The 230,686-nt window shown below is 46.0% G+C and carries 211 protein-coding genes, 1 tRNA gene, 1 pseudogene and 1 riboswitch (2 of these 214 only partly in view); of the genes and pseudogenes, 161 read left to right on the top strand and 52 right to left on the bottom strand.

What is annotated here, in order from left to right; all coding sequences use genetic code 11:
• The 4 genes from MKX68_RS02525 to MKX68_RS02510 all read left to right on the top strand — a co-directional run.
• Positions 1–536 carry the 3' portion of a DUF1349 domain-containing protein gene (locus MKX68_RS02525; RefSeq protein ID WP_340908826.1) on the top strand. It extends 73 nt beyond the left edge of the window, so 536 of the gene's 609 nt are visible here — the last part of the coding sequence; the start codon falls outside the window, past its left edge; it ends in the stop codon at positions 534–536.
• 78 nt (positions 537–614) lie between these two features.
• Positions 615–1,460, top strand: a complete 846-nt coding sequence (locus MKX68_RS02520; RefSeq protein ID WP_340908824.1) for an AraC family transcriptional regulator — start codon at positions 615–617, stop codon at positions 1,458–1,460.
• Between the two features lie 214 nt (positions 1,461–1,674).
• Complete coding sequence (locus MKX68_RS02515) at positions 1,675–2,226, top strand: nucleotidyltransferase family protein (RefSeq protein ID WP_340908822.1); 552 nt, start codon at positions 1,675–1,677, stop codon at positions 2,224–2,226.
• A gap of 50 nt (positions 2,227–2,276) precedes the next feature.
• Entirely contained in the window at positions 2,277–3,011 is a 735-nt protein-coding gene (locus MKX68_RS02510) for a YdcF family protein (protein WP_340908821.1), read from the top strand.
• Between the two features lie 100 nt (positions 3,012–3,111).
• Here the strand turns inward: MKX68_RS02510 and MKX68_RS02505 are convergent, their stop codons facing one another.
• Both MKX68_RS02505 and MKX68_RS02500 read right to left on the bottom strand, forming a co-directional pair.
• Positions 3,112–4,428 carry a M56 family metallopeptidase gene (locus MKX68_RS02505; protein WP_340908819.1) on the bottom strand — a complete coding sequence of 439 codons (1,317 nt, stop codon included), beginning with the start codon at positions 4,426–4,428 and terminating at the stop codon, positions 3,112–3,114.
• Positions 4,429–4,437: 9 nt separating this feature from the next.
• Positions 4,438–4,812 (bottom strand): BlaI/MecI/CopY family transcriptional regulator, encoded by a 375-nt coding sequence (locus tag MKX68_RS02500; RefSeq protein WP_340908818.1) that lies wholly within the window; start codon positions 4,810–4,812, stop codon positions 4,438–4,440.
• 167 nt (positions 4,813–4,979) lie between these two features.
• Here MKX68_RS02500 and MKX68_RS02495 point away from each other — a divergent pair, with 167 nt between their 5' ends.
• From MKX68_RS02495 to MKX68_RS02415, 17 genes are all read left to right on the top strand, one after another.
• Complete coding sequence (locus tag MKX68_RS02495; RefSeq protein WP_340908816.1) at positions 4,980–5,501, top strand: hypothetical protein; 522 nt, start codon at positions 4,980–4,982, stop codon at positions 5,499–5,501.
• A 116-nt stretch (positions 5,502–5,617) separates the two neighbouring features.
• Complete coding sequence (locus MKX68_RS02490) at positions 5,618–6,508, top strand: TIGR01777 family oxidoreductase (RefSeq protein ID WP_338592784.1); 891 nt, start codon at positions 5,618–5,620, stop codon at positions 6,506–6,508.
• 156 nt (positions 6,509–6,664) lie between these two features.
• Entirely contained in the window at positions 6,665–7,666 is a 1,002-nt protein-coding gene (locus MKX68_RS02485) for a beta-ketoacyl-ACP synthase III (RefSeq protein ID WP_249911302.1), read from the top strand.
• Positions 7,656–8,948 (top strand): ATP-grasp domain-containing protein, encoded by a 1,293-nt coding sequence (locus MKX68_RS02480; protein WP_340908811.1) that lies wholly within the window; start codon positions 7,656–7,658, stop codon positions 8,946–8,948. Before MKX68_RS02485 ends, MKX68_RS02480 begins: the two co-directional genes overlap by 11 nt.
• Entirely contained in the window at positions 8,945–9,940 is a 996-nt protein-coding gene (locus MKX68_RS02475; RefSeq protein ID WP_340908809.1) for an NAD-dependent epimerase/dehydratase family protein, read from the top strand. The genes MKX68_RS02480 and MKX68_RS02475 overlap by 4 nt, the downstream gene beginning before the upstream one ends.
• The gene (locus tag MKX68_RS02470; protein WP_340908806.1) at positions 9,934–10,794 is read left to right on the top strand and encodes an MBL fold metallo-hydrolase; all 861 of its coding nucleotides are present in this window, start codon (positions 9,934–9,936) and stop codon (positions 10,792–10,794) included. Before MKX68_RS02475 ends, MKX68_RS02470 begins: the two co-directional genes overlap by 7 nt.
• Positions 10,791–12,119: a F390 synthetase-related protein gene (locus tag MKX68_RS02465; protein WP_249911298.1), complete on the top strand. Its 1,329-nt coding sequence runs from the start codon at positions 10,791–10,793 to the stop codon at positions 12,117–12,119. The genes MKX68_RS02470 and MKX68_RS02465 overlap by 4 nt, the downstream gene beginning before the upstream one ends.
• A gap of 68 nt (positions 12,120–12,187) precedes the next feature.
• Positions 12,188–13,108 (top strand): SDR family oxidoreductase, encoded by a 921-nt coding sequence (locus tag MKX68_RS02460; protein WP_340908803.1) that lies wholly within the window; start codon positions 12,188–12,190, stop codon positions 13,106–13,108.
• A gap of 214 nt (positions 13,109–13,322) precedes the next feature.
• Complete coding sequence (locus tag MKX68_RS02455) at positions 13,323–13,904, top strand: DJ-1/PfpI family protein (protein ID WP_340908800.1); 582 nt, start codon at positions 13,323–13,325, stop codon at positions 13,902–13,904.
• Positions 13,901–14,407 (top strand): GNAT family N-acetyltransferase, encoded by a 507-nt coding sequence (locus MKX68_RS02450; protein WP_340908797.1) that lies wholly within the window; start codon positions 13,901–13,903, stop codon positions 14,405–14,407. Before MKX68_RS02455 ends, MKX68_RS02450 begins: the two co-directional genes overlap by 4 nt.
• A complete protein-coding gene (locus MKX68_RS02445; protein WP_340908795.1) occupies positions 14,404–15,288 on the top strand; it encodes a serine/threonine protein kinase in 885 nt (294 codons plus the stop codon). Before MKX68_RS02450 ends, MKX68_RS02445 begins: the two co-directional genes overlap by 4 nt.
• Positions 15,289–15,395: 107 nt before the next feature.
• The gene (locus tag MKX68_RS02440) at positions 15,396–15,749 is read left to right on the top strand and encodes a hypothetical protein (protein WP_340908793.1); all 354 of its coding nucleotides are present in this window, start codon (positions 15,396–15,398) and stop codon (positions 15,747–15,749) included.
• A 2-nt stretch (positions 15,750–15,751) separates the two neighbouring features.
• Complete coding sequence (locus MKX68_RS02435; RefSeq protein ID WP_340908791.1) at positions 15,752–16,468, top strand: GNAT family N-acetyltransferase; 717 nt, start codon at positions 15,752–15,754, stop codon at positions 16,466–16,468.
• Positions 16,468–16,938 (top strand): GNAT family N-acetyltransferase, encoded by a 471-nt coding sequence (locus MKX68_RS02430; RefSeq protein ID WP_340908788.1) that lies wholly within the window; start codon positions 16,468–16,470, stop codon positions 16,936–16,938. The genes MKX68_RS02435 and MKX68_RS02430 overlap by 1 nt, the downstream gene beginning before the upstream one ends.
• A gap of 67 nt (positions 16,939–17,005) precedes the next feature.
• Positions 17,006–17,392, top strand: coding sequence for a hypothetical protein (locus MKX68_RS02425; RefSeq protein WP_340908787.1), 387 nt, complete (start codon positions 17,006–17,008; stop codon positions 17,390–17,392).
• Between the two features lie 295 nt (positions 17,393–17,687).
• Positions 17,688–18,470: a glutamate racemase gene (gene murI / locus MKX68_RS02420; RefSeq protein ID WP_340908785.1), complete on the top strand. Its 783-nt coding sequence runs from the start codon at positions 17,688–17,690 to the stop codon at positions 18,468–18,470.
• Positions 18,471–18,494: 24 nt separating this feature from the next.
• Positions 18,495–19,046, top strand: a complete 552-nt coding sequence (locus MKX68_RS02415) for a histidine phosphatase family protein (RefSeq protein WP_340908783.1) — start codon at positions 18,495–18,497, stop codon at positions 19,044–19,046.
• Between the two features lie 69 nt (positions 19,047–19,115).
• Here the strand turns inward: MKX68_RS02415 and MKX68_RS02410 are convergent, their stop codons facing one another.
• Positions 19,116–19,478, bottom strand: a complete 363-nt coding sequence (locus MKX68_RS02410) for a DUF423 domain-containing protein (protein ID WP_340908781.1) — start codon at positions 19,476–19,478, stop codon at positions 19,116–19,118.
• A 64-nt stretch (positions 19,479–19,542) separates the two neighbouring features.
• Complete coding sequence (gene coaA / locus MKX68_RS02405) at positions 19,543–20,472, bottom strand: type I pantothenate kinase (protein ID WP_036610217.1); 930 nt, start codon at positions 20,470–20,472, stop codon at positions 19,543–19,545.
• 195 nt (positions 20,473–20,667) lie between these two features.
• Here coaA and MKX68_RS02400 point away from each other — a divergent pair, with 195 nt between their 5' ends.
• The 6 genes from MKX68_RS02400 (at position 20,668) to odhB (ending at position 28,098) form a co-directional block, all read left to right on the top strand.
• Positions 20,668–21,456, top strand: coding sequence for a DUF3891 family protein (locus MKX68_RS02400; protein WP_340908779.1), 789 nt, complete (start codon positions 20,668–20,670; stop codon positions 21,454–21,456).
• Between the two features lie 238 nt (positions 21,457–21,694).
• Entirely contained in the window at positions 21,695–22,204 is a 510-nt protein-coding gene (locus tag MKX68_RS02395) for an 8-oxo-dGTP diphosphatase (RefSeq protein WP_340908777.1), read from the top strand.
• 27 nt (positions 22,205–22,231) lie between these two features.
• Entirely contained in the window at positions 22,232–22,597 is a 366-nt protein-coding gene (locus tag MKX68_RS02390; protein WP_340908775.1) for a YybH family protein, read from the top strand.
• Positions 22,598–22,838: 241 nt separating this feature from the next.
• Positions 22,839–23,324, top strand: a complete 486-nt coding sequence (locus MKX68_RS02385) for a GNAT family N-acetyltransferase (RefSeq protein ID WP_340908774.1) — start codon at positions 22,839–22,841, stop codon at positions 23,322–23,324.
• A gap of 623 nt (positions 23,325–23,947) precedes the next feature.
• Positions 23,948–26,821, top strand: a complete 2,874-nt coding sequence (locus tag MKX68_RS02380) for a 2-oxoglutarate dehydrogenase E1 component (RefSeq protein ID WP_340908772.1) — start codon at positions 23,948–23,950, stop codon at positions 26,819–26,821.
• Between the two features lie 5 nt (positions 26,822–26,826).
• Entirely contained in the window at positions 26,827–28,098 is a 1,272-nt protein-coding gene (gene odhB / locus MKX68_RS02375; RefSeq protein WP_340908770.1) for a 2-oxoglutarate dehydrogenase complex dihydrolipoyllysine-residue succinyltransferase, read from the top strand.
• A 129-nt stretch (positions 28,099–28,227) separates the two neighbouring features.
• Here the strand turns inward: odhB and MKX68_RS02370 are convergent, their stop codons facing one another.
• The 4 genes and pseudogenes from MKX68_RS02370 to MKX68_RS02355 form a co-directional block, all read right to left on the bottom strand.
• Positions 28,228–29,208, bottom strand: coding sequence for an alpha/beta fold hydrolase (locus MKX68_RS02370; RefSeq protein ID WP_340908768.1), 981 nt, complete (start codon positions 29,206–29,208; stop codon positions 28,228–28,230).
• A 41-nt stretch (positions 29,209–29,249) separates the two neighbouring features.
• A pseudogene (locus MKX68_RS02365) lies at positions 29,250–30,227 on the bottom strand (type I phosphomannose isomerase catalytic subunit).
• A gap of 189 nt (positions 30,228–30,416) precedes the next feature.
• Entirely contained in the window at positions 30,417–31,001 is a 585-nt protein-coding gene (locus MKX68_RS02360; protein ID WP_340908767.1) for a class I SAM-dependent methyltransferase, read from the bottom strand.
• A complete protein-coding gene (locus MKX68_RS02355; RefSeq protein WP_076330245.1) occupies positions 31,002–31,955 on the bottom strand; it encodes a TIGR01212 family radical SAM protein in 954 nt (317 codons plus the stop codon).
• Positions 31,956–32,273: 318 nt separating this feature from the next.
• On the opposite strand from MKX68_RS02355, the gene MKX68_RS02350 reads away from it, so the two are divergent.
• Both MKX68_RS02350 and trmB read left to right on the top strand, forming a co-directional pair.
• Positions 32,274–32,474 carry a hypothetical protein gene (locus MKX68_RS02350; RefSeq protein WP_036610190.1) on the top strand — a complete coding sequence of 67 codons (201 nt, stop codon included), beginning with the start codon at positions 32,274–32,276 and terminating at the stop codon, positions 32,472–32,474.
• 152 nt (positions 32,475–32,626) lie between these two features.
• Positions 32,627–33,382: a tRNA (guanosine(46)-N7)-methyltransferase TrmB gene (trmB, locus tag MKX68_RS02345; RefSeq protein ID WP_340908764.1), complete on the top strand. Its 756-nt coding sequence runs from the start codon at positions 32,627–32,629 to the stop codon at positions 33,380–33,382.
• A 129-nt stretch (positions 33,383–33,511) separates the two neighbouring features.
• Here the strand turns inward: trmB and MKX68_RS02340 are convergent, their stop codons facing one another.
• Entirely contained in the window at positions 33,512–35,764 is a 2,253-nt protein-coding gene (locus tag MKX68_RS02340) for an AraC family transcriptional regulator (RefSeq protein WP_340908762.1), read from the bottom strand.
• A gap of 408 nt (positions 35,765–36,172) precedes the next feature.
• Between MKX68_RS02340 and MKX68_RS02335 the strand changes: the two genes are divergently transcribed.
• The 3 genes from MKX68_RS02335 (at position 36,173) to MKX68_RS02325 (ending at position 39,692) form a co-directional block, all read left to right on the top strand.
• Complete coding sequence (locus MKX68_RS02335) at positions 36,173–37,078, top strand: ABC transporter permease (protein WP_017689672.1); 906 nt, start codon at positions 36,173–36,175, stop codon at positions 37,076–37,078.
• 96 nt (positions 37,079–37,174) lie between these two features.
• Positions 37,175–38,038, top strand: coding sequence for a carbohydrate ABC transporter permease (locus MKX68_RS02330; RefSeq protein ID WP_370511436.1), 864 nt, complete (start codon positions 37,175–37,177; stop codon positions 38,036–38,038).
• 100 nt (positions 38,039–38,138) lie between these two features.
• The gene (locus tag MKX68_RS02325; protein WP_445671058.1) at positions 38,139–39,692 is read left to right on the top strand and encodes an ABC transporter substrate-binding protein; all 1,554 of its coding nucleotides are present in this window, start codon (positions 38,139–38,141) and stop codon (positions 39,690–39,692) included.
• Positions 39,693–39,832: 140 nt separating this feature from the next.
• Here MKX68_RS02325 and MKX68_RS02320 read toward each other — a convergent pair whose 3' ends face one another.
• Both MKX68_RS02320 and MKX68_RS02315 read right to left on the bottom strand, forming a co-directional pair.
• Positions 39,833–40,984 carry an MGDG synthase family glycosyltransferase gene (locus MKX68_RS02320; RefSeq protein WP_340908756.1) on the bottom strand — a complete coding sequence of 384 codons (1,152 nt, stop codon included), beginning with the start codon at positions 40,982–40,984 and terminating at the stop codon, positions 39,833–39,835.
• A gap of 50 nt (positions 40,985–41,034) precedes the next feature.
• Complete coding sequence (locus tag MKX68_RS02315) at positions 41,035–41,562, bottom strand: phosphatase PAP2 family protein (RefSeq protein WP_017689668.1); 528 nt, start codon at positions 41,560–41,562, stop codon at positions 41,035–41,037.
• Between the two features lie 711 nt (positions 41,563–42,273).
• Here MKX68_RS02315 and MKX68_RS02310 point away from each other — a divergent pair.
• From MKX68_RS02310 to MKX68_RS02270, 9 genes are all read left to right on the top strand, one after another.
• Positions 42,274–43,512 (top strand): glycosyltransferase family 2 protein, encoded by a 1,239-nt coding sequence (locus MKX68_RS02310; RefSeq protein ID WP_036610177.1) that lies wholly within the window; start codon positions 42,274–42,276, stop codon positions 43,510–43,512.
• Between the two features lie 335 nt (positions 43,513–43,847).
• Positions 43,848–44,342, top strand: a complete 495-nt coding sequence (gene infC, locus MKX68_RS02305; protein ID WP_017689666.1) for a translation initiation factor IF-3 — start codon at positions 43,848–43,850, stop codon at positions 44,340–44,342.
• A gap of 24 nt (positions 44,343–44,366) precedes the next feature.
• On the top strand, positions 44,367–44,570 hold the full coding sequence (gene rpmI, locus MKX68_RS02300) for a 50S ribosomal protein L35 (RefSeq protein WP_017689665.1): 204 nt from the start codon (positions 44,367–44,369) through the stop codon (positions 44,568–44,570).
• Positions 44,571–44,658: 88 nt separating this feature from the next.
• A complete protein-coding gene (rplT, locus tag MKX68_RS02295) occupies positions 44,659–45,018 on the top strand; it encodes a 50S ribosomal protein L20 (protein ID WP_017689664.1) in 360 nt (119 codons plus the stop codon).
• Positions 45,019–45,597: 579 nt separating this feature from the next.
• Positions 45,598–46,638: a BMP family lipoprotein gene (locus MKX68_RS02290; RefSeq protein ID WP_340908754.1), complete on the top strand. Its 1,041-nt coding sequence runs from the start codon at positions 45,598–45,600 to the stop codon at positions 46,636–46,638.
• A 299-nt stretch (positions 46,639–46,937) separates the two neighbouring features.
• Positions 46,938–48,476: an ABC transporter ATP-binding protein gene (locus MKX68_RS02285; protein WP_036610171.1), complete on the top strand. Its 1,539-nt coding sequence runs from the start codon at positions 46,938–46,940 to the stop codon at positions 48,474–48,476.
• Positions 48,469–49,548 (top strand): ABC transporter permease, encoded by a 1,080-nt coding sequence (locus MKX68_RS02280; protein ID WP_074094292.1) that lies wholly within the window; start codon positions 48,469–48,471, stop codon positions 49,546–49,548. The genes MKX68_RS02285 and MKX68_RS02280 overlap by 8 nt, the downstream gene beginning before the upstream one ends.
• Positions 49,549–50,511, top strand: coding sequence for an ABC transporter permease (locus MKX68_RS02275; protein WP_062833426.1), 963 nt, complete (start codon positions 49,549–49,551; stop codon positions 50,509–50,511).
• Positions 50,512–50,725: 214 nt separating this feature from the next.
• The gene (locus MKX68_RS02270) at positions 50,726–51,115 is read left to right on the top strand and encodes a hypothetical protein (RefSeq protein WP_047842246.1); all 390 of its coding nucleotides are present in this window, start codon (positions 50,726–50,728) and stop codon (positions 51,113–51,115) included.
• Between the two features lie 6 nt (positions 51,116–51,121).
• Here MKX68_RS02270 and MKX68_RS02265 read toward each other — a convergent pair whose 3' ends face one another.
• Positions 51,122–51,565 (bottom strand): GNAT family N-acetyltransferase, encoded by a 444-nt coding sequence (locus MKX68_RS02265; protein ID WP_237176231.1) that lies wholly within the window; start codon positions 51,563–51,565, stop codon positions 51,122–51,124.
• Positions 51,566–52,168: 603 nt separating this feature from the next.
• Here MKX68_RS02265 and ilvB point away from each other — a divergent pair.
• From ilvB to MKX68_RS02245, 4 genes are all read left to right on the top strand, one after another.
• Positions 52,169–53,920: a biosynthetic-type acetolactate synthase large subunit gene (gene ilvB / locus MKX68_RS02260; RefSeq protein ID WP_091032851.1), complete on the top strand. Its 1,752-nt coding sequence runs from the start codon at positions 52,169–52,171 to the stop codon at positions 53,918–53,920.
• A complete protein-coding gene (gene ilvN / locus MKX68_RS02255; protein ID WP_024628317.1) occupies positions 53,917–54,399 on the top strand; it encodes an acetolactate synthase small subunit in 483 nt (160 codons plus the stop codon). Before ilvB ends, ilvN begins: the two co-directional genes overlap by 4 nt.
• A gap of 261 nt (positions 54,400–54,660) precedes the next feature.
• A complete protein-coding gene (ilvC, locus tag MKX68_RS02250) occupies positions 54,661–55,653 on the top strand; it encodes a ketol-acid reductoisomerase (RefSeq protein ID WP_036669754.1) in 993 nt (330 codons plus the stop codon).
• 139 nt (positions 55,654–55,792) lie between these two features.
• Positions 55,793–57,334: a 2-isopropylmalate synthase gene (locus tag MKX68_RS02245; RefSeq protein WP_036610154.1), complete on the top strand. Its 1,542-nt coding sequence runs from the start codon at positions 55,793–55,795 to the stop codon at positions 57,332–57,334.
• A gap of 382 nt (positions 57,335–57,716) precedes the next feature.
• Here the strand turns inward: MKX68_RS02245 and MKX68_RS02240 are convergent, their stop codons facing one another.
• The gene (locus MKX68_RS02240) at positions 57,717–58,697 is read right to left on the bottom strand and encodes an aldo/keto reductase (protein ID WP_221822893.1); all 981 of its coding nucleotides are present in this window, start codon (positions 58,695–58,697) and stop codon (positions 57,717–57,719) included.
• Between the two features lie 233 nt (positions 58,698–58,930).
• Between MKX68_RS02240 and leuB the strand changes: the two genes are divergently transcribed.
• The 14 genes from leuB to MKX68_RS02170 all read left to right on the top strand — a co-directional run bounded on the left by leuB (position 58,931) and on the right by MKX68_RS02170 (position 79,607).
• Positions 58,931–60,016 (top strand): 3-isopropylmalate dehydrogenase, encoded by a 1,086-nt coding sequence (gene leuB / locus MKX68_RS02235; protein WP_017689651.1) that lies wholly within the window; start codon positions 58,931–58,933, stop codon positions 60,014–60,016.
• A 277-nt stretch (positions 60,017–60,293) separates the two neighbouring features.
• On the top strand, positions 60,294–60,833 hold the full coding sequence (locus MKX68_RS02230) for a peroxiredoxin (RefSeq protein WP_036610146.1): 540 nt from the start codon (positions 60,294–60,296) through the stop codon (positions 60,831–60,833).
• A 356-nt stretch (positions 60,834–61,189) separates the two neighbouring features.
• The gene (locus MKX68_RS02225; RefSeq protein WP_017689649.1) at positions 61,190–61,606 is read left to right on the top strand and encodes a hypothetical protein; all 417 of its coding nucleotides are present in this window, start codon (positions 61,190–61,192) and stop codon (positions 61,604–61,606) included.
• Between the two features lie 447 nt (positions 61,607–62,053).
• Positions 62,054–63,160 (top strand): ATP-binding protein, encoded by a 1,107-nt coding sequence (locus MKX68_RS02220; protein WP_338592902.1) that lies wholly within the window; start codon positions 62,054–62,056, stop codon positions 63,158–63,160.
• Between the two features lie 121 nt (positions 63,161–63,281).
• Positions 63,282–64,247: an AAA family ATPase gene (locus MKX68_RS02215; protein ID WP_340908737.1), complete on the top strand. Its 966-nt coding sequence runs from the start codon at positions 63,282–63,284 to the stop codon at positions 64,245–64,247.
• 4 nt (positions 64,248–64,251) lie between these two features.
• Positions 64,252–65,367 (top strand): DUF58 domain-containing protein, encoded by a 1,116-nt coding sequence (locus MKX68_RS02210; protein ID WP_340908734.1) that lies wholly within the window; start codon positions 64,252–64,254, stop codon positions 65,365–65,367.
• Positions 65,364–66,677 (top strand): DUF4129 domain-containing protein, encoded by a 1,314-nt coding sequence (locus MKX68_RS02205; protein ID WP_340908731.1) that lies wholly within the window; start codon positions 65,364–65,366, stop codon positions 66,675–66,677. The genes MKX68_RS02210 and MKX68_RS02205 overlap by 4 nt, the downstream gene beginning before the upstream one ends.
• A gap of 83 nt (positions 66,678–66,760) precedes the next feature.
• Positions 66,761–67,717, top strand: coding sequence for an aldolase catalytic domain-containing protein (locus MKX68_RS02200; RefSeq protein WP_047842252.1), 957 nt, complete (start codon positions 66,761–66,763; stop codon positions 67,715–67,717).
• A 290-nt stretch (positions 67,718–68,007) separates the two neighbouring features.
• Complete coding sequence (locus tag MKX68_RS02195) at positions 68,008–70,134, top strand: bifunctional diguanylate cyclase/phosphodiesterase (protein WP_338592911.1); 2,127 nt, start codon at positions 68,008–68,010, stop codon at positions 70,132–70,134.
• 161 nt (positions 70,135–70,295) lie between these two features.
• A tRNA-Gly gene (locus MKX68_RS02190) sits at positions 70,296–70,366 on the top strand.
• Between the two features lie 516 nt (positions 70,367–70,882).
• Positions 70,883–72,775: a ribosomal protection-like ABC-F family protein gene (abc-f, locus tag MKX68_RS02185; protein WP_340908727.1), complete on the top strand. Its 1,893-nt coding sequence runs from the start codon at positions 70,883–70,885 to the stop codon at positions 72,773–72,775.
• 414 nt (positions 72,776–73,189) lie between these two features.
• Positions 73,190–74,224 (top strand): phenylalanine--tRNA ligase subunit alpha, encoded by a 1,035-nt coding sequence (gene pheS, locus MKX68_RS02180; protein WP_124113690.1) that lies wholly within the window; start codon positions 73,190–73,192, stop codon positions 74,222–74,224.
• An 82-nt stretch (positions 74,225–74,306) separates the two neighbouring features.
• Complete coding sequence (gene pheT, locus MKX68_RS02175; RefSeq protein WP_340908722.1) at positions 74,307–76,760, top strand: phenylalanine--tRNA ligase subunit beta; 2,454 nt, start codon at positions 74,307–74,309, stop codon at positions 76,758–76,760.
• 138 nt (positions 76,761–76,898) lie between these two features.
• On the top strand, positions 76,899–79,607 hold the full coding sequence (locus MKX68_RS02170; protein ID WP_340908719.1) for a hypothetical protein: 2,709 nt from the start codon (positions 76,899–76,901) through the stop codon (positions 79,605–79,607).
• A gap of 104 nt (positions 79,608–79,711) precedes the next feature.
• Here MKX68_RS02170 and MKX68_RS02165 read toward each other — a convergent pair whose 3' ends face one another.
• Together MKX68_RS02165 and MKX68_RS02160 are read right to left on the bottom strand one after the other, a co-directional pair.
• Positions 79,712–80,098 carry a cytochrome C oxidase subunit II gene (locus MKX68_RS02165; protein ID WP_339790727.1) on the bottom strand — a complete coding sequence of 129 codons (387 nt, stop codon included), beginning with the start codon at positions 80,096–80,098 and terminating at the stop codon, positions 79,712–79,714.
• A 220-nt stretch (positions 80,099–80,318) separates the two neighbouring features.
• Positions 80,319–80,678, bottom strand: a complete 360-nt coding sequence (locus tag MKX68_RS02160; protein WP_017689637.1) for a phage holin family protein — start codon at positions 80,676–80,678, stop codon at positions 80,319–80,321.
• A 187-nt stretch (positions 80,679–80,865) separates the two neighbouring features.
• On the opposite strand from MKX68_RS02160, the gene MKX68_RS02155 reads away from it, so the two are divergent.
• From MKX68_RS02155 to MKX68_RS02140, 4 genes are all read left to right on the top strand, one after another.
• Positions 80,866–83,232 carry an endonuclease MutS2 gene (locus MKX68_RS02155; RefSeq protein WP_338592923.1) on the top strand — a complete coding sequence of 789 codons (2,367 nt, stop codon included), beginning with the start codon at positions 80,866–80,868 and terminating at the stop codon, positions 83,230–83,232.
• 71 nt (positions 83,233–83,303) lie between these two features.
• Positions 83,304–83,723, top strand: a complete 420-nt coding sequence (locus MKX68_RS02150; protein WP_036610109.1) for a DUF350 domain-containing protein — start codon at positions 83,304–83,306, stop codon at positions 83,721–83,723.
• A 119-nt stretch (positions 83,724–83,842) separates the two neighbouring features.
• Positions 83,843–84,409 (top strand): hypothetical protein, encoded by a 567-nt coding sequence (locus MKX68_RS02145; protein WP_338592927.1) that lies wholly within the window; start codon positions 83,843–83,845, stop codon positions 84,407–84,409.
• Positions 84,410–84,538: 129 nt separating this feature from the next.
• Positions 84,539–85,753 carry an MFS transporter gene (locus MKX68_RS02140; RefSeq protein ID WP_340908716.1) on the top strand — a complete coding sequence of 405 codons (1,215 nt, stop codon included), beginning with the start codon at positions 84,539–84,541 and terminating at the stop codon, positions 85,751–85,753.
• A gap of 89 nt (positions 85,754–85,842) precedes the next feature.
• Here MKX68_RS02140 and MKX68_RS02135 read toward each other — a convergent pair whose 3' ends face one another.
• Complete coding sequence (locus tag MKX68_RS02135; RefSeq protein ID WP_339784957.1) at positions 85,843–87,063, bottom strand: NAD(P)/FAD-dependent oxidoreductase; 1,221 nt, start codon at positions 87,061–87,063, stop codon at positions 85,843–85,845.
• Positions 87,064–87,160: 97 nt separating this feature from the next.
• Between MKX68_RS02135 and MKX68_RS02130 the strand changes: the two genes are divergently transcribed.
• The 7 genes from MKX68_RS02130 (at position 87,161) to MKX68_RS02100 (ending at position 91,415) form a co-directional block, all read left to right on the top strand.
• Positions 87,161–87,397 carry a hypothetical protein gene (locus MKX68_RS02130; protein ID WP_036610100.1) on the top strand — a complete coding sequence of 79 codons (237 nt, stop codon included), beginning with the start codon at positions 87,161–87,163 and terminating at the stop codon, positions 87,395–87,397.
• A 30-nt stretch (positions 87,398–87,427) separates the two neighbouring features.
• Complete coding sequence (locus MKX68_RS02125) at positions 87,428–87,823, top strand: spore coat protein (protein ID WP_062833450.1); 396 nt, start codon at positions 87,428–87,430, stop codon at positions 87,821–87,823.
• Positions 87,824–87,983: 160 nt separating this feature from the next.
• Positions 87,984–88,484 (top strand): Lrp/AsnC family transcriptional regulator, encoded by a 501-nt coding sequence (locus tag MKX68_RS02120; protein ID WP_024628343.1) that lies wholly within the window; start codon positions 87,984–87,986, stop codon positions 88,482–88,484.
• 13 nt (positions 88,485–88,497) lie between these two features.
• Positions 88,498–89,706: an aminotransferase class I/II-fold pyridoxal phosphate-dependent enzyme gene (locus MKX68_RS02115; RefSeq protein ID WP_036610094.1), complete on the top strand. Its 1,209-nt coding sequence runs from the start codon at positions 88,498–88,500 to the stop codon at positions 89,704–89,706.
• Positions 89,707–89,893: 187 nt separating this feature from the next.
• A complete protein-coding gene (locus tag MKX68_RS02110; RefSeq protein WP_179198508.1) occupies positions 89,894–90,115 on the top strand; it encodes an aspartyl-phosphate phosphatase Spo0E family protein in 222 nt (73 codons plus the stop codon).
• Between the two features lie 168 nt (positions 90,116–90,283).
• Complete coding sequence (locus MKX68_RS02105; protein WP_338592944.1) at positions 90,284–90,835, top strand: hypothetical protein; 552 nt, start codon at positions 90,284–90,286, stop codon at positions 90,833–90,835.
• A 37-nt stretch (positions 90,836–90,872) separates the two neighbouring features.
• On the top strand, positions 90,873–91,415 hold the full coding sequence (locus MKX68_RS02100; protein ID WP_017689625.1) for a bifunctional adenosylcobinamide kinase/adenosylcobinamide-phosphate guanylyltransferase: 543 nt from the start codon (positions 90,873–90,875) through the stop codon (positions 91,413–91,415).
• Between the two features lie 85 nt (positions 91,416–91,500).
• Here the strand turns inward: MKX68_RS02100 and MKX68_RS02095 are convergent, their stop codons facing one another.
• On the bottom strand, positions 91,501–92,112 hold the full coding sequence (locus tag MKX68_RS02095) for a DedA family protein (protein WP_091014720.1): 612 nt from the start codon (positions 92,110–92,112) through the stop codon (positions 91,501–91,503).
• Positions 92,113–92,260: 148 nt separating this feature from the next.
• On the opposite strand from MKX68_RS02095, the gene MKX68_RS02090 reads away from it, so the two are divergent.
• The 8 genes from MKX68_RS02090 (at position 92,261) to MKX68_RS02055 (ending at position 99,803) form a co-directional block, all read left to right on the top strand.
• Positions 92,261–92,836, top strand: a complete 576-nt coding sequence (locus MKX68_RS02090; protein WP_036610088.1) for a cob(I)yrinic acid a,c-diamide adenosyltransferase — start codon at positions 92,261–92,263, stop codon at positions 92,834–92,836.
• Positions 92,833–93,816 carry an RluA family pseudouridine synthase gene (locus MKX68_RS02085; RefSeq protein WP_340908707.1) on the top strand — a complete coding sequence of 328 codons (984 nt, stop codon included), beginning with the start codon at positions 92,833–92,835 and terminating at the stop codon, positions 93,814–93,816. Before MKX68_RS02090 ends, MKX68_RS02085 begins: the two co-directional genes overlap by 4 nt.
• Before the next feature lie 400 nt (positions 93,817–94,216).
• Positions 94,217–94,582 (top strand): arsenate reductase family protein, encoded by a 366-nt coding sequence (locus MKX68_RS02080; RefSeq protein WP_340908704.1) that lies wholly within the window; start codon positions 94,217–94,219, stop codon positions 94,580–94,582.
• A gap of 368 nt (positions 94,583–94,950) precedes the next feature.
• Positions 94,951–95,844 (top strand): 5'-3' exonuclease, encoded by an 894-nt coding sequence (locus tag MKX68_RS02075; RefSeq protein ID WP_017689620.1) that lies wholly within the window; start codon positions 94,951–94,953, stop codon positions 95,842–95,844.
• Positions 95,841–96,956, top strand: a complete 1,116-nt coding sequence (locus MKX68_RS02070; protein WP_133384130.1) for a phosphodiester glycosidase family protein — start codon at positions 95,841–95,843, stop codon at positions 96,954–96,956. Before MKX68_RS02075 ends, MKX68_RS02070 begins: the two co-directional genes overlap by 4 nt.
• 30 nt (positions 96,957–96,986) lie before the next feature.
• The gene (locus MKX68_RS02065) at positions 96,987–97,673 is read left to right on the top strand and encodes an MOSC domain-containing protein (protein ID WP_340908701.1); all 687 of its coding nucleotides are present in this window, start codon (positions 96,987–96,989) and stop codon (positions 97,671–97,673) included.
• 73 nt (positions 97,674–97,746) lie between these two features.
• Positions 97,747–98,625, top strand: coding sequence for an ROK family protein (locus tag MKX68_RS02060; RefSeq protein ID WP_047842269.1), 879 nt, complete (start codon positions 97,747–97,749; stop codon positions 98,623–98,625).
• A 176-nt stretch (positions 98,626–98,801) separates the two neighbouring features.
• Entirely contained in the window at positions 98,802–99,803 is a 1,002-nt protein-coding gene (locus MKX68_RS02055) for an HRDC domain-containing protein (protein WP_340908699.1), read from the top strand.
• 71 nt (positions 99,804–99,874) lie between these two features.
• On the opposite strand, the gene corA is transcribed toward MKX68_RS02055, so the two are convergent.
• Positions 99,875–100,810: a magnesium/cobalt transporter CorA gene (corA, locus tag MKX68_RS02050; protein ID WP_062833460.1), complete on the bottom strand. Its 936-nt coding sequence runs from the start codon at positions 100,808–100,810 to the stop codon at positions 99,875–99,877.
• Between the two features lie 451 nt (positions 100,811–101,261).
• Positions 101,262–101,385, top strand: a riboswitch (SAM riboswitch).
• Positions 101,386–101,621: 236 nt separating this feature from the next.
• Here corA and metA point away from each other — a divergent pair.
• The 6 genes from metA (at position 101,622) to MKX68_RS02020 (ending at position 108,517) form a co-directional block, all read left to right on the top strand.
• Positions 101,622–102,539: a homoserine O-acetyltransferase MetA gene (metA, locus tag MKX68_RS02045; protein WP_340908695.1), complete on the top strand. Its 918-nt coding sequence runs from the start codon at positions 101,622–101,624 to the stop codon at positions 102,537–102,539.
• Positions 102,540–102,563: 24 nt separating this feature from the next.
• The gene (locus MKX68_RS02040) at positions 102,564–103,751 is read left to right on the top strand and encodes a PLP-dependent transferase (protein ID WP_076327044.1); all 1,188 of its coding nucleotides are present in this window, start codon (positions 102,564–102,566) and stop codon (positions 103,749–103,751) included.
• Complete coding sequence (locus MKX68_RS02035) at positions 103,748–104,920, top strand: trans-sulfuration enzyme family protein (RefSeq protein WP_036669808.1); 1,173 nt, start codon at positions 103,748–103,750, stop codon at positions 104,918–104,920. The genes MKX68_RS02040 and MKX68_RS02035 overlap by 4 nt, the downstream gene beginning before the upstream one ends.
• 241 nt (positions 104,921–105,161) lie before the next feature.
• Positions 105,162–106,298 (top strand): cyclic dehypoxanthinyl futalosine synthase, encoded by a 1,137-nt coding sequence (mqnC, locus tag MKX68_RS02030; RefSeq protein WP_340908692.1) that lies wholly within the window; start codon positions 105,162–105,164, stop codon positions 106,296–106,298.
• A gap of 231 nt (positions 106,299–106,529) precedes the next feature.
• Positions 106,530–107,507: an aldo/keto reductase gene (locus MKX68_RS02025; protein WP_340908690.1), complete on the top strand. Its 978-nt coding sequence runs from the start codon at positions 106,530–106,532 to the stop codon at positions 107,505–107,507.
• On the top strand, positions 107,504–108,517 hold the full coding sequence (locus tag MKX68_RS02020; protein ID WP_340908689.1) for a zinc-binding alcohol dehydrogenase family protein: 1,014 nt from the start codon (positions 107,504–107,506) through the stop codon (positions 108,515–108,517). The genes MKX68_RS02025 and MKX68_RS02020 overlap by 4 nt, the downstream gene beginning before the upstream one ends.
• Positions 108,518–108,601: 84 nt before the next feature.
• Here the strand turns inward: MKX68_RS02020 and MKX68_RS02015 are convergent, their stop codons facing one another.
• The 4 genes from MKX68_RS02015 to MKX68_RS02000 form a co-directional block, all read right to left on the bottom strand.
• On the bottom strand, positions 108,602–109,507 hold the full coding sequence (locus tag MKX68_RS02015) for a YitT family protein (protein WP_051447155.1): 906 nt from the start codon (positions 109,505–109,507) through the stop codon (positions 108,602–108,604).
• A 113-nt stretch (positions 109,508–109,620) separates the two neighbouring features.
• Positions 109,621–110,859 (bottom strand): cation:proton antiporter, encoded by a 1,239-nt coding sequence (locus MKX68_RS02010; protein ID WP_036610060.1) that lies wholly within the window; start codon positions 110,857–110,859, stop codon positions 109,621–109,623.
• Positions 110,860–110,863: 4 nt separating this feature from the next.
• On the bottom strand, positions 110,864–111,358 hold the full coding sequence (locus MKX68_RS02005; RefSeq protein ID WP_036610059.1) for a cation:proton antiporter regulatory subunit: 495 nt from the start codon (positions 111,356–111,358) through the stop codon (positions 110,864–110,866).
• A 293-nt stretch (positions 111,359–111,651) separates the two neighbouring features.
• Positions 111,652–112,056 (bottom strand): hypothetical protein, encoded by a 405-nt coding sequence (locus MKX68_RS02000; RefSeq protein WP_340908687.1) that lies wholly within the window; start codon positions 112,054–112,056, stop codon positions 111,652–111,654.
• Between the two features lie 180 nt (positions 112,057–112,236).
• On the opposite strand from MKX68_RS02000, the gene MKX68_RS01995 reads away from it, so the two are divergent.
• The 12 genes from MKX68_RS01995 (at position 112,237) to MKX68_RS01940 (ending at position 124,924) form a co-directional block, all read left to right on the top strand.
• A complete protein-coding gene (locus MKX68_RS01995) occupies positions 112,237–113,181 on the top strand; it encodes a putative sporulation protein YtxC (protein ID WP_124113713.1) in 945 nt (314 codons plus the stop codon).
• A gap of 115 nt (positions 113,182–113,296) precedes the next feature.
• Positions 113,297–113,431 (top strand): hypothetical protein, encoded by a 135-nt coding sequence (locus MKX68_RS01990; protein WP_340908682.1) that lies wholly within the window; start codon positions 113,297–113,299, stop codon positions 113,429–113,431.
• A 164-nt stretch (positions 113,432–113,595) separates the two neighbouring features.
• On the top strand, positions 113,596–115,533 hold the full coding sequence (gene thrS, locus MKX68_RS01985) for a threonine--tRNA ligase (RefSeq protein WP_340908680.1): 1,938 nt from the start codon (positions 113,596–113,598) through the stop codon (positions 115,531–115,533).
• Between the two features lie 464 nt (positions 115,534–115,997).
• Entirely contained in the window at positions 115,998–116,501 is a 504-nt protein-coding gene (locus MKX68_RS28670; RefSeq protein WP_445671100.1) for a 3D domain-containing protein, read from the top strand.
• 111 nt (positions 116,502–116,612) lie between these two features.
• The gene (locus MKX68_RS01975; RefSeq protein ID WP_036610057.1) at positions 116,613–116,828 is read left to right on the top strand and encodes a hypothetical protein; all 216 of its coding nucleotides are present in this window, start codon (positions 116,613–116,615) and stop codon (positions 116,826–116,828) included.
• Positions 116,829–117,026: 198 nt separating this feature from the next.
• A complete protein-coding gene (liaF, locus tag MKX68_RS01970) occupies positions 117,027–118,055 on the top strand; it encodes a cell wall-active antibiotics response protein LiaF (RefSeq protein ID WP_340908676.1) in 1,029 nt (342 codons plus the stop codon).
• 3 nt (positions 118,056–118,058) lie between these two features.
• Positions 118,059–119,084, top strand: a complete 1,026-nt coding sequence (locus MKX68_RS01965; RefSeq protein WP_036669825.1) for a HAMP domain-containing sensor histidine kinase — start codon at positions 118,059–118,061, stop codon at positions 119,082–119,084.
• 18 nt (positions 119,085–119,102) lie between these two features.
• Positions 119,103–119,765 (top strand): response regulator transcription factor, encoded by a 663-nt coding sequence (locus MKX68_RS01960; protein WP_340908671.1) that lies wholly within the window; start codon positions 119,103–119,105, stop codon positions 119,763–119,765.
• 148 nt (positions 119,766–119,913) lie between these two features.
• Positions 119,914–121,578 carry a S1C family serine protease gene (locus MKX68_RS01955; RefSeq protein ID WP_340908669.1) on the top strand — a complete coding sequence of 555 codons (1,665 nt, stop codon included), beginning with the start codon at positions 119,914–119,916 and terminating at the stop codon, positions 121,576–121,578.
• Between the two features lie 176 nt (positions 121,579–121,754).
• Entirely contained in the window at positions 121,755–122,444 is a 690-nt protein-coding gene (locus MKX68_RS01950) for a response regulator transcription factor (protein ID WP_091014684.1), read from the top strand.
• 1 nt (position 122,445) lies between these two features.
• A complete protein-coding gene (locus MKX68_RS01945) occupies positions 122,446–123,906 on the top strand; it encodes a sensor histidine kinase (RefSeq protein ID WP_338593004.1) in 1,461 nt (486 codons plus the stop codon).
• A gap of 67 nt (positions 123,907–123,973) precedes the next feature.
• Positions 123,974–124,924, top strand: a complete 951-nt coding sequence (locus MKX68_RS01940) for a 4-hydroxy-3-methylbut-2-enyl diphosphate reductase (RefSeq protein ID WP_340915250.1) — start codon at positions 123,974–123,976, stop codon at positions 124,922–124,924.
• A 95-nt stretch (positions 124,925–125,019) separates the two neighbouring features.
• On the opposite strand, the gene MKX68_RS01935 is transcribed toward MKX68_RS01940, so the two are convergent.
• Both MKX68_RS01935 and MKX68_RS01930 read right to left on the bottom strand, forming a co-directional pair.
• Positions 125,020–125,424 (bottom strand): hypothetical protein, encoded by a 405-nt coding sequence (locus MKX68_RS01935; RefSeq protein WP_340908666.1) that lies wholly within the window; start codon positions 125,422–125,424, stop codon positions 125,020–125,022.
• Between the two features lie 78 nt (positions 125,425–125,502).
• Complete coding sequence (locus tag MKX68_RS01930; protein ID WP_340908664.1) at positions 125,503–126,795, bottom strand: DUF3238 domain-containing protein; 1,293 nt, start codon at positions 126,793–126,795, stop codon at positions 125,503–125,505.
• A 485-nt stretch (positions 126,796–127,280) separates the two neighbouring features.
• On the opposite strand from MKX68_RS01930, the gene aroF reads away from it, so the two are divergent.
• The 5 genes from aroF (at position 127,281) to MKX68_RS01905 (ending at position 132,539) form a co-directional block, all read left to right on the top strand.
• Positions 127,281–128,345 carry a 3-deoxy-7-phosphoheptulonate synthase gene (aroF, locus tag MKX68_RS01925; protein WP_036610039.1) on the top strand — a complete coding sequence of 355 codons (1,065 nt, stop codon included), beginning with the start codon at positions 127,281–127,283 and terminating at the stop codon, positions 128,343–128,345.
• Between the two features lie 413 nt (positions 128,346–128,758).
• Positions 128,759–130,183 (top strand): type I glutamate--ammonia ligase, encoded by a 1,425-nt coding sequence (gene glnA, locus MKX68_RS01920; RefSeq protein ID WP_074094318.1) that lies wholly within the window; start codon positions 128,759–128,761, stop codon positions 130,181–130,183.
• A 239-nt stretch (positions 130,184–130,422) separates the two neighbouring features.
• A complete protein-coding gene (serC, locus tag MKX68_RS01915) occupies positions 130,423–131,511 on the top strand; it encodes a 3-phosphoserine/phosphohydroxythreonine transaminase (RefSeq protein ID WP_340908662.1) in 1,089 nt (362 codons plus the stop codon).
• 138 nt (positions 131,512–131,649) lie between these two features.
• Positions 131,650–132,117 (top strand): tRNA (uridine(34)/cytosine(34)/5-carboxymethylaminomethyluridine(34)-2'-O)-methyltransferase TrmL, encoded by a 468-nt coding sequence (gene trmL / locus MKX68_RS01910; RefSeq protein ID WP_017689589.1) that lies wholly within the window; start codon positions 131,650–131,652, stop codon positions 132,115–132,117.
• A gap of 167 nt (positions 132,118–132,284) precedes the next feature.
• Complete coding sequence (locus MKX68_RS01905; protein ID WP_036610032.1) at positions 132,285–132,539, top strand: AbrB/MazE/SpoVT family DNA-binding domain-containing protein; 255 nt, start codon at positions 132,285–132,287, stop codon at positions 132,537–132,539.
• A 100-nt stretch (positions 132,540–132,639) separates the two neighbouring features.
• Here MKX68_RS01905 and MKX68_RS01900 read toward each other — a convergent pair whose 3' ends face one another.
• Positions 132,640–133,557 carry a serine hydrolase domain-containing protein gene (locus MKX68_RS01900; protein WP_340908660.1) on the bottom strand — a complete coding sequence of 306 codons (918 nt, stop codon included), beginning with the start codon at positions 133,555–133,557 and terminating at the stop codon, positions 132,640–132,642.
• A gap of 432 nt (positions 133,558–133,989) precedes the next feature.
• Here MKX68_RS01900 and MKX68_RS01895 point away from each other — a divergent pair, with 432 nt between their 5' ends.
• The 6 genes from MKX68_RS01895 (at position 133,990) to MKX68_RS01870 (ending at position 141,692) form a co-directional block, all read left to right on the top strand.
• The gene (locus tag MKX68_RS01895) at positions 133,990–134,793 is read left to right on the top strand and encodes an alpha/beta hydrolase (protein ID WP_340908659.1); all 804 of its coding nucleotides are present in this window, start codon (positions 133,990–133,992) and stop codon (positions 134,791–134,793) included.
• Between the two features lie 11 nt (positions 134,794–134,804).
• Entirely contained in the window at positions 134,805–135,764 is a 960-nt protein-coding gene (locus tag MKX68_RS01890) for an ABC transporter permease (protein WP_017689585.1), read from the top strand.
• Positions 135,765–135,782: 18 nt separating this feature from the next.
• On the top strand, positions 135,783–136,685 hold the full coding sequence (locus MKX68_RS01885; protein ID WP_289391845.1) for a carbohydrate ABC transporter permease: 903 nt from the start codon (positions 135,783–135,785) through the stop codon (positions 136,683–136,685).
• Positions 136,686–136,738: 53 nt separating this feature from the next.
• On the top strand, positions 136,739–138,334 hold the full coding sequence (locus MKX68_RS01880; protein WP_307538221.1) for an ABC transporter substrate-binding protein: 1,596 nt from the start codon (positions 136,739–136,741) through the stop codon (positions 138,332–138,334).
• A gap of 98 nt (positions 138,335–138,432) precedes the next feature.
• A complete protein-coding gene (gene bglX / locus MKX68_RS01875; RefSeq protein ID WP_340908654.1) occupies positions 138,433–140,598 on the top strand; it encodes a beta-glucosidase BglX in 2,166 nt (721 codons plus the stop codon).
• 77 nt (positions 140,599–140,675) lie between these two features.
• Positions 140,676–141,692 (top strand): LacI family DNA-binding transcriptional regulator, encoded by a 1,017-nt coding sequence (locus MKX68_RS01870; protein ID WP_340908652.1) that lies wholly within the window; start codon positions 140,676–140,678, stop codon positions 141,690–141,692.
• 298 nt (positions 141,693–141,990) lie between these two features.
• Here the strand turns inward: MKX68_RS01870 and MKX68_RS01865 are convergent, their stop codons facing one another.
• On the bottom strand, positions 141,991–143,055 hold the full coding sequence (locus MKX68_RS01865) for a phosphodiester glycosidase family protein (RefSeq protein WP_340908648.1): 1,065 nt from the start codon (positions 143,053–143,055) through the stop codon (positions 141,991–141,993).
• Positions 143,052–143,462: a uroporphyrinogen-III C-methyltransferase gene (locus tag MKX68_RS01860; protein WP_017689578.1), complete on the bottom strand. Its 411-nt coding sequence runs from the start codon at positions 143,460–143,462 to the stop codon at positions 143,052–143,054. The genes MKX68_RS01865 and MKX68_RS01860 overlap by 4 nt, the downstream gene beginning before the upstream one ends.
• Positions 143,463–143,901: 439 nt before the next feature.
• On the opposite strand from MKX68_RS01860, the gene MKX68_RS01855 reads away from it, so the two are divergent.
• The 3 genes from MKX68_RS01855 to MKX68_RS01845 all read left to right on the top strand — a co-directional run bounded on the left by MKX68_RS01855 (position 143,902) and on the right by MKX68_RS01845 (position 146,736).
• Complete coding sequence (locus MKX68_RS01855; protein ID WP_338593040.1) at positions 143,902–144,558, top strand: response regulator transcription factor; 657 nt, start codon at positions 143,902–143,904, stop codon at positions 144,556–144,558.
• Between the two features lie 136 nt (positions 144,559–144,694).
• A complete protein-coding gene (locus MKX68_RS01850) occupies positions 144,695–145,918 on the top strand; it encodes an aminotransferase-like domain-containing protein (protein WP_338593042.1) in 1,224 nt (407 codons plus the stop codon).
• A gap of 191 nt (positions 145,919–146,109) precedes the next feature.
• Positions 146,110–146,736, top strand: a complete 627-nt coding sequence (locus MKX68_RS01845) for an FMN-dependent NADH-azoreductase (protein ID WP_074094326.1) — start codon at positions 146,110–146,112, stop codon at positions 146,734–146,736.
• 111 nt (positions 146,737–146,847) lie between these two features.
• Here MKX68_RS01845 and MKX68_RS01840 read toward each other — a convergent pair whose 3' ends face one another.
• On the bottom strand, positions 146,848–147,693 hold the full coding sequence (locus tag MKX68_RS01840; RefSeq protein ID WP_340908645.1) for a DUF2161 domain-containing phosphodiesterase: 846 nt from the start codon (positions 147,691–147,693) through the stop codon (positions 146,848–146,850).
• A 361-nt stretch (positions 147,694–148,054) separates the two neighbouring features.
• Between MKX68_RS01840 and MKX68_RS01835 the strand changes: the two genes are divergently transcribed.
• The 5 genes from MKX68_RS01835 to MKX68_RS01815 all read left to right on the top strand — a co-directional run bounded on the left by MKX68_RS01835 (position 148,055) and on the right by MKX68_RS01815 (position 158,178).
• On the top strand, positions 148,055–149,950 hold the full coding sequence (locus MKX68_RS01835) for a PrkA family serine protein kinase (RefSeq protein WP_036610009.1): 1,896 nt from the start codon (positions 148,055–148,057) through the stop codon (positions 149,948–149,950).
• Positions 149,951–150,194: 244 nt separating this feature from the next.
• Complete coding sequence (locus MKX68_RS01830) at positions 150,195–151,202, top strand: globin-coupled sensor protein (RefSeq protein WP_338593051.1); 1,008 nt, start codon at positions 150,195–150,197, stop codon at positions 151,200–151,202.
• Positions 151,203–151,331: 129 nt separating this feature from the next.
• Positions 151,332–152,336 carry a LacI family DNA-binding transcriptional regulator gene (locus MKX68_RS01825; protein ID WP_338593054.1) on the top strand — a complete coding sequence of 335 codons (1,005 nt, stop codon included), beginning with the start codon at positions 151,332–151,334 and terminating at the stop codon, positions 152,334–152,336.
• Positions 152,337–152,609: 273 nt separating this feature from the next.
• Positions 152,610–155,432 (top strand): endo-1,4-beta-xylanase, encoded by a 2,823-nt coding sequence (locus MKX68_RS01820; protein WP_340908640.1) that lies wholly within the window; start codon positions 152,610–152,612, stop codon positions 155,430–155,432.
• Positions 155,433–155,697: 265 nt separating this feature from the next.
• Entirely contained in the window at positions 155,698–158,178 is a 2,481-nt protein-coding gene (locus MKX68_RS01815) for an EAL domain-containing protein (protein WP_340908638.1), read from the top strand.
• A 136-nt stretch (positions 158,179–158,314) separates the two neighbouring features.
• Here MKX68_RS01815 and MKX68_RS01810 read toward each other — a convergent pair whose 3' ends face one another.
• Positions 158,315–159,751, bottom strand: a complete 1,437-nt coding sequence (locus MKX68_RS01810; RefSeq protein ID WP_340908637.1) for a SpoVR family protein — start codon at positions 159,749–159,751, stop codon at positions 158,315–158,317.
• Positions 159,748–160,917, bottom strand: coding sequence for a sporulation protein YhbH (gene yhbH, locus MKX68_RS01805; RefSeq protein ID WP_036609998.1), 1,170 nt, complete (start codon positions 160,915–160,917; stop codon positions 159,748–159,750). Before yhbH ends, MKX68_RS01810 begins: the two co-directional genes overlap by 4 nt.
• A 306-nt stretch (positions 160,918–161,223) precedes the next feature.
• Here yhbH and MKX68_RS01800 point away from each other — a divergent pair, with 306 nt between their 5' ends.
• The 9 genes from MKX68_RS01800 to MKX68_RS01760 all read left to right on the top strand — a co-directional run bounded on the left by MKX68_RS01800 (position 161,224) and on the right by MKX68_RS01760 (position 171,218).
• Positions 161,224–162,558 carry an MFS transporter gene (locus tag MKX68_RS01800; protein WP_340908635.1) on the top strand — a complete coding sequence of 445 codons (1,335 nt, stop codon included), beginning with the start codon at positions 161,224–161,226 and terminating at the stop codon, positions 162,556–162,558.
• A gap of 423 nt (positions 162,559–162,981) precedes the next feature.
• Entirely contained in the window at positions 162,982–164,250 is a 1,269-nt protein-coding gene (locus MKX68_RS01795; protein WP_340908633.1) for a sulfotransferase family protein, read from the top strand.
• Positions 164,247–166,178: an asparagine synthase-related protein gene (locus tag MKX68_RS01790; protein WP_340908631.1), complete on the top strand. Its 1,932-nt coding sequence runs from the start codon at positions 164,247–164,249 to the stop codon at positions 166,176–166,178. Before MKX68_RS01795 ends, MKX68_RS01790 begins: the two co-directional genes overlap by 4 nt.
• Before the next feature lie 29 nt (positions 166,179–166,207).
• Entirely contained in the window at positions 166,208–166,345 is a 138-nt protein-coding gene (locus MKX68_RS01785; protein ID WP_017689562.1) for a paeninodin family lasso peptide, read from the top strand.
• Between the two features lie 139 nt (positions 166,346–166,484).
• Positions 166,485–167,432 (top strand): aldolase, encoded by a 948-nt coding sequence (locus tag MKX68_RS01780; protein WP_340908629.1) that lies wholly within the window; start codon positions 166,485–166,487, stop codon positions 167,430–167,432.
• Positions 167,429–167,728 (top strand): lasso peptide biosynthesis PqqD family chaperone, encoded by a 300-nt coding sequence (locus MKX68_RS01775; RefSeq protein ID WP_017689560.1) that lies wholly within the window; start codon positions 167,429–167,431, stop codon positions 167,726–167,728. Before MKX68_RS01780 ends, MKX68_RS01775 begins: the two co-directional genes overlap by 4 nt.
• A 4-nt stretch (positions 167,729–167,732) precedes the next feature.
• The gene (locus tag MKX68_RS01770; RefSeq protein ID WP_074094340.1) at positions 167,733–168,215 is read left to right on the top strand and encodes a lasso peptide biosynthesis B2 protein; all 483 of its coding nucleotides are present in this window, start codon (positions 167,733–167,735) and stop codon (positions 168,213–168,215) included.
• A 52-nt stretch (positions 168,216–168,267) separates the two neighbouring features.
• Positions 168,268–169,401: a nucleotidyltransferase domain-containing protein gene (locus tag MKX68_RS01765; protein ID WP_340915246.1), complete on the top strand. Its 1,134-nt coding sequence runs from the start codon at positions 168,268–168,270 to the stop codon at positions 169,399–169,401.
• On the top strand, positions 169,401–171,218 hold the full coding sequence (locus tag MKX68_RS01760; RefSeq protein ID WP_340915244.1) for an ABC transporter ATP-binding protein: 1,818 nt from the start codon (positions 169,401–169,403) through the stop codon (positions 171,216–171,218). Before MKX68_RS01765 ends, MKX68_RS01760 begins: the two co-directional genes overlap by 1 nt.
• 81 nt (positions 171,219–171,299) lie before the next feature.
• Here MKX68_RS01760 and cysC read toward each other — a convergent pair whose 3' ends face one another.
• Positions 171,300–171,938 (bottom strand): adenylyl-sulfate kinase, encoded by a 639-nt coding sequence (gene cysC / locus MKX68_RS01755; protein ID WP_338593081.1) that lies wholly within the window; start codon positions 171,936–171,938, stop codon positions 171,300–171,302.
• 205 nt (positions 171,939–172,143) lie between these two features.
• Between cysC and MKX68_RS01750 the strand changes: the two genes are divergently transcribed.
• Both MKX68_RS01750 and pdaA read left to right on the top strand, forming a co-directional pair.
• Positions 172,144–172,554, top strand: coding sequence for a hypothetical protein (locus MKX68_RS01750; RefSeq protein ID WP_338593084.1), 411 nt, complete (start codon positions 172,144–172,146; stop codon positions 172,552–172,554).
• A 97-nt stretch (positions 172,555–172,651) separates the two neighbouring features.
• Positions 172,652–173,431: a delta-lactam-biosynthetic de-N-acetylase gene (gene pdaA, locus MKX68_RS01745; protein WP_340908624.1), complete on the top strand. Its 780-nt coding sequence runs from the start codon at positions 172,652–172,654 to the stop codon at positions 173,429–173,431.
• A 194-nt stretch (positions 173,432–173,625) separates the two neighbouring features.
• Here pdaA and MKX68_RS01740 read toward each other — a convergent pair whose 3' ends face one another.
• Positions 173,626–174,474, bottom strand: a complete 849-nt coding sequence (locus tag MKX68_RS01740) for a DegV family protein (RefSeq protein ID WP_339784901.1) — start codon at positions 174,472–174,474, stop codon at positions 173,626–173,628.
• 105 nt (positions 174,475–174,579) lie between these two features.
• A complete protein-coding gene (locus MKX68_RS01735) occupies positions 174,580–175,050 on the bottom strand; it encodes a hypothetical protein (RefSeq protein WP_340908622.1) in 471 nt (156 codons plus the stop codon).
• 479 nt (positions 175,051–175,529) lie between these two features.
• On the opposite strand from MKX68_RS01735, the gene MKX68_RS01730 reads away from it, so the two are divergent.
• The gene (locus tag MKX68_RS01730; RefSeq protein ID WP_017689551.1) at positions 175,530–175,916 is read left to right on the top strand and encodes a DUF423 domain-containing protein; all 387 of its coding nucleotides are present in this window, start codon (positions 175,530–175,532) and stop codon (positions 175,914–175,916) included.
• Positions 175,917–176,040: 124 nt separating this feature from the next.
• Here MKX68_RS01730 and MKX68_RS01725 read toward each other — a convergent pair whose 3' ends face one another.
• Positions 176,041–176,619, bottom strand: a complete 579-nt coding sequence (locus MKX68_RS01725; RefSeq protein WP_339784898.1) for a hypothetical protein — start codon at positions 176,617–176,619, stop codon at positions 176,041–176,043.
• 463 nt (positions 176,620–177,082) lie between these two features.
• Here MKX68_RS01725 and MKX68_RS01720 point away from each other — a divergent pair, with 463 nt between their 5' ends.
• The 3 genes from MKX68_RS01720 to MKX68_RS01710 all read left to right on the top strand — a co-directional run bounded on the left by MKX68_RS01720 (position 177,083) and on the right by MKX68_RS01710 (position 178,612).
• The gene (locus MKX68_RS01720) at positions 177,083–177,343 is read left to right on the top strand and encodes a hypothetical protein (protein ID WP_340908620.1); all 261 of its coding nucleotides are present in this window, start codon (positions 177,083–177,085) and stop codon (positions 177,341–177,343) included.
• Between the two features lie 146 nt (positions 177,344–177,489).
• A complete protein-coding gene (locus tag MKX68_RS01715; RefSeq protein WP_074094349.1) occupies positions 177,490–178,095 on the top strand; it encodes a hypothetical protein in 606 nt (201 codons plus the stop codon).
• 214 nt (positions 178,096–178,309) lie between these two features.
• Positions 178,310–178,612 carry a YunC family protein gene (locus tag MKX68_RS01710; protein WP_017689545.1) on the top strand — a complete coding sequence of 101 codons (303 nt, stop codon included), beginning with the start codon at positions 178,310–178,312 and terminating at the stop codon, positions 178,610–178,612.
• 125 nt (positions 178,613–178,737) lie between these two features.
• Here MKX68_RS01710 and mtnA read toward each other — a convergent pair whose 3' ends face one another.
• A complete protein-coding gene (mtnA, locus tag MKX68_RS01705; protein ID WP_340908616.1) occupies positions 178,738–179,814 on the bottom strand; it encodes an S-methyl-5-thioribose-1-phosphate isomerase in 1,077 nt (358 codons plus the stop codon).
• Positions 179,815–179,837: 23 nt separating this feature from the next.
• The gene (mtnK, locus tag MKX68_RS01700; protein ID WP_340915242.1) at positions 179,838–181,055 is read right to left on the bottom strand and encodes an S-methyl-5-thioribose kinase; all 1,218 of its coding nucleotides are present in this window, start codon (positions 181,053–181,055) and stop codon (positions 179,838–179,840) included.
• A 296-nt stretch (positions 181,056–181,351) separates the two neighbouring features.
• Between mtnK and MKX68_RS01695 the strand changes: the two genes are divergently transcribed.
• The 10 genes from MKX68_RS01695 (at position 181,352) to MKX68_RS01650 (ending at position 190,933) form a co-directional block, all read left to right on the top strand.
• Positions 181,352–181,813 (top strand): Dps family protein, encoded by a 462-nt coding sequence (locus MKX68_RS01695; RefSeq protein ID WP_017689542.1) that lies wholly within the window; start codon positions 181,352–181,354, stop codon positions 181,811–181,813.
• 123 nt (positions 181,814–181,936) lie between these two features.
• Complete coding sequence (locus MKX68_RS01690) at positions 181,937–182,512, top strand: DUF1802 family protein (RefSeq protein ID WP_340908613.1); 576 nt, start codon at positions 181,937–181,939, stop codon at positions 182,510–182,512.
• 383 nt (positions 182,513–182,895) lie between these two features.
• Entirely contained in the window at positions 182,896–183,678 is a 783-nt protein-coding gene (gene sufC / locus MKX68_RS01685) for a Fe-S cluster assembly ATPase SufC (RefSeq protein WP_062833524.1), read from the top strand.
• Between the two features lie 25 nt (positions 183,679–183,703).
• Positions 183,704–185,008 carry a Fe-S cluster assembly protein SufD gene (sufD, locus tag MKX68_RS01680; protein ID WP_340908608.1) on the top strand — a complete coding sequence of 435 codons (1,305 nt, stop codon included), beginning with the start codon at positions 183,704–183,706 and terminating at the stop codon, positions 185,006–185,008.
• Positions 185,005–186,225, top strand: coding sequence for a cysteine desulfurase (locus MKX68_RS01675; protein ID WP_340908606.1), 1,221 nt, complete (start codon positions 185,005–185,007; stop codon positions 186,223–186,225). Before sufD ends, MKX68_RS01675 begins: the two co-directional genes overlap by 4 nt.
• Positions 186,215–186,646 (top strand): Fe-S cluster assembly sulfur transfer protein SufU, encoded by a 432-nt coding sequence (gene sufU / locus MKX68_RS01670; RefSeq protein ID WP_017689537.1) that lies wholly within the window; start codon positions 186,215–186,217, stop codon positions 186,644–186,646. Before MKX68_RS01675 ends, sufU begins: the two co-directional genes overlap by 11 nt.
• A 20-nt stretch (positions 186,647–186,666) precedes the next feature.
• A complete protein-coding gene (gene sufB / locus MKX68_RS01665) occupies positions 186,667–188,064 on the top strand; it encodes a Fe-S cluster assembly protein SufB (protein WP_076209130.1) in 1,398 nt (465 codons plus the stop codon).
• A gap of 301 nt (positions 188,065–188,365) precedes the next feature.
• Complete coding sequence (locus MKX68_RS01660) at positions 188,366–189,715, top strand: jacalin-like lectin (RefSeq protein WP_340908604.1); 1,350 nt, start codon at positions 188,366–188,368, stop codon at positions 189,713–189,715.
• 208 nt (positions 189,716–189,923) lie between these two features.
• Positions 189,924–190,643, top strand: a complete 720-nt coding sequence (locus MKX68_RS01655) for a M23 family metallopeptidase (protein ID WP_340908602.1) — start codon at positions 189,924–189,926, stop codon at positions 190,641–190,643.
• Between the two features lie 149 nt (positions 190,644–190,792).
• Positions 190,793–190,933 (top strand): hypothetical protein, encoded by a 141-nt coding sequence (locus MKX68_RS01650; protein WP_017689533.1) that lies wholly within the window; start codon positions 190,793–190,795, stop codon positions 190,931–190,933.
• Positions 190,934–191,092: 159 nt separating this feature from the next.
• On the opposite strand, the gene MKX68_RS01645 is transcribed toward MKX68_RS01650, so the two are convergent.
• Positions 191,093–192,142, bottom strand: coding sequence for an HD-GYP domain-containing protein (locus MKX68_RS01645; protein WP_338593265.1), 1,050 nt, complete (start codon positions 192,140–192,142; stop codon positions 191,093–191,095).
• A 123-nt stretch (positions 192,143–192,265) separates the two neighbouring features.
• The gene (locus MKX68_RS01640) at positions 192,266–193,012 is read right to left on the bottom strand and encodes a molybdenum cofactor biosynthesis protein (protein WP_340908600.1); all 747 of its coding nucleotides are present in this window, start codon (positions 193,010–193,012) and stop codon (positions 192,266–192,268) included.
• 120 nt (positions 193,013–193,132) lie between these two features.
• Here MKX68_RS01640 and MKX68_RS01635 point away from each other — a divergent pair, with 120 nt between their 5' ends.
• From MKX68_RS01635 to MKX68_RS01600, 8 genes are all read left to right on the top strand, one after another.
• Positions 193,133–194,563, top strand: a complete 1,431-nt coding sequence (locus tag MKX68_RS01635) for a bifunctional metallophosphatase/5'-nucleotidase (RefSeq protein ID WP_340908597.1) — start codon at positions 193,133–193,135, stop codon at positions 194,561–194,563.
• 72 nt (positions 194,564–194,635) lie between these two features.
• On the top strand, positions 194,636–195,757 hold the full coding sequence (locus MKX68_RS01630; RefSeq protein ID WP_124113809.1) for an HD-GYP domain-containing protein: 1,122 nt from the start codon (positions 194,636–194,638) through the stop codon (positions 195,755–195,757).
• A 221-nt stretch (positions 195,758–195,978) separates the two neighbouring features.
• Complete coding sequence (gene yfkAB / locus MKX68_RS01625; protein WP_091032604.1) at positions 195,979–197,115, top strand: radical SAM/CxCxxxxC motif protein YfkAB; 1,137 nt, start codon at positions 195,979–195,981, stop codon at positions 197,113–197,115.
• 46 nt (positions 197,116–197,161) lie between these two features.
• Positions 197,162–198,514, top strand: a complete 1,353-nt coding sequence (locus MKX68_RS01620; protein WP_340908593.1) for a hemolysin family protein — start codon at positions 197,162–197,164, stop codon at positions 198,512–198,514.
• Positions 198,515–198,792: 278 nt separating this feature from the next.
• Positions 198,793–199,032 carry a spore coat associated protein CotJA gene (locus MKX68_RS01615; RefSeq protein ID WP_017689526.1) on the top strand — a complete coding sequence of 80 codons (240 nt, stop codon included), beginning with the start codon at positions 198,793–198,795 and terminating at the stop codon, positions 199,030–199,032.
• Complete coding sequence (locus tag MKX68_RS01610) at positions 199,022–199,297, top strand: spore coat protein CotJB (protein ID WP_036669913.1); 276 nt, start codon at positions 199,022–199,024, stop codon at positions 199,295–199,297. The genes MKX68_RS01615 and MKX68_RS01610 overlap by 11 nt, the downstream gene beginning before the upstream one ends.
• A 98-nt stretch (positions 199,298–199,395) precedes the next feature.
• Positions 199,396–199,965 (top strand): manganese catalase family protein, encoded by a 570-nt coding sequence (locus MKX68_RS01605; RefSeq protein WP_036669914.1) that lies wholly within the window; start codon positions 199,396–199,398, stop codon positions 199,963–199,965.
• Positions 199,966–200,157: 192 nt separating this feature from the next.
• Entirely contained in the window at positions 200,158–200,466 is a 309-nt protein-coding gene (locus tag MKX68_RS01600) for a hypothetical protein (protein ID WP_340908590.1), read from the top strand.
• Between the two features lie 139 nt (positions 200,467–200,605).
• Here the strand turns inward: MKX68_RS01600 and MKX68_RS01595 are convergent, their stop codons facing one another.
• The 5 genes from MKX68_RS01595 to MKX68_RS01575 form a co-directional block, all read right to left on the bottom strand.
• Complete coding sequence (locus MKX68_RS01595) at positions 200,606–201,670, bottom strand: hypothetical protein (RefSeq protein WP_340908589.1); 1,065 nt, start codon at positions 201,668–201,670, stop codon at positions 200,606–200,608.
• A gap of 300 nt (positions 201,671–201,970) precedes the next feature.
• The gene (locus tag MKX68_RS01590; protein WP_338593289.1) at positions 201,971–202,963 is read right to left on the bottom strand and encodes a 3-oxoacyl-[acyl-carrier-protein] synthase III C-terminal domain-containing protein; all 993 of its coding nucleotides are present in this window, start codon (positions 202,961–202,963) and stop codon (positions 201,971–201,973) included.
• 54 nt (positions 202,964–203,017) lie between these two features.
• Positions 203,018–203,368, bottom strand: a complete 351-nt coding sequence (locus MKX68_RS01585; protein WP_091032592.1) for a hypothetical protein — start codon at positions 203,366–203,368, stop codon at positions 203,018–203,020.
• Positions 203,369–203,555: 187 nt separating this feature from the next.
• Complete coding sequence (locus tag MKX68_RS01580; RefSeq protein WP_017689521.1) at positions 203,556–203,924, bottom strand: carboxymuconolactone decarboxylase family protein; 369 nt, start codon at positions 203,922–203,924, stop codon at positions 203,556–203,558.
• 12 nt (positions 203,925–203,936) lie between these two features.
• Positions 203,937–205,568, bottom strand: a complete 1,632-nt coding sequence (locus MKX68_RS01575) for a thiamine pyrophosphate-binding protein (RefSeq protein ID WP_340908585.1) — start codon at positions 205,566–205,568, stop codon at positions 203,937–203,939.
• 414 nt (positions 205,569–205,982) lie between these two features.
• Here MKX68_RS01575 and MKX68_RS01570 point away from each other — a divergent pair, with 414 nt between their 5' ends.
• Positions 205,983–206,954 (top strand): Gfo/Idh/MocA family protein, encoded by a 972-nt coding sequence (locus MKX68_RS01570; RefSeq protein WP_340908583.1) that lies wholly within the window; start codon positions 205,983–205,985, stop codon positions 206,952–206,954.
• 179 nt (positions 206,955–207,133) lie between these two features.
• Here MKX68_RS01570 and MKX68_RS01565 read toward each other — a convergent pair whose 3' ends face one another.
• Positions 207,134–208,852 (bottom strand): methyl-accepting chemotaxis protein, encoded by a 1,719-nt coding sequence (locus MKX68_RS01565; protein ID WP_340908581.1) that lies wholly within the window; start codon positions 208,850–208,852, stop codon positions 207,134–207,136.
• Between the two features lie 295 nt (positions 208,853–209,147).
• Between MKX68_RS01565 and MKX68_RS01560 the strand changes: the two genes are divergently transcribed.
• The 8 genes from MKX68_RS01560 to MKX68_RS01525 all read left to right on the top strand — a co-directional run bounded on the left by MKX68_RS01560 (position 209,148) and on the right by MKX68_RS01525 (position 219,177).
• Positions 209,148–209,834: an HAD family hydrolase gene (locus MKX68_RS01560; RefSeq protein ID WP_047844222.1), complete on the top strand. Its 687-nt coding sequence runs from the start codon at positions 209,148–209,150 to the stop codon at positions 209,832–209,834.
• A gap of 205 nt (positions 209,835–210,039) precedes the next feature.
• A complete protein-coding gene (locus MKX68_RS01555; protein WP_338593306.1) occupies positions 210,040–210,930 on the top strand; it encodes a carbohydrate ABC transporter permease in 891 nt (296 codons plus the stop codon).
• Between the two features lie 51 nt (positions 210,931–210,981).
• Positions 210,982–211,851: a carbohydrate ABC transporter permease gene (locus MKX68_RS01550; RefSeq protein ID WP_340908578.1), complete on the top strand. Its 870-nt coding sequence runs from the start codon at positions 210,982–210,984 to the stop codon at positions 211,849–211,851.
• Positions 211,852–211,853: 2 nt separating this feature from the next.
• A complete protein-coding gene (locus tag MKX68_RS01545) occupies positions 211,854–213,707 on the top strand; it encodes a sensor histidine kinase (protein WP_340908574.1) in 1,854 nt (617 codons plus the stop codon).
• A gap of 11 nt (positions 213,708–213,718) precedes the next feature.
• Positions 213,719–215,323, top strand: a complete 1,605-nt coding sequence (locus MKX68_RS01540; RefSeq protein WP_340908571.1) for a helix-turn-helix domain-containing protein — start codon at positions 213,719–213,721, stop codon at positions 215,321–215,323.
• 133 nt (positions 215,324–215,456) lie between these two features.
• Positions 215,457–216,854, top strand: a complete 1,398-nt coding sequence (locus MKX68_RS01535; RefSeq protein ID WP_340908568.1) for an ABC transporter substrate-binding protein — start codon at positions 215,457–215,459, stop codon at positions 216,852–216,854.
• Positions 216,855–216,922: 68 nt separating this feature from the next.
• The gene (locus tag MKX68_RS01530; RefSeq protein WP_310334030.1) at positions 216,923–217,258 is read left to right on the top strand and encodes a cupin domain-containing protein; all 336 of its coding nucleotides are present in this window, start codon (positions 216,923–216,925) and stop codon (positions 217,256–217,258) included.
• A complete protein-coding gene (locus tag MKX68_RS01525) occupies positions 217,255–219,177 on the top strand; it encodes an alginate lyase family protein (protein ID WP_340908565.1) in 1,923 nt (640 codons plus the stop codon). Before MKX68_RS01530 ends, MKX68_RS01525 begins: the two co-directional genes overlap by 4 nt.
• Positions 219,178–219,244: 67 nt before the next feature.
• Here the strand turns inward: MKX68_RS01525 and MKX68_RS01520 are convergent, their stop codons facing one another.
• Genes MKX68_RS01520 through MKX68_RS01500 form a run of 5 tightly spaced genes read right to left on the bottom strand, consistent with a single transcriptional unit; the run spans position 219,245 to position 225,607 of the window.
• Positions 219,245–220,423: a YheC/YheD family endospore coat-associated protein gene (locus MKX68_RS01520; protein WP_338593321.1), complete on the bottom strand. Its 1,179-nt coding sequence runs from the start codon at positions 220,421–220,423 to the stop codon at positions 219,245–219,247.
• 35 nt (positions 220,424–220,458) lie between these two features.
• Positions 220,459–221,565: a YheC/YheD family endospore coat-associated protein gene (locus MKX68_RS01515; RefSeq protein WP_338593324.1), complete on the bottom strand. Its 1,107-nt coding sequence runs from the start codon at positions 221,563–221,565 to the stop codon at positions 220,459–220,461.
• A complete protein-coding gene (locus MKX68_RS01510; protein WP_338593327.1) occupies positions 221,565–222,938 on the bottom strand; it encodes a YheC/YheD family endospore coat-associated protein in 1,374 nt (457 codons plus the stop codon). The genes MKX68_RS01515 and MKX68_RS01510 overlap by 1 nt, the downstream gene beginning before the upstream one ends.
• Before the next feature lie 60 nt (positions 222,939–222,998).
• Positions 222,999–224,189 (bottom strand): YheC/YheD family endospore coat-associated protein, encoded by a 1,191-nt coding sequence (locus MKX68_RS01505; RefSeq protein ID WP_340908562.1) that lies wholly within the window; start codon positions 224,187–224,189, stop codon positions 222,999–223,001.
• A gap of 50 nt (positions 224,190–224,239) precedes the next feature.
• Complete coding sequence (locus MKX68_RS01500; RefSeq protein ID WP_074094376.1) at positions 224,240–225,607, bottom strand: YheC/YheD family endospore coat-associated protein; 1,368 nt, start codon at positions 225,605–225,607, stop codon at positions 224,240–224,242.
• 237 nt (positions 225,608–225,844) lie between these two features.
• Between MKX68_RS01500 and MKX68_RS01495 the strand changes: the two genes are divergently transcribed.
• From MKX68_RS01495 to MKX68_RS01485, 3 genes are all read left to right on the top strand, one after another.
• Positions 225,845–226,192 (top strand): YlbF family regulator, encoded by a 348-nt coding sequence (locus MKX68_RS01495; protein ID WP_036609862.1) that lies wholly within the window; start codon positions 225,845–225,847, stop codon positions 226,190–226,192.
• 99 nt (positions 226,193–226,291) lie between these two features.
• Entirely contained in the window at positions 226,292–226,576 is a 285-nt protein-coding gene (locus MKX68_RS01490) for a hypothetical protein (protein WP_085981456.1), read from the top strand.
• A gap of 211 nt (positions 226,577–226,787) precedes the next feature.
• Positions 226,788–228,122 carry a DRTGG domain-containing protein gene (locus MKX68_RS01485; protein WP_036609860.1) on the top strand — a complete coding sequence of 445 codons (1,335 nt, stop codon included), beginning with the start codon at positions 226,788–226,790 and terminating at the stop codon, positions 228,120–228,122.
• A gap of 145 nt (positions 228,123–228,267) precedes the next feature.
• Here MKX68_RS01485 and MKX68_RS01480 read toward each other — a convergent pair whose 3' ends face one another.
• The 3 genes from MKX68_RS01480 to MKX68_RS01470 form a co-directional block, all read right to left on the bottom strand.
• Positions 228,268–228,609 carry a YtpI family protein gene (locus MKX68_RS01480; RefSeq protein ID WP_017689501.1) on the bottom strand — a complete coding sequence of 114 codons (342 nt, stop codon included), beginning with the start codon at positions 228,607–228,609 and terminating at the stop codon, positions 228,268–228,270.
• A gap of 93 nt (positions 228,610–228,702) precedes the next feature.
• The gene (locus tag MKX68_RS01475) at positions 228,703–229,191 is read right to left on the bottom strand and encodes a hypothetical protein (protein ID WP_036609856.1); all 489 of its coding nucleotides are present in this window, start codon (positions 229,189–229,191) and stop codon (positions 228,703–228,705) included.
• Positions 229,192–229,212: 21 nt separating this feature from the next.
• Positions 229,213–229,542, bottom strand: a complete 330-nt coding sequence (locus MKX68_RS01470; protein ID WP_026081169.1) for a YtrH family sporulation protein — start codon at positions 229,540–229,542, stop codon at positions 229,213–229,215.
• 266 nt (positions 229,543–229,808) lie between these two features.
• Here MKX68_RS01470 and MKX68_RS01465 point away from each other — a divergent pair, with 266 nt between their 5' ends.
• Positions 229,809–230,686, top strand: partial view of a DNA polymerase III subunit alpha gene (locus MKX68_RS01465; RefSeq protein ID WP_340908557.1) — the 5' portion only. 3,268 nt of this gene lie beyond the right edge of the window; 878 of the gene's 4,146 nt are visible here — the first part of the coding sequence; its start codon is at positions 229,809–229,811; its stop codon lies off the right edge, out of view.

Below are 230,686 nucleotides of genomic sequence, written 5' to 3'. Positions count from 1 at the left end.
ATTGGTCCATTGAAGACGGCAAAGTAACGATAACCGTTTCGCCAATCAGTGACTTTTTCATTGATCCGGGTGGTGAGCCAGTGAAAGCTTCAGCTCCATTTTTACATACGATAGTCAAGGGAGATTTCAGCATCGTCACTCGAGTACAGGTGGACATGAAAGAACAGTATGATTCGGGCTGCCTGATGGTGAGGGTGGACGATACGAATTGGGCTAAAGTTTGCTTTGAGTATTTTGAAGAACAGCCGTCTATTCTTAGTGTTGTTACTCGAGGTAACTCGGATGATTGTGTATCAGCACCTGTAGACGTTAACAAGCCTTATTTACGTGTAGCCCGGGCAGGCAACAGCTTTGCTTTCCATTATTCTCAGGATGGAGAGAAGTGGAAGCTGGTTCGTTATTTCGGACTCGACTGCCCGGACGAGATCAAAGTTGGCATTGTGGCCCAATCCCCCATTGGGCAAGGGACGACGGTTACTTTTACAAATGTACAGCTTCAACATGGAGTGACCGGAAGTGTTCGGCGGGTAAAATAATCGGACAAATGTGAGCACAGCATGACAGGTTATGGCGTTGTTTTTCAGTTATATTAGACATCAAGGAGTGATTAACACATGAACTGGATCAACGCATTACAGGTCGCTATTCAATATATGGAAGACCACTTGCTCGAAAATATGACGATGGAGCAGATTGCAGCGCAGGCTCATATCTCTCCTTTTCATTTTCAACGTACCTTTGCCTTATTAACTGATGTTACTGTAGCTGAGTACATAAGACGCAGACGATTGACTTTGGCGGCACATGAGCTGCTTCAGAGTGATGTTAAAATTATCGATTTGGCACTTAAATACGGTTACGACACACCCGAATCTTTCTCCAAAGCCTTTCGGAGACAACACGGTATTGCACCCAGTGAAGCACGCAAAAATAGTAGCTCTGTCCAATCGTATAATCGTCTGGTTATTCAAGTGAGTCTACAAGGAGCAGAACCGATGAAATATAAAATCGTTGAACATCCCGAATTTACGTTGGTCGGAGTAGAGCAAACTTTCTCATATGCAGATGGAGAACATCTGCAAGGCATCGGGAAGATGTGGCAGGAAGCGTGGACGAGCGGTACAGAGGATCGTTTGTTTGAACTGAACAATGGGGATATTCAAGGATTACTCGGTGTCGTTGTGGATCAGAGCGAAATTCAGGAGAAACAGATGCAATACTGGATTGCTACAACTCACGATGGTGAAGTACCGGAAGGATTATCAAGCTTTACCATCCCTGCTTCCAAATGGAGTGTATTTGAAGTAGAAGGCCCGATGCCGGAGAGTATGCAGCTTCTGTGGAAACGGATTATTTCGGAATGGTTTCCATCCAACCCTTATGAGCACGCGTATATGCCGGAGCTGGAAGTATACCCAGGGCCCAATCAACCGCCACAAATTTGGATACCGATTAAATAAATTTTAACCGTTTCAAACTCGATCACTGTAGCCCATAAACATTCGGATAACCGAAGCTGTTTATGGGTTATTTGGTTGTGATTAATCAGAGATTCGAAGTTGTACAGAGGATGTTCAAGCGTTGTTCATTTTATTGCAGCCAGGTAAACATGATATATTGGAATGAAGGTTAACAGCTATAAGAGGACAATGAGGTAAACCGCAGGAGGCAGATATGTTATATGAGGACCTTTTCATTCAGACGATCATCAAACACGAGCAATTAATGCATGACCTGCGGAGAGTTCGTAGTCTCCATTTGCCTCAAAGTTACATAGGCGCAGGATATATTCGTAATTACATCTGGGATGTTCTGCATGGATATGATCTTCGTGAACTTCATAGCGATATTGATGTTGTCTATTATGATGCGCAAGACTTGCGTGAGGAGCGAGATATACAGCTCGAACAACTGCTTCGTGAGGAGACGGGCAGTTCGAAGTGGTCGGTCAAAAATCAGGCGAGAATGCATCTGCGCAATGGCACAGTTCCTTATCATTCTACTGAAGATGCTCTTCGCTATTGGCCAGAAGTTGTGACTGCGATAGGAGTACAGTTGGATGAAGAGGATCGGGTGAACATCTGTGCTCCGCATGGTTTGCATGATCTGTATCATCTTATAGTCCGCAAAAGTCCGTTTTTCACGGATGCTGACTATTATAATCAGAGAGTACAGAAGAAGCGCTGGCAGGAACAATGGCCGAAACTAACGATAATAACAGCTTGAATAATAAGTGATTTGCGGAATAGTGGGTACAAGAAGGAGTGTCTACGGATTTGATAAAAAAGTTCTTACACAAAAATGGACTGATCATTGATCTTGTCCTGTTGGCATGTTTTGTGGCATTTCTGGTCTTCTGGGGCCGAAGTTTTGCAGTCATGTTTTTTGGAATGATCACGGTGGCTTTTATCGTGCTAAGACGGATTGACTATCAGAAGCATGTTATTTTGAAACGGATTATCCTTACCGGATTTGGCGTGGTTGCCGTCTCATTTGTCATCATAGAAGCGCTTGTATTCACACAGCTTGGTGCGAATGATCCGGAAGAAGCGGACTATGTCATTATTCTGGGTTCAGGCATCCGTGGAACGGAATTGTCATTGACCCTGAAGCAAAGGTTGGATGCCAGTCTGGACTACATTCGCAGTCATCCTCAGACACCGGTCATTGTATCGGGTGGACAGGGACCTGGAGAATCCATTCCCGAAGCGCTCGCCATGAAAAACTATCTAATTGAACAGGGGATTAGCCCCGCTCAAGTCATTATGGAAGATCGCTCCACAAGTACACAGGAGAATTTGGCCTTTTCCAAAAAAATCATTCTTGAATCCGGGTTAGAGCACCCTGAGATCATGATTGTCACCAGTGACTATCATATGTTCCGCTCCAAATATATTGCTGCCAAGAACGGTTATGCGGCAGAATATGGCATATCGGCCCCGTCACCGGGTTATCTGAAACCGGTCAACATGATCCGTGAATATTTTGCTACGATCAAAACATTTATCTAATGCACATGACAGAAAAACGGAAACAGGACGAAGCTGGAGATCTATGATCTATGCTTCGTCTTGTTTGCATATAAGGATGTTATTGATCCTTAACGATAGGTTATTTTTCTGAAGGAGCAGGTACAGCTTTGGTGACCTGGGCCTCGGAAGGGACGGATACGATTTCAGGAGATCCACCCATAGAAGGAACAGTTGCTGCTTCTACAACTTTAGCCTCAGAAGGTTTAGTAGTAAAAGGTACAGTAGCAGACGGAACTGGCACAGCTTCGGAAACTTCATCCTCAGGGAGAGCCACGATTTCAGGAGTTTCGGAAGTGGAAGGAGCAGTTACAGCTTCGGAAATTCCGACCTTGTTGGGAGAAGCTACGATTTCAGAAGATCCATCAGTAGAAGGAACAGGCACAGCTTCAGTAGCAGGGGCCTCTACTTTAACTGTGTGGTTTGATGCCCATACGGCAGTGGACGTACTTACACCTGTAATAAGCAGGAGGGCTCCCATACCTATCATCCAATGTTTCTTTTTCAGTTTCTTTACATTAAACATAATCATCAATCTCCTTTTTAATTGTTTGCCTTCACCCGATAGGGACGAACAAAATTGAGCAGGCATTTTCTTGGTTCCCGCCATCACATTTAAAATTGTCTCACCATATCGTCTTCGTTCTTCGTGGGACATCTCTTTCACCACATCTTCATCACAGGCCAACTCGCTCCAAGTATGAATGTCCCGACGAATCATATGAATCAGGGGATTGAACCAGTGCAGTGCACTAACCCCCAAGGTCAGAGCCTTGACCCACAGATCTTTATGTTTTAGATGTACCAACTCATGATGCATTACCATGCTGATGTCCATTTTCACCGTATTTTCGGGTGGCAGATATATCGTTGGTTTAAACAAGCCAACCAGTATAGGGCTTCGTACTAGAGTGCTGTGAGCAAGCGTGATATTGCGTTTGAGACCCAAAGCCTCTTTGATTAATGGTAACTGTATAGCTGCCTCACTATGACAGAGGATTGGGGTACGTGTACGAGATAATTCTTTCAAAAATCTTCGATAACAGTACACCTGCCATGCAGAAAAACCTATGACTCCAATGCCCCATACGAATAACAAGAACCAGGCTGTAGTTACCGAAATGGTTTGTTCCGGGATAAACGTTCCTGCGAGTAAGCGCGAAGCTGTTGCATTCTCCGTACCCGGTGTAGTTGATGTCGTTTGGAATGCCATATCCAAAAGCCATGAAAGGCCAAGAGATACCGGGAACAGATAAAACAAGATAGCTAGTTTACCGAGTCTGTAGAGCCACTTGGTCGGAAAAACAGATACGGGTATAAGTCGTAGTGCCAAAATACAAACAGAAACGATACTTCCCGCCACGGTCAGGCTGCACAGAATTTCAAAAAAGATGTTCATCATCTGCACCTACTTTTCCGAAAGCCATTTTTTCAGTTCTGAAATGTCATCGTCTGAAAGTTTGTCACCGTCATACATGGCCGAAACCAAATTCTTGACTGAACCTTGATAGAGTCCATCAAGAACATGCTGCGTTTCCTGTAGTTTGTAATCTTCGGGCTGTAGAAGAGGTACATAATCATTGGTTCGTCCACGTCTCGTGAAGGTAAGTGCGCCTTTATCCACCAACCGTGACAAAAAAGTAGACATAGTCTGCGCTTTCCACGCTTTTCCCTTATCAGCGAATATGTCTAATAGTTCTGTTGAAGTGACGGGTGGATCGCATGACCATATAACGACCATTAATTCCATTTCTGTTTCGGATAATTTTTGAATCTGGTCCACCGTGAACACTCCTTAACATCGTTATGCGTCCATAACGATTGTATTACTACACTACGTAGTACGTATAAACTACTACAACTTGTAGTGGATAGTCAAGTTATCCTGATAGATGAATGCCAAACCATGTTATAATATAGGTCATTAATAGAAGAACGATGTAGGAGTGAATGATCATTACAGCATATCAATTACCTGCTCTCTATGAGCAGCAGCGAGTTTCAATGTACGAGATGGAAGAGATTGTACGCCTGTTGGCCCAGGCACCGCTATTATACGATGATGGACAGAGCATTCAGGTTCAGGATTACATGGGAGGCTTGGAGGTCGAACTTGAGCATGAGGTACGCCGTGCAGTGACCGAGTTGTATGAACTGGCTGTTCAGGCTTGCCGCGCCTTCGCTGATCCATTGGCGTACGAGCAACTTCAGGATGCGCTTGGGTTACAGGCCGAGTTGTGGCAGGAGGAAGTGCTTACTCTTGCGAAGTGGATGGACTGGCTGAAGCAGATCAGTGAAGGAAAGAGAACACTGCCGGAGTACAACTTTACAGCGATGCTTGGGACTTTGCCGGACGGATTCATGATCCATGATTTTTATGATGAACTCCGATATCAGTTGGAACAAAACCCTGCAAACGCATGGGCTATCGAAGAGCGGGATCGCTTGTACGCCTCCCTGGGTGCGAAATAAATCAAACTAACGGCTCACCGGCGGTGTTAATCTAATATCTGCATTTTGCATGCATAGAAACATTCCAATCTATATCTTGCGAATTCTTTACCCAGTATGGGAAATGAGGGGATACCGTGAAGAAGGTTGTATTAGCTGGTGGAACAGGATTTGTCGGACAGGATTTTGCCCAAAGATTCAAGAAACTGGGTTATGAGGTATTGATCATCTCGCGTCAGCCCGGTCAAATTGCTTGGGAGGATCGTGCAGGAATCATAGAGGCACTGGAAGAAGCAGAAATGTTGATTAACCTGGCAGGTAAATCGGTGAACTGCCGTTATACGGAGGAGAATCGCAAAGTCATTCTGGAATCCAGAACCCGGACAACGCGCATTCTCGGCGAAGCCGTCCTGGCTTGTAATCAACCTCCTGAATTATGGATTAATTCGAGTACGGCGACCATATACAGACATGCTGAAGATCGTCCCATGACAGAAAAAGAGGGCGAGATTGGCTCCGGATTCTCGGTCGACGTTGCCAAGGCGTGGGAACAGGCTTTCTTTGAATTCAGTCTGCCGTCTACGCGTCAGATTGCACTGCGGATTGCAATTGTGCTGGGCGAGGGTGGTGTGATGGTGCCCATGACAAACCTCGTCCGTTTTGGACTGGGAGGATCGCAAGGCGCAGGAACACAGCAGTTCAGCTGGATTCATATCGAGGATCTCTTTCGCATGGTAATTTATATGCAAGAGCATCCACACTTGAATGGTGTGTTCAATGCGTCCTCTCCGCATCCGGTGACGAATCGGGAGCTAATGGCGCGTCTGAGAGAAAAGATGGGTGTTCGGATCGGACTACCTTCTCCTCGCTGGATGCTTGAACTGGGCGCACGTTTCATTCAGACCGAGACGGAACTTGTTCTCAAGAGTCGTTGGGTGATTCCCGAACGAATGGAGAGGGAAGGATTCACTTTCACATACGGTACACTAGATACCGCTCTTGCCGAGATTCTGAATAAGAAGAAATGACAACACAGTATAAATAATAAAACACAACAGGGAGGGCAGAGGCATCTGCCCTTTTATTGTATATTTCAAAGCTTCTATTTTGATGGCGTTTCGCCATTCAAGGTGAGGTGTAAATTTCATTTAAATCAGTCAGATGAACAGAAAGAGGTTGGGGAAATGCAACTTAGAAGAGTAAGGATCGCAGGAACAGGGAAGTACCTGCCTGAACAGGAAGTCACCGATGAGGAACTGGATCGCCGCTTGGACGTGCCTGCGGGCTGGGTCAGCAAAGCCACAGGCGTAGGTGTACGCCATTATGCTTCGGGTGAAGAAACCTCCTCTTTCATGGGTGCGCGGGCTGCGGAAGCTGCACTGGCGGATGCAGGGTTGCAATTCAGTGATATCGACTGCCTGGTGTGTACCAGTGGCACGAAGGAACAACCGTTGCCAAGTACGGCGGTGTTTATCCAGCAGGCCATGGGGCAGCAAGATTCGGGCGTACCTGCCTTTGATATGGATGCAACCTGTCTGAGTTTCCTGAACGGACTAGATGTGATCTCCTATATGGTAGATGCCGGACGTTACCAGCGAGTACTGCTCGTAGCCACCGAGATTGCCTCCGCCGGATTGAATTGGTCGGATAAAGAAAGTGCGGCCCTGTTCGGAGATGGAGCGGCCGCTGTTATTATTGAGCGTTCGCCTGAAGGGTCATCCTCTCAGATTGTACATGCTTCCCTTCAAACCTACAGCCGAGGTGCTCGCTTCTCGGAAATTGCAGGTGGAGGTACACGGATGCATGCTTCGAATTATAAAGCAGATCAGCCTGAACCCTACCTATTTCATATGGATGGACAGGCGATCTTCCGCATGGCTTCCAGACTTTTGCCTGGATTCATCCGCGATATGTTGCAAGCGACCGGGAATCGAATGGAGGATTTCCAATTGGTCATTCCTCATCAGGGAAGTGCCATGGCGATGAGACTGATTCGCAAGAAGCTTGGCATTCCTGAAGATCGGTTTATGGACATCACACGAAATCACGGCAATACAATTGCGGCATCGATCCCAATGGGTCTGCATGAAGCGATTAGACAACAGCGTATTCAGCGTGGAGATCGGGTGTTGATGATTGGCACGGCTGCCGGATTATCATTGGGAGGACTCATTTTTGACTACTAGATCTGGGGAAACCAGACATCGTACAGCTGCTTCTCTCCGTGTGCTGCTTACAGGCGGAAGGGCTCCCGTAACGCTTGATCTGGCACGCATGCTTCATCGGGCAGGCCATCGGGTTTATGTTGCGGAGAGTGCCGTACAGCATCTGACCAGATTATCTCGTGCAGTGGAACAGTGCGCTGTGGTCCCATCGCCGCGTCATGACACACGTGCTTATCTGGCAGAGCTGGAACGGTTGGCACAGGATTGGCAGATCGACCTGTTAATTCCGATGTGTGAAGAAGTCTTCTATGTTGCCCAAGGGGAAGACAGATTGCGTGCATATTGCCGTGTTCTGGTTACAACTCTGGAGCAGCTGCATGAGCTGCATCATAAATATGATTTTATCCAGCTTGCAGGGTCACTCGGTCTTTCTGTTCCGGATACACGTCTGATCCACAGTCGGCAGGAATGGATGGAAGCCCAGTCTGTTCTAGAAAAAGTAGGAGATTGGGTGTGGAAACCGGTGTATTCCCGCTTCGCAGCCAAAGTTCGCATGCCAACACTCATGAACGATGAGGCTAGGGCAGGGACGGATCAGGAAGGAAACGTAAGCGAAAAGAAACATCGACATTTCCGTAACGACCCTCCAGACGAAGTAGCATTATCATCTAGTTCACCTTGGGTTGCACAGGCCTACATTCCTGGTCAGATGTTATGTACATACAGCATAGCGCATGAAGGGCAACTGGTTGCACATGCGACTTACGACAGTCGCTATCGTACAGGAAGCGTGGGAGCCAGTGTTTTTTTTGAACAGGTGGAACATGAGGGTGCCCTTGCGTGGGTGAGACAATTTGCCCAGGCAACGGGTTTTAGTGGACAGATTGGGTTTGATTTTATAGAAGGTCAGGATGGGCAAGTATACGCAATTGAGTGTAATCCGAGGGCAACAAGTGGGATTCATCTGTTTCACCCCGGAGATGACTTGGTGCGTGCACTGACTGAACCGGAGACGTTGGTCAAAGTAAGAAAAATGATCACGCCCGCACGGGGCAGCAAAGCCATGCTCATGCTTCCCATGCTGGGAAGCGGGGTTCAGCAGATCTTCGGCAAAGGAAAGTTCCGGGCATGGATAGCAGCTTGGCGTGGCACCAGGGATGTGGTTTATGTAGGGCAGGATATCCAGCCTGTATTTGAACAATTCGCAGTGGTGCTAGCCGCATGGCGTCTGTCAAGATCGCAGAAGTGCTCGCTGACTGAAGCTTTGACTCACGACATAGAATGGAACGGTGAACAACAATGAACAGAGCATTGGTTACAGGAGCTACGGGTTGTCTGGGCAGGCACCTTGCGATACGGCTTGCACAAGAGGGATGGGAAGTAACTGGCATGGGCCGACAGCCCAAAGTTGGGGCAGAACTTGAGTTGGCAGGAATCCGATTCCTGAATGGAGATATACGGGATGAGGCTTCAGTAAACGAAGCATGTGCGGGGCAGGATGTGGTGTTTCACTGTGCGGCACTATCATCGCCATGGGGCAGATATCGTGACTTTTACAGCAGCAATGTAGAAGGTACAAAAAACCTCATTGATGGCTGCCTACATCATGAGGTGCAGCGATTCATACATGTCTCGACTCCAAGTATATATTTTAACTACAACCCGCGATATAACGTACATGAGAATGACCCGTTGCCATCCAAACCAGCCAATCATTATGCAGCCACGAAGCTTCTCGCTGAGCAGGTTGTGATGGAGGGGCATGCGAAGGGACTTCCGTCGATCATGATTCGACCGCGAGCGATCTTTGGTCCGTATGATCAGACGTTATTTCCCAGAATTGTCGCAGCAAACGCAAAATCGGGCGTGCCCATGATCGGTGGTGGACAGGCTTTAATCGATCTGACCTGTGTGGATAATGTGGTGGATGCCCTATTATTGTGTCGCGATGCCTCTGACGAAGCGCTCGGAAGAGCTTACAATATCTCCAATGGTGATCCAAGGGCGTTCAGTGAGTTGGTGAGCAGCCTGTTTGGTATGCTGGATATGCCCTTGCGTCGTCGAAACATTCCTTATCGGATGGCATATGGTGTGGCAGCGTTGCTGGAGCAAGTTCATGGCTATATTCCTGCGTTGGGTGAACCTGCGTTGACACGGTATACAGTCGGATCCTTATCCATCCCACAGACGTTGGATATTACGGATGCACGGGAGCAATTGGGATACATTCCTCGGGTGTCCATTGAAGAGGGATTGCAACAATTTGCAGACTGGTGGAGGGCTGAATCATGCTGACAACAACTCCGGTGAAACTATATTTGGGTGCGGCGGGTTACTGTACACATCCAGAGTTTCTGACGTTGCGCGGTGGTCGGTTGAGCCCGGTGCCTTTCCCGGCAGGATTTGCCTGCATCATTCATCCCGTACATGGACCGATCCTGCTGGATACGGGATATAGTTCCCGCTTTTTCGAGGAAACGGCTCATTTGCCTAACGCACTGTATCGTCATATTACACCTGTGGTCTATCGTGAAGAGGATAGTGCCGTTCATTTTTTGGCTCATATTGGACTGAAAGCTTCGGATATTCGGTATATCATCCTCTCGCATTTTCACGGCGATCACATCGCGGGTGTACGTGATTTCCCGGAGGCACAATTCATCTATCTGCCAAGATCCTATGATGCTGTGCGCTCACTCGGTCCAATTGCGGCTGTAAAGGCAGGTTTTCTTGCCGGGTTGTTGCCCGAGGATTTTATGGCCAGATCATGGCCTGTTATGTGTCAGCCTGAGCGATGGACGAGAGCGGGGAAAGAGTTCCCTTTTGATGAGGTCTACGACATCTTTGGTGATGGCAGTCTGCTGGGGGTGGATGTATCCGGTCATGCAGAAGGCATGATGGGACTACTTTTGCGTACGGAAGAACATGACTATTTCCTGTGCGCGGACGCGGTGTGGTCGAGTCGGGCTTTTCGTGAACAGCGCAGACCGAACATTCTTGCTGGGATCATTATGTCGAATCGACAGGAATACTATCGTAACTTTGACAAGCTGGTTCAGCTGCATCAGCAGTTTCAACACATTCGTATTGTGCCGAGTCATTGCCGAGAGGTACTGGACGCTTGGGGTGCAGGAGGGACGAAACGATGAGTAGTACCTTTCGTATTGTGGTTCATTATGCACTCGCACGTGGGCTGCGAACATGGAAAACGCGAGAACAACTGGAGCGCTGGCAAGAGCGCCGGATTATTCGGCATGTCCATCAGATCCGTGCCCGATCCCCCTTTTACCGGAAGTGGTGGGACGGCGTGAACGCATCCGACTGGAGAAGATTTCCGTTGATTGACAAATCGATCATGATGGAACATTTCGATACACTGAACACGGTGGGCATTACCAAGGACGAAGCGCTGGCTCTTGCAGGCGAAAGTGAAGAAACGCGTGACTTCAAACCTTCCATTCAAGGCGTGACGGTTGGATTGTCTTCTGGCACGTCAGGAAACCGGGGTATATTTCTGGTGAGTGATCGGGAGCAGGATGCGTGGACGGGCACGGTGCTGGCTAAGTTGCTGCCTGGTGGACTGTGGAAACCTGCCAAGATTGCGTTTTTCCTGCGGGCCAACAGTAATCTGTATGAATCGGTGCAACGTGGCAAATTGCAGTTTCAGTATTTTGATCTGCTGGAGCGTGTGGAGACCTTGGTGAATCGGCTGGAAACCTACCAACCTACCGTATGGGTAGCTCCTCCATCTATGCTGCGTCTGTTGGCGGACGCCTATATGGCGGGCCATCTGACCGCTGTACCGGATAAAATCATCTCGGTTGCCGAGGTGCTGGACCCCCTGGATCGCAAGGTGCTGGAGCAGGTCTTCGGACAGACCGTTCATCAAGTCTATCAGTGTACGGAAGGATTTCTGGGTGCGACCTGTCGCTACGGCACACTGCATTTGAATGAAGACATCGTGTATATTGAAAAAGAGTTCATTGATCCCGCTACCCGACGGTTCGTGCCCATTATTACGGACTTCTCCAGAACATCACAGCCGATTATCCGATATCGGTTGAATGATATTCTGACAGAGGCGGCGATGCCATGTGCCTGTGGTTCCCCGTTTACCGCCATTGAGCGGATTGAAGGCCGCTGTGATGACACGCTTTATTTTACACAACTACATACGGGTGAGGCGGTACCGATCTTTCCGGATTTCGTTACCCGTTCGGTCATTGCGGCTTCGCCGGATATTGAACATTATCGTGTGGTGCAGCAAGGAGACGGAACAATGGAAGTATCCCTTCGGCTTGGCGGGAGCGCAGTGATGGCTCAGGTTGAGACAGATGTACGGGGGGAACTGATGAAGCTGGGAGAGCGGCTTGAATGCACCTTACCTGAAATTAGATTTGTTCCATATACGTTCGAACCGGGAATCACGAAGCTGCGCAGGGTGGAGAGACGAGATAACGGAGTGGCGGATTAAGCAGCAGGGGCCATGCGGTATAGGTAGGAACGGAAGTAAGTAATTTACCGAGGAAAGAAGGACACACCGTGACAGCAGAGGAACACTTAACAAAGGACGGGCAGGGACAAATTAACACGGGTCTTGATGCAGTAAAGAAGACAAAGGAGGGAGCAAACGCTCCTGTGGCCTTAATTACAGGTACCTCCAGTGGTTTTGGTATGCTCACCGCAATCACCCTTGCCAAGCAGGGGTATCGCATTGTTGCTACAATGCGTGATCTGAGTCGAAGAGAAGAATTGGTGAAGCTCGCTGAACAGGCGGGGGTAGCTAAACGTTTGCAATATGTGCAACTGGACGTGACCGATGCTGAATCGGTGCAAAAAGCTGTGGGGTCCGTACTTCTTAATAGTGGCCGAATCGACATGTTGGTGAACAATGCGGGATTTGCGGTTGGCGGGTTCATTGAGGAAGTGTCAATGGAGGATTGGCGGCGCCAGATGGAAACGAATCTGTTTGGATTAATCGCCGTGACACGTGCGGTCCTGCCTGTGATGCGTGAACAGAAGCAGGGGCTGATTATTAACTTGTCCAGTGTAAGTGGGTTATCCGGTTTTCCAGGGTATGCGCCTTATGCTGCCTCCAAATTCGCTGTGGAGGGATTCACGGAAAGCCTGCGGCATGAGATGTCTTCGTTCGGCGTTCGTGTGGTATTAGTTGAACCCGGCGCTTATCGTACGCCGATCTGGAATAAAGGTTTGGGTGAGATTCACCGCAGCGAGGACTCCCCGTATAAGCATAAGCTGGATTCGGTTCTTCGTTATTCCCAACTTGCAAGCGAGACGGCACCTGATCCACAGGAGGTTGCTGATCTGATCGGCCGAATTGCCCGGATGCGTGCACCAAGGCTTCGGTATGCGCTCGGAAAAGGTTCGCGTGTGCTCATCATAGGCAAAGCCGTGTTACCCTGGAAGTGGCTGGAGTGGATCATTGCCCGTGGATTAAAATAGAGATAAGGTACGATTCACGATTGCAGAATTTCCGAAAGGGAGGGATTAACCATCTTCGAATTCATCGTTATTATTTTACTTCTTGCGATTGTGGTTCTGCTCTTTCGAATCAACAGCAAGCTGCCGGAACGTGATTGGGTGAAGGAAGCGATGGAACGGGATCGGAATCAGAAACTTAATCAGGATGCTCCAAATTAAAACGCGGAGGTTACCAATGAAAATTGCATTCGTTTTGTTTGATGGACTGACTTTCCTTGATTTTGCAGGGTTTTATGATGTGATCAATCGGTTGAATTTCTTTGAACCTACCAAAGGAACGACGTGGGAAACCTGTGCAATGACAGATCAGGTCACGGATGAGTCTGGTCTAACGTTGAAAGTGGATCGAGTGAAGCCAGACCTGTCGGAATATGATCTCGTGTTCATCCCCGGGGGCATGGGAACGCGCAAGCTTCGATATGACGAGGCATTTGTAGGTTGGCTGAGACAGGCTGCGTCTGTACCTTTGAAGGTTTCGGTATGCACAGGCTCTCTGCTGCTGGGTGCAGCTGGTTTTTTATCCGGTAAAAAAGCAACAACACATCCCTATGCATATGATTTGCTTGAGCCGTATGTCGATGAGGTGATTCAAAAGCGGATTGTAAAAGATGGAAATGTCATTACGGCCGGTGGAGTAGCCACGTCCATTGATCTGGGGATTTATGTTGTTGGGTTGCTTGCAGGACAGGAAGCGGCAGCGAATGTAAAAATTCAGATCGATTATCCTTATGAAATGCAGGGAGTGGTCGAAGAATGAACGAAGATCGAAAGCAAGAGACCTATATCATTCGTAATATTCAGCGGGATGAAGCAGACATCTACTGGCCTTTTCGACTGGAGGCACTGAAAACACACCCTGAAGCCTTCGGGGCTTCGTTCGAATTATCCGTTCAGATCCCCATGAATGAAGTACAGGAACGCATACATAATGAACACGGCCTGAAACTCAGGCACAAAGGCATGATCTGGGGCGTCTATGTTGCTCCGCCATATCGGGGAAGTGGGCTGGCTTCGCGTTTGCTCCGCGAGGTGCTGGATCGGGGAAGACATCTGGAGGGCATCAAGCAGATTAATCTGAGTGTAGTGACAACCAATGAATCAGCCCGACGTTTATACGAGCGATATGAATTTGAAGTTTATGGCATCGAGCGCAACGCATTGGAAGTCAACGGTCAGGGATATGATGAGGCGCATATGAATTACTTTTATACGGAGCATTCAACATTGAATGAAGATATCACCACAGGAGGAGTCCGATGACAGACTATGTTGAACTTGAGATCGATGGTGTTTCCTTTGTCTTAAAAGAGTCTCATTCTTTCGATTGGTTACAGCCCTTGGGTACGGTCTTTCGCGTATTCGATCAGCAAGATTCAGGGAATCTCTCCTTCGGTATTATGCAAAAGGATGGAAAGAGATTGTTTGTAAAGTATGCGGGAGCACATACAATTCATGCGAATCATACGGGAAGTCCCCCGGAAGCCATTCTTAATCTGAAATCATGTGTTTCCGTTTACGAAGATTTGGCACATGACACGTTGATTCGACTAACGGATCATTTTGCAACGGATGAGGGTTATGCCTGTGTCTTCGATTGGGTAGATGGGGAGTGTCTGCACTCCCATTGGTATTTTCCGCCTCCAGCCAAGTATGAAGATCCACGTTCGCCCTACTACCGGTTCAGACAGCTTCCAGTGAAGACACGTATTCAGGCAATGGAGCAGATATTGAATTTTCATATTAAGGTGGAACGAAGAGGTTATGTGGCTGTGGATCTGTATGATGGCAGTCTGATCTATGATTTTGACAAACACTTGATGAAAATTTGTGATATCGACTTGTATCGGAAGGGCTCTTTTACCAATACGATGGGGCGTATGTGGGGATCTTCCCGCTTTATGTCTCCCGAAGAATTTGAGCTAGGCGCGCCCATAGATGCGGTTACCAATGTATTCAACATGGGGGCAATGGCGTTTGGGTTGCTGGGCGGGGAGAAAGATCGTTCCTATGCCAGATGGGATGCCGGAGAAGCGTTGTATCAGGTTGTGATGCGTGCAGTGAGCGCCGATCGATCCGAGCGGTATGCAACGATTGCGGAACTTGGTGAGGCTTGGAAACAAGCTGCGATTAAAGGTCAATGAGTGAGTGGAACTGATTTTCGCAAATATGCAAAATCCATTCGTATGTGTGTGTGAAATCCCGTATAATGGAAATTATTAAGGGGGTGCAGATGATGTGCAGATATGCCATGTCAGGACCATATAAAGACATCTATGCATGTTTCATTTGTCGCAAATCATTTAAACAAGTCTCCAGACATGACCTGAGCCCTGAAGTAGTGGCACAACTTGAATATAAATGTCCGCAGTGTGCTGCGTCTATGGTTAGCATGGGACACGATTTCCAAGCGCCCAAGAAAAATGATACCAAACAATGGACCAAAGTGATGATTCTGTATCGCCATGGGTATACCTTTCATAATTGCGGTTGCGGGGCTGGATATCGCCCGGCTGATTTACGTGAATTATCCGATTTTCTGGAGCAGCAGGAAGCTGGTAAAGGCAGTGAAGGCAAACGATTATTGCAAAGGTTAACTTCATAGTCATGGTCCCGAAATCAAACCTGTCGTCTATGGAAATGTTGAAAATACAGGTGAGTACTTTATATACAATCAATGAGCAGCAGCGTCTCATAAGCATTAACGAGCCAGGTGGTGGGCAAGCTCCAGCCATTTTTATCGGCATGACTTCTGCTGGTTCACTGATCTATTACCATGAGCAGTTACCGCCTAATCTAATGAATGAGTTGGGTAAGGATTGCGAGCTTCCGTTGGATATTCCGAAACTGATTCGCAAGGTGGAAACCTATGAGCTCGTTAACCGTGTGTGGATGGGACCAGCCTATGCTTTTCCTGAGTTATCTCACGAGTGGAATCAGAAGGTTCAGTTGATTGGTGAGGAGCAGCGTTATTTGCTGGCAGAGTATTTCCTTGAATTAACAGATCACTTGCATGAAAAAAGCCCTGTTGCCGCTTATGTTATTGGGGATTCTGCTGTGTCAGTGTGCTGCTCCGCAAGGCTCTCCGATCATGGGGCGGAAGCGAGTCTGTATACGGCACCGGGTTATAGAGGACATGGATATGCAGCGGAGACGGTAAAGTGCTGGCAGTATTATGTCAAGGAGCGTGGACGCGTGCCAATCTATAGTACATCTTGGGATAATTTCGCTTCACAGCAAGTTGCCCGTAAACTCGGATTAATTCAGTTCGGTGTGGATTTCAGTATCACAACTGTGGATTTGAGGAAGGACTGTGATGTCTGATGATTCGCACTTTCGTACAAAAGGATCTGCAGTATGTCATTGAAGCGCATATCCGAATCTATCGAAACGAGTATAATTATGATCATAGCTTTGCTGAATTTATCACGAATGCGGTGAATTCGTTTGGACTGACGGGTAATCACTTGAGGGAGATGTTGTGGATCGTTGAGTTGAATCAGTCAGTTTCCGGCTCCATAGGTCTTACTCAGGTGAATGAAAATACGGCTCAACTTCGCTGGTTTCTGATCGAACCGGAAGCACGTGGTGCAGGATGGGGCGGGAAGCTTCTCGAACAGGCAGTTCTTTTTGCAAAAGAAAAAGGCTACACATCCGTGATCCTGTGGACCAATGAGTCTTTGATTGGCGCGCGTAGATTATATCAATCTGTGGGCTTTGAAGTGAAGGAAGTCCGCAAGCAGATGTTGTCAGGTCAGGAGCTTACCGAAGAAAAATGGGAACTTGCTCTGTAGTTGGTCAGTGGCTTGAACATGAAAGCTGCATCTGTTGCGTTAACTCGTTGTTGAAAGGAGTGGTACAGTGAATCGCAGAAGACTGATTCTGGGTTTGTTATCCGTATGCACAGCATTGACGGTAGTAGCATGTTCGACTCGGACAGAAGACCAAGCATTATCAGCAACAATTGAAAGCAACCTGCAGCAGATGGTTAGCGACCCTGTCCTCCTGACCAGCAGCAATCCCAATGATTATATTGCTGGCAACCGGGAGGCTTACGACGACATCTTGAATACGGGCGAGGCGGGACTGCTTCTCCTATTACAGCAACTCGAATCCAGTCCGGATAACGGTCTCAAGGAATGGATCATGGCTCAAGCAAGTACTGAACTGCTCGGAGAGCTTAACCCTGTAGAGGCGTGGCATAGTGGCAAGGACTGGCTCAGACAGTATAAAATGAGCGTAGAATAATGGCTCATCTTCTCTATAGTACCTGACTTAGCGGAAGTAATGGAGGGGGCGGAATCGATTCTGAAGAAGCGATAGCGTTCGCCTTTGTCTCCGAATTTATACATCTATAAGGTTATTTAAGAAAATTTGGAGACAACAGCGATCAGAAGAACGATCCGTAACCGGAATGGTTCCCGCAAGCCGTCAAGCACTGTAGTGTGTGATGAGCCGGAAGTACAAACCTCACCTCCAGTCAGCATGAGCAGCATTGAGAGGTTCTTGGAACCCGAAAGAATACATTATAGAGGTGAAATCCTTGACTAAAAAAATTGCTTTTTTTGATTCAGGTATCGGTGGTTTAACCGTTTTGCATAAGGCATTACAACAGTTTCCGGAAGAAAAATTTCTGTATTACGCAGATACTTTGCATGTCCCGTATGGAACCAAATCTGCGGATGAGGTTAGAGGACATATTTTTGATTGTGTGGAAGCCATCGTTCAGGAGGATGTCCAAGCAATCGTGATTGCTTGTAATACAGCAACAAGTCTGGCTGTGAAGGAACTCCGCGCCAAGTACGATATCCCGATCATTGGCATGGAGCCTGCGGTGAAACCAGCCGTGGAGATGAATCGTGATAGTGGGAAGAGAGTGCTTGTATTTGCCACTGCCCTCACCTTGAGCCAAACCAAGTATAACGAACTGGTATCGCGTGTTGATGATCACCACAGTGTGGATTCCATTGCGCTGCCGGAACTTGTGGAGTGGTGTGAACAGCTGGATTTTGATCCGGGCAAAATCGCTGATTATTTCCGGTTCAAGCTGACAGATCTCGATCTTCATATGTATGGCACAGTGGTGCTTGGTTGCACGCATTATCCATACTATACGTCCATTCTGCGCACGGTTCTGCCAGATCATATACAGATTATTGATGGCAGTACAGGTACGGTGAACCATCTGAAGCAGCGGCTTGGACTGGTGGCTCAGCATGGAGATAGAACAGGGGAACAGGTCACTTTCCTCAGTTCATCAGGCGGACCGGAAGAGCAGGAGAAGATGCACAGTGCACTCCAATATCTTAAGAAGAACTCCATGTAGGTTACACCATAGGAGGTGATAGCTATGAAGTCCATTTACCTTATCCGTCATGCCAAGGCCACAGGGCAGGAACCCCATGCAGAGCTCACAGATGAAGGGATTAGGCAGGCCGAAAAACTTGCAGATATCCTGGCTCATCATTCCATAACGTATATTGTCTCCAGTCCATGGAAAAGGGCTGTTCAGACCGCTATGCCACTAGGCATAGCAACGCTGCAACATATACATACCGATGAACGTCTCCAGGAGAGGATACTTAGCTCTCTTGATCTGCCTAACTGGATGGATGTACTGAAACGTACGTACGATGATGTGGATTGGGTGGAAGAAGGCGGGGAATCTTCGAGAAACGCGGCTGCAAGGGGGCTGGCACTCCTGGAAGAGTTGTGGAGCAGACCGGAACAGCACGGGGCCGTGGTTACACATGGGAACTTGTTATCACTGCTTATTCGTGAGTATGAACCATCCTTTGGTTATGAAGAGTGGACCAAACTGTCTAACCCGGATGTGTATGTGCTGGAGAGACAACGACCAAATGAAGGGCAGTCCACTATTCGAAGAATTTGGACAGATTAAACAGTAAAAGAGTGCTCCAGCGATATTATATCAGCCAGAACACTCTTTTCGTTTATCCTCGGGGCATGTTTACAATGCGGCAATCATGATCATAACCCATCCAGCCAAAAATGCGACTCCGCCAAGTGGGGTAATGGCTCCCAATTTGCGAACACCCGTTACACTTAAAGTGTACAGGCTGCCGGAGAACAGGATGATCCCGGCGAACATCAGCCATCCGGCAAGCATGACGAGTGAAGAGGATTCAAGACGATCTGCCAGCAGTCCGATCAGGATGATGCCAAGTCCATGGATGAGGTGATATTGAACACCGGTTTCATAGATTTTAATCATGTCAGCGGATAGTTTGCGCTTGAGCGCGTGTGCACCAAAAGCACCCAATGCAACAGCCAGGAACATCATAACACTGCCGAGTATAATCAGGGTTTGCAATGTGTTTTTCTCTCCTTTTAAGGGTAATTAGATATAACATCAAAGTGTACTGCACGAATGTTGTCTACAGTTTGCGCAATTGAATCTGCCCAATGGAGTGATCGGCTTCCTTTTTCAGAATCAGTCTGGCACGCCCTTTGGTTGGCAAAATGTTTTCATGCAGGTTTTTGGCATTGATATCCTGCCAGATCTGGTTGGCCGTACGCACGGTTTCTTCTTCATCGATATTGGCAAATCGTTGATGGAAAAAGGAATCCGTGTTCTGGAACGCTGTATTGCGAAGCAGCTTGAAACGCTCAACGTACCAGTGTCGTATATGCTCTTCTTCCGCATCAATGTAGATGGAAAAATCGAAGAAATCACTAACCAGCAAAGGTGTTTCCTTTTTGATCTGGAGCACATTGATACCTTCAATAATGAGAATATCCGGTTGACAGATCTGCTTCTCTTCCCCTTGAATGACATCGTAGGCGAGGTGAGAATAGACCGGTGCTTTCACTTCGGGCTTGCCAGATTTCACATCACCCATGAACTGAATCAGGGATTTGATATCATAGCTTTCCGGGAATCCCTTGCGGTTCATGATGCCCTTCTCTTGCAGCACGGCATTGGGATATAAGAAACCGTCGGTTGTGACAAGGTCAACCTTTGGGCTATTCTTACCTCTGGCGAGCAGTGCCTGTAGCAAGCGGGCCGCTGTACTTTTGCCCACGGCAACACTTCCCCCGATTCCAATGATGTAGGGGGTGGGGAGGGCTTCTTTTTTCATAAAGGAGGCCGTCAGTTGATTCAGCTCTCGTGAAACTCTTGCATATAGGTCAATAAAGTGGGTCAGAGGCAAATATATATCTTCGACTTCTTGAATCGATACCTCTTCATTCAATCCCTTTAACTGTTCTAATTCGGCTTCCGTCAGTGGAAGAGTGGTCTGATGTTCTTTAAGTTCAGCCCATTCCTTGCGGTTAAACTCGATGTAAGGAGAGTATAAATTCATGAGATCCCGCTTTCTGTATGTAATATAATTGTGGACACAACCTTTAGTGTATCAAATTTCAGGAAACTGACAACACCTTTACATTGTGCCTTTCATAATGCCTTTCGTCAAAATGGAGCGAAAAACAACTTACTAGGAAAGTTTAACCCAATTTATGTTAAAGTCAACGTATACCATGCGGAAGGGTGACAGCAAATGATCGTATATGAGAGAGAGCATGATTTTGTTTTGACCGCACAGCATGAGCATGGATTAGTAGCCGGAGAAATGGCTTCCCACTGGAAAAATGAATTATTAGCCGATGCTGTGCATCGGGATGAATTGATTCTAGCGGCCAAGGAACATGACCGTGGTTGGATTGAACTGGATTCATCTCCGTTCTGGAATGATTACAGTCAATCGCCGTATTCGTTTCGTGACTTTCCATTGCGTCCGCGTTTTGTATTCTACCATAAAGGGATTGAAGAAGTTCGTCAGAAAAACCTTTACGCCGGATTATTGTGTAGCTTGATGTATACGGAACTGTTTCAGAAAAATCTGGGGGCCAATGCTCAGGATGATGATGAAATCCGAGATTATCTGCAGCAAGAACACGAACGTCAGTTGAGTTGGGAGAAACAGCTTGGTGGTGATGCTGAAGCAGTGAAACAGAGGCTGCAAAGTGATGTGGAGATCATGCTTTTCTGTGATCAGCTCAGTCTGTTTCTCTGTATGGAGGAACCTGGAACACCTGCTGCGCGTTATGATTTTTTTGCAGAAGGGCTCAGTTGTACGTTTGATGCCTGTTCCAGACAACCGATTCAGGCAGAGTGGTTATCCAATGAAAAAGTAGGCCTGTCGTTTTTCCCGTTTGATAAGGACTTTACGGTCGTTTTGCCTTATAAATCGGTGCCAAAGGCAAGTATCCGCAAATTTGGTATGCAACAGGCTTATCGCCGGGCTGAATGGAAGGAACGCCGGGTGTTGATTACGGAATTGAACTGAGAACTGGAAACTCCAGGCTTGAGGAAAGAGCAGCATAGAATATCACAGAACAGGCGGGCTTCTGATGTACAGGTGTACAGGGCGTCCGTCTTTCGTATGCATATATATCATCTTAGACTATACTGTGAGACCGGTGAAAATACGAATGAATCAGAGTGGGAATAAAGAAGGAAAACACAGGTTATTCCCAGAAATGTTAGTGTACAGCAGAGAAGCGCACGTTAGCAGGAGGACGAATATGGATACTAGAATAGAGATATTAACGATGTGTATGGTATGGGACAAAACGAATGATCAGGTGCTGTTAATGAATCGGCCGGACCGCAAAGGATTTCCGGGATACATCGCTCCTGGGGGGAAAGTAGATTTTCCGGAGAGTATCGTGGATGGCGCCGTGCGGGAGGTCCTGGAGGAGACAGGGCTAGCGGTCAATGAGATTACGTATAAAGGGCTTGATGAGTTCTGTGATCCCGAACAAGGATTGCGGTACATGGTATTTAACTATTTGGCGACTTCATTTGAGGGTCAGTTATTGCAAGATCCGCCCGAAGGCGAACTGTTATGGGTGCCAATGAAGCGGGTTTTTGAGCTGCCTATGCAGGATTGGTTCGCTGAACGTTTCCCACGTTTTTTCCAAAAAGGCACTTTTGAGCGGAGTGTGATCTGGGAGAAGTCATCCGGCCGTACGTTGCAAGAGACATTTATGGTGTATAGCGATTCCGTACTTGAACAGAGTGGGATCCGATAAGTTAAACCGTCAGAAGGAGGAAAAATCATGGGATACCAGCATGCCCTGCAAGGCTACATTGCGGCGACAAATACACATCAGTTTGATGAAGTCAGTAAATGGTTATCGCCACAAGCCGTATATTGGTTTACGGGAACGTCCTGTACTACCCCTAACGAAATTCGGGCTTATTTTGAGAACGCTTGGGAGACAGTTAAGGAAGAAGTGTATCGTGCTGAAGATGTTAAGTGGATTACAACTAGCAAAGAGCAGGCCGTTTGTATTTATACCTACCACTGGAAGGGAATTTATCAGGGAGAGCCGGCTTATGGCAAGGGGCGGGCCACAAATGTATTTGTTGCTGGGCTTGATGGGGAATGGAAATTAATCCATGAGCATTTAAGCTTGGGTTAGGATAAAAATAATGCCTCATAATGTATCATCCATATCTATATATTTATATCCAAATATTATGATATAATGAAGTTTACTATTTTTATAGGAGATGACTAGTCTGTGGGTAATAGTGTGTGACTAATAGATTGAGAAAACTAGTTTGTTGAATGAAGAATGATATATTTGTGGATTTGCCATACATAGGCTTCTGCAAACAGGACGTAAATGAATATTGTACGATGAAAAGGTGGAGATTGGCATGAAATTGTCGTTCCGGATTTTGGACTGGGAAGAAGAGAGACCATACGAACTTTTATTGATGGCTGATCCTTCAAAAGTAATTGTGGATGAGTACCTGAGTCGGGGTGTTTGTTTTATTGCCGAGTATGAAGGAGAGATGGTTGGGGAGTTCGTATTGTTGAAGACTCGTCCAGAGACTGCGGAGATTGTTAATATTGCCGTACAGGAAGAACTGCAGGGACAAGGTGTAGGCAAACACATGATTAAGGAAGCGATGGAAGCTGCACGTAGATTGGGCTGCCGGATTCTCGAAATTGGGACGGGCAACTCCAGCTTTCATCAATTGAAGTTATACCAACGTTGCGGTTTCCGCATTATCGGGGTTGATCGTGACTTCTTTGTGAGGCATTATGAGGAAGAGATTATAGAGGATGGTATCCGCTGTGTGGATATGATCCGTATGGCCATAGATCTGGATGCTATTACAGAGGATGAAGATAAATAGGAAGTATTTGCTGAGATTAAATTTGCTATATCCAAAGAAGCTGCTCGGATAATTCATGTCTGGGCCAGCTTTTTACTGTTGGTCTTTTGAAGAAAACCCCAATTATTTGTTGAATGTGACGTCAAATGGTTAATGTTTAACTTGACGTTTGTTTTTGAACATAATGGACCACAATTCAATTAAGGAGGTAAAATGGGAGATCGTATGCCTATTTTGTTGTAATTAAGTGTTCGTTGTTCTATCCAAATTGACCGATTTATTCGATTCATCTAATTTATGCATCAATTGAACTAAAAATAGGAAATGCTCCTGAGCGTAAAAGTTTATAGAATAGATATTAGAACATGGACTTCACTTGAAGAAGAGGAGAAAGTGTAACCTTCGAACGGATCAGGACAGTATTCGACATCTGTGCGACGGTATATACAATCATTGTTTTACTTTGATTTTGAAAACGCAGACAAACCTTGACGGGAGCGTCGGACTAACGTTACTACCACCAACAGCACGATTATTGGACTTCATGAAAAATTTAGCTTAAAATGTTGAACGAACGCAAATTACGGCTTAGTCAATGATTTCCGTCAAAAACTTATGACTAAATCAAGACGGAGGGAACGTCGATGACGATCGTGGAAGGCAACAAGAAGCCCTGGGAAAGTTACTATGGCCCCAATATGGGATACGTACAGGAACAATATGAATTATTCACTCAAGACCCTGGTTCGGTTACACCGGCCTATCGTGAACTTTTTGAACAATGGGGTGCACCGCCAATGTCTGGCACGGATGCACGCACAACCTTGAATTCCGGCAACGCCCAATCGGCTTCCGGAAGCGTAGACATTCAACTATTACAGAAAGCGGTTACAGCGGGTAAACTGGTATGGAATATCCGTACCTATGGTCATCTTGCTGCAGATATAGATCCGCTTGGAATCAGTGAAGATACAGACACATCTTTGCTGGAACCTCAGCATTTTGAATTAAACGAAGAAGATCTGAAAGCTTTACCTGCTTCCCTGATCTGGGAAGGTGCAGATGGGCAGACAGCAACCGGATGGGATGCAATCCAACGCTTGCGTCAAATTTACACTGGACCTATGGCCTACGAATTCAGTCATGTGCACGAAGTTCAAGAGCGTGAGTGGCTGAATCGTCGTGCGGAATCTCGCACATCACCGGCTCCACTTACGCCGAAAGAACGTAAGGCTTTGCTGGAACGTTTGGTTGAAGTTGAGCAATTTGAAGATTATCTTCACAAAACATTTGTTGGGCAGAAACGTTTCTCCATCGAAGGTAACGATGTGCTTGTGCCGATGCTGGATGAAGCTGTTCGCATCATGGCAGAAGCCGGATCAAGCCACATTCTGATGGGTATGGCCCACCGTGGACGGTTAAATGTACTGGCTCATGTTTTGGGCAAACCGTACAGCAAAATTTTCTCTGAATTTCATCATGCTCCGAACAAAGATTTGGTTCCATCGGAAGGTTCGACTGGAATCAACTACGGTTGGACGGGGGATGTCAAATATCATATGGGTGCCAACCGTTTTGTAAAAGACGGGGAAACTGTACAGGCACGCCTTACTCTGGCGAATAACCCTAGCCATCTGGAATACGTTAATCCGGTTGTACAAGGGTTTGCACGTGCGGCTCAGGATGACCGTCGTGACCCTGGATATCCGAAGCAGGACGTAACGAAGGCAGCTACCATTTTGATGCATGGTGATGCAGCATTCCCTGGCGAAGGGATCGTTGCAGAGACGCTTAACTTCAAAGCTCTGCCAGGATATCAGAATGGTGGAACCATCCATATTATCGTCAACAATCGTCTGGGTTTCACTACAGATAGCAGTGATTCCCGTTCAACGTACTACGCAAGTGACCTTGCTAAAGGGTACGAAATTCCGATTGTACACGTGAATGCGGACAATCCGGATGCTTGTATTGCAGCCATTCGTATGGCAGCCGAGTATCGCAATCGTTTCAAAAAGGATTTCCTGATCGACTTAATCGGTTATCGTCGCTACGGCCATAATGAAACCGATGATCCCGAAACAACTCAACCTATCGTTTATGACAAGGTGAAAAACCATCCAACGGTAAGCCACTTGTATCAGGATCAGTTGAAAGAGGAATCGATTATCGATGATGCATCCATTACGAGCATTCGCGATGGAGTAACGAACAAATTAAAAGAAGCTTATGACCAGATGAAGAAAAATGAAGTACATGAATATTACCAACGGAAAATCAGTGAGCCGGAGGCTGTTACGATTACTCCGACTGCGGTACCACTGGAGAATCTGCGTAGCATTAATGCCGATCTGCTGAAATGGCCTGAGAACTTCAACGTGTATCCGAAGTTACAGCGGATTTTGCAACGCCGGAGCACTTCCCTGAACGAAGGGGAAAAAGTGGATTGGAGCCTTGCGGAGACACTCGCATTTGCAACCATTCTGGCAGATGGTAAGCCAATTCGGATTAGTGGACAGGATGCCGAGCGCGCTACATTCGCTCATCGGAATCTGGTGTTGCACGATTCGGAGAATGGAGCAAAGTTCTGCCCATTACATCACTTGCCACAGGCAAGAGCATCCTTTGCAATCTATAACAGTCCGTTGTCGGAAGAATCCGTTGTTGGATTCGAATACGGATATAACGTATATTCACCAGATACACTGGTCATCTGGGAGGCTCAATTCGGTGACTTTGCCAACTGTGCACAGGTTATATTTGACCAGTTTGTATCAGCGGGTCGCGCCAAATGGTCTCAGAAATCCAGTCTGGTTATGTTGCTTCCACATGCGAATGAGGGTCAGGGACCTGAGCATACAAGTGCTCGTCTTGAACGCTTCCTGCAGCTTTGTGCAGAAGACAACATGACGGTTGCCAACTTGTCGAGTGCATCTCAGTACTTCCACTTGTTGCGTCGTCAAGCTTCGTTGACTGAAACGGAAGATGCTCGTCCACTTGTGATGATGTCACCGAAAAGTCTCATTCGGAATCCGCGTGTTGCCTCACCGGCAGTCGAATTCAGTGAAGGCAAGTTTGAGCTTGTGCTGGAGCAAGCCGGACTGGGTACACAGCCGGATCACGTAGAGCGCATTATTTTGTGCAGTGGCAAGATTGCCATTGACCTGGAAGATGCTTTTGAAAAAGATAAAGCAGATTGGTCATGGCTTCACATCATTCGCGTAGAACAGCTATATCCGTTCCCGGCAGAAGAGATCAAACGTATACTCGCACGTTTCAGCAATGTAAAAGAACTGGTATGGGTACAGGAAGAAAACAAAAACATGGGTGCCTGGACATACATGGAGCCTCGTCTTCGTGAAGTTGCTCCGGAAGGCACAACCGTTAGATACGAAGGTCGCCCGGAACACGCAAGTCCTTCCAGCGGTTATCAGCTTGTGCATAGTATGGAACAGCAACAGATTATTACATCTGCGTTGAAACAAACGACGAAGAATAATATTCCACTGGGGAGGTAACAGCTGTGAGTGAAATTAAAGTACCTGCAATGGGTGAGTCAATAACTGAGGGAACTGTATCCAGATGGATGGTTAAAGAAGGGGATACCGTTAATCAGGGTGATGTTCTTCTTGAACTGGAAACGGATAAAGTAAATATTGAAATCAGCGCAGAAGAAAGTGGCGTGCTGGAGAAGATCATTCGTCAGGAAGGAGAGACGGTCGAGATCGGTGAAACGATCGGTACACTCTCAGCTGGTTCTGGAGGAGGAAGCGGTGCACCCGCTTCCGAACCAGTAGCTGAAGAGAAAAAGGCCGTTATTCCTGCACCTGAAGCTCCAACACCACCACCAGCACCTGTTGCGGCAGCACCGGAGTCATCCGATAGTGCCAAGACGGCTTCACCGTCTGCCCGTAAGCTTGCACGTGAACGTGGTATCGAGTTGGATCAGGTTCAGAGCAAAGATCCGATTGGACGGGTATACCAGGATGATGTGAAGAGCCATAACAATCAGGCGCCTGCTCCTGCTGCTCCACCTGCGAGTAAAGCTCCAGCAGCACCAAGTGCTCCGGCAGCTGGAAGTTCTACCTATACCAAACCAGTGGAGCGTCAGCGGATGTCTCGCCGTCGTGCAACCATTGCCAAACGTTTGGTAGAGGCTCAGCAGACAGCAGCGATGTTGACTACGTTTAATGAAGTAGATATGACTGCGATCATGGATGTACGTAAACGCCGTAAGGACAAGTTCAAAGAGAAACATGAGATTAACCTGGGATTCATGTCCTTCTTCACTAAAGCGGTTGTGGGAGCTCTGAAAAAATTCCCTACAATTAACGCAGAGATTGATGGCGAAGATGTTGTTCTCAAAAAGTATTATGATATCGGCATTGCCGTATCAGCGAAGGAAGGACTGGTTGTACCTGTTGTACGTGATGCCGATCGTCTGGGCTTTGCCGAGATCGAGAAGAGTATTGCGGACCTGGCATCCAAAGCTCGTTCCAACACGCTGGCGTTATCTGATCTGCAAGGTGGAACGTTCACCATCACCAATGGTGGAACATTTGGTTCCTTGTTGTCTACGCCAATTCTGAATACGCCTCAAGTGGGTATTCTGGGGATGCATAAGATCCAGCTTCGTCCAGTGGCGATTGATGCAGAGCGGATGGAGAACCGTCCAATGATGTACATCGCGTTATCCTACGATCACCGGATTATCGACGGTAGTGAGGCTGTTCGTTTCCTCGTGACCGTAAAAGAACTGCTTGAAGACCCGGAATCCCTGTTAATTGAAGGTTAGCCCATAAAGTTTGTTTATAGCTATTATTCATATCGCTTAACAAGAAAACCCCTGAACTGGAGCGCAGCGTGAGCTGTCCATCCGATTCAGGGGTCTCTTTTGGATTTTGGTATGTTATCTCCGACTCTATTATATAGAGTCAGCCATCTCAGCAGGGCTCGCTGCATCGTCGTGTTCACTAGAGTTAGGTGTATTCCGCTCTAGCCAGTCTACAACGTGCTGAGCGACTTCTGTTCGGTTGATCTCATGCAGCATTTCATGGCGTCCATCCGGATACAGGCGATACTCAATATTCTCCAGCTGAAGCTTCTTATACTGGGAGACCAGATTAAGAACGCCTTTGCCATGAAGTCCGACAGGGTCCTTCTCACCTGAGAACAGGTAAACGGGTTTGTGTTTGGGTATGCGCTCCATATTGTGTGGAAGATGTACTTCAAGCAGCAATTTGAAGAAGTCGCGGAAAAAGCCTGCTGTACAGACTGCTCCGCACAGGGGATCATCAATGAATCGCTGAACCTCTTGTGAGTCCCGGGACAACCAATCAAATGGTGTCGTTGCAGGGCGGAAAGAGCGGTTAAATCCACCAAATACAATTGCGTTGAGCAGCATGCTGGGGTGGGTAGCGCCCTGAATGCCGCACTGCAAGAAGGCCAGCTTCTCTCCAAATCGGAGCAGACCGCGTCTGCCGTTTGTCCCGGATAAAATAAAGGCATGGTACTGCTCATGACCAGCGTACATGAGATGTTGTACCAAGAATGAACCCATGCTATGTCCCATTAGAAACAGGGGCACCTCAGGATTCTCCTTGGTGGCTACTTCGCCCAAATTGATCATATCACTCGCCATCCAGCGGAAGGCATCGATACCAGCATTACCAAGCAACTTGGCATTCTCCACAGTTTTGCCATGACCCCGATGGTCATTGGCATAAACCGCATAGCCATTTTGAGTAAGAATGCCGGCAAATTCTGCGTATCGGGCTGCCGTCTCGCCCATGCCATGTGCAATTTGCACTACACCTTTAACGTTGCATTCCGGATCGGGAAGCCAGCGGTACACATGAATACGGGTACCTTCACTAGCGACCAAGGCAAAGGTAGATTCCTGCATCTCGTGTAATTCCTCCTTCACAGGTTACATATAAGCTTGATTTATGGCAGATAAGAGCGAAGAACAGTGGTATTTCCATCTAATGTATAAGAACCCAGATTGGCTGGCAAGAGATAACATTGTCCAGCTTTCAATTCAATGTTGTCTGAATCAGCATGTGCCCACGAAAGTGTTCATTCGCCTTCACAGACAACGAGAATCGTGAAGCTGTCAGGATTGGTGGAGAGTTCCCACCGTTCAGTCACAATCCCTTTTTCCACCACAAAATAAGGGCATTCCGCAAGCTTGAGCCATTCACCAGGAGTAGCGTTATTTGTTTTCATCGTTGAGGCACCTGCGCCCTCATAGGCGGTAACATTTAATGAGTCTTCAACATGCAACTCACGTGGTTTGCCATCCAGCCCTGGACGATTGTAATCGTAAATTCGGTACGTCGTATCCGAGTTTTGCTGAATCTCAGCGACAACGACACCTGCACAGAGCGCATGTACTGTTCCGGCAGGGATAAAGAACGTATCACCAGCTTCTACAGGTACCTGACGAAGGGTATCCATCACCGTTCCGTTTTCCAATGCTTCTTTTAATGTTGCCCGATCAACGCCTTCATTCAAGCCATAGATGATGTGTGCGCCCGGTTTTGCATCGAGTACATACCACATTTCTGTTTTGCCAAGCTCGCCAGGAGGAAGTGCCTCATACTCGTCTGTTGGATGAACCTGCACGGACAGGTCATCGTTGCAGTCAAGCAGCTTAATCAGAAGGGGGAAACGGCCGCCTTTTTCGGAAACGCCTTTGGTTCCAAGCCATTCGGTGCCGAGTTGTTCACGAACTTCATCCAGACCCTTGCCAGCTAGTGCTCCATTTAATACCTTGGTTGTACCGTTTGGATGATCCGCAATCATCCATCCTTCTCCGATATGTCCTTCAGGGGGCGTAAGGCCGAATTGCTCCAGCGCACGACCGCCCCATACACGTTCTTTGAATTCAGGTTGGAATTGTAATGGGTATGGCGTAGACATCAGTAATCTCTCCTCTAGTATATGAAATGGTGGATCGCTTTAATCAGTCATGGGCGTGTAATCGCCATGAACAAACAAGTGAATACGTTTGCATATGTAGATTTAGAACACAGATCGCAGGAAGAAAAAGCCGTTAATAGCTCGCTTTGCGATTGTGTCTAGTTTATTGTATTTGGTGAACAAAGGAAATTATTTTTTCTCGATTCCGATCAGAAAAGGAGAAGTTTCTCGCTGCAATTGGCGATACATCACAACCTGTGCCTGTTCCACCGGCAGGGCAGAGGACCATTCCAATACGGCTGCTGCTTCCTGTGCGCCTCCGTTATGACCAGGGTAAAGCACAACCGTAATGATTCCGCGAGGGCGTAATAAAGCGAGTGCAGCCTCGAGTGCAGCAATCGTGCTGTCAGTCTCGGTGATGATGGAGGAATCTGCACTTTCTGAAGGCAGGTACCCCAGATTGAACATAACTGCACCAACCGCACCAGGCCATGACTCAGGAACCGCTTCTGCCATTCGATCATGGCTTAGTTGAAGCATGGAGATGGAGCCAAGTTTGGCTTCATCGTTTTGTTTTCGAATCCGGGCCTGTGCCAGCGTGAGGGCTTCACTTTGAATATCGAATCCAATGACTTGACCACGCCTGCCTACTTGTTGTGCCAAAAATAGTGTGTCTGCTCCTGTACCCACCGTTGCATCTATGGCCAGATCACCTGGCTGCAGACGGGAAGCAATCCACTGATGTGCACAGCTGAGAACTGAAAGAAAGCCCATCTATGCTCGCCTCCAATACTTACCTTGCCATGAATCCCGCTCTCGCAGCTCACGATCAATGGAGTTCAACACTTCCCATTTGTTCATGGACCACATCGGTCCAATCAACAGATCACGCGGTGCGTCGCCTGTAAGACGGTGTACGATCATTTCCGGTGGAAGCATCTCCAGTGTATCCACGATCAGTTTGATGTACTCGTCCTGATCCAAAAAACGTAAAAGACCGGCTTCGTATTGCTTCACCATTGGTGTTTTGCGCATCAGATGCAGCAGGTGAATCTTGATTCCCTGTACATCCATATTGGCAACTGCCCGTCCAGTGTCCAGCATCATCTCATGTGTCTCTTGAGGCAGACCATATATGATATGTGTGCACACACGTATATTCCGTTTGCGCAGTTTCTCAACCGCTTCTTCGTAACACTTTGTGTCGTGTGCACGATTAATCAATGTTGATGTGGAATCATGGATCGTTTGAAGGCCCATCTCAACCCACAGATAGGTGCGTTCGTTCAGTTCAGCCAAATAATCAACAACGTCATCTGGCAAACAATCCGGGCGAGTGGCGATGGACAAACCAACAACACCGGGTTGCTCAAGAATTTCTTCAAAATATTCGCGCAGCTCCTCAACCGGAGCATACGTATTCGTATAGGCTTGGAAGTAGCCAATATAATGCGCTGTAGGCCACTTGAGGTGCTGTTTATCTCGAATTGTATTGAATTGGGTGACCAGATCTTCACGTCTGCTGCCAGCAAAATCGCCTGATCCACGCGCACTGCAGAAGGTGCAACCACCTTTGGCAATGGAACCATCGCGGTTGGGACAGGTGAATCCAGCATCCAGCATCACTTTGAAAACCTTATTGTTAAATTGATCGCGCATCTCATAATTCCAGGTATGGAATCGTTTATCTCCCCACAACAGAGGGGGCTGTAATGCAGGTGCATTCATCTTCAGGGTACTCCTTTGGCTGTCGAATTACAGTAATCATACGTGAACAAAAGAAGAAGCGCTATGCGATTTCCGTCATAGACGATTGATAGCGATTTTAGGTGTCTTCATGAACTTTTATCATTGTATCAAAAAACTAAAAAAAAAGGGAATCGAAACGCAAAAATAGGCCGTAAAATCAAGGTTTTCTCCTTGCTATAGTTTACACCTTATGTTATATTTAAATCAGCGTCAGACACCATCTAATGGGTATTATTCATCATAGCATTTGAATCAACGTTGACGTCATGGACCATACTATACCGTGAGGTGATATGAATGAATTCCCAAGTTAAAAACAATGAATTGAATCATGTGTCTGTTGAATTGACGGCAGAAGAAGCACTGGCTTTAACAGGTGTTCGTTTTAATGGAAATCCGAAAGTGAAAGCGGCTGCAAGACAAAAAGTTCGCGATGCTTTCGAAAAGACATTTGATTTTTCACACCAAGATAAGGTAGACTATGAACTACTAAAGTAGTTGGACCCCAATTCCAAATAAATCGAAGAGGGAATCTTTGAGATTTGCCCAAAGTGGCAGATCCGAAGATTCCCTTTTCATTGCTCTTTACAATTTGCCAGTTCTTCGGCAAAATAAGTCTGAGACAAGTATGGGACAAACGGAGGAATAAAATGCGTTTACGTGGCAGAAAAGGGATAAGAGAAAATCTGGAGCAACAAGTTGATCTTGTTGTACTGGAACCCAAGCAACATAAAGGAAAATGGTCTGAACTGTTTGGCAATGATCACCCGATCTTCGTGGAATTTGGTATGGGTAAAGGTCAATTTATCAGCCAAATGAGTTATAAATATCCGGAATTTAATTTCATCGGTATTGATATGTATGATGAGCTGGTTCGTCGTGCCAGTGAGAAAGCTCGTAATGCGTGGAGTCAGGCTGATGTGGAGACACCTCCGAACCTGAAGCTTGCGTTGGCAAATATCGAACAGATCGAGGAAGTTTTTGAACCGGAAGAACTGGAGCGCATTTATTTGAACTTCAGCGATCCTTGGCCAAAAGCAAAGCATGCACGTCGTCGTTTGACGCACCCGCGCTTCCTGAAGAAATACACGGAATTGCTTAATCCCAAAGGTCAGATTCATTTCAAAACCGATTCGGAGACGCTGTTTGATTTCTCGCTCAACGCCATTGCCGACTTCGGCCTGCAAATGACCAATATTTCTTTGAATCTGCATCGTGATGGATTGAATGAAGAACATGTGATGACCGAGTACGAGCAGAAATTCATGGGTAAAGGTATGAACATTCACCGCGTTGAAGTGATTGTGGGTGAAGAGGCCTTGCGTGAGTATCAGCAGACACGTTTGGACAAGTATAAAGTTCGTGAAGCTTCGGATGAGTCTGGCGAAGATCAGGAACACGAATAAATCGAAATCTAACTTATACTCATTAAAGAAGAGCGACACATGAGGTGAATGATTCATTCTCATAGGTCGCTCTTTTTTTGCATTAACAATCGATGTGCAATACTCCATCAACTCAATTCTGGGATGATTTCAAAAGTTCTCTGAATGAAATTCTTTGCGGCGATAATCGTTTGGTGTAACCCCATTGAACTTTTTGAACATGCGATAGAAATATGAACTGTTGGTGAATCCGGTTCTCTCGGCAATATCGGCAACGGAGTTTTCCGTCTCCACCAGCAGATGCTGGGCCTTGGCTATGCGGGTTTCGTTAATCACGTCCGTGAGCCCTTTCAGGGTGAGCTGTTTGTAGAGCCTGCTTACATAGATGGGCGACATGCCCAACTCATCTGCGATAGAAGTTAGACATAGATTGGGGTCCGCATAGTCCCGCTCAATTATGCCATTGATTTTACGAATCAACTCTTCGTGCTTAAGTGTACGTTTCTCCTCAACTTTGGAACCAAGCTCATCAAACATACGATAGAAGTGTTCATGTACTTCACTGATGTCTTCCGCGTCTTTGACAGGCAGCATTAGACCATCCGAGACTGAATCAAGCGTGAGTTGATTATTCTTCTTGAGGGTATTTCGTACATGGTTCAGTGTCATCGTCAGATGGGATAAGGCTAGCTGGAAGACGGTAAACGGGTATGCGGCTGTTTCGCCGACGATATCTGCATAGACTTGTTTTGCTTCTCGCGTCTTACCTGTCATTAGATGATCGACAAGCTGTCTTTCCTTACCTGCCGGGAATGCGTACTCCTTGGCGTGATAAGCCATGATGTCAGAGGTGTAGATCAGACAGCCTGGTCCCATGAACAAACGATGCAGTGAGGCTTCGGCTGATCTGGTATAGGATGCAATACTGTCTTCCAATGAATCTTCTTCCGTGCCGATCGTACAGGAGATGGAGCATTTCAGATGGGTCATTACAGCTGCCTGCATCATGCGCAGCAGCTCTTCGATCCGGTGATGGGGAGGTTGCCCAAGTTCATGGTTTTCCGCTTTTTCATTGAAGATGAGTGTGATCAGATCACCGCCCATGTCCACAGCTTCCGCATTGTAGTGGAGATCGGCTGTCTCGGTACATATGTTCATCATGGCGTATTTTACAAGCTGGGTCTCGTCACGATACGTTTCGCAGAATTCGGTAAAATGGTCAATACGCAGCAATACCAGTCTGGATGCACGCTGAACATCAATGGAGGAACCATAGAACTTCATCCGTTCTTCCAGCATACCTCCAGTTACTGTTTCGCGGCCCTGTAGGGCCCCTCGTAGAAAATCCTGCCGTAACAAATGAAGACTGCCACGTCGCTCTGCTTCCATCACACGTAAACGAACAAGCACCTTATCAATAGGGTGATATAGTTTTCGGGACACAAGGTAAGAGAGCAGCAACCCTGCGAAGAGAAGTCCAACACAAAACAGAACGGTATGTGTGCGCATACTCCGTATATCTGAGGTAATCAGATCATAAGGTGTTATTCTCACATAACGCCAACCCAGGTCATCGGGAGCGGTATAGGTGATGAGCGATTTTTCTCCGTCGACCTTCTCGGTAAAGTAAGCTGACTGCTCCGTATCCTGCATAATTGGCTTCATAAAAGCTTCGCTGGAGAGATTTTTCATCAGTGCACGGTCGCCAAAGTCAGATAAAAGGTCTCCATTCTCATTCACGATAAAGGTCTTGCCTGGTTGATCCACAGCGTTCATATTTGGACCGAGCCAATCATCCTTGATATTAACGATGACAGCATAGTTTAGCTTTGCGTTGTCATTGATCGTGTCATAACAGAGATAGGTGTAACTGTTAACCTCTGTTGCTTCGGTAGAGCCGACCTGATATGTACGCGGGATGGGAACAAAAGGTTTATAGTCATGGAAGCGTTGGAGGATGCTTGTAATCCCCTGATCGTCGATCTCCGAGACGGACTGCTGCCCATTACGAACGTTGGAACTAATAAAGAATTCATTGCTTTTAGAGTTATATACATAGATGGATTCAATAAAGGGAAGGGACATACGGTAGTTGTCTAGCTGCTCCATCGCCGATGTGATCTCATAGATATTTGGTTTGGAATAGAGCAGTAATGAAGAGATGGTGTAGTCTTGATAAATCTGATATGACAATGATTTTGCAGTCTCAGTCATTTTCGCCACTTCACGGCTGGTTTGTGTAAGACTGTTCATATCTGTACGATACACCTGGCGAAGAGCAATCCGATTATAGTTGACGTACAAAATAGAAGAAGCCACAAGTAAGGTAGCGACCGTACTGATAATAATGCCGATCAGAATCCGTGTGAAGACCTTCTGACTGTCCTCTGAACGTTTACGCATTCTTCTTCCCCCTCAGACCTCCTGTTTTGGGTGAACAACGTAGAACTTCATATACATACGCTAGATTTCATATATGGATGAGCAGAAGAGCAAGAGTATCTTGAATTATATATTATGTATGCGTTTACATCAATGCTGGACAAGCCATTCCACCTGTTTTGTCTACATAAAGTTCAACTTTGGCTGGATTGTTCACTAGGTGTAGCCTATGCACGATATCAATATTTGTGAACGGATGTGTGTGAAGGTCTGTTCATTTCAGAGTTCGTTCGTTTTGTTCATAGTTCATTTCGCAGAATAGTTCATTTTCTGACGGGAAGCTTCAGTATCCGTGAGCGAAGAGAGCATCTACAATAAAAAGAGAGCTCCACCACGCAGCACCGCAAGAAATTCGGGAGGGATCGAGCCATGCTCAAAGAATTGAACAAAAACAAAATCATGTTTCTGATGCTGTTGCCCACGCTGATCTTTTTTCTGATTAACTCGTATTTTCCGATGGTCGGCATCTATTATGCGTTCACCCGGTATGATTTTGAAGGCGGATTATTTGGTAGTCCATTTGTCGGTCTGGAGAACTTTAAGTTCCTGTGGCAATCCGGAATGCTGCTGAAGCTCACAACCAACACTGTGGGTTACAATCTCGCTTTCATTATATTAGGAAACGGTCTGGCGATCTTCTGTGCGATCATGCTTAGCGAAATCCGGGGCAGGTTATTCAAAAAAATCACGCAATCCGTCATGTTCTTGCCGTATTTCATCTCATTTGTACTATTAAGTGTAATCGCTTACAACATGTTTAACTACGAGTCGGGTTTTGTGAACACGGTGCTCAAACGTTTTGAGGCCGGCCCGGTCGACATTTATAACACACCCTGGATCTGGGTGTTCCTGATCATCATCTTTTATCTATGGAAAAATCTTGGATACAGCATGGTCATCTATCTGGCCGCCATAACGGGTATCAGTGACGAGTATTATGAGGCTGCTCGAATCGACGGGGCCAATATATTTCAGCGGATCTGGTACATTACGGTACCGATGCTGAAGCCAACCTTTGTCATCCTGCTGTTGTTCTCGCTTGGCAGCATTATGAAGGGGCAGTTTGACCTGTTCTATCAACTGATCGGCAACAACGGGGTGCTGTACAATGCTACAGATATTATTGATACGTATGTGTATCGTTCACTGAAAGTAACATTTGATATCGGGATGGCAACGGCTGCTGGTCTGTATCAGTCCTTGTTTGGATTCATTTTGATCATGACCGTCAACTATATTATCCGCAAAGTCAATGAGGACTACGCCTTGTTCTAGAACGCCCGTAGGGCAGGAGGGAGAACGATCATGAACACGCCAATGAATACTCACACGCGTACGAATACGCGTCTCAAAGATTCGGAATTCACTTTCATGTTTCAACTGATTTCCTACAGCTTCATCATCATTTTATCAATCATGTGCTTGCTACCGTTTCTGCTGATTCTATCTGGTTCATTCAGCAGCAACGAGTCCATTGTGAGGGATGGTTATCACCTCTTTCCAACGGACTTTTCCCTGGAAGGTTACAAAATGGTGTTCAAATTCCCGACGCAGGTACTCAAGGCTTATGGGGTAACGGTCTTTACAACGGTGGTGGGGACTACGCTAGGGCTGTTCCTCATCACGATGGCCGGATTTGTGCTCCAGCGTAAGGACTTTAAATATCGGAACACGTTCTCGTTTTTTATCTACTTTACAACCCTGTTTGGTGGGGGACTTGTGCCTTGGTACATTATGCTGGCGAACTACTTCAATCTCACAGATACGTACACCGTACTGATTTTTCCGGGGTTGATGACACCATTTCTCATTATCCTGATGAAAAACTTCATTCGCTCGGCAGTGCCGGATGAGTTGATTGAGTCCGCCAAAATTGATGGAGCGAATGACTTCCGCATCTATTTCAGCATTGTGTTGAAACTGGCGATGCCTGGTATCGCAACCGTAGGTCTGTTTCTCGCGCTGGGTTACTGGAATGACTGGTTTACCTCATCCCTCTTCATTAACAACCCGGATATGTACCAACTGCAATTTTATCTCTACAACACGATGAACACGATTACATTCATTGACCAGATGGCGATTGGCACAGGGATCACACTCAGTCAGGATGTGCCTACGGAATCAACCAAGATGGCAATGGCTATCGTTGTAACGGGACCGATTTTGTTTCTGTATCCGTTTGTACAACGTTATTTTGTCAAAGGACTCACCATTGGTGCAGTGAAAGGTTAGAACGTGAGCACGCTGTGGGTATTAGGCCATTAACATCATTTCCGGTCTGAAACATGGCGAGTCTGCGCTAACATATAAAGGTTCACCACAAAAAGGGAGGATGCGTATGCGTAACAAAACAATTCGGCACCTGTCTCTGGTACTTGCCCTGATGTTGTTCGCCGGGGTACTTGCCGCATGTAATAACGGTTCGGGGGGATCGACGCAAGGAAGTGAGCAGGGAGGAACATCCGGGAATAAAGGTGAGAAAGTAACACTTCAATTTTACATGCTTGGGGATGCTCCGAAAGATCTGCCTGTTATTGAATCCGAGATCAATAAGCTGGCTGAGGCTGATCTGAACGTCAATGTGAAATTTAACTACACCTCATGGACCGACTGGGATCAAAAATATAAACTGCTGCTGTCTTCCGGACAGCCGATCGATCTGATCTTCACAGCGGATTGGACATTCTACCAGTCCTATGCGAAGAAGGGCGCGTTCCTGCCACTGGATGAAATGCTGCCTACAGCAGCGCCAGCACTGAAAGCTCATGTACCTGATGACATGTGGAATGCTGTCAAAATCAATGACAAAATCTATACTGTTCCATCAACTTGGATTGAGTATGTAACCGAGGGGATTGCTTACCGTGAGGACTTGCGTGAGAAGTACAATCTTCCGAAACCGGAATCCTTGGAGACGCTCGAAGCGTATCTGGAGGGCATCAAAGCCAACGAACCCAATATGATTCCGATTGCGGATAGCAATGCCAACCATACCCATGGTATTCGTCAATTGACATCCAAGCTGGTTAATACAGCAGGTCAACTTCCATATGGACTGGATATTATGTATGACTCACCATCAACTGTGACGTCTTACTGGGGATCCGCGCAACACCTGGAAGACCTGAAAACATACAAACGTTGGATGGACAAAGGATTTTTCCCGAAAAACGTACTGAATGTAAAGGATACTTCTAACTCATTGCTGCAAAATGGAAAAGCGGCTGTTGTTCTTTCCGGGGAGAACCCGAACAAATTTAATGCAGATGTAATCAAGGTGCAGTCTACGCATCCAGATTGGAAACTGGCTTATTTCCCATACCCGAATGCGAAAGGGTTTGCACAACCGGTTCACCCGATCCACAATGGTTTTGCGATTCCGCGTAGCAGTAAAAACCCGGAAAAAGCATTGGCATTTTATGAGAAACTGGTGACAGACAAACGATATAATTGGTTAACTGAATATGGCGTGGAGGGCAAAAACTTCGAGGTGGACAATGGATACTACAAAATGGTAGGCGATGCACAAACAAATGGCTTCCCGCGTGAGGGCATGAATGGTTGGGCATGGCGTAATCCGGAATACATGCTCTATGACAAAACTTTTGATGACGTGCTGACCATGTTTGAAGATCTCGACAAAATCAAAAAGCCTGATATTTATACCGGATTTGCTGAAGACTGGACACCGTACCAAGCCGAGAAGGCTGCATTGGAACAAGTAGAAAAGCAATATTTGTATCCGCTTAATGTAGGTTTGGTGGCAGACGTAGAGGCTGGATTGAACACATTTATGGAGAAGGCTAAACAAGCAGGATTGGAAAAAATTCAGGCAGAATACACCAAGCAGTGGCAGGAGTACTTGAAGTCAGCAGGCATTCAATAGTTTGTACTTTCCTTCATAAAGAAAAGGTGCCTTCAAATTCGAAGGCACCTTTTCAATGTGGTTGCAGGCTTGTTTGAAGCCGTTGGTTAGAGGCATGATTTGACGAAGAATGCGGGAAGCGACATCCTATTGGGATAAATTCATAAACGGGCCTCTTCTGCGGATGAAGGACGAACGTCCTCCAGCAGATCGATAATACTTTGAGCGCTCTGCATTGGATGAACCTTGGCGATTTCCGCCAAATGACGTTTGCGTTTACGTACAACATCCGGGTAGTGATGCAACAGCTTGTTCATCCATTTAACCACTACGTCGGGCGAAGTTATGGGTTCTCCCAACCCTCTTGCCGTAAAATAATGGACGTTTTCTTCTTCCTGACCAGGTATAGGGTTGTGGAACAACATGGGAATTCCTTTGGCCAAGCCTTCACTGCATGTCATTCCCCCAGGTTTGGTAATCAGAAGGTCGGATACTTCCATTAATTTGTCCACTTCGTTGGTGTATCCCATAATGTGAATGTTTTCTTTGCGATACATGGGGTTCTGTTCCATGCTGATCCGTGCTTTATCATTGCGACCCAGACAAAAAATGATCTGAATATCTTCATGCCGGCGTGTCAGCAGCGGATGGACCAGCTTGTCGCTGAGCATTCCCCAACCGCCGCCCATCACCAGTACAGTAGGCATGTTCTTAAGGTTGAATCTGCTTCGGATCTCTTCTCGCCCGGGATGCTCCCAGAAATTTGGATGCACCGGAATACCCGTGACTCGAATGTTGTCTGTAGGTACGCCTCGTAGCATTAGTTTGGACTTAACCTCATCTGAAGAAACCAGATAAAGGTCTACTTCACGGTTAATCCACGTCCCATGTGCATCATAGTCGGTGATGACTGTGCATAGGGGAACCTGTACACCCAGACGCTTCAGTCTGGATATGACAGCACTTGGAATCGGATGTGTACAGACGATCGCATCGGGACGTAACTGGCGCACAACGCTGCGTGTGTGTGTATAGAACAGTTTATGCAACGCCAGTGTGGTCAGCCTGTTCAATGATTTTTTATATTGGTGTCTGTATACGTATCCGAAAAGTTTGGGTTGGTTGGTAACCGTTTTTTTGTATGCTGTTATAATCAGAGGTGCAACCTTGGGATTTAAGAAACTTCCCAGTTCAAGCACTTTTGTCTGCACGTCTGGCGAGAGCTTTCGCAAATTGCTGGACAGTGCATAGGCGGCTTGAGTATGACCCGTACCAAAGCCTTCAGATAATAGTAATACTCTTTTTTTCTCCACGCTTACTTCACCTGTTCCTGCTAGGTTTTTCTGAGTCTAACATATCGGCTTTAAGACCAGAATGCAACTGTTGCAAGTGCGACTAAAGTACCTATTGTGGCACCCGCCAGAACATCAGAAGGATAGTGTAACCCCAGATAAATTCGAGAGAATCCGACAATAAGGGCTACAGGCAACAATATTAGCAATAAGATCGGATCAGTGGTCATAAAGGGAACCGTGACCGAAAAAATGGCAGTTGTGTGCCCTGAAGGAAACGAGTGATCCGTCAGGGGATTACGGAACGTAATTGTATCCGGCAAGGCCAGGTAAGGTCGAATGCGGGGATACAATTTTTTCGCGATGGCTACAGGGATGTGGCTGACCGCAAGGGCGATACATGCCTGGAGTCCTGTTGTGCTCCATGGAGCTGGAGCAAGCAGCCAGATTAACAGTGATATTGCAATAGAAGAAGTTGCTCCACCCAGATGGGTGAAATAATACAGCCAAAAATTCATAAAACGATTATGAAGTCGGCCGTTGATCCACATAAAAACATTTCGATCATAATCTTGAAACTTTAAGAATAAACGGCTCATATTGGCCTCCTGCCAGTCAGGCCGCCCGTAATGGCGGCATTATTTCCGGTGATTTTCTGCATCCGGTTTCGTCCTGATTAGTATATAACCGTTTTTCATGAACTTGAGGTTATTTCAGGTATATGTTTATCATATTTTTAAATGTTGTCCTTTTCAAGAAGAACCCATGTAAAGAACGTGAAATTCATGTTAAAGAGTGGATATATACCCATCTTAACTTTTTGACTTGGGTCAGCCAAAAAAGATACAATGATTCAACATGGCTGAAATGAGGTAAAAAAATGTGAGTTCTGTTTCAAACTTTTTGAGGTCTGTTTGCGTTATTTGTTATAGAGCCTCTGACGAAGAATAACATGCTGATGAAAAAAGCAGGGACTTTAGAAATAAAAATCAAGTAAACGGCTGAAAATAAGATATAACAGGCATGAATGCGAGGTTGTGGTATCACGAAGTGTCTATTCAGCGTTTAAAGATCACATTTCTGCTTCAGAAAGTGGAATTGGGGTTTTGACAAATGACTGAAAAGGATACAGAATCGATAAAGCAGCCAACTGATAGCAACCAAGCTTTGAAACATTGCCTGATATAATCACGTAGTACACAAAAGAACAGGGTCATATTCTGCAGATCAAAAAAAAAATAAATTGCAGAATCAGGAAGAGAAATGCTTGAGTAAACTGGGTTTTGAAAAAAAGGGGGTAACAGAGAACGATGTTGGACGCTATATTCGTCACGATGCAGGTCATTCTGGCACTGCTAGCCGTGTACCAATTCACGTTTTCGCTGTTCGGTCTGATTAAGAAAAAGAAAAAGAAACATTATCCGGCGACAAAATCATTCGCTGTACTCGTCGCAGCACACAATGAGGAACAAGTCATTGGTGCCTTGATGGAGAACTTGAAACAACTTGATTATCCGGAAGATCTGTACGATGTGTTTGTCATCTGTGACAACTGTACGGATGGAACGGCTCAAATTGTCAGAGAGCATGGATTAAACGCATGTGTACGTACCAATGCCGATTTAAGAGGTAAAGGGTATGCCATCGAATGGATGCTTAAGTACCTGTGGAAATTGCCGCGTCAGTATGACGCAGTTGTTATGTTTGACGCGGATAACCTGGTTGACCGTAACTTCTTGCTTGAGATGAATGATGACTTGAACAATGGTTCGCGTGTTATCCAAGGATACATTGATACGAAAAATCCGGAGGATTCCTGGATTACTGCAGCTTACGGTGTATCTTACTGGTACATCAACCGTCTGTGGCAGTTGTCTCGTCATAATTTGAATATGGCGAATTTCCTCGGAGGAACCGGAATGTGCTTCGAGACCAACCTGTTGAAGGAAATTGGCTGGGGTGCAACAAGTCTGGTTGAAGATCTGGAGTTTACGATGCGCAGTGTGCAACGCAATGTGTATCCTGTTTTCAACTATGACGCCAAAGTATTTGATGAGAAGCCATTGACATTTAAAGCTTCAGCGAGACAACGTCTGCGCTGGATGCAAGGTCACTTTACAGTTGCACGTAGATACTTCTTCCCGCTGCTCTGGCAGTCCATTAAGGAAAGAAGCCTGGTGAAATTTGACCTTGCTATCTATGGAGCCAATGTCTATGTGGTATTGCTTACGTTCCTGATGACGGCTGTGATGTGGGTAGACATGGCTATATTCAGCGGTCCGCACATTGCTAATATTTATGGATACTTCCCGTTATGGGTTGGATTCGTGGCTATTGGTTTGAACATTCTGACGTTCCTACTGTCCATGGCGCTGGAGAAGGTTACCTTTGCCAAAGTTTATCTATATCTGATTTTGTTCCCGATCTACCTGCTGTCTTGGTACCCGATTACGTTCTACGCTTTCTTTACGCAGAACAACAAACAGTGGAGCCACACTCAACATACACGTGTTGTACGGTTGGATGAGGTGCAGAGCAAACAAGGGTAAGGAACATGCATATGAGACTTTGTCGACATCTGATATAACAAATGTATAATTTACAAAAAAAAAGTTGTGAAGATGTTGACAATATGTTTTGTGGATGATATAGTATTTGAGTGCCTTAAAACGAATAGCAATGGAATCACAAGCAGAAGTCCGACTTCTCACCTGATCAACAAACATGTTGGCTGGTCAACGATCCCAATAATTTATGAAGTGTATACTCATGAAGAATTGTGTTGATTACAGGGATGTCGGTAGCTTGACCGGCATCCCTTTTATTTTTGTTTAACTGGATATTCAAAATGACCTGGAGGTGGACGATTATTAGTAAAGATCACATGATTAATGATGAGATTCGGGCGAAGGAAGTACGCCTTGTCGGAGCTGAAGGAGAACAAATTGGGATTACGCCCATTCGCGAAGCACTGCAAATGGCGATTGACCTGAATTTGGATCTGGTCAATGTGGCACCACAGGCTAAACCGCCGGTGTGTCGTATTATGGACTATGGCAAATTCCGTTATGAGCAACAAAAGAAAGATAAAGAAGCCCGTAAGAACCAGAAAATTGTTGATATTAAAGAAGTATGGTTCCGTTCCAATATTGAGGAGCACGATTATCAAACGAAGCTTCGTAATGTAGTTAAGTTTTTGAACGAAGGCGACAAAGTGAAATGTTCTGTTCGTTATCGCGGACGTGAAATTGCACATGCCGCGATTGGTCAACGGATTTTGGAGCGCGTTAAGGTAGAAGTTGCAGAACTTTGTACTGTTGAACGTCAACCAAAATTGGAAGGCCGCAGTATGATCATGATCTTGGCTCCTAAAGCCTGATAACATTGGAGGAGGAAACACAAAATGCCTAAAATGAAAACACACAGCAGTTTGAAAGGACGCTTTAAAATTACCGGTTCTGGTAAGGTCCTTCGTTACAAAGCTCACAAAAACCACTTGCTTTCCCACAAATCTAAACGTGCTAAGCGCGTTCTGAACGGTAACCCAGTTATGGCTGCCGGGGATGTTAGACGTTTGAAACAAGGTTTGGCTAACTTGAAAGGCTAATTCTAATTAGTACATTCCGTATGGGGGATCGGCTACGGCCGTACACATACCACGGATACATTTATATTTATTTGGGAGGTTCTTTAATATGGCAAGAGTAAAAGGCGGTTTTGTAGTACGTCGTCGTCATAAAAAGGTTTTGAAACTGGCAAGAGGTTATTTCGGTTCCAAACACCGTATTTTTAAAACAGCTAACGAGCAAGTAATGAAATCCCTGGTATACGCATACCGTGACCGTCGCAACACGAAACGTAACTTCCGCAGACTGTGGATCGTTCGTATCAATGCTGCAGCACGTATGAATGGTTTGTCTTACAACAAACTGATCCATGGTTTGAAACTTGCTGGAGTAGACATGAACCGCAAAATGTTGGCTGATCTGGCCGTTAACGACATCAATGCGTTCAACTCTTTGGCTACTGTAGCTAAAGGCAAAATCAACGCTTAAATTGTATGTTACAAGCCGCCGTACCTATATGGCGGCTTTTTTTACGGCTTGGAAGAAATCCGAAGCCCAATCTCTGAAAGAGTAGGCGAATAGGCTATGGTCTGGAAGGGAACAATGAAACCAGATAACTGGTTGAATAACAGACCATGGCGATACATAAAATACGAACGGTGAAATAATACAAAAGAAAACAGGTAAATTCCACTTAGCACTAAAGTTCACGATATGTTTTTGTTATATAACATCACATCGTTGTAACGTTAGTGTGTTAAATCGCTAAATTATTAAGCGTTTTCAATAAAAAAAGAACAAAAATATGTGATATTTGGTGATGAAACATCTGGATTTTAACACTGGTTGATTGTATAATCACCTCTAGTAGGCTAGTCCTAGATTTTTCTCTCCATGTCATAATGTTCGGTTTTTCGACAGATGATAGGATGCTACAAGGGTGAGAATGCGCTTTTAATGTCGAAGAAACCATACATTCTGCATAAAAGTCATTCCTGCTATCTGTTAACCGTTCAATTGTAGGCTGGATTGGAATGAGGGATATATCATTAAGGGGGAAAAAGAGAAATGAAAAAGATGCTCAGCTTGTCTTTGGTAATGTTGCTGGCGGTATCGGTTATGCTCGCAGGTTGCGGTAGCAAACCGAAAGAAGAAACAAATGCCGGAGGAGATACAGGTGGCACATCCACTGAAGCGAAATCCGATCTCAAAATCGGTATGGTTACTGACGTAGGTGGAGTTAATGACAAATCCTTTAACCAATCCGCTTGGGAAGCTTTGCAAGCGACTGAAACAGAAACAGGTACTGCTGTTAAATACCTGCAAAGTAAATCCGATGAAGAGTACATTCCTAACCTGAACGAATTCGTTAAAGGTGGATATGATCTGACTTGGGGTATCGGTTTCCAATTGGCTGATGCAATCAAAACTGTAGCTGAGCAAAACCCTGATGCTAAACTCGCGATCATCGACAGTGTTGTTGATGCTCCTAACGTTAAATCCGTAACATTTGCTGAAGAAGAAGGATCTTACCTGGTTGGTGTTGTAGCTGGTCTGACAACAAAATCCAACAAAATTGGTTTTGTAGGCGGTATGGAAAGCCCACTGATCAAAAAGTTTGAAGTAGGATTCAGAGAAGGTGTTAAAGCAGTTAACCCTGATGCTCAATTCATTTCTAACTACACAGGTGCATTTGATAAACCTGACTTGGGTAAAGCAGCAGCAGCAACACTTTACAATGAAGGCGTAGATATTATCTTCCACGCTTCTGGCGCAACAGGTAACGGTGTGTTTAACGAAGCAAGTGCTCGTAAGAAGCAAGGTCAAGATGTATGGGTTATCGGTGTAGACAAAGACCAATCTCTTGAGTTTGGTGATGAGATCACTTTGACTTCCATGATCAAAAAAGTTGACGAAGCAGTTAAGCGCGTTAACAAAGAAGTAGTTGATGGTACATTCGCTGGCGGTTCCGAGAACCTGACTTTGAAAGAAAACGGCGTAGGTATTGCTGATACCTCTACTGCCAATGTATCTGCTGAAACACTTGCTAAAGTAGAAGAGTACAAAGAAAAAATCATCAGCGGCGAAATCAAAGTTCCTACAGAGTAATTTTGATCTAAGTCGCAAATGAATAATCATTGGGGCCGGTCTTGACCGGCCTTATGATTGCAAGAACAGGAACATTTGATCAAGTCATCATAACAATTGTACAAGGTCACTGTGCACCAACGCTCCGGTAGGAGCTTTTCTTAAGATAATGGAATTGATATGTTCTTAATGAGCTGAACCATTCGATTATCGCAAGAAAAACTTCAGCTAAGCGCGGTCTGTCTTCTTTGAAAGTACGTCGCTAGACGTTTTTTTTTACGTTTGCGGAACCACACTATATCAGTTATAAGGGTGATTACATGGGTGCAGCAACCCCCGTCGTTGAGTTAAAACAAATTACGAAGCGTTTCCCAGGCATTGTTGCCAACGACGCCATCAGCCTTCAGCTTCGTAAAGGCGAGATCCATGCGCTACTGGGCGAAAACGGCGCTGGTAAGTCAACGTTGATGAATATTGTATTTGGTCTCTATCAACCAGATGAAGGTTCCATTGAAGTGAATGGCAAGCCTGTCATCATCGACAGCCCTAACCGAGCGATCGATCTTGGCATAGGCATGGTGCATCAGCATTTTAAACTTGTACAGCCGTTCACGGTAACAGAGAACATTATTTTGGGATCTGAACCAACGAAGGGTCTCAATATTAACTATAAAAAAGCAGCCGCTGAAGTTCAGCGTCTTTCCGAACAGTATGGACTGAAGGTGAATCCTCATGCCAAAATTCATGATATTTCTGTCGGAATGCAGCAACGTGTAGAGATTGTTAAAACGTTGTATCGCGGTGCAGACATTCTGATTTTTGACGAGCCTACAGCTGTATTGACTCCTCAAGAGATCAAAGAACTGATGATCATCATGAAGAAGCTTGTAGCTGAAGGAAAGTCCATTATTTTGATCACGCACAAACTGAAAGAAATCATGGAAATCTCCGATACGGTAACGATTATCCGTCGGGGTAAAGTGATTGATTCGGTCAAAACTTCTGAAACAAATCCGAATGAGCTGGCAGAGAAAATGGTGGGGCGGAATGTCACATTCAAAGTGGACAAAAAACCGGCTACACCTGGAGCTAATGTGCTCGAAGTCAGTAAATTAACGGCCAAGAATAAAGAAGGTATTTCGGTTCTGAACCAACTTAACCTGAACGTACGCGCAGGAGAGATTGTCGGAATCGCAGGCGTGGATGGTAATGGTCAAAGTGAACTGATTGAAGCCCTTACCGGACTTCGTAAAGTCGAGAGCGGTTCGATTCTTTTGGAGGGCAAGGAGCTGTCCAATCATTCTCCGCGCCATATCTCGGAGTCGGGTGTAGCCCACATTCCGGAAGATCGACATAAACACGGACTTGTACTTGATTTTTCAGTGAGTGAAAATATTGTTCTGGAATCGTATTATAAAGCACCATACACCCGTAAAGGGTTCCTTAACTTCGATGCCATCAAACAGCAGGCGAAGCGGCTTGTTGAGGCATTTGACGTGCGTACACCAAGCATCGAGACCAAAGCTCGGTCCTTGTCCGGAGGAAACCAGCAAAAGGCCATTATCGCCCGTGAGGTAGATAAAAACCCTGAACTGCTTATCGCTGCACAGCCAACGCGTGGTTTGGACGTAGGGGCTATTGAGTTCGTTCAAAAGCAACTGATTGCACAGCGTGATCAAGGTAAGGCTGTTCTGCTGATTTCATTTGAGCTTGATGAGATTATCAATGTATCTGACCGAATCGCAGTTATTTATGAAGGACAGATCGTTGGCGAGGTGCTGCCGGAAGAAACCAATGACAGGGAGCTCGGCTTGATGATGGCGGGCAGCACCCAAAAGAGAGGTACTGCGCATGAATAACGTATTGAAATGGTTTACCCGAGATTCATTTATTTTGCCTGTAGTAGCTATTATTATGGGTCTTATTCTCGGTGGAGTTGTCATGCTGATTGGTGGCTACAATCCAATTGAAGCCTATGGTGCATTGTTCACCAAGGTATTTGGCGACATGTACAACTTTGGTGAAGCAGTACGGGAAATGACACCACTAATTATGACTGGACTTGCATTTGCATTTGCATCACGTGCAGGGTTGTTTAACATCGGGGGAGAAGGTCAATTTCTCGTTGGTATGACCGCTGCAACATTTGTTGGTGTTAAGTTTGCAGGTTTGCCGATCTACCTTCATGCGCCACTGGCTTTGATTGCCGGTGCATTGTTTGGTGGTCTGTGGGCCGCTATTGCTGGTTATCTGAAGGCGGCACGTGGGGTCAATGAAGTTATCAGTAGTATCATGTTGAACTGGATTGGTCTGTATCTGGCCAACCTTATCGTACGCCAATTCTTGCTGTTGAAGGGCGAGAATCGTTCCGTGGATATCAGCGAATCGGCGTCGATTAGTTTGACATGGCTCTCTGAACTGATGGGCAATTCCCGTGTACACATGGGGACGTTGATTGCCCTTGTGATGGCTGTGCTCTTTTATATCTATATGTGGAAAACAAAACAAGGTTATGAAATCCGCGCGGTAGGTTACAATCCTAATGCGGCTGAATATGCAGGTATGCATGTTAACCGGAATATCGTAAAAGCGATGTTTATCAGTGGTATGCTTGCCGGTCTTGGTGGTGCTTTCCAGGTTCTTGGTGTGTTCCATTACCAGACCGTAATGTCGGGGTCACCAGGTACAGGCTTTGACGGAATCGCGGTTGCACTGATTGGTTTGAATCATCCATTTGGAGTGTTATTGGGTGCAGTGCTGTTCGGTACCCTCACGTACGGATCTGCAGGTATGAGTTTTGCTGCGGATGTTCCGCCTGAGATTATTCGGATTGTGATCGGTTCGATTATCTTCTTCATTGCGGCACAAGGCATCGTGCGCTGGATACTTAAACCGTTCTATTCGAAGCGTAAGAAAGAGAAGGTGTTGTAGATGGACTTGTTGACAATTGGGCAAATTATCAATACGACGCTTGTCTTTGCTACGGCATTGATTTTTGCATCACTCGGCGGAATTTTTTCGGAAAAATCAGGTGTAACAAACCTTGGACTTGAAGGCTTTATGGTCTTTGGTGCCTTTGCAGCTGGAATCGGGGCGCATTATGCTCAAGAAGCGGGCATGGGTGGAACGACATCGGCCTGGATGGGGGTTTTGCTCGCGATTGTATTGGGCGTACTGGTATCGCTGATTCATGCCGTTGCGTCCATCACATTTAAGGCAGACCAGATTATCAGTGGTATCGTCATTAACTTTTTGGCAGCAGGAAGTACGTTGTACTTGGTTAAACTGTTGTTTGAAGGTTCTGGTGATTCACCGTTGGTTCAAGGCTTCAGCAAGTTTGATGTGCCATTCTTGAAAGACATTCCTTTGCTTGGAGAAGCCTTCTTCAAGAACGTATATCCAACGACATATCTGGCCATTCTGTTCGTATTCCTGACGTATTACATCATGTTCAAAACGCCATTTGGTCTACGCCTTCGTTCTGTAGGTGAACATCCAAGTGCGGCTGATACGGTTGGTGTTAAAGTGCTTCGTTATCGCTATATTGGCGTTATGATCAGTGGTGCGCTTGCGGCCATTGGTGGAGCTGCGATTACGTTGACAACTACGGGTACATTCTCACACAATACGGTTTCCGGCCAAGGTTATATTGCCATTGCAGCTATGATCTTTGGTAAGTGGAATCCGATTGGTGCCTTTGGTGCGGCTGTCTTCTTTGGATTCTCACAAGCGATCCGAAACTATGTACAGTTGTTTGAGTGGTCACAAAGTATTCCCCAGGAAATTATTTTTATGTTGCCTTACCTGCTTACCATCATCGTTCTCGTTGCAGCGGTTGGACGTTCTTCGGCTCCGTCTGCACTCGGTGAAGCATATGATCCGGGTAAAAGGTAACAACCTTTCCCATATCAGGTTAGCTATTCAGAGTTTTGATAAAGGGTCCGCCTTGTGCGGGCCTTTTTTTGTTTTCTTAAACGCCCATCGACTTTTACATGCTTAACTTAGTTCTCGTGCAGATGCCCATATTTTCAGGTAGGGACAAAGAAACAGGCGAATTCAGTGATGGACGAATACACTGTTTTGAACGATCCGAGGAGGAGGGGAAAGTATGAAACAACAAGTTACGCGTGATGAAGCGATGAAATTAATAGGCAAAAATATTGTTGCAATCAAAAAAGACGGCACTCGGGTTACGGGAAAGCTGTTGAAAGTATCGGGCAACAAACTGGTACTGAAGCGTCTGAATGGCAAAAAAGTACGTACAAAAGCGATTCTGCCTCTGGTATTGTTTGATCTGCTCGCTATTGCCACACTGCCTTATGCTTATGGAGGTGGTCCCGGCTTCGGTCCCGGATATGGACCTGGACCAAAACCAGGCCCTGGATATGGTCCAGGCTACGGACCGGGATATGGACCTGGAGGACCTGGTGGCGGATATGGACCTGGTCCTGGATTTGGCCCTTATGGTCCAGGTCCACGCCCACCAGGATTTTTCTAGGACATTCTATAATGTTTTTTCCAATTCGTAGCAGCGGCTTATCATGATGTATCGAATCGCGCTGTATCCATTTTTTTGATAAAACTGAAGCCCTTTGGTATTGCCCTCATCCACCATTACTTTAGATCTTCGACAACCTCGGGATGCCGCAAAGCTCTCTGCTTTGAGCAACAAAGTTTGCCCGTAACGTTTGCGTTGTTCTTTCGGACTAACGGCCATCATATCGACATAGAGCAATTCCCCATGCATGAGAAAATGGATGAATGCCACAGCAGCTTTGTCTGGCTCCGGCGAGACAACAAAGGTCATGCCCCTGTTCATTCGCAGGGGTATTTCTTTGCGGATTTTATTAATTTCCTTTTCGCTCATATGGGATAAAGGAACAAGTTGAGTGTCAATCAGTTTCATGATGGCGCCATCATCCAGCTTGGATGTGCGTTGCCGAATCACCATGCGGAGCCTCCTTTCAGGACCAGTCGTGCTGCTCGTATATCCTATGCCCGAAGCAAGATAAAAGGTGACTGAATGAAGCGCTGGGATTAGGGCAACCTTAAAGGTTGAAGAGGGAGGAATGAGGGTTCTCTGAATTTTTATGCAAAACAGGTATTGACTTATCGGTTGGAGGAATCATATAATGTTCCTAACATTTAACGAGAATATTTCATCGGCTATGAAGAGGACGAAGTTTTAAGGGCTCTTTTGCTCAGAGAGTGGCTGGAATTGCTGAAACCACCACCATTATCCCTTATATACGAGCTCACCTCGGAGCTGTTTTCCTGAAAAGCACTGGATGTCACTCCTTTCGCGTATTAGGGAAAATCGTATGTCTGCGTTACAGACAACAGGTATGGGAAACGACTATGTTCGTTTGAGCTATTCGTTTTGTTGTACCTGGTAAGGTCCGTTATTGCGAAATTTCGGGCAAAGTTGGGTGGTACCACGGAAGCGATAACCTTTCGTCCCTCGCAAGCATGAACTTGTTTGCAGGGATGGAAGGTTTTTTTTGTAACTTTAAATGTCAGAATGGTGTAAATTTCGAGAGGAGGATGACTGATGGGAGCTCAAATTCCAGAAGTACGGTCAACAGATGAATTACGTGAAAAATGGATGAAGCCGGAGGTCATTAGCGGATCCGAAATTCTGCTGAGAAGTTTGTTACTTGAAGGTGTCGAGTGCGTATTTGGTTACCCGGGCGGCGCAGTGTTGTACATTTACGATGCGATGTATGGTTTCGAGGATTTCAAACACGTTCTCACTCGTCACGAACAAGGTGCAATACATGCAGCTGACGGATATGCACGTGCAAGCGGCAAAGTTGGTGTCTGCATCGCGACTTCCGGACCAGGAGCAACGAATCTGGTTACAGGTATTGCAACAGCGTATATGGATTCAGTACCACTCGTAGTCATTACGGGGAACGTTATTTCAAGCTTGATCGGTTCAGATGCTTTCCAGGAAGCGGATATTACCGGGATTACAATGCCAATCACCAAACACAGTTATCTGGTAAAAGATGTAAAAGATCTGTCCAGCGTAATTCATGAGGCATTCCATATTGCCAATACCGGTCGTAAAGGTCCTGTACTGATCGACATCCCGAAAGATGTATCAGCGAACAAAACATTGTTTGAACCAACAACTGAACCTGTTATATTGAGAGGGTACAATCCACGGACAGTACCAAACAAATTGCAGGTTGACCGTTTGGCCCAAGCCATTCAGGAAGCAGAGCGTCCAATGATTCTCGCTGGTGGCGGTGTGGTATACTCGGGAGGACATGAAGAACTGTTCGAGTTTGTTGAGAAGACAGGCATTCCAATTACGACTACTCTCCTTGGTCTAGGCGCATTCCCAAGCGGTCATGAATTATGGACGGGTATGCCGGGTATGCACGGAACGTACACTTCCAATCAGGCTATCCAAAAAGCGGATCTGCTGATTAATATCGGCGCACGATTCGATGATCGGGTAACAGGCAAGCTGGATGGATTCGCTCCACATGCAAAAATCGTTCATATCGATATTGATCCGGCTGAGATTGGTAAAAACATTGCAACCGACATTCCAATCGTTGGTGATGTGAAGACGGTACTGGAAATAGCCAACAAAGAAGTTGGACGTGCAGAGCGTGCAGATGCATGGAGAGACCAGATCAAACAGTGGAAACAAGAGAAACCTTACAGCTACACGGATTCAGACGAAGTGCTGAAACCCCAGTGGGTTGTTGAAATGCTAAATGATACAACCAAAGGTGAAGCGATTGTAACTACGGATGTAGGACAACATCAGATGTGGGCAGCACAATATTATAAATTTAATCAACCGCGTTCATGGGTAACTTCGGGTGGTCTCGGAACGATGGGCTTTGGATTCCCTTCTGCCATAGGTGCTCAGATGGCCAATCCGGACAGACTCGTTATCTCCATTAACGGTGACGGCGGAATGCAGATGTGTTCCCAAGAACTCGCGATCTGTGCCATTAACAATATACCGGTAAAAATCGTAATCATTAACAATCAGGTACTCGGAATGGTTCGCCAATGGCAAGAGATCATCTATGAGAACCGTTACAGCCATATTGATCTGGCAGGAAGTCCAGATTTTGTAAAACTGGCTGAAGCTTATGGCGTAAAAGGATTGCGTGCAACCAACAAGGAAGAAGCCCAGCGTGCTTGGCAGGAAGCCTTGGATACACCAGGACCAGTCGTTGTTGAATTCGTAGTACGCAAGGAAGAAAATGTATATCCAATGGTTCCGCAAGGAGCGACAATTGATCAAATGCTGATGGGGGATGCTGACGAATGATAAGACATACGATCTCGATACTGGTAAACGATCAGCCTGGCGTCCTTCAGCGGGTATCAGGGTTGTTCGGTCGACGCGGATTTAACATTGAGAGTATTACAGTAGGTCAATCGGAAGAACCTGGACTCTCCCGGATGGTTATTGTCACCATTGGTGACGATAAAACGCTGGAGCAGATTGAGAAACAATTGTACAAAATCATCGATGTTATTAAAGTGGTTGATTTCAGCCTGAAACCAATGGTAGCCCGGGAACTTGCCCTGATCAAAGTGAAAGCAGAGCCTTCCGAGCGTCCTGAGATTCTGGGTGTGGTAGAAACATTCCGCGCATCCGTTGTAGATGTTGGTCCAGGCAGCCTGATTGTGCAGGTAGTTGGAGATACGGACAAAATTGATGCTATGATTGAATTGCTCAAGCCATATGGCATTCGCGAATTGTCCCGTACAGGCATAACTGCATTGGTACGCGGCAACGTATAAAGCTATAATGAATGAAGAGGGACGACGGTTAGCTAACATATACAGTTGATCTTATGTGAGTGTCAGTCCCTTAACAGTTGTAATTTAACATTTTAGTGATGTAACGCTTGAAAATATAGCTACATTCCCGCATTAATGGGCGGGTGTCTGAACGGATCGGATCAGACCAGAGATGCTTTTGATACGCCAAGCGAGTCGGTCCCTTGAGACACCCGCTCATTAATGAAGGGTTCTTTACAATACAAAGGAGGACTTATAAACATGCCAGTAACTACTTATTATGAACAGGATGCAGAGCTTAACGTATTGAAAGGAAAAACGATCGCGGTAATCGGTTATGGTAGCCAGGGCCACGCCCAAGCTCAAAATCTTCGTGATAGCGGATTGAACGTAGTCATCGGACTTCGTGAAGGTAAATCCTTCGACACTGCAAAAAATGACGGATTTGAAGTTCTGTCCCCGGCTGAAGCAACAAGCCGCGCAGATGTAGTTCAAATCTTGCTGCCAGACGAAACTCAAGCTTCTGTATACAAAAACGAAATCGAACCAAACCTGAAAGAAGGCGCTGCATTGCTCTTCTCACACGGTTTCAACGTTCATTTCGGTCAAATCGTTGCTCCAAAAAACAGCGATGTATTGCTGGTAGCTCCTAAGTCCCCTGGTCACATGGTACGTCGTACTTATGTGGAAGGTTTTGGTGTACCAGGCCTGATCGCGATTGAGCAAGATGCAACGGGTAAAGCTAAAGAAATCGGTTTGGCTTATGCTAAAGGTATCGGTTGTACACGCGCAGGGGTTATCGAAACTTCCTTCCGTGAAGAAACAGAAACAGATCTGTTCGGTGAGCAAGCTGTTCTGTGTGGTGGTGTGAGTGCATTGGTAAAAGCTGGATTCGAAACATTGACAGAAGCGGGTTACGCTCCTGAAATGGCATACTTCGAATGTCTGCACGAACTGAAGCTGATCGTTGACATGATGTATGAAGGCGGACTTTCAAGCATGCGTGATTCCATCAGTAACACAGCTGAGTACGGTGACTATGTAACTGGACCTCGCGTGGTAACTGAAGATACGAAGAAAGCAATGAAAGAAGTGCTGACGGATATCCAACAAGGTAAATTCGCACGCGACTTCATTCTGGAAAACCAATCCGGACGTGCATTCTTGACAGCAACTCGTCGTAACGAAGCTGAACACCCAATCGAAGTGGTTGGCGGACAATTGCGTGAGATGATGCACTGGATCAAGAAGTAAGCATTAACTTCTAGACATGCACTTTAAGGTATTCAAGTAAACTTAGAGCTTTAACTGGGAATAGCGGCCGTGCTTTATGCGTGAGCCGCTATTGCTGGTTCAGAGAAACATATAATAACAAGTACAGGAGGTGCGAAGCGTGCGTAAAATCTATGTATTTGACACAACGCTGCGTGATGGAGAGCAATCCCCGGGAGTCAATCTGAACACTCGTGAAAAGGTGGAAATTGCCCATCAGCTCGAGCGGCTTGGCATTGACCGGATGGAAGCGGGTTTCCCGGCGGCATCTCCAGGTGACCTGGCAGCTGTCAATGCAGTAGCAAATGCGGTCAAAAATGTGACTGTAATTGGCTTGTCCCGTTCCAGAGAGCAAGACATTGATGCGGTTAAAGAAGCACTTAAAGGTGCACAGGATCCGTGCATTCACGTTTTCCTGGCAACTTCACCTATTCACCGCCAACATAAATTGCGCATGGACAAAGCGCAGGTACTGGATACAGCTCGTTCCGCGATTCGTTATGCAAAGAAAACATTCTCGAAGATTGAATTCTCACTTGAGGATGCAGGTCGTACCGAGTATGATTTCCTCGTGGAAATGGTGAATATGGCTGTTGAAGAAGGTGCAGCGGTCGTGAATATTCCGGATACGGTTGGTTACCTGAGCCCATATGAATACGGAAACATTTTCAAACATCTCAAGGAGAATGTACACGGTATTGAAAAGGTACAGCTGAGTGCCCACTGTCATAATGACTTGGGTATGGCGACGGCCAATACACTTGCTGCCATTCTCAATGGAGCCGATCAGATCGAAGGTACGATCAATGGCATTGGTGAACGTGCCGGTAACACGGCGATCGAGGAAATTGCTATGGCACTGGAGACACGTCAGGAATTTTTCCAGGCGAAAACATCGCTGCAGTTGTCTGAGATTGCACGGACCAGTCGTTTGGTTAGCCGTTTGACAGGGATGGTTGTGCCTGGAAACAAAGCCATTGTTGGCGCAAATGCCTTCGCACATGAATCCGGCATTCACCAGGACGGCATGCTGAAGGAAAAAACAACGTACGAAATTATGACTCCAGAGTCCATCGGTCTGAAAGAAAGCAAGCTTGTACTTGGTAAACATTCTGGTCGTCATGCCTTCCGTGAGCGGTTGATTGATCTGGGATATGAGCTGGAAGAAGAAGCATTGAATCGTGCTTTCGCCCAGTTCAAAGATCTGGCTGATAAGAAAAAAGAAGTTACTGATGAAGATCTGCTTGCCGTAATTGAAGAGAAATTGCAGGATGCACCTGAGGTGTATAAACTGGAATCCATCTTCGTAACGTACGGAGATGAATCGGTACCAACGGCCAAAGTCCGCATTGCGACGCTTGACGGGGATACGATCGAGAAGCAAGCAGAGGGTAACGGATCGGTAGATGCAATCTACAACGCGATTGACCAGGTGAGTGGGGAAGACGTAACGTTGTCTGACTATTCCATCAAATCGGTAACGCATGGTAAGGATGCATTGGGTGAAGTACATGTTGTGTTGACTCAAAATCAGGTGTCGGTACAAGGACGTGGTGTAAGTACGGATATACTTGGTGCAAGTGCACGTGCTTATGTGGACGGTCTGAACCAATTGATTGAGAAACGCAAAACATATACGAACCGTGTAAACGTTAACCTGTAGGCTCCGATGAAAGAAGCACGCCCTCTTCTTTGAACTGAACTTTAAGCTGGGACGTATGTACGCTGCCAGGAAGATCTATCTTGATCTGAATTGATGTGGTAGATCTTTCGGCTTGCTTTGTTACGTTTAGTGAGGGATGTAAAGAGTCTGACTCTCCTGTGGAGGGTCAGACTCTTTTGCTTGTATTTAAGCATTTTGCATAAATCCTCTAAGCGTCTTCCAATCAGCAAGATATAGATCGAAATGATTCTGTTCGTCTATATCTTGTACCCGTGAGCGGTATAATTCGAATTATGCAAAATGCTGATTTATATAATTATGGCAGTGAAATACAGTACATTTTCTACGCTTACCTATTGCATTGGCTTACGCTATCAAGCTATTACCACGCGTATGCATTAGGTGCATGTCCACCTGGACCCGGGAAAATCTCATCCAGACGTTTGAGCACAGCTTCATCCAAAGTCACGTCCAGACATTTGAGTGCGGTCTCAAACTGCTCCAGCGTACGCGGTCCGATAATCGGGGCGGTCACTGCCGGATTGGCTGCAACCCATGCCAAAGCCACCGTATCCTGTGGTTCACCGAGATCACGACAGAGTGCGGCAAAGTCTTCAAGCTGAGTCTGCTGCTGCTCGATCCGTCCAGCGATGCCGCCACTGCGTGTTCCTTCCAGCTTCTGCAGAGCGTTACGTCCCAGTAATCCACCATCCAGTGGACTCCATGGAATGACGCCGAGGCCCAGCTCTTTGGCTGCGGGCAGTACTTCCAATTCAGGCAAACGACAGTTGAGACTATATTTATGTTGTTCGGAAACCAGGCCGAGGAAATGGCGATTCTTGGCTTCGCTTTGAGCGATTGCAATCTGCCATGCAGCAAAGTTACTCGATCCTACATAACCGATCTTACCTTGATGAACGGCATTCTCAAATGCGCCCCACAGTTCGTTCCACGATACGGCAGGGTCCACATGGTGCATCTGGTACAGCTCGATATGATCGGTCTGTAAGCGGCGGAGGGAACCCTCCAGATGCCGTCTGATTTTGTAGGCGGAAAGGCCAGCTTCGTTGTTGGGGCCATCTGTATCATCATGCATGGAGCCATAGACTTTGGTGGCCAGAACCACTTTTTCACGTCTGCCCCCGCCCTGATTGAACCAGCGTCCGATAATTTCTTCGGTAAGACCGGAATTCTCACCCCAGCCGTAGATGTTAGCGGTATCAAAAAAGTTCACGCCTGCATCAAGTGCTGCGTCCATAATGCGGAAAGCTTCTTTTTCATCTGTAGCAGGCCCGAAATTCATAGTACCGAGACAGATTCGGCTGACCTTGAGGCCTGATTTACCCAAATACGAATATTGCATGTTGCTTATCCCTCCTGCGTACCTGATTTGAATTCAGCTATATTTTACCCCACCGGGAGGTCAGGAACAACTTGGAAAGGCCAATCTCTATTAGCTTATAGGTAAAATCTATTAAAGTCATAGATTGTATATCTTGGTCAAATGACCTTGGAATATGATACAAAAGAGAGAGTTAATATGAGACGTTACTTTATGAATAATTAATGAATGAAATATAAGGAGTGGACAACCCAATGGCAGACGTGAAAAAAATTGCAGTTATTGCTGGTGATGGAATCGGCCCTGAAGTGGTAGCTGAGGCTGAGAAAGTGCTTAAACGTACGGAGGAAGTATTCGGTTATCGTTTTGAGACAGAGCATGCGCTATTTGGCGGAATCGCGATTGATGAGAAGGGAACACCTCTTCCTGAAGAAACACTGAGCGTATGTAAAAGTGCAGATGCAGTCCTGCTTGGAGCGGTTGGCGGTCCAAAATGGGATAACAACAGCAAGGAGCTTCGCCCGGAAACAGGCCTGCTGGGTATTCGTAAAGCACTCGGATTATTCTCCAACCTGCGTCCGGCTGTCGTATTTGATTGCCTGAAGGATGCTTCAACTCTGAAGCCGGAAGTACTTGAAGGTACAGATTTGATGGTGGTACGTGAGTTGACAGGTGGTATCTACTTCGGAGAGAAGTTCAGACGTGAAAGTGCACAGGGCGAAGAGGCAGTAGATACTTGTGCATATAATGTAACGGAAGTGGAGCGGATCGTTCGTCAGGCGTTCGAAATTGCGCAAGGACGTCGCAAAAAGCTGGCTTCTGTAGACAAAGCCAACGTATTGGAAACTTCCCGTCTCTGGCGTGAAGTCGTGAACCGGGTAGCACCGGATTATCCGGATGTTGAACTGGAGCATGTACTGGTAGACAACTGCGCGATGCAATTGCTGCGTCGTCCGTCTAGCTTCGATGTCATCGTAACGGAAAACATGTTCGGAGATATCTTGAGTGATGAAGCAGCGATGTTGACAGGTTCCATCGGTATGCTCGCATCTGCATCACTGGGAGAGGGCAGCTTCGGACTCTATGAGCCGGTACACGGTTCTGCACCGGATATCGCAGGTCAAGGCCTCGCTAATCCGATTGCAACCATTCTCTCTTTGGCATTGATGTTCCGCACAACCTTTGGTTATGCAGAAGGTGCGGATGCTATTGAAGCAGCTGTGTCGGATGTATTGAACGCAGGACACCGCACAAGTGATATTGCTGTAGACAAGAGCACAGCGATCAGCACGACCGAAATGGGCGATTTGATCGTAGCGGCTATTCAGAAACAGGCGTAATTATATTATCAACTACAGGCAGCCCTTTGTTTCCAGTTATGGAATGTACAGAGGGCTGTTCCTTTATCATTTTTGCCACGAAAAATCCTTATTTATAATTATTATAAAAAAATAATGTTTATAATCTTGACTTTGGGAAGTCCGGATGATAACATTTTACTTGTACTTGTTATCAAGTATCAAATCATTTTAATTACAGGAAAAGCGTACGCGTTTTTCTTGATGATGAGCAATCCGCAAGGATGCTTACATAATCCCAAAGGAGGAATTTTTAGTTATGGCAGAACGTTTGGTTGGTAGACCAGCACCGGATTTCGCAATGGAAACAGTATCGGGAGACGGACAAGATTTCGGTTCCGTTAAACTGTCCGATTATCGTGGCAAATGGCTTGTATTCTTCTTTTATCCTTTGGACTTCACATTTGTGTGCCCAACTGAAATTACAGCTTTGAGCGTTGCTTCCGAGCAATTCAAAGCTTTGGATACTGAAATCCTTGGCGTGAGCGTAGACTCCGTACACAGCCACAAAGCATGGATCAACACACCTGTAGACAGCAATGGTCTGGGTCAATTGAACTTCCCGCTGGCTTCTGACATCACGAAGCAAGTGGCTAAAGATTACGGCGTTCTGATCGAAGAAGAAGGCGTAGCATTGCGCGGCCTGTTCATCATCGATCCAGAAGGTGAATTGAAATATCAAGTGGTTAACCACAACGATGTAGGCCGTAGTGTTGAAGAAACACTTCGCGTACTGCAAGCACTGCAATCCGGCGGATTGTGTGCAATGAACTGGAAACCAGGCGACACTAACCTGTAAGCCAGGTTAACTTGAACGGTTTTTGTTCAAGCCCTCATCCCGTTAGGGATTGAGGGCTTTTTGCACCCTTTTGCCAAAAGTTATTACGAAGTTAATCAAAAGTGTTTGAACAAGCAGCTAAGCGTGTTAATAATATATTAGAAGAAAGTCTTCTTTTTATCTGTTGAAAGAGGAATTGATGGCCTTCAAGGCGAATAGGGTATGGAAACCCGGTAAATATTCCGGTGCTCTGCATTTATAATCTGTACATGAATGTGATACACTGATGGAACTATTCCTTTTCGGAAGTGCTGGAAGTGTACGGGATGGCATTTTAACAAAAAAGTCCCGGCACGTAATAAGGAGGGTGAACAAAAATGAGTTACTGTTGTGGGGCAAGTATGGTTGGAACGAAGGGCACGCTGAAGCATTACCGCACCCAGGTTCATAATGTTCCCCTGCTGTTTTGCCCGGTGTGTCACCGGGTCGAGGTGCATTATAAAGTGGAAAATGAATACGAAATTCTGGCTGAATATGCGCATGGAGACGGTGCATCTGAAATCGACTTTCAAGATTATGTGACAGAAGATGAAGATGCGATTTTTGAAAACTGTGTAAACCGTGAGAGCGAGGATGCCATGGTCATTGTGCAGCGCCAGATTGATATGGCTCTGGATTTGCTCAGGCTCGCCAAAGAAACCAAAGACGAGAAGTGGGAAAGCGAACTTAAACGTCGATTAGCTGTGATGAGTCAGCGCAGACTGAAAATTCAGCATAATAAGACCGGACTATAGATGAACTCGGATATATCACCAATTAAAGATATTAAAAACGAAGCTGATTTGCCTATTGGGTGAAACGGCTTCGTTTTTGTGCTGTATTCTGGAACTAATTCGAGGTTTTTTTTAAAATAATTTCCATTCGACACTTTCTCCGATTGACTCTCTTCTATAAACTTGTCTATGATAAAAACAGACTTGCAAAAGAGGCGGAGCAAAAAATGTTCGTGTTTGGGAATAGGAGAAGGTCAGAATGGGACAAACGTATATGATTTTCCGGATCGACTGTTGGTTACCGGGAATAGACCAGCTTGAGTTCCGGCCATGCCATCCATATTTTCGGCTCAGCCCCCCAACGAAAGGGCACCGGTAATGAAAAATAAAATCGGCCCTTCCTGTTTCTGTGATGATATGATGTCCGAATGGCAAGTTTATCATTTACGTGAAAAGGAGGAACCTGACATGATTAGTGAATTTCAGGATACAGTGCCTCAACCAACGGATGGATTCCCGCCTGTGCATCTGGATAACAACAAGTACGAGAATGTACTGGAACATCTGGATAGCGGTATTATGTTGTTTGACAGTCACGGTGTATTGACGTTTATTAACGTTCAGATGGCAAAGTTGTTGGAACTTCCAAGAAGTCTGTTGAGCGGCTGCACCCTGATGCAAATGCTGCATCATCCACAGATGAGCCGATTCAAGAAAAAGAAAATTTTACGAATCTATCGGGAAACCATTTTTCACCGTAAGCGCTATCATGAATTGATTGATGAATACGGAAGGCATTGGCTGGTTACTGTGACGTACGGTGATCAGATGGATGGCGACTTCTTGTTCAGCGTCAAAGATGTATCTGATTATAAACAAATTGAACAGACCGCTTATCAAAATGACAAACTTGCGATGCTGGGGCGAATTTCAGCATCTATTGCTCATGAAATTCGTAATCCGTTGACTGCAATCCGTGGGTTCATCCAACTGCTCAGGCCCCATTTGCTGCAGCTCGGCAAAGACGAGTACGCTCGAATCATACTGACGGAGATTGATCGGGCGAATGACATCATCTACGAATTTTTGAATTCTTCCAAACCGTCAGCTCCACAGAAGACCGTGATATCCGTCGACTCTTTGCTCAAAGAGGTGGTCTTGCTGACCGAAAGCGAAGGTTTGATGAAGGGATGCGAGATCGTACTGGATGAAGGGGATGCCCCGTTGAATGTGTCCATTGATGTCAAACAGATTAAGCAGGTTATTTTGAATATGGTGAAAAACGCAATGGATGCCATTGAGGAAGTTGGCGAAGAACATACGGGTCTAATTCGAATATCTACCGCCACGGAAAACAAGTTTGTGCAGATCTCCATCGCGGATAACGGTCATGGGATGGACCATAACACGCTTGTACGTCTGTTTGATCCATTCTTCACGACCAAGGAGAGCGGAACGGGGCTTGGACTTTCGGTGAGTTACCGAATCATCAAGAACCATGGAGGCACCATCTCTGTGGATAGCAAAAAGGGCGAAGGTACGCGGTTTATGATTATGTTACCCTTGGTATATTGAGAAAAGCGGGGAGTTAAGGAGTTGGTCATTTGCCAACTCCTTTGTTTTATGTTGCCAATAAGGGTTATAGTTAGTAATGAATGCGAATACATAAGCTCCATAACGGAAGGATGAGATGCAGATGGAAATCCAAGGAATGGAACGAATGAATCAACAATTGATGGATCACGTGGGCAAAGTGATTGTGGGAAAAGAACATACCATAGAGCTGGTGATGACAGCAATCATAGCGTCAGGACATGTGCTGCTGGAGGATGTACCGGGTACCGGGAAAACGATGCTCGCCAAATCGGTAGCCTCTTCATTGGACTGCACATTTCAACGGATACAGTTTACACCGGACTTGCTGCCCTCTGACTTAACAGGGATACATTTTTTTAATCAAAAAGAAGGTGATTTTGAATTCAGACCTGGCCCTTTGTTCGCCAATCTTGTACTTGCTGATGAGATTAACCGGGCTACACCACGTACGCAATCAAGCTTGCTGGAGTGCATGGAAGAGCGCCAGATCAGTATCGACGGCTCAACGAGACAGTTGGAACGGCCATTTATCGTTATCGCCACCCAGAACCCTGTAGATAACCAGGGAACTTTTCCGTTACCTGAGGCTCAGATGGATCGTTTTATGATGAAAATTCGTATGGGTTATCCAAGCAGTGAAGAGAGTATAGAAATTTTGAGACGTACGGTAGCCAGTCGTTCTGTTGACGATCTCTCGGCAGTGATCAGTCGTGAAGAACTTTTGAAGGCGCAGGATACGTATAAAACAGTGCAAATCAACGAAGATTTGTTACGATATATCATTCAGTTAACCGAAGCGACAAGGCAACATCCCGAGCTCTCGCTCGGCGTAAGTCCACGAGGGGCTCAGGCATTACTCAAGGCAAGTCAGGCATGGGCTGCACTGCATGGCAGAGACTTTGTTTTACCTGATGATATTAAAGTACTGGCGGAGCCTGTGCTGGCCCACCGACTGGTATTTCGTAATCGGATCAGACAACAAGAGGGCTTGGCGGAGCGTATCATCCAGGAACTTCTGAATCAGACAGAAGTGCCTACGGAGAATCTCGCTACAAGCGGGCGTTAATTTTATGGCATTATTATGGCTTGTCCTTGTTGGAGGCATTGTCGTTGTTATACATGGTGTGTGGTTTGGACGACCTGCACTGCGAAAACTCAAGTACAGCAGACAATTCAGCAAGCTGCGTTGTTACGCTGGAGATGAACTTGAGATGGTGGAGACGATATCGAATGAGAAACGAGTCTCCGTACCGTGGCTCAGACTTGAATCGATGATGCCAGTGTCGTTTGTATTTCGTTCCGGCTCAGGAATGGATATTAGTCAAGGAGAAATCTATCAGAACCATAAGAGTATTTTTACGTTAAAACCGTTTACTCGTATTACGCGCAAGCATCCTTTTACATGTACTCAGCGTGGGATTTATCCATTAAATACAGCAACGATGACAGGTGGGGATCTCTTTGGTGTGTGGCGTTCCACCAAACCGATTCCTTTGCAAATGTCGATGATCGTGTATCCTTCATTAGTGAATGCAGAGGATCTTCCTGCAATTTATCAAGTATGGCAGGGAGAAGTGGAAGTATCACGATGGATCGTTGAAGATCCTTTCTTGATCCTGGGTGTTCGGCCTTATGGTGCAGGCGACCCCATGAATCGTATTCACTGGAAAGCGAGTGCACGTACAGGTGAATTACAAGTCTACAAACAGGGATGGACGGCTGATCCGCAATCCTGGATTGTAGTGAACATTCAGGAATCAGCAGATATGTGGAGTGTGGTTACTCGACCGGAAAAGATTGAACGTGCACTCCGATACGCTGCCACGGCTGCAGTGGATGCCATCGGTAGAGGGTTGCCGGCAGGCTTCGCCCATAATGGTTATCATGTGGGTGGAGGCCGCGATACACTTCGGATTGAGCCGGATTATGGCACGCCCCATCTGGAACGGTTACTGGAAGCTATGGCTGAGACTGAGTTGAAATGCATGGTGCCCATGGAGCAATTCCTGAATGATGAAGTACGTCTGAATGAAGAAGCACAGCAAATCCGCAGCTATCTGCTGATTACATCCTATGTATCTGCCGCTATGGAGCATGAGATTGCACGTCTGCACGAACAAGGACATCGTGTAACGATTCTCCCGGTAGAGGACGTGAAGGGTACTACAAAGGCGGTGAGTGCATGAGGAGCAGACAGGAAGCGACGACCAAAGGACTCATAGCGATGCTTGCCGTCTTGATGGCGGGCATATACCTTTTTCCGATATTTACGATCGCTTCATTCTACGCAATGGAACATTTGCCGTTCACATTATTCATCCTGGTTGTTCTTGTAGGTTGGTTGGGACAGTTCATTCAGCATAAAATTCCAGGTTTTAGCGAGAAAAGTACACTCATTCGTGGAGTAACGGCACTCGTCATAGGATTTCTCTTCGCATTCGTTGTTGGGATGAGCCTCATTCTCCCGTTGCCGGATATCATCACATTGGTACTGTGTGGAGTCATCTCGGCTTATGCAGGTCTGACCTTCCAGCCAGTCTTTCATTCTGTGTTGTTATGGCGCTTGCAGATTATGGGTGTAATCAGTGCGATCGTGCTTATGATTGCTTCGAACTCGCTGGAATTCATGCAGCCGATACGAACCTATACCCTATGGATCTATGTTGCGGGAGTGATCAGCTTTGCCTTTTGGCTGGTGGGACGATATATGCTGCAACTGGATCAGGCAATACTCAATGACGGCAAGAGAAGATTGGTATTAAGAGATTTTGCACGTGCGAATCATCAGCGGTTCATGTGGATGTTTATTGTTATCGTTGCAATCGGTGCTTTCCCAAGCCTGGCTGCCTGGCTGGGGCCGCTACGTGACCGCTTGCTTGCATGGATCAGGGGATGGTTTGGTGCGATTTCCGGTGAGGAGCCTCGATTACCAATGGACAACCCCAATCAGCCGTTAAATTTACCGAATGACTGGAGAGAGCCGCCATCCGAGCCCTCAATCTTTTGGAACATCCTCGGTTGGGTAGTGATGTGTGCTGTAGCAGGAGCAATCCTGTGGCTGCTTCTGAGGTTGGGACAAAAAACGATAAACAGACTTATGGACCGATTCAAGGGGATGTTACAACCAGGTGAAAAGAAGGCAGAACCACGGACGGAGTATATCGATGTCAGTGAGACGCTTGATGCGCCAGCAAAAGTCCGAAAGAATTGGTTTCGGAAAAAAGAAGCGCCACCTGCGCAGGATGCTGAACGTGTTCGCTATTACTACCGGACTTGGATTGAAAGAGCCGCTCATCGAGGCGTGGAAATACAGGGCACGCACACTCCACTGGAGGCTGCACAGACCATTATTCAGAATGGTGTGAAGGTAGAAGAAGATGAGCTGTCTGCGAGATTGCCAGATACGTATAATGCCGTCCGTTATGGAGAGAAAGCTCCCGATCGTTCCGATATGGTTGAGATTGACCGAATCTGGAGATCTTATCGAAGTAAATAAGTCCGGAATCCCTTTACTTTTCTTGTCACGTTCAAGTATCATGAGAGGAATACACAAGTTGGTCAGAAAAGGAGCAGACATTAATGAAGACAAATCATTGCAAAATTGTAGATTGTACGATCCGTGATGGCGGATTGGTGAATAATTGGGACTTTAGCGTGGACTTTGTTCAACAGCTATATGCTGGATTGAATGAAGCTGGCGTTGATTATATGGAAATTGGATATAAAAACTCTCCGAAGTTGCTTAAAGGCGCCGAGGAAGCAGGACCATGGCGTTTCCTGAACGATGATTTCCTGCGTAAAGTTATTCCTCAAAAAGGAAATACCAAACTGTCTGCTCTGGTTGACGTAGGTCGTGTGGACGAAAATGATATCTTGCCTCGCAGCGAGAGCATGCTGGATCTGATCCGGGTTGCCTGCTACAGCAAAGATGTGGACAAGGCACTTGCACTGGTTCAAACATTCCACGATCGTGGATATGAAACTACACTTAATATTATGGCACTCTCCAATGTTATGGAGAATGAATTGCTGGAAGCATTTGAATTGATCAAAGAAAGCGCTGTGGATGTTGTTTACATTGTAGACTCCTACGGTAGCTTGGACCATAATGATGTGAAATATCTGGTAGAGAAGTTCAAGACTCACTTGCCTAACAAACGTCTTGGTGTTCACACACATAATAATATGCAACTTGCGTTTTCTAACACATTGGTTGCGGCGGAACTTGGCGTTGAGCTGCTTGATGCTTCTGTGTATGGTATGGGCCGTGCGGCAGGTAACTGTCCAACCGAATTGCTCGTAGCTCATCTGAAAGGAACAAAATACAATCTGCGTCCAGTACTTGGTGTATTGGAACAGTTGATGGTTCCACTGAGAGAAAAAGAAGAATGGGGTTACATTCTGCCTTACATGATTACAGGTGCGTTGGACGAGCATCCACGTTCAGCGATGGCGATTCGCTCATCGGAAGACAAGGATAAGGTTGTTGATTTCTATGATAAATTAACAACACCAGAAGTGAATTTTGATAAGTAATATAGTCTGAAATACAGTTGCAAAATAGGAAAACATGGACTCTAACGGGAGATCCATGTTTTTTTAGTTCTTAATGCCTTGTTTTTCTCTATATTTATGAATAAATATTCCTAGGAGTGACTATTTTTTAGTTCACGTATACAAAATTAAATGTTATTATGTACCAGATAGCATGTGTATGCATGTGAATTGAACGTTGGTTAATATGTTTTTTTGTCGAATCGTGTAGTAAGCTGTTAAGTTTGGTTAATGTAATTCAGGATAGGTGATCCCGGGAAGGAAAACACGGCATGAAGGTTAATCTGCAAGATCAGAGAAAAATAAGTTGGGTCGCTGTATGCGGCTTATTGTGTTTCCTCGCAAGTCAATGGTTTCGTTCTTCTTCAAGCTCTGATCTGACCATATCGGGTTACCCGGTTTTGACACTCTTGGGTGGATTTGCTGCGGCAGCAGCTTGTATCGGCATCTATAATCAAAGCTGGTTGTTTCGGACACAGAAGCTAACTCTTCGGAGAACATTATTGACAACACTCTTTTTATTGATTGGTCTGTTTGAACTGGTTCATATCGTTTCATTTGCAGAAGAGATTCCAAATGGAGCCATGATGGAATCGGAGTTCTCCTTAATGATGTCAACCATGGGATCTTTGGTATGTTCCGTAGGTTTACTGCTCGTGTATACCTTAAATGAGAAAGAAATTGCATTACCACGCAAATTCTTACTGTTCAGTGGGACATTGGGTACCTTTGTTATTTTGTACATACTGGCTATTCAGGAATGGAGTATGTTGCCTAGTATGCTTGATGGGGATGTGCTTGGTGGAATCTTCACCCGCGTTCATTTTATGGTTGGATTGCTCTATGGCATGATTGCAGTTCTTTTGTTTGTACAATGGAAAAAAACCAAAGATGGTGATCTACCAACCATTCTGTGTGGCATTCTGTGTTTCTTTTTTGGTGAATGTTATTTTGTTTCAGCAACTGGGGTGAACGACCTCAATTTGCTGTTAGGATTGCTGAGTAATTGTATGGCATATTTTTTCATTCAAAAAGGGCTGTATACGTCCGTAGTGGACACACCTTTCCTGCAACAGCAGGTCGCGGAAGCCAAGATGAACTATATTGCTCATCATGATGATGTAACGGGACTTCCAAACCGTCGTCGCCTTTCACAGCGGTTGAAAAAGATGATGGATGATGCCGTGGTGCAGGAACAGCTTGTTGGTGTACTGGTCCTGAATATTAATCGATTCAAGACCATTAATGATTCGCTCGGACAGCAAGCAGCTAACCGGGTTTTGCGTCAGGTAGGTCAACGACTGAAACATTCGTCACTTCCAGGAGAAGAAGTCTTTGGATTGGGAAGAGATGAGTTTGCATTAATGATGACAGATTTCAGTTCAACCGATACAGCGTTGCGTCGGACAAGATCCATTTTGCAACTTTTTGAGAAACCCGTCTTGGTTGATGGCAATGAGTATCATCTTACACTTGGGATCGGGATGGCCATTTTCCCACATGATGGTGAGTCACCATTGGAGATTATTCAGAATGCCGATACGGCTCTGCACAGTGCAAAGGAACAAGGAATGGAACTGAATCGTTTTGCCCATGCGATGCAGATGAAGGCACAGGAGCGTTTGCAGCTTGAGAATGATCTGCGCAAGGCGTTGGATCGAGGTCAGTTCTACCTGGTCTACCAGCCGCAGGTTAATCTGCAAAGTGGGCTAATCGTTGGCATGGAAGCATTGGTGCGTTGGCAGCATCCGCAGCGAGGCTCGGTATCTCCGGCGGAATTTATTCCTCTGGCAGAAGAGAGTGGGCTCATTGTGCCACTTGGTGAATGGGTGCTTCGTGAAGCGTGTGCACAGAACAAACAATGGCAGGAAGCCGGTTATCGTAAACTGTGTGTTTCGGTAAATCTGTCGATGAGACAATTCAGGCATTCCCATTTGTTGGACAATATCAATGGCATTCTCAAAGAGACGGGACTAGAGCCTGTATGGCTTGAACTGGAGATTACAGAGAGCATGACATTTGATAAAGACCGATCATTCGAACAGTTGCGCAAAATCAAAGAAATTGGTGTGCATATCAGTATTGATGATTTTGGAACGGGATACAGCTCGTTGCACTATCTGAAGGATCTGCCGATTGATCGGCTCAAGATTGACCGTTCATTTGTTAATGAAGTCATGGAGGACAGCAATAATGCTGCGATCGTATCTACCATCACTTCAATGGCGCATCATTTACAACTGAAAGTGACAGCTGAGGGCGTGGAGAACGAAGATCAGATGGTCTTTCTTCGCAATCAACATTGTCACGAGGCTCAGGGTTATTTCTTCAGTAAACCGATTAAAGCCGCTGAATTCGAAAAGCAGTTTTTGAGAGATGTGGATAAGCCTACAGGATAGGGAACAGCGGGGGCGCGAGGGTGCTCCTGCTTTTTTAAGATGGGGGCGTAATGAAAAAAATGGGAAATATGACTTGCATGCTATAGAGGATCATGGTATATTATTATTTGTAAAATCACTGTTAAATCCCTAAGGAACTTAACAATTAAATCTTCAATCATGCGGGTGTAGTTCAATGGTAGAACTTTAGCCTTCCAAGCTAATAGCGTGGGTTCGATTCCCATCACCCGCTTACCAAGCAGTACCGGAGTCCTTGCGATGCAAGGGCTTTTTTCTGTTTTAAAAGAAAATGGAGAATAAAAGTAATCAGAAGGTTGCTTTGTCATCGGAGTGGCGAGTAAGTATGTATTCTTTAGTTTAATGTATATAACCTTTGCTTTTTTACAATGATCTGGTACAATAACGGAGAAATTGATACTACACATGAATGAGAGGTAACCATACGTCCCATGAAGTAAAACACATGAATTGAACCCCAGTTAACTGCAGACGGTTTTATAACGCAGTCAGCCAGAGCGGCTGAGCAATGAGGGGATTCGTGTGTCCAAATTCAGCTATGGGATCAGGTATGGAGCAAGTAAGCCTTTGAGGTTTACGTGTACCCTTTGTTTGGGGTTTCTTTGTTCATGCCGTAGCTTACCTTAGATCTGTCTTTGAATGCTTGATCCAACCCTGAGTTGCCAAACCGCCGGCTGATGCCAGCGGTTTTTTTTGTTCAGCAAAAAGGATGCAGGAAGGATGAGGCCTCATGATGACATTGGTACGCTTACATGAAGTATCAAAAGAGTGGAACGGTATTGAATTGTTTACAGGATTGAATCTGGAGATTAATGAGGGCGAACGACTCGCCATTTTGGGTCGCAACGGATGCGGCAAGACGACATTGTTACGCATCATTTTGGGTGAGGAGCATGGTGGTGGACGGATTGAACGTCATATCCCTCAGCAGGAATGGGGGTTCATGCGCCAGCGCTCGGAGATTGAGATCGGGATGAATGTACTGGATGCGGTCCGGCGTGAGAGCGGTCAGATCTATGAAGTGAAACGGAACTTGGAAGAACTGGAACAACGTTTGAGCATGAGCACTGAAGCGGATGAAGAGCTGCTTGCAGCTTATACGCAAGTGATGGAGCAATATGAACAGTTGAACGGTTATATGTGGGAGACTGAGGTAGAGAAAGTACTGACCCGCCTTGGATTATCCGCAGAGCATTGGAATAGACCCTATCATTCTTTGAGCGGTGGACAAAAAACAAAGGCTCGTTTGGCGGGGCTGCTTGTCAGCAAACCCAAATTCCTGATTCTGGATGAACCGACGAATCATCTGGATGAGGGAAGCATGCGCTGGCTGGAAGAGTGGTTATCCTCATATGAAGGTACGCTGTTATTTGTATCACACGATCGTACGTTTATTGATCAGGTAGCAACAGGAGTCATTGAGTTCAGTCCAGATGTCCTGACCAAATACAAGGGCGGATACTCCGATTACAAAATCCACAAAGAGCGTGAATTACGCGAACAGGAAACGATCTACCGCAGGCAGGAGTTGGAACGTAAAGCGCTGGAAGAAACGATTCGAAATTATCAGGAATGGTTCCATAAAGCGCATAATTCGGCGACTGATGTGGAGGTGAAGATCACCCAGAGCTTCTACAAAGCCAAAGCCAACAAAAATATTTCACGTTACCATGCGAAACAAAAGCAGCTGGAACGTTTGGAGCGGGAACGGGTGGATAAACCTCGTGAAGCTGCAAAGTTGAACATGGAATTACAGATGAATCCACTGGCTGCACGCCAGCTGCTTGCGCTGGAAGAGGTGAGTTTTTCATATACGGGAGACAAACCATTGCTGCGTGATCTTCGAATTACTGTGGAACGTGGAGATCGGCTTGCTGTACGGGGCCCTAATGGAACGGGCAAGACAACACTGCTGAAGTTGATGATTGGTGAGCTGGAACCTTCACAAGGCAAGGTCACACGGCATCCACAGCTGAAAATCGGTTACTTTTCACAGGAGCTGGAAGGGCTCCCCGAAAATCTGACGCTGCTGGACAGCTTGCTTACTCTTCCATCCATGACACAAAGTGCGGCACGTACCATTCTGGGATGTTTCCTATTTTCCAGAGATGATGTGTTCAAGCGCATTGGGGATTTGAGCATGGGGGAAAAGTGTAGAGTGGCATTTCTGAGACTGTACTTTGGCGGAGCAAATCTGCTGGTGCTGGACGAACCGACGAACTACCTGGACATCGATACCCAGGAAGTCATGGAGAATGTATTAAAACAGGCTTCAGGTGCTTTGGTGCTTGTATCCCATGACCGGATGCTGACAAAGACACTCGCGAATCGATTGTGCGATCTGGAGGCTGGGGGCACAGCAACCCTGTTTGAAGGAGGCGTGTCGGATTGGGAGCAGTCCAGCAAACTTCGGGAGCATGCGCTGGAGACTCGGGAATCCGATGACGAGCGGTTACGTTTGGAGATGCGCCTATCGGAGTTGCTGTCTCCTGTGAGCGCTGCTGGAAAAGACAGTCTGACACAACCCGAGCATTCGAATGAGCGAGCAGTCGAGGCAGCTGAGATTCGTGAAATCCAGCAGCGCCTGAAACAATTGAAAGATAAGGGTGCAAGCATAAATTAGAAGATGGACGGCTTGCTATTTCAATCTATTTTGCATATAATTATGAACGATCATCGATGATTACATCGATATGGGTTTAACTAACAAAGAAACGTGATGATGGAGATAAGTAAGCAGTGCCTCTGGACAGGGAGGAAGCGCCGTAGATTGAGAGCGTTTCTGTAGAACAAGGCTGCCGAAATTCACTCCGAAGCGGTTCCCTGAACCTGTTTGTGTGTAGACACAGAGGCAACAGTAGGGGCAAACGGTTAACGGTCGTTATTCCGTACAAAGTGAGACAGAACCGGTTGCAGGCCAGAAGGGCCACGCAGCAATGGATGTCTAACAAGGGTGGTACCACGGTCTTTTCGTCCCTTCAGGGGAGAGAAGGCCTTTTTTTGTTGCAAAAACACCACAAAAAGGGGGCAATTACACATGAAAGAACGTTTAGAGGCATTGAAGATCGAAGCGCTGGAGCAGTTGTCTGGTGTGAATGATCCGCAGACGCTCGGTGATCTGCGTGTAAAGTATTTGGGGAAAAAGGGTGCATTGACTGAGATTTTGCGAGGTATGGGTGCACTTAGTGCAGAGGAACGTCCGGTTATTGGTCAAGTAGCCAACGATGTTCGAGCTGCCATTGAGGAAGTTATAGACAGCAAGCAGGATCAGTTCCAGAAGGAAGAGACGGCGAAGCGTCTGCAATCCGAGAAAATTGATGTAACTCTGCCAGGACGTCGTGGACGTCAAGGCGGACTGCATCCACTGACCAAAGTGGTACAGGAGATCGAAGATATTTTCATCGGTATGGGATACCGCATTGCGGAAGGTCCTGAAGTCGAAATGGATTATTACAACTTTGAAGCATTGAATCTGCCGAAGAATCACCCGGCGCGCGATATGCAGGATTCCTTCTATGTTACCGAAGACTTGTTGATGCGTACCCATACATCGCCGGTTCAAGTACGTACCATGCAGAGCATGAAGGGCGAAGTGCCTGTCAAAGTCATCTGCCCAGGTAAAGTATACCGCCGTGATGACGACGATGCGACGCACTCTTTCCAATTCAACCAGGTTGAAGGATTGGTCATCAGCGAAAACATTCGTATGAGCGATCTGAAAGGAACCCTGTTGCAATTCGTACGCGAAATGTTCGGTTCCCATACGGAAATTCGTCTGCGTCCAAGTTTCTTCCCGTTCACAGAGCCAAGTGCGGAAGTGGATGTAACTTGTGTACAATGTGGCGGCAGCGGCTGTCGGGTATGTAAGCAAACAGGCTGGCTTGAAATTCTGGGCGGCGGTATGGTTCACCCGAAAGTACTGGAAATGGGCGGTTATGATCCGGAGAAATACAGTGGTTTTGCATTCGGAATGGGCGTAGAACGTATCGCGATGCTGAAGTATGGAGTCGATGATATCCGTCATTTCTACAATAGCGATCTGACCTTCCTGAAGCAATTCGGACGGCTGTAACTTTAAGACAAGAAAGATTAACCATATAGAGCAAGCGGATGAACCGGGAACACCAATTTATAGATGAAGGAAGTGAACGTCCATGAGAGTATCGACAGATTGGCTGTCTGATTATATTTCCCTTGAAGGTGTGACGCCACAGGAATTGGCGGAGAAAATCACCCGTGCGGGTGTCGAAATTGATGTAGTGGAGAACCGCAACAAGGGCGTGAATAAAGTTGTTGTAGGTTATGTGAAGAGCAAGGAGAAACACCCCGATGCAGACAAACTGAATGTATGTGTCATCGATGCCGGTCAGGAAGAAGATCTGCAGATCGTGTGTGGTGCGAAAAATGTGGATGCAGGCCAAAAAGTAGTCGTAGCCCTGGTTGGAGCGAAGCTCCCTGGTGGATTGGATATCAAAAAAGCCAAACTGCGCGGTGTTGTCTCCCTTGGCATGATCTGTTCCGCCAAAGAGCTGGGCATGAACGACAAATTGTTGCCGAAAGATCAGCAGGAAGGTATTCTCGTTCTGCCGGAACAAACTGAGGTTGGCACGCCAATCAGCCAGGTTCTTGGTCTCGATGATCATGTGCTTGAACTGGACCTGACACCGAACCGTTCCGACTGTCTCAGCATGCGCGGTGCAGCTTATGAAGTGGGTGCCATCCTGGGTCGTGAAGTGAAGCTGCCAAGTCCCAAAGACCAACTGGTTGAGATTGGTGATGCAGCCGCGAATCATATCTCTGTAGAGATTAAGGCACAGGAGCAATGCAGTCACTATGCAGCTCGTTATGTAACTGGCATTAAGCTGGGTGCTTCCCCGCTGTGGATGCAAAACCGTCTGATGGCGGCAGGTGTTCGCCCAATCAATAACATCGTTGATATCACGAACTATGTCATGCTGGAATACGGTCAACCGCTACATGCATTTGATGCGGATAAGCTGGAAAAAGGCCATATTGAAGTGCGGATGGCTAAAGAAGGCGAAACGATTGTTACGTTGGATGGCCAGGAGCGTAAGTTGGAGCCACATATGTTGCTCATCACGGATGGCGTGAAACCTGTAGCCATCGCTGGGGTTATGGGTGGCGAGAATTCCGAGGTATCGGAAGGCACGGTGAATCTGCTCTTGGAGTCCGCCAAGTTCGACGGCGGAACCGTTCGGAAAACGTCGCGCCAACTGGGGCTGCGTTCCGAAGCAAGCATGCGTTTTGAGAAGGAAGTAGACCCGGGTGCGGTCATTACGGCTTTGGATCGTGCGGCTGAACTGATTCAGCGTTATGCTGAAGGTGAAGTGCACCAGGGAATCGTGGAAGCTGGAGCAGAAGCTGCGGAGAAACGTGTGATTCAATTGTCGCTGGACAGACTGAATCGTTATCTGGGAACTGATCTGTCTTTGCTTGAGGTGAAAACGATCTTCGCTCGCTTGCACTTTGCATGTGGTGATGCTAATCAAGGATTGCTGGATGTGGAAGTGCCAACACGCAGAGGGGATATTACGCTCGATGTAGACTTGTTTGAAGAGATTGCACGCCTGTACGGATACGACAACATTCCAACCACATGGATTGAAGGACCGACAACTCCGGGGGCATATACACGCTCTCAAGCGATGCGTCGCACCATTCGTGGATTGCTCTCAGGCAGTGGCTGGCAGGAAATGATCAGTTACTCCTTTGTACACCCGGATAAAGCGACATTGTTCCCGGCATTGACACAAGGCAGTAAAGCCGTGAAACTCGCGATGCCTATGAGTGAGGACCGCAGTGTGCTTCGTACGAGTATTTTGCCGCAAATGCTGGATGCAGCGGTGTATAACATGAACCGTAAACAGGATTCACTGGCTGTATTTGAAGTGGGCAATGTGTTCTTCACCGAAGAAGATCAGTTGACCAAGCAACCGCATGAGATCCCAGTACTGGGGCTGCTGCTCACCGGGAATCGTGCAAGCCAGCAGTGGAATGTTGGAGCGGAGAAAGTAGACTTCTTCGATCTGAAAGGTGCCCTTGAGCAACTGTTCGCTTATGTAGGTCTGGAACAACGCATTCGCTTGGTAGCAAACAGCCCTGAAGGATTCCATCCGGGACGTTCCGCATCGGTTTACCTGGAAGGCAAAGATGGCGGGGAAGGCACTCTGATCGGTACATTGGGTCAATTGCATCCGGAACTGCAACAGCAGTATGATCTGAATGATGTGTATATCGCAGAGATTGCACTTGAATCAATCTACAGTGAAGCGGACGCTGATATTCGTTATCGTGAACTTCCGCGTTTCCCGGCTATGGAACGTGATATCGCAGTTGTTGTGAATGAAGATATTGAAGCTGGAGATATGCTGCGCGCCATTCGTGAATCGGCGGGTGAATTGTTACAAAACGTACAGGTATTCGATGTGTTTACTGGCAGTAAACTGGGTGAAAACAAGAAAAGCGTGGCAATGGCCCTGGTGTACCGGAATCGTGAACGTACACTTACCGATGAGGAAGTTACTGAAGTTCATGCCCGTGTAGTGGCTCGTCTGGAAGAGCAATTCGGAGCGGAATTGCGTAAATAGGACAGAAGAAGATTTTTTGAACAAAGATTAGCAGGAATTGTTTGAAGTCACATCGAATCCTTAGCATTAGAGGATCGATGTGACTTTTTTGTGATTACAGCTTAGAATCAACATACAGACTTGAAGGAGGGCACAACTGTGACTACACCTGATCGTACACGCGTCACCGTAGAGATCTACGGGACTTCCTATAAACTGGTTGGCAGCAGTGCCGACTATATGAAACAAGTAGCTAACCTGGTAGATGAGCGTATGAGCGCGATCTCCAAGCAAAATTCCCGTCTGGATACTCCGCGTATTGCGGTACTGGCGGCTGTACATATGGCTGAACAGTCTCTTCAGACTCAGGAAATCCGTAATGAACTGAAGATGCTTACTGGAGAACGTACAGAACTGAGAAACGAATTGAATCGGTTAAACGCCATACAAAATGAACATCAACAAGAATTGGAACGGCGTGACCAGGCTCTTGCTGATTTGCAAAAGCTGAAGATTGAAGCAGAGCAGGCGCTGCAAAAGTCCGAATCGGACAAAAATTCAGAGATAGCCAAGTTGAATACGCTGCTCGAGCAAGAACGCGCCCAAGCAACGGAGCGAGTGCAGAAATTGCAGGCCCAAGCGACGGCACAATTGAAGGAAGCAGAAGCCAAGGGAACGAAACAGCTGAAGGAAATGGAAGAGAAGACGGCTAACCAGCTTAAAAATGCACAGGCACAGGCTGCTTCCCAGCTCAAAGAAGCTCAGAACCGTTCTGCAGCCGAATTGCAGCAGGCGCAGGCCAAAGCTGCGGCGCAATATAAAGAGTTGCAGGACAAGACTGCAGCTCAATTAAAAGAAGCCGAAAGCCGTGCCGTTGCAGAACGTCAACAAATTGAGGCCAAGGCTGCACAGCAGGTTCAGACAGCCAAGGAAGAAGCCGAGTCCGCCATTCTGTTAGAGTTGGAACAGGCTGAGAACAACCTGAAGAAAGCTCAGGAAGAAGCAGCGCTGCAATATAACGAACTTCAGCAACAGATGGAACTTCGGCTCCAGCAGGCTGAAGAAAGAGCGCTGGAACAGACCCAGGCTCTGACGGATCAAGCGAATCAGGAGCGGGCTGCCTTGCAGGAACAAGCGGAGCAGAAGCGCCTGACTGAGATAAATCAGTTGAATGCGGAGTTCAAGACGTTATCCGAGCAGTTGGAACTCGAATGGATGGAGAAAGAAGCAGCCCTCGAGGAACAATTGCAGCAAGCCAAGGAAGCAGCAGCGTCCCAGGCGAAAGAAGCCGAAGCTGCGGCAGAGGCCTTATTGCAAGAAGAACAGGGCAAGCTCAAGCAGCAGCTTGAGGAACAACGTAAACAGGCGGAGACTCGACTATTAGATGTCGAAGAACAATTGGAAGAAGTAATGACCCAGCTCATCAGTGCACAGGACATGGTTGCAGAGCAAGAACAGCAGCTTCAGCACGAGCGCAGTCAATTGGAATCGTTACGTCATGAGCATGGGGTCCGTAAACAGGAGCAGGAAGTTCAGACTCGCCGAATTACGGAACTGGAGCAACAACTGGAGCAGTTGAAAGAGGACCGTTCCCAGTTGCAGGAACTTCTGCGTGAAACGGAACAGGCTGCCCAGCAATCCCGTGATTCACAGGAACAATGGAAGCAGAAGTATAATGAAACTGTGGATAGAGAAACCTCTCTCACAGCACAGCTACGCAAACTTCAGGAGCAGCATGCACAGCTTGAACAGGAAGTGCAAAAGCTTCGTGAGGCTGAAGTGAAGTCGGAAGAGGAACAGCGCAGGTTGCATAAGGTGCTTGAACAGGCTCATGCCGCGGTGCGTACATTGCAGAATGAGATCGGCACGCTTACGGAACGTGAGCAGTCCTGGAAGGACCTTGCTGAGCAGCGATTGGCTGAGATCGGAGACCTGGAGAATCAGATTCTTGAAGTTGCTGAACAGAATGAAACATTGGAGTCTGGTGTGCAATCCCTTCATGATGAATTGTCCGTGGTGAAGGAAGAGTCTCGTTTCAACCATGAAGAGGCTGTGCAATACCAGAAGGATGCAGAGCTTTTGGAAGAGAAACGCAATCAACTTGAAGTTGAGCTGAATGTTGTTCGGGAAGAGCTGAACCGACTTCAGGATAACTATAAACAAATCCGTAATGATTACAGTGATGCATTACAACGGGAAGAGAATTCCAGTTCCAAGATTGATGAATTGAGCAAGGAGAAGCAAGAGATTGTGAGCGCACTTGAAGAAGCGAGACAGTCTTCGGCTAAACTTTCCGAGCGTTACTCGGAGCAAGAGAGCCGGCTAGCCCAGACTGAGGAAGAAGCGTTGGAGTGGCAGATCAAACACGAAGAACTGTCAGCCAAACAGGCCGAGTTGGCATCCCGTCTGGAGCAGTTGACAAGACGTGAAGAAGAACTTCGCTCCAGCGTTGAACAAGCAGAGCAGAACGACCAGGTGTGGCAACGCCGTGCAGATGAATGGGCGGCTCAGGAACAATCCTGGCAGGAACGCTGGGCTGCACTTGAGAATGAACTGACGGTTTGGAAGAGCGAAAGTGCGGCAAGTAGTGAGTTGCTGGAGGGACTGGAGCAAGAACGACAGCAGCTGGACAAGTTACGTGCAGAAGCGACCCAAGAGAAAGAAATCATGGAAACTGAACTGCTTGAGATGGGGGAGCGTTACGAACTAGCGGCCAATCAATTACGTTTGTTACAGGTTGAACGTGAAATGGAGCAGGAAAAGGCAGAGCAGCTGAACACGGAATATCGTCAGTTGCATGATGAATATACGAAATTGCAGACGGAATATAACGAATGGATTGAATTGATTGAACAGGACCAGACCTAGCGGAATGAATGCAGCAGAACTGGTTCGTGGGCAACGTACTCTGGTACAATTTGTTATACTAAAGAAGGAGCTCCCGTCGCTGCGGGGGCTCCTTGTCTTGAATACTATTCTTCAACGATAATTTTGGAGATCATGCTGCTGTGTCCTGAACCACAGAAGACAGAACAGGACATTTCAAACTCACCAACTTTGTCCGGGGTTATGACTTTGGAGCTATTTCTGGTATCCAGTTGAAGATTCAGCTCAGGCACAAGGATACCGTGATTTCCGTTTTCATTTTCATAAACAATGTTAACCGGAACGCCTTTTTTAAGATGGTACTCAGGTTGATCGAATTCATAGTTGCTTGCCTTGATGACCAGTTCTTCACTGGCTGTAACTTCAGCATCGGATCCATTGCTGCCAGATTCTGCGGACTGTTTCGCCCCTCCACAGGCAGTGAGGACCAGAATTAACATACAGGCAGCAAGCCATGTTATGCCTTTCTTCATCATGTGCCTCCTTAAAGCGTGATATGGATAAAATTTGAATGATTGCTCCAGTCATCATACCGCAATATGTGGATGCCTGTACACGCTGCGTATGTCGTTTTTTTGAAAATTGTACGTGTACGTCAGAGCGTGCATACTGCCCGAATGAAATAAACCCCTTCCGGCCCAGGGCCTTCAGAGGTTTAGGAAAATTCATGGGGATGTTAAGGTGAAGTGGAGATTAACTTTTGGAGCTTCGTCCGGCATCAAAAGGGGTGGATACCGGGATGAAGAGATCGATAATCCCGATAACGAGCGCAGCGAGAATGGCACCGAGCAGGCTGACTTCAACATGATCTACAACATATTGACCAAGCCAAATCACCAGTGCGCTAACGATAAATCCGACAATACCGCGACCAAACGGGTTGACTCTTTTGCCGAAGATACCTTCAACGATCCAGCCGAGCAGGGCAATGACGAGAGCAAGCAACAGGGCGCTCCAGAAGCCACCAACGGCGAATCCGGGAACGATCCAGCTAACCACCATTAATACAATTGCGGCGATGATAAATCGCACGACATGTCCCAGGAAATTCATGGTGTGTACCTCCTTTTATTCGGATTGAACTGAGCAGGGCAACTCCAAGGGGATGGAGAGGTTGCACAATCCTGACACCTGTAGTTTGTGGTGCTATGGCTGAAGTTATGTGTGGAAGGATTCGTTAAATAGCGTAAGAAAGTTTCTTTCGTTATAATACAGATATAGTTTGGAAGGAGTTGTACACTTGGACACGAAAATTTTACACACATTGGAATATCGCAAAATTTTAAATACATTGCTTAGCTTTGCCCAGACAACCATGGGAAAAAAGAAAGCGGAGCAACTTGAACCAAGCAGTGAACTTGAAGAAGTGAAGCGGTTGCTGCAGCAAACCGATGAAGCCTTCACATTTGATCGCCTGAAAGGCTCACCGTCGTTTGGGGGAATTGTCGATATTACGGCTTCCATCAAACGTGCTGAAATTGGAGGCACACTTAACCCTCACGAACTATTGGGAATATCCAATACAACCTTTGCGGCGCGACGATTGAAACGTCAGATTGGTACTTTGCATGAAGATGAGCCCATCGAATCATTGTTCTATATCAGTGATCAACTGTCAGAGCAAAAAACGCTTGAGGATGCCATCAAAATCTGTATTGACGATAATGCAGAGGTTGCCGACAGTGCAAGCGTAACGTTGGCGCAGATTCGTCGTGAGCTGCGAGGCGGAGAAGCACGGATTCGCGAAAAACTCGATTCCATGATTCGATCCTCTACCGTATCCAAGATGCTTCAAGATCAGCTCATCACCATCAGAGGAGACCGTTTTGTTATCCCGGTGAAAGCTGAATATCGTTCGTACTTTGGCGGGATTGTGCACGATCAATCCGGTTCGGGTGCGACATTGTTCATTGAGCCGGAATCGATTGTTGCAATGAACAACAAATTACGCGAAACCCGGATCCGGGAAGAGCGCGAAATAGAAATTATTTTGCAGAAATTGACCGCACTTGTCAGTGAGCAGGGAGAGTGGCTGTTGTATGATGTCGACTTGCTGGGATCACTTGATTTTATCTTTGCCAAGGCACGTCTGGCTCGTGAACTGAAAGCAACATTGCCTCGCATGAATGATCGCGGGTTCCTCAAACTTAAAAAAGGTCGGCATCCACTGATTGCGATCGAAAACGTGGTTCCAATCGACATTGAGCTGGGCAATGATTACACATCCATTATCGTGACAGGTCCGAATACGGGTGGTAAAACGGTAACGCTCAAAACGATTGGTTTGCTGAGCCTGATGGCCATGTCCGGTTTATTTGTTCCGGCTGAGGATGGCAGTCAGCTATGTGTATTTGATGCGATCTATGCAGACATTGGGGACGAGCAGAGTATCGAGCAGAATCTGAGTACTTTCTCCAGTCATATGACCAACATCATTCGCATTCTGAAAAACATGACACCGAAAAGTTTGGTATTACTCGATGAACTTGGCGCAGGGACAGATCCGGCTGAAGGTTCCGCACTGGCGATCTCCATGCTGGAGCATATGCACCGGACGGGATGTCGCATGGTTGCAACCACTCACTACAGTGAACTGAAAGCATACGCATATGAGCGTAAAGGTGTCATTAATGCCAGCATGGAATTTGACATCAATACACTGAGTCCAACCTATCGCCTTCTGGTGGGTGTACCTGGAAGAAGTAATGCATTTGCCATTGCAGAGCGACTGGGACTGCCAGGTTACATTCTCGACTATGCCCGTGGCGAAGTGAAGGAAGAGGATCAACGGATTGAGCATATGATTGCTTCTCTTGAAGAGAACCGTCTTACGGCTGAACAAGAGCGTGAGAAAGCAGAGAGCTTGCGCCAGGATATGGAGAAATTACGCAGTCGTCATCAGACCGAACTGGAGAAGCTGGAACAGCAACGTGATCGCCGGATTGAAAAAGCAGAAGAAGATGCACGCAGCATTGTGGACAAGGCTCGTGCGGAAGCGGAGAAAATTATAGCAGATCTTCGCCTGTTGGCTATGGAAGAAGGTGCTTCCGTGAAGGAGCACAAACTCATTGCTGCCCGAAAACAGCTGGACGAGGCAGAACCTGAGAAACGCAGGAAAACGGTCAAGAAGACGGCAACAGCGCCGAAGACGCGTGCCATCGGTCCTGGTGATGAAGTGCTTGTCTATAGTTTGAATCAAAAAGGCCATGTTGTAGAGATGGCGGGCAGCAAAGACGCTATGGTACAACTGGGGATTATGAAAATGAAAGTATCCCTGGATGACCTGGAACTGCAGCAATCGGCTCCCGCTGCCAAACCAAAGCAAAAACCGGTAACGGGTATGAAGCGCACACGTGATGACAATGTGAAAAGTGAATTGGATCTGCGTGGTACCAACCTGGAAGAAGCCCTGATGGAGACAGACCGGTTCATTGATGAAGCTTTCCTTGCCAACCTGGGTCAAGTTTATATTATTCACGGTAAAGGTACAGGAATTTTACGTTCCGGTATTCAGGATTACCTGCGTAAGCATAAACATATTAAAAGCTACCGGCTGGGCAATTACGGAGAAGGCGGGAACGGTGTGACCGTCGCAGAATTGGAATAGCCGGTCCATGAATCAATGATATTCTGTGACCTTATTCATGAAGGTCGCAGATGGGGAGAGGGGAACGGTGCGTGATAGAAAGCATTGACCAATTGCTGTCTCATCCCTTGGGGATGGTACTCGGTTTTTTCTCGGTAGCGATTATGGAGCTGCTTGTATTTCTGGCTTGCTTCGAACTGGTGACCAAGTATAAATGCTGGACGGAGATCAAGAAGGGCAATGTGGCCGTTGCGATGGCTACAGGAGGTAAGATCTTCGGGATCTGCAACGTATTGCGGTTCTGCATACAAGCGAAATCTTCGGTATATGAAGCCATGACGTGGTCATTTGTAGGGTTTATCCTTCTGCTCATTGCCTACTTTTTGTTCGAATTCCTGACACCCGTGTTCTCCATTGATAAGGAGATCGAATCGGATAACCGAGCTGTCGGATTGATATCCATGATTATTTCAGTCTCGCTGTCGTTTGTTATTGGCGCGAGCATTATCTAGGGGGACCGGTCATGAAGATATTGATACGGATTCTGTTTGCGGCATCGATCGTGTTTTTTGCCATCGGTGTGATCTATGTAATGAATACATGATTATATGAAAGAGAAAGGTTGATCAATATGGAAACAACAGTATGCCCTTGGTGTCAGACGGAGATTGTATGGGATGAGGAACTCGGTCCTGAAGAAGAGTGTCCTTATTGTCACAATGAGTTAAAAGGATACCGTACACTCAACATTAACATCGATGATGAAGAGAACGATGAAGCTGAGGACGACATCTATGATGTGGACGATGTAACGAACGAGAAACAGACTACGGATCTTTCTGATCTGTGGGGGGATGAAGTCGAACTCAAATTGCCGGAGTTGCGAACGTTAACCAAATATGCGGATGAAGGTAATGACCTCATTCAGTATGAACAAGGTGTCCAGAAGCAACTTGATCATCAGGAAGAAGTGCCGGAGTGCCCGAATTGCCGGGAATTCATGATTCTCGCAGGTACGCAAGCTGCAACGCAGGATAACTTCGTGCCAGTTGCTAACGCAGCTTCAGGCGAAGGGTCACTATTGTCACCACCTTTTAAGGTATTGACCTATGTATGTTCGGGATGTTTCCAAGTTCAATACAGTCTGTCTGAGGAAGATCGTCTGCGTCTGATCAAGAACCTGAGTACGCAGGAATAAACATTTCGGAGATTCTAACCAATTTCATAGCAATCCTGAAGATTCATCATGTTTTCCTCTTGCTTGGGGCACGTTAACCCTGAGACCTACCTGTACACAGTTCACTTCAGGTGGATGAAGGAGGAGCAGATGAAGATTACTTTAGGCCGACAATCCATTCTGCTTTTGGGCGTGAATGGATTGTTTGCGTTAGCCGGAGCGTTGTCGGGAACCTTTTTGAATGTGTTTCTGTGGAAAAGCCGTCCGGATTATGCCATGTTGGGGTGGTTCACCCTCAGTCAGCAACTGGCCATTGGACTGACATTCTGGCTTGCTGGCAAATGGGTCAAGGAACACAATAAAATGAGTGCACTACGATTAGGTACTGCGCTGTCAGGCATATTTTATATGATAGTCCTCTGGGCTGGTTCCAAAGCTGTAGACTGGATATGGCCTCTGGGTATACTACTGGGTTGTTCCCTGGGGCTATTCTGGATTGCATTTAATGTTGTGTATTTTGAAATAACGGATCGGGAAAACAGGGATCTATTCAATGGCTGGGTGGGGTTACTTGGTTCGATGACAGGAATTATAGGTCCATGGTTCTCCGGTCTGATTATTACTCGCATGACAGACAACACAGGATATCGGCTCATCTTCACGGTATCACTCGTTATTTATGTAATCGCGGTAGTTTTTAGTTTTTTTCTGAAAAAAAGAAAGGTGAGCGGTACATACCGCTGGTCGGAACCTTGGATACAGCTATCCAAGCGGGATAGTCCCTGGAGGACCTTAGGCTTGGGTTTATTCGCTCAGGGTGCACGTGAAGGTGTCTTTGCCTTCCTGATTGCACTGCTTGTATATTTGGCCACTGCACAGGAGTACAAATTGGGGCAGTTCTCACTCATCACTTCAGCTGTGGCACTAGTAAGTTATTGGGCAGCTGGGAAATGGTTCAAACCACAGTATAGATCAAAAGGCATGTTCATCGGAGCCCTCATTCTGCTCGCTGTGCTTCTTCCTCTTCTCTGGAAAGTGACCTATGGAACGCTGTTAATCATGGGGATTGGGAGTGCTGTTGCGATGCCGTTATATGTACTACCGATGATATCAGCGGGATTCGACATGATGGGCACAAGTGGCGAAAATGTGGAGAAAAGGGTTGAACTTGTCGTTTTGAGAGAGTTATGCCTGATGCTTGGCAGACTATGTGGGTTGGTCATATTTATTGTGACAGTCTTAAATGCTCCGTCTCTACACATGTTAACCTGGCTTATTATTGTCCTCGGTGCTTCTCCGCTAATTGGATGGATCTTTATGCGCAAGCTATTGAACCGAACGGAAGGACAAGAGCCCTCGGCTTAGCAGGCTTCCCAATATATAGAACAGGGTACAGCGGCGGGAAAGAGAACTTTCCGTGTGCTGTACCCTGTTTGTATTGATTTATTTTGATGTTATACAGGAGATGGTTTACTTGTACGTGTGAGAGAGAACAGATCCATATCAGGGTTTTGTTTGCCAGTAATAGCATCCGCAATTAAGGAAGCAGCAATCATGCTGTATACGGTCCCGTTACCTCCATACCCTTCTACAAAATATGAATGCGGATAATCGGGATGTGTACCAATTAGAGGCAGGCCATCATTCGTATTACCAAACACAGCCCCCCAGGCATAATCGACTTCAAGATCATCTAAAGGGAAGTAGGAACGGACCTCTTCCAGGAGTGTGTCTCCCCGGTGTTTTGACCGTATTTCACGTTGATCCTCTCGAGGTGTTTCTTCATCCAAACCGCCTGCAATGATTCTTCCGTCCGGTGTTGTTCGCATATACAAATATGGACGAGCTGTCTCCCAAATCATGCTGTGTTCAAACCATGCACTAAGATCAGACAACGGTTTGGTAGCAATCGCGTAGGTCGTTTTCAGATAGGCTCCGCGATCCTTTTTGATGTCCTGTGTCTCGTAACCGGCAGCAAATATGACCTTCTTGGCACGGATTTTACCGTTGGCAGTGTGGCAGATTACACCATCTTCATCGTATTCACAGTGTATCATCTCTGTCTGACCATAGATTCGTGCGCCACGCTTATTTGCGGATTCAAACAAGGCATGAACAAAACGATAGGGATTCACTTCTGCATCTCCCATTGTGTACAGTGCAGCGGGTTTGCTGAAGGGGAAATGCTGGCTTATTTTGTCGGCATCCCACAGTTCAGCTTCAAAACCATAACGCTTCAAGGTCTGATATTCTTCCTCCAATAGGGCTACATCATCTTCACTGCTTGCAAAACAAAGACTTGTTCGTGGGATAAACCAAGGGTCTGTATCCAGGCTGTCTGCAATTTGAGCAAGTTGTTTCATGGCTTCACGACAAAGCTCATAAAAACGTACGCCTGTTGCTTCACCAAAAGTGTGGATACATGAGGTTAGTGTCTTGTCATTGGTGTATTGTAAAAGACCTGTATTGGCAGAACTGCTGCCGTGGGCAATGTCTCGCTTATCAATCACAACAGTGTTGACACCTTGTTCCGTGAGTAGTTTAGATGTCAATGCGCCCCCCATGCCCCCACCAATGATGAGGCAGTCACAAGAGATGTCTTCTTGTAGCGCAGAATAATTAAATGTTGAATTGAAAGTGGAGGGCCAGAAAGGTGTGCCATAGACCAGATCCATTAGAAACATCTCCTTTATAATTTAAATTTGTATACTTTTGTGTGACCGGGTTAACAATAATTGCGCATAAACTTTATGCCGAGGAGGCCATCGAAACATGCAGAATCATACTATGCAAGCGCTGAGTCCCAAGGAATTGAACTACATTGCGGACTCGATCACCAATGAAGAACTGCTGATTAAGCAGTGTGCAGCCACAGCTTCCATCACACATAATCCACAAATTCAACAAGCTCTGAATCACTATGTTCGCTCACATGAACAGCATCTGAACACGCTTGTCAATGCACTGCAGCAACATCAGTCTCTTGCACCGGCGCAAGTCAGTAATTGAGACAACTCTAACTGTATAGGAGGAAAACGCATGTATTCTCAATCTTTATCATCTAATGGCGCTTTTATGCAGGAGCAGGATCTGTTGAAGTCGATTCTTGCAGATTTAAGACGAACCTCGCGCGAATATACGACTGCGACAACGGAAGCTTCCTGCCCCATGACACGTCGGATGTTCACAGACCTGACGAACGATACCCTAAGATTACAAGGGGAACTGTTCAATCTGATGCAGCAAAACAACATGTATTCTGTCTCGTCCAAGGCACTTCGTCAGGATGTGGACAAACAAATTCAGTCCGCCCACCAGACCCAACAAAAGTGTCAGCAATTCATTCAGGAAAAGAATACGCAGAACAGTTCATATAGCCAAGCTCCTAATGTGCCTCAGCATCAACCGAATTACGGTAACCCTTATTACATGTAACCTTTGCAAAAGAGGTTTGAAGCACCTATCGTTAAAGGACCATACCACCGCTTGCCTGAATTCAGGGCAGGCGGTCTTTTGTCTATGCATCAACGTCAAATTCATGTAATATAAGTATTAATTCATTTTCAGGAACCTGGATGACGCTGGAGGGAAAACCATGAAAGATTTGAACGATCTGCAATTAAAAGTTCTGGATCTGCTGAAGGAAGACGCGAGAAGGACTCCCGCACTGCTGTCGACGCTGCTGGGGGAGTCGGAAGACAAGATCAAAAACGCCGTGGCACAGCTAGAACAAGACCACGTCATCGTGAAATATGCAACCGTCGTGAACTGGAGCAAAATAGATGATGAAAAAGTAACGGCCCTGATTGAGGTGCAGATCACGCCGGAGCGTGGTCGTGGTTTTGAAGGGATTGCCGAACGCATTTATCTCTATCCGCAAGTGAAGTCCGTATATCTCATGTCCGGTGCATACGATCTGCTCGTTGAAGTAGAAGGTGGCAACCTGCGTGAAGTCGCTAATTTTGTGTCGGAGAAACTGTCTCCGATAGACTCTGTACTGTCAACCAAAACGAATTTTATTCTTAAAAAATATAAGCAGGACGGGATTATCTTTGAAGACCATCAGGAAGACAACCGTCTCATGATCTCGCCGTAAAGGAAGATGTGTCATGATAGTGAATGAACAGACAACCGGGAACAACAAGAAAATGACATCTTATCTGGCACCCCTCGTGCAGCAGATACCTCCATCCGGAATTCGTAAATTTTTTGATCTGGTTGGAGACAATAAGGATATTATCACATTGGGTGTGGGTGAACCTGATTTTGTTACCCCTTGGCATATGCGTGAAGCTTGTGTATACTCGCTGGAAAGAGGTATGACCAGCTACACATCTAACGCAGGTATGCCGAAGTTGAGAGAAGCCATCAGTGAATATCTGGATACTCAGTTTGATACCAAATACGATCCCAAGGATGAGATTATTGTTACCGTGGGTGGCAGTGAAGCGATTGACCTGGCTTTGCGCGCATTAATCGTACCTGGCGACGAGATTCTCATTCCTGAACCTTCGTACGTGGCGTATTCACCAATCGCTTCAATCGGTGGCGGTATACCAGTTGGTGTTGAAACCTACGCGAAAGATCAGTTCAAGTTAACGGCCGAAGCACTTGAAGCTGGTATCACACCGAAGTCGAAAGTGGTTATTCTGTGTTATCCGAGTAATCCGACTGGAGCCATCATGACGTATGAAGAGTGGCTGCCTATTGCTGAAGTGATTAAAAAGCATGATCTGATTGTGATCGCGGATGAAATTTACGCTGAATTGACGTATACGCAAAAACATGTTAGTTTTGCAGCTATCCCTGACATGAAGGAGCGGACTATTCTCGTAAGCGGATTTTCAAAGGCTTTTGCAATGACAGGTTGGCGGATCGGTTACATGTGTGGTCATCCTGAGCTTATTGCAGCCATGCTCAAAATCCATCAGTATACGGTAATGTGTGCGCCGGCCATGGGTCAGGTTGCTGCACTTGAGGCGTTGACAAATGGTTTGGGTGAGAAAGATCGGATGGTAGAATCATATAATCAGCGTAGACGTTTAATTGTGCAGGGATTCAGAGATATTGGACTCGATTGTCATGAACCTCAGGGAGCATTCTATGCATTCCCGAGCATTCAAAAGACGGGTATGAGTTCCGACCTGTTTGCTGAGCGATTGTTAACGGAGAATAAAGTGGCTGCTGTTCCGGGCAATGTTTTTGGCCCTCAGGGTGAAGGCTTCTTGCGTTGTTCCTATGCTACTTCCGTAACCCAATTAAATGAAGCTTTGGAACGAATCGGAAACTTTGTTTACAAACTTCAAAAAGAGGGTTAATTTAAAGTAGAATCTTTTTACAAATGTGATATTGTTATCATTGGAAAAAAATAACTTTCTTTTACAAAATAATGTGATATAATTTCAATTTGAAATAAGTTTTCATAAATTTGGAAACCATTTTTCCAAGGAGGGGTTAGCTTTGTTTTGTGTTGAATATGATTTACCGACGAATCGTGGGCACTATCTGGCAGAAGGCGATCATGGCGACCGATGGTCGGTGAAACCCGATAACGCATCTTTGCATGACATTTCCTTGGAAGATGAAATTCATATGCTTCGTCGCAAGATGGAACAGATCTTCCTCGAAGAGAAATCATTCACATCCGATATTGTAATTGAAATCAGCAGTCTGCTTGATTTAAAGATTAATGAATATATGAAGGCTAACCCGATTAAAGCAAAATAACGTTTATGCTGGAGCGAAACGTTTCATTAATCGAATTAGAAAGGGAGACCTGAGAGGGTCTTCTTTTTTTGTATGTAAAGGCAGGGTGATCCCCCGATAAGTCAGGTTATTTTTTTGCGTGGAACAATTGTGATATATTGGACATAGGAGACTAAAGGGGGAACTGGAATGAAGAGATTTTGGGGGCTTACTGCAATCATTTCTATCGTTTTTCTGCTTGCTGGTTGTGGAGGTAAAGATGGTTTTTCCATATTCATCATTGATAACCAAGGAAATCCATCTGTAATCTCAGAGCAGTTACAGGCCAATCTGCAACAGAAACTGGGTGAGGAACCCAAGGTGGAAGTGATTACCAGTGCAATGTATGATGTTCAGAAAATTATGGTAGAATATGCGGCTGGAGGACATGATATCTTCATTTTGCCTGAGTCTGACATGAAACAATACGGAAGTAATGGCTCCAATGTTCCGCTGGATGATACTTTTGATCCCAAGAAGTTTGAACGGGGTGTATTTGAGGGGGGAGTATTGGTAGAGAAGGGTGAAGGAGATGGAGGTTCAGATCTCAAGCAAGAAACACATCTTTACGGCATTCCACTCGAAGATATGAAAATGTTTAAAGATGTAGAATATGCTGCGAGCAATTTGTTCGCCACCATTCCAGTGTCATCTTCCAATGTCGAAGAATCCAAAAAAGTGCTGAAGGCGCTGACAGAGTAAAGAAAATTCAGAATGGCTATGGAAGGAGGGAAGCGGATTGCTGATTACGGTCACAGGCGGCATAGGTAGTGGTAAAACCCGGTTTGCCCTCAAGTACGCAGCCGGGATTAGCCGGGAGGGTGTATATTTATCCACTGGTGATCATGATCCCGTTATTCCCGAATTGCCATCCGCTCATTATCGTGCCATTCATGCCGGGAACGGTCAGCATCTGACAGAGGTGATCACCCAGATTAATCGGGAATCCAATCTGTTTTTGGCGGATCAGCGAATTGTAATTGTAGACAGTCTGACCTCCTGGATGGCTGCCGGTTTCAGGGCAACAGAGGATCTGGATCATCAGCGTTCAGAGACACAGCTTTTGCTTGATGCTTTATTGTCTTATCAGGGGAAGTTGCTTGTGATTACCAATGAAATGCATGGCACATTGCATCCTACCGAGGAAGAACGAATATTTACAGCGAGAATGGCTTCGGTTAATCGGATGCTGCAGATACATGCTGAAAAGATGTACTTGCTGGTATCTGGTCTGGCTATCGATCTGAAGAGTCAGGGCATGCGAAATGAAGATGAACGATAGCGAGATGACATAAACGGGTGACATAAAGAAGCCTCCTTAACCACGAATTGGTGGCGAGGAGGCTTTATTTATTAAGTTATCCTTTTTATTTCTGCTTTTTGCTACGTCTGATCCACCAGATGATACATCCGATGACAATGATGGCCAGAATGACGTACACTACAATGGAATAGACGTCCATAAAGTGCAAAATGCTCTCCCATGATGCGCCAAGCGCAGCACCAACGCAGACCAGAATGACATTCCAGATCAATGTACCAATGGTTGTAAAGAGAAGGAATAAACCAAATTTCATATTGGACATGCCTGCGGGAATGGAGATAAGACTACGGACGAGGGGAACCATTCGGCAGAATAATACGGTCCACATGCCATATTTGTCAAACCATGCATCGACACGGTGAATATCCTCTTTTTTGATGCGCAGAACATGTCCCCAGCGTTCCACAATTTTCTCAAGGCGTTCGACGTCAATGAGTAGACCAATACCATACAGGAGAACAGCACCAAGGACGGAGCCAATGGTTGCGGCGATAATAACTCCTGGAAGAGTGAGACTGGTATAGGTGGTCATGAATCCGCCAAACGGCAGAATGATTTCGGATGGAATCGGGGGAAATACGTTCTCAAGAGCAATAATGAGTGCAATGCCTATGTAGCCGTATTGTTCCATGAAATCGGTTATCCAGTTTTGCATAATCGTCTCCTTTACTTTTGGTTTCCTTCGATTTGTCGTATACTCGGCAGAGCACACCAATTCTTATATACGTGTAAAGCGATAGACGGGTTTCTGAAAAAATGGCATTCCCGTATTCATTATTATATTACCAATTGGAGGGATAACGATGGGCATATATACACGAACAGGTGACGAAGGACAGACTTCGGTCATCGGTGGACGCGTCATCAAGGATGATGACCGAGTTGAGGCTTATGGCACGATTGATGAATTGAACTGTTTTGTAGGCCAGGCGATCAGCCTTATTGACTCTGCTCAAGGGGAATTTGAAGATCTGCGTGAACATCTGCTGGAAGTTCAGCAGGAACTGTTTGATTGCGGGTCGGATCTGGCCTTCGTGAAGATTAGTGAGACCAAATATAAGGTTAGAGATGAAATGGTCACACGTCTGGAACAATGGATTGACCAGTATGATGCAGAGAATCCAAAAGTGGAACGGTTCATTATTCCTGGTGGCAGTCAGCTGTCTTCTGCTCTTCATGTGTGCCGTACTGTATGTCGTCGCGCAGAGCGTCGCACGGTAACACTCGGACAACATACGGACATTAACCCGTCTGTACGACGTTACTTAAACCGACTGTCTGATTACTTCTTCGTGGTTGCACGGACAGCCAATGCGAGACAACAGGTGGCGGATATTGAATATGTGCGGAGCAAAAAAGTCTTCCGCCGCAAAGAATGAGCCTATACTACTCGCCGATTGTTTACACGGTGACCGAACAAGAAGATGGCTGGCTGCTGAAGACCGTGCTTCAGCGGCGGCTGCTGGTGTCGCGTAAGCTTTTGTCCAAAATCAAGCTGACGGAGCAAGGTGTCATGCTAAATGGAGAGCGTGTATACATTAGCGTCAAGGTAGCTGCGGGTGATGTCGTAGAAGTTCGGATGGAGCAAGAGGAATCGGATGATATTTTACCTGAACCTATTCCCTTTACCGTTCTGTATGAAGATGAGCACTTGCTTATTGTCAACAAGGATGCGGGCATCATCGTTCATCCAACACATGGACATTACACAGGTACTTTGGCAAATGGAGTCGTTCATTACTGGAAATCCAATGGCGAACGTTTCCGGTTCAGACCGATCCATCGACTTGATCAGGAAACGTCAGGTGTACTGGCCATAGCCAAGAACCCTTATGTGCATCAGCATGTGTCTGAACAAATGATCGCGGGAACAGTGGATAAGAAATATATTGCCCTTGTACACGGCAGCCCTGTCCCGGAACAAGGCGCAGTGGATGGCCCGATTGATCGTGATCCTGAAGAGCCACACCGCCGAATCGTAACACCTGATGGTTACGCTGCAAGAACGCTGTACACAACCTTAACACATTGGGCAGAAGGTAGCGCCAGTGCGATAAGTCTCAAGCTGGAAAGTGGCAGAACCCATCAGATCAGGGTACATATGACGTCCATCGGCTGTCCATTAATTGGTGATCGCATGTACAAGACACTACCTGTGCACGAGATCGATGAGCAAACCATGGCTGTTCGTGAGGAACGGGATACCTGGATCGAACGGCAGGCATTACACGCTTGTGAATTGACGTTCGAACACCCAATTCTACAGGAACGCATAACGTTCCAAGCTCCTTTTCCAGCAGATATGGCCGCGTTGGAGCAGCGTTTGAATGATGAGGCAGCTCCCAGAGAAGAACTGTAGGAAGCTGCGACGGGGCTCTTGGTTCTGCACCCTATGTCGCATTCTCTTGCACGGCCCGTCCTGCTTGGGAGCAACAATGATTGGCTATTCCATGTGAAGGGGGCTTAATGCACCCGAACAACATGCCGTAGGCTAATCTTACGGTTTCATGGTTTAATGTATTGATGTTTACCAATTTCATGTTAAATATTTCAAGAATTCAAATCTCAAAAGCTTTTAAGGATATAAAAGCTGTAAGATTTTGACCCAAAAAATATAGCGAATGTGTGTTTTGATCTCATTCGCAAAAGTCAGTAAAATTACATGGCGATGGTATCGATTTGGAGCGACTTTTGGATTTGCGAAGCAAACCAAGGGAAGCGAGAAGTCGATACCGGAGCATTTGGAGGAACACAAATCAATGAGTAACTTAAAAGTATATCAATATACCAAATGCGGCACATGCCGCAAAGCTGTAAAATGGCTTGAAGCTCAAGGACATGAGCTGGAGTTAATCCCTATTTTTGACTCACCGCCGTCAGAATCTGAACTAACAGAACTCATCCAAAAGAGTGGACTGGAAGTGAAAAAGTTCTTTAATACGAGTGGGGAAGTGTACAAAGAACAACAACTGAAGGACAAACTTCCGGGAATGTCAGCTGATGAACAGATTCGTTTATTGGCTTCCAATGGTCGTCTGATCAAACGTCCGATCGTTACGGATGGAGAAAAGGTGACGGTTGGATTCAAGGAAGAAACGTACGAGCAGGAATGGAATAACGCGTAAACGCGCTGAATATCAGCCTTGAATTGTTCAAAATTCAGGGCTTTTTTGGCTGATCGATGGTTGGCGGAACTATGCTATAATGATAGAATTAGTTCGATATTTTATTTGCTATAGAAATTGAACTAAACATTTACACGAAAATGGAGAGGACAGAAATAACCTGAAGAAGCGGAGCGTTCGCCTAAAAGCTTTCTGAAAGAAAGCTACTTCGGAAGCATATGCTATCCCCGGATTTTCCCTTTTGGAAAAGGGTATCAAAAAATCTGGGGATAACAGCGATCAGAAGGTTGTTCTGTCATCGGAATGGTAAGTGTAAATATACTTTAGTTTAATTTCTATAGAATCAGGACAGGAGAGAACAAATTCAAGTGAATCAACGTAATGAACCTACTTTGTTGCTGGTAGACGGTATGGCGGTGTTGTTCCGTGCTTTTTATGCGACATCTGCAAGCGGATATATCAGACGTACAAAGGCAGGATTGCCTACCAACGCAGTCTACGGATTTATCCGTTATTTCTGGGATGCGGTTCAGACTTTTGGGCCAAGTCATGTCGTATGTTGTTGGGATATGGGCGGTAAGACGTTCCGCGGTGAAGAATATGCAGCCTACAAAGGCAACCGGGCCGAAGCTCCGGATGACCTGATTCCCCAGTTTGCCCTGATTCGTGAAGTCATGGATAGCCTGGGTATTCCCAATATAGGTGCACAAGGATTCGAAGCCGACGATTGTATCGGGACGCTTGCGAAGTATTATACCGAAGAGACCGATATGAATGTTATGGTGCTGACTGGTGACCACGACATGTTGCAACTGATCAATGACCGCACGAGTATCATTATTATGAAAAAAGGCCATGGCAACTACATGGTGTACAACCCTGAAACGCTCATGGCAGAGAAACAACTGACACCTCGTCAAGTGATTGACATGAAGGGTCTGATGGGAGATGCCAGTGACAATTATCCCGGAGTACGGGGAATTGGTGAGAAAACAGCGTTGAAGCTTGTACAGGAATACGGCTCCATTGAAGGGATTTTGAGCAACATGGATAAACTGACCCCTTCGGTGCGTAACAAGATTGAGAATGATCTGGACATGCTTCATCTGTCCCGCAAACTGGCAGAGATTCATTGTGCTGTTCCGGTTGCCTGTGCGCTGGATATCTGTGAATTGCGTCTTGATCCGGATATGGTGATGGACAAGTTTGAACAACTTGAGATGAAGAGCCTTGGCTCTTGGATGGGAGTGGCAATAGGGTGAGCAACAAGCAGAACGTACGAACAGGCAAAAAGTGGTGGACAGGGGCTATGGCCCTCGTCCTGGCCTTGCCCGTAATTCTTTCGGGAGCAGTAAGTGCGCCACAGACAGTGGATGCCAAAGCAGCAATTAGTACCAAAGTACAGAAAGTAAAAGCAGCAGGACGTAATTTTACCGTGCAGACCGTTTCGATTCCAAAGGGAACACCGGTTACCGTGGGACTCGCGAAGAAGCAAGTTGGCCAGACGGCAACATTGCCATCGATTGTGAAAGCCTATGGTGCACAAGCAGCCATTAACGGAGCATTTTTTGAAGCATATAACGGAGCACCAGATCCATACGGTATGTTAATAGCAAATGGTAAGGTCATACATATTGGAAGATACGGAACATCAATTGGATTTAAGGAAGACGGCTCGGCGATCATGGATTCACTTCAGGTGAGTTTGACAGGTAAAGTAACGGATACAAAAGGTAAATCACGGAGTTGGTATGCAACCTTTATTAATCGAACACCTTCAGCGAACGCGAGCATAACAATGCTGTATACGCCTGAACGAGGTGCCACAGTCGGGTTCAAAGGTGGCACCGCGGTTGTCATGGAGAAAGGTATTGTGACCAAAAAAGTGCCCAATACAAATGTAGCGATTCCTAAGAATGGCTCGGTATTGGTCTTCACAGGTAATCAGAAGTCTTCTTCGGATCGTTTCACCGTTGGTTCGACCGTAGAAATGAATTATAAGTATACGAACGCAGCAGGCAAAGAGATCCCTTGGCAAGATGTAGTGACTGCTGTTGGGGCAGGACCACGTCTGGTGAAAGACGGCAAGGTAGCTGTAAATCCGACGAGCGAAGGTTTCAAGGATGCCAAGATTCTTAATGCTTCCGGAGCCAGAAGTGGTATTGCAATCATGGCGGACGGTTCTGTTATGCTGGCTACCGTTTCCGGAGCAACAATCAAGGAGTGGGCAGCGGTGATGCAGAAGCTTGGTGCCAAACAGGCAATGAATCTGGATGGCGGTGCTTCCTCGGGTATGTATGCCGGGGGCAAAATGCTGACTTCTCCAGGTAGGCTTTTGAGTAATACACTCGTATTTGGCGGCTCTGTGCGTTAAAAGAAAGTGATTATGGGAGGTATGACGCAAATGACACTCACATCTGATCGAAAGTCAGGGGAGGGCAATACAGCTGTTCTGGCCATTAATGTAGGCCTGCCGCAGCCGCTCCCTGGGCAGAAGCGTGAAGTGCTGAGCGGCATTGTGAAACATCCTGTATCCGACGTGGTTTTCCTGTCATTCACTGGAATGACAGGGGACGCGCAGGCGGATCTGGTGCATCATGGCGGCCCTGACAAAGCCGTTTGTGTATACGATTACAGTCGTTATCCGGCGCTGGAACAACTGATGAATCGCAAGTTGGATTGGGGAGCTTGTGGAGAAAATCTGACGGTTGAAGGCTGTGCCGAAGAAGACGTACGGATTGGTGATGTGTACGAGTTGGGCGAAGCCACAGTGCAGGTCAGTCAGCCCAGACAACCTTGCTTCAAGCTGGGTGCGAGGTATGACTATAAGGAGCTGCCTGTTTATTTTCAGGAGAGTGGATATACCGGCTTTTACTTTCGTGTACTGCAAGAAGGTGAGGTAGGGCCTTCATCGATATTTCGACGGATCAGCACCGATCCAACATCAATGACGGTTCTTGAAGCCAATCGAATTATGCATCAGGGGAAAGAAAATGTCGATGGTATCCAGGCGTTGCTGGCCATTCCTGCGCTGTCAGACAGCTGGAGGCAAACGTTAATGAAACGATTGTCCAAGCTGGAGAACAAGTAGCAGGGTAATTATAGTGTCATCAAGTAAAATAATCCGAATTCCTTTTTTAAACTAACTTGGGAGTGTGACTAACATGACGATCTTAGGCGCAATTGAAGCAGGCGGAACCAAATTTGTATGTGGTATTGGCACAGAAAACGGAGAAGTTCTGGAACGCGTAAGTTTTCCAACAACAACACCGGAAGAGACCATGGCTCAAGTGATTTCATTTTTTGAAGGCAAAGGCATTGAAGCTCTGGGTGTAGGTTCATTTGGTCCGATTGATCCGATTGAAGGAAGCCCAACATATGGTTATATCACAACAACACCAAAACCACATTGGGGACAGTATAACGTGATTGGCAAGCTCAAGGAGCATTTTGATGTGCCGATGACATTTGATACCGATGTGAATGGTGCGGCACTTGGAGAAGCAACCTGGGGCGCTGCACAAGGTCTTGAGAGCTGTCTGTACATCACTGTGGGTACAGGTATTGGTGCAGGTGCTGTGGTTGGCGGTAAAATGGTCCATGGATTGTCACATCCAGAGATGGGACATATCATTGTACGCAGACATCCGGAGGATACATACGAGGGTTTCTGTCCGTATCATGGTGACTGCCTCGAAGGCCTTGCAGCAGGACCGGCCATTAACAAACGTTGGGAGCAACCGGCTTATGAACTGCCGGCAGATCATAAAGCTTGGGAGATCGAAGCACATTACCTGGCACATGCACTGATGAACTATGTTCTGATTCTCTCTCCGCAGAAAATCGTCATGGGTGGCGGAGTAATGAAGCAGGAGCATCTCTTCCCGATGGTGCGTAGCAAACTGCAGGAGTTGCTGGCTGGATACGTTCAGCATCCTGCACTTCAATCCGACATTGACCAGTATGTTGTTTCACCAGGACTTGGCGACAATGCGGGACTATGTGGTTCGCTCGCGCTTGCCAAATTGGCATTGAATAAGTAGTTCATTTAGGGATTGACGAATTTTACCATTGTGGTATGATATGGGCAACAGCATAGTACGATTAATGAGGAAGCACCTCTCTTGCATGGATTTTGCAGGAGAGGTGTTTTTTGTGCTGCCTGCAGGTAGCGTAACTAACCCGTATAGGCTGAAATGTTAAAGGGAGGGAACGGAAAATGGAAGTCATTTTCATGAACAGATTGTCCAGAATGTCAGATCAGAATGCAGAGTATGCACAGCTATGGATTGGGGAAGAGGAAGATAGTTGGCAGCTGGGATGGAGTCGCTACGAGGAAGGAGAGCGTGAGGACAGCATTTGGTATGAAGGGACTTCTTGGGAGGAGCTGCTTCATATTTACCGTCATCAGCTTGCCATACAGATGAGTGAGGGGTACCGACCGCAGTTGCAGGGGTTATTTCATGAGAATGATGATCTGAAATCACGCAGTTATGGTGGACAGCGGCTCCATTGTTACAGTGAGTTATACGGCAATGAGCAATTATATACGGATCTGTGCACATGGCGCAGGAAGAGAGCTGTGTCTGACCGGAAGGCACCGTATTTTATTGCAACGAATCGTCTGCTGCGTTTGATCAGTGCCTTTGTTCCGCAATCGCTGGATGAACTGATGCAACTGCCGGGCGTAGGAGAGAGCAAAGCAACTGAGTATGGTACGGAATGGATGGAGATTACAAACGGGTTGGAACGTTCAACGACATTCCCGCTGGACTGGGTATACACGGCGCTGAAGGAAGTAGAGTATGAGAGTTGGTTATACAAACAGAGAGAGCAGAAGTACAAGCAGGAACTTGATAAGTTCACCACACGCAAGCAGGTGCTTGAAGGCATGAAGGAAGGGTATACGTTAGAGGAGATTGTTAATCGATCCGGATTATCCCGACGCGAGTTGGTTGAGCTGTTAGAGGCACTGGATCATGAAGGTTATGACACCGATTGTCTTCTTGATGTGGAGCTGGCAGTGATGCCAGAGAACGAACAAGAGGCCGTATGGAGTGCGTATGAGGAGCTGGGAGATACGTTCCTGAAGCCAGTATTACATAAGGTGTATGGAGGAGAGAAACCCGATGGAGGGAGTCTGGAGCAGGTCTATGAAAGACTGCGCATGATTCGAATCCGCTTTCGTCGGCACGCAGAGACAGAGAAGCAAGTTGGTTAATGATTAGAAATGAAAAAAAGACGAGGCGTTTCTCCAAGAGGAGCGCTTCGTCTTTGTTATTTCATACGGGTTCATACCCAGTCTTTCTTGCGGAAAATGAAGAACATGCTCAGGCCCAGTGTAACCATCAGACCAATCACAACAAAATAGCTGTATTTCCAGTTAAGCTCTGGCATATTCGTAAAGTTCATGCCGTATATACCGGTAATGACCGTCAGCGGCATGAAGACCGTGGTAATGGCGGTAAATACACGCATGATCTCATTCGCCCGGTTCGCAATACTGGATTGGTAGGCTTCTCGCAAGTTGCCCATCAGGTCGCGATAAGTCTCAAAGGTTTCTGATATTTTTACAGCATTCTCATAGATGTCACTGAAATACTTTTGCAGTTGATCATCGATGAGACGCAGATCTTTTTTGTTCAGGGTGTTAATGACCTCTTTCTGAGGTCCGAGCACTTTCTTCAGCCACAGAATCTCACTGCGCAGCCCGATGATTTCATTCAGATGTGACTTTTTGGTGTGCATCAAAATGTCTTCCTCAAGCTTCTCGATCCGTGCTTCAATTCGGTCACCTACGGTGAAATAATTATCAACAATCAAGTCAACCAGCAAATACAACAGACGATCCGGTGTACTGATTTCCTGTTCCCACAGGATTGGTTTCAGTGTGCGCAATTCGCTGACCTTTTGCTTTGTAACACTAATAATGAAATGTCTGCCGAGGAATAAGTTCACCGCACGTAGAAATATCTCTTCATCATCGAAACGGATGCTATTAATCACAATAAAATAATGGTTCTCATAAATTTCAATCTTCGGACGTTGTTCTTCGTCACTAAGACAGTCTTCCACAGCCAGATCATGCATCAAGAACAGCGGCTGAAGTACAGCCAAATCGTCTACGTCTGCATCAATCCAGTAAAATCCTTCCGCTGGTGGAGTCAGCGCCTGCTGAATGTCGTCCACCGGAATAAATACACCGTTGTTTACCAACCGGATTTTCATCGTTAATCTACTCCTTCTGCACCCGCCAACTTGGCGGATATTATCATTATGGGCGCAAAAAGAACAAATCAGCCGGTCGGCAGCGGAGCCTGGAGATCAGGGCTGCGTTCACTATATAATCAAACGGAAGTCACGTCCCGCTGCCGGCATGCTGATGTCAATTCTCTATGCAGTTTGTCGGAATTCGGCTGCCAGTCAGGCCTCGGGTCGCCATCCATTTAATATGTCACCTCTCACATAAGGGTTTATAACACCTTGTTTAGTATACCGCTGGTACAAGGTGCTTTCAAGCGCAAAAATGTGTCTATTTCGCGCCCTGAGGCAGTGTATGACAACGGATGATGAACGGTTCCGATCTGGACAGCAGACGGAGAACTGCAACTTGACGTGAGGGCATTAATGTAATAAAGTAGACGGTGAACCATATTAAATTACAATCTAATACAGCGAAATCTTATCAAGAGTAGGTGGAGGGACTGGCCCGATGAAACCCGGCAACCGGCGGTATACCGCACGGTGCTAATTCTTGCAGCGACTAAGTGTCAAGTGGCACTGTTGTAACTGAGAGATGAGAGAGGCGCATATCTATTTACATATGACCTTTCTCGAAATCCGAGGAAGGTCTTTGTCATATGCCCCGACTTCTCAGCAGTGATTTTCGCTAAGGGAACTTGAGGTTGTTTGTAACGTTGGATGAAAGAGCAATTCAATGTTTTTACAAGCTCAAGGCAGACTATAACTGTATTGATGTGAAGACATCAAGCCAGAGGTGGCTGCATCTATCTATGCACAAGGAGGAGTTAGACTTACCATGCCAATCAAAATACCCGATACTCTACCAGCAAAAGAAGTACTTGAAGGAGAGAATATCTTCGTCATGGATGAAACTTCTGCATATCAGCAGGATATTCGTCCACTCCGTATCGCTATATTAAACCTGATGCCCACAAAGGAAACGACCGAAACACAATTGCTTCGTCTGGTGGGAAACACGCCTATTCAGGTGGATGTTGTTCTCGTACATCCCAAATCCCATACGTCGAAGAATACGTCTCAGGAGTATTTGGATCTGTTCTATAAAACCTTTGATGAGATTGAGCACCGTCGTTTCGATGGAATGATCATTACGGGTGCCCCGGTGGAACAGATGGATTTCGAAGACGTGAACTATTGGAATGAAATCCAGGAAATCTTCGAATGGACCAAAACCAATGTGACTTCAACCCTCCACATATGTTGGGCTTCCCAGGCAGGTTTATACCATCATTTTGACGTACCTAAGGTTGCACTGGATAAAAAGTGTTTTGGCGTTTTCCCGCATACCATCAATAAACCACATGTTCCGTTGTTGCGTGGATTCGATGAAGTATTCAACGTTCCACATTCCCGTCATACGGAAGTGAGACGCGAAGATATTGAAAAGAATGAGAATTTAGAGATTTTGGCTGAATCCGAGGAAGCGGGGATCTTCCTGGTTGCTACCAAAGACGGCAAACAGATTTTTGCCACAGGACATGCCGAGTATGACCCGTTCTCATTAAAGTGGGAGTATGACCGGGATACAGCCAAAGGGTTGGATATCGCATTGCCTAGACATTATTATCCGAATGACGATCCTTCCCGTGTGCCACCGGCTACTTGGCGCGCTCATGCCAACTTATTATTCTCTAACTGGCTCAATTACTATGTGTATCAAGAAACACCTTACGATATTGGCCCGCAAATCTAATCGAGATTACAGGAGGATGCAGCAATGGAAGACAACAACAAGTTGAAAATCGAAAGCCGCTTAGCACAAATTGGGTCCATCAATGAACCGGTAACAGGCGCCATTAACTTTCCGATCTATCAATCCACTGCGTTTCGCCACCCGAAGCTTGGACAAAGCACGGGGTTTGATTATATTCGTACGACTAATCCAACCCGTAAAGTATTGGAAGAAGCCGCCGCAGCGCTGGAGTCCGGTGATGCAGGGTTTGCCTGTAGCTCGGGAATGGCCGCGCTGCAAACGATTTTTGCCATGTTTGGTCAAGGGGATCATCTGATTGTATCGCTGGATCTGTATGGTGGAACCTATCGTCTGCTTGAACGCATCTTGTCCCGTTTCGGCGTAACTGCAAGTTATGTGGACACGAATGACCTGGCAGCACTGGAGAAGGTTCGTCAACCGAATACCAAAGCTGTATTTATTGAGACACCAACCAATCCACTGATGATGATCACCGATGTGGAAGCTGTTGCTTCCTGGGCGAAAAGTTACAACCTGTTGACCATTGTTGACAACACGTTGTTGACTCCATTTTTCCAACGTCCGATTGAACTGGGTGCCGATATTATCATTCATAGCGCTACCAAATATCTGGGCGGACACAATGATGTGCTCGCCGGACTAATTATTACCAAAGGTGAGGCGTTATCTGCTGAGATGGCATTCCTGCATAATTCCATTGGAGCGGTATTATCTCCAAGTGACTCCTACCAGTTGATGAAAGGTATGAAAACGCTGGCTCTTCGCATGGAGCGTCATGAGCACAATGCACTTACTATTGCCAAATACTTGCTTGAGCACCCAGCGGTGGTTGAAGTATATCATCCAGGTCTATCCGATCATCCGGGGTATGAAATACAGAATAAACAATCCACCGGTAACACAGGTATCTTTTCTTTCAAAGTGAAGGATGCACGTTATGTTGAACCATTGCTGCGTCATATCAAACTGATCGCTTTTGCCGAAAGTCTCGGTGGAGTGGAATCACTCATGACCTACCCAGCGGTACAAACGCATGCGGATATTCCGCTTGAAATTCGTGAAGCCGTAGGTGTGGATGACCGTTTGCTCCGGTTCTCTGTAGGCATTGAACATGCGGATGATTTGATTGCAGATCTCGGCAATGCTCTGACAGCTGCACAACAGGAAGTGGAAGGAGGCGTGCACTCATGAGTGAGTCCAATAACAAGCCCAATTCCGAGTTGAAGTTTGATACCAAATTGCTCCATTTTGGAGATGAAATTGACAAAACAACTGGAGCCTCCAGTGTACCGATCTACCAAGCATCAACCTTCCATCATTTTGATATCTTCAATCCGCCTCAACATGATTACAGTCGTTCGGGTAATCCGACACGTCAGGCTTTGGAAGATTACATCACATTGCTGGAGGGCGGGGCACGAGGCTTTGCCTATTCTTCCGGGATGGCTGCGATATCAAGCGTGTTCATGATGTTCTCCGCAGGGGATCACATGATTGTAACGGAAGACGTATATGGAGGTACGTATCGTTTGCTTACTTCCATATTAAGCCGTATGCAGATCGAGACAACCTTTGTAGACATGACCAATATAGATGAAGTAAAAGCGGCACTCAAGCCAAACACCAAGGCAGTTTATATGGAAACACCGTCGAACCCTACACTGCGAATTACGGATATCGCTGCTGTAACTGACTGGTCGAAGGAACATGACCTGATCACGATTCTGGATAACACCTTTATGACACCGTACTATCAGCGTCCAATTGAGCTTGGTGTGGACATCGTCGTACATAGTGCTACGAAGTTTCTCGGAGGTCACAGTGATGTACTGGCAGGGTTAGCGGTTGCTCGCACGGAATCACTTGGCGTACAACTGAAACAGTTGCAAAATGGACTTGGAACTGTACTCGGGGCACAAGAGTCCTGGCTTCTGATGCGCGGGATGAAAACCTTGGGGGCTCGTATGGCCCATAGTGAACGGAGCACAGCCAAACTGGCGGCATGGCTTAATGAGCGCAGTGATATTACCGCTGTCTTTTATCCTGGACTGGAGGATCATCCGGGCCGTGAGGCACATGAGCGTCAGTCCACAGGATATGGAGCTGTAGTTTCTTTCGACGTAGGTTCAGGTGATCGCGCAAAAGCAGTTCTTAACCGGGTGAAGCTACCCATAGTTGCTGTAAGCTTGGGAGCTGTGGAGAGTATTCTGTCCTACCCAGCGATGATGTCTCATGCGGCAATGCCGGCTGAGGTTCGCCGTGACCGTGGCATTACAGATGGGTTGCTGCGCTTCTCCGTAGGTCTGGAAGATATCGAAGATCTGATTGTAGATTTGGAACAAGCACTTCAGGAATCCTAACAAAAGTGGATACCCGAATACGCCGATGCGTATCACTTAATCTCGAATAAATTCCATTCCATATGTAAAAATTTTTACTTATTTTTAAAGCACCTGTACATAAGGTGCTTTTTTTCACATGTAACCTGTGTTACGATATGTGGAGTACAGAAATACGATGTTGCCACCAGAACTTGCTTCTCTTGAACAAGTTGGGACGGATCGTTATATAATTTCTCTTCATGAGGGAGGCTTTTTTACGATGAGTACGGTAGACCGTATCTTAGATAAAGCCCTTCGGGGCGAACGTTTGGACTTGGAAGACACGATTGAGCTATTTGAATCGAATGAAGTGGACAAAATCGGGGCAGCTGCTAATGTCATTATGAAACGCATGCACCCTGAACCATACAGAACATTTGTAATTGGGCGTAACGTCAACTACACAAACGTGTGTGATGTATACTGCCGTTTTTGTGCTTTCTACCGCAGACCTGGTTCGGATGAAGGTTATGTGCTTCCGGACGAAGTTATTTTCCAGAAGATTCAGGAAACGGAAGATGTGAATGGTACCGAAATTTTGATGCAAGGTGGAACGAATCCAAACTTGCCTTTCAGCTATTATACAGACCTGTTGAAAGCCATCAAAGAGCGTTTCCCAAACATCACGATGCACTCATTCTCCCCAGCGGAGATTATGAAAATGGTTGAAGTGTCCGACGGCCTTACATTGGAAGAGGTTGTTCGTGCCATTCACGAAGCTGGACTGGATTCCTTACCTGGCGGCGGCGCTGAAATTCTGGATGACCGCACACGTCGGAAAATCAGCCGCTTGAAAGGTTCATGGCGGGATTGGATGGACGTTATGCAAACTGCACACCGTATCGGCATGAACACCACAGCAACGATGGTTATCGGCCTTGGTGAATCGATGGAAGAGCGTGCATTACACTTGCTCCGTGTACGTGAAGCTCAAGACGAATGTATTGCGAACAAGTATGACTCCGAAGGTTTCCTGGCATTCATTCCTTGGACCTTCCAGCCAGACAATACCAACCTTAAGCTGGAGCGTCAGACTCCGGAAGAGTACTTGAAGACTGTAGCCATCAGCCGACTGGTGCTTGATAATATCAAGAACATTCAATCCTCTTGGGTAACCATGGGTCCGGAGATCGGTAAGAAGTCGCTTGAATTTGGCTGTAATGACTTTGGTAGCACGATGATTGAAGAGAACGTTGTATCTGCTGCTGGTGCAACATATAAAGTTAACATTGAATCCATTCTGCGTTTGATTCGGGAGTCCGGTTATATCCCGGCACAACGTAACACTAGATATGACATCGTTCGTATGTTCGACGAAGAGAATGCCGTGCATGAAGATTTCGTAATGCAGAACTAATCCTGTTTATTTAATACTACTCCCATAAATGCTGATCGTTAGATAAGTATTTATGAAGCCAAGCCCGCTGACTACTCCGTTTGGAGAGACGGCGGGCTTTTTGATTTCTTTCTGCGGTTCGAGGTCATCAAACAGTACATGTTACGCAATTGGCGATATTTTATATTGAAATTGAACTGTTACAATGAAAGGGAACTTGTGTAGTCAGACACGCTGGAGGGGGTTAAACCGATGAAGAGAAGAATACTTGGCAAGACGGAACTGGACGTACCTGTATTGAGCTTTGGAGCATCCTCACTCGGTTCTGTATTTCGTGACATTGACCGGGACGAAGGGATTCGCACTGTACATGCGGCCGTAGATGCAGGGATGAATTACATAGACGTTTCGCCTTACTACGGGCTGACAAAAGCGGAGACCGTGTTGGGTGAAGCCATCCGCAGCTTGCCGCGTAGTTCATATATGTTATCATCCAAAGCCGGACGGTATGGGGAAAATGAGTTTGATTTTTCACGTCAGCGGATTCTGGATAGCGTGCAAGAGAGTCTGGATCGATTGCATACAGAATATATCGACATTCTGTTCCTGCATGATATTGAATTTGTGCCAGCAGAGATCATTATCGAAGAAGCTTTTCCAACGTTGCTGCGTCTGAAAGAGCAGGGAGTTATACGACATGCGGGCATTTGTGGATTGCCCTTGCCTTTGTTCGAGAAGGTTCTGCCACAGATCGATGCGGATGCGATCATCTCGTATTGTCATTATTCATTGAATGATACCTCATTATTATCGTTATTGCCCCTGTTGGAAAAAAAAGAAATTGGCCTCGTCAATGCTTCGCCTCTTTCTATGGGCTTGTTGAGTACCCGAGGGGCTCCTGCCTGGCATCCGGCAGATGATCGGGTGAAACAGCTCTGCCTGAAGGCTGCCCGCTTCTGTGCAGAACAAGGCAGTGACATTGCCAAGCTGGCCGTGCAATTCTCCACATCGAATGAACGGATTCCGACAACACTGGTGAGCAGTGCCAGCCAGCGAAATATCCTCAATAATGCAGCCTGGATAGAGGAACCGATGGATCAGAGCCTGCTGGATGAAGTGCTGCGCATTCTGGCTCCATTGCATAACGAGACGTGGTCAAGCGGACGACCTGAATATAATACGAAGCCAAGCAACACGACAGCAGAAGCATCCAAGGGGGAACAACGATGAGAGCCATTGTATGTGAAGAAATAGATCAATTGAAGCTCCAGGACCTGCCTCAGCCGGAACGAGCAGAAGGAGAGGCGTTGGTTGCCATTCGGCGGATTGGGATCTGTGGAACGGATCTGCATGCGTACAAAGGCAATCAGCCATTCTTTACCTACCCTCGCGTACTCGGTCATGAACTGGCTGCTGTTATTGAAGAGATCGGTCCGAACGATGCAGGACTACAGCCAGGGGATCAGGTAAGTATTATTCCGTATCTGCATTGCGGTCAATGTATTGCATGTCGCAGTGGAAAGACCAATTGTTGTGTGTCCATGCAAGTCATGGGTGTGCACGTAGACGGAGGCATGAGAGAAAGAATCAGCGTGCCTGTCTCACACCTGCTCTCAGCAGAGGGTTTGACACTGGATGAGACGGCAATGGTAGAGCCATTAAGCATTGGAGCCCATGCCGTCAGAAGAGCGGGAATTAAACCTGGTGAGCATGTGGTTGTGATTGGAGCTGGTCCCATTGGACTCGGTGTGATGGCATTTGCCAAACAGGCGGGGGCGCGTGTTATTGCCGTTGATCGTAATCTGGACAGGCTGGAGCTTAGTCGGACTTGGGCTGGAGCGGATGACCTGGTACAGGCCAATGAACATACTGTACAACAAGTGGCTGAAATTACGGGAGGCGACTATGCTACAGCTGTCTTCGATGCAACAGGTAATGTGAATTCCATGAATGAGGCCATTCAATATGTGGCGCATAGTGGTCAACTTATTTTCGTGGGACTGGTGAAAGCGGATATTACCTTTCATGACCCCGAATTTCACAAGCGGGAGATGAGCATCCTGGGTAGTCGAAACGCAACCCGTGAAGACTTTGAACAAGTCCTGTCGACCTTGCGTCAAAAGAAATTAAGCATGGATGGGTATATCACACACCGCGTGGAATTTGATGAGTTACCTACTGCAATAGATCAATGGTTATTGCCAGATTCACATGTAGTCAAAGCTATCGTTGAACTATAATATCAATTAATTATAATAACAGAAAAAACGCTCTCTGACCTTGTTGGACAATACTGTCCATCCATAGGGGAAGAGAGCGTTTTTTTATTTTTCCGGATTCGTTACAATACCCGCATGTGGATCAATGTGACGCACAATGGACTTCAACCAGATCATCTCCAGCACATGTACCTCATAATAAAGTGCACCCGGGATTTGCCTGATCCATCCTTCCGCCATCGCGAGTTGTGTTGAGTCAGAAGTGGCTTCCAGAATTCCAGGTTCACGGCGTAGCCGTTTGCGTACAGCTTTTTCAACTTGAGAGCTTTGTGTAGTCAAAATGCATACTTTGCGTTTGGAAGAGAAGCCCCTGAACGCAATGTACACCATTTCATAAGCAATAAGATAGGCGATTACGGAATACATCGCTTGGTCCCAGCCAAAGACAACACCAGCAGCTGTCAGTATCAACAAGTTAAGCAGCATGATTATTTTTTCGATAAGCATCCGTTTTCCGCTAAATACACGTTCAGGTGGGCGGGAAGACGGATCACCGATTTCCAGCGTATCCAGTGTCCCGCCATACCGCACGACGAGCCCAATTCCGAGTCCGAGGCATAATCCGCCAAACATGGCGGCAGCCAGCGGATGCTCTACAAGTGGCGGCATGGGATGAAGCACAATGGCACCGATCGAAAAGACAACCAGACCTAGAACAGTAACCAGTACAAATTTCTTCTGCACAATCTTGTAAGACAGAAATATAAACGGAACATTGAATAAAAATAGGAACAATCCAATCCTCATTTCGGTCCAGTGGGCGAAGAGTGAGGAAATGCCTGTAATGCCTCCAATAATAATCTTATTGGGGTGTAAGAACAATTCAAGTCCCACGGAGGCCAGAATTCCGCCCGCAATAACGAGAAACAGGTTTAACCAGCGGCGGGTAGACGATATCCTGGTCTTGGCGGTGTTTGGCACCGGATTAGCCGATATCAGAGGTGCTTTCATAGGTCATCCTCCTTAGTGCGGCTTTCGTGCCATTCTCCCTGGGTTAGTCACAGAAAGATCGGCGTAAGAGCCGCGAAGTACGTTAGTATGTCTGTTCTGTACAGACATAGGGATTATCCTTCTTTCTGCAGAACCTTTGGTTCTTCTTTCTTTTTCCGAGGATCTTTGAACTTGAATATTTTATCCAATAAACGGAATACATGTTTGGACTCTTTGGTTAATAAAGGACCCAGAATGGCCAGAATTAGGACATACAGCGCAGCAAATGGTTGAATCATTGGCAATAGTCCCCCGGCTTTACCCATGTTCGCCAAGATGATGGAAAACTCACCCCGTGACACAATGGTTAATCCGATATTCGCCGATGCTTTGGGTGATAGTCCTGCACTGCGCCCGGCCAGCATACCCGCCAGGAAGTTACCGAACAATGTAATAACAACTGCAATCAGAGCTAACCATACGGCATCGCCACCCAAGGACAACGGATCAATGGACAATCCAAAGCTGAAGAAGAAGATTGCTCCGAAGAAGTCACGGAACGGTAGAATCAAGTGCTCAATCCGTTTCGCGTGTTCTGTTTCAGCAAGCACCAGACCAACCAGTAATGCACCAATCGCTTCGGCAACATGAATAGTTTCAGAGAAACCAGCTACCAGGAACAAGGCTCCAAATACAACGAGAGAGAATAGCTCATTCGATCGAATTTTAAGCAATTTGTTTAGTAGCGGTGTTGCTTTGCGTCCAAGGATAATCACGATAAGCATGAATCCGAGGGCAATAAGTGCAGACATGATGACGCCTCCGATGGAGGATGAATCACTAAGCACAAGTCCGGACAAGATCGAGATATATACAGCGAGGAATACATCTTCGAACATAATAATACCCAATATCATCTCTGTTTCCGGGTTGGCCGTTCGTTTCAAATCGACGAGTACCTTGGCCACAATGGCACTGGAAGAGATGGTAGTTATACCTGCAATAATAAGTGCTTCTGCAACTGGGAAACCGGACACAAAACCGAATATTAATCCCAGCGTAAAGTTAATGCCGATGTAGATCGAGCCGCCAACTGCAATAGAGCGACCCGATTTAATTAAACGACCTACCGAGAATTCAAGTCCAAGGTAGAAGAGAAGGAACAGGATACCGATCCGACCCATAAATTCAATAAAAGGCTGACTCTCAATAAAACGGAAGTCCAGATGCCAGATTTTCATGGCATGTGGCCCAACGGCCATCCCGATCAGAATATAAAATGGAACGACCGAAAATCTTAGTTTTGCCGATAAAAGGCCGGCTGCTGCAATGAGCACAAGGGCCAGACCTACTTCGAATATCAAATGATCCATCTATTTACCCCCTTCCAGTCAGGAGGAGGGATTTAAACAGTTTCTGCTGATTGCGTTCGCCAACGGCTACCACCGTGGATTCTGCACTGATAACTACCTCCGGACCTGGGCTGATATGTTTTTTGTGATTTTTCTCTACAACGGCGATAACCGTTGCCCCAGAGTTTTGACGTACGTCCAATTCACCGATGGATTTACCGATACTTCCGAAGGATGGTTCGATTTTGTACCACTCGATAATCAGGTCGTCAAACGTTACTTCAATATTTTCAAGCTGTTTTGGTTTGTAAGTTAATCCGCCAACAATAGCAGCAATCTGTCGTGCTTCGTAATCGTCAAGTGTGATCATCGAGATGCTTTGATCGGGATCATCATACTCGAAGTGGTACATTTCCCGGCGACCGTCATCGTGAATAATAATGACAATTTTATCACCGCTGCTTGTTTCAATTTGAAATTTTTTGCCGATTCCCGGCAAGTCTGTTTCGCGTACATCCATGGATTGTTGCCTCCTTATAATTAGGGGCTGGCCACAGAAGACAGGCTTATTTCCCGAAAATGATAAATCTGCTGCTCAAAGGAACATCAAAAGATGCGGGTAAACAGAGCCAGAAATTCCTGACACAGCCATATGATTTGAATTTGTCGATGTGGGTACAACAAAAATAGGTACTGTCGTAAACATTGGTTTATCTAACGTGTGCTAAAAGGGTTATAAGTTATGCACAAGCGCACCGTCTTAAATACAGAGGTGTCTCCATGCAAAAGCAACCTGTAAATACGGTGTAACGGCTAGTGAAGAGCGTTCACGTATTTTGGTGCTAAAGGGGTGAGGGATACATACATGCTGGTAAACTTAATAGGTAGCAGAAATAATCTGCGTTTAAACAGACAATACCACGGTTTAAAGGACAGACCCGTTGTAGGGATTCGCAGCATCAATAACAATGCGAGGACAAGAAAGACAGGCTTATTATGCGTAACCGCAATCAGCTTGGACATGACTTGTGGGTATTTGCGAATAACAGGTTTCTGCTGGGATTCGGGTATTTGCGACAGCACTTCCTTGTTGGAAGTTGCATCAACAGACACCCCAACGGCAGATTCGGACTGCATCGGAATAGGGAAGCACAAGGCTTGGAAAACGCACAAAATGATAATGATAGTGTAGTGGAGTATTCTAGGTTGTTGTCTCATTTTGGCTTCCCTCCTTTCCCGTGAAACATACTGTTATTAAAATAATAACACATTTTTGTCTTAACTCCAAACCTCTTCATAATATACTGAGAAATCATGACACGCTTTCCATCAATCCGCTTCGTATATCCCCATCGGCCTTGCCATATACTTTGAACAGGAAGGAAAGGAGTGATTCTTGTGGAACTGTTTGCTGTATGGACCGATGTATCGGGGCAAGAGGAAGCGGATCAATTTTATCGTTGTGTCAAGGAAAAAACCAAAGGTTTACATATAAGTAAAAGAGGATTTCGGCTCACCTTCAAACATAATGATGGAAGAGCAACCTGGGTGTGCAGAGGGAATGAGAATCACGAAGACTTCCAGCAATGGCTTCCCCGGATCAGTGATCTGCTCTCCCTTGGACTCGCCGACTTCATTATGGAGACACAAGAACGGAGCATGGTGGAGGATATGATCGCCAAGGCGTGTTCTGTCATGGATGAGCATGAGGTGGAGAAGGTCAATCGAATCTGCATGCCACTTCTATTAAATGGTGATCTGGATCAGCCCGGACTTCGGGAGCGCCGCCGTACTACGTTAGCCAGTGGACTACGGCAGGATTTGGAGGATGTTCACTTTTTTCACCTTGAAGGCATTATCAACTTCCGCATACGGCCATATAAGCAGGAGCTTCAGGAATTAGTGGAGTATGCGCTCGATGAGTTCTGGATGGATCGGCAGTATGAAGAGTTTATGGGGCTGTTAAAATATTTTGTATTTTTTCAAGAAGCCAAAGTACCTCTGGTCCATCTTGTACACAAGGGAATGCATGAATTTCAGGTGCTGGATGCTGGACTTAATCTGTTACCCGTGCAAAAGGATGAACAGGTTGTTGTGGAAATGCCGGGTCTGGAACTGGAGATGGATATTGAAGATATGATTGTAAGTACACTCATCTCTATCTCTCCTGAGAAAGTCATGCTTCATACACGTACCCCGGATCTGCCAATCATCTCGACCATATGCCAGATCTTTGAAGACAAAGTGCAAATATGTCATCATTGCCCGGAATGCGAAGTGCTGCGCTCAGGATTGTTGACAGGTCTTGACGCAAGTGATCTCGGCAATTATAATAACTGTTGATCCATGAATTTTTCATGTGAACCATTGAACCAAAAGCGTTGACAAAGACAACAACCACACGCAAGATCGGTGCAGAGAGAGGAACCTAGGCTGAAATTTCCTCCGGATATCACGTATGGTTTACCCCTTTGTAGCTGCAATTTTGAAAGTGGAGTTAGAATATCGCCTTTATTGGGGATTATCCGCGAGTAAGGATCTGCCGGGTCATGCCCGTTATCGTCATGCCAATGAGGGCTGTGTCTCCGACTAGGATGAATCAGCTGAATTAGGGTGGAACCACGAGTATATATCACTCGTCCCTTTGCCGGGACGGGTGTTTTTTGCGTTCCTTTGCAAAATGACTGGAATAGCAATAGATAATCAGTCCATAAATATCTGGACACGAAGGTTACATTAACAGGAGGAATGAGACAAATGGCAGTGAACATTAAACTACCGGATGGTTCGGTACGTGAGTATGCGGATGGCAGCAGCATTGAGGACGTAGCCGCTTCAATTAGCAGCGGATTGCGCAAAAATGCCGTAGCCGGCAAGCTGGATGGTATCGTGGTGGACTTGTCCACAACACTTCATGAGGGAGCATTGGTGGAGATCGTAACTCTGGATTCACCAGAAGGACTTGAAGTGATGCGTCATAGTACAGCTCACTTGATGGCTCAAGCAGTGAAACGTTTATATGGTAACAAAGAGGTACGCCTCGGTATCGGCCCTGTCATTGAAGATGGTTTCTACTATGATATGGATCTCGAACATGCGCTCAATCCTGAAGATCTGCAAAAGATCGAGAAGGAAATGGAACGTATTGTGAACGAGAACTTGCCAATTGTACGTAAGGAAGTTAGCCGCGAGGACGCGATCAAAACGTTCGAAGAAGTGGGCGATCCTTACAAACTTGAGTTGATTCGTGATTTGCCAGCGGACAGCGTGATTACGATTTATGAGCAAGGTGAATTCTTCGACTTGTGTCGTGGTCCTCACGTTCCATCAACTAGCAAAATCAAAGTGTTCAAACTGATGAATGTCGCGGGTGCTTACTGGCGTGGAGATAGCAAAAACAAAATGCTTCAACGTATCTATGGTACGGCTTTTGTGAAAAAAGCACAGCTGGACGAGCATTTGCACTTCCTCGAAGAAGCTCGCAAACGGGATCACCGTAAGCTCGGTAAAGAGCTCGAAATGTTCACATTCTCCCAACTGGTCGGCCAAGGCCTGCCAATCTGGTTACCTAACGGTGCGAAGCTGCGCCGTACTCTGGAGCGTTATATTGTGGATCTGGAAGAAAGCCTGGGATACCAGCATGTATACACACCTGTTCTGGGTAACGTGGAATTGTACAAAACATCTGGACACTGGGAGCACTACCAGGATGATATGTTCCCGAAAATGGTAATGGATAACGAGGAACTTGTTCTCCGTCCAATGAACTGTCCTCACCATATGATGGTGTACAAGTCCAGCATGCACAGCTACCGTGATCTGCCAATCCGTATTGCAGAGCTTGGTATGATGCACCGTTATGAAATGTCGGGGGCATTAACAGGTCTGCATCGTGTACGTGCAATGACACTGAACGACTCACACATTTTTGCACGGCCGGATCAGATCAAAGAAGAGTTCGCTCGTGTTATCGAGTTGATTCAAACAGTCTATAAGGATTTCGGTATCAACGAATACCGTTTCCGTCTGTCCTATCGTGATCCGCAGGATACCGAGAAATACTTCCAGAACGACGAGATGTGGGAGATGTCCCAACGCATGCTGCGTGAAGTTGTGGAAGAACTTGACCTTCCATTCTATGAAGCTGAAGGTGAAGCGGCGTTCTACGGTCCGAAGCTGGATGTACAGATCAAAACAGCTCTGGGCAAAGAAGAGACATTATCTACGGTTCAACTGGACTTCCTGTTGCCTGAGCGCTTTGAACTTGAATATGTGGGCGATGACGGACAGAAACATCGTCCAGTCGTTATTCACCGCGGTGTAATTAGTACAATGGAACGTTTCACAGCATTCTTGCTGGAGAACTTTGCAGGAGCTTTCCCATTGTGGTTGTCTCCGGTACAGGCAAAAGTGATCCCGGTATCCGGAAACTTCGACGATTATGCGCGTGAAGTGGAAGCGAAACTGAAACGTGCGGGAATCTCTGCTGAAGCCGATCTGCGGAACGAGAAGCTTGGATATAAAATCCGTGAGGCGCAGCTTGAGAAAATGCCTTATATGTTTGTTGTTGGTGAGAATGAGCGTAATGCAGAAGCCGTATCCGTGCGTAAGCGTGGAGAAGGCGATCTGGGCATGAAACCGGTCGATGAAATAATCGCTCAATTGAAAGAAGAAATCGCAACACGTTTGGTATAAATGAACAAATGATCTATCAGATAACCAGTGCATAAGTTGCGCTGAACACTCTGCATAACGCCTGGATAACATGGGATTGACCTATGTTATTCAGGCGTTTTTTCGTAGTGTTTGCAGTAAAAAGTATAGATTAATTGCTTTTTGGAAAACCTTTGCAGTGAGGGGGAGGTTATACAATGAAAAAGCAATTCTCAATTCAAAAGGAACATATACGGGGTTTATTGGTTGGCTGTGTGATGTTCGCCGGGATGATGATTAACCTGAATCAGGCGGATGCCTATACATTTGAAGATGAAAGTACAGTACTGCATGTCGAGAGTCAGAGCAGCGGCAGTGAAAGTCCGATTATTGAAACTTCGAGCAAGTCTGATCAGGAATTTCCAGAACAGGTTAGCCATGAATACAGCGATGAAGCCCAGTTGACGACCATGGTGTATATGGCTTTATTGTGGTCACCACAACCAATGGTCATTCCAAGACCTGAGGTTCCAGAGAAACAAGTGGCGGATCCGTCTATGCCGGTGCTTGCTCCGCGTTCAGAACAAATACTGGGTACACAAAAGGTTACAGCAACGGGATATACGGCAGGTGTGGAGTCTACAGGAAAAGGACCCAAACATCCTCAATACGGAATTACGTATTCTGGTGTAAAAGTACGTCGTGATAAAGAAACAGTTTCCACGATTGCAGCTGATCCAAAATTGTTCCCGATGGGTTCCATTCTGTACATTCCGGGCTATGGTTACGGGATTGTTGCAGATACGGGTTCAGCGATCAAAGGCAATAAAATCGATCTGTATTTCCCGACAACCAAGCAAGTGTACAAAGAGTGGGGCAAAAAGGATGTGGAGGTACAGGTGATCAGGCAAGGCGCTGGAAAGTGTACAGAAAAGATGCTCAGCGAGTTGGCCGATGCGATCGATGTGTACAAATCCGTACCGGACTCCTGGCTGGACAAGGCCATTTAATTTCACACGTGAACATGAATAACTGAAGTGCTCTCTTCACATAATACTGACTGGGGACGAACCCCGCGGTGCAGCAATGCATCGTAAATATGAAGAGAGAGGTGATTCGTTGTGGCTAAAAAATCACAAGGGTACCAAACGCCAAACGAGAAGTACAATGCAGAGTTTGGAGAAGAGAATGCAGCAGCAAAAGTGAAGCAATCCGCACAAAACAAAGTACAAGATAATTTCCAAACACCTGATGAAAAATACAATGCCGAGTTCGGTGTAGAAAACACAGGCCAAACTGGCCAAGGTCAAGGCAAAGCATCAAAATACAAAAAATAATTGAAGATTCATTAATCAAATGATGATTCAGCACCCTGGAGCACCAGCTCCGGGGTGTTTTACATATGCGAAGTTTTTTACAATAATATCCTCCCATCTCAGTCTCGAGACCGAGATGAATTCCATCTGCCGCCGCTGTTCTCATTATCTTGTCTGAGTTACACTGGATACATAATACAGACAAAGGAGACATGAGCGATGAAACGATCGACGCGTGACCGCTGGTGGGTGGGCATACCTCTTATTGCTATTGGTGCGATGATCTTGTTCAGACAATTGGGATATGACATTGATGTAGGATATATTTTCAGAACATATTGGCCGTTATTTCTAATCTGGTGGGGGGCCAAAGGAATATCCGAGATTCGTCGCAACGGGGGTTACGCCTTTATTGGACCGGTAATTGTACTGGCGATAGGTGGTTACTTTCTTGCTCGTAACCTGGGATGGATTGATTACTCCATGGGGGAGTTCATTCGTTATCTGATTCCGGTTATGCTGATTGGCGGAGGATTGTTTGTACTGATCGGGCCACGTCGTCGTGATCGGAAACATCATGACAAGATGCAGCCACCTCCAGCACCTGAGCAACCTTATAAACCGTTGGCTCCGGAGGATCTGGAGATGCCGTCGTCGTTTGATGAACAGTTCGAGAAAACATTTGGCAAACCAAAACAGGAACAGAAGAACGATGCACATGGCCCTCATTTCACAGGATCAACGGATTCATCATCACAAGGGCATCAATATAAGAAGAAACATCAATCGTATAACTCTAACGATACTGGATATGGAAAACATTATGATGATGGCTACGGAAATGGTTATGGGGATTATGGCAATGGCAATACCATTAACAAATCGGCGTTCATCGGGGATCTGTACATGGGGCAGGAAGTGTTCTCGTTAAAACCAATGAACATCTCGGCTTTTATCGGAGATACCGTAATTGATTTGACGAAGGCACAGATTCCTTATGGGGAGACGAAGATTGTTATTTCTTCATTTATTGGGGATGTGAAAGTATTTGTTCCGGAAGATATGGATCTGGGTGTGACGGTGACGACAAATTCCTTCATTGGAGATATGTCACTGTTGAACCAGAAACGCGGCGGATTCCTGAGTAGTGCCCAGGCTGAAACTACCCATTACCTTGAAGCTAGCAAAAAGGTACGGATTATTGTAAGTGTGTTTATCGGAGACGTCAAAGTGAATAAGGTGGGTTAACGCATGATTCGAACAATTCTCAAGGCCAATAAATGGGAACTGATGATGTATTTTGCGCTAACCGGTCTGATTACGCTGGGCGGATTCTATCTATTGTATGGAGAGGTGTTGATGGGGGCTGGTCGTCAGCGGGCATGGACCTATGTTGCCGTTGTTGTGCTGGCCACCGTTATCACCGGATATATCGCTGCTTTACGACTTCAACGCAAGATTGACCTGCTTGATCTCAACATGTTGAAAGTGTCCAAGGGTAATCTGGCGGTGCGCATGCCTGAAGCGGATGACGCTTCGTTTGGTCGTGTCTATCAGGAGTTCAATGTCATGATGGATTCGATTGAGAAAAAGATGAGACTGCTTCAGCGCCTCGGTGAGCAGGAAGTCATTGAGAAGGAGCAAGCCTCGGAGCGGGCTGTGCTTGAAGAGCGCAAACGAATGGCAAGGGACCTCCATGACACGGTTAGCCAGCAGCTGTTTGCCATGCATATGTCGGCTTCGTCCTTACCTCGTCTGCTGGAGATGAATCCTGAACATGGTGGTAAAGTACTGGACCAGTTGATCCAGATGTCACATATTGCACAGCGTCAGATGCGAGGACTGATTGCCCAACTTCGACCGGTAGAGCTGGAAGGGCGTGACCTCACCGCAGCACTGGATAGCTGGTTTCCTGATTATTGCAGGCAGAATGGTCTTAAAGGTGTGAAAGAGCTGGAACTGGATGGCGGAATCTCGGATGCCATTGAGCACCAGCTGTTTCTTGTTATTCAGGAGGCAGTTGCCAATGTTGTGAAGCATGCAGAGGCGGGAGTGGTTAGTCTGTCCATACGGGAGAGTGAACATCAGATCAGCATGAGCATCAGCGATGATGGTCAGGGATTTTTACAGCAAGCGGAGCGTCCGGGTTCATACGGGTTATCTACCATGCGTGAACGGGCGGAGAAGCTTGGGGGGCAAGTTCAGATTATATCGAAACCGGGAGCGGGAACGACGGTGCGGGTATTGATCCCGAAATTCCCGAACGTTCCTGAGTGAACCAGAGGGGGAGACGCAATGAGTGGGAAAGTAAACGTGATGATTGTGGATGACCATGATATGGTGCGCATGGGGTTGAAAACATATCTAATGCTGGAACCTACTTTTCATGTGATGGGAGAAGCGGGACACGGGCAGGATGCGCTTGATCAGTTACGTAAGTTAAATGTTAGTGAAATGCCGGACCTGATTCTAATGGATCTGATGATGCCGGTAATGAATGGCGCTGAAGCAACAAAAGCCATTATGACTGAATTTCCAGGGATGAAAATTGTGATGCTTACCAGTTTCCTGGAGGATGATCTGGTTGTGCAAGCGATTGAAGCTGGTGCGGTAAGTTATGTACTGAAGACAGTCTCTGCTGAAGAACTGATCTATGCTCTGCAAGGGGCCTATAGAGGCATGCCTGTTATGACAGGTGATGTGTCGCAGGCGTTAACCCGGGGAATCAGACAACGTACAGCGAGAGAGAGTGAATCGGGTCTGACTGAACGGGAGAAGGAAGTGCTGCTGCTTATTGCAGAGGGGAAGACCAACAAAGACATTGGAGAAGAATTACATATCAGTATCAAAACCGTCAAAACACATGTGAGTAACCTGCTGATGAAATGTGAGATGGATGATCGTACACAATTGGCAATCTATGCGCATCGTCAGGGATGGGTGAAAACGAAAGGGTAAAATGCTGTCATGACGGGGAAAAGAGTCTATTCTTACGTGCTTTTATCTCCTTTTTAATTGTTTTTAAGGTACGGTTAAGGTTTAAAGTACAAAATAAGGACAGTTAAAGAATATCTCTTGGGAATAAGAGATTGGGAGGTAGAGAGGCATGGACGAACGCAACTATAGATCGAACCGTCAAGACGAGGAAAACGAAACCAAACAAACGGAGAACCGCAATTCTTCCGGAACGGACGAATCCTCCTATTATTATTCTTATGGACCTTTTCAGTCCGTGAATCAGGAAGATACAGCAAATCACATGGGAAGCAATAATCAGCGTGAAGAAGGAAATGTAGAGATTACAAAACCTGATCCGGTGAGACCCGTACCTACTTACTATAATAGTGAATCATCCGAACAAGCGAAAAGATCATCAGCAGGCGGCGGAAACGGCTCAGGTAACGGTGGAGATCAAGGGAATGGCGGCAAAGGCAACTGGAACTATAATAACCGCAAGCCACGTTCTTCCGTAAGATCACTTCTATTTTCCTTTATTGCCGGTATGCTGGTCATCACAGTTCTCATGTACACAGCTGACAGAACAAACATGTTTACACCGGAGACGGCACTTACGAACACGGAAAATCAAAGTTCAGGACAGGAAGCGTCCACAAACACAGGCGGAGGTAACAATGTCACAGCGTCGTTACTGCCAACAGGCAAAGAAGATGTGTCTTCCGTAGTAACAAGTACAAGTCCGGCTGTTGTCAAAATTGAAACACTCGCGAAGCAGTCCTCACGTACAGGATTGGGTCAGGGTGGATCAAATACAAGTGATCCGCTGTACCAATACTTCTTTGGTAATGGCGGCGGAACAGAAGGCAATCAAGGCCAAAGCCAGCAACCACAAAGTAGTAATCAGCTTGTGCCTATGGGCATTGGTTCCGGATTCATTTTTGACAAAGAAGGATATATCCTGACGAATCAACACGTGGTTCAGGGTGCAGACGTAATCCAGGTAACCCTGGAGAACAACAGCAAACCTTATGAAGCTAAATTGCTGGGAAGCAGCTTTGATCTGGATTTGGCTGTATTGAAAATTGAGAAAAACAGTGGTGACGATGCGTTCCCTGTAGCTCCACTGGGTGATTCCAACAGTACTCAAGTCGGTGAATGGCTTGTAGCTATTGGTAACCCTGAAGGATTCGAACACACGGTTACAGCAGGTGTATTGAGTGCCAAAGAACGTACGATCAGCATTCCAGATGAAGAAACAGGAAAAACACGTGAGTACAGTCATCTGCTGCAAACAGATGCTTCGATTAATCCGGGTAACTCCGGTGGTCCGTTGCTTAACCTGAATGGGGAAGTTATCGGAATGAACGTTGCAGTAAGCGCAGATGCACAGGGTATTGGTTTTGCAATCCCGTCGAGCGTCATTTCTGAAGCTGTTAAATATCTTAAAGAAAACAAAGAAGTTCCCAAAGAGCCAGTACCCTTTATCGGTGCGTCTCTGATGGCTCTCACGCCTGAAGTTGCTAAACAAATGGGAACAGACGTTACCGAAGGTTCTGTCGTAGCCAGCACGATCTTCCAATCACCGGCTTACCAAGCAGATCTTCGTGCATATGACATCATCACAGGTGCCAACGGTACGCCGTACGCGACAAGTCAAGATCTGATTGATTTTATCAAGAAACAGGAAATCGGCAGTGAAGTGACATTAAACGTGGTACGTGACGGTAAGAAGATGGATCTGAAAATCAAAATCGGCAACAAAAATGATTTTGATACTTCACAAACAACAGATACACAACAGCAGCAACCATAAATATCAGGTAAGGATTGACAGAACGGAAGGGTTTGAAGGCCCTTCCGTTTTTTTTGCCCTGATGGAGCAAGGTTACAATGGACCAGGACGGATTGGAGACGCCTACTTGAAGATGCAGATTGTGCTTCTGCCTGTTACAATGGGATAAAACGTTAGGATAAAGGAGAAAGACCACCATGCGCTCAACTATTTTGATTGTGGATGATGACGAAAAAATTGTATCCATGCTCCGCCGGGGGCTGGCTTTTGAAGGATATGAGGTACAGACGGCTTCCAATGGAGCTGAAGGCCTCAGCAAACTGATGGACAAGGAGCCGGACATCGTTGTGCTGGATGTGATGATGCCGCAGATTGACGGATTTGAGGTATGTCGCAGATTGAGAGAAGCAGGCAGTAAAGTGCCTGTGCTGATGCTGACGGCCAAGGATGAAGTACAGAGCCGGGTGACCGGACTGGACACAGGAGCCGATGACTACCTTGTAAAACCTTTTGCGCTGGAAGAATTGTTGGCACGTGTCCGTGCATTGCTGCGCCGCAAGTCAGATAGTGGGGGTACGCCGGACAACCGCTTAATGTATGAAGATATCATTTTGGACAATGACTCACGTGAAGTATTGCGAGATGGGCAGCGGCTGGAGCTGACTGCCAAAGAATTCGAACTGTTGAATCTGTTCATGCAAAATCCAAGACGGGTACTGTCCCGTGATCTGATTATGGATAAAATCTGGGGTTATGATTACAGCGGTGAGTCTAACGTGCTCGAAGTGTACATTGCCATGCTCAGACAGAAGACCGAAGAATACGGTGGCAAGCGTCTAATCCAGACCATCCGGGGAGCCGGCTATATTCTGAGAGGTGACTCCTGATATGTCCATCCGGTTAAGACTAACCGCATGGTATTCTGGCATTTTGGCGGCTGTTCTTATCTTTTGGGGCGTTGTAATCTATGCCTTTGTGTATTTTAACTCCTATCAGGAAGTCGAACAGCAATTGAAGGTGAAGAGTACCCGGATTACGGAACAGATTGGTGTTAATCCTCTTTCACAGTCGTTGGATCTGGACCCCTTTACAGAGAGTCAGCTTCAGGAGGCACAAATTTACATTCAACTCTGGGATTATCAGAGTCGCTCAGGCATAATTTCCGGCAATATGAAAAAACTGGAGATTCAGTTTCCGGTATTAAAAGCCAATGAAATTCTTGAAAAGCGAGGCATATCCAAGATCTATGTGGATGGTACACCCTTTCTGGTGAATCAGCTTCCCCTTTCTCTTCAGGGAACCAATGAAGTACGTGGGATTCTTCAGGTTGGTGCGAATGTAAGTTCACAGGAGCGCTTGCTGGAAGCGTTGCTTAATATTTTGGTTTTTGGCTGGCTGGTAGCGATGGCATTGGCTATTACCTCAGGTCTCGTCTTGGCTCGCAAGTCGATGCGTCCGCTCGTGACTGTCATTGATGCCGCCAATCAGATTCAATCTGGAGATGACTTAAGTGTACGTATTCAATATGCTGGGCCGAAGGATGAGATCGGGCGTCTGATTGAAACGGTGAATAATATGCTTGAACGTACAGAATTGTCATTCCGTGGTTTGGAGGAGACGAATGCTGCCCAGCGCCGCTTTGTATCCGATGCATCACATGAACTGCGTACGCCGCTGACCACCATTCGCGGGAACGTAGACTTCCTGAAGAAGCTGTGGGATCAGGAGGGAACCGACCGACCGAATCTGGATGAGGAGACCGTCAAACAAATGTCGCTGGAAGCCATTGAAGACATGGCGGACGAGGGAAAACGTATGAGCAGGCTGATCAGCGACATGTTATCGCTGGCGAGAGCGGATACGGGTCAGAAAATTGAACTGAATCCGATTCCGCTGCAGATACTCGTACAGGAAGTGGCACGCAGAGCACAATTTCTGGATCGTCAGGCAGACTGGCTTCCAGGAGATTTTTCCATCCTTAACGGCATTTATGTGAACGGTAGCAAGGACTATCTGCAACAGATGTTGTTTATTTTCATCGAAAATGCGTTTAAATACACACCTGAAGGCTCTGTGACGCTGGATGCCGTATTATACAAAGGTCAGGTGGGACTCCGCATCAGCGACACCGGTATTGGGATGGATCGGGACGAAGTGCCGTTCATCTTTGATCGCTTCTATCGGGCAGATGAATCTCGTGGGGCTACACCGGGCATAGGTCTGGGACTTTCGATTGCGAAGTGGATTATTGAGGAACACCATGGATCAGTTGAGGTTGTGACCAGACGTGGAGAAGGAACCACCTTTATTATCTGGTTGCCGGTTGTCTTTGCTCCGCCTATCGAATAAAGGTATAATAGACAGGACTGCAATTACATCGGCAATGTTGCCGAGAAAGAAAGCGGGTGGCAACCAAGTGGAAGTACTACGAATTTCGCCGCGGGGATATTGTTACGGCGTTGTGGATGCGATGGTGCTCGCGCGTCAAGCGGCACGCAATCTGGATTTACCACGACCTATTTATATATTGGGTATGATTGTGCATAACCAACATGTGACGGATTCCTTTGAAGATGAAGGTATTATTACATTGGACGGTCCGAACCGGATGGATATTTTGAGCCAAGTAGAGAGTGGCACGATTATTTTTACAGCTCATGGTGTATCTCCTGAAGTGCGTAAGCTGGCAAGGGATAAAGGGCTGACAACAGTGGATGCAACATGCCCTGATGTGACCAAGACACATGATCTCATTCGGGAGAAGACGGCAGAGGGTTATCAGATCATCTATATCGGCAAAAAGAATCATCCTGAACCAGAAGGTGCCGTAGGTGTTGCACCAGATCTCGTTCATCTGATCGAGAAGGAAGAAGAGATTGAGGAACTGAACGTAGCTCCAGGCAAAATTCTTATTACGAATCAGACAACGATGAGCCAGTGGGATATCAAACACATTATGAGCCGTCTGCTGGAGAAATTCCCGGGCGCAGAGATTCATAATGAGATTTGCCTCGCAACTCAGGTTCGTCAGGAAGCTGTCGCGGAACAGGCAGGTCAAGCGGACCTGGTTATCGTGGTGGGTGATCCTCGCAGCAATAACTCTAATCGTCTGGCACAAGTGTCGGAGGAGATCGCCGGGGTTACGGCCTACCGTGTATCCGATGTCTCCGAGATTCAGCAAGAATGGCTGAAAGGTGTTAATAAGGTGGCTGTTACTTCGGGTGCATCAACACCAACACCGATTACGAAGGAGGTTATCCTTTACCTGGAGCAGTATGAACATGACAAGCCGGAGACGTGGGAGATCAAACGTACCGTGAACATGAGCAAATTGCTTCCTCCAGTTAGAGAAAAAACACGTAATTAAATAAGTAGGATCTAATTGCTGAATAGATAAATAACTAGAAATAAATGTAACAAATAAGCTGGTATCGAGCCACATTCCCCGATCCAGCTTATTTGTTATTTTTTCACTTTTCTAATTGATACCGATATGAAGTCCGTAAGCTGAGTGAAAAGAAAAAAAACAACGCCTGAACATCCGGATATTAACAAAAATTTCAATATTCCCTCCATACTGTTAGAAGGATTAAAAAGTAAGAATAATGCTCCTAGAGAAGTCCAGGTGGCAAAATACAAAAGAGTTTTTGTTAAAAACGAATAATTTTTAAATTTTTTTTCCAAAAAAAAAGATAGTGGCGTTGCAATAAATAAAAATAAAAAAAATAAAATTGCAAACCCAGTAATGAATAGTGAAGTAGCACTATAATACAAAGTCGTTTCAACGTTTCTGGTCATTGTATTAAAAATTGTAAATATAACCGAACCTAATAAAGCGGATGCAATTGAACTTATTATTCTACTCAAATTCATCCATCTCCCTTAATATTAAAGTTGTTTATCTAATATAACAGCGCCTGTTAAATAATAACAGGCGCCAAAAATTTAATTTGAAATATTGAAATTCCGAGCTAATGTACTAGGTGCTCCTAGATATTCGAATCCTTCATGAGGATGATTGAAAATTGTAAGGGTAGTCCCGTTGCTCAATCTCACGTATAATTCATGAGCAGGAGCTCGATCATGAGTTCCCACAAAACTATAAGCCCCTCCTTTTTGAGTTATAACTCTCATTTGATAATCTATTTCATTACCAGCAACAGCATAAGGGTTTCCCGATTTGTGATACACAGTTACATCTGTTTTAGAAGATGTATTACTATTGATAATTCTGTTAATATACTGCCCAGAGTCTGTTTTTGTACTTACAAGCTTTTTATCTTTGTCTAAAGCGTGAGTAGTCGAGACATCCTTATAGAACGCTTCTGAAGCAGTAGTGGAATCTGTGTAAAATATACTGTCTCCTACAGTTTTTGTTCTGTAAGTTTCAGCACTTGAACTAAAACCTCGATTGTCACCTTTAAAGAATTTTATATTCTGTCCCCAGGTTGCAGCATTGTACCAAGGATCTTCTGCATATTCCATGGGTATAAAAGTTTTATATGTCCATTTAAAAGAGTTATTAACTGCTGCTAAAGATAAACTGGGATTTACAATAGAAGCGTCTATAACTTTTATGATACTATAAGGTTTTTTTGATAAATTTTCCAACTCTTCTGTTCCTAAGTTGAAGTTTTTGCCCGCATAAAATTCTCTAATTTCTTCTTTCTCACTAGGAGTAAGTGGAATGTCAAATTGTATTTCGTATGTGTTATATACTTCGTTGTTGTCAAAATGATCTACAAATTTGTTTGTCTGAGTTTCTGAGATCATTACCCCATTTTTTAATATAGAGTATTTATTTACACCAGGAACATCTTCCCATGAAAGCACAACTTTTTCTGGATAAACTACTGCATTAGATTTAATTTTAAATTCATCGCTGTTTGTTAAAGCTTTGTAAGAATTAGTATCTGTTTCTGTTGAAATGTACATTTCTTTATTTCCTTCTTCACTGAGGTAACTAACTTTAAATCGATACAAAGTGCTAGAATCTAGATCATCAATAACAACTTCGTTGTTATCTCCTTGATAAATTATTTTATTATTCTGGTCTAAATCCTCTACAGTTATCAAACCCTGAGTATCATTTAAAGTTAGATGAATCGAGTTAGAAGCAGTCTCAATTTTTAGGTTATCATCTGAATTACTTGCCTTAGATTCTGCCGAAGCATTTATAGGGTTAGAAATTGACAGTATAATAATTAAACATAAGATTATTGTTCGTACCTTATTCATTTTTTTTCAACTCCAAAAGTTTTTTTTGAATTAATTGACTACGGCCACCTTTCGGATGATGTAACTGCTTACAATAACATTTTAATTTAAATATTCAAGTTGTTGTATAGGACAATTATCCCATTTTTTATATTTTATTTACAAATTTAATCTCGATTACTGTTAAATACTTTTTCTAAATAAAAAAATGAAAATTCTTTGGTAAAAAGGAGCCGTAAAGATTAAAGCGATAAAGTATATTTCTTATTCTCATGTAGAATAGGGATAAAAATATTTCTTACATTTATATAGGCTTTTTAAGGGAGAGATTTTCAGTATTTTTAAAAATAAATATCTTGACGGAAGGAGAGTTTTTTGGTTAAATTACTTTAACAGATAAAAGCTTAAAAGCGAACAAGCGTTTAAGCGCGACAGAGTTTTTGAATTTAATCAGACGCACGATAAGAAATTATGGTGCTCTCATACAAGGAAGGATGGGAATTAATATGATCGTTATTGCAGGCAAGGCTACACCGGAGGAACAGATTCAGGATATCGTTGCAGTTATTGAAAAAGAAGGGCTTCAGGTGCATATCTCTCGCGGAGAGGATCGTACCATCATTGGTTTGATTGGTAAAGTTGAACCTAAAATGCAAGAGCATCTTCGCCAAATGAAAGGTGTCGAGAATGTCGTTAAAATCTCGAAGTCCTACAAATTGGCAAGCCGTGACTTCCATCCGGAAGATACGGTAATCTCCATCAAGGGTGTAGATATCGGCGGAAAAGAACTTGTTGTCATGGGTGGACCATGTGCGGTTGAATCCGCTGCACAGATTGATGAGATTGCCGGGCTTGTGAAAGCTGCTGGTGGGCAAGTGTTACGTGGGGGAGCATTTAAGCCTCGTACGGGTCCTTACAGCTTCCAAGGAACGGGCGTAGAGGGATTGATCATGATGGCGGAAGCAGGAAAGAAACATGATCTGCTGACCATTACAGAAGTCATGACACCCGAATATGTGGATATTTGCGCCGAGTACGCCGATATTCTGCAAGTAGGTACACGTAACATGCAGAACTTTGACCTGCTCCGCAAATTGGGTGAGTGTGGCAAACCGGTATTGTTGAAACGTGGTTTCAGTGCGACATACGATGAATTGTTGAATGCGGCTGAATACATTCTTGCGGGTGGTAACCCAAATGTTATGCTGTGTGAGCGTGGTATTCGTACGTTTGAATCCTACACAAGGAATACGCTGGATCTGTCAGCGATCCCTGTTCTGCAGTCTCTGAGCCATTTGCCGGTTATTTCCGATCCGAGCCATGGTACTGGACGCCGTGAACTGGTAGAACCGATGACAAAAGCTTCCGTTGCTGCGGGTGCCAATGGCCTGATCATTGAAATGCATACCGATCCGGATAACTCCATGACAGGAGATGGTGTGCAATCCTTGTTCCCTGACCAATTCGCCAACCTGTTGCAGGATCTGGAGAAATTGGCACCAATCGTGGGTAAATCATTCAGCACAGCCAAACAACCGGCAGAATTTTTCCCGGCACGTGTAGGCGTATAATAAGAATTTCATAGGCAAGGTCTGGATCATCATCCGGGCATCTCCTCTGGTCTCGTTCATTGCAACGGAATCAGATAGATGCTCGGTTTTTTGCATATTTTGCAGTTTTGAACGTATTTATTAATCAATGGTGATAAGAAACATTTATGATGTGAAGTTTTTCCCATTATTTAGGATAAAAAAGGGGTCGCTTTACCGCATTAAACCAGTTAAATGTTTATAATTCTAGTTGTTATATGAATTTAGGTTATTTATAAAATGTGAGTATAGCTAACATACTCGCAAAAAATACCTTACATAAGTATTGACGATGTCAGGTTTTAAAATTTATAATGACGACAGAAAAAAATTCGAATTTAGACATTTTCTTAGTGGGGTTGTTTAATGTTCGGAATATTTGGGAGGACGAATACATGTCGGTTGAAAACGTATTGAAATCAATTCAAGAGAACAACATCGAGTGGGTAGATTTTCGTTTTGTAGATTTAGCTGGTCGTGCACATCACATCTCGTTGCCAGCTTCGGCTGTTGATGCAGACACGTTCGTAAATGGAGTAGCTTTTGACGGTTCTTCTATCCAAGGTTTCCGCGGAATTGAAGAGTCCGATATGGTTATGATGCCAGACCCTGAAGCGACTTATGTCGATCCGTTCACTGCACACCCTACATTGAATGTTATGTGTGACATCTTCACTCCGGATGGCGAGCGTTATGAGCGTGACCCACGCAGCATCGCTGTTAAAGCAGAAGCTTATTTGCAAGAGAGCGGTGTAGGTACAGCGGCATTCTTCGCACCTGAATCCGAGTTCTTCATCTTCGACGATGTACGTTATGAGAGCGGCACGAACAGCTCTTCCTACTATGTAGATTCCGAAGAAGCTTCATGGAACACCAACCGCAAAGAAGAAGGCGGTAACCTGGGCTTCAAAGTTCGCACTAAAGGTGGATATGTTCCAGTAGCGCCAGTGGATACACAACAAGATATTCGTAGCGAAATGTGTCGTCTTTTGGAAGAAGCAGGCCTGTCGATCGAGCGTCATCACCATGAAGTGGCGACAGCGGGTCAAGCCGAAATCAACTTCCGTTTTGATACACTGAAGAAAACAGCAGATAACCTGCTTGCATACAAATACATCGTGCACAACACTGCACGTCAATATGGTAAAGTAGCAACATTCATGCCAAAACCATTGTTCGGTGATAATGGTAGCGGAATGCACGTTCACCAATCCATCTTTGATGGCGATTCCCCATTGTTCTATGACAAAGCGGGATATGCTAACCTGAGTGAAATGGCACTGCACTACATCGGAGGTATCTTGTACCATGCTCCGGCACTGATCGCTTTGACTAACCCTAGTACAAACTCATTCAAACGTCTTGTACCTGGTTACGAAGCACCAGTAAACCTGGTTTACTCCAAAGGTAACCGTTCCGCAGCAGTTCGTATTCCAGTTGCAGCTGTGACACCAAAAGGTTGTCGTATCGAGTTCCGTACACCAGACTCCACAGCTAACCCATACTTGGCATTCTCCGCAATGTTGATGGCTGGTCTGGATGGAATCAAACGCAAAATCAACCCAACTGAGCTTGGATATGGTCCTCTCGATAAAAACATCTATGACCTGTCTGATGCAGATAAAGAAAACATCCGCAGTGTGCCAGCTTCCCTCGAAGAAGCACTTGATGCATTGGCAGCTGATAACGAGTTCTTGACTGAAGGCGGCGTATTCACAAAAGAATTCATTGAAAACTACATCAACCTCAAACGCGATGAAGCAAAAGCAGTAGCGATCCGCATTCATCCGCACGAGTACAGCCTTTACTTCGACTGCTAATCGGTCGGGGTCGGAACAGTTCTTGTTCCAACTTAAAGCCTCCGGGACACGCTCTCGGAGGCTTTTCCTTGAATTAAATAATGTAGTGCTTTAACTTTGCAGGGTGATAAAGGAATTTGATGACCTGAATTCAACACTTCAGTGCATATTGCCCTTGAAGCAGATAGAGAATACTGATATCATAGCGATAATATTCACTTTGTATGTCAGAGTTACGGATGGAAAGGGCGGGGGATTTTGTGACAAAAAGAGCGTATAACTTTAATGCAGGACCTGCGGCGTTACCACTTGAGGTACTGGAGCGTGCACAGGCGGAATTTGTAGATTTTCGTAATACAGGCATGTCGATTATGGAGATGTCCCACCGTGGAGCGGTGTACGAGTCTGTACATAATGAAGCTCAGGAGCGGTTGTTGTCGCTTCTAGGCAATCCAAAAGGATACAAGGTTCTCTTTCTGCAGGGCGGTGCAAGCACTCAGTTTGCGATGTTACCAATGAACCTGCTCGGGGCAGGACAGACTGCAAGTTACGTGATGACCGGCAGCTGGGCCAAGAAGGCTCTGTCTGAGGCGAAGTTGATCGGCGAGACACATGTTGCTGCATCTTCAGAAGCAGAGAAGTTCATGAAATTGCCGGATGTTTCGAATCTGAGTTTGCCAGAACGTACGGCTTATGTACATCTGACTTCCAACGAAACGATCGAAGGTACGCAATTCAAGTCGTTCCCGGATACCGGTTCAGTACCTCTGATTGCGGACATGTCGAGTGATATTTTCTGTAAACCATTTGATCTTAATCAGTTTGGCATGATCTACGCGGGTGCACAGAAGAACCTGGGTCCATCCGGAATTACGGTTGTAATTGCTCGTGAGGAACTGGTGAGCGAATCGCCTAAAACGATTCCAACCATGCTTCGTTACAGCACACATGTAGATAACAACTCCCTGTACAATACGCCGCCATCCTTCTCGGTATATATGGTGAATGAAGTATTGAAATGGATTGAAGAACAGGGCGGACTGACTGGTATTGAGCAAAAAAATACGAAAAAAGCGGAATTGCTCTATAACACAATTGATGCTTCCGGTGATTTCTACCATGGTTGTGTTGAACAAGAAGATCGTTCCCTTATGAATGTAACCTTCCGTCTTGCTTCTGAGGAACTGGAGAAAAAGTTCATCAAGGCATCGGAGGAAGAAGGATTTGTAGGTCTGAAAGGACATCGCAGTGTGGGTGGTCTCCGTGCCTCCATTTATAATGCTGCTCCTTATGAGAGTGTTAAGGCACTGACAGACTTCATGAGCCACTTCCAGAAGACAAATGGATAATTAGTATAGGTACGGTGTAATGGACCTTCGTGTCTAATCCTGTGCCTTACCAGAGCCTTCCACATTGACGTGTGGAGGGCTTTTCTTTAAGATTAGAGGGTTGTCGTCAACATGAAATGAAAAGGAGATTGAACACATATGGCTTTACACATCGTTCTGGTTGAACCAGAAATTCCGGCGAACACAGGCAATATTTCGCGTACTTGTGCGGCAACCGGGACCCATCTGCATCTCGTACGTCCACTTGGATTTCGAACAGATGATGCTACATTGAAACGTGCAGGGCTGGACTACTGGCATGCTGTTCATATTGAATACCACGACTCATTTGCTGAGGTTCAGGAAAAATATCCGGAAGGTCGTTTCTTCTACGCAACTACGAAGGCCAAGAACCGATACAGTGATTTTAATTTTCAGGATGGAGATTTCCTCGTTTTTGGTAAAGAGACTAAAGGCCTGCCACCTGAATTAATTGCTGCGAATCCCGATACATGCATGAAAATGCCAATGACTGGTGACGTTAGATCATTAAATCTGTCCAATTCGGCAGCAATTATTGTATATGAAGCGTTGCGCCAGCTCAATTTCCCGGGGTTAGAAGGATAAATTTTGGTTATAAATGACGGCTAGAATTCGGAAAAAAAACATTTTTCAAAAAAAAGGACAAAAAATGTTTATTTCCAGCAGGATTCGACAAAATCTTGGCGAATCTATAAACATAGTACAAATGTACCTAGAAATTTAGAGTAAGATAGGAGAGGTGTGCCGTAGCTATGAAGCCAGCTGGAGTAGTTCGCAAAGTTGACCAATTAGGTAGGATCGTATTGCCTAAATCTTTGCGTAAAAGGTATCAAATGAATGAGGGAGATCCTGTAGAAATCTTAGTACAAGGGGACCATATTATCTTGGAGAGATATCGTCCAAAATGTATTTTCTGCGGATCCATCGAGGAAGTCAACGAGTTCAAAGAGCGTTACATATGCGCACAATGTTTAGATGAAATGACTCAGCTTCCACAACACGGATAAGAAATAACGTCATGGGGTCCATTGACCCCGTGACGTTATTTTTGTTTTCAGTATCCAGTGCATGGTTCAGTTCCATATGAATAAAAGAAGAGTATGAAATCTAAGGTTGAATGCATATAGGTAAAACCTCATTCCAGACGGCATTCAGGATGCCTTGCATATTTTCTTCTTCACTATTAATACATATGACAGCTTCCTTTGAGGGAATTACGATACACAATTGACCATAGGCTCCATCAGCGCGATAAGCGCCATGAGAACACATCCAGAACTGATAGCCGTAACCTTTTCCCCAATCTCCGTCTCCAGTCGTTTCGATTTGCTGGGACGTAGCCTGTCGAATCCAATCCGCAGGTACAAGCTGTCTGCCTTCCCAAAAGCCCTCCTGCAACAGTAACTGTCCAAATTGACTCAGTTCCTCATTGCTTATCCAAAGACCTGCACAGCCAAGTGTTACCCCCAGTGGAGAGGTTTCCCACTCTACATCATGGATGCCAAGTGGATCAAATAATCGTGGAGTCAGGTAATCTTTCACGGTTTGGCCGGTAGCAGCCTGTAGCATGGCTGAGATCATAAATGTATCCCCGCTGCTATATGTAAATTGTTCTCCAGGTACCCGGTCCAGAGGCAGAGACATATAATATTTCGCCCAGTCCTTTTCGGTCAATGAAGCTCGTTCATCAGCCCAAAGAGGGGGAGAGTCATGGCCCGAAGACATTCGGAGCAGATCACGTAACTTCAATTCCCGTGGAGATGGGAGATTGTGCTGTGCAATGAGTACATGATCATAAGAGAAATAATCACCAAGTGTCGCATCCAGATGTAACAGACCTTCTTCAAGCGCGAGTCCAACGGCCATACACGTGAAGGATTTGCTGATGGAATGTTGTACCCTGCGCTGATCCTTATCCCGGTCCCAATGGGCAAGCAGATGCCCTTTTTGTAATATGCGAATGGAAAAAACGTTCAATTGTTGCTCAGTAATCGTATGAATGAAACCTTTGAGTTGCTCAGACATATTAACCTCCCTGATATCAGGTGAAACCTGAGTAAAATCGGTTGGTGAAACGTTTCCGTAATTCGAATGCAAAATCAGAACCCATGTTAGTATAAACCTGGTTTGGTGTCAATTAAAGTTGTAATAGCACTGACTAAATTTTCATTTTTTCGTAATAATAGTGTCTTTGGACGCAAATTTAGACTTGAAACAGCATTTTTTCGAGAAAAAAACGCGAAATTTGTAAAAAGGTTATTGACAGGATTTACTCATCGGGCTTATGATTTATTCGAAACGATTCGAAGAAATCGCTTCCACATTAAAAGTGTTGTAATGAAGTCCATGTGAATCAACGTTGGCTATGTTTTGAAACGATTCGAGAAAATCGTTTCGATAACCCATCGTAATACAAGGGAATCTACAACAGCCTGCGATCCAACGCCAGAGAAACGAATGAGTAAGACAGCAGGCGATGATGAGAGGGGTTACATTATGGCACATATAACGATCGAAACTGGATCGCCAACCTTATGCATGAATACCAGCATACATGTTGTGTCCAGTGACTCCGGAGAGACTTCAGGCGGTACACTATATCTGTTGCACGGGGCAGGCGATAATGCGAGTACCTGGCAGCGGTTAACCACAATTGAGATGTATGCAGCCCAATATGGCTGTACCATCATTATGCCGGAAGCGAATCGAAGCTACTACACGGATATGGAATACGGCCTGAATTACTTCCACTACATCACTCAGGAGTTACCTGAAGTATGCAAGCGTCTACTCAATCTGAATCCTGATCCGGAGAAAACGTACGTCGCCGGTTTATCCATGGGTGGATATGGTGCACTGAAATGTGGACTAACTTATCCAGAGCGATATCGCAAAGTAGTGTCTCTATCCGGTGTAACGGATATCCAGACACGACTTCATGATCCCCATATGCCAGCGACCATGATCAAGGAAATGAAAGCGGTTTTTGGAGAACGTTTACAGGTGAAAGCCGATCAGGATATTTACGCACTGTCGGCCAAGCTGCTGGAACAGGGTGTTCCTTTACCGGAAATCCTCAGTTGCTGTGGCGATAGTGACCCCTTCGTAGAGATGAATCGCGACTATGCGAGATACATGCAAGGGACTGCCTTTGATTTTCGGTATGTGGAGACGCCGGGGGCTCATGAATGGAAATTTTGGGAGCACCACCTGAGAACGATGTTTGATTTTCTGTACAACGACAAGACCATAGTAGAGTGAGGAGATGCAATGTGAAACCTGCAGCCGAAGGACCTAGCAAAAAGCTGAAGGGAAACGTGAAGGGCAATTCGCTCTGGACTGAAATCTGGAAGCACCGAATGACATACACCCTGCTTATTCCGGGGCTTGTCTGGCTAATTCTGTTTGCCTACATGCCGATGGGTGGCCTGTCTCTGGCATTCAAAGATTACAAGGCCAACCTGGGCATCTGGGGAAGTCCATGGAGCGGATTCGAGAACTTCAAATATGTTTTCCGTGATCCAACCTTTATCGACGCAGTATGGCGTACGCTTTACATCAATATTCTGAAACTGATTATTCAGTTCCCGTTCCCGATCATTCTGGCGCTGTTGCTGAATGAATTGCGGATGCGCAGAGGGAAAAAATTGTTCCAAACCGTTCTTACGTTCCCGCACTTCCTGTCCTGGATCATCGTATCCGGGGTAGTCATCAATGTGCTGGCATATGACGGACTGGTAAATAGCGCGCTCGGATTACTCGGATTGCCAACGATTAACTTCCTGGGGTCCGAATCCAACTTTGTACCAATGTTGCTGTTGACTGATATTTGGAAATCAAGTGGATGGGGCGCGATTATATTCCTGGCTGCCATTTCCGGTATTGATCAGGATCAGTATGAATCAGCACAGATTGACGGGGCTTCCCGTATGCAACAGATGTTCAAAATTACTTTACCGAACATCCTTCCAACCATCACAATCATGTTTATTCTGTCGGTTGGTGGATTGATGTCTTCCGGGTTTGACCAGATCTTCAACTTGGCAAATGCCGCTACCAAAAATGTATCGGAAGTACTCGATGTATATATCTATCGGATTACGTTCCAGTCATCTACCGATTTCTCATTCTCGACAGCGGTCAGCTTGTTCCGTTCCCTGGTGAATATGGCCTTGCTGCTTCTTGCTGACAGATTTGCCAAGTGGCTTGGCGGAGACGGTTTGTTCCGATAAGAGAGGAGGAAAAATGAGATGAGCAAGAAAGCTAACAAAAAACCGAGAATTGGTACAGAAAAAATGACACTTCTCGATTACATTATCTTTGCCGTATTACTCGTGCTTGCCCTGATGATCCTGATTCCGTTCTGGAATGTCATCATGATCTCGTTTGCAACACAAAAAGAATATGCTGACAATCCATTTTTGATGTTCCCTAAAGAATGGACATTGGATTCCTACAAGGCATTGTTCGCTGACGGAACGATTCTGTCGGGGTACAAAAATACAATTATTTTGCTAGTCATCGGCTTGCCACTCAGCTTGTTCCTGACAACAAGCATGGCATATGGCCTTAGTCGCAACAAATTTCCGTTTAAGAAATTTATATTTTTCCTGGTACTGTTCACCATGATCTTTAATGGTGGTATCGTACCGCTGTACCTGATCATGAAATCACTTCATCTTACTGGTACGCTGTGGTCTGTTATCCTGGCGGGAAGCTTTAGTGCTTTTAACATGATTCTGATGATGAACTACTTCTACACCTTGCCTGAATCGCTGATGGAATCGGCGAGACTGGATGGAGCCGGAGAGTGGAGAATTTTGTTCTCTGTTGTTCTTCCGCTGGCTACACCAATTATGGCTACAATCACGTTGTTCTACGGTGTAGCTTACTGGAACAGTTGGTATGATGCGATGATATTCCTTCGAAAAGCGGATCAGTTACCGCTCCAGAATGTACTCCGAAATATTATCGTGACATCTACGACGAATGCATCCAATGCATCCAGTGTGGATGCTGCCCAGGCAAGCAACTTCTCAATGGGCATGAAGATGGCAGCCGTATTTGTCACCATGGTACCAATTATGTGTTTCTTCCCAATGCTGCAAAAACACTTTGCCAAAGGGGTATTAACAGGGGCAATCAAGACCTGATTATACGTATAGGATTTTGCAATAAAATTCTACTAAAAACATGGGGGTAAAACATGAAAACGAACAAAAAGTTGTCAGTACGAGCTCTCTTTGCCATCACGCTTAGTGTAGTTATGCTGATGGTGACCGCTTGTTCCAGCCAAGGAGCTTCAGGTGGTAACGAAAAAGATGCAGAGGGAAATTACAAAGACAACCTGACCATCTCTGTAGCTAACCTGACAGAAATCAAAAACGGGAACCTGGATAATGACTTCCACAAGTTCTGGACAGACAAATTCAATGTAACTTGGGACTACAACTATATCGATTGGGATTCATGGGGCGAGAAGCTTCGTCTGTGGATCAACTCTGGCGACTTGCCGGATGTAGCGGTATGGAACTACGTACATGGCGATGCCATTAACAGTATTGAACAAGGTTTGTTCTACAAATTCCCGGATGACTGGAAAGAACGCTGGCCTAACGTGGCAGCAGCTTACAATTTGACGGGTCTTGGAGACAAGTTGGAAGAATTGACGGGTGGAACATATGTCCTGCCTAGACCAATCTATTTCGAGAACAAACCAGCTGACCCACTGACGAACCAAATTGGTGTCATTGCGCTTCGTAAAGACTGGGCTGAAGCGGTTGGTTTTGAACTGAAAGATGCTTATACAACAACCGAATTGAACGAATATGCTGCGCTAGTGAAAGAAAAAGATCCAGGCAAAGTGGGTAACAAACTTGTACCTCTGTCCTATAATGCGGCAGATGCCATGACAAACATGATTATGCCTAACAGTGTGCATGCCATGACTGACTCTCCGTTCTACAAAGGTGAAGATGGCCAATTCCACTGGGGACCAGCAGATCCTGAAACGCTGACAGGACTTAAATTGATGCAAAAAGCCTATAAAGATGGACTGCTCAATCCTGAGTTCTACACATGGAAAAACAATGAAGGTCAAAACAACTTCAAAGTAACAGGTACAGCTGCTGTAACAAGTCTGGGCGGACTGGCTTCGTACAGACAAGGTCTGGATTCCGATATGAAAAAAAATCTGGGTGTAGATAGTGATGAACTGGTACACACAGCAATCGTAGTAGGCGATGACGGTAAATACCGTAACATGGAGCAAGCCAACTTCTGGTCGGCATTGATCTTCAATCCGGACATTAGTGATGAGAAATTCGAACGGATCATGGATCTGATCGATTACTCTGCAACAAAAGAAGGACAGTTGCTCATCAACATGGGCTTTGAAGGAAAAGATTGGAAATATGATGAAAACAACGAACTTGTTAGCTTGTTGCCAGAAGGAACGGTATTGGAAGATAAATACCCAGCACGTTTCGAAGGTCTGTACCTGCTCGGTGACGACTTCAGTGTTGTAAACCCTGCAATCAAAAAAGATTACCGTGATAGAGCCGTTAAATTGTTCGAAGAAAAAGCAAAACTTGGTACAGAAGGCAAATCGCTTGCACCATACGATTGGGATGTCAATCTGTACGATTCCAAAGCTAAGAGTCAGGCTTCATTTGACTACCAGAACGAATATGCCAACTTGATCCTCAAAAACGGAGATCTAGAGGCGAACTGGAAAGAATGGGTAAACAGTAAAATGTCCCTGGTTCAACCTTATCTGGATGAGCTAAACGATAAATTCTAGTAATCATTCAGTAATTCATTTTGAACCCGGTGCGCGGTCTCTCCCCGAACGCAGCCGGGTTCTTTATTTCAACAACTTATAGTGGAGGATACGATCAGATGAATAACGAGCAGTTGCTAGATCTGGTAAAACAGATGACGTTGGAGGAAAAAACAGCTCAGCTTCTTCAGTTGACTGCCAACTTTTATGAAGGAACAAATGTCGAAGGTCAGATCACAGGGCCGATGGAAGAGATGGGAATTACGGAGCAGTCCGTGGATGCCAGTGGGTCCATTCTGGGGTTGTCCGGTGCGCAGGCCATCATTGATGTACAGCAAGCTTATATGAACAAAAGCCGTTTGGGCATTCCGCTTTTGTTCATGGCTGACGTAGTTCATGGATTCAAAACCATTTTCCCGATTCCACTCGCGATCGGTTGTTCATGGGACACAGAACTGGCTGAGAAAAGTGCTGAAATTGCAGCACGTGAATCAGCTGTATCCGGTTTGCATGTTACCTTTGCACCCATGGTGGATCTGGTTCGTGACCCGCGCTGGGGCCGTGTGATGGAAACGACAGGAGAAGACCCTTATCTGAACAGTTTGTTTGCGGCTGCGTTTGTACGTGGATATCAGGGTGATAACTTGAAGGATGAGCCAGATCGTCTTGCAGCCTGTGTTAAACACTTTGCGGCGTATGGGGCGGCTGAGGGTGGTCGGGATTACAATACGGTGGACATGTCTGAGCGTAACCTGCGTGAGTACTATTTGCCAGCATACAAAGCAGCATTGGATGCGGGCGTGGAGATGGTCATGACTTCGTTCAATACGGTTGACGGTATTCCGGCAAGTGGCAATGAGAAGTTAATGCGCGGCATTTTGCGTGACGAGTGGGGCTTTGATGGTGTATTAATCTCGGATTGGGCTTCCATTCGCGAGATGATTGCACATGGTGCTGCAGAAGATGATCGTGAAGCGGCATATCGTGCCATTCGTGCAGGGGTAGATATGGAGATGATGACACCTTGTTATGTTCATCATTTGCCTGAGCTGATTGAGAGCGGTGAAGTGGAAGAAGAGCTCATTGATGAAGCCGTTCTGCGAATTTTGCAACTGAAAGAAAAGCTGGGATTGTTCGACAATCCGCTGCGTGCAGCTGATCCTGAACGTGAACGTGAGATTGTGTTCTCCAAAGAGCACCGTCAGGTATCGTACGAACTGGCAACAAAATCAGCTGTCCTTTTGAAGAATGATGACAGTGTGCTTCCACTTCAACCTGACGCTAATGTAGCCCTCATTGGTCCTTTTGCACAGAGTCCTGACATTCTGGGTTGGTGGTCCTGTGAAGGAGTTAAGGAAGATGCAGTTAAGTTGGGAACAGCTCTGCAAGAGCGCCTGACAGGTGGAAAAGTTCAATTTGCTCAAGGCAGTAATGTTCATACGATTACAGCTGAGCAGATTGCCGAAGCCCTGGAAGTGGCAAGCAAAGCAGATCTGATTGTTCTCGCTCTGGGTGAAGACTCTGAGATGAGCGGAGAAGGTGGCTCACGCACGGATATCCGTCTGCCAGCAGCCCAATTGGAATTAATCAAACAGCTCAAAGTAGCCGGCAAACCGATTGCCACCGTTATTTTCAACGGCCGTCCATTGGATCTGCATGGTGTAATCGATGAATCGGATGCCGTTCTTGAAGCCTGGTTCCCAGGTAGTGAAGGCGGAGCAGCGATCGCAGATGTTCTGACAGGTGTAGTGAATCCATCCGCACGTCTGACGATGTCCTTCCCGCAGTCCGTAGGTCAGATTCCGGTCTATTACAACCATTTCAATACAGGTCGTCCACTGAACCCGGAGAAGACGGAAGAACGTTACGTATCCAAATACATTGACAGCCCGAATGAACCTCTGCTTCCGTTCGGTTATGGTCTCTCATACACTTCGTTCTCTTATGGTGATCTTGAAGTGTCAAGTAATGAGATGACTGCAGATGAGTCCCTGAGCATCCAGGTACGTGTTACAAACACGGGTGACCGTGCAGGTGTGGAGACCGTTCAGTTGTACGTTCGTGATGTAACGGGTGAAGTCGTTCGTCCTATGCGTGAGTTGAAAGGATATGTGAAGCTTGCACTGGCGCCAGGCGAGAGTGGTACAGCCACGTTTACGTTAAATGAAGAACAGCTTCGTTATCACCATTCTGACTTAAGCTACCGCAGTGATCGAGGCGAGTTCCATATTCTTGTGGGTGCAAACAGTCGGGATACTCAGAAGAAATCATTCAGACTTGTTTAATCCGGTGAATGTAAAGAGTAATGTGTCAGGCCTTTTGTTATGAAAGGCCTGATGAACATAACAGGGGAGCGAAGAATGTGGTCAGTATCAAGGATATCGCCAAACAGGCGGGAGTTTCCATCTCTACTGTGTCATATGCGCTGAATGGCAGCAACAAAGTGACCGATGAGACGAGTTCCAAAATTTTGGCCATTGCCAAAGAACTGAACTATGTTCCAAATGCCGCAGCAAGAACACTGAAGAAGAGGGAATCCAAAATTCTAGGTGTATTCTTGACCGATTTTAGAGGAGATGTGTATGGAGACTTGCTGAGTGGCATGAAAGCCGTATGTAATGCTCAAGGTTATGACCTGATCGTGTGCAGTGGTAAACAATCCCATCGCATGCTTCCAGAGAGAATGATTGATGGTGCGATCATTCTGGATCATACGTTTGCAAGTGAGGAACTAATGCAGTATGCCGATCGTGGGCACAAAATCGTTGTATTGGACCGTGAGATGGATCATCCCAACATTAATCAGGTTCTGCTGGATAACAAAGCCGGGGCGACACTTGCGATGGAACATCTGATTGAACAGGGACATAAGAAAATCTACGTGGTGACAGGACCGGAAGGTTCGTTTGACTCTGTGCAGCGGTTAAAGGCTGTGAGACAGGTTGCTGAACGTGAAGCCGATGTGGAATGGATTGAGATTACGGGAGATTTTGAAAAGAGTGGTGGAGAACAAGCCGCAGATCAGATTGTGCAGGTGTATGATGGACCCGCAGCGGTATTCTGCCTCAATGATGAGATGGCTATTGGCTTGTGTGATCGTCTGGCAGACAGTACACTTGGCGTTGGTCAGGAGATTGACGTCATCGGATTCGACAATATTGAATTGAGCAAGTATGTCCAGCCGAGATTGGCAAGCATTGATTATTCCAAACGCAAGTGGGGATCACTCGCTGCTGAACAATTGATCAAAATTATTGCTGGAGAACCCGTAGATCATGAACGAATTTATGTGACATTAGTTGAGGGTGGGTCGGTGAGTGGGCCTATTCCATCTGATTCGGTTATATCTATGCGGAATGACCAGGCGGTTAGCTATTGATCCCGAATACAGCAAGAGACAAGGCTTAGAAGAATCGAATCATTCTTTTAAGCCTTGTCTCTTGCTATTTCGAGGATGAAGCAATAGAAAAAGCCTCTCCGGAGAGAGGCTTGGCTTTTACAAGCCTTTTGTTTTGTCATTGTTGTAGGATGAAGTGAGAATGCCTGTAATGAAGAGAGTCAATACGATTGCAATAATCCAGAATGTCAGTGAAAATGACATACCCTTCGCACCTCCTGCACAAGCTCATTTTCTTCTATTATAACCATTATAGGTAGAAAAGAAATGCTTCACCCTATTATTTGTAAAATAAAAAGTGTGTGGGCACCGGTCTGAGGCTGCCATCTGAAGGGTTATTCACGACCCGATTATTCAGAATAAGCGAGGATGATCCACCGCCATCCAGATTATAGGCGTCGATCACCCCAAGCTTGTACAACCGCCCTTGCAACTCTTCAAGGGTAGCACCGGAACTTCCGCCCTCATTATATCCGTCAACTACAATAATCAATAACTGATCATCCTTATAATTGCCAATGACTGTACGTGGTGCTCGTTTGGGTGATACTTTCCATTTGTCGGGAATTGCGGTTTTACGTCCATTCTGTAGCAGCACGGGTACAAACGTAGCCCCAAATTGTGGTTGCAGGCGATCCAGTGAGTTTTTGTCGAAGAACTTGCCTCCAACCAGTTTGCCGGCATCGTTAAGTCCTACAAAAAACAGATCTTTGAAACTGGCCTGGAAACCGTTCACGTATTTCCCGTTCATGACGGTTGTGCTAAGTGGATAACGTTTGCCGCCACTGTCAGCAAATCCACCTGCGTTGATTCCGGCAATTGCGCCGTTACGCTTCACAGCCTGCATGGTCGTCTCAGAACGCCCAGGTTCACTGTCTAGAGCCATCTGCATGGCCGTAGGGTCTTTTAGCTTGATCTTCATGGCATAGCCCTTATAGCTGCCAGGATTCACTCTGTACATTTCAATCGTTAGCCGGTCACTGTCTACCCGTTCAAATGGAACGCCAAGCTTGGATGAAATCCGTTTGTTGTAGATCGTTTCCGGACGATCCGCTTGGGCGGAAGCCTTCTGCACAAGTGTAGACATCGTACTTGTTGTTTTATTATAGAGCTGTGTCGTTCTTTTAATAGAAGAAGAAGTCTGGACAGCAGCATCTTTTGCCCCCGCAAGCTCTTGGCTAATTGCTTGGGTCCGGGGTGTAATCGTATCCTCTGACAGTTCGGTAGGCATCAAACCTCCGGGTTCAAGTGGAGGACGAAGCAGCAGCAGGCATAATATCAATCCAACAAAAGGAGCGAGTGCAAGCATAAAAAAACGATTAACCTGTTTGACGGGTGTAATCATTTGAGCAGGTCCATCTTTTTCTGGAGTGTCTCCAGTTGTTTTTTGACTTCGCTCAGCTGGGTATACAGTTTGTTGCTGTTATCCGTTTTGTCACTTGCATTATCCTTGGTGAAAGTCAGCAATTCATTGAAGGATTGAACCTGTCCCTGCAGGTCTTCTACTTCCTTAGATATCGTTGTTAGCTGATTTTCGTAGTCGGTTTTTAGCGCTGCAATCTGCTGCTGATTATGGGCTTGAAGCTGGTTAATCATCTGTTGTTGGAGATGGTTACTATAATAGTAGGTTCCAACGACTCCTAGTGCAATGAGGACAATCCACATTACCAGAAACAGCTTGATTGAAGATCCAGCCTTGCCTTTGGCGCTCCGGGTGTGATGGATGTCAGAGGACGGGGCAGATGGTTTCATATCATCACTCCTGGTCATTTATAGGTACAAAAAAATTTCCAGTCCTCATTCTATCATGCCCCTATTGATTACGCAAAAATGAAATTCTTTACTTAATAGAGTAAAAAGAGATTGCATCGGAAGGAAGTCCTAGGATACAATTTCTTATAGATGCAATAAGTAGGAACTTTGGGCAGGTTTTTCGACTTTTTTAGATAGAAATGCAGGAAATTTATACTATATTTTGACCTTTCCGGGGATGGGAAGAGGGACGTCATGGTGTTTTTATAACAAAATACAGTGAAAATAGAGCTTTTTTATCGGCTTCCTCCTGTATTTTTCTGTTTTTCGACATAATCCGACCTATGCTTCTTCTATACTCGGACTGTCGCATAGACAATGGAATTATCATGACAGAAGCTAGAAGTTATTTGTCCAATACATAACAGGGGGAACAACAATGAAAAAAGTATGGCAGGTGGTCATCATAGATATCCACCCCACCAGCATGCTCGGTACAAAATTGATTTTGGAAGAGCAGCAAGATCTGACGGTACGTGGCATGACTTCGACCGGAACAGAAGGGCTCGAACTGGTGAATATTCACCAGCCTGATTTGATTCTTATGGATTATCGTCTTCCGGAGGGTCAGGCAGATCAATATATTGCCCAGATGAAGAATCTGTCAGCTCACAGTCACATCATCATTTTGACGGATGAAGACAATGTGAAGTTGTTTCGTCATCTGATGAGTCTTGGTGCAAGCGGCATGTTATCCAAACAGGCTTCCCCTAGCCAGCTGATTCATCTGATCTCTGGGTTACGTGAGGGCCATGTGTCCATTCCATTGTCGTGGTTAAACAGTGCGGAGTGGGCGCAACCTGTGGAGTCTCCGACAGAAGCACGTGTCATTGAATTAACAGAAACCGAAACTTTTATCATGGAAAGAATTGTTCAGGGTGTAACCTATGATAAAATAGCGAATGAGATCAACGTTAGCAGACGTTCCATTGATAATTACCTGCGTAAAATATACGTGAAGCTGGAAGTCAGCAGTAGAGCACAGGCCATTGAACGTTATGCCTTGCATGCAAGACAAGTGAAGACGGGATCCTGACGAAACAGGTTTGTTCTTCCCATGATCACAACAGTTCGGTATGCATCCGGTCATATTCGATGGCGCGCAGGAATAGGTTGTAGGGCTGCGGACTGCGAGTACAGTTTCGGAATAGGGACGAAAGGGGAACGGATCGATGAAATATTTCTTTGCTTCCCGTACCAACAGGCTTTTGTCATCACCACTGAGGGATATACGTGAGATGTCTGGCAGGGATTATTTCATTTCTCTGGCAGAAGAATTGCCTGCGGAGGAGTTGTTTCCTTTCAAATTGTTGGAAGAAGCAGCCGTGTCTGTCTTTAGTTCAGGCCCCTCCGCATTGCAATATGGAGAGCCAGCAGGCTATACGCCCCTAAGAGAGTGGTTGAACAAAGACTGGAATGCACGCAAAGGCATACGAACGGTACCCGAGCAGATTCTGTTGACCACTGGTACCCAGCAGGCCATCGATCTGGTGATGCGTCTATTACTTGAGCCCGGAGATTCTGTACTGGTTGAACATCCCACATCTCCAGGCTGTCTTGAGGTTCTGGAGATGCAAGGAGCCAAGATTGTGCCCGTAATGGGTGATCGGGACGGCATATTGCCAGACCTTTTGGAGCAACACATGCAGCAGGTTAGACCGAAGCTGCTTTTTGCTGCACCCAGTTTCTCGAATCCGACCGGTGCTTTGTGGAGTATGGAACGGCGGGAGGCTGTCCTTGAGCTGTGTTCGCGCTATGGTGTACTGCTTGTGGAAGATGATTCTTATGGAGAGCTCCATTTCGATGGCCTTGAGCCAACGGAATTCTATCGTAAATATCCTTCACTCTTTGCACTGGATACTGCCGATCAGGGTGGACATGTTCTCTACATTGGTTCATTTAGCAAAACGGTAGCGCCCGCTCTTCGAACCGGATGGGCCGCTGGACATCCTGCGCTGATTCAGGCAATGGCCTCGGTTAAACGGATTGCAGATGGTCAGTCCAGTCCGATGAATCAGCGGCTGTTGTATCAACTGCTTGCCCATTCCCCTTTTCGTTGGAGTGATCACCTATCCATGTTGAATCGGGAGTATAAGACAAGACTCAAACTGATGCTTGAACTGTTGAAAAGACCGGGCTGGAAAGGGTGTCAGTACAATATCCCTGAGGGCGGAATGTATCTTTGGGTACAGTTGCCGGAAGGATTAGATAGTGGCGCTCTGCTTAAGGCGGCTTTGCCCAAAGGTGTATCTTTTCTTCCTGGATCACTATGCTCCACAGGTGTGCAGGATCAACGTTACATTCGATTGAACTTTAGCCACCCAGGCCGGGATGAATTGCTGCTAGGCATGAACCTGATCAGTGAAGCCATTTCCGAATTTACGGCTCGTAGCTAAGTCAGATCAAAATTAGATTTTGTAGCAAAAATTAAAATTGGTTCATGACCAAAGTGATTACGTTATTGCATCCACTAACATTTTTATATATAATATGAATTAATGAGTTGTTGGTTTCTTTATATAAGCTGCAATGGTGGCCAGTTCAGAAAAAGCACTCATATATTTTATCTAACGGGGGAAAATTCAACATGTCTAATATTTTATTTGTTAAAGCAAATGACCGTCCTGCAGATCAAGCAGTCAGCGTTAAATTGTACGATGCATTCTTGAGCGCATACAAAGAGTCCCACCCAGGTGACACAGTTACTGAGTTGGATCTCTACAATACAGAATTCCCATTCTATGGTAACACTGCTATCACAGGTACTTACAAAGCAGCTAACGGTTTTGAACTGACAGCTGACGAGCAAAAAGCAGCTTCACTTGCAGCACAATTGCAAGATCAATTCCTGGCAGCTGACAAAGTTGTATTTGCATTCCCATTGTGGAACTTCACTGTTCCAGCTCCATTGGTAAACTACATTGCTTACCTGAGCCAAGCTGGTAAAACATTCAAATACACTGCTGAAGGTCCTGTAGGACTTGCTGGCGACAAAAAAGTAGCTTTGCTTAACGCACGTGGTGGCGTTTATTCCGAAGGCCCAATGGCTGCTGCTGAAATGTCCCTGAACTTCCTGAAAACAGTTATCGGCTTGTGGGGCATTCAAAACCCTGAAGTGGTTATCGTTGAAGGACATAACGCTTCTGCAGATCGTGCTGAAGAAATCGTTACTGCAGGTCTGAAATTGGCTTCTGAAGTAGCAGTAAAATTCTAATAACACTCTTCTATATAGAACACATCAAAACACCTGTAGTCTCCAGTGGAGATTACAGGTGTTTTTTTGCATTCTCATTTTTTTCACATCCGTTACTTCAGATGATTCGGTTCAGATCTTGCCAGTATTTTTTAAGTAAAACTCCGCTGCTTCAGCAATGTGTGCAAGGTCGTCCTTATTTTCACCAGATACAGAATACGTTACATCAAGTTCATTAATGGTTCGTTCGATCATATCATTATCCTCAAGCATGTGTGCATGCTCGGTTAACGCCTGTACTCCCTTAATCGTCAAAATATACTTTCCACGGGAGAGGCGTTCAAACCAGCCATAATAATTTTTTTGCAGAATCGCTGCTGCAGAACCTACGCCTGTCTGTCTGGCAAGGTTGGCCGGGGAGGCTTCTCCGTTCGTTCGTAGAGCGGATGCGACACGTAAAGCCTTCTCACGATATGCTGTGACCAGCTGTCTTCGTGTACTGCCTCCCGTATTGTAGTCTCCACTGCGTTCGTCGAATTCTTTGAGCAATCGTTTCCGCCGAACACCGCTTTTGCGGACAAATTGATTGGCGCTAGTAAGGGGCGTCTGAGCGGAAGGTTCGCACAGTACATCAATTAGAGGGGCTTTGGTTTTGTAAAATGTGACAGTCAGCAGCCCCAGACCAAGTTGTCTGCATAGTGCAGTCAGTTCGCTCCAGCGTTGGTTCACGGCACCGCGTTTGCTACGATTGCGCTCGACGGCTAGATACACGAACGGGCTAAGCTTCAAGCGCTGCATGCCCTGCAACAACAGGGAGAGGTTAAATGTTTTTTTCATCTCCACAATCAGTGGTTCGTCCTGGTCCGATCTGACTCCGACGAGGTCACAATGTCTGACTTCCGCCTTGACGTTGAAGCCGCGCTGCTCGAAGAAAGCCTTCACAGGCGAATATAATTCGGTTTCGTATTGCACTGCCATCGTCCGTGCTCCTTTCCTGAAGTGGCCTGTCTCTGACCATGTGTTGTCCGGTTTCCTGAATTTAGAACCCTCATTATATCATATTCGTTCTTTTTTTTCTGAAGGCACAAGATGTCTGATAGAACAGGGAAAAGCCAAAATTCGAAGCGGTTGATTGAAAAAAAGAGGTCAACTTATCCGAATTGCCGCATAGGTATGTAATACACTTTTCACAACAAAACAAGACGTTTGGACAGAGGGTGGCGGGACTACACAGGACCGCAAGATTGGTATTCAAGCAGGAGCCGCAATTCTATTGATTTCTTCATACCATTCGGAATGGTTGACAATCACACTAAAGGAGCCATGGGAGGTACCAAGCATGAATATTTTTGAACGCGTTGCGGAACATCGGGCAGAGAGTGACCGTTTGACATGGAACGGAACATTTGAAGATTATATTGCACTGCTGAGAGAGGACCCGACTCCGGCAATGACGGCTCACGCCAGAGTGTATGAGATGATTGAATCGTTTGGCGTGGAAGAAGTAGGTGGGCATAAGCGGTACAAGTTTTTTGAACAGGAGATCTTTGGACTGGATCGATCGATTGAAAAGCTGGTTGAAGAATACTTCCACTCGGCAGCACGTCGTCTGGATGTACGTAAGCGGATCTTGCTCCTGATGGGTCCTGTAAGTGGAGGGAAATCGACGCTGGTGACGCTGCTGAAGCGGGGGCTTGAACAGTTCTCGCGGACAGAGAAAGGTGCCATATACGCCATTGATGGATGCCCGATGCATGAGGAACCGCTGCATCTGATTCCACTGGAGCTTCGTCCTGAAGTGGAGAAGGAAATTGGAGTCCGCATTGAGGGTAACCTTTGCCCATCCTGCCAGATGAGACTGCGTACCGAATATGGTGGTGATATCAGCAAGGTGCCGGTGGAACGGGTCATTGTTTCCGAAGATAATCGGGTGGGGATAGGAACATTCAGTCCATCCGATCCGAAATCACAGGATATTGCCGATCTGACGGGTAGTATCGATTTCTCCACCATTACCGAGTTTGGTTCCGAATCCGATCCACGTGCCTATCGTTTTGATGGGGAGTTGAACAAGGCGAACCGTGGGTTAATGGAGTTCCAGGAGATGTTGAAATGTGATGAGAAATTCTTATGGAATCTCCTGTCGCTCACGCAGGAAGGGAACTTCAAAGCAGGACGCTTCGCCTTAATCAGTGCGGATGAGATGATTGTGGCGCATACGAATGAATCGGAGTATAAGTCTTTTATCTCGAACAAGAAGAATGAGGCACTGCAATCCCGGATGATTGTCATGCCGATTCCGTACAATCTGAAAGTGTCCGAGGAAGAGAAAATCTATGCCAAGCTCATTCAGCAAAGTGACATGAAGCATGTTCATATTGCACCGCATGCACTGCGGACTGCAGCCATTTTTTCCATACTTACCCGCTTGAAGGAAACGAAAAAACAAGGCATGGATCTCGTTAAAAAGATGCGCATGTATGATGGTGAAGAAGTGGAAGGATACAAAGAAGCCGATCTGCGCGAGATGCAAAATGAGTATTTGGATGAAGGGATGTCCGGCATTGATCCACGGTATGTCATTAACCGGATCTCCAGTGCTTTGATCAAGCAAAATCTTCAGTGCATTAACGCGTTGGACATTCTGCGGGCCATCAAGGACGGTCTGGACCAACATGCTTCGATCACAAAGGAAGAGCGGGAGCGTTATCTGAACTTTATTGCTCTTGCACGCAAGGAGTATGATGAACTGGCCAAGAAGGAAGTACAGAAAGCATTTGTGTACTCATTCGAGGAGTCGGCAAGGACCTTATTTGAGAATTACCTTGATAACATTGAAGCATTCTGCAACTGGTCCAAGATTCGTGACCCGCTCACGGATGAAGAAATGGACCCGGATGAGCGTCTAATGCGATCCATTGAGGAGCAGATCGGGATCTCCGAGAATGCAAAGAAAGCGTTCAGAGAAGAGATTCTGATCCGAATCTCGGCATACTCCCGCAAGGAGCGCAAGTTCGAATACAGCAGCCATGACCGTTTGCGTGAAGCGATTGAGAAGAAGTTGTTCACCGATCTGAAAGACATCGTCAAGATCACAACTTCAACCAAAACACCGGATGCAACCCAATTGAAACGTATGAATGAAGTCATTAAACGCTTAATTGAGGAACATGGATACACCGCAGCCAGCGCGAATGAACTGTTACGTTATGTGGGCAGTCTGCTTAACCGCTAATCGGCAACGAACCATTCCGGATCAGGCTCCTGATGCCTGTTGTGAGGCTCCTTCACAGCAGGGTCAGGGCCTTTTTAATTACATGAAGGTCATATTAATCTAAAAAAGCTGACAAATAAGGTTAATTTTAAAGAGAATTAGTTCTAATGGTATATGTATATTTAGGTATTTTAGTCTATAATCAATACATATATTTACAATTTAAAGCAATTTAGTGTTTATTAAGGAGCTGACTGAACCAGATATGAGCAGTATTTCCGCAACAAGACAGAAGCAACTTGATTACATGGGATTAACCGCAGGGGATCTAAAACTGCTTGCCGATCATCGGCCTGTTTTTAAAAAAGTCGTTAATGAAGTGGTAGATCATTTCTACAATCATGTGGGAAATTATCCTGAATTGGTAGATCTGATCGCAAGATTCTCTACCATTGATCGTCTAAAAGAAACACAGAAGATGTACTGGTTATCAATGACTGACGGAATCGTGGACGACGCATATATTGAGCAACGGATTGCGATTGGACTTGTGCATTCACGGATTGGTCTGTCTGAAGATTATTATCTGGGTACCTATATGGTATACCTGGATATTGCAACGAGCATATTCCAACAGGTTATCCCTGATTCCTGGCATCTTGTCATTCAAGCGCTCAGCAAAATGTTTAATCTGGATTCACAGCTTGTCCTTGAAGCCTATGAGAAAAAAGAAAAAGAAAAGTTACATCAGCTTGCCGATGACCAACAACATACATTGCAGGCGATTACGCAGATTACCCAAGAGCTTACAGGCATGATTAGTGAATTAAATGAAAGTGCACTGGCGATATCAAGTGTAGCCAAAGAAACAGCGGCTTCTCAGGATCAGGCACAGGTTCTGCTCAAGGAATTGACGGGGGAGATCCAGCAGATTGGTAAAATGGGTGAACTCATTCGCGAGATATCGGATCAAAGTCATCTTGTCGGCCTGAATGCAGCGATTGAAGCTGCTCATGCAGGAGAGTTCGGACGTGGCTTCGAAGTAGTCGCTAGTGAGGTGCGCAAGCTTGCAGCCAGTTCCCGGGATGCCCAAGGTAAAATTCAGTCTAATCTGGAGCAGATCATGAAGAAACTGAGCAGTGTGCAGCAGGAGTCGGATCATACGTCTCGCGGAGCACGTAGCCAAGCTTCACGCTCGGCTGAACTCGCTGTATTTGCAACAACAATGGAGAAACTGTCTCTGGATTTGAAGAATCTGGAACAGCAGGAATAGAGCTTAAAAGCATTAGGAACCTTCCATACCGTTTCAGGCTGTTTTAAGCTATAATGGGTAGACAAACCTGCCGATGTTATAGAAAATGCAGCCGGAGACAGGGGATTTGAAAGAGGTTGAGGTGATCAGATGGCTTCTATCCATGATGTAGCCAAGGAAGCGGGAGTATCTGTTGCAACCGTTTCCAAAGTGATAAACGATTATCCTGATGTAAGTGAAAAAACGCGCAAAAAAGTCAATATAGCCATCGAATTATTGAAATATCAACCCAATGTGGTCGCACGTGGACTTGTCAAACGCCGTTCATGGACGGTGGGAGTACTGTTAACGGTTCCGTTTACGAACCCTTTTGTGTCGGAGTTGCTGGAGGGGATCAAGACAGCGCTGGAGAACAGTGGATATGATCTGGTCCGGTTGTCTACTCGATTCGATGATCCGGCGTACTCGTTCATCAAACATTGCCGCAGTCGTAATGTGGATGGCGTTGTGGTATTCGGGGAAGGCAGAGAAAACGCGAGTATTCAGGAACTGGTGGATGCAGAGATTCCAACGATGTTTATCGACACGGATATGTTGGGCAAGCGTGCCGGTTACATTACTACGGATAACGCGAACGGGATCTCAATGAGTGTCAAACATCTGTATGAGCTAGGACATCGCAAGATTGCTTATATCTCAGGGACGTTAGGACCTGCCGTAGCTAATCTGCGATTGGAAGGATATCGGGAAGGGCTGCGAGAATGCGGCATCCCGTATTCTACGGTATATCTGGAAGTCTGCGATTATTCCTTCGACGGAGGAAGTAAGGCTGCCCGACGATTGCTGGCACTTCAGGATCAACCAACGGGAATTGTCTGTGCATCAGACATGTCTGCTTTTGGTGCGATTCATGAAATTGAAAAGCATGGATTGAGTGTACCAGAAGATATCTCGGTTGTCGGGTTCGATAACACGTATTATGCTGAGGTATTCAAACCGGGGTTGACCACGGTGAATCAGAATATCTATTCCATTGGCATTAAGTCCATCGAATATCTGATTGCCATGATCGAGAATCCATCTTATTCTCCTCCTGTGGTGACGGAACCTTCCAATCTGGTCATTCGTCAGACGACAGCACCCTTAAAAGCCTAAAAACGTAAATAGTAAAGATGTTTACACGAAGCACAGCTAATAAGCTGTGCTTTTTGTCGTTCTATATCTCATTTGGAAACATATGGTTTATGGAGTGGTGCAAGTCCTATAGTTTAACGGGTAAACAAAGTTTACTGGCAATCGTATAATGAAAGTGCTTACAATTTTCTGTCCATTAGCATCTATCCATCCTGTATAACGATCTTGTAAAGGGCTGGCACATGGCAGAGTAAAGGTTATTCTTCACAAACAACGAACCAAGGAGGAGATCGGATGCATTTGAGAAAATGGTGGAGCTTGTGCTTATCGGCTGTATTGATCTTCAGTTTGTTCCCAAGTGTGGGAACAGGAGGGACACGTGCTGCGGCTGCGGACGTTAAGACTGGCGAGGATGAAGTACTGTTCGAGGCTAATTTTGAAGATGGTGTGTTGGGACAATGGCGTCCACGTGCGAGTGAAAAGCTTGATATCGTAACGCAAGTAGGTCACGACAGTACACGCAGCCTGAGAACCTCTTCCCGTACCGAAACGTTTCATGGACCCTTAATTGAAGTAATAGACCATGTAGAGAAGGGCAGCACGGTTCATATTTCGTTTTGGGCCATGTACGATGAAGGACCGGACAGTCAGGTCATTAACGGTTCACTGGAGAAAGAGTACAATAACGACGCTTCAAGTCGAGAATATGCTACGTTTGCCTCTGCAACGCTGAACAAAGGACAGTGGAAAAAAATCGAGGCAGATGTGGTGATCCCTGGAGAAAATAGCGGCATCACCGGATTCCGCATGTATGCAGAGACACCTTGGAAGACGTCAGCGGAAGTGACGCCGGCGGATACGATTACTTTTTACGTGGATGATGTTCTGATTACGGAAGCCGAAAAAATTGAAATAGAGCCGAACATTCCGAATCTCGTGGATGTTGTGGGACAACACTATGCAATGGGAGCGGCTATCGACCAGTCTGCACTGGATGCGGAAGATCCGCATTCCCAGCTGTTGACGAAACATTTTAATAGTATTACAGCTGGAAACTTTATGAAAATGGATGCGATGCAACCTCAGGAAGGACAGTTTGTCTGGTCAGAGACAGATCGCCTGGTGAAGTTTGCCGAAGCAAATGACATGGAAATCAGAGGTCATACGCTGTTATGGCATAGTCAGGTGCCGGACTGGTTCTTTACAGATCCAAATGATGCATCGAAACCTGCCACGCGGGAACAGTTGCTTGCACGGATGAAAACCCATATTCAAACCATCGTGACCCGGTACAAAGGAAAGGTTCATACATGGGATGTTGTCAATGAAGTCATCTCAGACGGAGGCGGCTTGCGGAATGAGGCAAGTAATTCCAAGTGGAGAGATATTATTGGGGATGTGGATGGCGACGGAGATGACAGTGATTACATTGAGCTGGCTTTCCGATATGCACGTGAGGCAGACCCTGATGCTGTACTGGTGATTAATGACTATGGAATGGAGGGCAATGGAAACAAGGTGAATGATATGGTGAAGCTTGTAGAGAAGCTGCTTGCCAAAGGAACACCGATTGATGCGGTTGGATTCCAGATGCATGTATCCATGTACGGACCGGATGTAAAGCTCATTCGTGAGGCTTTTGAGAAAGTGATCGCTCTTGGTGTGAATGTACAGGTTACAGAGTTGGACGTTTCGATCTATTCAAGCAATTCTGAACTGGAGATGCCTGTCACAGATGAATTAATGCTGCAACAAGCTTACCGTTATCGTGAACTGTTCGACCTGTTCGATGAGCTGGGAAAACGCGGCGTAATGGACAGTGTTACAGTATGGGGACTTGCGGATGATGGTACATGGCTTGATAATCATCCAGTCAAAGGACGCAAAGATGCACCATTGTTATTTGATCGTAAATTAAAAGCAAAACCGGCATTTTGGGCACTGGTGGACCCTACCACCCTTCCGATCTATCGTAATGAATGGACAGCATTGAAGGCCAGCCCTTCTTTCCCGGATCACAAAGGACAGGAAGATATTCTTTGGGGTGCTGTGAAAGGGCTTGAAATTAATCATCTGGCAGATGGTACATCTACGGTTACGGGTGAGGCTCGTATGATGTGGGATGCCAAAAAGGTGAATTTACGAGTGGAAGTGAAGGATACCACGCGTCGTAAAGGTGATCAGGTGCAGGTTTTCCTCGCGGAAGAAGTCAAGGGGACAGGCGCTGCAACTTCTGAAGCTGATCTGTCTGCCAAGAAGAAAAATCCGCCGTCTGCAAATGGTCAATATACGTTCAAACGGGATGGCGGTAAAGGCAAAGATAAAAATACTTACAACGTACAGGAAACAAAAACTGGTTATGTTGTATACGCATCACTGCCTATGTCAGCTGCTTTACTTACCGAAGGCCAAGTCTTGTCTCTGGATTTTCGGATTACGGATGAATATGCTGCTGGAAAGACAGCGACCATCGTTTGGAATGATATTTCCAATCAACAGCCCGACAAACCAGCCAACCGGGGCAAACTGAAGCTGGGTTCTGTCTTGAAACAAACCAAGGTCACTTATGGCAAACCTGTAATTGATGCGAAAAAGGATAACATCTGGAAAAACGCTGCATCTGTTAAAACGGATGTCTGGGTGGTCGGAAACTCCGGTGCAACGGCAACGGCACAGCTGTTATGGGATGAGAAGTTCCTGTACGTATTGGCAGATGTGAAAGATCCTTTGCGAAGCAAATTAAGTTCTAATGCACATGAGCAGGATTCGATCGAGATTTTTATCGACCCGAGCAAAGATCAGACAACATTCTATCAGGAGGATGACGCTCAGTACCGGGTCAATTTTGATAATGAGGCTTCTTTTGGAGGAAACGCACGGAAAGAAAGCTTCAAATCGGCTACCCGATTAACAAGCGGAGGGTATACAGTTGAAGTGGCAATCCCACTAGATAGCGTTCGTGCTGAAGGTCAAAGATGGATTGGATTCGATCTGCAAGTTAATGATGATGGTGCGGGGGATGGCAAGCGAAGCAGTGTGTCCATCTGGAGTGATTCATCAGGTAATTCTTATCAAGATACTTCCGGTTTTGGCAGTCTGTTACTGACTCGCAAATAGAATATTCAGTTGTGAATTAGAATATGAGAATGTTAGCTATTCGACATCGTATATCTGGAAATAAGTGTTGATTTTAAATGCTGGGACGTTTAGACTATATACATTCAAATAAACGGGTTCCAATGTATGACAACGGCTTCAACTAAGTCTGTGGTCACGAGTCAAATGATGCGGAGGGAGTGCCTGTCATCCAGACAGCGCACTCGCTTCTTTTTTACATTTTTGCATACATACAAGGCATTTCCCGGTTGAAAGGACAGAGTGAGTGGAGCACCTACATGGTACGTACAACTTAGAACTTGTTATTTTATCCTATATTATTGCATCGTTAGCTTCATACGCAGCCCTTGACCTTGCAGGCCGTGTAAGTCAGGCTAGCGGGGTGGCGCGGAATGTATGGCTTACCTGCGGTGCAGTCTCGATGGGGCTGGGAATCTGGTCCATGCATTTCGTAGGTATGCTGGCTTTTGTTCTGCCTACGCAAGTCTCCTATTCCACCGGTAAGGTTGTTTTATCTGTTCTACTTGCTATTGTCGCATCGGGGGTGGCCTTGAACATTGCGGGTAGACAATCCGGCAAGATAAGCAAGCTCATGATTGCTGGAGTACTGATGACAGTGGGGATCAGCTCGATGCATTATGTAGGAATGGCAGCGATGTCGACTCCGGTTACGTATGAACCAGGCAGAGTGGTGTTATCCATTATGATTGCAGCGCTTGCTTCATTTGCGGCATTGTGGCTCATGTTTTTCTTCCGTTATCATCAATCAAGACATACCTGGGTTTACAAGATGGGCAGCGGTCTTATTATGGGTGTTGGAATCTCTGGTATGCATTATACCGGGATGTCAGCCGCACATTTCCATCATTCACATGGCTCGATGGCAAGTTCAGGTATGCAGATTGAGCCAGGCATTCTCGCCTACTTGATCGCATCGGGCACATTTATTGCTTTGGGCTTGACGTTGTTTGGCATATTTATCAATCAGCGAATGTCACAGAAAGATCGACGGATTCATGAGAATGAGCAATGGTATCAGGCCCTGTATCATAACCATTCGGATGCTATTATTTCAGTGAATAAGGAAGGTATTGTCAAAGGGATTAATGCTGCTGTAACAACAATCACCGGATATCCTGAAAAAGGGGTCATGGATCGTTCCATTGATGAGATCGCTCAGCAAATCGATATAGAGTGGATAAGTGAATTTGATTCCATCGATTGGAATGATCATGGGCTGGAGCAGGCGCACTACATGGCCAAAATGAAAGACGTGCAGGGTGAACTTCTGGACCTTAGTATTGTTGTAGTTCCTGTTGTCATTGATGACAGACATGTGGGAAGTCACATTTTGATCAAAGACGTTACGGAGGAGAAACAGGCTCAGGAGAAGATTCGTCACCAAGCTTTGCATGATCCGTTGACGGGGCTGCCCAATCGGCGCAAGTTGGATGATGTGCTGGCTTGTACGATTCACGATTCAGCAGAAAAAGGGAATACTTTTGCCGTTATGGTGATGGATATAGATCGTTTCAAGATAATTAATGATTCGCTGGGACATTCCATTGGAGATGTATTTCTAAGAGAAGTCAGCAGCCGGATCATGAAAGCCATAGAAGCTTCTGATCCCTTGGCTATGGAGAATGTCATGCTTGCCCGGATGGGCGGTGACGAGTTCACACTCGTTGTGACCCAGGATCAAGCGACAGAAGTAAGAGTGGCAGAACTTGCAAAACAGATTGTTGAAGCCATTCAGTTACCTTATCGACTGAAGGAGAACGACTTTTACGTAACCGCCAGCATTGGAATTGCAATGTATCCGGATCATGGAGTGGGCGTGGATGCTTTGCTGAAACATGCGGACTCCGCCATGTATGAAGTGAAGAAAAACGGCAAAAATGGTTTCCAATTCTACACTGCCCAACTGGATTCCGAACTATATGAACGCATTGAGCTGGAGGGTTATCTTCGTAAAGCTTTGGAACGCGATGAGATGGTCCTGTATTATCAACCACAGATTCGTACCGAGGATAGCCGCATGATTGGTGTAGAGGCTCTTATACGTTGGAACCATCCACTCAAAGGTCTGCTCGCACCCAATGTGTTTATCCCGCTTGCAGAAGAGACAGGCATGATTTATGAGATTGGCAACTGGACGCTGCGGGAAGCTTGCAGACAGATGAAACTCTGGCATGCCAGCGGCGGACCACTCATTCCGGTATCGGTTAACTTGTCCAGCCAGCAGTTCCATCAATCCAACTTGGTAGAACAGGTCAAGAATGCACTCTTGGAAACAGGGCTGGATGCTCGATATCTTGAACTGGAAATAACAGAGAGCATGATGATGGATGCAGCCGTATCTACGGCGATTCTTAATGAACTGACAGCACTAGGTGTCAAGATCAGCCTGGATGATTTCGGTACGGGATACAGCTCACTGAGTTATCTGAAGCATTTCCCGATTCACAAGCTCAAGATTGATCGTTCGTTTGTGACGGACATTACAGAGAGTCACAGTGATCAAGCCATTGTGGCGACCATTATATCGATGGCACAGAATCTCAAGATGGAAGTCATTGCGGAAGGCATTGAGACGAAAGGTCAGTTGGATATTCTGATGCAGAATGATTGCCGCGAGATTCAGGGATATTATTTCAGTCGGCCACTGCCGGCAAGTGAAGTGGAGCATGATTTTTTTGTGCCGTTGCGATTGCAGGGTAATGGTACACCGCCGGTACCATCCTAATTTTATGTATGCCAAGCGGCAAGTCCCCGTGTATGTCGGGAGCTTGCCGCTTTTTTTGTTTTTTTATGGTATGTCGCCATCCTTCATACGTGATACGAAGGTTCTCTTTTTTAAAAGGGAAAGGGCTGTTGGAACCTTACAAAAACTTGCGGTGGTGCTTCTTGCCGTCATACGTAAACCAGATCGGTTTATCCTCGACACGTGTCTCCACATGTACGGTACGTCCCCAGAGGCGATACAGATAAGGCAGGGTGCGTTCCATATATTTCAGATCCAGCTCGATGCCCTCATATTGATGTTTGAGTACGAGTTCACCGGTCCGCAGATAGTCAGCATCTTGCACGACTAAGTAAGGAGAGCCGCCGTTGACACGTGAAAATACGAGCTGATCCCGTATGTTCTCCCAGGACTTGTCGGTGATTTTCCAGTCCGGGCCTTTTTTCTCAAATACGTAGAGGTCAAGATCCTCGGTTAATTGTTTGGTCATGTAATTGCGGATAAAGGAGGTATCGGAATCGAATTCACGCACCTCGAACATTTTGGCACGACCTTGCCCTGGTTTGCGGCCCCAACGTTCCTGTTCTTCCCGGGTTGGGTTATCCCAGCGCCGTTCAATATCCTCAAAGATCTTCAGTCCCAAATAATATGGATTCAGACTTTGTTTGGATGGCTGCACCACGGAGGAGTTGAGTTTCGCAAATTCGATCGTATCCTCACTGTTCAGATCGAGTTCACGGATAATGCGTTGATGCCAGTAGGAGGCCCAGCCTTCGTTCATGATTTTGGTTTCCATCTGTGGCCAGAAATATAACATCTCTTCACGCATCATACTCATGATATCCCGCTGCCAGTCGGTCAACACTTCCGAGAACTCTTGTATAAACCACATGATATCCTTCTCCGGTTCAGGCGGAAAGTGATGGACCTGAATACCTTCCGCGGGTGCTTCTTCGGTCTGCACGTCATCAAGTGACCACAGATCATCATAGCGACCTTCCGGCCGTGGTGTTTTCTCACCGCGCTGCTCCCGCATTTTCATCTCCATATAGCGTTGTTTGTCCAAATGACGGGGTTTAATCAGCTGTGGGTCTACATGTTCCTGAATTGCAATCACGGCATCGATAAATGCTTCAACGGCTTCCGTTCCATACTCCATCTCATAATTGCTGATCCGATCCGCCGTAGCGGCCATACTTTCGACCATATTACGGTTGGATTTGGAGAAGCGGGCATTGTTTTTGAAAAAATCGCAGTGTGCCAATACGTGGGCTACGATCAATTTGTTCTGAATCAGGGAATTGCCATCCAGCAGGAAGGCATAACAAGGGTTGGAGTTGATGACAAGCTCATAAATTTTGCTGAGTCCAAAATCATATTGCATTTTCATCTTATGAAATGTTTTACCAAAGCTCCAGTGGCTGAATCTGGTCGGCATGCCGTAGGCTCCAAATGTATAAATAATATCCGATGGGCAGATTTCGTACCGCATGGGGTAATAATCCAGTCCAAAACCATTGGCAATCTCCATAATCTCGGCAATAGCGTATTCTAGGTCGCGGATCTCATCTGTCATCTAACGCTGCCTCCTTCCCTTTTCTGGAAAAAGCTGCGCAAAGCTTTGTACACTTCGCCTTTTTCTTTGATCACATAATACATGAACTGATCCATCTTGATATGACGGTAAGCCGACATCAGTGTGCTGCTGCGGTTGTACTGATTCACTTCGCCGTATCCAAACATATTGCTACGCTTCATTAACTCGCCGATCAGCTTCACACACCGTTCGTTATCCGAGGTCAGATTATCCCCGTCAGAGAAGTGGAAAGGGTAGATGTTGTAGCTAGAAGGTGGATACCGGCTGTCAATAATATCTAGTGCCTTCATATATACAGAGGAGCAGATGGTGCCTCCGCTCTCGCCACGGGTAAAGAACTCTTCTTCGGTTACTTCCTTGGCTTCCGTATGATGGGCGAGGAAAACAATCTCAACTTTCTCATACTGACGACGTAGAAAACGGGTCATCCAGAAGAAAAAGCTGCGCGCGCAGTATTTCTCAAACGAACCCATGGACCCGGATGTATCCATCATGGCAATAATAACGGCATTGGATTGTGGAATGATTTTATCTTCCCAAGTCTTGTAGCGCAGGTCATCCGGACTGATGTGATGGATGCCTGGCGTACCGGTCGTTGCATTGCGACGCAGATTCTCCAGAATGGTACGTTTCTTGTCAATATTGGACTGCATGCCTTTTTTGCGAATATCATTGAAAACTACCGTATGTGTCTCAATCAGGTCTTTGTCTTTCTGCTTCAGATCGGGTAATTCCAGCTCAGCGAAGAGCATATCTTCCAGTTCCTCAATACTAACTTCGGCTTCCACAATATCATGACCAGGCTGATCGCCAGCTTTTTCGCCTTTTCCGGGTTTCTGCGAAGCAGAGGGATCACGACCGATGACGTCTCCGACCTGACTGTCACCGTCTCCTTGACCGACATGTTTTTGCTTCTGGTAGTTATACACAAAACGGTACTCATCCAGACTGCGGATTGGTACCTTGATGATTTGTTTTCCATCAGACATGATGATGTTTTCTTCCGTAATCAGATCAGGCAGATTCTGCTTGATGACATCTTTCACCTTTTGCTGATGGCGCTGTTGGTCCTGGTACCCTTTGCGGTGAAGCGACCAATCTTCCTTCGACACGACGAACGAGTAAGGCTGGTGTGAATTTGACATGTAGGCACCCCCCATTGATTACGCGGCACAGTTTGGCCTGTCGGTAATTAAGTATATTCACGGGCGAGGACGATATGTGATGAGAGTGGATATAAAATGATACAATTACGCAAGTTCACCTCAGAGGTAAGGTGAGTCGTAAGAGCAGAACTGCTCCATTTTTTACAGAAACAGTGAACAAGTGTGATATCCTTCCTTTACAATAGGAGAAAGACATCGATCTGGCATCTGATAGAGGTTGTTTAAAAAGGCCAATTACACTTTCTGAACACAGACTATAGAGATGCATGAAAAGGAAGGATTTATGTGAATAAAAAGGCGATCAAGGCTTGGATTATGTATGATTGGGCCAATTCGGCTTATGCAACAACAGTACTGGCGGCAGTATTGCCCGTATTCTATGCTTCGGTGGCTGCCGCAACACTGGATACGGATACCGCCGCCTCCTACCTGGCTTATACACACTCCATTGGCATGTTGTGCGTAGCTCTGCTAACACCGTTGCTAGGCACGCTGGCTGATTTGTCTGGACGGAAAGGCGACTTCCTGCGTGTATTTGCAATTATAGGCGTCCTTGCCACATTGGGATTCAGCGCAATCGGTGAAGGGGACTGGTTCCTTGCTTCCGCGTTGCTGGTCATATCTACGATTGGTTTTGCGGGTGGTAATACCTTTTACGATGCAATGCTGCCGGATCTGGTACCTGTGGAACGAAGAGACATGATATCCTCCAAAGGTTATGCCTATGGTTATATTGGAGGAGGTTTGCTACTTGCGGTGAACCTGCTGATGATTCAGCAACCGGGCTGGTTTGGGATGAGCAGTACACTGGCAGGCACAAGACTTGCTTTTATCTCCGTCTCGTTGTGGTGGTTATTGTTCTCGATACCAATCTTTCGCCATGCTCCGAGACGGCCTGCATCACCGGATCTGCCCGGAACGTGGACAGGGTATGCTGCGGTGGGCGTGCGCAGACTGCGGCAAACCTTTCGTCAGATGCGGCGTTTTCCCCAGTTAATCCGCATGCTGGTGGCTTTCTGGTTTTTTAATGACGGCATTAATACCATCATTCTGATGGCTACGATCTATGGGACAAGTATAGGCATAGGCACAGCCGACCTGATGCTCGCGCTACTGTTAACCCAGTTCATCGGGTTCCCGTGTACATTGTTACTGGGAGCATGGGCACAGCGTTGGGGAGCAAAGCAGATATTAATTGTTAGCTTATCGGTCTACATATGTATTGTAATTCTCGGTTATTTCATGACACAAGCGATCCACTTCTATGTGCTCGCCGGGTTGGTTGGTGTTGTGCAGGGGGTGAGTCAATCCACAGCGCGTTCCCTATTTAGCAATCTGATGCCGGCAGGCAGAACAGGAGAGTATTTTGGTTTTGTGAATATTACAGGCAAGTTCTCTTCGATCTTTGGTCCATTTGTGTTTGGTTATGTTGGGCAAATAACAGGTTCCACACGTTGGGGTATTCTGTCGTTAATTTTCTTTTTCGTCGCGGGTATTGCCGTATTGTTAACCGTGAAGGTACAGGAGGGAATGCAGGATGCTACACGTGCAGATCAGGAAGAAGAGCGAAATAGTAGCGCTGGAGCTCCTGGGAAAAGTTCAAATGTAAGGTTTACCTGATGGTTGTTCACCCGTTTTCATATTAAGTTTCTCAACGGATTACGTATGGCTTCAGGCATTGTTCATCACAGAACATGTCTGGAGCTTATTCGCGTTTGTGCAATCAGAACATAATTGATCATGAATAAGTGCTTAAATGACAGACAGCAGAATACAGTGAAAGAGTATGAATTTATGAAAAGGTGAAAATAAAAGATTGACATGATACATTTTGTATCATAGAGTAAAACTATAAATACATATTGTATCTGAGAGTTGTCGAATGTAACCATGTGTTTTGCTTCATTCCCGGGTGAACTTCCGACGGAATATTGCAAAATGCTGACCTATAGCGTGCATATTACTCGTTTTGCCAAACACAAAGGTAGAGTCTGGTCTATCCCAGCTACATATTTATACTAATGAACAGAGGAGAGGCTGCCATTGATCGATGCTCAAGGTAACGGACTTGTTTTCTTACTATGTGTTCCCCGCAGTGGTAGTTCCTTATCCACCGTAATGCTGCAAAATCATAGTCGTATATTTGCCACCCAGGAAATGTGGTTTCTGATGAATCTTGTCGATTTGCCCAAGGCTGATTCACGTGCTTATGGTGGTAGCTCCATCATTCGTCAGTTGTACAATGCCATGGTATCCGAGGATGTTTTCGAAAAGGCGTGCAGAAGTTTTGCTCTTGAAATCTACAATGGATTCCTGGAAGGGAGCGGAGCAGACTTCATCGTTGATAAATCTCCACGATACTATTACATGCTGGAATGGCTGGATCGTCTGTTCCCTCAGTCCAAGCGTATTCATCTCCAGCGTAATCCTCTGGCCGTAGCTGCATCATTCAAAAAGGTAAACCGCCACACAGGAGAAGGATTCGACCTGATTCATAGTCTGCAGAGCCCCAAATTAAATATGAAATCCGTAGATCTCACACTTGGGATGCTCCGCTTGAATGATTATTTTGCCAAACCACATCCCAATGCGTATGAATTGCAATATGAACGATTGGTATCCAATCCTCAGGAAGAACTTGAGAAACTATGCGCGTTTCTGGGAATTCGATATGAACAGGGTATGGAGCAGTATGGACAGTTTCTGGACAGTGCCAAGTCTGACATGTTCTACAGTATGGGTGTGGGTGATCCATTCCTCTCTTCGCATCAAGAGGCACATCAGGATTCTGTTAACAACTGGAAAAACATATTAGAACCACATGAAGTTGAACTTTATTGCCGTGTGATGGGGGCAGATCTGTTCCACCGGATGGGATACAGTGAACAGCTGGCAGAAGCCGAACAATGGACGGGTGTACATTATGATGCAAGTCCAGATCAAGAGGTCATTGACCGAATCACGCATCAGTTGACAGCAGCGACCGGTTGCCAGTGGCAACAGCAATACCGAATGCAACCGGCAGATTCTGTCGTTCATGATCCGCTTGGGAATCTTAATGACCAAGTTGCCGAAGAACCGGAAAAGACAGACCCGACGCTAGCTGCACTGGTAACGATCAGACAGCTGCAAGCCGCATTACGGGCAGCAGATCATCGTCTGGAGCGGGGATACAGTGAGCGAGAACGCTTGAAAGTACAGCTGGCTTCTGCTCAAAGCAAAATACAGCGTATCAAATCATGGGTACCATTTGGTCATCAGATCAGCGCCTGGGCTTCACAGCGCAAGATTCTACGGGGAGGCAAGTCATGAGCGCCATAGCAGGAATTGTTCACAACGATGGTCAGCAGGCGCTATGGGAAGACAGCTGGCGCTTGTATGCAAGCCTGGGGCATGTCCCTGCGGATACAACAGGGGTGTGGAAAGGCAATGAGGCGTTCCTCAGCTGTCATGCCCAATGGATTACACCGGAATCGGTTAGCGAGAAATTACCTTTATATGATGAGGAAAGTGGTCTGACGATCACGGCAGATGCCATTCTGGATAATCGGGAACAGTTGGCTGATCAATTACAGATATCCAGAGCTGAACTGGCAATGTTGGCGGATAGTGAACTGATCCTGCGTGCCTATCAGCGCTGGGGAGACGATGTGGCTGTCCGATTGCTGGGGGATTTTGTATTTGCCATATGGGATGAGCGGAATCGCAAGCTGTATGCAGCGAGAGACATTACAGGTATGAGAGCTTTTTATTACCGACATGATGGTTCACGTTTTGCCTTCTGCACACTCATGAATCCGTTGCTCGGGCTTGAAGGGGTACATAAGGAACTTGATGAGACCTGGTTGTCCGAATTCCTTGCCATTCCTGACATGCATGATTCAGCAGATATCAATTCGACCGTATATCGGGGAATAAGCCAGCTGCCTTCTGCACATACACTTGTCTTCCGGGATGGGAGACTGGAGCTGAAGCAATATCATCGCTGGAATGAAGTCGAACCTCTAAGGCTTAAATCCGATGGTGAGTATGTAGAAGCGTTTCGGGAGGTCTTTGGGCAGGCGGTTGGATCACGATTGCGAACGCACAGACAGGTGGCTGCTGCATTAAGTGGCGGACTGGATTCGGGAGCCGTGGTTGGTTTTGCTTCCGGAACACTGAGAAGTCAGGGTAAACGGCTGCAGGCCTATAGTTATGTTCCCGTATCGGATTTTACAGATTATACGTCGAAAACGTTGCTCGCAGACGAACGGCCTTTCATACGTTCAACCATTAATCACGTCGGCAATATCACGGAGAACTACCTTGATTTTGAAGGCAGAAGTCCACTTAGTGAAGTAGATACCTGGCTCGACATTATGGAGATGCCTTATAAATACTTTGAAAATTCGTTCTGGATTCGCGGATTCTATGAAAAAGCGAGCCAGCAAGATGCGGGCATCCTGCTCACAGGCGCACGTGGTAATTTCACCATCTCCTGGGGCCCGGCTCTGGATTATTACGCCAGTCTACTGAAAAGTGGCCGCTGGTATCGCTGGTTCCGTGAGATGCAGCAGTATAGTGAACGGACCGGCATGCCCTTCTCCCGTATAGCCAAGATTACTGGGCGAAAGGCATATCCGGAATGGTTCAAGGCTCAGTCCAAAGGAGCAAGCCAGGCCGCATCCGTGCAGTTGATCCATCCTGATTTTGCGCAAAGAACAGGTGTACTGGAAAGACTCAAATCCATTATTGTTCTGCAGGGCGGTGCCCAGGCTGATGCACTCAAAGTCCGTGCCGAGAAATTCAATAATCTGGCCATTGCGAACAAAAACGGTGCTGTAGCCACAAAATGTTCTCTCCGTTATCGGGCTTGGGAACGTGACCCGACCTCTGACGTCAGAGTCATCCGATTCTGCCTGTCTGTACCGATTGAACAATATGTGAAACACGGGACGGATCGTTCATTGATTCGCCGGGCTACTTCACCGGAGTTGCCTGACAAGGTCAGACTGAATCAACGGGTACGGGGTGTGCAGCCGGCAGATTGGTTACATCGTATCATTCCGAATTGGGATGCCTTTACGGCTGAGTTGCGTGCTTTGTGTTCTGACAGCAAGGTCGCTGGCATATTAAACACGGAGCGTATCAAATCTGCCCTGGCGAACTTTCCGAGTCCGAGACCAGAGCTTGCTTCACATCCAGATCTGCGATTGATGATGCATAGTCTGATTGTCTATCGGTTCATTCGGAAATTCTGAATGAGGGCACATGAAAGGAGGTGAATACGATGCAAATGGAAAAAAAGGAATGGCAAGCACCAGCTCTTGAAGTGTTGGAAGTCAATCAAACGATGGCCGGTACTGGCTACAGACAAATTGACTGGGTAACGGTTCACGATGCGGATCTGTACGATCCAACTTCCTAAGTTGTTAAGTTTTATGAAGTGTCATCATACTTAAAGGGCGGAAATGCAACAAATCCAGCTTTTCGCCTCCGCCCTTATATTGAGCAACATGAATATAAGGGCTTTTTTTTACATTTTATTACGAAGGAGGCGTCGTTCATTGTTGCCTGTGCATTATGTGGCGTATGGTCTACGCTGGTCGAGCCAAATTCGAATGCCTGAACTACAGATCGCACCCAAGGATGCAGAGACTGATTTTGATGTCGTGGATGTGCACATCGAGTCTTTAGATCTGACCCCATTGTGGGAGGATTGGGATGTAGGCAACGACAACTTTGTGGCACGAGAGGGCAGTCTTTTTTTCAAAATCGAAGATACAGGTCTGTTTCTAATGGAGCAAGGAAAGCGTATTGTCGTATCCCCTATACCGGGTGCAGATGAGAAAAAGGTCAGATTATTCATTTTGGGCACATGTATGGCGGTCATTATGATGCAGCGTGGCATTCTTCCATTGCATGGTAGTGCAGTGGTTATTGATGGCTGGGCTTACGCATTTGTCGGACATTCGGGAGCAGGCAAATCGACACTGTCGGCCGCACTGGCATCACGCGGATATCCGCTTCTCACCGATGATGTTGTTGCACTGACCTGGGATGCCGGAGGAAGAGCTATCGTATCACCTGGTTACCCACAACAGAAATTGTGGCAGCCCAGTCTGGATGGTTTCGGCATGAAGGAACAGGATTATGCAACGGTTCACGCAGAGATTACGAAGTATGCGATACCTGTTCAGCACTATTTTCATGAGATGGCCGTACCCCTAGCTGGGATATTCGAACTTGCTCCACAACCAGAGGAGAACCATACATCTGTTCAACTTGTTGAAGTGACGGGGCTAGAACGACTGCATCTGTTATGCTCGCATACGTTCCGTGGTGGACTCGTTGCAAGACAGGGGCTAGCCCAGTGGTTGTTCGAGACGGCTTCAAGACTTTCAGCAAGTGTGGAGATTGGCAGATTGGTCAGAACGGGTGCTGAGTTTACAGCATTTGAGATGGTGGATCGGATCACAGATCATATACGCAAAGGAGTGCATACAGGACAATGACAGCAACTACGCCGATGAATGTGGAAGACCGGGTAACCCGGAAGGAAGGCAATCTGGTCAGTGATATGGGCAGTGAGAAAGTCATGATGAGCATTAGCTCTGGAAAATACTATAATCTGGGGAGTACCGGTGGACGAATCTGGGATCTGATCGCAGAAGAACGCACGCTGGGTGAAGTTGTTGAGGTACTTGCAGCGGAGTATGAGATTGAGCCAGATGTATGTCGTGAGCAGGTGGTGCAATTCCTGGAACATCTGTCCCGTGAAGGTTTAATCGACGTTACTCGCGGAGTGTAGAATCATGTTGCGAAAAATAAAGGTTTATCTCTCGCTCCCGCGGTCGATGCGTCGACTCGTATGGGAGGCCTATATCCTCCTTGGCTGGGCACGCATTCAGAAGGCTATGCCATTTGCCAAAATCGCGCCAGGGCTGGGTACGCCTATGGTAGAAACACCGATGACAGGACTCGAACGCAGCGAGGTCATCACCATACGGAATATTTCCAAAGCGATTTCGCTCGCCAGTAAATATACGTTATGGGAAAGCCGCTGCCTTGTAATGGCGATTGCCGGGATGAAGATGCTTGAGCGACGCAAGATAGAGAGTACGTTATATATGGGGACTGCACGGAATAAGCAAGGACATATGATGGCTCATGCCTGGCTGCGAAGTGGTAAATTGATCGTGACCGGAGCTGATACTATGGACCAATATACGGTTGTCGGTGTGTTTGGCAAACGGTGTCCGGAGAAGGGATCTGGGGAGATTGTCTATGATACATGAAAGTGAACTCTATTCATCAGGGTTTCCGAAGGAGCTTAAGCTGATTTTGAGCATGATTAGAGGTGATCTGACGGCTCTATCCCCTGAAGAATTCAAGGCGGGTTTGCAAGGAACCGATTGGCAGCTCTTTCTGCGGCTTGTCTATCATCACCGCTTATACTCTGTCCTTTATGTGAAAATGAAAGAATTGAACTCTGCAATCATTCCTGCAGATGTTATGGAGAGTCTGAGACAACAATATACGGTCAATACGTTCCGCATGTTACATCTAACAGCTGAAATGGAGCAGGTGTGTGGAGCTTTTCGTGAACGCGGCATCCGCAATATTACACTAAAGGGGCCAGCGCTGGCTCATGATCTCTATGGGGATGTATCCATGCGAACCTCCAAAGATCTGGATATCCTGATTCCTTTGGCTGATGTAGAAGCAGCTGAGAACATTCTGGCTACCCTCGGATACGTATCCAAGGAAGGGGAGCGGGCACCTACAGTGCGCAGCTGGAAATGGCGGGAACATCATATCTGTTACACCCATCCGGTCAAACGGACTCAAGTGGAGATCCATTGGCGTCTGAACCCGGATTCGGGCAAAGAAACCGATTTTGAATTGCTGTGGAAACGTAGCCGGTTCAGTTCATACACACAGACACCTGTCCGTATGCTTGAACAAGAAGATCTATGGGCCTATCTCGTAACCCATGGAGCACGTCATGGCTGGTTCAGACTGCGCTGGTTACTGGATATCGACCAGATGATCCGCAGCATGCCACTTGATGTGAAGAAAGTAGAACGGCGGCTGAAAGCGGAGGGACGTTTATCAATCGGTTCACAGGCTCTTTATCTGGCCTCGGAGCTGCTGAATACGCCGCTGGATGTAGAGTACAGGTCCTTGATGTCCTTGAGTGACCGTACAGGCAAGCGATTAGCCAACGAAGGCGCAAAGTTCATGAACGATATGCTGGAAAGTCCGGCTGATATGAAGTCTTATCAATCGTATCTGTTTAAACTTCGAAGTACAAAACAGAAATGGTTTTTCTTTATTGAACGTTTATATCCGAGTACATGGGATGTGGATCAATTGCCACTTCCGCGTTCTTTGTTTTTTCTGTACTTTCCGTTACGTCCGTTTCTCTGGTTCTGGCGGCGAATTAAAAGGTATACGGTGACGGAAAGGGGTAAAGTATGATCTCGGAATTAAGGTATTTCATGCGAAAGTTGCATCATGTCACGGGGCCCATTTTATATTGGAATCTGCTAGGGATGATCTGTATCAGTCTCATGGAAGGGATCGGCATCTATATGCTTGTTCCGATGCTGAGTCTGATTGGCATATTTGAGATGGGCTCCACAGGCTTAAACATTCCCTGGCTTGGCGACGTATTGAATCGTTTTTCTGAGAATAGCCAATTGTTACTCGTATTGTTCACCTTTGTGTTGATTGTCTCCGGACAGGCCTGGATGCAGCGTCTCCAGACGATCCGTAATACTCGAATCCAGCAGCAATTTGTACGAACGCTGCGCATGGAAACCTATGGTGCCATTATCATGGCGCAATGGTCATTTTTTCTCCAAAAACGAAAATCCGATTTTAACCATATATTAACGACTGAACTTGCACGTGTGAGCCAGGGAACAAGCATTATGCTGCAAATGGCAGCCTCTCTGATCTTTACGGGAATTCAGATTGGTCTCGCTTTCTGGTTATCCGCCAAGTTGACGGCACTTGTGCTGGTCTGTGGATTGTTATTATTTTTTGTCTTGAGAAAATTCGTCAAGCGGGCCAAGCAGATCGGGGACCAGACCTCTGAATTCTCGCAAAGTTATTATAACGGTATTACCGAGCATTTCAACGGCATTAAGGATATTAAGAGCAACATGCTCGAGCGTTCACATATGAACTGGTTTGAGCGTATGTGCAGACAGATAGAACGCAATGTCATTCAGTTTAGCCAATTGAATAGTGGAACACAGCTGATTCACCGGATGTCCGCGGCAATCATTATTGCGGCATTCATCTATCTTTCTCTCCGTGTAATGACGGTGCCTCCAGCAAGTTTGCTGCTCATCATCCTTATCTTTTCCCGATTATGGCCAAGATTTACGGCGATTCAGTCCAATCTGGAGTACATCAGCTCCATGCTGCCTGCATTTCGGGTAGTAAGAGAACTGCAAGCGCAGACGGCGAAGAGTCGTGAGATTAGTGCAGAGATTGCTTCGGCGGAAGACTCTAGTCTTCATAGGATTGAACCAATGATCCTGAAGGAATCTATCACGTGTGAGGATGTCTGCTATCGCTATGAGGGAAGTGATACGTACTCATTGAGAAATGTGCAAGCTTCGATTCCAGCAAGGGGAATGACCGCAATTGTGGGGAAATCCGGAGCAGGAAAGAGCACGCTGATAGATCTGATTATGGGCCTCGTGAGGCCTGAAACTGGTCGTATTCTGATTGACGGTGTTCCTCTGTCAGAAAAACGATTATTGAGCTGGCGAAGTTCCATCGGATATGTCTCCCAAGACCCATTCCTGTTTCATACAAGTATTCGTGAGAATCTGCGTCTGGTTGATCCAAATGCAAGTGAAGAGCAGATGTGGCAGGCTTTGCAATTTTCCTCTTCTGCGGCTTTTGTGAGGAAGCTGCCTCAGGGTCTGGATACGATTATTGGTGATCGGGGTATTCGGCTATCCGGGGGCGAACGTCAGCGATTGGTGCTTGCTCGGGCCATGCTGCGTAATCCTTCGGTCTTGGTACTTGATGAAGCAACAAGTGCGCTCGACAGTGAGAATGAACAGTACATTCATGAGGCGCTGGAACGGCTAAAAGGACATGTGACCATTATCGTGATTGCACACCGATTGTCCACGATTCGGACGGCAGATCGTGTCATTGTGCTTGATGAAGGTCGGGTGATTCAAGAAGGCGGGTACCAGCAGTTATCTACTGATCCGGTAGGGACGTTCAGCAAGCTTCTTAATATGCAAGCGGGTGTTGTGGGGCAGTAAAGTAGGTTATGACATAAAGTAAAGAGGCGCGCCACTATGGGCGCGCCTTTCATGTAAGTAGGTTAGTATAATGAGCAAGAATTAATGGACCAGTTCTGTATTGGAAGGGCGCGGAAGCTGGAGAGCTCCGATCTGTTCCAAATGTTGTACGATCTCTTGCACGGCTTTCTCAATGGAAGATTGCTCCGTATCAATGATGAATGAAGGAGATTTTGGTACATCATAGGGGGCGGAAATGCCTGTGAAATGCGGGATGTCACCGTTGCGAGCTTTTTTATACAGCCCCTTGGGATCACGCCGCTCACATTCTTGAATTGAACAGCGCACATAGATTTCAATGAAATCATCTGGTTCAAATAACTGTCTGACCATCTCCCGATCCTGTTCATGAGGAGAGATAAAAGCTGAAAGTACAAACAACCCGGCATCTACCATTAACTTTGATACTTCACCGATTCGCCGCAGATTTTCTTGACGATCCCCTGCTGTAAAACCGAGATCACGGTTCAGTCCATGACGTACATTATCCCCGTCAAGAACATAACAGCGTACGCCTTGGTCGTAGAGATATTGCTCCAGGGCAAATGCAAGGGATGACTTTCCTGCACCTGATAACCCGGTAAACCATATGGCACGACTCCGGTGCCCATTATGCTTCTCCCGGTCTTGTCTGTTGATGCTGGATGATTGCCAGGTTATATTGCGCTCTTCCTTCGACATGAGTATCCCGCCTTTTCCCTACCATGGTATGTATAATATTTTAACATATTTACAAGATTATAGCACCTTACAGATTTCTTCAAAATAAGCGTGAATCGACAAAATATCGGGTATAGATGTAGTACATACATAAGCATTATGCATATATCCAAGGAGTATTTGCATTGAATGATGCAAATGCCCACAACGCAGGAGGAACAATGTCATGAACGAAAACATACAAAACATACAAGTTGGATTCAAATGCCCGGATTGCCAGCAGGATGTCCGAGCGGAATTTATAGATGAACAGGTCCGCACGGTTCGTTGTAAAGGTTGTGACAGAGCGTATACACTTTTGAAGCCAACCATTGGTGATGAAATTCTACTGGATTGGGAGCAGGAAGCTTTGTACCACAAGCTGAGGGCAGAACGATCTGAATTGGATAATCACAATATGTCCGCCTTGATTATCAAAGTTATCGAGTTGCTTACATGGCGTGATCGGGGAGATGGACAGACCCGTGCCATACAGACCGTGAGGGAATGGCTTGCTTCCAGTGGGAAACCCCAGACCTTACTTGAATTGTTTTATCAATCTCCGCCACAACCTGAAAATAAACGTTTCGATCGCTAATGATTTACATACATTGGCCGTTCCTGTGGCATATTACCTGAAGGTATTCGTGTGTGCAAACGACTAACCGAATTTTTCAGGAACAGGAGCGGATAGAATGAAGCGAATGGTTCTATATATACTGTTGGGACTGTTATCCATCAGTATGGTACCGGCACAGACTGAAGCATCACCGGTTACCGGAGCGTATCACTTTGGCTTCAAAAAAAGTCAAAATGGTCAACTGCCCTCCATTGATCAGGAAGGCTTTAAATCGATCTTACAACATAACGATGCCATTTTCCTGGGGGATACAAAGCAGAAGGAATTGTATCTCACGTTTGATAACGGGTATGAGAATGGATTCACACCTGCCATACTGGATGTTTTGCGTACCAAGAAGGTGCCAGCTGCTTTCTTTGTGACAGGTCATTATCTGAAAGATCAGCCTGAGTTGGTCAAACGTATGGCGGCTGAAGGTCATATTGTCGGTAATCATTCATGGAGTCATCCCGATATGACCCGCATCTCCAATGAAAAACTTAGAGAGGAACTTGAGAAGGTTAAGTCGGAGGTTAATCGGCTGACGGGTCAACAAGCGACCTTTCTACGTCCACCACGAGGGATCTTTAACAATCGCACGCTTGCGGAGAGTCATGCTCAAGGGTATGTGAACGTGTTCTGGTCTGTTGCTTATAAAGATTGGGATACTAATGTGCAGCGTGGTGCACAATATGCTCATCAAGAGGTACTGAAGCAACTTCATCCGGGGGCTGTCATTTTGCTTCATTCGGTATCCAAAGACAACACGGAAGCACTGGCTTCCATTATTGATGAGGCACGTAAGCAAGGTTATGCATTTAAAAGTCTGGATGATTTACGGACCAAAACTTATTGATCCATTATCATAATGAGCAATGGACCAAATGCAGGTCATACAAAAGTTTAGCAAAATATTAAAGGGCATCCTGAGCGATTAAGCTCGGAATGCCCTTTTTGGTTGTATCGGTACGCCCGTCCAAGTATTGGATGTAACCACATACAGATCCAGAAGAAAGGATTGGGTAATACGATCCGATATTACGTGTAATACTATAAAACAGTATTATAGATGATTCCAATCGTTTTCGGGCCGCAGTGACTGCATATTACACATCCAGCAGTGGTTAGTTCCACTCGGGCCCCCGTTTGTTCCTGCAAAGACTTCTGCAAGTCAAGCGCATCCTCTTCAGCCATGGTATGCACAACAATCAGCAGGTCTGGATCGATCTGATCCTTCTGGCTGAGTGTATTATTCAGCATTTGTTCCAGAGCTTTCTCCCGTTTACCGCGCACTTTATAGGCAGGTGCCATCTTGCCATCCGTTACCCGGATGACAGGACGAATCTTCAACAGGCTTCCAATCAGGTTTTGCATGCCCGAACAGCGTCCGCCTTTATGCAGATACTCCAATGTATCGATGACAAACTCCGTGCGTACATTTGATTTCATCGCCTCAATCAGGTGTGTAATCTGAGTCAGGTTTTGTCCTTTATCAGCAGCATGTACAGCTTTCATCACCATCAGCGCAATTCCTGATGAGAGATTCTGTGAGTCAATGACCGAGATTCGACCTTCCGGGAACTCGGAACTCGCTAGTCGTGCATTTTGATAGGTAGAGGAAAGTTCAGAAGATAAGCTGATATATAGAATCTCATCCCCTTGATCTATGTAAGGTTGAAATGCCGTTATGAAATCAGCGGGGGAAGGTGCAGCTGTTTTGGGAAGACGCCCATCTTGGCTGACACGTTCATATAGCTGTTCAGGCTTAATCTCAGCACCGTCTTTCAGTGATTCTTCACCGAACACGACATATAAGGGGATGATACCGATATCGTGCTGCTGGATCCATTCTGGAGCCAGATCACTTGTGCTATCCGCAAAAATTTTGATTCGTGACATGTCAATCTCCTTTGAAAACAATGATTTTGGCAAAAAATATAGATTATACTTATGTGTAAACCCATTCATTTTAATTATAAGGAAACATGACGTTGATGCAAAGCGTTACATCAGCGTCATGCCTACCAAAATAAGTCCAACGAATAACAGAATCATGATTCCATTTAATATGGTTCCGATAATGGCAAAAACTTTCTTTCGATTCTTGAGGACAAGACCAATAATTCCGACGATGCCTCCGGCCAGATTGAGTATCAGGCAGACCAGAATGGCTAATGAAGCCAGAACCACTGCTGGATGCAAGGCTATCTCTTCCGTCTGCAACGGGGTTAGAACTCCGATGGACTCGTTTACAGCCATGGTGGCAATAAAGAATATCAGAATATAACCCAAGATTGCAACCAATCCAATGACAAAGCTGGCGATTCCAGGTCCGGAATGTTTCAGAGGTACCATTGGTTGTCTCTCATGATCTGGTGGGTATGCTTCATACCCATTGTTATTGTATGGATCTGCATGGCCAGGGTTCTGATCCGTGTTGTTATAACCTGAATTATAAGAATCGCGATTATCCATAATGTTGACTTGCCTCCCTTAATCATCGTACTGAGTGTTATTAACCTAATCGATGAGTAATGATTCTCCTTTTAGAGGTTGTTCAAAAAGTCCGCTTTTGATTACGAAAGATGCCTAACGGCATCATCATCATCGAATATGGGATTCACCCGAAATGTCCGTTGCTCACGTAGTTTTCCCTACGCTCCGCTACTCCATTTCTAGCTTCATCCCATCTTCTCGGTACTGAAAACCAATCTTTTTGAACTTGCACTTAAAATACAACGATGACATACCTGTTTACTTTTCCATAAATATCGATAAAAATCAAGGATTTACGCCAGTTTTCTACGATATATTACGATATATAGGGTAGGGATAGGATTAGTAAGTATAAACATACATATGATCTATGAAGCTCCACCCCGACTGGTAAAGAAGAAGTGGATTCGCTACAATAATAGGAGTGAAGTGTAGTTGAATTAAGGGAGAGAACTTACATGCAACGAAGATGGATGATGCTTGGAGCTGTAATGACCATGCTATCGGTGGCGATCGGCGCGTTTGGTGCTCACATGCTCAAGGATACGATTGGGCCCGCGGCCATCGCTACATATGAGACGGGTGTGCAATATCACATGATTCATGCATTGGCTTTGCTCATTATTGGCTTAACGGCTGGTCAACTTGGGGCATCGACGAAATTGAAGTGGGCAGCGCGTCTGTTGTTTATCGGAATTATCGTGTTCTCGGGCAGCCTGTATGTGCTTAGTATTTCTGGCATCAAGATTCTGGGTGCCATCACACCGATTGGTGGGGTAGCCTTCATTGCCGGATGGTTGTTATTGGCATTAGATGTATGGCAGCGAGGTAAGGATCGTTCCTGATCGGTCCATAAAAATCTCGGAAGGTTCAATCCTGCATGAACTATAGAACTAAAAAAGCAACTTGCGTTAGAATGTCCCGTCATTCTAACGCAAGTTGCTTTTTGTTTTAATCCGATGAAGTTAGTTACAGAAACTCATCGATTTCATTGGTTCGGAACGTATACACCTGTTTTTCATCGACATGGTAGATGCTCACAATACTGGTATCTCGATCAAAATTCAGAATACGGCAAGGAATGCTCTGATGTTTACCGTTTTTGTTATTGACAACAATACGGGTGAGTTTATTCTCTTTAATGAGCGTGTCAATCCACGCGTCAAACGAGTTTCCATCGGAAACATTGGATGTTTGGGTGGCAGGCTTTTTCTCGCTAACCGGTTTTTCTTGCTGATTCTGTGTTTTGACTGGAGCAGGTGAGGCAGGTGTCTGAGGTGCAGTGGACGCCTTCTGTGCTGCGTTGGCTTGTGATTTTTTGCGTTCGTTGTGAAGTGTAACGAAAGAGTCCTTCTTGGACTGGAGTGTCGCTTCAATAATTTTGCCTAGCTCTATGCCGGATTGAATCCGAAAGTCCGCAATTTGTTCTTCATTGTTTATGAACTCCAACAGGGACTGCAGTGCCAATGCATTTGAGCGGCTCTTAATAAGTATATCGACATTAAATAAAAAGCCGATGTCCTCTTGATTGGATAAGGTTTCTTTCATTCATCCCAGCCCCGTTAAAAAGTATGTCAGCTCAAAAAAACGCTTCAATTCACTATATCATTAAAAAGGAAATTATCATAGTGCTAGAGACGCAGAAATATGCCGAAACAAATGGGTTAATATTACAAATAAACCTTATTATTCACGTATTTTAGAAGGTGTCCACAAGACAATCCAGAATGAGGAAAACAACATTCGTGAACTGTGGAAGAGAAGGTGGATCGGGAAATTTGTTGACCGATGCAGCCCATTATTGTTGGAGAGCACGTATTGGCATTTACGGAGCAACTACCTTACCTCATTTTGGAGTAGAGTCGCAAAGTGCTGTTACACGTAAATAATGAACCCGTATGAGACAACATTCATCTTATGCCCACTTTAATTGTTTGTACTCTGACGTTTAACAACCGTCTTCTCGTTATTATGTTACAATATGCTCATCACACATTAAGGAATGAAGACCATGCATCAAGAAGACAGTGTATTTGAACAGATTATGAAGCAGAAAAGATTGAAGCCTGTCAAGCCTGAAACTACAAAAGTTGAAGTTAAACCAATACATAAAAAGAAACTAGCTCAGGAGCCATTAAGTGAATTGGATGTCCAGTTCAAAAAGTCGGTAGCTGAATCAATAGACCGCAGTGTACTTCATAGACGAGTACTGGGGATTAGAAGAGATTTAACGGAGATAAGGCGATTAAAGAATGATGAGCATACGTTTTAAGGTAGGCCCAATTCAACTCACCTTGGGTGAGGGGTGCTTTTATTAGTGTTTATTCCCTGCGTTCTAATACCTTCTATCGAATCCCATAGACCCGCTCCTTTTGGCATGGTATAATAATTCCATAATTTAGGAAAAGAGGTCTACATATGAAGAAGTTGGTTTTATCGTTTTTAGTTTTATTATTGTTTGTCGTTTCAACTACATATGAACCAGCAACAGCAGCTACTAAGTATGATTTTAAGAACGTAAATTGGGGTATGACAGTTAATCAGGTTAAAAAGAAAGAAAAATCTAAATTGCTAGATCAATCAAAAATAAAGGATATTTCGTTATTGGAGTACAAAACAACGGGATTCAGAGTCAACGCAAAACTAGTATACATATTCTACAAAAACAAATTAGTACGTGCAGTATACGAGATTTATCCTAATGATTTTAAGAAAACGACTATGGACAGAGTTTATAAATACTTCAGTATAAAACGTGACCTCTTTGACGAATATGATGCTTCAATTAACTTCCAAGATGGTTTAACTCCAAATGGAAAGCGAGTTCATTATGACGATGACATAGAAAAAAATCTACTCTCGGGTGCGGTTGCTTTGGAATGTAATTGGGTAATTGACAAGAAAAAAACCAGTATTAGTTTGATGTTGGCTAGGGTTACTGATGCTGTAAGGCTTAGAGTGATATACACTGATTATAATTTGAAGTATGACCTTGATGAACTTATAGACGCTCAAAAATATTAACGATTATTATGAGAGCTGCCTCATTTCTGAGGTGGCTTTTTATATTTCATTGAAAGCTCAGTTCTACTATCTAAGTCTGCGAAAAGAATTACCATCAATATATTTGAACTGTAATTACCTACATTTTCTCAAACACGGCTGGTGTCCACACGACAATCCAGAATGAGGCATACAATTATCGTGACCTGTGGAAGAGGAGGTGGATCGGGAAATTATGGTGACGATGGAGCCTATTGTAGTTGGAGAACATGTATTGGTTGGGGTAGAAGTCAAGCTGCCCAAAACAACGTTGTTGACCATTAACACATCCAAAGGATATATCATGTGCGGAGCACTCGACGTGGGATTACTTAATGAGAAGCTCGGGGATCGCAAAATTATTGCAGCTCGGGCGGTTGGTGTGCGTACACTGGAGCAATTGTTGCATGCACCTATGGAGTCGGTGACAACAGAAGCCGAGGCCATGGGCATTACGGTTGGTATGACGGGTGTAGAGGCTTTGTTGAAAATGATCTAAGCACTAACAAAGGGCTCCCCATATGGGAAGCCCTTCTTTAGCGTCTTAGCGTTCTAATACAGAGCCGGGCACATCAGTAGCCACTAGCTCTATACACGAACTTTTTCTTGAATACTCTTATTAAATTAAGCTTCTTCCTTCGCGAACAAGGCAGCCAGGTTTTCTTGGAAAGGTGCGCGAACAACACCTTTTTCCGTGATGATAGCTGTTACATATTCGTTAGGCGTTACGTCAAATGCTGGATTGTATACTTTAACACCTTGAGGTGCTGTGCGTTTGCCAAATCCTTCGGTTACTTCCTCCGCAGCACGTTCCTCAATTGGAATCAGGTCGCCGGATGGAGTAGATAAGTCGATAGTCGACAATGGGCTCGCTACATAGAACGGAATATTGTGAGCCTTGGCAAGCACGGCCACGCTGTAGGTTCCGATTTTGTTAGCTACGTCACCGTTCGCTGCAACACGATCAGTTCCGACGATAACGGCTTGAATCCAGCCTTTGGACATCACCATACCTGCCATGTTATCACAGAGCAGCGTAACGTCAATGCCGGCTTGCTGTAACTCAAATGCAGTCAGGCGTGCACCCTGAAGTACAGGACGAGTTTCGTCTGCAAATACTTTCAGGTGAATGCCACGTTCCTGTGCGAGATACATTGGAGCAGTTGCCGTACCGTATTTCGCCGTAGCCAGTCCTCCTGCGTTGCAGTGAGTGAGTACACCCATACCATCTTCGAATAAAGGCAGTGCATTCTCGCCGATCATGCGGCATACTTCTTCGTCTTCCTTCTGAATCAACAGAGCTTCTACTTCAAGAGCATCATTGCCCTCATCCAGGCTCAGGCCGGATTCAACGACCTCATTTGCTTTTTGCATCATGCGATCCAGTGCCCAGAAAAGGTTCACCGCTGTTGGTCGGGAAGTAGCCAGATGAGCACATATGGATTTCACGTGGTCCAACCAACCTTGAACGGTTGTTCCGTCATATGATTTGGCTCCCAATACAACACCAAATGCAGCAGCAATACCAATCGCCGGAGCACCGCGTACTTTCATGGAGTGAATGGATTCCCATACTTCCTCGGGTGTGTACAATTTCAGCATGAGGATGGTCTCGGGCAGCAGACGCTGGTCAAGCATTTCAAGCTTGTCCTTTTTCCAGATGAGAGAGGACAGAGGCTGATATTCAGGGGTTGTTGTCATGGGTGGTTCCTCCGTTCCTTATGTTAAGCCTTAGTAGTAGTAACAGCTGTGGATACAATATCCAGTACTTCGCCGATGGTATTCAAGCGACGATTGTTCTTGATCAATGCTTTACCAATGGACAACGCTTTACGCTGAGCATGTTCACGTTCAGTCGCATTTGGAATAGTATCTATATCCGCCACGTGAGCGAGTCCCACGATACGACGAACCATTTTGGCACCTGCGAAGCCAATGGAATCTCTGAACAATTGTTGCACATACAGATCCTGATACCCTGGCGTTTTTGCCATCGGATCAACGAGGTCATTAACCCAGAGGGCACGGAAACGAGATTCGAATTCAGTCCATACATCACGAACCATATTCAGCAAAAGCGTCTCACGCTCACGCAAAGCAGTCTCATCCTGAATCCATCCTGGCAGGGATGCGTAATTCAAGAGCAGGTTCGCAAGGACTGCACCAACATCGAATCCCATGGGGCCGTAATATGCAAATTCGGGATCGATGACCTTGGTTGATTCAGGTGTAACAAAAATGCTGCCTGTATGCAGATCTCCATGAAGCAGTGCCTGTCCATGTGTCAGGAATTTTTCCCGTAGCAAGGCCACTTCAAGGTGAAGCTCTTCATCCGTGCGAAGGGCTTCAGCCTCGTCTTCAATGGAAGCATCATAATTATTTTTCTCGGCGATCCGGTAGGGTTCATCAAAGATCAGATCCTCCGTTATTTTGCATTGATCCGGATTAATGAATCTGCCCTGTTGTTCCTTCTTCAATTGCTGATCCATGCCCAAGTCGGATGTGAAGAACAGCGTTCTTGCCATGAATTCCCCGATATGCTGTGCAAAAAGAGGATAGGAAACACCTTCGATTAGGCCTTTGCGCATGATCACATGATCACTCAGATCTTCCATAACCGTTAACGCGAGGTCATCATCGTAATGGTACACTTCGGGTACCATCCCTGGACACAGACGATACTCTTCCTGCAGAATCTCACGTTCAATGCGGGCACGTACTAGAGACAGTGGCCATGATTCTCCAACCACTTTCGCATAAGGAAGCGCCTGTTTGATAATGATACTTTTATCGGAGTTCTGATCCGTGATGTGGAAAACCAAATTCAGATTGCCGTCGCCGATCTCGTGACAATCCAGATTTGCATCTGCCGCAAATGGACCCGGTAATGTTCTGGCTAGTTCAACTGCATCCTGGGGGGTAAACGGGCGATATTGGGACAAAGGTGCCACCTCCATATATATGAAGAAACAGGAAAACCCACTTCTTTGCTTGGTATATGTCAGTATATCGGAAATAACGCGTTTTTTGAACTTTTTTTTGAGACAAGCCAAGTCGATCCTGATTCGAACTTCCTGTTCCAGGGTAAAAACAAATAGGCCGGACGGTTGAGAGAAACACCGTTAGCAAGCCTCTCCGCTACATGCGGTGACACATTATTAACTCTCTGTTATGCATTGCGGGACAACCTGCTTATCATGGCATGACAGACTAATTTTAAATAAAGGATGGGATTAATATGGCTACAAAAAACAAAACAGATCAAGCAAAATCGGTGGAACAAGTACTTAATCGTCAGGTAGCTAACCTGAACGTATTGTATGTCAAAATTCATAACTATCACTGGTACGTTAAAGGACCTAACTTCTTCACGTTGCATGTGAAATTCGAAGAGTTCTACAACGAAGTTACAGTGCAAATGGATGAAATCGCAGAGCGTATCCTCACGCTGAAAGGTAGCCCAGCCGCTACAATGAAAGAGTATCTGGAGCTTTCCTCTATCCAGGAAGCAGCAGGTGGCGAAGACGCGAAGACAATGGTGCAAAACCTGATCGAGGACTTCGCTACACTTTCGAATGAATATCAGGAAGGTATCGAAGTTGCAGATGCAGCTGAAGACCAACCGACATCCGATATGCTGACAGGCTTCAAGGCTGACCTTGAGAAACACATGTGGATGCTTCGCTCTTTCCTGGGTTAATACAGCCCAAATTTAATCTAATATAAGTATGTTTCTTACGTAAGCCTTCTGCTCCCCGATTTGTTGTCAGAAATGCCCTTAGCGTCTATACTGCTGACAAGAACGATTGGGAGGGAACCGCTTATGTTAGAACCAACGATGCCGGCTTTAAAAGAATGGGCTTCTGCAATTAAAGCACTGGAAACGGGTCGCCAAATAATGGTGATGCGCAAAGGTGGCATTGTAGAGGAAACCCGACATTTTGAGCTGAAAAGTCCAGCGTTTTATCTGTATCCGACTTATGAACATCAGCGTAAAGAACTGATTAAGTCCTCGGATCAATCCTATGTTGAAGAATCACTGGTCGAATGGGTGCCCGAAGCTTCGACAATCCGTATTACTGCATATGCTGAAGTAACGCAGGATCTGGAGATACGAGATCAGGAGATGCTGGATCGACTTCTTGACTTTCATATGTGGACAGCGGATTTTGCCGAAGACCGTTTGAAATGGAAACGCAAAGATCCGCTCCATGTATTGATTTTACGTGTGTACCTTTTGAAAGAACCGATGGAAATCCCCGTACTGCCTGAATATAACGGTTGCCGTTCATGGATTTCTATTCCGAATGGTCCGGTGCCGCGCGAAATGACGCCGGTGGTGGACGTTGCGGATTTTGACGAACAGGTACAGAAGATTAACGAGATGCTCAAATTGTAAATGGTAACGTTATTTAACGGAGGGACTTGTCCATAATATGGATAAGTCCTTTTTTAGATTAGTGTATAGCAGAGCAGATGACATAAAAGCTTGAATTGCTGTGATTTTTCTCACTGTGCATTTGTGCGTAAGATGTTTTCTGATTTGATTCAATTTGTCTTTTACTATAGAATCAGAAAGAATAAGGTTTCATGCAAGAGACAAAGGTTCTTAGGAAATGACTTGATTATCATTGAGAATCAGTTTAGAATTATTCTAAAGTGTTCTTGCTTTGAAGATTCGAGTACAGGAGAAATTCAGGGGAAGCCCTGTTCAGATATAATAGGCGCTTTTTCGTTTTCGACAGCAAACATCAATTTAATCAATGGAGGGAAACAATACACATGGCTACGAATTTCGTCATTGAAGGTCTGAAAGCGACGATCGAAGGTAAGGAAATCCTGAAAGGCATCAACCTGGAAATGAAAGGTGGAGAAATCCACGCAATCATGGGTCCGAACGGAACAGGTAAATCAACTCTGGCTTCTGCATTGATGGGCCATCCGAAATATGAAGTAACTGACGGTACAATTACACTTGATGGTGAAGATGTATTGGATATGGCAGTAGATGAGCGTGCACGTGCAGGTCTATTCCTGGCTATGCAATACCCAAGTGAAATTGCAGGTGTTACAAACTCCGACTTCTTGCGTAGTGCAATTAACGCACGTCGTGGCGAAGGTAACGAGATCTCCCTGATCAAGTTCATTCGTCAAATGGAAGGTAAAATGAAAGAACTCGACATGAACCCTGAGTTTGCTCACCGTTACCTGAATGAAGGTTTCTCCGGTGGTGAGAAAAAACGTAACGAGATTCTGCAAATGATGCTGCTTGATCCGAAAATCGTAGTACTTGATGAAATTGACTCCGGTCTGGACATCGATGCTTTGAAAATCGTGGCTAACGGTGTAAATGCAATGAAGAGCGAAGATCGTGGTTTCTTGATCATCACTCACTATCAACGCCTGCTTAACTATATTACTCCTGACTACGTACACGTTATGATGCAAGGTCGTATCGTGAAATCTGGCGGACCTGAACTGGCACACCGTCTGGAAGCTGAAGGATATGACTGGGTTAAGGAAGAGCTGGGAATTACAGACGAAACTGTAGGTCAAGAAGCGTAAAGACAAAACGGAGGAGGATTAATCAATGACTACACAAACAATTCTTCCGGTTGAATCTGAAGCGCTTCGCGCCTTGTCGGAAAGCAACAATGAACCCGGCTGGTTGACCGAACAGCGGCTCGAAGCTTTAAAGCTTGCGAGCGGGCTTGCGCTTCCTAAACTGGAAAAACAAAAAATCGAACGCTGGAATGTCAGCGAGTACGGAACATATAAAACAAGTGAAGCTATTTCTTCTTTGACAGAAGTACCTGCTTCTATCAAAGATCTGGTTCAGGATCAAGCGGAAGGCAGTCTGGTTATCCAGCGCAATTCCGGTACGGTATACTCCAAGGTGTCTGCTGATCTGGCAGCAAAAGGAGTTATCTTCACGGATCTGGCTACAGCGGTTCGCGAACATGGCGATCTGGTAAAACAATATCTGAACACAGCAGTTAAAGCGGATGAGCATTCCCTCGCTGCATTACATGCGGCACTTTGGAATGGCGGGGTCTTCCTGTATGTTCCGAAAAATGTCGAAATCGAAGTACCACTGCAAGCAGTGTTGCTTACGGACGACGCATCTGCAACGTTTGCACCTCACGTGCTTGTAGTTGCAGAAGCAAACAGCTCAGTAACTTATGTGGATAACTATGTATCTGGCGAATTGTCCGCACCTGTTTTCCATAATGGTGTTGTGGAAGTATTCGCAAAATCAGGTGCTAAAGTACGTTTCGCATCGGTTCATCAACTGAGTGTGAATGTAACTGATGTTTCATTCCGTCGTGCAGTGTTGGAGAATGATGCTTCCATCGAGTGGATTGTAGGCGAAATGAACAATGGCGACACAGCGAGCAACACGATGACCTTGCTGAAAGGCAATGGATCAAGTTCTGATTCCAAAGTCATCGCTGTAGGTTCCGGTTCACAGAAAATCAACTACACCACAGAAGCTCGTCACTTCGGCAAGAATACACCAAGTCAGATGATTACACGTGCAGTTATGCGTGAAGAAGCTTCTGCAATCATCAACGGGATCACGAAGATTGAGAAAGGCGCTACCAAAGCCGATGGACAGCAGACAGAGAAAGTGTTGATGCTGAGCCCTAAAGCACGTGGAGACGCCAACCCAATCCTTCTGATTGATGAGGATGATGTAACAGCAGGTCACGCGGCTTCTGTTGGTCAAGTCAATGCCGAGCAGATTCATTACTTGATGTCGCGCGGAATTAACCGTACGGATGCCGAACGCCTGATCATCTATGGCTTCCTGGCTCCGGTGGTGGCGGATATTCCTTTGGAAGCACTGCGCACCCAATTGCAGTCCCTGATTGAGAAGAAGCTGGGACAATGAACCCGTCCATTCGCGAGCAGTTCCCGATCCTCCACCAGGAAATTAACGGACACCCGCTCGTATATTTAGATAGTGCTGCGACTTCACAGAAGCCTCGTGCTGTGATCGAAGCAGTCAAACATTATTATGAGTATGAGAACTCCAACGTACATCGCGGTGTTCATACTCTTGGAAGCCGTGCAACAGACGCTTACGAAGGCGCACGTGAGAAGGTAGCCAAGTTTATCAATGCCCGCCGTACACAGGAGATTATCTTTACCCGCGGGACAACGACAGCCCTGAATCTGGTGGCTTCATCTTATGCCCGCGCCAATTGCAAAGAAGGCGATGAAATTGTTATCACGCAAATGGAGCACCATAGTAATCTGATTCCTTGGCAGCAGGTTGCCAAGGAGACAGGTGCAACATTGAAATACATCCCGCTTCAGCCTGATGGTCACATTGAATTGGCTGATGTTGAGAAGACGATTACAAACAATACTAAAATTGTAGCGATCGCTTATGTATCCAATGTTATGGGGCTGATCCATCCTGTGAAACAAATTGCTGAAATTGCACACCGCAATGGTGCTGTCATCGTTGTTGATGGCGCACAAAGTACACCTCACATGAAGGTGGACGTTCAAGATCTGGATTGTGATTTCTATGCATTATCCGGTCATAAAATGTGCGGACCAACCGGAATCGGTGCACTCTACGGCAAAAAGGCGCTGCTGGAGTCCATGGAACCCATTGAGTTCGGCGGTGAAATGATTGATGATGTGGGTCTGTACGAATCCAACTGGAAAGAGCTTCCCTGGAAGTTCGAGGGTGGAACCCCGATTATCGCAGGTGCGGTAGGGTTGGGAGCTGCCATTGATTTTCTGGAGCAGATTGGTATGGATGAGATCGCACATCATGAGAGTGTGCTGGCAGCTTATGCAACAGAACGACTGGCCGAGATCGATGGGTTAACCATCTTTGGCCCAGCGAAGCGGCATGTGGGTGTCGTTACCTTTAATCTGGGGGATGTTCATCCGCATGATGTGGCAACCGTTCTGGATGCGAGTGGCGTAGCCATTCGTGCCGGACACCATTGCTGTCAACCGCTAATGCGCTGGCTTGAAGTTAGCTCAACAGCTCGTGCCAGCTTCTATCTATACAATAACGAACAAGATGTAGATCGGCTTGTCAGCGCCTTAATCCAGACAAAGGAGTATTTTGGCGATGCAACTTGATGATCTGTACAGACGTGTTATAATGGACCACTACAAAAACCCGCGGAACCGCGGAACTTTTGATAATGACGCTGTCACGGTGAATTTGAACAATCCAACGTGCGGCGACCGGATTTCACTGCAAATTTTGCTGAAAGACGGAATCGTTCAGGAAGCCAAATATACGGGTGAAGGCTGCTCCATCAGCATGTCCTCTGCATCAATGATGACGGAGGCTGTCAAAGGCAAAACGATGGAACAGGCACTCGATATCGCTAACCGTTTTTCCTCACTGATGAAAGGTGAAGAAGTCGATTTCGACGATTATGAAGATCTCGAAGCCCTATCCGGTGTGAACAAGTTCCCTGCACGCATCAAATGTGCCACTCTGGCCTGGAATGCATTACGCAAAGGGATTGACGAAGAGAACAAAGTACAATAACGATAGGGAGGTAGAGCAAGATGGCTAAAAAAGCACCAGAAATGGAAGAGTACAAATATGGTTTTCGCGACGAGCACAAATCCATCTTTCAAACCGGTAAAGGTCTGACTGCAGAAGTGGTTACCGAGATTTCCAAGATTAAGAATGAACCGGATTGGATGTTGGAATTCCGTTTGAAATCCTTGAAACAATTCGAAAAGATGCCAATGCCGAAATGGGGCGGAGATCTCGACGGATTGGATTTCAATGAAATTCAGTACTACGTTCGTGCTTCTGAAAAACAAGGTAAAACATGGGAGGAAGTTCCTTCCGAAATCAAGGAAACCTTTGATAAATTGGGTATCCCTGAAGCAGAGCAAAAGTTCCTTGCAGGTGTATCGGCTCAGTATGAATCCGAGGTTGTATACCACAACATGCAAAAGGAATTGGAAGACCAAGGTGTAATCTTCATGGATACGGACACAGCTCTCAGAGAGCATCCGGAAATCCTGCGTGAATATTTTGCAACAGTTATTCCACCAGCAGATAACAAATTTGCTGCTTTAAATAGTGCGGTATGGTCCGGAGGAAGCTTCATCTACGTGCCTAAGGGCGTTAAATGTGAAGTGCCTCTGCAAGCCTACTTCCGGATTAACTCCGAGAATATGGGACAATTCGAGCGTACACTCATCATTGCGGACGAAGACAGCTTTGTTCACTATGTAGAGGGCTGTACAGCTCCGATCTACAGCACGAACTCACTGCACAGTGCGGTTGTTGAGATCATCTGTAAGAAAAATGCCCGTGTTCGTTACACAACGATTCAAAACTGGGCACCAAACATCTACAACCTCGTTACAAAACGTGCGGTTGCAGAAGAAAATGCAACAATGGAATGGGTCGATGGTAACATCGGTTCCAAACTGACAATGAAATATCCAGCGGTTGTACTGAAAGGCCGTGGAGCTAAAGGTTCCGTACTTTCCATCGCTGTTGCTGGTAAAAACCAGCACCAAGATGCAGGTGCGAAAATGATCCACTTGGCTCCGGATACAACATCTACGATTGTATCCAAGTCCATCAGTAAACATGGTGGTAAAGTAACGTACCGTGGTTTGGCTTCCTTTGGACGTCAAGCTGAGGGCGCGAAATCCAACATCAAGTGTGATACACTCATTCTCGATAATGAGTCCACATCGGATACCATTCCTTACAATGAAATCATGAATGATAACATCATGCTGGAGCATGAAGCTACAGTGTCCAAAGTGTCTGAGGATCAACTCTTCTACCTGATGAGCCGTGGTCTGACTGATGCAGAAGCAACACAGATGATCATCATGGGCTTCATTGAGCCATTCACGAAGGAATTGCCAATGGAATACGCCGTTGAGATGAATAGATTGATCAAGTTCGAAATGGAAGGCTCCATTGGTTAATCCAATGCAGCGCCATTCGAAGCCGTAAAGCTGAAGCTAGCTGCTGATGTTAAGCGGTAGATATAATTTCATGTGATCGAATACCCTCTAGAGCAGACTCTTTAAAAAGTCTTTCTAGGGGGTATTTTTATTCAAAAAATCTCGTGATAACAGCGTTCAGAAGGTTGTTCTGTCATTGGAGTGGCAAGTGAAAATGTTCTTTAGTTCAATTTGTATATTTACAAATGAATAGACCAGCGTTATTCTTCCATTAACGAATATTACATATATTTGAATAGATTCTAATATGAGGAGGTATATAATGCGAATAAGTATGGTTAAAAAAGGAGCAGCATTGGTATTGTCTGCTGTTGTTGCCTTTACGAGCTGGCCTTTATTTTTATCAACGGCGAGTGCAGCAGAAGGTGGAGCGATATCGGGTTCATTCAAGGTACTTAGTTACAATGTAGGTGGTCTTCCGGATCTGGTATCCAGTTCCAACCCCAAGGATTACACCGTTCAGATTTCCCCCAAATTAAATGACTATGACATTATTAATGTACAAGAGGATTTTAATTATCATAATGAGTTGATATCTCAAGTCACTCTGCCGTATCTGACGACGACAAGCGGAATTGCGGGTTTTGGTAGTGGGTTGAACAGTCTGTCCAAATATCCATTCCGTGACTTGAAGCGTATTACCTGGGATAAGCGATCCGGTCTTTTTGACAATGGAAGTGATGAATTGACTCCAAAAGGATTTACAGCAGCTACATATGAGATCACACCTCAGGTGAAAGTGGACGTGTACAACTTGCATGCGGACGCAGGGAGCGATGATAAATCGCTTGAGGCCAGACGAGATAATATCAGACAACTCTCCAATTACATCAAGGAGCACTCGGACGGGAACGCGGTTATCGTATTTGGGGATACCAATACACGGTACACCCGTGCCGCTGACAATATAGAGTTGCTCATGTCTGAGAATGGATTAAGAGATCCGTGGATCGATTTGATTCGTGGTGGAAGTATTCCCGCTGATGGGGATGCTCTTATGGATGCAACCAATATACATGGCCCGAACTATGAAATTGTCGACAAAATTATGTATCGCGGAAGTAAAGCGTTGTCCCTTAATGCACAGAGTTATCGTTTGGAAAATCAAACGTTTGTTGATCCGAGTGGGAAGCAACTCTCCGATCATTATCCGATTACAGCGGAATTCGTGTTCAACACATCTTCTCAGTACCAACTAAGTTCAACAATCGGAGGATCCGGGGGGACCGGGTTTAATGATCTAAATCATATTCCGGAGTCCAGACCTAGCTCAGTGGTGCTTAACTCAGGCAATCGTGTAGACGGCATTTCAACGTTGTACAGGGATGGAACGAATCTGAAACATGGTGGTCAATCAAACATTGCCACACTTAACTTGGCAGACGGAGAGTATTTAACTCAGGCAACCATTAGTCAGGGGACACGAAATGGAGATAAACGGATCTTTTACGTGGAGTTGTTGACCAATCTTGGAAATAAGATTGAAGGCGGACAAAAGACATCGGATCAAATTAAACTTGAAGCACCAGCAGGGTGGTATATAGCCGGATTTTATGGAAGAGCAGGACAGGAATTGGATCAGCTAGGGGTCATATACAGACCTCTGAATTAGGAGTGTATAGTGGTTGGAATTAAAACTTAGTATATGTAACTGATAGAGTAATCATAGTAGCATAGCGCCGCTTGGAATATACGTTGGAGAGAGACCATAAGGTTTCCCAAATGTATTCTGAGCGGTATTTTTGTGGAATAAAATAAGACCAATAGCACAAGCCATTTCATAGATTTAAGCATTTAATGATAGAAAAGGATGTGAGTGTATGAGCGTAAACCCTTTCGAGGGCTATCGGATTACAAGTTCATTCGGCTATCGAATTCATCCCATTCATGGTGGACAGACATTTCACCGCGGAATTGATCTCGTGACAGAGCCCTGGAATGGCCCCGTCTACGCCTTTATGGAAGGTAGGGTACGTTTTGCTTCCGAAGGAGTTACAGGCTCCGGATTCGGCGGTTACGGGCTTACCGTTGCTCTTCAAGATTATCGTGGCTACTTGCATTGTTATGCTCACCTTTCGCGAATTGCCGTAACCGTTGGGCAGCGGGTGAAGCGAGGCCAGCTTATCGGTAATCAGGGAAGCACGGGTCAGAGTACTGGCCCGCATGTACATTATGAGATTCGTAAAACAAGTGCACCATCTTACGGGTATACACCCAGCGATGATGGTGTGACGGAACCGGGTGCATATCTACAGGCCGAATACGGAACTGCATATCAGGAAGAGGAGGCTCCGCCGATGACCACTGAGCAGAAGAAAATGTTTGAAGCCATGCAGAAAACGCTGGAGATTCAAGGGGGATGGATTCAGCAACAGCAGCAACTTTCCAATATGGATTGTCCCGCATGGGCGCAGCAAGCATTTGATTATTATCGACCGTTTATTATGAACGACAAAGGCAGTTATGAATTTTGGAGATTACTTGTTATCATGTACCGCAAGGAAAAGGGCATCCAGGTTCATTCGGATTCCGACATATAGATCCCTGCAAAGAACAGGAATAGCAAAAGGATAATCCACTCAGGTAGATGCAGACAGACAACCATTTATCGAATGTTGCCTGTTCGCCCGGTTCATTCCACTGGAAACGTCATATGTTAGGGTATACCTGATGAAGAGGAGGCAATCACATGAGCGAAGTAGGATATGGCTGTGGTGGCAACGTAGGCGGAGTAGGCGGCGTTGGCGGATACAATATGTTCACAAACACTGGTGCAATCTTGGTACTGTTCATTCTGTTGGTTATCATCACAAAAGCATTCTGCGTGTAATCCAACATGATCGAATCGGAATAGACAAAAGGGAAGCCGATTACGGCTTCCCTTTGTCATATGCCAACCTCAGAGTTGGTTATTCAAGCTACTTCCTGTTTGTTGCTTCGTACGCATACTGTGTGCTGTGTAAAATGAACAGATAGGCTTGTTACATAATTACTGTACATAAATTTCAACGATAGCAATATCTCTTTCCTTCGCTAAATCGATAAAGGCCGTAGAGGTCTGAACGAGTGGTCGGAAATAATCCGCAGGATTATTCATGACAATGAGCCCCGTCTGACCTGTGGTGAGCAGAACCCTTTTACCGATAAAATTAGGGAGCATGTGCTTGATCAGTTCTTGCGTTGCTTCAGCATTTAACTGACCGAAGCTGAGGCTGTACAGTTCACACAGAACAGAGATCAGTTCCTGTTTGGTCTGGTACACCCGATTCGTCGTCATGGCGCTGTAAACGTCCGCTACAGCAGTTATACGGGCATATGGGTGGATCTCGTCTCCTCGCAGTCCATGAGGATAACCACTTCCATCCTCGCGCTCATGATGCTGAAGTGCAACCATTGCCAGAATTTCATCCTGCGTGGATTCTTTAATGATATCGTACCCATAGAATGTGTGTTTCTTCATTTCGTCAAATTCTTCCGTGGTCAATTTACCAGGTTTATGTAACATTTCAGAAGGAATCTTGGACTTGCCGATATCATGAAGATATCCTGCTTTGGCTACCGTTAGACATTCCTCGGGGTTGTAACCCATCCAGCCGGCGATATAAAAAGCGAGCATTCCGACTTGCAAGGAATGGTTGTACGTATAATCGCTATCCCCGTCCAGCATAAGCAACAAGGAGACAACATCTTTTTGTTTTTCCAACTGTTCTGTTAGGGTGAACAAAATCTCATCGACCTGTGTCTCATCAATAAAACCCTTCTCCATTGCTTGTTGAAATAGAGATTCAGTACCTTTGATCGTATCGTTAAACAAGTTAGTTAACAGACGGGTTTGATCGGAAGGTAAGGTTTGTGCATCAGAGTGTAGGTCGGATGTTGTGTGTTCTACATCTGCGTACTCGATTCCATGTTGCAACAGTTTGGATAGGTCATCTTCACTGAGGGTGGAACCTTTCATCAGCATGTGGAGACCCGAACTGTTGTATACATCATTTTTTAACAGGTCACCCGGTTTAAGATCAGTAACATGCACTCTCACGTATAAACCACCTTTTCTCGACTAATATCGACACATATGATTATAATAACAAGAAAAAAATGGGTTGACAACGACTTATTTACTATTAACCCACTCTGTCTAAAAGGTGTAAAGGCTCATTATTTAGTTCTTCATGGGGTTCCATGGTCCTAATTGATGTCCTTTCCATTCAGATCCATCTTCCCAAATTTCCTTTTTCCAGATCGGAACGGTCTGTTTGAGTCTCTCTATGGCGTAACGGCTTGCATCATAACAGTCGTTGCGATGAGGCGAGGAAACGGCAATGACTACACTAATCTCTGCCACATCCACTTTGCCGATTCGGTGACTGATTGCACATAACACACCAGGCCAGCGATCGGAGATTTCCACACCAATGGCCGCCATCTGAGAAAGAGCCATCGGCACATAGGCCTCGTATTCAAGATGCACGGTGCGCTGTTCACCGGTCATTTCACGAGTGGTACCTACAAAAGTAAGAGCTGCCCCGTGATTCGGGGTAATCACTAGTGCCGTTGTTGCTTCCACGGACAAGGTGGACTCTGTAATCAGAAATAAGCCATCTTCAGTCCGATGCTCTGGAATGGTAGAGGGATGCTTCTCATCGGATATATCCGTACCATCGCCTCCAGAGACGGGAGGAATCAACGCAAGTTCATCTTCTGAGCTAAGTATAGTATCGGCAGGAGCGTACTGCTGGTTAACTGCCAAAAAGGATGACTTTATCTGAGAAGCTGCTTCGGGGTAGGCCAGACTCAGTTTTTCTTTTAAATCGGCAGCGGTTGGAATGTCTCCAATGTACTCAAACTCCAGAAGGGATGTATTTAAACGTTCTGCAATGCCTGCAAATAGTTGAATTGTCAATTTCATAGATATGACTCACCTCTTTTTGATCTCTAAACCCTTTAAATATATCATAACGACGCGGAAAATGTTATGCTTATCCATTAGAAGAATGAACGTTTATTGAAGAGCAGGGGAGGCGGTGTGATGAGCACCAGGGAGAAGCAAACATTAACGATTCTGCACACCAATGACATCCATAGCCACTTCGGCTCCATGAGCACCATCGCCGCTATGATCAATGAGGAACGTGACCAAGGTGGCAACTTCCTTGTATTGGATATCGGCGATCATATGGACCGCATGGCCGTTGAAACAGAGGGAACACTGGGTACGGCTAATGTTGATGTTATTAACCTGACGGGCTACGATGCCATTACAATCGGTAACAATGAAGGACTAACCTTTACGCCTGATCAGCTCTCGCAGTCCTACGCTGGACTTCTGTGTCCTGTGGTATGCGGCAATGTTGTGGAGCAAGATACTGGCCTTGCGCCAGTGTGGATGAAACCTTCTCTGATTGTGGAGAAAGGTCCATTTCGCGTTGGCCTGCTGGGGGCAACGGCCCCTTTTACCACGTTTTACGAACTGCTCGGGTGGGATGTTCTGGACCCTGTGGAGTCACTAAGAGCACAAGTGGAAGCATTACGTGATGAAGTGGATGTGGTAGTTATTCTTTCACATCTGGGGCTTTCGACAGATCGGAGACTGGCGGAGCAGATTACTGGGATTGATGTTATTCTCGGTGGACATACCCATCATGTTCTCGAAGAACCATTAGTCATTGGTCAGACCGTGCTGGGCGCAGCTGGGAAATTTGGCCAATGGCTTGGGAAAGTGGTTCTGGAACGAACAAGTGTGGGAGAACCTCTTCAACTGGTAAGTAGCGGTTGTATGGCTGCCAAGAGTATAATGCTGGATGATCAGGTCGCGCTGGCAATCGCTACGAATCGTACGGAAGCCGAAAGGACACTCAATCAGACGGCAGTGATAACCGATCGGGTGCTGCCCATCGCGTATGACCGGGAATCCCCGTTTGCTACCTTGCTTGCACAAGCTGTTCGTCATTTCACGGGGGCACAGCTGTCTCTGGTGAATGCAGGTCAGCTTCTCGGAGAGCTTCCACAAGGTAATATTACAAAAGGAATGTTGCATTCCCTATGTCCATCTCCTATAAATGCTTGTACAATATGCTTGAGTGGAAGTCATATTCGTGAAGCACTTGAGCAGTCCTTGTTGGACGAGTTTTCAGGTAAGCCCATTGTGGGATTTGGTTTTCGTGGTCATATTCTAGGCACGTTATGTATGGACGGCATGGAAGTTCAATACAATCCAGATGCGCCAGCCTATGAGAAGATCCAGACCATATCCATCAATGGGGAGCCTATGGACGAACAATGTGAGTATATCGTTGGAACACTGGACATGTTTACGTTCAATGTGGGGTATCCTCCTCTGGCTCATGGAACCCGTACGCTCTATCATCTTCCGGAATTCATACGCGATTTGCTGGAAACGGAAATAAAACGACCAGGGGCTCTGGACGACAGCCTGCGAGCCCGCTGGCATCAAAGCTAATTTAAAGTACTTGCCTTCTGCTGAAGCGGCGGCTAGTGGTAATTACATCTACGGAGCGGGAGAGGATAGGCTGTGCGTTTAGTACATATAAACTTATTGCAGCCTGGCATGAAGCTGGGGAAACGTATTTATAGTGAAGAAGGCCTTGTATTACTTAGTGAGGATGTAGAGCTAACCAGTCGATTGATTGGACGCCTTAAGGATCTCGGGGTCGGTTATGTGTATATTAAAGATGCTGCGACAGAGGACATCATCGTTCCTGAAATGTTGCAGGAAGAGACCAGGAGGAAGGCACTGGTCGAGATCAAACAGCAATTTCAAAGTATGTCAGGACTGAAAACCAAAAATCAGATTCCTCATTTCGGTAAAGCGCTTAGTGGTGTGATGAATGCCATTCTGGAAGACATCGGCAGTCAGAAGGAAGCCATGATTATGCTGATGGACATGAACTCCAGTGATTTTGACCTGTATAACCATTCTCTGAATGTATGTGTGTACACACTGGTTCTTGGTGTCGCTTCGGGTTACACACGCCAGCAATTAATGGAGATTGGTCTGGGCGCTTTGTTGCATGATATCGGCAAAACACAGATTGCACCAGAAATCTTGCATAAACCCTCCAGATTGAGTGACGAGGAATTCAAAATCATTCAGCAGCACACTACATATGGACACCGTATTCTCAAAGATGAACCAGGCATACCGCTTCTATCTGCGCATTGTGCACTGCAGCACCATGAACGAATTGATGGCAGTGGATACCCCTTTGGTTTGAAAGACAAGGAAATTCATGAATATGCCAAATGGATTGCACTTGCTGATTCGTATGATGCCATGACAACGAATCGGGTGTACAAGCAAGCCTTGCTGCCCCATCAGGCAGTAGAGGTGTTGTATACAGGTTCAGGAACCCTCTATGAACAACGGATGCTGGAGAAGTTCAGGGATTGTGTCGCGATATACCCAGTAGGTATTTCAGTCAAGCTCAGTACGGGAGAAGTTGGGGTAGTTGCATCAATTCATTCACGTGTTCCTCAACGTCCGCTTATCCGTGTTCTAAAAGATGCGGACGGCCAGACTTTATCTTCGCCTTATGAAATTAACCTGCTGACTGCTCTGTCTGTGATGATCACAGGTGTAGAGGGTGTGGAGGATACACCTTCAGCGGCTCAAAGTGAACAGGTGGAAAGCTGAACTACTTGAAAGATGATTAGCGCTCATGTCGTAATATCCGGGCCGTTTCGTAATGCGGTCCAGAGTTGCCTGAGCGTTTTTTTGTCATGTAATGGACAGGGTCTACGTATGCCGGAGCATTCAAAATTGTGCTATGATAAAAGATAACTCCAAAAAGAGAAACACAAGGTATGATGTAAATAAAACTTTTTAGGTTAATAAAAGGAATAAGGTGAAGAACAATGACCATGCTAAACTCAGGATCGGTACAACCGATGCCTTTATCGCCAACGAATGATCCGTGGGATCCGATCGGCTCTCTGCGTACATATGGACGCCATGTGCTGACCAGTGTAGAAATGACCGTGACACATCTGTGCAATATGAGGTGTGAGCATTGTGCCGTGGGAGATATGCTTACGATGCGTGAAGCGCCGGCTCTTCCGCTCCCTCTGATGCTGAAACGATTGGATGAAGTAGAGCATCTGCAGACGATTAGTCTGACGGGTGGCGAGCCAAGCTTTAGCCAGAAAACAGTGGATGAGATGATTATCCCACTGCTCAAATATGCCAAGGAACGTGGAATACGTTCCCAGATCAATTCGAATTTAACGCTGGATATCAGCCGGTATGAGCAACTTTTACCTTATCTGGACGTTATGCATATCTCGTTCAACTATCTGAATGCTGACGATTTCCATCAAGTTGGATTTGCCAATAGTGGCAGACCTGTAAAACGTGAAGTAGCGGTGAAGATGTATGAGAAAATGATTGAAAATTCACGCAAACTGAGTGAAGCAGGCATGTTTATCTCTGCGGAGTCGATGATTAACTTCCGTACGCACGACAAGCTGGATGGTATTCATCAATTGATTCGTGAGATGGGCTGTGTTCGTCATGAAGTGCATCCGATGTATAACTCGAACTTTGCTTCGTCGTTGCCAGTGTTATCACTGGACCATATGAGAGCAGCGATTCATCGTTTGCTTGATGTGCGTGACAAGGATATGTGGATGCTCTTCGGTACCTTGCCATTCTTCGCGTGCAGTGCAGCAGAGCAGGATCGGGAACTGATCAATCGTTTATACAGCGAACCAAATGTGACGGTACGTAACGATCCGGACGGACGCAACCGCGTTAACGTCAACATGTTCACGGGTAATGTGTATGTGACGGATTTTGCGGATATCCCGGCGTTTGGCAACATTCGTGATCGTAAACTGGATGATGTGTTCCATGAATGGTCAGCTGAACATCCGTTGAATCAAACAGTCAATTGCCATTGCGATATTGCATCCTGTTGCGGACCAAACCTGCTAGTGGCAGATATGTATTACAAGGGTGTGGATTTCAAATCAAGAAAGGCAATCACACGTTGATATTCCAGGTGTATTCCTGAAATAGATAGAAAAGGGGAGTTTCAACTTGGATATTCATACCGAATTTCATCTTGGGCAGCTGGTATTTAATCTGGTCTGTGTCTTTTTGCTCGTATTTTTGAATGGCGTATTTGTCGCAGCGGAATTTTCCCTTGTGAAAGTAAGGCAGACACGCTTAACTCAATTGCAGAGTGAAGGAAATCGTATGGCTGGTTACGCTCTGAAGGTGAATAGTAAACTGGATTCCTATCTATCGGCAACTCAGTTCGGGATTACGCTGACATCGCTTGGACTCGGGTGGCTGGGAGAACCGGCCATCTCCGAATTGCTCGTTGAGCCACTCATGTTTAAACTTGGTGTAGGAGATACAGGGCTTATTTCGACCGTGTCGGTCATTATCGGTTTTTGTATCATTACGTTTCTGCATATTGTGCTGGGTGAGCTTGCACCTAAATCGTTAGCTATTCAAAAAACAGACGGAGTTGCTTTGTTCTTATCTGCACCCTTGCTGTTGTTCTACAAAATTTTCTTCCCGTTCATCTGGGTATTGAATGTATCGGCCAATGCATTGCTGCGTCTGGCAGGTATCGAACCTGCCAGTGAAGGAGAAGCTCACTCGGAAGATGAACTTCGAATTCTGATGAAGCAGAGTGCCAAAAGTGGTGTCATCGATAAAGATGAGATCAAACTGATGGATAACATCTTTGATTTCTCCGACATGCTGGCACGTGAAGTGATGCTGCCACGTACAGACATGGATTGTCTGTACACGCATATGTCTTTGGAAGAGAACCTGGAGATCATCAACGCAACCAAACATTCCCGGTATCCCGTAGCAGTAGAAGACAAGGATGAGATCATTGGATTTATACACATCACCGATCTGTTGCTGGCTAAACTGGAGCAACAACATGATCTGGCTTCACTCGTCCGTCCAATCTTAAACGTTCCTGAATCCATGGAAATCAGCCATGTGCTGCGTCTGATGCAGAAGAAACATTCTCAGATGACGCTGGTTGTGGATGAATATGGCGGCACAGCTGGATTGCTGACTGCGGAAGAAATTCTGGAAGAGATCGTTGGAGACTTGTATGACGAGTTTGAGGATGAGCGTCCGCATATGGAACGCAGTGGAGATTCATTTTCCATTGATGGTCGTTCGCTTATTGAAGAAGTTCACAAGTGGACCGGAGCCATCATTGAGGATGAAGAAGTGGATACCATCGGCGGATGGTTGTTTAAAGAGCTTGGGGGCAATCCAACCAAGGGAAAAACGCAAGAGCTGAATGGGTACGTTTTTGAAGTGGAAGAATCCACTCGCTTGCGAATTACCCGGGTTCGAGTGTACAAGCAATCTGTCCCTCAAGACATGAATTCGGAAGAAAAACCAGCAGAATAGAACTCGTTGCAGGAGCAAGATAAGACGAGCAAAAGTATGAAATGACGCAGATTACGAAAATCTGCCAGGATATAAGACCTTTGGAAGTTACCTGAAAGGGGAACGAACCGAAGGTCTTTTTTTATTTTAAAGAAGAATTTGGAGAAATTCTGCACATAGTTGAAACGAATTTCGGATTAACTTTGGGGACAGTGTCATATGGTTATAGAGACGGGAAACTGGAAGGACCTCAGTAATATTAAGTTGCACCAACGATGTATTATAGGAGGCGTTGTTTTGTGAAAGATCCGCAACTTCGTGCTTACGCCCCTTTTGTGGGGCCGTTTGATCCTTGTCCACCAGTAGAGATTCGGACGTATCTGGTACCTCCGCAATTATTTATTCCATTTCAGCCTATGGGCTGGCCACAGTACAGTCCGGCAGAAGCATTAAGAGTGGGGACGTTATGGCCTGCATTATACAGCCCTTATACACCAGCGAGATCGAAGGGAAGGAAGGTGGATGTGGATGGAACCTGAAGGAGCAAAAGCGTGCGATACCCAATACTATGAGCTGCTGGAGGAGCTTCAGGCTCTGGATTTTGTATTAGTGGAGCTGAATCTGTACCTGGACACCCATCCTGGGGATTATCAGAGCATAGAGCAATATAACAAATTCACGCAAGAACGTACGCGGGTGGCGCAGGAGTTTCAACAATTGTATGGACCACTGATGAACTTTGGTCATGCCTTCTCCAAATATCCGTGGGAATGGTCTCAGACGCCCTGGCCATGGCAAGTGTGACACATCAGCCTCAGGCTTCCTTGCATGACTTTAGGGACAGGAAGCCCGAGGGTTAGAAGAATGGCTGTATTTTGATAACGTAGAGGGAGGCGTCTTACATGTGGGTGTATGAGAAAAAACTGCAATATCCCGTAAGGGTTAGTAAATGTGATCCTCGCATGGCGAAATTGCTGATGGAACAATATGGCGGTGCCGATGGGGAGTTGGCTGCTGCCCTTCGATATCTGAATCAGCGTTATACGATTCCAGACAAGATTATCGGTCTGTTGACGGATATTGCTACAGAGGAATTTTCTCATCTGGAGATGATTGCCACCATGATCTACAAGTTGACCAAGGACGCATCGGTGGATCAATTGGAAGAAGCGGGACTTGGGCCGAACTATGCTCAACGCGATTCTGCCTTGTTTTATACCAATTCCTCCGGTGTACCCTTTACGGCTGCCTACATTGCTGCAAAGGGTGATCCGATTGCGGATCTGTACGAGGACATTGCAGCAGAAGAGAAAGCTCGGGCTACATATCAATGGTTGATCGACCTGACCGATGACGTGGATCTGCAGGATAGTCTGAAGTTTCTAAGGGAACGCGAGATCGTTCATTCCTTGCGTTTCCGGGAGGCTGTAGAGATCCTGAAAGACGATCGGGAGACAAAGAAGATATTCTAAACGTTTGATATAAAGGCAGAAATTTGGCAGTCCATAAGGGCTGCTTTTTTGTATGAAAAGATAGTATTATTAAATAATTAAATTTAAAATAAAATTACATATAATTATATAATTTACAAATATTGTTTTAAAATACATTCGCATATTATACAATTAAATTGTAGTTAAAAACTCTATTAGGAGATGATCATTTTGAGACTTAGTAAAGTTATTATGTTGACTGCATGTTCCTTTATTCTGACCACTTCCATTTCAAGTGCTGGTGTGTCTGCGGCAACTATTCAACCGAATACCAGCACAAGTGTATCAGACGTAGTATCTCCTATGCTTGAAAGTAAATTTTTTTCTGTAGTGCATTATTACCCTGTAGGTTTTGGAGTACCACAATATCTTACGGATTATGTTACGCCAGACGGCTATGTAGGCACCTTGGTGTTGTCTAGTTATCATATTGTTGATGGAATTGTTGCTGCAAGATACGAAGGGACCGTTTACAGATAATCAGAAATGGTAGATTAAACTTCGTTTTCAGATTCTTATAACAAAGTTTTTGTGAAATTTTAAAAGTAGCAGTTCTCAAGATTGACTAATCTTGGGACTGCTACTTTCATTTAGAGCATCTTTTTCAGATGAATAGATACTACAGTTGTATGCTGACGGTTTCTTCACCAGGGCTTACATAATTAACACTTACTTTATTGGAAGGCACAGAGTGATATCCTCCGGTTTGTCCACTGCCCCAACTGCTATATATCAGATTGCTTCCTGAATAGTATCCTACAGTAATATCGTGCCAGCGCACATTTTTAATGCTTGATCCTGTATTCATATTCTCGGGTTTTTGACCAATGGTGGTCATTCGTTTTACTCTCATCCCTGAACCGCTTTTATCCCAGCCACTTACCCCGCCTCTTACAATCGTCGTTGTTAGCTGTTCGCCAGTCGTCGTGATTCCTGATACTGCCAACGTACATTCATTGGGATTCGTCACATAAAATTTCATATAAATGTCCTGATTTGAACGATAGCGAGTGTTAGGAGCAGGCACCATGAGTCCATTTGCTAACGTTGTGGGGGCCCAATTATCAAACGCTGTGCTATATTGTAGACCTGCATCTATCCCATTTCCGTTAGATCCCCAACCTCCCAAGTATACATAGGGAACATCTGTCGATACATTACCTTTTACGTATGGGGCACCTGGGATGGTTACATACGTACTTAACCAGCTGTATCCATTATTTGAGAAGACTCTTCGATAAGGACCGGAACCTCCGATTGGATTAGGCACTTCGGCAGTGGGCGAAATTTGTGTGTCATCTTTAACGGCAGATGCTGAAAAATCATTCGTGGACACCCCGGGACCAACAAGTTCTTTTCCGGATGCGCTTTGATAGACATTGTTCTCAACCAGATCATATACTTCTGTCGTCTCTTTGAGTTCCATCTTGTTAGAGTAAATGGCACCGTCTTCTGTGACATAGATGACATTTTCTCGATCTTCTTCGTCAAGCCGGGCCATCACGTCAGCAATTACTTCTCGCTCATTTCCTTTGATAGATGAATCGATGTTGACTTCGATCCTTTTTTTGAGTTCGTTGTTCATGGTGATCGTGTCCATATTACCATCTGCGAATACAAGATTGACTGGAGTTAATAACAAAGCTAAGGATAATAATGAAGTTAGTGATTTTCTTATCTTCAATCTAAAAACTCCCTCTCTCAAATGGAATGTGTGTTGAATAATGACCAATGAATTTAACTACGTTTCATGCAGCAACTCAGGATAATGGTAGATATGGATCGTACTTGAACATAAACATCTCCTTTTATGGATTTTAATTACTTCTAAATCATATCTTTTGTGTAATAATATGTAAGTGACTATTTTCACATAAAAAGGTAATAAATCTTCAATGAACGTTATAGGTAGAAAATGAAGAAACAAAAAACCATCTCCAGTAGTGGTACCAGAGATGGTTTTATTGGATTTTGAAGTGTATACCTAATATTCAACCACCATGGCAACATTTTGCCACCCGGCTCCAACGGTCCAGAACAGAACTTTGTCACCACGCTGAATCTGACCGGTTGTAACCGCTCGATGTAATGCGATGAATGGACTGCTGGTTGAGGTGTATCCGAACTCATCTCCGATATAGACGGCAATATCATCACCAATGCCGACGTTCTCGGATACAGCCCGAATGTTACTGATGGATAGCTGGGAGAAGCAGGCGGCTCTGATCTCATCTGGTCCAATCTCGTTACGTGTCAGCAACGTACGAATGGACTCCGAAGCGGCGTCCACACAGATCGAATCATCAAATGGGATGAATTTCACATGAAAGGCACCCGCATCTACACCCGTTTTGCCCAGCTTCGCCAAGCCTTCAGCAGGAAAGAGTGAATTACCATACACACAGGTATCCGTCTGATAGATGGAATCAATGAAACCGACAGCATGTTCATCCCGCTCTACAATAACCGCCGCTGCTGCATCACCGAAATTGGCGAAGTATACGGGATCATCGGGACTGGCGTGAGGAGCCACGTAATCGGAGCCGATGATTAATGCCCGGCGAATTCGAGGATTGCCCAGCATCTGCCGGCTAACCTGTTCGAAAGCAGCGGTCATGCCTGCGCAGTTGGCGTTACTGTCAATACAAATCGTGTGGGAAGCTCCGTTAATCAGGCGATGAATCATCAAGGAATTCGTAGGAAAGATGTATTCTGGCGTTTGGCTTGCATAAGCAATCAGATCAATATCTGCACCGGTGAGTCCGGTTTTCTCCAGTAGGTTACTGGCTGCCTCAAAGGCCATGCTTAGTGAATTTTCGTCATCGTTATCAATTTTATAACGTGTATCACGACCAAGTGCCTTTAACAATCCACGAATATCTACACCTCTTGCATCAAAATGTTCAATATAAAAATCATTGTGCACCTTGGTTGCAGGATGATAGATATCGATATCTACAATACGAATTCCGGCCATCTTCATTCTCCTCTTGAGCGGAAGGGTGAATTCACAGCTTGTCCGCCTGGTTTATTAAGTGGTAACGGTAGATATGATTTCGAGATTGTCCAGGCCAACAGACCGACCAAGTCGGGACAATTGCATTTTTAGAATCGCGTTGTTCTCGAGGGTCAACACGACTTTTTTATATTCATCTTTTTTGAACATTTGAAGGCAGCCTTCCAGAAGAGGAACAATCTCCGGCGCAGTAACATTCAACTTTTTGCAATCGATGTTCAGGTCATACTCCTTGGTGTTAAGAGGAGCGATCGTATCCTGATATGCCGAGATGGAACGCAAACCGTCTTCTTGAGAGAAAGAACCCTCCAGTTCAATGTTTAACACCTTGTTCGGAACGTCAGTCTTCAGAATGAAATTTCCCATGCTTGATCTCTCTCCTTTAAATGAGTTAAGGCTATCCTGCTAATGGATACACAGCCCCATAGGACCTCTGCTGAAAGCTTCTAAGATGAGAGCTGGTTCGAAGGATAATTTAACCATATTATAAAGGTAGGAATGTAAAAAGATCAATAAAAAAGTCGAATCATGTATAAAAATGTAGAAAAGTGAATTACTGTATTTCATCCAAGGTAGCAAGCAAAATATTAAATGCGCTAATAATGCGTGGAGCACCCACACAGGGTGCCAGATGTAGCAATATTCCCTTGAGCTGATCCACCGTTACTCCCACGCTCAGAGCCATTGTGTAATGTACCCCCAATTGTTCATACTGTCCTTGGGTGATCAACGAAGAGATGATAGCAACTTCCTTCCATTGATCCGTAATCGTGGTACGCTGAAAAATATCCCCGTATGCCGTCCCCATAATAAATTCCGACAATTCGGGAAAATGTTCTTTGATGGGTGCAAGGGCTCTTGCGCCGTACTCACCAGAAAGTTTTGCGAAACGGTCTAGTCCCTGAGCTACATGTTCACTCATGATCTACTCCTCCTAATTCAAAGTTACGGTGCGGTGAGCCGTGGGTGGAATTTCATCTCGATCGGTCAGAAGCTCAATAACAGTTACCTGATTCAACGTCTGGGCTGTGTTCAGCGCAGATGAGAATTCAGCAAGGGTTTCTGCTCGAAACGCAACCGCACCGAGAGATTCGGCGAATTTGGCTGCATCCATAGGAACTTCATATAATGTGCCATCAATTCTGCCTGTTGTTTTTTCCATTCCTTTGAGTGCCATGTCCAATTGTTTGTTGTTAACGACAATGAAAATGACATTCAGGTTGTTGCATACCGCAGTATTGATCTCCGTCCCCAGCATCATGAAACATCCATCCCCGGTGATACATACAATGGTCTCTTCAGGTGAAGCGGCCTTTGCACCTATCGCCATACCAATGGCGTTCCCCATGCAGGCAAAGTACGCGTCAAACACAAAGCTGCCTGGTTTCTTGACTTTATATCGCTGAACCGCATGGAATCCATGGCTGCCATCATCGACAAACAGCTTATGATCGTAAGGAAGAAGTTCACTCATCCCGTCCAGCACAGAAGCCAGAGACAGGCGGGGCAGATCTGGTAATGGGACAGTGTAATCCATGGGTGTCGTGGTTCTCACAGGAGTAGGGAGGTCTTCTAATGTGCCCAGCAAATATTGCAGGTTGTCCTTCAAATCACCGGTGATATGTAAGGTTTGAGCGCTCAGAATCTTGCCTACGAATGTAGGATCAGCGTCAAATTGAATGAGGTGTACCGGATGATGTTCAGGCTTCAGATTGCAGAGGGTCATGTCACTCAGACGTGAACCGAGTACGATATAAAGGTCACTTTGGTTCAGCATGTCGTCTGCATGCGGGAAACCTCCAACACCACAAGGTCCATGGTATAGGGGATGGTCCCACGCAATCGCTCCTTTTCCACCAGGAGTAGTAATGACGGGAATGTTGAACGATTCGGCCAAATGAAGCAATTCATCATGGGCTCTGGCGCGACTTACACCTTTACCAGCAATAATTAAAGGGCGGTTGGATTGTTGAATGAGAGGAAGAATGCGATTCAGGTTAGATACGCTAAGCAGAGGTTCCGGTTCGGGAATGACAATCCGGCATTGGGATAACAATTCAGTCTGTACGTCAAAAGGAATACAGAGGTGAACAGGGCCTTTATTAGGGCCGAGTGCAATGGAAAGGGCATGATTCAGCAGTGTACCGAAGTGATCTCTACGCTCAACCAGTTTGCTGAATAGCGTAGCAGGCCTGAACATTTCGGCCAGATCAGCCAGATAGGAAGAAGAATCCTGACACTGGGGGAGTCCCAGTTCCTGAATGGATTGATGACCCGTAATAAACAGTACAGGCAGATTGTTGGCCTTTGCATGGGCTGCTGCAGTAAGAAGATTGGTTCCGCCTGGACCGGATGTGGCAAAGGCAACGCCGAGCTTACCTGTCTGTAATGCATAACCGGATGCGGCAAAACCTGAGCTGGATTCATGACGGCCTGGAATGAACTCTAATCCGTAATCCACCATTTTCAGTACAGCAGGACAGATGGATTTACCAATAATACCAAAGACATGAGTAACGCCTAGATTACGCAGAGTTTCTGCCAAATAGTCCGCAACTGTTCTCATGCGGGACACCTCGCTTCATGAAATAGGTTATTAGAACCAGACGCATATTCCATTTGTTGAATGCAAGTTACTGTCTAAGGTTGTAAGAGGAAATATTCATTGTTATTAGGAAGAGTATCTTTTTTTGTGGTTTTTTGTCAACCTGTTTTTGTGAGTCTAAATTCCTGATTCTTAAGTTGGTAACGCTTTAAGTGTTGCTGGATAAAGTAAAAATAATTGGTTATATATACCTGAAACGAATTACCCAATCGCAACAAAGTTACAAATAATGTAAAATAATGACTGTAAATGATGAATTTCAGCCACTAATAGCGACTTGAAAGTTTGAGATTTATCTTTTTTCGTATCAACGCATCATCGCATTCGCATTTCTTTGCTTTCTGCTATACTGGAAAGGAATTGGGAGGGGATGGAATGACAGTCATCAAGATGGCTCTGATTGGGCTGGGTAAAATGGGATTACATATGGTGCATCTAATCGAGAATACGAAGATGGATACTAAGATTGAGATTGTAGCGGTGTGTGATGCGAATGAGGACGATTTGGCGTCTTTTGCAGCTTCTCATCGGGGAGTTAGGACGTATACGGATTACAAGCAATTGATGAATGAACATCAGATTGATCTGTTGTATGTTGCAGTTCCACCGAAATTTCATTATCCGGTGGTCATGGAAGCGCTGGAGCGCAAAATTCATGTGTTCTGCGAGAAACCGCTTGCCAATAGTGTAGAAGAAGCCAAAGAGATGCTGGATGCAGCGGAGCAGGCGGGCGTTGTTCATGCCATCCATTTCTCGATGCCGCATGAACCTTCCGTGCTGAAGTTGCAAGAGATGATTAAGCAGGGGACTGTGGGGGCCGTTCGCAAAATAGATCTGATTCTGCAATTCCCGCAGTGGCCACGATCATGGCAACAGAATGCTTGGATTACGAGCCGGGAACAGGGTGGATTTATTCTTGAAGTAGGGATTCACTGGATTCATATGATTCAAAAGGTGTTTGGTGCCATCCGGGTAGTGAGCACTCAGGTTCAATATCCTGAGAATGGAGACTGTGAACTAGAAGTACAGGCTGCAATGGAACTGGAAGACGGGACTCGAATTCAGCTAAACGGCATCTCTCAATTTGCGGGGGAAGAACGTGTATCCATGGTGGTGTACGGTACAAAAGGCACAATTGCTCTGGAAAATTGGGAGGAATTGAAGACGGGTATGGTGGGACAGCCACTGTCTCGAGTAGAAGTGCTTGAATCCGCCAGTGAATTGCCGGTTCTTAAACATGTCATTGCCCGTATACAAGGCAAACCAGCTAAGATATATGATTTTAACGATGGGTATCAGGCACAATTGATACTTGAAGCGCTACGGAACACGGAACAATCGAGATAAGAAAAGGAGTGCTTAGGTTTTTTCATATGAGGTGCCCGGTGCACTTTTTCCTGATTCAGCTCTCCTTAACACAAAGAAGCATCGCAGAGGCTCGGGTGAGTCTGTCTGCGATGCTTCTTTCCTTTGATATATGTTCATGATAGAGCTATATTGACATTCTATCGGTATGTTGATTCAGTTCAAGCCAGCTTGAATTGCTTAACCAGCTGATCAAGTGCATCGGACATTTCATTCAACTGCTTGGACGTGTCAGACATTTCCTGCAGAGAAGCAAGCTGTTCCTCCGTCATCGCAGATACTTCTTCCGTGGCTGATGCAGTATCCTCCACAACAGCCGATACTTCATTGATGGACTTCATCACAGCCTCACTACCGGAAGTTAACTCTTCGACAACAGCAGATACCTCGAGAATTTCACCACTGAGGTTATGAATATGCTGAGTAATGGTTGAAAAAGCATTACCTGCATCCTCAATGGTCCGCAATCCTTCATTCACATGTAGAGTGCTCTCATCAACCACCTGCACCGTACTTTGAACACCTGTTACCACGGTTTCCAATATACTTGTAATCTCTTTGGCTGATGTTGCACTTTGGTCTGCAAGATTACGGATTTCCGCGGCAACGACAGCGAAGCCGCGTCCATTTTCCCCAGCGCGGGCAGCTTCAATTCCGGCGTTAAGTGCAAGCAGATTGGTTTGTCTTGCAATACCCGACATTGAATCTGCAATGTTGATCACTTGATCAGACATCTTCGAAATTTCATTAATGGCTCCCTGTACAGAGAGGAAGGATTGCTCAATGGAACTCATTTTACCTACAGCATTATCAATGCGCTGTTGCCCATCCACGGCAATGGATTCGGTACGAACTGCACGGCCTGCCACGTCACTTGCCGAGGAGGCGACACGATTAAGCCCGTTGAGGGATTGTTGCATCGCAGCTACCATGGTTTGCGTAAGAGCAACCTGTTCATCAGCACCTTCAGCCACGCGTTCCATGGCAGTGGCAACTTCTTTTCCTGCAAGATGGCTATCGGCAACCCCTTTATCCAATCGATCCGAAGCTGTGCTCAGAATCATGGCATTGCTCTGAACGTCCAGCATCATTTGCTGCAAACCAGTGAGCATTGTATTGGCTGCCTCCGCGAGTTCACGAGTTTCGTCTTTCATTGGTGTAGCGATTCTCAGTGTCAGGTCACCATTGGAAGAACCGATGTCATTTAATGCCTGCTCCACGGTACGAATGTTTCTAACAATGGCACGTGACAGGACCAATGCAGTGATGAACGAGATGATGGCCACAACGATAAGTGCCCCATACAGTTCCAAGTTCAGTAGTGTGTTTTTTTGCTTCAGCGCTTCTGTACGGTTATCGGTTAACGTATGCTCGTTGGTTCGAAACGTATCGAGAGCAGTGCGAATCTGGTCCATGTCTCTTTTACCTGGATCATCTGCGAAAAAATCTCGAATGGCCTGCGTATTATTTGCTTGGCGAAGGGCGACCACAGGTTCACCAGCGACCTGGACCCAGTTCTCCATAGTAGTATGTATGTCTTCCAAAAGTGCAAGTTGAGCCGGATTATCCGAAATTAAAGCCGCAAGTTCATCTCTGAGTGTAATAAGTTGCTCTTTTCCCTGGGTGTAAGGATCGAGGTAATTGTCCTGACCCGTGATGATGTAACCGCGTTGACCTGTTTCCATATCTACCATGTTTCTTTCGAGTTCATAGGTGAGGGCATGTACCCTCATATCGTGATCGACCAGAAAATCCAGTTCCCGTTGGAGCTGACTTGTGCTGTTCTGGATCAGCAGGATGCAACCAGCCAGTACAGCCAGTACAAGTAAATATCCTAATCCGATCTTATAAAAAATCTTAAAGGTCTTTCGCTTTTTCATGTTTGTTATTCCTCTCTATGGGGTATATGTAGTTGTCGAAAAAACCGGAAATGTGATAATTGTAGGTCTTTAGATTAGGTGTCTAAAGCACTATTTTTTTAGTATTATACGTAAAGAAACTTCTTTTGTATATAGTTTGTTGAACTACAATATAACGTTTGGTTGATGTTGTATAAGGTTGGGGTTGATGATCTTTTACATTCGTTGGTTTACACGTTCAAACGTTATGTTTATCATGGGAAGGGAACGATTCCAATTACATATACAATATCCCAATCCGAAAGGAACATTGGACATGAATAAAGAGAAGGTTTTGCTCAAACCGGAAGCGATGATTTTTGACATGGATGGTACGCTGTTCCAGACAGAGACCCTGTTGTTGCCAGCTTACCAGCAACTATTTGATACATTGCGTGCCGAAGGGCACTTTGAAGGAGAAACTCCACCCGAGGAACGGATGCTGGGAAGTTTGGGCATGTTGCTCGAAGATATATGGAAAGTGGTTATGCCTGAGGCATCGGAAGCGGCACATCGCCGGGCAGACGAACTGTTGCTTCAACTGGAGATTGAGGGGCTTGATCAAGGAAGTTCCCAATTGTATCCGGGTGTGAAAGAAACGCTGCAAGCCTTGAAACAACAAGGAGTGCGTCTTTTTGTCGCAAGTAACGGGCTGGAGGACTATGTAAAGGGTGTAGCGTTTGCACACGAGATTATGCCTTTCTTTGAAGGGGTATACAGTGCAGGCCAGTACAAGACTCCTTCCAAAATTAATCTGGTGCAGATCCTGCTTGAGAAACATCGTATTCAGGACGCATGGATGGTAGGGGATCGCTCTTCTGACGTGGAAGCTGGTAAAATGAACGGTCAGGCGGTCATCGGCTGTGCCTATGCCGGGTTCGGTCGTGATGAGGAGCTTGCGGGCTCAGATGTGCTCATCTCTGATTTTACAGAACTACTGCGTCTGTATGATGAAGCAGAGTAGCCTTTACGCTGCATACGTATACTGAGATTTAAGATTACGAACCACATGATATGAACCTGTAGACTCAACGGAAATTCGTTGAATACAGGTTTTTTTGTTTGGTCATGCAGTCACATTCTCCCCTGTAGAAAGTTGATTTCCCTATCCCGCTTTCCTCCATATTCCCTCTATACTTCATTCAAAAGCTATAGGGGGTCCGATTCTGGTGAAACCATCCAAAATACATGCCTATATGTTCATCTTTCCAAGTCTTTTTCTAACTCTTGTATTCGGGATCTATCCGCTGTTATGGGCGCTGCGTTACATGTTCTATGATTATCAAGGCATCGGAACGCCTGTCTTCATCGGGCTTGATAATTTTGGACGCATTTTGCGTGACGGGCAATTCTGGGATTCTGTAGGCAACACGGGTGTGTATGCCCTGGGCAAACTCGTCGTTACGATTCCACTGTCGTTAACTCTGGCGATTATTCTGAATCGTAAATGGAGAGGGCGATCCCTGTTTAGGGCGATCTATTATCTTCCCACTATTTTTAGCGCTTCGGTCATGGCGATTGTATTCTTTATTATTTTCAACTCCTATAACGGAATATTGAACCAATTGCTGCTTAAGTATCATGTGATCTCCGAATCCATTAGCTGGCTTGGGGCTGAACATGCGATGTTAACAACCATCATCATCGCCATCTGGGGGGCTGTGGGCAACTATATGTTGTTGTTCATTGCGGGTCTTCAGAGCATTCCTGAAGAGCTTTATGAGGCGGCATCGCTGGATGGAGCGAGTGAGTTTCAGAAACTGCGGAATGTAACGATTCCGTTGCTGGGTCCTGTCTTGCAGATGATCATCATGCTGGCAATTACCACGGCGCTGAAAGGTTACGAGAGTATTATGGTACTTACCGAAGGGGGACCGTATGGCAAAACAGAGGTGATGTATCTGTATTTGTTCAAACTGTTGTTTCCCGTGTCGGCTGACACCCAATCACTCCAGCAGCTCGGTTATGGCAGTGCAGTCGGTTTCACAACGGCTCTCATCGTTGGGGCTGTGACGCTCATTTACTTCCAAATATCCAAAAAGCTCAACGATGTCTATTAAACTGAAAAACAGACTTTTTGAACACGTATAAATTATCAGGAGGAAACGATGATGACTCAAAAAGTACTTGCGACCTCAGGGTCTCCCCAACTCATTCGCTGGACCAAACGAACGGTACTTTGGCTGTTTTTGATCGCAATCGCTCTGCTGTCTCTGTTCCCCATCATACTTGTATTACTCGGTTCCTTCAAAACGAACCAGGAATTGACCGGAGGAGCCACCATCTGGCCGAAGATTTGGCAGTTCTCCAACTATGCTCAGGCTTGGAAAACCGCCAATTTTTCGGGTTTCACGATTAACAGCGTGTTTGTTAGCATCAGTACAACAATTGGCACGCTGCTGGTAGCTTCGATGTCAGCCTATGCTGTGGATCGAGTGAATTTCAAAGGTAAAAAGGGATACACCCTGCTCATGGCATCTACTCTGTTTATTTCCATAGGCGCGGTCGTACTGCGTCCGCAATTTGACCTCATGGTCAAGCTGGGACTGAATACCACGTTATGGGGCGTTATTATTATACTGATCAGCGCACATGCTGCCACATACTTTATTCTGATTGGTTTCTTCAAGAGTATCCCGCGCGAACTGGATGAAGCGGCGATGATTGATGGCTGTAATTTCTTCACCACATACTGGCGAATTATTCTTCCACTCCTGCGGCCCGGACTCGCCGTTGCAGGTCTGGGTGTATTCCAGAGTTCATGGAATGAATATATTCTTCCTTTTGTGTTCACCATGAGCAATCCGGACTTACAGACTTTGCCCGTTGGGCTGGCTAATCTGCGATATGGCATCGGAGCTGCGGCTGAGGTCCAACTGATGATGGCCGGAGCCTGTCTGTCCATTTTGCCGCTGCTCATCGTTTATATTTTTGCTAACAAATCATTCATGCAGGTGACCTTGGGAGCTGTGAAAGGATAGGCGTGAGCACAATCATGGAAACGGTTTTACGGGTAATTCCACTGTGCTATACTCATTTTAATTCACAGCGGACGGGCCAAGCCGTGTTCAAGGAGCGAGCGCCGATGATATTCGACTTTTATAAAATGTCCCTGAAAAAAAGAATACAGCTGCTGTACATTTTTCTCGTTGTCTTATGCATCAGTGTGACCGGGATATGCTCTTATCTCTTTGCTGCACGAAGCATTGAGCAGAATGCACTTGAACTGAAACAAAGCATTCTGAACAAATCAGTGCAGGTTATGGATGAACATCTAAGGCATATTGTTGTATCCTCTTTTTCTTTTATGCTCAATGAAACGTTCACCCAGGTCATGAAGGACGTGGGGAAAAATAACACATCTCATTATTATCAGAATCTCTCGCTGCTGCAAACATCGTTTGCTCAATTGAAGCTCGTAGAGCCACTGATTGATACCGCATATCTGAAAACACCTATCGGTGATTTTTTCTCGACCAAAGATTTTCCGAATCGCAATCACTCGTTCGACAGGGAATACGGACGCTATGTGAAACTGCAAGGCTGGAATACGATGTGGTTTGGTTCACATCAGAGTCAGTTATTTCAATCCCGAGGAAATGTGTTATCTCTGTTGCTCAAACCCATTGTGATCGATAATCATACCTATTCGAATGTATATATGGTCGTCAATATGAAGGAAGAGGCGATGCGGGACATTCTGACGCAGGATCTCATGAATAACCAGATTCAACTGTTTTTGCTGCACAAAAACGGAAATGAAGTCATTCGGCCCAAGTCCCGAAATTACGATTTCATTATGGAGCCTGACTTCACCCAACAGTTTAGCCGTGACGATGCTGGGGATTTCACCTACAGAAACGATCAGGGGGAGGACATGCTTGTTAACTATTCGGCATTGTCGATGAACGAGGATTGGGTCATGGTAAGTGTACAGTCCAAGGCTGACTTGTTGTCTCCCCTACAAAAGATACGCTGGCTGATCATCCTGATCATGTTGTTTTGCATTTTACTCGCACTCGGGTTGTCCAGTCTGGTGGCCTCCGCTCTGCTGAAGCCACTGAACAAACTGCGACGCCTGATGGTTGAGGTGGAGTCCAATGATCTGGATGTACGGTTTCGCAGCAAGTATGACGATGAAGTCAGCGCTGTAGGGCATCGTTTCAATCGGATGTTGGACCAGATTCAGATTCTGTTTGAAGAAGTACGGACAACGGAGCAAGACAAACGGCGGTTTGAGGTCAAGGCGCTTCAGGCGCAGGTTGATCCTCATTTCCTCTACAATACGCTCAATACGATGTTCTGGAAAAGTGAAAGTGGAGAGAAGAAGGATGTAAGTGAGATGATCGTCTCCTTATCCTTATTATTCCGTCTGGGACTGAATGATGGCAAAGACATTACCAGTGTGGAGCAGGAGATCAAACATGTCGAACAATACATGCAGCTTCAGCAAAAATGTTACGAGGATCTGTTCGTTTATCGGATTGAGGTGGGGGACCCCTCTTGTTACGCTGTTGATATTTTAAAAATATTGCTTCAGCCCTTGGTCGAGAATTCCATCCTGCATGGATTCAATGACAAAGAAGATTTGGGCGTTATCCTGATCCGCATTGATCGTCAGGGTGACACACTACGGCTGGAGGTGGCTGACAATGGATGTGGTATGGATGTAGCCAGTATCTATGCTGAGGATGTTCCTGACGGGGGACGCAAGGGTTATGCCCTATCCAATCTCCATGGCAGATTAAGCCTGCACTATGGGGATGTGGCCACAATTGTGTTTCATAGCAGTACAGATGTGGGAACAACGGTTGTTATCACGATTCCGATCACCTGAGGAGGGGCAGTATGGGCCAATTGACGATGTGTGTTATGGATGATATCCAGGCGGTTGTAAAGGGCATATCTTCAACTATTCCGTGGGAAGATCATCAGGTTCGGATTGTAGGCACGGCGAGCAATGGAGAGCGCGGTTGGTCCTTGTTGCTGGAGCAGCAACCCGACATCGTGATCAGTGATATCAGGATGCCCAAGCTGAGCGGGCTGGAGCTAATGAAGCGGTCATTGGATGCCGGACTGCGGGCCAAATTTATTTTTATCAGTGGTTATTCGGATTTTCATTATGCACAGGAGGCCATCAAGCTGGGGGCATCCGACTATTTGCTCAAACCGTTTACCCCTGAAGAAATACTCGGTGCGGTGTTGAAGGTAAGACAGGTGATTAAGGAAGAGCAGGCACAGTGCAAACAGTTGGAACAGTTGGAGCAGAAGGTGGAGAGCAGCAGCCAGTACGAGCGTCACAGCTATCTCCTGGGCTTGTTGCGTCATGAAATCGGGGGCTTCCTGAATGAAAGTCGCTGGAACGAGCTGCACATTGATCTCGATTCATCCAATCTTCTCGTCATGGTCATCGAGGTGGATGGTTATACGCGATATGGATACACGATGCATCTGGATGCCGAAATCGTTCCTTTTGCGGTCCAAAATATTGTGGGAGAAACCTTGAACCTCTATACCAAGGGCGTTGTTTTACGGGAAAACCGATACCGGCTTGCAGCCATATTTAACACACCAAGCCACATAGATGTCTCCGAGATACTGGAGCAATGCCGCCAAAATGTGGAGCGGTTCAGCAAAAAAACAGTCTCGATTGGTGTTGGTACGATTGCCCGCAGACCACAGGAGATCTGGACGTCCTATGCACATGCAGATCAGGCGATATCCTATCGTTTTTACAGTGAAGGAAATTGCATCCTCCAGTATGCTGAACTGGAGAATCAGGCCTGTGTGGCTCCGGTATATCCTTTGGAGAAGGAGAAAGAGCTTTTTTACGCACTGAAATGTGGTAATGAGAGCACCTGTCACCGCATCATTGATGAAATTCTCGAAGAATGGCAGGTTTCCGAAGGTTTTCCCGAGCCGCTCACGATGATTCGTTTGCTGTCAGGACTGGCTTTTGCCATCTACCGTGCCTTTTGTGATGAGATTACAGCAGAGGAACGATTGCGTCTTGAGGCCGACCTGACAGTGCTTGAGGCGATGCGTTCCTTGACGTTTGAGGGCTGGAGGGGATATATCAAACATTTTAGCAGTATGGGTTGCGAGATTATGGACAAAAAACGACTCACTGATGTCAAACAGGCGATTAGCAAAGCACAGGAATATATCAGTCTGAATCTTGCAGAAAATCTGACGCTGCATGCCTGTGCCCAATCCGTGCATTTAAGTCCGAGTTACTTTGCCAATGCCTTCAAAAAGGAAACGGGCATAACGCCGATTCAATATATTACTAAGATGAGGATGGAAAAGGCAAAAGAGTTGCTGGTTGCAGGTGTACAGGTGCAAGAGATCTGCCAGAGGCTGGGTTATGAGGACAGGCCGTATTTCAGCGGTTTGTTCAAGAAATATTGCGGCATGACACCAACCTGCTTCCGGCAAATGTATGAGAATTGAAACCGATACGGATCGTCATTTTTCCCACCATGCAAAGTCAGAATGTCCCTCACCTCCATGAAAGCGTAGCGATTATCATTACGTTAACGGATAACCAAACGGGTTGTCCAGACAAGCATAAGGGGGCATATCAATGGTTAAAAAGTGGATGGTGACTACGCTGAGTGCATTGCTGGCGTTAAGTTTGGCAGGTTGTTCTGCTGACAGTGGTACTTCGGCAAATAGCGAATCGGGGACCAGCGGGGAGAATGCCGGAGGGAAAACCAAAATCATATATTGGACACCGGACCGCCATGATGCTGATTTTATGAAATCCAAGATCGATGAGTTCAACCAGACGAACAAGGACAACATTGAAGTGGAGATGACCGTGATGGGGGACAACTATCCACAGGCGGTCGATATTGCTTTTGCCAGCAAGCAGGCACCCGATGTGCTGCAAGTTAACGATTTTCAGACGTATTATCAGAAGGGGTATCTCGCCCCGATCGATGGATACATGAGTGATGAGATGAAGGCCGTGTTTAAAGACAGCTTGATTGAAAATAAAAACACGATTGATGGAAAAATATATTCCCTCCCCAATACAGGGCAGGTCTGGCGGCTTGTGTATAACAAGGATATTTTCAAAAAGGCAGGGATCGAGAGTCCGCCAAAAACGTTGGCTGAGATGGTTGCGGATGCCAAAAAAATTACCGAAGTTGGTAAAAGTGAAGGAATCTACGGTTTTGCCAGCCCGTTCAAGAGCAGCAGCGGTTTCTGGAGAGCAGCCAACACGATTGCAGGTGCAAGCAATAATGTTGGTATTGATGGTTACAACTACAAGACAGGCCAATTTGATTTTGGGATGTACAAGGATATCGCAATGGCACTTCGTCAGATGAATCAGGATGGCAGCATGCTGCCAGGGGTTGAAAGTCTGGACATCGATCCGCTCAGAGCCCAGTTTGCTCAAGGTAAAATCGGAATGTACATTAATCACTCTGGTGAACCAGGTGTATATAAAGACCAGTTTCCTACCAAAGAAAATTGGGCAGCCGCTCCTGTACCAACTAATGATGGAACGATCAAGGGCGCTTCGCAAGTCATCGGGGGCTCCTACATCGGCATCAATGCAGATTCTGCCAACAAGGAAGCGGCATGGAAGTTTATGGCGTATGTGTACAGCACGGATCTTCAGAGTGAGTATTATGAAAAGGGATACGGGATTTCACTGATTCCTGCTGTACTAAGCTCTGGTAAAAAACCAAGCATTCCGGGCATTGAAGGTTTCCTGCCCAAACGTTATGATGCCATTTTCCCGGCAAATCCAAGTGTGGTGACTGAGAGTTCACTGGAAGGAAATAAATGGAGCGATGCATTCTCCATCTATGTATTCACGGGTGGTGATCTCGATAGTGTAATCAAGGATCTGGATACGAGATACAATGCAGCTCTGGACAAAACCAAAGCAGCAGGGCTGACCAATATAACTGCTGATCCATCGTTTGATTCTTCCAAACTTCAGGGTAAATTGTCCACAGAAGACTAATAAACGTTCATAGCGGCCGTGGTTTAATCACTTCGGTCGCTTATTCACAAGGAAAGGGGAAAAGCAAAATGATTATTAATCATGCGTCGATCGATGCACATATCGTGAACGAAACGAGTTCCCGGAAGATCTTGGGTATGGGCGGTACATTAATGATGGTGGAGGTCACCTTTGCTAAAGGTGGTATTGGAGAAGTTCACTCCCATGATGCGCACGAGCAGGTCAGCTATATCGTCAAAGGCAGCTTTGAGGTACAGGTCGGTGAAGAAATTCGCATCTTAAAAGCAGGGGACAGCTTTTATGCCGGTTTTAATGTCCCGCATGGGGTCAAGGCACTGGAGGACTCCGTCATTCTGGATGTGTTTACCCCGTTCCGTCAAGATTTTCTTGAGGCGTCCCAATGAGCGATTTTTACCTTTCGGCAACGGATCTGCAACGGGCTGCCCAATATTATGAAAAACATTTTCCGGAAGAAGCCCGAAATTCGCTCACGATTGCCAATCGTGCCATCCTGAATGAATTTATCGTTCCTTATACCAACGATCTGAATCGCTGGATTCCGATGGGGACACCCGTGGACTGGCTTCACAATCCAACCGATGATCTGGAGTTCACATGGGGCATCAATCGACACTGGCATATGCTCGATCTGGGAAAGGCATATCTGATGAAGGGCAATCCGCTATATGTAACAGCATTCATTGACCATTTTCGCAGTTGGAGGCAACAGAACCCTGTACCTGTAAATGTGGTTTACGACGAGGCCGTGTTCTTTCAAAAACCCGGTCCATGGCGCCTGCTGGAGACGGGACTACGCGTGCAGTCCTGGATATCGGCATATAAATATATGGAAGCGAGTCCGCTGCTGGACGAAGGTTTTCAGGCGGAGTTTCGTCAAGGTCTGGACGAGCACGCCGAGTTTTTGACCCGTTACCTCGGCAGCACGGAAATCAATCATGCCATTATGCACATGCAAGGCTTGTTCATGATTGCTACGTTCTACCACCAGCACCCGCGAAGTGCATACTGGCGTCAAGTGGCGATGGAACGTCTTGAGCTTTGTTTGCTGCATCAGTTGGGTGAAGAAGGGATACAGGTTGAACTGACAACACATTACCACAATGCCAGCATCGAGATGTTTGGCACGCCTTATCGGTTGGGCGAGATTTCAGGGCATCCTTTCTCGGCATGGTATGCCCGCTGTCTGCGCCAAATGGCTGCATTTACTGAGGCGCTGATCCGACCAGATCATCAGTCTACCGGTATTGGTGATTCGGATTGGGTTGGTGATGGACGACAACGACTGACCCTGCTTGGCGCGATCCTGGATGATGATGAATTGATGGCTCGCGGAACGGATAGCTCAGAGTGTCTCTGGTTGCTGGGTGTGGAGAAATATGAGCGATGCCTCAGACTACAGACTTCTTCTTCTCCGGCTTTGTCGAGCCGTGCTTTTCCGCAGACAGGATATTATGTCATGAGGGACAAGTATCAATATCTTTTTTTTGATGCAGCTGCCATGGGCGGAGCACACGGACATGCGGATGCGCTGAATGTGGAGTGGATGTGGAAGAACCAGCTTTTCTTCACGGACACCGGACGTTACACGTATGAAGAAGGGGAATGGCGGAGGTATTTCAAAAGTACACGGGCGCACAATACCGTCACGGTGGATGGTCTGGATCAGACACCTTATCTCTCCACACAGCAATGGGGTGAGCCGGAGGCTCAGGCCACAGTGCTACGTTGGGAGAGCAATGACAGCTATCACTTCATTGATGCTTCACAGGATGGATATACGCATTTGCCAGATCCAGTTACACATCGTCGGTGGATGCTGGCAGGGGCCGAAATTCCTATATTATTAATTGTAGATTGGCTGGAGGCAGATGCAGAGCATACGCTGGAGCAACGTTTTCACCTTCATCCGCAAGCGGATATTACACCGGGAATGAATGAAGCTGGAGAAATGACGGCGGATATGAGCTATGAGGCATCTTCCATAACGCTTACGATGCAATGGGTTACGGCAGGCATTGGGAAGGGAGCATTCGAGTTGACGGAGCAGCCCGGCTGGGTATCTGAGGTGTATGGTTCCAAGTCGGAAACATCGGTCATCCAGGGCAAGGCTGATTTCTCGGGCAAAGTGGGAATTCTGACGTTGTGCCTGCCCGCGGATCACACAGACCAGGTTACACGTATTACCACATGCCAACTAGAACCTGACCTGATGAGATTGACATTATCTTATGTGCAAGGTGAGGAAAAAGGGTATATTGTGATTGACAACGACACGCTGCAATGGACGAAAGAACAGAAATAAAAAAACAGTGAAGCAGGAGCAGATGCTCGCACTTGGCGAACATAGACTCCTGCTTTTTCTAATCCATTCACTTGACTTTCCTTTTTCTTTTTACTCTGGCGGATTTTTGCGAAACGGGCTTGGGAATGGCTGACTTTTTGGACATTCCGGGAGGTTTATTGCGATATACCCATAAGGCGTACTCCAGCGGTTGAGTGATGGCTTTATAATAGATATCCCGCTCCCCGATGCGAGCGAATACTTCACGCGCAGGTTTGGGATTAACTTCAAGCAGGTAGATACGTCCGCTTCTGTCAATCGCCAAATCCAGTGCCAGCTCACATAGGTCCCCATACGTATCTTCCAGAAACGAAGCAACATCAATGCCAAACGTTTCTGCAGTTGTGTTGATTTCTGCCCGGAGGTCGTCATCTTCGATCCATTGCTTCATGAGTCGGTTCATCGCTATTGCCTGACCGCCGCCATGCAGATTGGAGGTCACGCTTTTTTCTGCACCCATGCGTCCAGCACATCCAGTAAGCTCCCATTGTCCTTCACCGTTTTTCTGAACGAGCATGCGATAATCATGCACACGTCCATTCGGAAGCTGAAGTTGAATGCCCTTTTGTACAAGATACTTGTCTTTCATGTTCCAGTGCTGGAGCAACGCGCCAAGTCGTGATAAATGAACTTTACGTGGAGTGATGATACGACGCTTCTGATCCCGCCCCTGAACAAGCACCGTATTCGCTTCGCTACTGCTGCGTTCAATGCGCAGTATACCACGTCCGCCTGTTCCATTAATGGGTTTGAGATAGACCAGAGAAGAAACTTTGAGCATCCGGTTTACATCGGACATATCCTGAAATAGAGCGGTTTCCGGCAGGTGTTCACGAAAGTTAGCTTTTTGTAAAAGGGTCTGGTGGATGGTCCATTTATTGCGCAGTGGCCTGTTCAGAAAGAGCAGATGCCCATATTTCTCACGAAAGGCAAGCAATTGCTGGAACCTTCGGTTACGCTGAATCCGGCAACGATCAAAGATCAGGTCCGGGAATGATCGCCACTCCCTGGACCAGCCTTTTCCCTCATGAAAAACCATGGCTTCAATTTGTTTGCCGCCGGGGTGTACGTCGGCTGGTGTGAATACATAGATATCGAGTCCCCGCTTGCGCCCTTCAAGAATCATTCTGCGATAAACGCTTCGTTCTTCAAGAGCGCGATGTTCATTTAAGTACAACGTCATAATGCCCAGAACAGGTGAGGACACAAACAATCACCTTCTTTTTGCAGTATTCCTGTCTATCATCGTTTGGACTGACGGGCAAGATAAGCGCTGTAGTGAAATATACGTTCCAATGACCGCCGTCTGATCTGTGGTTCATCAAACTTCATGGGCTTTGCATTGGCTTCGAAGAACCAGAGTTCCCCCAGGTCATCAATGCCCAGATCCATGGACATTTCTCCGAGCGTGTAACCTGATCCCCGTTCTACCTGTCTTGCGATCATTAATGAAGTAGATTTCACACGTTTCATAAGGGTTGTAGACATTTCTTCGCCAAAAAGATCGGTCAGCAGCTTCTCAGGGTCTTCTACGCTCCCGCCGCGTGGCACATGAGTTGTAATGCTGCGGGAGCCAGCAAGTCTCGCTCCTACACCCGTTACGCTCCATTGGCCCTTGGTGTTCTTTTGTACAAGAACACGCAAATCGAAGGGGCGTTTACGAGAGGATGCCAGTTCAATGCCTTGTTGCATGATATAGGGCGTATGTCCGGTTTCTTTGCGAATTCGTGCCCATAACTTGGCAAGTGTAGCTGCTTTATAGGTCGTGCTTCTACGTGTGGTTTGTATTTTGAGTCGATAAGGAAGCCGTTCTTTTTCCTGGAATTTAAGCATCATGATTCCTTTGCCAGCTTTGCCGCTCTCGGGCTTAAGGTACAGATAGGGATACGCCCGTAAAACGGCACCCAGAGAAGAAGCACTTCGCATCCGCCGAGTGTAAGGGATCAGTTGCTGAGTCGATTTGGACTTCTTAAGCCATTCGAACAGATCCCATTTGTTAAAAAAGAATGGGTTATACAGTTCGATTCCTGATTGCATGCATTCGTCAATTTTGCGCTGAACGGAAGGTTTTCCTTCGTCTTCCCGGTTGGGAATACGATTGTACAGAACATGGGGAAGGGGGAAAGGTTGTGAAACCCACTTTCCACTCCCCTTGTTGTACGTATATCCTTTCACGGTGGGACCACTCACGTTCAGATCCCGTACAGTTACAATGTACACCACGTATCCCATGCTCTCGCCTGTCTGTAAGATATCCTGAAAATTTTGATGATTTCCCCTGAACATGCGCTGTTTATCATGCATGGTCAAAACAGCAATGACAGGTTTAAAATCATCATGGAGGGTCATCAAATCTCTTCCTTCTTCCGGAACTTGCTCAAATACAGGCAGTGTTCCAAGATGTGCTCCACCGACGATTTGCCCTCCACCCGGAGTGAAGGGTGACGGAAAATGGAGCGCCCGGGTTTGGCGTTCGCTTCGAACATCCATACATGTTCCTCCTGATCAATGCCCAGATCAAAGCCAATCTCACCAATCAGATGCTGGTGCTGGGTTTCAATCGCCTGGGCCAGTGTAATAGCGACGGATTTGGCCTGCTGAAGAACTTCTCCCGCACGATCGCCGAAGTTGCGACTGAGCGCCTGCTCAGGAGTCATTAGGGAGCCGCCATTTTTGATGTGTGTTGTGACGCTGCCACGTCCTGCCTTTTTGGCTCCAATCCCGACAACAACCCATTGATTGTTACCGTTTTTGTGCATGTGAAAACGGAAATCAATTGGACATTCATCAATCTCAATTAAACGTATTCCCTGCTGAACTACATATCCGCGTAGCTGTTTGCCATGTCTACCCTGAAGCATGCGCATCAGACTGTTGAAGGAACCAAAACGCAGGAGTGCATTACCGCCTTTTTTGCGATAACGTGCGAAATATCCGCGTTTCGGCGAATAAGTCAGGCGGTAGATCCCGTTCCCCAGACTTCCTGCAGTAGGCTTATAGTAAACGAACTGATGGCGTTCCAACATTTCCTTCATCTGTTCAACGGACGGATTGGTAATGGATTCCGGGATATACCGTCCTGCTGCCGGCTCGTTCTCCAGCAACGTATAGATATCCGATTTGTTGAAGAAGCTCCAGTTGAAAAACGGAATTTTTCGGCGAACAAATCGTTCCCGCAGCTGGTTGATGGCTGGTGAGAAGTCTGAACGACGACTTGGTAACCGGTTGTAGACAACATCGGGTAGAGGTACCGTTCTACGGGTGAAGCTTCCGTTTTCATTCAGAAAAAAACCGGATACCGTCTCATTCTGCCAATTGATATCCCGGGGAGTAAAGGCATAAATATAAGATTTTCGGCTGCCTTCACGGAGTAACTGTTTGATGAAACCAGTACGGGAACCGAATGGATTCGTGCTCGTCGCAGGCCCATCAGAGAGTACGCCGATCAGTGGACCTAGCTGGACCTCATCATTTTGCAAATTCCGGAGATAAATGCTGCCCCGTTTGGGAACGTTCATCATATTACGGATACCTGAAGCGAGATACAGATGTTTACCTGCTTTTTTGATTGGTTTGATCGTTGCAGGTACCCGGTCACGCCCGAAGCGAAGGTGCACCGTTTTTTTGCCGGACAGGTTGAGGCTCTTCATTAAAGCGTTGGATACATAAACCACTTTATCCGGTTGCTTGGTGAAATGCAGATTGCAAAAGGTCAAACTCATGATTTATCCTCCTATCCTGAAAAGATCCTTGGGCTCCATGGCAAGCGGGCGCTGCGGGCCTCAGCCGCCGTGAATCGGGATGGGTTTCAGGCCAGCTTTGCTGGATGTATTCGGCAATTTCATTGGACGAAAGACGTCCGTGAGAACATGTTGTTGCAACAGATAACGGGCATAGGCAAGCGGCCGGGTATAAGTCAGGGTATGCATGCGTCGGTCGCCCGCTTCTGCGAATGAGGTGCGGCCTGGTTTGGAGTTGACTTCAATTAGCCAGAGTTGGCCCTCTGCATCTGCTCCGAAATCAAGCCCCAATTCGGCTAACCTGCCGAAACGGCTCTCCAGCAGGGTGGGGATAAGAGTAGCAGTCTGCCGGATGCTCTTCAGCAGAGTTTCTGTGCGTGTCGTTCCATATCGCTGGAGCAGATATGCGTGGGCAGGATATGCTTTACCCCCACCGTGAAGATTGGACGTGAGTGAACCTTTGGGTCCTTCCCGTACCATACATCCGGTAAGTGTCCAGCGACCTTGCCCATTCTTTTGCATTAGAGCCCGTATGTCGAATGCTCTTCCATGATGGCTAAGCTCCAGATATGGCTGCACGATCATCTTACGCTCAGCCTGATGTAATGCTAGCCAGGAAGATACAGCCTGGGTATGGTTGAATGTAAGAAAAAAGGGTTCATTGTCCTCGTTACGCCCCTCCACGATCCATGTTGATGGAGTCGCTCCCCGAGACAGGCGAAAGGTATTTTTGCCATGAGTCCCGGATACCGGTTTGAAGAACAGTCCTTTGGGCCAACGGTCCAGCCATGTTTGCCAAGGAATATGCGATCCTATCCGGGTTGTGGGAGCAAGTTGAGATCTCAATTCAGGATTTCGGGACAACACACGATGTACCTCCCATTTTCCTGGAAGGGAAGCAGACCAATAACGGTGTTGATCTGTGCCGTTGGTTGGTATCCATTCCTTAAGCTGTTGTCTGACGTACCTGGAGATAGGGCGAAGACAACGATCCATAATGAGGTCGACTGCAGGAACAGGTACCGAATTCCACTTCCCTTGATGATAGACATATCCCCGTTGAAGAGGGAGATGGACTGCATCATTCGATATCGGGATCACAATAATCTGAAGGGCGTATCGCATGCTCCCCAAACTGAGACGACGGCAGAAAAGTTCATCTGTAAAGGGAGGTGAGCCTTCGGTTGCACGTACCAGAATGGCCAGTGTCTTGGTCTGAGATGATGGAAACATTACGCTGCACCTCTCCTCTATCAGATTTGTTTCCAATAGGGAATAACTTTTCAAAAACCCGCCAGGTACGTAGAGTATTCAAGCATGGCTTTGACGGAAGGACGGATCTTGCTCTCACTCAGTGGTGTATTATCATTCTTGGATGGTTTGGAGTTGACTTCGAGCAGCCATACGCGCCCAGTGGTGTCCAGAGCCAGATCAATACCAAGTTCACCAAAATGAGCAGGGATGGCACTCTCGATCCCTTTTGCGATATCCAGTGCTGCGGTGTGCAATCCTGCATACGCGGAAGCTTTGGCTGATCCAGACAACTGAGTTTTGGCAACAGCATCCTTGACGGTGCTGAGACTTCCACCCCGTGCCAGATTGGATACGTAGTGACTCCCACCCGCTATCCGGGCGACGATGGAGGTTACACTCCATTTACCCGTACGGTTCTTTTGCACGAGCGCACGGAAATCCACGGGTCTGCCACTGTTGTCAATGAGAGTCAGCCCTTGTTGGATCTGATAACGCGTTGTTTTCATTTTCCCCGACATACTGGCATACAGTTTATCCAGAGAAGTATACGTTTGTTTCCGGGTACCCCCGACACCAGTCGCCAGAGTCAGGAAGCTTCCGTCAGTCTGACGTGAGACCCGGATGATCCCTTTACCCAAAGAACCGCGTACGGGCTTCAGAAATACAACCGGATGTCGGTTGCACATCGTCTTGAGCATGGCGGACGTCTTGAGCAAATGAGACTCGGGAAGAACTCGTTTAAGCGTTGAAATGGACTTGAGTGCGTCAAACACTTCATTTTTGTCCAGAAACTTTTCATTGAAGGTTTGCGTGCCGTAGAGCGATTTTACTTCTTTCATAAAATGCTGTACGCTAGGTTTGTTCTCAAGCTTGCGGGACGTTAGCCGGTTATTGACGACGTCTGCTACAGGCAGAACAGTCTTTTTCCAGCCGTCATCATACACCCAGCCTTTCATATAACCCGTTACCGCTCCAATATCCTCCGGTGTGAAAAAGGATACATAGGCGCCTTGCTTACGGCAGGCGTTCACCAGTTCTTGACAGAACATCGTGATGGAGCCAAAGGGCCGATCGGGCTGATCGGGATAATCCTGGCTAACCAGTACACTGATGTAGGGTCCAAGGCGAAGCGTACGGCTGGCTGAACGATAGGATACCCTCAGGACCGAACGTGGAACGAGACCGGTCTTGCTGGCAACTGTCTGATTGATGCGCAGCCCGTCATACCTTGGTACCGGAATAACAGTGACTTCGCGGCGGAAAGAGCCAAATTGCAGCTGAAGCGGCCTTCCTGAAGGGATTTTAAGCGCCTTAAGCACCCCTTCGCCCAGCATGATGACGTCGTCCTGCAGGATGCCCGAGCCGGTAACCTGAATCGTTACTTTTTTAGTGGACATCACGGATCTCCTTCCGGGCGGCAACTTGATGTCTGATCTCGAAGTTGAACGGCATCTGAACATGGCATGTGCTTCATCATATGAGGACATATAACCCTTGGTGATTGACCCATATGGATTAAATGCATTTGATTTCGAGGCAGGTTATCGATGGCCTGTTTCAGATCGCCCTTGTTTGACAGGAGAGAAAAGCGTGTATTAACACGGATGAACAAACCAATCTGAGGAGGAATAATAGTGAACATTTATGACAAAGCCAATGATTTGGCCAAAGCACTGAGAGAAAGCAGCGAGGTGGAAGAGATTACTTCCGCAATGAAGCTGATTGAAGCTGATCCAGATGCAAAAGCAATGCTGGATAACTTCCGTGATCAACAAATGGAATTGCAACAACGTATGATGAGCGGGGATATGCCAGCTCCGGATGAGATGGAGAAAATGGAGAAACTGTTTGAAGTACTGAGCTTGAATCTGAACATCCGTCGTTTGTTTGATGCGGAGCGTCGCCTCAGTGTCATCATTGAAGACGTGAATAAAATTATTGCTGACAGCCTGGGTCATCTCTACGGTGGCGCTGAAGCGTAAACGCTTGTCTTGTTTTTTTACCTGAACCTTTCATAATAGCTTCTTATCGTTCATAGACTAGACATATAGAGTCGATCAAGAACGAAGGAGCTGTGAATGGTGAAGAGGTTGAAAAAAGCAAAACATGTGATCTATCTGCTTATTGCGTTGTCGATGCTGGTCATTGCACTGCCGCGGATTTCCTTTGCTGGAGGAATGGACTGGGTTAATATTTTTGGCATCGTATGGGTGCTGTTCTCCTTATTAATCGTTGGTGCACATCTGCATTTTATTCTCGGTGTGGATGAAGAGAAGAAGCGTGCACTGGAAGCCGTTCGCCGGGCGAAGCTGCGGCAGTGGGAGATGAAACTGCTGGACAAGCAGGAGCGGAGCGAATCTGTATAAGGTACAGTATGAGATCCAACATGGAAGACCGGAATCCCTTGACACAAGGGGTGCGGTCTTTTTTGGTACATACCGAATTAGAGGTTAATCGGATGATTAAATTTAGATGGCGAACTTGCCTATGAGAATGGGGTAGAGGTGGGGTTATTTTCCTAAAGCCGTGTTATAATAGATACAGTATAGTACAGATGCATCTTCGGGGGTGGTACAGTTGGACGGACAGGAAGAGAACGTCACGAAGCATGAACAGTTACTTCAACATATTGAACAACTGAAGGTTGGCAGTAAAATATCAGTACGTGGACTTGCGCGGGAGCTGGGTGTAAGTGAAGGGACAGCGTATCGTGCGGTGAAAGAGGCGGAGAACTTCGGGCTGGTCGTGACCAAGGAACGAATTGGAACGGTGCGGATCGAGAAGAGACCTCGGGGCATGTCGGAACAGTTGACCTTTGCTGATGTTGTGACCATTGTGGAGGGTCATGTGCTGGGGGGTAACGAAGGTCTTGCCAAACCGCTGCATAAGTATGTGATTGGCGCGATGAAAGAACAGGCAATGGCCCGTTATATTGACGCTGGGAGTCTGCTGATTGTGGGTAACCGTGAAGATGCTCACTCGCTTGCCCTCGAACAGGGAGCGGGCGTGTTGATTACGGGTGGTTTTGGGACAAGTCGTGAAGTAAGAATTATGGCTGACGAGCTTGGGCTACCGATTATTTCATCCAGACATGATACATTCACGGTGGCTTCGATGATTAACCGTGCGATCTTCGACCGGCTGATTAAGAAAAAAATTATGCTTGTTGAGGATATCATTGGTCAGAAACCTCGTTTGCAGGTGTTGAAAGTCACCAGTTCAGCTGCAGATTTTCATATGTTGGTATCGGAGACGGGCGAACATCGCTTCCCGGTGGTGGATGAATGGAACCGGGTCATCGGGATTGTGAGTCTGAAGGATGTCAGTGAGCTGAAAGAAGATCAAAGTATTGAGAAATGCGTGATACGCCGCCCGATTACGGCCTCATTGCAGACATCTCTTGCTTCTGCTGCCCAGATTATGACCTGGGAAGGCATCGATTTTCTGCCCATTGTGGATCGGAATCGCAAACTGATTGCGTCCGTCACACGCAAGGAAGTGCTTCAGGCGATGCGGGATGCACAGAAGCAGCCACAACTGGGAGAGACGTTTGATCATCTGATCTGGAACGGGTTTGCCGAGGAGCGTGGTGAACAGAACGAATTGTTATTTCACGGATTCATCATTCCCCAGATGGCAACGGATCTGGGTACGATTTCCGAAGGTGTTCTGTTGAATGTGATGACCCAGGCTGGCCGGCGGGCAGCGTGGGATGTTACAGGGAACGACCATGTGGTGGATAATGTAACGACTTATTTTGTTCGACCGGTACAGATTGAGGATCAGATCCTGGTTCGACCGTTAATTCTGGAAACCAGTCGTCGAACGTGCAAAATGGACATTGTGGTTACCCGTGAAGGCAGTGTGGTATGCAAAGCGGTAATGACATTGCAGTCGATTGACCATGCCTAGCAGGGTACGTTGCCTCGGGCATATACAAAGAGAGTACTCCCTGATCGAGAAGCTCTGCCGGGTTGCGCTGTCGCGCGGTTCTGGCTTCGCTTAATAAAGGGGAAGTACTCTCTTTTTGCAGACACAACGATAACACTTCAACGAATCATGCAGATTGTCCGGAGGTTTTACCTGATCCATTACTGGACCGTTGTTGAAGTCGCGCATAATAACTGCGGTTACGTATTCCGGCAAATACATTGTACGCACCCATAATTAGAAATAGCGCTTCCACAATTACAGATAAAGTGGAACCCGTGAATACAAACATCAGGATCAGGGCAAGAACAACAAGCATGCCACCCATCCAGATATTTGTCCACGAACGGTACAGACCGGCGCTGGCAGCATCCGAGCTTCTGTGTGAACGAATACTGTTCAACGCTGCAAAAACCATGGCAACAGCAAAGATGGCGATTAGAGCATATTTGAGTACATCAATGAACACAAAGACGCAGCTCCTTTTCTGGAAAGCATTTACTGCCCTTATTGTACCATGCAGAGATGCAGACAAGGGCAGTTTTTTGCTATTATCCTTGTGTTACGCAGGAACGTGCATGCGAATCTGTACCCAAACTTGCAGTACGCCTTCCATAACCAGCATCGTTTTGACCTGAACGGTGTACTCCTTTTCCCTGACCGAGTACACTTTCTGATTCAGCATGATTCGCGTCATTTTGCTATACTCGTCGATGTTGAATACATCTCTGCCCCGAAGTACCTCAAGTTCGTCTCCGAGCTTCTGTAACATCACTTTCAGAGAAGCCTCGTCTGGCCCCTTATCCGATTCTTCTGCACGGACCTTGATTTCCTTGATAACGGTTTGGCGTTTACTGTATTTTTTCAGCGTTTTGATATCCTCCTCATTCTGATGCAGCTGAAGCTGCAGCTCCTGATTGTTCAGCCACAACGCATTGTAACTCAGGTGAAATACACCGTTGTAGACGACACATCCAGCGATCATTCCCAGAACAAACACAGCGGTCATTCGCATCAGCGGGCGGTAACGAGAAAATGGCGGAACTCTCATGAACGCTGTTCCTGTCTCATATTAGCTCCGGCCTCCGCCGCACACCCATTTCACCAGCTCGGTTCCCATATGCGCGCCCATAAAAGCAGAGATCAAATACAGGATTTGTTTGACCGCCGGAGACAAGTTACCATCTAAGAAATTGCTCTCGATGACACGCATGGGGTCTATTGTGCCGCCGACAGCGGCTGCGAGTGCCCATATCTTTATTTTCCCAGAAATATCGAGCATCGTCTGTGTCGGAGGCTGAAGAGAGATCACGGCTCCAATACCTCCGATCATCGCGCCGCCCAGCACGATTCCAAACGCAATAAAGAAATCAAGAATGGCTTTGGACAAAAATGTGCTCACTGGCAACACCCCTTTCAGACCTAGCAGCACACCTCCTGTCTTCGGTCTGTCACAGGGGGAGCGGCTTGTACTTCTATTGTATGGGCGTGCCCCCGAACGTTATGATAAAATAGAATAATAAAGTCTCCTTTTAAGAGGTTGTTACAATTTCTAATATGGGGATTCCATTTTTTATTTATTTAATTCATATATATGAGATAGATAGGGTAGCAGTGGGATCAGAAGATCGATGCTGCGACTATCTGCGGCGAAAGGAAGAAAAAAACATGAGTTCTTTTGTGCATTTGCACGTTCACAGCGAATACAGTTTGCTGGACGGCGCTGCGCGTATTCCGGATCTCGTGAATAAGGCTGCAGATCTCGGAATGACGACACTTGCGCTGACCGACCATGGCGTGATGTATGGTGCAATTCCTTTTTATAAAGCATGTATGGAGCGAGGCATCAAGCCGATTATAGGTTGCGAGGCATACATGACAGCAGGGTCCCGCAAAGAGCGGGGAAGCCGCAAGGATCAACCGATTCATCATTTGATTTTGTTAGCCAAAAATATGACGGGTTACCGTAATCTGATGAAATTGTGCTCGATTGGACATCTCGAGGGCTTTCATTACAAACCCCGTGTAGATATGGAAAGTCTGGCTGCCCATCACGAAGGCATTATCTGTCTAAGTGCGTGTCTGGGTGGTGAAGTACCACAGCATCTGCTGCATGGGAGAGAAGAAGAGGCAAGACGTGCGGCGTTACGCTACAAACATATCTTTGGTGCCGACTTCTATCTGGAACTTCAGGATCATGGGCTTTCCGAGCAAAAAAGGGTGAATCCGCAGTTGATCAAACTGGCGGCTGAGCTTGAGATTCCGCTTGTAGCGACCAATGATGCGCATTACCTGTCGGAAGAGGACGCTGAGCTTCAGGATGTATTGATCTGTATCGGAACGGGCAAGACCGTGGATGATGAGAATCGGCTCCGAATTGGAACGAATCAGCTCTATCTGAAAAGTGAAGAAGAGATGGCTCGTTTGTTTCCGCATGTACCGGAAGCTCTGGCGAACACCGTCCGCATTGCGGATTCCTGTGAGTTGAAGCTGGAATTCGGCAAATCGATTTTGCCGGAATACAGACCGCTTCCCGATGGACTCAG

The sequence above is a fragment of the Paenibacillus sp. FSL M8-0212 genome, assembly GCF_038004645.1.
In the GTDB taxonomy this organism is placed as follows: Bacteria; Bacillota; Bacilli; order Paenibacillales; family Paenibacillaceae; genus Paenibacillus.
This window is presented reverse-complemented; position numbering and strand designations above follow the sequence as displayed.

Excerpts from the sequence above, each read along its gene's own strand:
- MKX68_RS02055 (WP_340908699.1), top strand. The coding sequence starts at position 98,802 with ATGGAAGTCATTTTCATGAACAGATTGTCCAGAATGTCAGATCAGAAT.
- MKX68_RS02080 (WP_340908704.1), top strand. The coding sequence starts at position 94,217 with ATGAGTAACTTAAAAGTATATCAATATACCAAATGCGGCACATGCCGC.
- MKX68_RS02380 (WP_340908772.1), top strand. The coding sequence starts at position 23,948 with ATGACGATCGTGGAAGGCAACAAGAAGCCCTGGGAAAGTTACTATGGC.
- MKX68_RS02145 (WP_338592927.1), top strand. The coding sequence starts at position 83,843 with ATGGAAACAACAGTATGCCCTTGGTGTCAGACGGAGATTGTATGGGAT.
- MKX68_RS02095 (WP_091014720.1), bottom strand. The coding sequence starts at position 92,112 with ATGCAAAACTGGATAACCGATTTCATGGAACAATACGGCTACATAGGC.
- MKX68_RS01950 (WP_091014684.1), top strand. The coding sequence starts at position 121,755 with ATGCGCTCAACTATTTTGATTGTGGATGATGACGAAAAAATTGTATCC.
- ilvN (WP_024628317.1), top strand. The coding sequence starts at position 53,917 with ATGATAAGACATACGATCTCGATACTGGTAAACGATCAGCCTGGCGTC.
- MKX68_RS02280 (WP_074094292.1), top strand. The coding sequence starts at position 48,469 with ATGAATAACGTATTGAAATGGTTTACCCGAGATTCATTTATTTTGCCT.
- MKX68_RS02065 (WP_340908701.1), top strand. The coding sequence starts at position 96,987 with ATGACACTCACATCTGATCGAAAGTCAGGGGAGGGCAATACAGCTGTT.
- sufU (WP_017689537.1), top strand. The coding sequence starts at position 186,215 with ATGCAACTTGATGATCTGTACAGACGTGTTATAATGGACCACTACAAA.
- MKX68_RS01725 (WP_339784898.1), bottom strand. The coding sequence starts at position 176,619 with ATGAAAGAAACCTTATCCAATCAAGAGGACATCGGCTTTTTATTTAAT.
- MKX68_RS02485 (WP_249911302.1), top strand. The coding sequence starts at position 6,665 with ATGCAACTTAGAAGAGTAAGGATCGCAGGAACAGGGAAGTACCTGCCT.
- MKX68_RS02335 (WP_017689672.1), top strand. The coding sequence starts at position 36,173 with ATGCTCAAAGAATTGAACAAAAACAAAATCATGTTTCTGATGCTGTTG.
- MKX68_RS02310 (WP_036610177.1), top strand. The coding sequence starts at position 42,274 with ATGTTGGACGCTATATTCGTCACGATGCAGGTCATTCTGGCACTGCTA.
- infC (WP_017689666.1), top strand. The coding sequence starts at position 43,848 with ATGATTAATGATGAGATTCGGGCGAAGGAAGTACGCCTTGTCGGAGCT.
- MKX68_RS02005 (WP_036610059.1), bottom strand. The coding sequence starts at position 111,358 with ATGGATGTACGCGAAACAGACTTGCCGGGAATCGGCAAAAAATTTCAA.
- MKX68_RS01845 (WP_074094326.1), top strand. The coding sequence starts at position 146,110 with ATGTCTAATATTTTATTTGTTAAAGCAAATGACCGTCCTGCAGATCAA.
- MKX68_RS02385 (WP_340908774.1), top strand. The coding sequence starts at position 22,839 with ATGAAATTGTCGTTCCGGATTTTGGACTGGGAAGAAGAGAGACCATAC.
- MKX68_RS01710 (WP_017689545.1), top strand. The coding sequence starts at position 178,310 with ATGGTGACGATGGAGCCTATTGTAGTTGGAGAACATGTATTGGTTGGG.
- MKX68_RS01945 (WP_338593004.1), top strand. The coding sequence starts at position 122,446 with ATGTCCATCCGGTTAAGACTAACCGCATGGTATTCTGGCATTTTGGCG.
- MKX68_RS01855 (WP_338593040.1), top strand. The coding sequence starts at position 143,902 with ATGAAAAAAGTATGGCAGGTGGTCATCATAGATATCCACCCCACCAGC.
- MKX68_RS02455 (WP_340908800.1), top strand. The coding sequence starts at position 13,323 with ATGAAAATTGCATTCGTTTTGTTTGATGGACTGACTTTCCTTGATTTT.
- MKX68_RS02200 (WP_047842252.1), top strand. The coding sequence starts at position 66,761 with ATGAAGACAAATCATTGCAAAATTGTAGATTGTACGATCCGTGATGGC.
- MKX68_RS02210 (WP_340908734.1), top strand. The coding sequence starts at position 64,252 with ATGGCATTATTATGGCTTGTCCTTGTTGGAGGCATTGTCGTTGTTATA.
- MKX68_RS01750 (WP_338593084.1), top strand. The coding sequence starts at position 172,144 with ATGAACGAAAACATACAAAACATACAAGTTGGATTCAAATGCCCGGAT.
- MKX68_RS02340 (WP_340908762.1), bottom strand. The coding sequence starts at position 35,764 with ATGCGTAAACGTTCAGAGGACAGTCAGAAGGTCTTCACACGGATTCTG.
- pdaA (WP_340908624.1), top strand. The coding sequence starts at position 172,652 with ATGAAGCGAATGGTTCTATATATACTGTTGGGACTGTTATCCATCAGT.
- MKX68_RS02035 (WP_036669808.1), top strand. The coding sequence starts at position 103,748 with ATGAGTGAGTCCAATAACAAGCCCAATTCCGAGTTGAAGTTTGATACC.
- MKX68_RS02165 (WP_339790727.1), bottom strand. The coding sequence starts at position 80,098 with ATGAAGAAAGGCATAACATGGCTTGCTGCCTGTATGTTAATTCTGGTC.
- MKX68_RS01505 (WP_340908562.1), bottom strand. The coding sequence starts at position 224,189 with ATGTTTCCATCATCTCAGACCAAGACACTGGCCATTCTGGTACGTGCA.
- MKX68_RS01965 (WP_036669825.1), top strand. The coding sequence starts at position 118,059 with ATGATTCGAACAATTCTCAAGGCCAATAAATGGGAACTGATGATGTAT.
- MKX68_RS02515 (WP_340908822.1), top strand. The coding sequence starts at position 1,675 with ATGTTATATGAGGACCTTTTCATTCAGACGATCATCAAACACGAGCAA.
- MKX68_RS02240 (WP_221822893.1), bottom strand. The coding sequence starts at position 58,697 with ATGCAATATTCGTATTTGGGTAAATCAGGCCTCAAGGTCAGCCGAATC.
- MKX68_RS02090 (WP_036610088.1), top strand. The coding sequence starts at position 92,261 with ATGGGCATATATACACGAACAGGTGACGAAGGACAGACTTCGGTCATC.
- MKX68_RS02040 (WP_076327044.1), top strand. The coding sequence starts at position 102,564 with ATGGAAGACAACAACAAGTTGAAAATCGAAAGCCGCTTAGCACAAATT.
- MKX68_RS01765 (WP_340915246.1), top strand. The coding sequence starts at position 168,268 with ATGATTAGAGGTGATCTGACGGCTCTATCCCCTGAAGAATTCAAGGCG.
- MKX68_RS02120 (WP_024628343.1), top strand. The coding sequence starts at position 87,984 with ATGAAAGATTTGAACGATCTGCAATTAAAAGTTCTGGATCTGCTGAAG.
- MKX68_RS01565 (WP_340908581.1), bottom strand. The coding sequence starts at position 208,852 with ATGAAAAAGCGAAAGACCTTTAAGATTTTTTATAAGATCGGATTAGGA.
- MKX68_RS01880 (WP_307538221.1), top strand. The coding sequence starts at position 136,739 with ATGAAAACGAACAAAAAGTTGTCAGTACGAGCTCTCTTTGCCATCACG.
- MKX68_RS01785 (WP_017689562.1), top strand. The coding sequence starts at position 166,208 with ATGCAAATGGAAAAAAAGGAATGGCAAGCACCAGCTCTTGAAGTGTTG.
- MKX68_RS02215 (WP_340908737.1), top strand. The coding sequence starts at position 63,282 with ATGGAAATCCAAGGAATGGAACGAATGAATCAACAATTGATGGATCAC.
- MKX68_RS01650 (WP_017689533.1), top strand. The coding sequence starts at position 190,793 with ATGAGCGAAGTAGGATATGGCTGTGGTGGCAACGTAGGCGGAGTAGGC.
- MKX68_RS02325 (WP_445671058.1), top strand. The coding sequence starts at position 38,139 with ATGCGTATGCGTAACAAAACAATTCGGCACCTGTCTCTGGTACTTGCC.
- MKX68_RS01500 (WP_074094376.1), bottom strand. The coding sequence starts at position 225,607 with ATGTCCACTAAAAAAGTAACGATTCAGGTTACCGGCTCGGGCATCCTG.
- leuB (WP_017689651.1), top strand. The coding sequence starts at position 58,931 with ATGGCAGACGTGAAAAAAATTGCAGTTATTGCTGGTGATGGAATCGGC.
- cysC (WP_338593081.1), bottom strand. The coding sequence starts at position 171,938 with ATGTCGAAGGAAGAGCGCAATATAACCTGGCAATCATCCAGCATCAAC.
- MKX68_RS01735 (WP_340908622.1), bottom strand. The coding sequence starts at position 175,050 with ATGGATAATCGCGATTCTTATAATTCAGGTTATAACAACACGGATCAG.
- pheT (WP_340908722.1), top strand. The coding sequence starts at position 74,307 with ATGAGAGTATCGACAGATTGGCTGTCTGATTATATTTCCCTTGAAGGT.
- MKX68_RS01535 (WP_340908568.1), top strand. The coding sequence starts at position 215,457 with ATGGTTAAAAAGTGGATGGTGACTACGCTGAGTGCATTGCTGGCGTTA.
- MKX68_RS01515 (WP_338593324.1), bottom strand. The coding sequence starts at position 221,565 with ATGACCCTCCATGATGATTTTAAACCTGTCATTGCTGTTTTGACCATG.
- MKX68_RS02105 (WP_338592944.1), top strand. The coding sequence starts at position 90,284 with ATGAAGAGATTTTGGGGGCTTACTGCAATCATTTCTATCGTTTTTCTG.
- MKX68_RS02270 (WP_047842246.1), top strand. The coding sequence starts at position 50,726 with ATGAAACAACAAGTTACGCGTGATGAAGCGATGAAATTAATAGGCAAA.
- MKX68_RS01825 (WP_338593054.1), top strand. The coding sequence starts at position 151,332 with ATGGCTTCTATCCATGATGTAGCCAAGGAAGCGGGAGTATCTGTTGCA.
- coaA (WP_036610217.1), bottom strand. The coding sequence starts at position 20,472 with ATGAATTTATACTCTCCTTACATCGAGTTTAACCGCAAGGAATGGGCT.
- MKX68_RS01635 (WP_340908597.1), top strand. The coding sequence starts at position 193,133 with ATGAGCACCAGGGAGAAGCAAACATTAACGATTCTGCACACCAATGAC.
- MKX68_RS01930 (WP_340908664.1), bottom strand. The coding sequence starts at position 126,795 with ATGAATAAGGTACGAACAATAATCTTATGTTTAATTATTATACTGTCA.
- MKX68_RS01530 (WP_310334030.1), top strand. The coding sequence starts at position 216,923 with ATGATTATTAATCATGCGTCGATCGATGCACATATCGTGAACGAAACG.
- ilvC (WP_036669754.1), top strand. The coding sequence starts at position 54,661 with ATGCCAGTAACTACTTATTATGAACAGGATGCAGAGCTTAACGTATTG.
- MKX68_RS02195 (WP_338592911.1), top strand. The coding sequence starts at position 68,008 with ATGAAGGTTAATCTGCAAGATCAGAGAAAAATAAGTTGGGTCGCTGTA.
- MKX68_RS02275 (WP_062833426.1), top strand. The coding sequence starts at position 49,549 with ATGGACTTGTTGACAATTGGGCAAATTATCAATACGACGCTTGTCTTT.
- trmL (WP_017689589.1), top strand. The coding sequence starts at position 131,650 with ATGGCTTTACACATCGTTCTGGTTGAACCAGAAATTCCGGCGAACACA.
- MKX68_RS02135 (WP_339784957.1), bottom strand. The coding sequence starts at position 87,063 with ATGGATCTGGTCTATGGCACACCTTTCTGGCCCTCCACTTTCAATTCA.
- MKX68_RS02315 (WP_017689668.1), bottom strand. The coding sequence starts at position 41,562 with ATGAGCCGTTTATTCTTAAAGTTTCAAGATTATGATCGAAATGTTTTT.
- thrS (WP_340908680.1), top strand. The coding sequence starts at position 113,596 with ATGGCAGTGAACATTAAACTACCGGATGGTTCGGTACGTGAGTATGCG.
- MKX68_RS02290 (WP_340908754.1), top strand. The coding sequence starts at position 45,598 with ATGAAAAAGATGCTCAGCTTGTCTTTGGTAATGTTGCTGGCGGTATCG.
- MKX68_RS02220 (WP_338592902.1), top strand. The coding sequence starts at position 62,054 with ATGATTAGTGAATTTCAGGATACAGTGCCTCAACCAACGGATGGATTC.
- MKX68_RS02140 (WP_340908716.1), top strand. The coding sequence starts at position 84,539 with ATGAAGATTACTTTAGGCCGACAATCCATTCTGCTTTTGGGCGTGAAT.
- MKX68_RS01540 (WP_340908571.1), top strand. The coding sequence starts at position 213,719 with ATGGGCCAATTGACGATGTGTGTTATGGATGATATCCAGGCGGTTGTA.
- MKX68_RS02465 (WP_249911298.1), top strand. The coding sequence starts at position 10,791 with ATGAGTAGTACCTTTCGTATTGTGGTTCATTATGCACTCGCACGTGGG.
- MKX68_RS02225 (WP_017689649.1), top strand. The coding sequence starts at position 61,190 with ATGAGTTACTGTTGTGGGGCAAGTATGGTTGGAACGAAGGGCACGCTG.
- MKX68_RS01885 (WP_289391845.1), top strand. The coding sequence starts at position 135,783 with ATGAGCAAGAAAGCTAACAAAAAACCGAGAATTGGTACAGAAAAAATG.
- MKX68_RS01820 (WP_340908640.1), top strand. The coding sequence starts at position 152,610 with ATGCATTTGAGAAAATGGTGGAGCTTGTGCTTATCGGCTGTATTGATC.
- sufD (WP_340908608.1), top strand. The coding sequence starts at position 183,704 with ATGACTACACAAACAATTCTTCCGGTTGAATCTGAAGCGCTTCGCGCC.
- MKX68_RS02400 (WP_340908779.1), top strand. The coding sequence starts at position 20,668 with ATGATCGTATATGAGAGAGAGCATGATTTTGTTTTGACCGCACAGCAT.
- MKX68_RS02395 (WP_340908777.1), top strand. The coding sequence starts at position 21,695 with ATGGATACTAGAATAGAGATATTAACGATGTGTATGGTATGGGACAAA.
- MKX68_RS01590 (WP_338593289.1), bottom strand. The coding sequence starts at position 202,963 with ATGGCCGGAATTCGTATTGTAGATATCGATATCTATCATCCTGCAACC.
- MKX68_RS01790 (WP_340908631.1), top strand. The coding sequence starts at position 164,247 with ATGAGCGCCATAGCAGGAATTGTTCACAACGATGGTCAGCAGGCGCTA.
- MKX68_RS01525 (WP_340908565.1), top strand. The coding sequence starts at position 217,255 with ATGAGCGATTTTTACCTTTCGGCAACGGATCTGCAACGGGCTGCCCAA.
- MKX68_RS01655 (WP_340908602.1), top strand. The coding sequence starts at position 189,924 with ATGAGCGTAAACCCTTTCGAGGGCTATCGGATTACAAGTTCATTCGGC.
- MKX68_RS01690 (WP_340908613.1), top strand. The coding sequence starts at position 181,937 with ATGTTAGAACCAACGATGCCGGCTTTAAAAGAATGGGCTTCTGCAATT.
- MKX68_RS01575 (WP_340908585.1), bottom strand. The coding sequence starts at position 205,568 with ATGAGAACAGTTGCGGACTATTTGGCAGAAACTCTGCGTAATCTAGGC.
- MKX68_RS01960 (WP_340908671.1), top strand. The coding sequence starts at position 119,103 with ATGAGTGGGAAAGTAAACGTGATGATTGTGGATGACCATGATATGGTG.
- MKX68_RS02430 (WP_340908788.1), top strand. The coding sequence starts at position 16,468 with ATGATTCGCACTTTCGTACAAAAGGATCTGCAGTATGTCATTGAAGCG.
- MKX68_RS01990 (WP_340908682.1), top strand. The coding sequence starts at position 113,297 with ATGGTTTACCCCTTTGTAGCTGCAATTTTGAAAGTGGAGTTAGAATAT.
- MKX68_RS01695 (WP_017689542.1), top strand. The coding sequence starts at position 181,352 with ATGGCTACAAAAAACAAAACAGATCAAGCAAAATCGGTGGAACAAGTA.
- MKX68_RS02520 (WP_340908824.1), top strand. The coding sequence starts at position 615 with ATGAACTGGATCAACGCATTACAGGTCGCTATTCAATATATGGAAGAC.
- MKX68_RS02505 (WP_340908819.1), bottom strand. The coding sequence starts at position 4,428 with ATGAACATCTTTTTTGAAATTCTGTGCAGCCTGACCGTGGCGGGAAGT.
- MKX68_RS02350 (WP_036610190.1), top strand. The coding sequence starts at position 32,274 with ATGAATTCCCAAGTTAAAAACAATGAATTGAATCATGTGTCTGTTGAA.
- MKX68_RS02285 (WP_036610171.1), top strand. The coding sequence starts at position 46,938 with ATGGGTGCAGCAACCCCCGTCGTTGAGTTAAAACAAATTACGAAGCGT.
- MKX68_RS01905 (WP_036610032.1), top strand. The coding sequence starts at position 132,285 with ATGAAGCCAGCTGGAGTAGTTCGCAAAGTTGACCAATTAGGTAGGATC.
- MKX68_RS01775 (WP_017689560.1), top strand. The coding sequence starts at position 167,429 with ATGACAGCAACTACGCCGATGAATGTGGAAGACCGGGTAACCCGGAAG.
- bglX (WP_340908654.1), top strand. The coding sequence starts at position 138,433 with ATGAATAACGAGCAGTTGCTAGATCTGGTAAAACAGATGACGTTGGAG.
- MKX68_RS01840 (WP_340908645.1), bottom strand. The coding sequence starts at position 147,693 with ATGGCAGTGCAATACGAAACCGAATTATATTCGCCTGTGAAGGCTTTC.
- yfkAB (WP_091032604.1), top strand. The coding sequence starts at position 195,979 with ATGACCATGCTAAACTCAGGATCGGTACAACCGATGCCTTTATCGCCA.
- MKX68_RS02015 (WP_051447155.1), bottom strand. The coding sequence starts at position 109,507 with ATGAAAGCACCTCTGATATCGGCTAATCCGGTGCCAAACACCGCCAAG.
- MKX68_RS01955 (WP_340908669.1), top strand. The coding sequence starts at position 119,914 with ATGGACGAACGCAACTATAGATCGAACCGTCAAGACGAGGAAAACGAA.
- MKX68_RS02475 (WP_340908809.1), top strand. The coding sequence starts at position 8,945 with ATGAACAGAGCATTGGTTACAGGAGCTACGGGTTGTCTGGGCAGGCAC.
- rpmI (WP_017689665.1), top strand. The coding sequence starts at position 44,367 with ATGCCTAAAATGAAAACACACAGCAGTTTGAAAGGACGCTTTAAAATT.
- MKX68_RS01730 (WP_017689551.1), top strand. The coding sequence starts at position 175,530 with ATGCAACGAAGATGGATGATGCTTGGAGCTGTAATGACCATGCTATCG.
- MKX68_RS01715 (WP_074094349.1), top strand. The coding sequence starts at position 177,490 with ATGAAGAAGTTGGTTTTATCGTTTTTAGTTTTATTATTGTTTGTCGTT.
- MKX68_RS01560 (WP_047844222.1), top strand. The coding sequence starts at position 209,148 with ATGAATAAAGAGAAGGTTTTGCTCAAACCGGAAGCGATGATTTTTGAC.
- MKX68_RS02125 (WP_062833450.1), top strand. The coding sequence starts at position 87,428 with ATGTATTCTCAATCTTTATCATCTAATGGCGCTTTTATGCAGGAGCAG.
- MKX68_RS02085 (WP_340908707.1), top strand. The coding sequence starts at position 92,833 with ATGAGCCTATACTACTCGCCGATTGTTTACACGGTGACCGAACAAGAA.
- aroF (WP_036610039.1), top strand. The coding sequence starts at position 127,281 with ATGATCGTTATTGCAGGCAAGGCTACACCGGAGGAACAGATTCAGGAT.
- MKX68_RS02435 (WP_340908791.1), top strand. The coding sequence starts at position 15,752 with ATGGTCCCGAAATCAAACCTGTCGTCTATGGAAATGTTGAAAATACAG.
- MKX68_RS02450 (WP_340908797.1), top strand. The coding sequence starts at position 13,901 with ATGAACGAAGATCGAAAGCAAGAGACCTATATCATTCGTAATATTCAG.
- glnA (WP_074094318.1), top strand. The coding sequence starts at position 128,759 with ATGTCGGTTGAAAACGTATTGAAATCAATTCAAGAGAACAACATCGAG.
- sufB (WP_076209130.1), top strand. The coding sequence starts at position 186,667 with ATGGCTAAAAAAGCACCAGAAATGGAAGAGTACAAATATGGTTTTCGC.
- MKX68_RS02415 (WP_340908783.1), top strand. The coding sequence starts at position 18,495 with ATGAAGTCCATTTACCTTATCCGTCATGCCAAGGCCACAGGGCAGGAA.
- MKX68_RS01570 (WP_340908583.1), top strand. The coding sequence starts at position 205,983 with ATGACAGTCATCAAGATGGCTCTGATTGGGCTGGGTAAAATGGGATTA.
- MKX68_RS01850 (WP_338593042.1), top strand. The coding sequence starts at position 144,695 with ATGAAATATTTCTTTGCTTCCCGTACCAACAGGCTTTTGTCATCACCA.
- MKX68_RS01835 (WP_036610009.1), top strand. The coding sequence starts at position 148,055 with ATGAATATTTTTGAACGCGTTGCGGAACATCGGGCAGAGAGTGACCGT.
- MKX68_RS02330 (WP_370511436.1), top strand. The coding sequence starts at position 37,175 with ATGTTTCAACTGATTTCCTACAGCTTCATCATCATTTTATCAATCATG.
- MKX68_RS01585 (WP_091032592.1), bottom strand. The coding sequence starts at position 203,368 with ATGGGAAATTTCATTCTGAAGACTGACGTTCCGAACAAGGTGTTAAAC.
- MKX68_RS01475 (WP_036609856.1), bottom strand. The coding sequence starts at position 229,191 with ATGAGAGTTCCGCCATTTTCTCGTTACCGCCCGCTGATGCGAATGACC.
- MKX68_RS02115 (WP_036610094.1), top strand. The coding sequence starts at position 88,498 with ATGATAGTGAATGAACAGACAACCGGGAACAACAAGAAAATGACATCT.
- MKX68_RS01895 (WP_340908659.1), top strand. The coding sequence starts at position 133,990 with ATGAGTAAGACAGCAGGCGATGATGAGAGGGGTTACATTATGGCACAT.
- mqnC (WP_340908692.1), top strand. The coding sequence starts at position 105,162 with ATGAGTACGGTAGACCGTATCTTAGATAAAGCCCTTCGGGGCGAACGT.
- MKX68_RS02470 (WP_340908806.1), top strand. The coding sequence starts at position 9,934 with ATGCTGACAACAACTCCGGTGAAACTATATTTGGGTGCGGCGGGTTAC.
- MKX68_RS01770 (WP_074094340.1), top strand. The coding sequence starts at position 167,733 with ATGTTGCGAAAAATAAAGGTTTATCTCTCGCTCCCGCGGTCGATGCGT.
- MKX68_RS02445 (WP_340908795.1), top strand. The coding sequence starts at position 14,404 with ATGACAGACTATGTTGAACTTGAGATCGATGGTGTTTCCTTTGTCTTA.
- MKX68_RS02360 (WP_340908767.1), bottom strand. The coding sequence starts at position 31,001 with ATGGGCTTTCTTTCAGTTCTCAGCTGTGCACATCAGTGGATTGCTTCC.
- MKX68_RS01580 (WP_017689521.1), bottom strand. The coding sequence starts at position 203,924 with ATGAGTGAACATGTAGCTCAGGGACTAGACCGTTTCGCAAAACTTTCT.
- MKX68_RS01830 (WP_338593051.1), top strand. The coding sequence starts at position 150,195 with ATGAGCAGTATTTCCGCAACAAGACAGAAGCAACTTGATTACATGGGA.
- trmB (WP_340908764.1), top strand. The coding sequence starts at position 32,627 with ATGCGTTTACGTGGCAGAAAAGGGATAAGAGAAAATCTGGAGCAACAA.
- MKX68_RS01810 (WP_340908637.1), bottom strand. The coding sequence starts at position 159,751 with ATGACAGATGAGATCCGCGACCTAGAATACGCTATTGCCGAGATTATG.
- MKX68_RS02370 (WP_340908768.1), bottom strand. The coding sequence starts at position 29,208 with ATGCAGGAATCTACCTTTGCCTTGGTCGCTAGTGAAGGTACCCGTATT.
- rplT (WP_017689664.1), top strand. The coding sequence starts at position 44,659 with ATGGCAAGAGTAAAAGGCGGTTTTGTAGTACGTCGTCGTCATAAAAAG.
- MKX68_RS02025 (WP_340908690.1), top strand. The coding sequence starts at position 106,530 with ATGAAGAGAAGAATACTTGGCAAGACGGAACTGGACGTACCTGTATTG.
- MKX68_RS01740 (WP_339784901.1), bottom strand. The coding sequence starts at position 174,474 with ATGTCACGAATCAAAATTTTTGCGGATAGCACAAGTGATCTGGCTCCA.
- MKX68_RS02020 (WP_340908689.1), top strand. The coding sequence starts at position 107,504 with ATGAGAGCCATTGTATGTGAAGAAATAGATCAATTGAAGCTCCAGGAC.
- yhbH (WP_036609998.1), bottom strand. The coding sequence starts at position 160,917 with ATGTCAAATTCACACCAGCCTTACTCGTTCGTCGTGTCGAAGGAAGAT.
- MKX68_RS02355 (WP_076330245.1), bottom strand. The coding sequence starts at position 31,955 with ATGAATGCACCTGCATTACAGCCCCCTCTGTTGTGGGGAGATAAACGA.
- sufC (WP_062833524.1), top strand. The coding sequence starts at position 182,896 with ATGGCTACGAATTTCGTCATTGAAGGTCTGAAAGCGACGATCGAAGGT.
- MKX68_RS02205 (WP_340908731.1), top strand. The coding sequence starts at position 65,364 with ATGAGGAGCAGACAGGAAGCGACGACCAAAGGACTCATAGCGATGCTT.
- MKX68_RS01675 (WP_340908606.1), top strand. The coding sequence starts at position 185,005 with ATGAACCCGTCCATTCGCGAGCAGTTCCCGATCCTCCACCAGGAAATT.
- mtnA (WP_340908616.1), bottom strand. The coding sequence starts at position 179,814 with ATGACAACAACCCCTGAATATCAGCCTCTGTCCTCTCTCATCTGGAAA.
- MKX68_RS02230 (WP_036610146.1), top strand. The coding sequence starts at position 60,294 with ATGGCAGAACGTTTGGTTGGTAGACCAGCACCGGATTTCGCAATGGAA.
- pheS (WP_124113690.1), top strand. The coding sequence starts at position 73,190 with ATGAAAGAACGTTTAGAGGCATTGAAGATCGAAGCGCTGGAGCAGTTG.
- MKX68_RS01660 (WP_340908604.1), top strand. The coding sequence starts at position 188,366 with ATGCGAATAAGTATGGTTAAAAAAGGAGCAGCATTGGTATTGTCTGCT.
- MKX68_RS02495 (WP_340908816.1), top strand. The coding sequence starts at position 4,980 with ATGATCATTACAGCATATCAATTACCTGCTCTCTATGAGCAGCAGCGA.
- MKX68_RS01720 (WP_340908620.1), top strand. The coding sequence starts at position 177,083 with ATGCATCAAGAAGACAGTGTATTTGAACAGATTATGAAGCAGAAAAGA.
- MKX68_RS01865 (WP_340908648.1), bottom strand. The coding sequence starts at position 143,055 with ATGATTACACCCGTCAAACAGGTTAATCGTTTTTTTATGCTTGCACTC.
- MKX68_RS01510 (WP_338593327.1), bottom strand. The coding sequence starts at position 222,938 with ATGAGTTTGACCTTTTGCAATCTGCATTTCACCAAGCAACCGGATAAA.
- MKX68_RS01605 (WP_036669914.1), top strand. The coding sequence starts at position 199,396 with ATGTGGGTGTATGAGAAAAAACTGCAATATCCCGTAAGGGTTAGTAAA.
- MKX68_RS01550 (WP_340908578.1), top strand. The coding sequence starts at position 210,982 with ATGACTCAAAAAGTACTTGCGACCTCAGGGTCTCCCCAACTCATTCGC.
- MKX68_RS02010 (WP_036610060.1), bottom strand. The coding sequence starts at position 110,859 with ATGGATCATTTGATATTCGAAGTAGGTCTGGCCCTTGTGCTCATTGCA.
- MKX68_RS02000 (WP_340908687.1), bottom strand. The coding sequence starts at position 112,056 with ATGAGACAACAACCTAGAATACTCCACTACACTATCATTATCATTTTG.
- corA (WP_062833460.1), bottom strand. The coding sequence starts at position 100,810 with ATGAAAATCCGGTTGGTAAACAACGGTGTATTTATTCCGGTGGACGAC.
- MKX68_RS02160 (WP_017689637.1), bottom strand. The coding sequence starts at position 80,678 with ATGAATTTCCTGGGACATGTCGTGCGATTTATCATCGCCGCAATTGTA.
- MKX68_RS01860 (WP_017689578.1), bottom strand. The coding sequence starts at position 143,462 with ATGAAACCATCTGCCCCGTCCTCTGACATCCATCACACCCGGAGCGCC.
- MKX68_RS02130 (WP_036610100.1), top strand. The coding sequence starts at position 87,161 with ATGCAGAATCATACTATGCAAGCGCTGAGTCCCAAGGAATTGAACTAC.
- MKX68_RS01610 (WP_036669913.1), top strand. The coding sequence starts at position 199,022 with ATGGAACCTGAAGGAGCAAAAGCGTGCGATACCCAATACTATGAGCTG.
- abc-f (WP_340908727.1), top strand. The coding sequence starts at position 70,883 with ATGATGACATTGGTACGCTTACATGAAGTATCAAAAGAGTGGAACGGT.
- MKX68_RS01900 (WP_340908660.1), bottom strand. The coding sequence starts at position 133,557 with ATGTCTGAGCAACTCAAAGGTTTCATTCATACGATTACTGAGCAACAA.
- MKX68_RS28670 (WP_445671100.1), top strand. The coding sequence starts at position 115,998 with ATGGTCATTCCAAGACCTGAGGTTCCAGAGAAACAAGTGGCGGATCCG.
- MKX68_RS01640 (WP_340908600.1), bottom strand. The coding sequence starts at position 193,012 with ATGAAATTGACAATTCAACTATTTGCAGGCATTGCAGAACGTTTAAAT.
- liaF (WP_340908676.1), top strand. The coding sequence starts at position 117,027 with ATGAAACGATCGACGCGTGACCGCTGGTGGGTGGGCATACCTCTTATT.
- MKX68_RS02060 (WP_047842269.1), top strand. The coding sequence starts at position 97,747 with ATGACGATCTTAGGCGCAATTGAAGCAGGCGGAACCAAATTTGTATGT.
- MKX68_RS02440 (WP_340908793.1), top strand. The coding sequence starts at position 15,396 with ATGTCAGGACCATATAAAGACATCTATGCATGTTTCATTTGTCGCAAA.
- ilvB (WP_091032851.1), top strand. The coding sequence starts at position 52,169 with ATGGGAGCTCAAATTCCAGAAGTACGGTCAACAGATGAATTACGTGAA.
- metA (WP_340908695.1), top strand. The coding sequence starts at position 101,622 with ATGCCAATCAAAATACCCGATACTCTACCAGCAAAAGAAGTACTTGAA.
- MKX68_RS02390 (WP_340908775.1), top strand. The coding sequence starts at position 22,232 with ATGGGATACCAGCATGCCCTGCAAGGCTACATTGCGGCGACAAATACA.